The 223189-nt window shown below is 57.7% G+C and carries 225 protein-coding genes, 4 tRNA genes, 2 pseudogenes and 1 riboswitch (2 of these 232 only partly in view); of the genes and pseudogenes, 130 read left to right on the top strand and 101 right to left on the bottom strand.

The features are described from left to right. The 4 genes from ACR0J4_RS04050 to ACR0J4_RS04035 all read right to left on the bottom strand — a co-directional run. Positions 1–775: the 5' end (the start) of a TRAP transporter large permease subunit gene (locus tag ACR0J4_RS04050; RefSeq protein WP_170642379.1), read on the bottom strand. Its footprint begins 848 nt before the window's first position; 775 of the gene's 1623 nt are visible here — the first part of the coding sequence; the start codon lies at positions 773–775; its stop codon lies off the left edge, out of view. Next, a complete protein-coding gene (locus tag ACR0J4_RS04045) occupies positions 775–1575 on the bottom strand; it encodes a TRAP transporter small permease subunit (protein WP_480668304.1) in 801 nt (266 codons plus the stop codon). The genes ACR0J4_RS04050 and ACR0J4_RS04045 overlap by 1 nt, the downstream gene beginning before the upstream one ends. 58 nt (positions 1576–1633) lie before the next feature. Continuing rightward, positions 1634–2803, bottom strand: coding sequence for a mandelate racemase/muconate lactonizing enzyme family protein (locus ACR0J4_RS04040; protein WP_170642377.1), 1170 nt, complete (start codon positions 2801–2803; stop codon positions 1634–1636). A 79-nt stretch (positions 2804–2882) separates the two neighbouring features. Continuing rightward, positions 2883–3896, bottom strand: a complete 1014-nt coding sequence (locus tag ACR0J4_RS04035; protein ID WP_170376099.1) for a TRAP transporter substrate-binding protein — start codon at positions 3894–3896, stop codon at positions 2883–2885. A 198-nt stretch (positions 3897–4094) separates the two neighbouring features. Here ACR0J4_RS04035 and ACR0J4_RS04030 point away from each other — a divergent pair, with 198 nt between their 5' ends. After that, positions 4095–4745: a GntR family transcriptional regulator gene (locus ACR0J4_RS04030; RefSeq protein ID WP_170376101.1), complete on the top strand. Its 651-nt coding sequence runs from the start codon at positions 4095–4097 to the stop codon at positions 4743–4745. Here the strand turns inward: ACR0J4_RS04030 and denD are convergent. Both denD and ACR0J4_RS04020 read right to left on the bottom strand, forming a co-directional pair. Continuing rightward, positions 4742–5710 (bottom strand): D-erythronate dehydrogenase, encoded by a 969-nt coding sequence (gene denD, locus ACR0J4_RS04025; protein ID WP_170642375.1) that lies wholly within the window; start codon positions 5708–5710, stop codon positions 4742–4744. The genes ACR0J4_RS04030 and denD overlap by 4 nt on opposite strands. Then, a complete protein-coding gene (locus ACR0J4_RS04020) occupies positions 5707–6591 on the bottom strand; it encodes an NAD(P)-dependent oxidoreductase (protein WP_170642373.1) in 885 nt (294 codons plus the stop codon). Before ACR0J4_RS04020 ends, denD begins: the two co-directional genes overlap by 4 nt. 189 nt (positions 6592–6780) lie before the next feature. On the opposite strand from ACR0J4_RS04020, the gene ACR0J4_RS04015 reads away from it, so the two are divergent. From ACR0J4_RS04015 to ACR0J4_RS03995, 5 genes are read left to right on the top strand one after another with little or no spacing between them, the layout of a single operon-like run. Further along, entirely contained in the window at positions 6781–7428 is a 648-nt protein-coding gene (locus tag ACR0J4_RS04015; protein WP_170551831.1) for an SDR family oxidoreductase, read from the top strand. Beyond that, positions 7425–9221 carry an IlvD/Edd family dehydratase gene (locus ACR0J4_RS04010; RefSeq protein WP_170642371.1) on the top strand — a complete coding sequence of 599 codons (1797 nt, stop codon included), beginning with the start codon at positions 7425–7427 and terminating at the stop codon, positions 9219–9221. Before ACR0J4_RS04015 ends, ACR0J4_RS04010 begins: the two co-directional genes overlap by 4 nt. Positions 9222–9232: 11 nt before the next feature. Beyond that, entirely contained in the window at positions 9233–10081 is an 849-nt protein-coding gene (locus ACR0J4_RS04005; RefSeq protein ID WP_170642368.1) for a fumarylacetoacetate hydrolase family protein, read from the top strand. After that, the gene (locus ACR0J4_RS04000; protein WP_170642366.1) at positions 10074–10997 is read left to right on the top strand and encodes a 2-hydroxyacid dehydrogenase; all 924 of its coding nucleotides are present in this window, start codon (positions 10074–10076) and stop codon (positions 10995–10997) included. The genes ACR0J4_RS04005 and ACR0J4_RS04000 overlap by 8 nt, the downstream gene beginning before the upstream one ends. Before the next feature lie 16 nt (positions 10998–11013). Further along, positions 11014–11604 (top strand): LysE family translocator, encoded by a 591-nt coding sequence (locus ACR0J4_RS03995; protein ID WP_170642364.1) that lies wholly within the window; start codon positions 11014–11016, stop codon positions 11602–11604. A 48-nt stretch (positions 11605–11652) separates the two neighbouring features. On the opposite strand, the gene ACR0J4_RS03990 is transcribed toward ACR0J4_RS03995, so the two are convergent. Further along, positions 11653–12420, bottom strand: a complete 768-nt coding sequence (locus ACR0J4_RS03990; RefSeq protein WP_170642362.1) for an SDR family oxidoreductase — start codon at positions 12418–12420, stop codon at positions 11653–11655. 81 nt (positions 12421–12501) lie between these two features. Between ACR0J4_RS03990 and ACR0J4_RS03985 the strand changes: the two genes are divergently transcribed. From ACR0J4_RS03985 to ACR0J4_RS03975, 3 genes and pseudogenes are all read left to right on the top strand, one after another. After that, complete coding sequence (locus ACR0J4_RS03985) at positions 12502–13548, top strand: L-idonate 5-dehydrogenase (RefSeq protein WP_170642517.1); 1047 nt, start codon at positions 12502–12504, stop codon at positions 13546–13548. Continuing rightward, positions 13541–14362 carry a phytanoyl-CoA dioxygenase family protein gene (locus ACR0J4_RS03980; RefSeq protein WP_480668302.1) on the top strand — a complete coding sequence of 274 codons (822 nt, stop codon included), beginning with the start codon at positions 13541–13543 and terminating at the stop codon, positions 14360–14362. Before ACR0J4_RS03985 ends, ACR0J4_RS03980 begins: the two co-directional genes overlap by 8 nt. A 137-nt stretch (positions 14363–14499) precedes the next feature. Beyond that, positions 14500–15035, top strand: a pseudogene (locus ACR0J4_RS03975) (DDE-type integrase/transposase/recombinase). Between the two features lie 150 nt (positions 15036–15185). On the opposite strand, the gene ACR0J4_RS03970 reads toward ACR0J4_RS03975, so the two are convergent. Then, positions 15186–16166, bottom strand: coding sequence for a hypothetical protein (locus ACR0J4_RS03970; protein ID WP_480668301.1), 981 nt, complete (start codon positions 16164–16166; stop codon positions 15186–15188). 205 nt (positions 16167–16371) lie between these two features. Between ACR0J4_RS03970 and ACR0J4_RS03965 the strand changes: the two genes are divergently transcribed. The 19 genes from ACR0J4_RS03965 (at position 16372) to ACR0J4_RS03875 (ending at position 36588) form a co-directional block, all read left to right on the top strand. Continuing rightward, positions 16372–17349 carry a serine hydrolase domain-containing protein gene (locus ACR0J4_RS03965; protein ID WP_170642360.1) on the top strand — a complete coding sequence of 326 codons (978 nt, stop codon included), beginning with the start codon at positions 16372–16374 and terminating at the stop codon, positions 17347–17349. 612 nt (positions 17350–17961) lie between these two features. Continuing rightward, the gene (gloA2, locus tag ACR0J4_RS03960) at positions 17962–18369 is read left to right on the top strand and encodes an SMU1112c/YaeR family gloxylase I-like metalloprotein (RefSeq protein ID WP_480668300.1); all 408 of its coding nucleotides are present in this window, start codon (positions 17962–17964) and stop codon (positions 18367–18369) included. Positions 18370–18412: 43 nt separating this feature from the next. Further along, entirely contained in the window at positions 18413–19237 is an 825-nt protein-coding gene (locus ACR0J4_RS03955; RefSeq protein ID WP_170642358.1) for a TauD/TfdA family dioxygenase, read from the top strand. 213 nt (positions 19238–19450) lie between these two features. Then, positions 19451–20452, top strand: a complete 1002-nt coding sequence (locus ACR0J4_RS03950; protein ID WP_170642356.1) for a Gfo/Idh/MocA family protein — start codon at positions 19451–19453, stop codon at positions 20450–20452. Then, entirely contained in the window at positions 20452–22023 is a 1572-nt protein-coding gene (locus tag ACR0J4_RS03945) for a CoA-transferase (protein ID WP_170747279.1), read from the top strand. Before ACR0J4_RS03950 ends, ACR0J4_RS03945 begins: the two co-directional genes overlap by 1 nt. After that, positions 22020–22787 carry an enoyl-CoA hydratase/isomerase family protein gene (locus tag ACR0J4_RS03940; RefSeq protein ID WP_170747280.1) on the top strand — a complete coding sequence of 256 codons (768 nt, stop codon included), beginning with the start codon at positions 22020–22022 and terminating at the stop codon, positions 22785–22787. The genes ACR0J4_RS03945 and ACR0J4_RS03940 overlap by 4 nt, the downstream gene beginning before the upstream one ends. Positions 22788–22791: 4 nt before the next feature. Beyond that, positions 22792–24315, top strand: coding sequence for an aldehyde dehydrogenase family protein (locus ACR0J4_RS03935; RefSeq protein WP_170747281.1), 1524 nt, complete (start codon positions 22792–22794; stop codon positions 24313–24315). A 68-nt stretch (positions 24316–24383) separates the two neighbouring features. Continuing rightward, positions 24384–25622: an ABC transporter substrate-binding protein gene (locus ACR0J4_RS03930; RefSeq protein WP_170551916.1), complete on the top strand. Its 1239-nt coding sequence runs from the start codon at positions 24384–24386 to the stop codon at positions 25620–25622. A gap of 101 nt (positions 25623–25723) precedes the next feature. Continuing rightward, the gene (locus ACR0J4_RS03925) at positions 25724–26617 is read left to right on the top strand and encodes a carbohydrate ABC transporter permease (RefSeq protein ID WP_170376146.1); all 894 of its coding nucleotides are present in this window, start codon (positions 25724–25726) and stop codon (positions 26615–26617) included. Next, the gene (locus tag ACR0J4_RS03920; protein ID WP_068340098.1) at positions 26617–27498 is read left to right on the top strand and encodes a carbohydrate ABC transporter permease; all 882 of its coding nucleotides are present in this window, start codon (positions 26617–26619) and stop codon (positions 27496–27498) included. Before ACR0J4_RS03925 ends, ACR0J4_RS03920 begins: the two co-directional genes overlap by 1 nt. 6 nt (positions 27499–27504) lie before the next feature. Further along, positions 27505–28617, top strand: coding sequence for a sn-glycerol-3-phosphate ABC transporter ATP-binding protein UgpC (locus ACR0J4_RS03915; protein WP_170642348.1), 1113 nt, complete (start codon positions 27505–27507; stop codon positions 28615–28617). Next, a complete protein-coding gene (locus tag ACR0J4_RS03910) occupies positions 28614–30104 on the top strand; it encodes a GMC family oxidoreductase (RefSeq protein WP_170747282.1) in 1491 nt (496 codons plus the stop codon). The genes ACR0J4_RS03915 and ACR0J4_RS03910 overlap by 4 nt, the downstream gene beginning before the upstream one ends. Continuing rightward, the gene (locus ACR0J4_RS03905) at positions 30101–30859 is read left to right on the top strand and encodes a 3-ketoacyl-ACP reductase (protein ID WP_170642344.1); all 759 of its coding nucleotides are present in this window, start codon (positions 30101–30103) and stop codon (positions 30857–30859) included. Before ACR0J4_RS03910 ends, ACR0J4_RS03905 begins: the two co-directional genes overlap by 4 nt. A 16-nt stretch (positions 30860–30875) precedes the next feature. Further along, positions 30876–32462 carry a GMC family oxidoreductase N-terminal domain-containing protein gene (locus ACR0J4_RS03900; RefSeq protein WP_170642342.1) on the top strand — a complete coding sequence of 529 codons (1587 nt, stop codon included), beginning with the start codon at positions 30876–30878 and terminating at the stop codon, positions 32460–32462. Positions 32463–32464: 2 nt separating this feature from the next. After that, a complete protein-coding gene (locus ACR0J4_RS03895; protein ID WP_170551793.1) occupies positions 32465–32773 on the top strand; it encodes a Dabb family protein in 309 nt (102 codons plus the stop codon). Between the two features lie 4 nt (positions 32774–32777). Then, entirely contained in the window at positions 32778–33947 is a 1170-nt protein-coding gene (locus tag ACR0J4_RS03890) for a dihydrodipicolinate synthase family protein (protein ID WP_170642340.1), read from the top strand. A 5-nt stretch (positions 33948–33952) separates the two neighbouring features. Then, positions 33953–34960, top strand: coding sequence for a LacI family DNA-binding transcriptional regulator (locus ACR0J4_RS03885; protein ID WP_170376162.1), 1008 nt, complete (start codon positions 33953–33955; stop codon positions 34958–34960). A 316-nt stretch (positions 34961–35276) separates the two neighbouring features. Next, positions 35277–35654: a nuclear transport factor 2 family protein gene (locus tag ACR0J4_RS03880; RefSeq protein ID WP_170642338.1), complete on the top strand. Its 378-nt coding sequence runs from the start codon at positions 35277–35279 to the stop codon at positions 35652–35654. An 88-nt stretch (positions 35655–35742) separates the two neighbouring features. Continuing rightward, entirely contained in the window at positions 35743–36588 is an 846-nt protein-coding gene (locus ACR0J4_RS03875) for a universal stress protein (RefSeq protein WP_170551786.1), read from the top strand. A gap of 78 nt (positions 36589–36666) precedes the next feature. On the opposite strand, the gene ACR0J4_RS03870 is transcribed toward ACR0J4_RS03875, so the two are convergent. Continuing rightward, complete coding sequence (locus ACR0J4_RS03870; protein WP_170642336.1) at positions 36667–37230, bottom strand: flavodoxin domain-containing protein; 564 nt, start codon at positions 37228–37230, stop codon at positions 36667–36669. Positions 37231–37565: 335 nt separating this feature from the next. Next, positions 37566–38870 carry a ferredoxin reductase family protein gene (locus ACR0J4_RS03865; protein WP_170642334.1) on the bottom strand — a complete coding sequence of 435 codons (1305 nt, stop codon included), beginning with the start codon at positions 38868–38870 and terminating at the stop codon, positions 37566–37568. 278 nt (positions 38871–39148) lie between these two features. Between ACR0J4_RS03865 and ACR0J4_RS03860 the strand changes: the two genes are divergently transcribed. After that, positions 39149–39652, top strand: a complete 504-nt coding sequence (locus tag ACR0J4_RS03860) for an Hsp20/alpha crystallin family protein (protein WP_170487864.1) — start codon at positions 39149–39151, stop codon at positions 39650–39652. Between the two features lie 219 nt (positions 39653–39871). Further along, a complete protein-coding gene (locus ACR0J4_RS03855) occupies positions 39872–41464 on the top strand; it encodes a trypsin-like peptidase domain-containing protein (RefSeq protein WP_480668299.1) in 1593 nt (530 codons plus the stop codon). Here ACR0J4_RS03855 and ACR0J4_RS03850 read toward each other — a convergent pair whose 3' ends face one another. Both ACR0J4_RS03850 and ACR0J4_RS03845 read right to left on the bottom strand, forming a co-directional pair. Then, positions 41465–43081, bottom strand: a complete 1617-nt coding sequence (locus tag ACR0J4_RS03850; RefSeq protein WP_170642330.1) for an MFS transporter — start codon at positions 43079–43081, stop codon at positions 41465–41467. It lies immediately after the preceding gene. A 43-nt stretch (positions 43082–43124) separates the two neighbouring features. Beyond that, positions 43125–44345, bottom strand: a complete 1221-nt coding sequence (locus tag ACR0J4_RS03845) for an amino acid permease (RefSeq protein WP_170642328.1) — start codon at positions 44343–44345, stop codon at positions 43125–43127. Between the two features lie 440 nt (positions 44346–44785). Between ACR0J4_RS03845 and ACR0J4_RS03840 the strand changes: the two genes are divergently transcribed. From ACR0J4_RS03840 to ACR0J4_RS03830, 3 genes are all read left to right on the top strand, one after another. Then, on the top strand, positions 44786–45934 hold the full coding sequence (locus tag ACR0J4_RS03840; protein ID WP_480668298.1) for a Na/Pi cotransporter family protein: 1149 nt from the start codon (positions 44786–44788) through the stop codon (positions 45932–45934). 53 nt (positions 45935–45987) lie between these two features. Beyond that, entirely contained in the window at positions 45988–46389 is a 402-nt protein-coding gene (locus ACR0J4_RS03835) for a hypothetical protein (protein WP_480668297.1), read from the top strand. Positions 46390–46549: 160 nt separating this feature from the next. Then, positions 46550–46957, top strand: coding sequence for a c-type cytochrome (locus ACR0J4_RS03830; protein ID WP_480668296.1), 408 nt, complete (start codon positions 46550–46552; stop codon positions 46955–46957). Between the two features lie 15 nt (positions 46958–46972). On the opposite strand, the gene ACR0J4_RS03825 is transcribed toward ACR0J4_RS03830, so the two are convergent. After that, on the bottom strand, positions 46973–48130 hold the full coding sequence (locus tag ACR0J4_RS03825) for a cation:proton antiporter domain-containing protein (protein WP_170642326.1): 1158 nt from the start codon (positions 48128–48130) through the stop codon (positions 46973–46975). Between the two features lie 200 nt (positions 48131–48330). Here ACR0J4_RS03825 and ACR0J4_RS03820 point away from each other — a divergent pair, with 200 nt between their 5' ends. From ACR0J4_RS03820 to ACR0J4_RS03805, 4 genes and pseudogenes are all read left to right on the top strand, one after another. After that, complete coding sequence (locus ACR0J4_RS03820) at positions 48331–48780, top strand: phasin family protein (RefSeq protein ID WP_170642324.1); 450 nt, start codon at positions 48331–48333, stop codon at positions 48778–48780. A gap of 57 nt (positions 48781–48837) precedes the next feature. Then, positions 48838–49245 (top strand): universal stress protein, encoded by a 408-nt coding sequence (locus ACR0J4_RS03815; protein WP_170642322.1) that lies wholly within the window; start codon positions 48838–48840, stop codon positions 49243–49245. Positions 49246–49356: 111 nt separating this feature from the next. Then, positions 49357–49908 (top strand): annotated as a pseudogene (locus tag ACR0J4_RS03810) (DDE-type integrase/transposase/recombinase); the annotation flags it as partial. Positions 49909–50023: 115 nt separating this feature from the next. Next, positions 50024–50317, top strand: a complete 294-nt coding sequence (locus ACR0J4_RS03805) for a hypothetical protein (protein ID WP_480668295.1) — start codon at positions 50024–50026, stop codon at positions 50315–50317. A gap of 114 nt (positions 50318–50431) precedes the next feature. Here the strand turns inward: ACR0J4_RS03805 and ACR0J4_RS03800 are convergent, their stop codons facing one another. After that, positions 50432–50560, bottom strand: coding sequence for a thioredoxin domain-containing protein (locus tag ACR0J4_RS03800; RefSeq protein WP_480668294.1), 129 nt, complete (start codon positions 50558–50560; stop codon positions 50432–50434). A 270-nt stretch (positions 50561–50830) separates the two neighbouring features. Between ACR0J4_RS03800 and ACR0J4_RS03795 the strand changes: the two genes are divergently transcribed. Both ACR0J4_RS03795 and ACR0J4_RS03790 read left to right on the top strand, forming a co-directional pair. Beyond that, complete coding sequence (locus ACR0J4_RS03795) at positions 50831–51562, top strand: sulfotransferase-like domain-containing protein (protein ID WP_170551748.1); 732 nt, start codon at positions 50831–50833, stop codon at positions 51560–51562. Then, positions 51559–52485 (top strand): aminotransferase class IV, encoded by a 927-nt coding sequence (locus ACR0J4_RS03790; protein WP_170551745.1) that lies wholly within the window; start codon positions 51559–51561, stop codon positions 52483–52485. Before ACR0J4_RS03795 ends, ACR0J4_RS03790 begins: the two co-directional genes overlap by 4 nt. A gap of 50 nt (positions 52486–52535) precedes the next feature. On the opposite strand, the gene ACR0J4_RS03785 is transcribed toward ACR0J4_RS03790, so the two are convergent. Continuing rightward, complete coding sequence (locus ACR0J4_RS03785; RefSeq protein WP_170642320.1) at positions 52536–52706, bottom strand: hypothetical protein; 171 nt, start codon at positions 52704–52706, stop codon at positions 52536–52538. Between ACR0J4_RS03785 and ACR0J4_RS03780 the strand changes: the two genes are divergently transcribed. Then, positions 52679–53719: an aldose epimerase family protein gene (locus ACR0J4_RS03780; RefSeq protein WP_480668293.1), complete on the top strand. Its 1041-nt coding sequence runs from the start codon at positions 52679–52681 to the stop codon at positions 53717–53719. The genes ACR0J4_RS03785 and ACR0J4_RS03780 overlap by 28 nt on opposite strands. Positions 53720–53721: 2 nt before the next feature. Next, a complete protein-coding gene (locus tag ACR0J4_RS03775; protein WP_170642316.1) occupies positions 53722–55005 on the top strand; it encodes a cytochrome c peroxidase in 1284 nt (427 codons plus the stop codon). On the opposite strand, the gene ACR0J4_RS03770 is transcribed toward ACR0J4_RS03775, so the two are convergent. Together ACR0J4_RS03770 and ACR0J4_RS03765 are read right to left on the bottom strand one after the other, a co-directional pair. Further along, on the bottom strand, positions 54999–56510 hold the full coding sequence (locus tag ACR0J4_RS03770) for a CRTAC1 family protein (RefSeq protein ID WP_170642313.1): 1512 nt from the start codon (positions 56508–56510) through the stop codon (positions 54999–55001). The two genes, ACR0J4_RS03775 and ACR0J4_RS03770, sit on opposite strands and share 7 nt — an antisense overlap. Beyond that, the gene (locus tag ACR0J4_RS03765; protein WP_170642311.1) at positions 56500–57717 is read right to left on the bottom strand and encodes an ROK family transcriptional regulator; all 1218 of its coding nucleotides are present in this window, start codon (positions 57715–57717) and stop codon (positions 56500–56502) included. The genes ACR0J4_RS03770 and ACR0J4_RS03765 overlap by 11 nt, the downstream gene beginning before the upstream one ends. A 154-nt stretch (positions 57718–57871) precedes the next feature. Here ACR0J4_RS03765 and xylF point away from each other — a divergent pair, with 154 nt between their 5' ends. From xylF to xylA, 4 genes are all read left to right on the top strand, one after another. Next, a complete protein-coding gene (gene xylF / locus ACR0J4_RS03760) occupies positions 57872–58891 on the top strand; it encodes a D-xylose ABC transporter substrate-binding protein (RefSeq protein ID WP_170642309.1) in 1020 nt (339 codons plus the stop codon). 66 nt (positions 58892–58957) lie between these two features. Then, complete coding sequence (locus tag ACR0J4_RS03755; RefSeq protein WP_170376204.1) at positions 58958–60256, top strand: sugar ABC transporter permease; 1299 nt, start codon at positions 58958–58960, stop codon at positions 60254–60256. Next, positions 60256–61053: an ATP-binding cassette domain-containing protein gene (locus tag ACR0J4_RS03750; RefSeq protein WP_170470561.1), complete on the top strand. Its 798-nt coding sequence runs from the start codon at positions 60256–60258 to the stop codon at positions 61051–61053. Before ACR0J4_RS03755 ends, ACR0J4_RS03750 begins: the two co-directional genes overlap by 1 nt. Before the next feature lie 9 nt (positions 61054–61062). Next, a complete protein-coding gene (xylA, locus tag ACR0J4_RS03745; protein ID WP_170642307.1) occupies positions 61063–62370 on the top strand; it encodes a xylose isomerase in 1308 nt (435 codons plus the stop codon). Between the two features lie 83 nt (positions 62371–62453). On the opposite strand, the gene ACR0J4_RS03740 is transcribed toward xylA, so the two are convergent. The 4 genes from ACR0J4_RS03740 to ACR0J4_RS03725 all read right to left on the bottom strand — a co-directional run bounded on the left by ACR0J4_RS03740 (position 62454) and on the right by ACR0J4_RS03725 (position 65983). Further along, positions 62454–62879, bottom strand: coding sequence for a VOC family protein (locus ACR0J4_RS03740; protein ID WP_170642305.1), 426 nt, complete (start codon positions 62877–62879; stop codon positions 62454–62456). A gap of 111 nt (positions 62880–62990) precedes the next feature. Next, entirely contained in the window at positions 62991–64031 is a 1041-nt protein-coding gene (locus ACR0J4_RS03735; protein ID WP_170376212.1) for a TRAP transporter substrate-binding protein, read from the bottom strand. Positions 64032–64097: 66 nt separating this feature from the next. Beyond that, positions 64098–65426, bottom strand: coding sequence for a TRAP transporter large permease (locus ACR0J4_RS03730; protein ID WP_170376214.1), 1329 nt, complete (start codon positions 65424–65426; stop codon positions 64098–64100). After that, positions 65423–65983, bottom strand: a complete 561-nt coding sequence (locus tag ACR0J4_RS03725; RefSeq protein WP_170376848.1) for a TRAP transporter small permease subunit — start codon at positions 65981–65983, stop codon at positions 65423–65425. The genes ACR0J4_RS03730 and ACR0J4_RS03725 overlap by 4 nt, the downstream gene beginning before the upstream one ends. 314 nt (positions 65984–66297) lie before the next feature. Between ACR0J4_RS03725 and ACR0J4_RS03720 the strand changes: the two genes are divergently transcribed. Beyond that, entirely contained in the window at positions 66298–67701 is a 1404-nt protein-coding gene (locus ACR0J4_RS03720) for an MATE family efflux transporter (protein WP_480668292.1), read from the top strand. Between the two features lie 269 nt (positions 67702–67970). Here ACR0J4_RS03720 and ACR0J4_RS03715 read toward each other — a convergent pair. The 6 genes from ACR0J4_RS03715 to ACR0J4_RS03690 all read right to left on the bottom strand — a co-directional run bounded on the left by ACR0J4_RS03715 (position 67971) and on the right by ACR0J4_RS03690 (position 72806). Continuing rightward, positions 67971–68045: transfer RNA gene (locus ACR0J4_RS03715), tRNA-Glu, on the bottom strand. Positions 68046–68071: 26 nt separating this feature from the next. After that, positions 68072–68146, bottom strand: a tRNA-Glu gene (locus tag ACR0J4_RS03710). A 108-nt stretch (positions 68147–68254) separates the two neighbouring features. Further along, positions 68255–69997, bottom strand: a complete 1743-nt coding sequence (gene recJ, locus ACR0J4_RS03705) for a single-stranded-DNA-specific exonuclease RecJ (protein ID WP_170747283.1) — start codon at positions 69995–69997, stop codon at positions 68255–68257. Between the two features lie 92 nt (positions 69998–70089). Continuing rightward, a complete protein-coding gene (glpX, locus tag ACR0J4_RS03700) occupies positions 70090–71073 on the bottom strand; it encodes a class II fructose-bisphosphatase (protein WP_170642301.1) in 984 nt (327 codons plus the stop codon). 71 nt (positions 71074–71144) lie between these two features. Beyond that, a complete protein-coding gene (locus tag ACR0J4_RS03695) occupies positions 71145–72431 on the bottom strand; it encodes a homoserine dehydrogenase (RefSeq protein WP_170376220.1) in 1287 nt (428 codons plus the stop codon). 126 nt (positions 72432–72557) lie between these two features. Further along, the gene (locus ACR0J4_RS03690; protein ID WP_170747288.1) at positions 72558–72806 is read right to left on the bottom strand and encodes a hypothetical protein; all 249 of its coding nucleotides are present in this window, start codon (positions 72804–72806) and stop codon (positions 72558–72560) included. Positions 72807–72905: 99 nt separating this feature from the next. Between ACR0J4_RS03690 and ACR0J4_RS03685 the strand changes: the two genes are divergently transcribed. After that, complete coding sequence (locus ACR0J4_RS03685; RefSeq protein ID WP_170642299.1) at positions 72906–73493, top strand: TetR/AcrR family transcriptional regulator; 588 nt, start codon at positions 72906–72908, stop codon at positions 73491–73493. 24 nt (positions 73494–73517) lie between these two features. Here the strand turns inward: ACR0J4_RS03685 and ACR0J4_RS03680 are convergent, their stop codons facing one another. Continuing rightward, a complete protein-coding gene (locus ACR0J4_RS03680; RefSeq protein ID WP_170551709.1) occupies positions 73518–74429 on the bottom strand; it encodes a pirin family protein in 912 nt (303 codons plus the stop codon). A 158-nt stretch (positions 74430–74587) separates the two neighbouring features. Here ACR0J4_RS03680 and ACR0J4_RS03675 point away from each other — a divergent pair, with 158 nt between their 5' ends. After that, positions 74588–75055 (top strand): hypothetical protein, encoded by a 468-nt coding sequence (locus tag ACR0J4_RS03675; protein ID WP_170642298.1) that lies wholly within the window; start codon positions 74588–74590, stop codon positions 75053–75055. Here ACR0J4_RS03675 and ACR0J4_RS03670 read toward each other — a convergent pair. Genes ACR0J4_RS03670 through ACR0J4_RS03660 form a run of 3 tightly spaced genes read right to left on the bottom strand, consistent with a single transcriptional unit; the run spans position 75044 to position 77980 of the window. Beyond that, positions 75044–75736: a hypothetical protein gene (locus tag ACR0J4_RS03670; protein WP_170639019.1), complete on the bottom strand. Its 693-nt coding sequence runs from the start codon at positions 75734–75736 to the stop codon at positions 75044–75046. The genes ACR0J4_RS03675 and ACR0J4_RS03670 overlap by 12 nt on opposite strands. Further along, positions 75726–76295 carry a TadE/TadG family type IV pilus assembly protein gene (locus tag ACR0J4_RS03665; protein WP_170470275.1) on the bottom strand — a complete coding sequence of 190 codons (570 nt, stop codon included), beginning with the start codon at positions 76293–76295 and terminating at the stop codon, positions 75726–75728. Before ACR0J4_RS03665 ends, ACR0J4_RS03670 begins: the two co-directional genes overlap by 11 nt. Continuing rightward, complete coding sequence (locus tag ACR0J4_RS03660) at positions 76292–77980, bottom strand: VWA domain-containing protein (RefSeq protein WP_170551700.1); 1689 nt, start codon at positions 77978–77980, stop codon at positions 76292–76294. The genes ACR0J4_RS03665 and ACR0J4_RS03660 overlap by 4 nt, the downstream gene beginning before the upstream one ends. Positions 77981–78405: 425 nt before the next feature. On the opposite strand from ACR0J4_RS03660, the gene ACR0J4_RS03655 reads away from it, so the two are divergent. From ACR0J4_RS03655 to rpoD, 4 genes are all read left to right on the top strand, one after another. Next, positions 78406–79836, top strand: coding sequence for a Glu/Leu/Phe/Val family dehydrogenase (locus tag ACR0J4_RS03655; protein ID WP_170376235.1), 1431 nt, complete (start codon positions 78406–78408; stop codon positions 79834–79836). A 117-nt stretch (positions 79837–79953) separates the two neighbouring features. Then, a complete protein-coding gene (locus ACR0J4_RS03650; protein ID WP_170470269.1) occupies positions 79954–80250 on the top strand; it encodes a hypothetical protein in 297 nt (98 codons plus the stop codon). An 80-nt stretch (positions 80251–80330) separates the two neighbouring features. After that, on the top strand, positions 80331–82280 hold the full coding sequence (dnaG, locus tag ACR0J4_RS03645) for a DNA primase (protein WP_170551697.1): 1950 nt from the start codon (positions 80331–80333) through the stop codon (positions 82278–82280). 114 nt (positions 82281–82394) lie between these two features. Next, a complete protein-coding gene (rpoD, locus tag ACR0J4_RS03640; protein WP_170470263.1) occupies positions 82395–84383 on the top strand; it encodes an RNA polymerase sigma factor RpoD in 1989 nt (662 codons plus the stop codon). 154 nt (positions 84384–84537) lie between these two features. Here rpoD and ACR0J4_RS03635 read toward each other — a convergent pair whose 3' ends face one another. After that, a complete protein-coding gene (locus tag ACR0J4_RS03635; protein WP_170642296.1) occupies positions 84538–85575 on the bottom strand; it encodes an AraC family transcriptional regulator in 1038 nt (345 codons plus the stop codon). Positions 85576–85950: 375 nt separating this feature from the next. Between ACR0J4_RS03635 and ACR0J4_RS03630 the strand changes: the two genes are divergently transcribed. The 6 genes from ACR0J4_RS03630 to ribD all read left to right on the top strand — a co-directional run bounded on the left by ACR0J4_RS03630 (position 85951) and on the right by ribD (position 89292). Further along, a complete protein-coding gene (locus ACR0J4_RS03630) occupies positions 85951–86247 on the top strand; it encodes a thiol-disulfide oxidoreductase DCC family protein (protein ID WP_480668291.1) in 297 nt (98 codons plus the stop codon). Between the two features lie 49 nt (positions 86248–86296). Beyond that, positions 86297–86692, top strand: a complete 396-nt coding sequence (locus ACR0J4_RS03625; RefSeq protein ID WP_170642294.1) for a DUF4166 domain-containing protein — start codon at positions 86297–86299, stop codon at positions 86690–86692. Positions 86693–86768: 76 nt separating this feature from the next. Then, complete coding sequence (locus ACR0J4_RS03620) at positions 86769–87167, top strand: hypothetical protein (RefSeq protein ID WP_170642292.1); 399 nt, start codon at positions 86769–86771, stop codon at positions 87165–87167. 25 nt (positions 87168–87192) lie between these two features. Next, the gene (locus tag ACR0J4_RS03615) at positions 87193–87606 is read left to right on the top strand and encodes a secondary thiamine-phosphate synthase enzyme YjbQ (protein WP_170642290.1); all 414 of its coding nucleotides are present in this window, start codon (positions 87193–87195) and stop codon (positions 87604–87606) included. A gap of 118 nt (positions 87607–87724) precedes the next feature. After that, on the top strand, positions 87725–88195 hold the full coding sequence (nrdR, locus tag ACR0J4_RS03610) for a transcriptional regulator NrdR (protein WP_170376254.1): 471 nt from the start codon (positions 87725–87727) through the stop codon (positions 88193–88195). Further along, positions 88192–89292, top strand: a complete 1101-nt coding sequence (gene ribD / locus ACR0J4_RS03605; RefSeq protein ID WP_170642288.1) for a bifunctional diaminohydroxyphosphoribosylaminopyrimidine deaminase/5-amino-6-(5-phosphoribosylamino)uracil reductase RibD — start codon at positions 88192–88194, stop codon at positions 89290–89292. Before nrdR ends, ribD begins: the two co-directional genes overlap by 4 nt. Here the strand turns inward: ribD and ACR0J4_RS03600 are convergent. From ACR0J4_RS03600 to ACR0J4_RS03590, 3 genes are all read right to left on the bottom strand, one after another. After that, entirely contained in the window at positions 89289–91292 is a 2004-nt protein-coding gene (locus tag ACR0J4_RS03600) for a capsular polysaccharide biosynthesis protein (protein WP_170642286.1), read from the bottom strand. The two genes, ribD and ACR0J4_RS03600, sit on opposite strands and share 4 nt — an antisense overlap. 3 nt (positions 91293–91295) lie before the next feature. Then, positions 91296–92429, bottom strand: a complete 1134-nt coding sequence (locus tag ACR0J4_RS03595) for a polysaccharide biosynthesis/export family protein (protein WP_170551674.1) — start codon at positions 92427–92429, stop codon at positions 91296–91298. 79 nt (positions 92430–92508) lie between these two features. Further along, positions 92509–93807, bottom strand: coding sequence for a capsular polysaccharide export protein, LipB/KpsS family (locus ACR0J4_RS03590; RefSeq protein WP_170642284.1), 1299 nt, complete (start codon positions 93805–93807; stop codon positions 92509–92511). A gap of 140 nt (positions 93808–93947) precedes the next feature. On the opposite strand from ACR0J4_RS03590, the gene ACR0J4_RS03585 reads away from it, so the two are divergent. The 5 genes from ACR0J4_RS03585 (at position 93948) to ACR0J4_RS03565 (ending at position 97164) form a co-directional block, all read left to right on the top strand. Continuing rightward, positions 93948–94535 carry a riboflavin synthase gene (locus tag ACR0J4_RS03585; RefSeq protein ID WP_170551668.1) on the top strand — a complete coding sequence of 196 codons (588 nt, stop codon included), beginning with the start codon at positions 93948–93950 and terminating at the stop codon, positions 94533–94535. Between the two features lie 109 nt (positions 94536–94644). Then, positions 94645–95766 carry a 3,4-dihydroxy-2-butanone-4-phosphate synthase gene (gene ribB, locus ACR0J4_RS03580; RefSeq protein WP_170551665.1) on the top strand — a complete coding sequence of 374 codons (1122 nt, stop codon included), beginning with the start codon at positions 94645–94647 and terminating at the stop codon, positions 95764–95766. Positions 95767–95768: 2 nt separating this feature from the next. Next, a complete protein-coding gene (locus tag ACR0J4_RS03575; RefSeq protein WP_170551662.1) occupies positions 95769–96320 on the top strand; it encodes a 6,7-dimethyl-8-ribityllumazine synthase in 552 nt (183 codons plus the stop codon). Beyond that, complete coding sequence (gene nusB / locus ACR0J4_RS03570) at positions 96317–96799, top strand: transcription antitermination factor NusB (protein ID WP_170478264.1); 483 nt, start codon at positions 96317–96319, stop codon at positions 96797–96799. The genes ACR0J4_RS03575 and nusB overlap by 4 nt, the downstream gene beginning before the upstream one ends. A 59-nt stretch (positions 96800–96858) precedes the next feature. Further along, on the top strand, positions 96859–97164 hold the full coding sequence (locus ACR0J4_RS03565; protein ID WP_170478268.1) for a hypothetical protein: 306 nt from the start codon (positions 96859–96861) through the stop codon (positions 97162–97164). Positions 97165–97377: 213 nt separating this feature from the next. Here ACR0J4_RS03565 and ACR0J4_RS03560 read toward each other — a convergent pair whose 3' ends face one another. Then, positions 97378–97803, bottom strand: a complete 426-nt coding sequence (locus ACR0J4_RS03560; RefSeq protein ID WP_170376273.1) for an SRPBCC family protein — start codon at positions 97801–97803, stop codon at positions 97378–97380. Further along, the gene (locus tag ACR0J4_RS03555) at positions 97800–98120 is read right to left on the bottom strand and encodes an ArsR/SmtB family transcription factor (RefSeq protein WP_170376274.1); all 321 of its coding nucleotides are present in this window, start codon (positions 98118–98120) and stop codon (positions 97800–97802) included. Before ACR0J4_RS03555 ends, ACR0J4_RS03560 begins: the two co-directional genes overlap by 4 nt. A 115-nt stretch (positions 98121–98235) precedes the next feature. On the opposite strand from ACR0J4_RS03555, the gene ACR0J4_RS03550 reads away from it, so the two are divergent. Beyond that, a complete protein-coding gene (locus ACR0J4_RS03550; RefSeq protein ID WP_170376276.1) occupies positions 98236–98667 on the top strand; it encodes an MmcB family DNA repair protein in 432 nt (143 codons plus the stop codon). Between the two features lie 6 nt (positions 98668–98673). Here ACR0J4_RS03550 and ACR0J4_RS03545 read toward each other — a convergent pair whose 3' ends face one another. Then, a complete protein-coding gene (locus ACR0J4_RS03545; RefSeq protein WP_170376278.1) occupies positions 98674–98862 on the bottom strand; it encodes a DUF6324 family protein in 189 nt (62 codons plus the stop codon). Between the two features lie 78 nt (positions 98863–98940). Here ACR0J4_RS03545 and ACR0J4_RS03540 point away from each other — a divergent pair, with 78 nt between their 5' ends. Together ACR0J4_RS03540 and ACR0J4_RS03535 are read left to right on the top strand one after the other, a co-directional pair. Then, positions 98941–99423, top strand: a complete 483-nt coding sequence (locus tag ACR0J4_RS03540) for a GNAT family N-acetyltransferase (protein ID WP_170642282.1) — start codon at positions 98941–98943, stop codon at positions 99421–99423. A gap of 47 nt (positions 99424–99470) precedes the next feature. After that, positions 99471–99547: transfer RNA gene (locus tag ACR0J4_RS03535), tRNA-His, on the top strand. Positions 99548–99638: 91 nt separating this feature from the next. On the opposite strand, the gene ACR0J4_RS03530 is transcribed toward ACR0J4_RS03535, so the two are convergent. From ACR0J4_RS03530 to secG, 11 genes are all read right to left on the bottom strand, one after another. Further along, on the bottom strand, positions 99639–100445 hold the full coding sequence (locus ACR0J4_RS03530) for an ABC transporter permease (protein WP_170470205.1): 807 nt from the start codon (positions 100443–100445) through the stop codon (positions 99639–99641). Beyond that, entirely contained in the window at positions 100442–101329 is an 888-nt protein-coding gene (locus ACR0J4_RS03525; protein ID WP_170376284.1) for an ABC transporter permease, read from the bottom strand. Before ACR0J4_RS03525 ends, ACR0J4_RS03530 begins: the two co-directional genes overlap by 4 nt. Positions 101330–101410: 81 nt before the next feature. After that, a complete protein-coding gene (locus tag ACR0J4_RS03520) occupies positions 101411–102160 on the bottom strand; it encodes a transporter substrate-binding domain-containing protein (RefSeq protein WP_170551634.1) in 750 nt (249 codons plus the stop codon). Positions 102161–102194: 34 nt separating this feature from the next. Further along, positions 102195–102971 (bottom strand): ABC transporter ATP-binding protein, encoded by a 777-nt coding sequence (locus ACR0J4_RS03515; protein WP_170718231.1) that lies wholly within the window; start codon positions 102969–102971, stop codon positions 102195–102197. A 125-nt stretch (positions 102972–103096) separates the two neighbouring features. Next, a complete protein-coding gene (locus ACR0J4_RS03510) occupies positions 103097–103840 on the bottom strand; it encodes a PhnD/SsuA/transferrin family substrate-binding protein (RefSeq protein WP_170747289.1) in 744 nt (247 codons plus the stop codon). A gap of 5 nt (positions 103841–103845) precedes the next feature. Next, complete coding sequence (locus ACR0J4_RS03505; protein ID WP_170487737.1) at positions 103846–104283, bottom strand: tellurite resistance TerB family protein; 438 nt, start codon at positions 104281–104283, stop codon at positions 103846–103848. A gap of 20 nt (positions 104284–104303) precedes the next feature. Then, a complete protein-coding gene (locus tag ACR0J4_RS03500; protein WP_170457878.1) occupies positions 104304–104753 on the bottom strand; it encodes a tellurite resistance TerB family protein in 450 nt (149 codons plus the stop codon). A 42-nt stretch (positions 104754–104795) separates the two neighbouring features. Next, complete coding sequence (locus tag ACR0J4_RS03495) at positions 104796–105089, bottom strand: DUF1330 domain-containing protein (RefSeq protein WP_170642280.1); 294 nt, start codon at positions 105087–105089, stop codon at positions 104796–104798. A 62-nt stretch (positions 105090–105151) separates the two neighbouring features. Next, on the bottom strand, positions 105152–105928 hold the full coding sequence (locus ACR0J4_RS03490) for an isocitrate lyase/PEP mutase family protein (protein ID WP_170642278.1): 777 nt from the start codon (positions 105926–105928) through the stop codon (positions 105152–105154). Positions 105929–106025: 97 nt separating this feature from the next. Beyond that, positions 106026–107669 carry a CTP synthase gene (locus ACR0J4_RS03485; RefSeq protein ID WP_170487733.1) on the bottom strand — a complete coding sequence of 548 codons (1644 nt, stop codon included), beginning with the start codon at positions 107667–107669 and terminating at the stop codon, positions 106026–106028. 160 nt (positions 107670–107829) lie between these two features. Further along, positions 107830–108195 (bottom strand): preprotein translocase subunit SecG, encoded by a 366-nt coding sequence (gene secG, locus ACR0J4_RS03480; protein ID WP_170376300.1) that lies wholly within the window; start codon positions 108193–108195, stop codon positions 107830–107832. Positions 108196–108345: 150 nt separating this feature from the next. Between secG and nthA the strand changes: the two genes are divergently transcribed. The 5 genes from nthA to ACR0J4_RS03455 all read left to right on the top strand — a co-directional run bounded on the left by nthA (position 108346) and on the right by ACR0J4_RS03455 (position 111717). Further along, entirely contained in the window at positions 108346–108960 is a 615-nt protein-coding gene (gene nthA, locus ACR0J4_RS03475; protein WP_170642276.1) for a nitrile hydratase subunit alpha, read from the top strand. Continuing rightward, complete coding sequence (gene nthB, locus ACR0J4_RS03470; protein WP_170642273.1) at positions 108957–109634, top strand: nitrile hydratase subunit beta; 678 nt, start codon at positions 108957–108959, stop codon at positions 109632–109634. The genes nthA and nthB overlap by 4 nt, the downstream gene beginning before the upstream one ends. After that, positions 109631–109960, top strand: a complete 330-nt coding sequence (locus ACR0J4_RS03465; RefSeq protein ID WP_170642271.1) for a nitrile hydratase accessory protein — start codon at positions 109631–109633, stop codon at positions 109958–109960. The genes nthB and ACR0J4_RS03465 overlap by 4 nt, the downstream gene beginning before the upstream one ends. A gap of 219 nt (positions 109961–110179) precedes the next feature. Further along, positions 110180–111475: an adenylosuccinate synthase gene (locus ACR0J4_RS03460; RefSeq protein ID WP_170487726.1), complete on the top strand. Its 1296-nt coding sequence runs from the start codon at positions 110180–110182 to the stop codon at positions 111473–111475. Beyond that, positions 111475–111717, top strand: a complete 243-nt coding sequence (locus ACR0J4_RS03455) for a DUF2842 domain-containing protein (protein WP_170642268.1) — start codon at positions 111475–111477, stop codon at positions 111715–111717. Before ACR0J4_RS03460 ends, ACR0J4_RS03455 begins: the two co-directional genes overlap by 1 nt. A 151-nt stretch (positions 111718–111868) precedes the next feature. On the opposite strand, the gene ACR0J4_RS03450 is transcribed toward ACR0J4_RS03455, so the two are convergent. Beyond that, positions 111869–112429, bottom strand: coding sequence for a GNAT family N-acetyltransferase (locus ACR0J4_RS03450; RefSeq protein WP_170551613.1), 561 nt, complete (start codon positions 112427–112429; stop codon positions 111869–111871). A gap of 178 nt (positions 112430–112607) precedes the next feature. Next, a complete protein-coding gene (locus tag ACR0J4_RS03445; protein WP_170642266.1) occupies positions 112608–114221 on the bottom strand; it encodes a hypothetical protein in 1614 nt (537 codons plus the stop codon). 123 nt (positions 114222–114344) lie between these two features. Between ACR0J4_RS03445 and ACR0J4_RS03440 the strand changes: the two genes are divergently transcribed. Continuing rightward, positions 114345–115052 (top strand): thiamine diphosphokinase, encoded by a 708-nt coding sequence (locus ACR0J4_RS03440; RefSeq protein WP_170642264.1) that lies wholly within the window; start codon positions 114345–114347, stop codon positions 115050–115052. Here ACR0J4_RS03440 and ACR0J4_RS03435 read toward each other — a convergent pair. The 4 genes from ACR0J4_RS03435 to ACR0J4_RS03420 are packed head-to-tail and all read right to left on the bottom strand — an operon-like array spanning position 114997 to position 118471. Further along, positions 114997–115911 (bottom strand): DMT family transporter, encoded by a 915-nt coding sequence (locus tag ACR0J4_RS03435; protein ID WP_170642262.1) that lies wholly within the window; start codon positions 115909–115911, stop codon positions 114997–114999. The genes ACR0J4_RS03440 and ACR0J4_RS03435 overlap by 56 nt on opposite strands. Before the next feature lie 45 nt (positions 115912–115956). Next, positions 115957–116373 carry a GFA family protein gene (locus ACR0J4_RS03430; protein WP_170642260.1) on the bottom strand — a complete coding sequence of 139 codons (417 nt, stop codon included), beginning with the start codon at positions 116371–116373 and terminating at the stop codon, positions 115957–115959. Between the two features lie 21 nt (positions 116374–116394). Continuing rightward, positions 116395–117768, bottom strand: coding sequence for an L-serine ammonia-lyase (locus ACR0J4_RS03425; RefSeq protein WP_170642258.1), 1374 nt, complete (start codon positions 117766–117768; stop codon positions 116395–116397). 1 nt (position 117769) lies between these two features. Further along, positions 117770–118471, bottom strand: coding sequence for a glutathione S-transferase family protein (locus ACR0J4_RS03420; RefSeq protein WP_170642505.1), 702 nt, complete (start codon positions 118469–118471; stop codon positions 117770–117772). Between the two features lie 169 nt (positions 118472–118640). Between ACR0J4_RS03420 and rpiA the strand changes: the two genes are divergently transcribed. From rpiA to ACR0J4_RS03390, 6 genes are all read left to right on the top strand, one after another. Beyond that, a complete protein-coding gene (gene rpiA / locus ACR0J4_RS03415; protein ID WP_170642256.1) occupies positions 118641–119429 on the top strand; it encodes a ribose-5-phosphate isomerase RpiA in 789 nt (262 codons plus the stop codon). Between the two features lie 124 nt (positions 119430–119553). After that, positions 119554–120912, top strand: a complete 1359-nt coding sequence (gene gor / locus ACR0J4_RS03410; RefSeq protein WP_170642503.1) for a glutathione-disulfide reductase — start codon at positions 119554–119556, stop codon at positions 120910–120912. A 74-nt stretch (positions 120913–120986) separates the two neighbouring features. Then, positions 120987–122132 carry an FtsH protease activity modulator HflK gene (gene hflK / locus ACR0J4_RS03405; RefSeq protein ID WP_170470140.1) on the top strand — a complete coding sequence of 382 codons (1146 nt, stop codon included), beginning with the start codon at positions 120987–120989 and terminating at the stop codon, positions 122130–122132. Next, positions 122132–123010: a protease modulator HflC gene (gene hflC, locus ACR0J4_RS03400; protein WP_170376326.1), complete on the top strand. Its 879-nt coding sequence runs from the start codon at positions 122132–122134 to the stop codon at positions 123008–123010. The genes hflK and hflC overlap by 1 nt, the downstream gene beginning before the upstream one ends. Further along, entirely contained in the window at positions 123010–123204 is a 195-nt protein-coding gene (locus ACR0J4_RS03395; protein ID WP_170381551.1) for a DUF2065 domain-containing protein, read from the top strand. The genes hflC and ACR0J4_RS03395 overlap by 1 nt, the downstream gene beginning before the upstream one ends. A 185-nt stretch (positions 123205–123389) precedes the next feature. After that, positions 123390–124826 (top strand): Do family serine endopeptidase, encoded by a 1437-nt coding sequence (locus ACR0J4_RS03390; RefSeq protein ID WP_170642501.1) that lies wholly within the window; start codon positions 123390–123392, stop codon positions 124824–124826. A 225-nt stretch (positions 124827–125051) separates the two neighbouring features. On the opposite strand, the gene ACR0J4_RS03385 is transcribed toward ACR0J4_RS03390, so the two are convergent. The 5 genes from ACR0J4_RS03385 to ACR0J4_RS03365 all read right to left on the bottom strand — a co-directional run bounded on the left by ACR0J4_RS03385 (position 125052) and on the right by ACR0J4_RS03365 (position 129242). Next, positions 125052–125720, bottom strand: a complete 669-nt coding sequence (locus ACR0J4_RS03385; protein ID WP_170376330.1) for a Crp/Fnr family transcriptional regulator — start codon at positions 125718–125720, stop codon at positions 125052–125054. Positions 125721–125841: 121 nt separating this feature from the next. Further along, positions 125842–126447 carry an inner membrane-spanning protein YciB gene (locus tag ACR0J4_RS03380; RefSeq protein ID WP_170376332.1) on the bottom strand — a complete coding sequence of 202 codons (606 nt, stop codon included), beginning with the start codon at positions 126445–126447 and terminating at the stop codon, positions 125842–125844. Positions 126448–126463: 16 nt separating this feature from the next. Then, positions 126464–127366, bottom strand: a complete 903-nt coding sequence (locus tag ACR0J4_RS03375; RefSeq protein ID WP_170642254.1) for a DMT family transporter — start codon at positions 127364–127366, stop codon at positions 126464–126466. Positions 127367–127452: 86 nt separating this feature from the next. Next, complete coding sequence (gene ftsY / locus ACR0J4_RS03370) at positions 127453–128544, bottom strand: signal recognition particle-docking protein FtsY (protein WP_170642252.1); 1092 nt, start codon at positions 128542–128544, stop codon at positions 127453–127455. Between the two features lie 59 nt (positions 128545–128603). Beyond that, complete coding sequence (locus ACR0J4_RS03365) at positions 128604–129242, bottom strand: lysoplasmalogenase (protein ID WP_170642250.1); 639 nt, start codon at positions 129240–129242, stop codon at positions 128604–128606. A gap of 129 nt (positions 129243–129371) precedes the next feature. Between ACR0J4_RS03365 and ACR0J4_RS03360 the strand changes: the two genes are divergently transcribed. Next, the gene (locus tag ACR0J4_RS03360) at positions 129372–129767 is read left to right on the top strand and encodes a hypothetical protein (RefSeq protein ID WP_480668289.1); all 396 of its coding nucleotides are present in this window, start codon (positions 129372–129374) and stop codon (positions 129765–129767) included. A gap of 3 nt (positions 129768–129770) precedes the next feature. Here the strand turns inward: ACR0J4_RS03360 and xseA are convergent, their stop codons facing one another. Then, positions 129771–131255, bottom strand: a complete 1485-nt coding sequence (gene xseA / locus ACR0J4_RS03355; protein WP_170642248.1) for an exodeoxyribonuclease VII large subunit — start codon at positions 131253–131255, stop codon at positions 129771–129773. A gap of 76 nt (positions 131256–131331) precedes the next feature. Here xseA and purD point away from each other — a divergent pair, with 76 nt between their 5' ends. Further along, the gene (gene purD, locus ACR0J4_RS03350; RefSeq protein ID WP_170642246.1) at positions 131332–132594 is read left to right on the top strand and encodes a phosphoribosylamine--glycine ligase; all 1263 of its coding nucleotides are present in this window, start codon (positions 131332–131334) and stop codon (positions 132592–132594) included. An 80-nt stretch (positions 132595–132674) separates the two neighbouring features. Here the strand turns inward: purD and ACR0J4_RS03345 are convergent, their stop codons facing one another. Together ACR0J4_RS03345 and ACR0J4_RS03340 are read right to left on the bottom strand one after the other, a co-directional pair. Next, positions 132675–133442, bottom strand: a complete 768-nt coding sequence (locus ACR0J4_RS03345; protein ID WP_170642244.1) for an FG-GAP repeat domain-containing protein — start codon at positions 133440–133442, stop codon at positions 132675–132677. Continuing rightward, the gene (locus tag ACR0J4_RS03340) at positions 133442–133765 is read right to left on the bottom strand and encodes a 2Fe-2S iron-sulfur cluster-binding protein (protein WP_170376365.1); all 324 of its coding nucleotides are present in this window, start codon (positions 133763–133765) and stop codon (positions 133442–133444) included. The genes ACR0J4_RS03345 and ACR0J4_RS03340 overlap by 1 nt, the downstream gene beginning before the upstream one ends. A gap of 127 nt (positions 133766–133892) precedes the next feature. Here ACR0J4_RS03340 and ACR0J4_RS03335 point away from each other — a divergent pair, with 127 nt between their 5' ends. Further along, complete coding sequence (locus ACR0J4_RS03335; protein WP_170642242.1) at positions 133893–134270, top strand: OB-fold nucleic acid binding domain-containing protein; 378 nt, start codon at positions 133893–133895, stop codon at positions 134268–134270. Positions 134271–134287: 17 nt separating this feature from the next. Here the strand turns inward: ACR0J4_RS03335 and ACR0J4_RS03330 are convergent, their stop codons facing one another. The 3 genes from ACR0J4_RS03330 to ACR0J4_RS03320 all read right to left on the bottom strand — a co-directional run bounded on the left by ACR0J4_RS03330 (position 134288) and on the right by ACR0J4_RS03320 (position 136556). Continuing rightward, entirely contained in the window at positions 134288–134680 is a 393-nt protein-coding gene (locus ACR0J4_RS03330; protein WP_170642240.1) for a hypothetical protein, read from the bottom strand. 185 nt (positions 134681–134865) lie between these two features. After that, positions 134866–135555, bottom strand: a complete 690-nt coding sequence (locus tag ACR0J4_RS03325) for a glutathione S-transferase N-terminal domain-containing protein (RefSeq protein ID WP_170642238.1) — start codon at positions 135553–135555, stop codon at positions 134866–134868. Between the two features lie 23 nt (positions 135556–135578). Next, entirely contained in the window at positions 135579–136556 is a 978-nt protein-coding gene (locus ACR0J4_RS03320) for an alpha/beta hydrolase family protein (RefSeq protein ID WP_170642236.1), read from the bottom strand. A gap of 91 nt (positions 136557–136647) precedes the next feature. Continuing rightward, positions 136648–136724: riboswitch (SAM riboswitch) on the top strand. A gap of 65 nt (positions 136725–136789) precedes the next feature. Between ACR0J4_RS03320 and metZ the strand changes: the two genes are divergently transcribed. Then, entirely contained in the window at positions 136790–137983 is a 1194-nt protein-coding gene (gene metZ, locus ACR0J4_RS03315) for an O-succinylhomoserine sulfhydrylase (RefSeq protein ID WP_170551563.1), read from the top strand. Between the two features lie 218 nt (positions 137984–138201). Beyond that, the gene (gene folE2, locus ACR0J4_RS03310) at positions 138202–139305 is read left to right on the top strand and encodes a GTP cyclohydrolase FolE2 (RefSeq protein WP_170551559.1); all 1104 of its coding nucleotides are present in this window, start codon (positions 138202–138204) and stop codon (positions 139303–139305) included. Positions 139306–139326: 21 nt separating this feature from the next. Here the strand turns inward: folE2 and ACR0J4_RS03305 are convergent, their stop codons facing one another. Next, the gene (locus ACR0J4_RS03305; protein ID WP_170551556.1) at positions 139327–140367 is read right to left on the bottom strand and encodes a hypothetical protein; all 1041 of its coding nucleotides are present in this window, start codon (positions 140365–140367) and stop codon (positions 139327–139329) included. Between ACR0J4_RS03305 and ACR0J4_RS03300 the strand changes: the two genes are divergently transcribed. Together ACR0J4_RS03300 and ACR0J4_RS03295 are read left to right on the top strand one after the other, a co-directional pair. Continuing rightward, positions 140366–141814: a TrkH family potassium uptake protein gene (locus tag ACR0J4_RS03300; RefSeq protein WP_170551553.1), complete on the top strand. Its 1449-nt coding sequence runs from the start codon at positions 140366–140368 to the stop codon at positions 141812–141814. The genes ACR0J4_RS03305 and ACR0J4_RS03300 overlap by 2 nt on opposite strands. Next, complete coding sequence (locus tag ACR0J4_RS03295; protein WP_170642234.1) at positions 141814–143388, top strand: 5-guanidino-2-oxopentanoate decarboxylase; 1575 nt, start codon at positions 141814–141816, stop codon at positions 143386–143388. The genes ACR0J4_RS03300 and ACR0J4_RS03295 overlap by 1 nt, the downstream gene beginning before the upstream one ends. A gap of 60 nt (positions 143389–143448) precedes the next feature. On the opposite strand, the gene ACR0J4_RS03290 is transcribed toward ACR0J4_RS03295, so the two are convergent. Further along, positions 143449–145188 (bottom strand): serine protease, encoded by a 1740-nt coding sequence (locus ACR0J4_RS03290; RefSeq protein ID WP_170551547.1) that lies wholly within the window; start codon positions 145186–145188, stop codon positions 143449–143451. A gap of 205 nt (positions 145189–145393) precedes the next feature. On the opposite strand from ACR0J4_RS03290, the gene ACR0J4_RS03285 reads away from it, so the two are divergent. Beyond that, positions 145394–146323, top strand: coding sequence for a glycine--tRNA ligase subunit alpha (locus ACR0J4_RS03285; RefSeq protein WP_170376388.1), 930 nt, complete (start codon positions 145394–145396; stop codon positions 146321–146323). A gap of 8 nt (positions 146324–146331) precedes the next feature. Here the strand turns inward: ACR0J4_RS03285 and ACR0J4_RS03280 are convergent, their stop codons facing one another. Then, positions 146332–146964 (bottom strand): MarC family protein, encoded by a 633-nt coding sequence (locus tag ACR0J4_RS03280; RefSeq protein WP_170470080.1) that lies wholly within the window; start codon positions 146962–146964, stop codon positions 146332–146334. Between the two features lie 79 nt (positions 146965–147043). Between ACR0J4_RS03280 and ACR0J4_RS03275 the strand changes: the two genes are divergently transcribed. The 8 genes from ACR0J4_RS03275 to glmM all read left to right on the top strand — a co-directional run bounded on the left by ACR0J4_RS03275 (position 147044) and on the right by glmM (position 157931). Then, positions 147044–147565 (top strand): DUF6446 family protein, encoded by a 522-nt coding sequence (locus tag ACR0J4_RS03275; protein WP_170470076.1) that lies wholly within the window; start codon positions 147044–147046, stop codon positions 147563–147565. Between the two features lie 10 nt (positions 147566–147575). Beyond that, a complete protein-coding gene (gene gltS / locus ACR0J4_RS03270; protein ID WP_170642232.1) occupies positions 147576–148787 on the top strand; it encodes a sodium/glutamate symporter in 1212 nt (403 codons plus the stop codon). 9 nt (positions 148788–148796) lie between these two features. Next, positions 148797–151016, top strand: coding sequence for a glycine--tRNA ligase subunit beta (gene glyS / locus ACR0J4_RS03265; protein ID WP_170642230.1), 2220 nt, complete (start codon positions 148797–148799; stop codon positions 151014–151016). Positions 151017–151084: 68 nt separating this feature from the next. Beyond that, positions 151085–153646, top strand: coding sequence for a pyruvate, phosphate dikinase (locus tag ACR0J4_RS03260; RefSeq protein ID WP_170642228.1), 2562 nt, complete (start codon positions 151085–151087; stop codon positions 153644–153646). A 186-nt stretch (positions 153647–153832) separates the two neighbouring features. Then, positions 153833–154474, top strand: coding sequence for a cell wall hydrolase (locus tag ACR0J4_RS03255; RefSeq protein WP_170551531.1), 642 nt, complete (start codon positions 153833–153835; stop codon positions 154472–154474). 163 nt (positions 154475–154637) lie between these two features. Then, positions 154638–155558, top strand: a complete 921-nt coding sequence (locus ACR0J4_RS03250) for a dihydroneopterin aldolase (RefSeq protein ID WP_170551528.1) — start codon at positions 154638–154640, stop codon at positions 155556–155558. Next, positions 155555–156553 (top strand): dihydropteroate synthase, encoded by a 999-nt coding sequence (gene folP / locus ACR0J4_RS03245; RefSeq protein WP_480668288.1) that lies wholly within the window; start codon positions 155555–155557, stop codon positions 156551–156553. The genes ACR0J4_RS03250 and folP overlap by 4 nt, the downstream gene beginning before the upstream one ends. A 34-nt stretch (positions 156554–156587) precedes the next feature. Next, positions 156588–157931, top strand: a complete 1344-nt coding sequence (glmM, locus tag ACR0J4_RS03240) for a phosphoglucosamine mutase (protein WP_170551525.1) — start codon at positions 156588–156590, stop codon at positions 157929–157931. Here glmM and ACR0J4_RS03235 read toward each other — a convergent pair. Together ACR0J4_RS03235 and ilvC are read right to left on the bottom strand one after the other, a co-directional pair. After that, positions 157928–158830, bottom strand: coding sequence for a DMT family transporter (locus tag ACR0J4_RS03235; RefSeq protein WP_170642226.1), 903 nt, complete (start codon positions 158828–158830; stop codon positions 157928–157930). The genes glmM and ACR0J4_RS03235 overlap by 4 nt on opposite strands. 123 nt (positions 158831–158953) lie before the next feature. Beyond that, a complete protein-coding gene (gene ilvC / locus ACR0J4_RS03230; RefSeq protein ID WP_170642224.1) occupies positions 158954–159976 on the bottom strand; it encodes a ketol-acid reductoisomerase in 1023 nt (340 codons plus the stop codon). Between the two features lie 131 nt (positions 159977–160107). Between ilvC and ACR0J4_RS03225 the strand changes: the two genes are divergently transcribed. Both ACR0J4_RS03225 and ACR0J4_RS03220 read left to right on the top strand, forming a co-directional pair. Next, positions 160108–160563: an Lrp/AsnC family transcriptional regulator gene (locus tag ACR0J4_RS03225; RefSeq protein ID WP_170642222.1), complete on the top strand. Its 456-nt coding sequence runs from the start codon at positions 160108–160110 to the stop codon at positions 160561–160563. Further along, entirely contained in the window at positions 160560–161018 is a 459-nt protein-coding gene (locus ACR0J4_RS03220; protein ID WP_170642220.1) for an Lrp/AsnC family transcriptional regulator, read from the top strand. The genes ACR0J4_RS03225 and ACR0J4_RS03220 overlap by 4 nt, the downstream gene beginning before the upstream one ends. A 6-nt stretch (positions 161019–161024) precedes the next feature. On the opposite strand, the gene ACR0J4_RS03215 is transcribed toward ACR0J4_RS03220, so the two are convergent. After that, positions 161025–161726 (bottom strand): GntR family transcriptional regulator, encoded by a 702-nt coding sequence (locus ACR0J4_RS03215; RefSeq protein WP_170642218.1) that lies wholly within the window; start codon positions 161724–161726, stop codon positions 161025–161027. Between the two features lie 231 nt (positions 161727–161957). Between ACR0J4_RS03215 and ACR0J4_RS03210 the strand changes: the two genes are divergently transcribed. After that, positions 161958–163085, top strand: a complete 1128-nt coding sequence (locus ACR0J4_RS03210) for an aminotransferase class V-fold PLP-dependent enzyme (RefSeq protein WP_170551512.1) — start codon at positions 161958–161960, stop codon at positions 163083–163085. Positions 163086–163097: 12 nt separating this feature from the next. On the opposite strand, the gene ACR0J4_RS03205 is transcribed toward ACR0J4_RS03210, so the two are convergent. From ACR0J4_RS03205 to ACR0J4_RS03195, 3 genes are all read right to left on the bottom strand, one after another. After that, positions 163098–164294, bottom strand: a complete 1197-nt coding sequence (locus ACR0J4_RS03205) for a UbiH/UbiF family hydroxylase (protein ID WP_170642216.1) — start codon at positions 164292–164294, stop codon at positions 163098–163100. A 73-nt stretch (positions 164295–164367) separates the two neighbouring features. Then, positions 164368–164616 carry a hypothetical protein gene (locus tag ACR0J4_RS03200; protein ID WP_170470040.1) on the bottom strand — a complete coding sequence of 83 codons (249 nt, stop codon included), beginning with the start codon at positions 164614–164616 and terminating at the stop codon, positions 164368–164370. 86 nt (positions 164617–164702) lie between these two features. Continuing rightward, on the bottom strand, positions 164703–165347 hold the full coding sequence (locus ACR0J4_RS03195) for a pyrimidine 5'-nucleotidase (RefSeq protein ID WP_170642214.1): 645 nt from the start codon (positions 165345–165347) through the stop codon (positions 164703–164705). A gap of 100 nt (positions 165348–165447) precedes the next feature. Here ACR0J4_RS03195 and ACR0J4_RS03190 point away from each other — a divergent pair, with 100 nt between their 5' ends. Then, positions 165448–166095: a GntR family transcriptional regulator gene (locus ACR0J4_RS03190; protein WP_170376422.1), complete on the top strand. Its 648-nt coding sequence runs from the start codon at positions 165448–165450 to the stop codon at positions 166093–166095. Here ACR0J4_RS03190 and ACR0J4_RS03185 read toward each other — a convergent pair. After that, complete coding sequence (locus ACR0J4_RS03185) at positions 166092–167975, bottom strand: glycosyltransferase (RefSeq protein WP_170642212.1); 1884 nt, start codon at positions 167973–167975, stop codon at positions 166092–166094. The two genes, ACR0J4_RS03190 and ACR0J4_RS03185, sit on opposite strands and share 4 nt — an antisense overlap. 95 nt (positions 167976–168070) lie before the next feature. Beyond that, positions 168071–169237: a glutamine-hydrolyzing carbamoyl-phosphate synthase small subunit gene (carA, locus tag ACR0J4_RS03180; RefSeq protein WP_170642210.1), complete on the bottom strand. Its 1167-nt coding sequence runs from the start codon at positions 169235–169237 to the stop codon at positions 168071–168073. Positions 169238–169419: 182 nt separating this feature from the next. Between carA and ACR0J4_RS03175 the strand changes: the two genes are divergently transcribed. Further along, positions 169420–169905 (top strand): GatB/YqeY domain-containing protein, encoded by a 486-nt coding sequence (locus ACR0J4_RS03175; protein ID WP_170457931.1) that lies wholly within the window; start codon positions 169420–169422, stop codon positions 169903–169905. A 12-nt stretch (positions 169906–169917) separates the two neighbouring features. On the opposite strand, the gene ACR0J4_RS03170 is transcribed toward ACR0J4_RS03175, so the two are convergent. The 3 genes from ACR0J4_RS03170 to ctaD form a co-directional block, all read right to left on the bottom strand. After that, positions 169918–170409 (bottom strand): DUF2244 domain-containing protein, encoded by a 492-nt coding sequence (locus tag ACR0J4_RS03170; protein ID WP_170551477.1) that lies wholly within the window; start codon positions 170407–170409, stop codon positions 169918–169920. Between the two features lie 44 nt (positions 170410–170453). After that, a complete protein-coding gene (locus ACR0J4_RS03165; protein ID WP_170642205.1) occupies positions 170454–171053 on the bottom strand; it encodes a DsbA family protein in 600 nt (199 codons plus the stop codon). A gap of 145 nt (positions 171054–171198) precedes the next feature. Further along, positions 171199–172857, bottom strand: coding sequence for a cytochrome c oxidase subunit I (gene ctaD / locus ACR0J4_RS03160; protein WP_170470015.1), 1659 nt, complete (start codon positions 172855–172857; stop codon positions 171199–171201). A gap of 307 nt (positions 172858–173164) precedes the next feature. Between ctaD and ACR0J4_RS03155 the strand changes: the two genes are divergently transcribed. Then, positions 173165–173581 carry an HIT family protein gene (locus ACR0J4_RS03155; RefSeq protein WP_170642203.1) on the top strand — a complete coding sequence of 139 codons (417 nt, stop codon included), beginning with the start codon at positions 173165–173167 and terminating at the stop codon, positions 173579–173581. A gap of 680 nt (positions 173582–174261) precedes the next feature. Here ACR0J4_RS03155 and ACR0J4_RS03150 read toward each other — a convergent pair. Continuing rightward, positions 174262–174348: transfer RNA gene (locus ACR0J4_RS03150), tRNA-Leu, on the bottom strand. 130 nt (positions 174349–174478) lie between these two features. Between ACR0J4_RS03150 and ACR0J4_RS03145 the strand changes: the two genes are divergently transcribed. Then, positions 174479–175138: a DsbA family oxidoreductase gene (locus ACR0J4_RS03145; protein ID WP_170551453.1), complete on the top strand. Its 660-nt coding sequence runs from the start codon at positions 174479–174481 to the stop codon at positions 175136–175138. A 39-nt stretch (positions 175139–175177) separates the two neighbouring features. Continuing rightward, the gene (gene lipB / locus ACR0J4_RS03140) at positions 175178–175834 is read left to right on the top strand and encodes a lipoyl(octanoyl) transferase LipB (protein ID WP_170642200.1); all 657 of its coding nucleotides are present in this window, start codon (positions 175178–175180) and stop codon (positions 175832–175834) included. Here lipB and ACR0J4_RS03135 read toward each other — a convergent pair. Continuing rightward, positions 175831–176139: a DUF6476 family protein gene (locus ACR0J4_RS03135; protein ID WP_170551447.1), complete on the bottom strand. Its 309-nt coding sequence runs from the start codon at positions 176137–176139 to the stop codon at positions 175831–175833. The genes lipB and ACR0J4_RS03135 overlap by 4 nt on opposite strands. On the opposite strand from ACR0J4_RS03135, the gene ACR0J4_RS03130 reads away from it, so the two are divergent. The 4 genes from ACR0J4_RS03130 to ACR0J4_RS03115 all read left to right on the top strand — a co-directional run bounded on the left by ACR0J4_RS03130 (position 176138) and on the right by ACR0J4_RS03115 (position 179686). Continuing rightward, entirely contained in the window at positions 176138–177172 is a 1035-nt protein-coding gene (locus ACR0J4_RS03130; protein ID WP_170551444.1) for an RluA family pseudouridine synthase, read from the top strand. The two genes, ACR0J4_RS03135 and ACR0J4_RS03130, sit on opposite strands and share 2 nt — an antisense overlap. Positions 177173–177317: 145 nt before the next feature. Beyond that, a complete protein-coding gene (gene rpoH / locus ACR0J4_RS03125; RefSeq protein ID WP_170551441.1) occupies positions 177318–178214 on the top strand; it encodes an RNA polymerase sigma factor RpoH in 897 nt (298 codons plus the stop codon). 168 nt (positions 178215–178382) lie between these two features. After that, positions 178383–179357, top strand: a complete 975-nt coding sequence (locus ACR0J4_RS03120) for a Gfo/Idh/MocA family protein (RefSeq protein ID WP_170642198.1) — start codon at positions 178383–178385, stop codon at positions 179355–179357. A gap of 59 nt (positions 179358–179416) precedes the next feature. Continuing rightward, positions 179417–179686: a DksA/TraR family C4-type zinc finger protein gene (locus ACR0J4_RS03115; RefSeq protein WP_170551435.1), complete on the top strand. Its 270-nt coding sequence runs from the start codon at positions 179417–179419 to the stop codon at positions 179684–179686. A 107-nt stretch (positions 179687–179793) separates the two neighbouring features. Here the strand turns inward: ACR0J4_RS03115 and ACR0J4_RS03110 are convergent, their stop codons facing one another. The 4 genes from ACR0J4_RS03110 to ACR0J4_RS03095 form a co-directional block, all read right to left on the bottom strand. After that, positions 179794–181302 (bottom strand): FkbM family methyltransferase, encoded by a 1509-nt coding sequence (locus ACR0J4_RS03110; protein ID WP_170642196.1) that lies wholly within the window; start codon positions 181300–181302, stop codon positions 179794–179796. A gap of 216 nt (positions 181303–181518) precedes the next feature. Beyond that, positions 181519–183339 carry a M3 family oligoendopeptidase gene (locus ACR0J4_RS03105; protein ID WP_170642194.1) on the bottom strand — a complete coding sequence of 607 codons (1821 nt, stop codon included), beginning with the start codon at positions 183337–183339 and terminating at the stop codon, positions 181519–181521. A gap of 92 nt (positions 183340–183431) precedes the next feature. Continuing rightward, positions 183432–184379: an alpha/beta hydrolase gene (locus ACR0J4_RS03100; RefSeq protein WP_170642192.1), complete on the bottom strand. Its 948-nt coding sequence runs from the start codon at positions 184377–184379 to the stop codon at positions 183432–183434. After that, a complete protein-coding gene (locus tag ACR0J4_RS03095) occupies positions 184379–184669 on the bottom strand; it encodes an SCP2 sterol-binding domain-containing protein (RefSeq protein WP_170642190.1) in 291 nt (96 codons plus the stop codon). The genes ACR0J4_RS03100 and ACR0J4_RS03095 overlap by 1 nt, the downstream gene beginning before the upstream one ends. A 30-nt stretch (positions 184670–184699) precedes the next feature. Here ACR0J4_RS03095 and ACR0J4_RS03090 point away from each other — a divergent pair, with 30 nt between their 5' ends. The 6 genes from ACR0J4_RS03090 to ACR0J4_RS03065 all read left to right on the top strand — a co-directional run bounded on the left by ACR0J4_RS03090 (position 184700) and on the right by ACR0J4_RS03065 (position 190594). Continuing rightward, on the top strand, positions 184700–185308 hold the full coding sequence (locus tag ACR0J4_RS03090; RefSeq protein ID WP_170376486.1) for a tetratricopeptide repeat protein: 609 nt from the start codon (positions 184700–184702) through the stop codon (positions 185306–185308). Between the two features lie 23 nt (positions 185309–185331). Continuing rightward, positions 185332–188142 carry a helicase-related protein gene (locus ACR0J4_RS03085; protein WP_170642188.1) on the top strand — a complete coding sequence of 937 codons (2811 nt, stop codon included), beginning with the start codon at positions 185332–185334 and terminating at the stop codon, positions 188140–188142. A 6-nt stretch (positions 188143–188148) separates the two neighbouring features. Next, entirely contained in the window at positions 188149–188523 is a 375-nt protein-coding gene (locus ACR0J4_RS03080; protein ID WP_170642186.1) for an RNA-binding S4 domain-containing protein, read from the top strand. A 53-nt stretch (positions 188524–188576) separates the two neighbouring features. Further along, complete coding sequence (fdxA, locus tag ACR0J4_RS03075) at positions 188577–188915, top strand: ferredoxin FdxA (RefSeq protein ID WP_170469959.1); 339 nt, start codon at positions 188577–188579, stop codon at positions 188913–188915. A 286-nt stretch (positions 188916–189201) separates the two neighbouring features. Further along, a complete protein-coding gene (locus ACR0J4_RS03070) occupies positions 189202–189714 on the top strand; it encodes a CarD family transcriptional regulator (RefSeq protein ID WP_170457950.1) in 513 nt (170 codons plus the stop codon). 118 nt (positions 189715–189832) lie between these two features. After that, positions 189833–190594 (top strand): potassium channel family protein, encoded by a 762-nt coding sequence (locus tag ACR0J4_RS03065; protein ID WP_170642184.1) that lies wholly within the window; start codon positions 189833–189835, stop codon positions 190592–190594. Here ACR0J4_RS03065 and cobS read toward each other — a convergent pair. Beyond that, the gene (gene cobS, locus ACR0J4_RS03060) at positions 190591–191355 is read right to left on the bottom strand and encodes an adenosylcobinamide-GDP ribazoletransferase (protein WP_170642182.1); all 765 of its coding nucleotides are present in this window, start codon (positions 191353–191355) and stop codon (positions 190591–190593) included. The genes ACR0J4_RS03065 and cobS overlap by 4 nt on opposite strands. A 78-nt stretch (positions 191356–191433) precedes the next feature. Here cobS and cobT point away from each other — a divergent pair, with 78 nt between their 5' ends. Then, entirely contained in the window at positions 191434–192444 is a 1011-nt protein-coding gene (cobT, locus tag ACR0J4_RS03055; protein WP_170642180.1) for a nicotinate-nucleotide--dimethylbenzimidazole phosphoribosyltransferase, read from the top strand. Between the two features lie 30 nt (positions 192445–192474). Here cobT and ACR0J4_RS03050 read toward each other — a convergent pair whose 3' ends face one another. After that, positions 192475–194355: a monovalent cation:proton antiporter-2 (CPA2) family protein gene (locus ACR0J4_RS03050; RefSeq protein WP_170642178.1), complete on the bottom strand. Its 1881-nt coding sequence runs from the start codon at positions 194353–194355 to the stop codon at positions 192475–192477. A 19-nt stretch (positions 194356–194374) separates the two neighbouring features. Beyond that, entirely contained in the window at positions 194375–194830 is a 456-nt protein-coding gene (locus ACR0J4_RS03045) for an Lrp/AsnC family transcriptional regulator (RefSeq protein WP_170376867.1), read from the bottom strand. Between the two features lie 147 nt (positions 194831–194977). Between ACR0J4_RS03045 and hppD the strand changes: the two genes are divergently transcribed. After that, positions 194978–196075, top strand: a complete 1098-nt coding sequence (gene hppD, locus ACR0J4_RS03040) for a 4-hydroxyphenylpyruvate dioxygenase (RefSeq protein WP_170642176.1) — start codon at positions 194978–194980, stop codon at positions 196073–196075. Here the strand turns inward: hppD and ACR0J4_RS03035 are convergent. Next, positions 196072–196695, bottom strand: coding sequence for a class I SAM-dependent methyltransferase (locus ACR0J4_RS03035; RefSeq protein ID WP_170642174.1), 624 nt, complete (start codon positions 196693–196695; stop codon positions 196072–196074). The genes hppD and ACR0J4_RS03035 overlap by 4 nt on opposite strands. Further along, the gene (locus ACR0J4_RS03030; protein WP_170642172.1) at positions 196688–198559 is read right to left on the bottom strand and encodes a hypothetical protein; all 1872 of its coding nucleotides are present in this window, start codon (positions 198557–198559) and stop codon (positions 196688–196690) included. Before ACR0J4_RS03030 ends, ACR0J4_RS03035 begins: the two co-directional genes overlap by 8 nt. A 164-nt stretch (positions 198560–198723) precedes the next feature. Here ACR0J4_RS03030 and ACR0J4_RS03025 point away from each other — a divergent pair, with 164 nt between their 5' ends. After that, positions 198724–199419, top strand: coding sequence for an SIMPL domain-containing protein (locus ACR0J4_RS03025; RefSeq protein ID WP_170642169.1), 696 nt, complete (start codon positions 198724–198726; stop codon positions 199417–199419). A gap of 2 nt (positions 199420–199421) precedes the next feature. Here ACR0J4_RS03025 and ACR0J4_RS03020 read toward each other — a convergent pair whose 3' ends face one another. From ACR0J4_RS03020 to ACR0J4_RS03010, 3 genes are all read right to left on the bottom strand, one after another. Then, complete coding sequence (locus ACR0J4_RS03020) at positions 199422–200132, bottom strand: GNAT family N-acetyltransferase (protein WP_170642167.1); 711 nt, start codon at positions 200130–200132, stop codon at positions 199422–199424. 5 nt (positions 200133–200137) lie between these two features. Continuing rightward, positions 200138–201430 carry an O-acetylhomoserine aminocarboxypropyltransferase/cysteine synthase family protein gene (locus ACR0J4_RS03015; protein WP_170642165.1) on the bottom strand — a complete coding sequence of 431 codons (1293 nt, stop codon included), beginning with the start codon at positions 201428–201430 and terminating at the stop codon, positions 200138–200140. An 84-nt stretch (positions 201431–201514) separates the two neighbouring features. Next, a complete protein-coding gene (locus ACR0J4_RS03010; protein WP_170376527.1) occupies positions 201515–202504 on the bottom strand; it encodes a hypothetical protein in 990 nt (329 codons plus the stop codon). A gap of 127 nt (positions 202505–202631) precedes the next feature. Here ACR0J4_RS03010 and ACR0J4_RS03005 point away from each other — a divergent pair, with 127 nt between their 5' ends. The 5 genes from ACR0J4_RS03005 (at position 202632) to ACR0J4_RS02985 (ending at position 207515) form a co-directional block, all read left to right on the top strand. Further along, positions 202632–203264 carry a cupin domain-containing protein gene (locus ACR0J4_RS03005; protein WP_170376530.1) on the top strand — a complete coding sequence of 211 codons (633 nt, stop codon included), beginning with the start codon at positions 202632–202634 and terminating at the stop codon, positions 203262–203264. Positions 203265–203421: 157 nt separating this feature from the next. After that, positions 203422–204756 (top strand): NAD(P)-dependent oxidoreductase, encoded by a 1335-nt coding sequence (locus ACR0J4_RS03000; protein ID WP_170642163.1) that lies wholly within the window; start codon positions 203422–203424, stop codon positions 204754–204756. A gap of 46 nt (positions 204757–204802) precedes the next feature. Beyond that, a complete protein-coding gene (locus ACR0J4_RS02995) occupies positions 204803–205639 on the top strand; it encodes a methyltransferase domain-containing protein (RefSeq protein WP_170642161.1) in 837 nt (278 codons plus the stop codon). An 18-nt stretch (positions 205640–205657) separates the two neighbouring features. After that, on the top strand, positions 205658–206962 hold the full coding sequence (preA, locus tag ACR0J4_RS02990) for an NAD-dependent dihydropyrimidine dehydrogenase subunit PreA (RefSeq protein WP_170642159.1): 1305 nt from the start codon (positions 205658–205660) through the stop codon (positions 206960–206962). 73 nt (positions 206963–207035) lie between these two features. Then, positions 207036–207515, top strand: coding sequence for a hypothetical protein (locus ACR0J4_RS02985; protein WP_170376543.1), 480 nt, complete (start codon positions 207036–207038; stop codon positions 207513–207515). A 3-nt stretch (positions 207516–207518) separates the two neighbouring features. Here the strand turns inward: ACR0J4_RS02985 and ACR0J4_RS02980 are convergent, their stop codons facing one another. Then, complete coding sequence (locus ACR0J4_RS02980; RefSeq protein ID WP_170551383.1) at positions 207519–208133, bottom strand: TetR family transcriptional regulator C-terminal domain-containing protein; 615 nt, start codon at positions 208131–208133, stop codon at positions 207519–207521. Between the two features lie 171 nt (positions 208134–208304). Here ACR0J4_RS02980 and ACR0J4_RS02975 point away from each other — a divergent pair, with 171 nt between their 5' ends. The 10 genes from ACR0J4_RS02975 to ACR0J4_RS02930 all read left to right on the top strand — a co-directional run bounded on the left by ACR0J4_RS02975 (position 208305) and on the right by ACR0J4_RS02930 (position 217640). Continuing rightward, on the top strand, positions 208305–209555 hold the full coding sequence (locus ACR0J4_RS02975) for a Zn-dependent hydrolase (RefSeq protein WP_170642157.1): 1251 nt from the start codon (positions 208305–208307) through the stop codon (positions 209553–209555). 92 nt (positions 209556–209647) lie between these two features. Beyond that, entirely contained in the window at positions 209648–211102 is a 1455-nt protein-coding gene (hydA, locus tag ACR0J4_RS02970) for a dihydropyrimidinase (RefSeq protein ID WP_170642155.1), read from the top strand. Between the two features lie 54 nt (positions 211103–211156). Beyond that, on the top strand, positions 211157–211954 hold the full coding sequence (locus ACR0J4_RS02965) for an ABC transporter ATP-binding protein (RefSeq protein WP_170376555.1): 798 nt from the start codon (positions 211157–211159) through the stop codon (positions 211952–211954). Beyond that, entirely contained in the window at positions 211944–212387 is a 444-nt protein-coding gene (locus tag ACR0J4_RS02960; RefSeq protein WP_480668287.1) for a GNAT family N-acetyltransferase, read from the top strand. The genes ACR0J4_RS02965 and ACR0J4_RS02960 overlap by 11 nt, the downstream gene beginning before the upstream one ends. Beyond that, entirely contained in the window at positions 212384–213316 is a 933-nt protein-coding gene (locus ACR0J4_RS02955; RefSeq protein WP_170642153.1) for an ABC transporter permease subunit, read from the top strand. The genes ACR0J4_RS02960 and ACR0J4_RS02955 overlap by 4 nt, the downstream gene beginning before the upstream one ends. Next, positions 213313–214158: an ABC transporter permease gene (locus ACR0J4_RS02950; protein ID WP_170642151.1), complete on the top strand. Its 846-nt coding sequence runs from the start codon at positions 213313–213315 to the stop codon at positions 214156–214158. The genes ACR0J4_RS02955 and ACR0J4_RS02950 overlap by 4 nt, the downstream gene beginning before the upstream one ends. A gap of 56 nt (positions 214159–214214) precedes the next feature. Next, the gene (locus tag ACR0J4_RS02945; protein WP_170642149.1) at positions 214215–215204 is read left to right on the top strand and encodes an ABC transporter substrate-binding protein; all 990 of its coding nucleotides are present in this window, start codon (positions 214215–214217) and stop codon (positions 215202–215204) included. Between the two features lie 159 nt (positions 215205–215363). Further along, the gene (locus ACR0J4_RS02940; RefSeq protein WP_170642147.1) at positions 215364–216077 is read left to right on the top strand and encodes an ABC transporter permease; all 714 of its coding nucleotides are present in this window, start codon (positions 215364–215366) and stop codon (positions 216075–216077) included. Beyond that, positions 216070–216804 carry an ATP-binding cassette domain-containing protein gene (locus ACR0J4_RS02935; protein WP_170642145.1) on the top strand — a complete coding sequence of 245 codons (735 nt, stop codon included), beginning with the start codon at positions 216070–216072 and terminating at the stop codon, positions 216802–216804. The genes ACR0J4_RS02940 and ACR0J4_RS02935 overlap by 8 nt, the downstream gene beginning before the upstream one ends. A gap of 20 nt (positions 216805–216824) precedes the next feature. Next, a complete protein-coding gene (locus tag ACR0J4_RS02930; protein ID WP_170642143.1) occupies positions 216825–217640 on the top strand; it encodes a substrate-binding domain-containing protein in 816 nt (271 codons plus the stop codon). 52 nt (positions 217641–217692) lie between these two features. On the opposite strand, the gene ACR0J4_RS02925 is transcribed toward ACR0J4_RS02930, so the two are convergent. The 6 genes from ACR0J4_RS02925 to ACR0J4_RS02900 form a co-directional block, all read right to left on the bottom strand. Beyond that, positions 217693–218565 (bottom strand): helix-turn-helix transcriptional regulator, encoded by an 873-nt coding sequence (locus ACR0J4_RS02925; protein WP_170642141.1) that lies wholly within the window; start codon positions 218563–218565, stop codon positions 217693–217695. Continuing rightward, a complete protein-coding gene (locus ACR0J4_RS02920; RefSeq protein ID WP_256439764.1) occupies positions 218566–218691 on the bottom strand; it encodes a hypothetical protein in 126 nt (41 codons plus the stop codon). 13 nt (positions 218692–218704) lie between these two features. Then, the gene (locus ACR0J4_RS02915) at positions 218705–219967 is read right to left on the bottom strand and encodes a c-type cytochrome (RefSeq protein WP_170747285.1); all 1263 of its coding nucleotides are present in this window, start codon (positions 219965–219967) and stop codon (positions 218705–218707) included. Continuing rightward, entirely contained in the window at positions 219968–221173 is a 1206-nt protein-coding gene (locus ACR0J4_RS02910; RefSeq protein ID WP_170642137.1) for a formate dehydrogenase subunit gamma, read from the bottom strand. It lies immediately after the preceding gene. Between the two features lie 71 nt (positions 221174–221244). Further along, the gene (gene fdh3B / locus ACR0J4_RS02905; protein WP_170376582.1) at positions 221245–221841 is read right to left on the bottom strand and encodes a formate dehydrogenase FDH3 subunit beta; all 597 of its coding nucleotides are present in this window, start codon (positions 221839–221841) and stop codon (positions 221245–221247) included. 16 nt (positions 221842–221857) lie between these two features. Then, positions 221858–223189: the end of a formate dehydrogenase subunit alpha gene (locus ACR0J4_RS02900; protein WP_170642134.1), read on the bottom strand. It continues 1563 nt past the right edge of the window; the window shows 1332 of its 2895 coding nt (coding positions 1564–2895); its start codon lies off the right edge, out of view; the stop codon is at positions 221858–221860.

Here is a 223189-nt window from a genome sequence, read left to right as displayed (position 1 = left end):
AAACAGTGGAAAATCCGGCGACGACGATGCTCATGAAGGCCCCAAACAATTTGCGTTTTTCAGCCGGTTCGGGGTCGTTTGGGTCCGGTTCAGGTAGCGGAGCGTGATGAGGATTCAACTGCGTGCGGATGATGATGTAAAGGATGATCATCGAGGCCAGCATGAAACCGGGAATGAAAGACGCGGTGAAAAGCGACTTGATCGAAGTTTCGGTGATCAGCCCATAGATGATCAGAACGATCGAGGGAGGGATCATAGTGCCCAGCGACCCCGAGGCGCAGATCACGCCGATGGCGAGATTCTGATCGTAACCAAGGCGCAGCATCTGGGGCAGGGCGATCAGGCCCAGCAGAACCACCTCACCACCGATGATGCCAGACATTGCCGCCATGATCACCGCCATGATCGAGGTCACGATTGCGATGCCGCCGCGTGTTCTGGACAGCCAGACATTCAGCGACGAATACATGTCACGCGCGATCCCGGATCGCTCTAGCAGCGACGCCATGAAGATAAACAATGGCACTGATATGAGCACGTAGTCCGTTAAGAGCCCGTATATCTTCTGCGCCAGAATATAGAGCGGCCCAGTACCTGGCCGACCGGTGAGAACCCCGTCGCCGAATGAAAACGGGTTCAAAAGCAGTGTCGGTTCGAATTTCAGGACAAGAACCAGAACCGCAAGGGAAGCCGAGGCCAGACCCAAGGGCATTCCGATCGCCAGAAGCACGATCAGGGCAACCATCAGGATGAGTGAGATTGTTCCAATATCCATCAGTCTTGTCCCACCGCTCGTTTGATCATTTCAATTTCGTCTTCGTCCGGTTCATCTGTGTGGATTTCCGGTTCTTTGTTCCAATCCGCGATCAAGTTCAAAATCGCTTGCATTGCGACGAGCGTAATCACGATCAGCACCATCGGCTGCAACGTCGCTGGGATCGGAGGATTGAAGGCAGAGCCATAAAGCTCCCATTTATAGAGCTTGTTGACGAACACCTGCTTGTAGCTGCCGTAAACCAAAAAGAAGGCAAACAGCACGATGAGTATTGTCGAAACCGTATCAAAAACGCGTTGAAGCCATCGTGGAACTGCGTCGTACAGCAGGAATATTCGAATGTGACTGCGTTGCTGCATGGCGTAGTAACCAGACATCAAAAACACAAAGCTGGCGAACCAGAGTGTCATTTCATTGGCCCACTCGGTCGGCTTTTCTAGGATATAGCGCATGAAGACTTCGTAGAGCATGACGACCGTCATGATTGCGATCATCATCATCGTCACTCGGCCTATGAACAGGGCGAAACGATCCATAACCGTCGTGCCTTCGAACTCCATCGTAGCTGGGCGCACGGTCTTGGTACCAATCACTGCAAGAAACGGTAAAAGGACGAGCGCGGCCACGTCGATGATGTCGACATACCCCCCGAACACGCCAGAAAATTCGGGCGTGATGTCGCTGCGCAGATATATTTCCGTTACCTGACTTTTGAGGGATTCAGAAGTGTAAGGCAGCCAATCCAATAGGAACGCAGGGAGATGCCAAACAAGCCAACTGGCCGTCGCGACGAAGGCCAACGGTATGAGCCATTCAATTGGTCCGCCTGAATTCTTGTGCATCGCGTAACCCTCGTCCCTATCCTTCGATCCTGTAGTGATCGATAAAGTCTCGATCCGGCTCGACACCCAGTCCGGGGCCAGTCGGGATCATGACACGGCCGTTATTGGCCTTGACCTGATTTTGAATTTCCAGCGGAACGGTCAGCAGATCGTCCCGAAACTTGTTGTCCGTTGTGTCGAACTCCAGCATAGGCTCCCACGGATGCAAGCCGCCTGGAATCGCGGGCATGGCCGCCAGTAAATGCAGATTAGTTGCGACAGCGATGGCGCTACCCCAGACGTGATTTACGACCGGAGTGAAATGGGCGTGGCATAGGGACAGTACCCTGAGATACTCTGAAACACCGCCCAAAGCGCATACTTCTGGCTGCGCTATATCTATTCCGCGATTTTCAAGAAGACTGCGCCAAGCCCAGCGATTGAATACCGCTTCTCCGCCCGAGATGTTGACTTTCAGCGAAGCACGCAATTCGCGGTATCCGTCCATGTCTTCTGGCGCGACCGGTTCTTCGAACCAATATGCGTCCAGTTCTTCCAGCGCCCGACCAACAAAAAATGCGTCCGAAGTCGTATAGGCATGGTTTGCATCGACCATGAATGGAAAGTCATCACCAACCCCGCGTCGAACTGCTTCGCACAGCTTCACATCAGGCTTCGGACCAAAGCCCGTTTTCATTTTGGTGGCGGTGAATCCCATCTCCTTGATCTTTGAGGCTTCATCCTCAAAACGGCTGGCCAGATTGGAAATCGGTTCATCCCGGAGCATCATGCCGTAGCCGTAGCAAGGAACGCTTGCGCGATGTGCGCCGCCGACAAGCTTATGAAGGGGGAGGTCAGAGATTTTGCCGGTGATGTCCCAAAGTGCAATGTCCACCCCGGACAAAGCCTGTATTGGCATTCCGCTTTGGCCATGGTCTCGCAAAAGGTTGTACACCTTGTGCCAGATCACGTCTTTGTCCAAAGGGTCCATGCCAAGGACCATTGGCTGGATGACCTTTTCCACGATGGATTTGTTGGCAATGGCTACGTTTCCGGGACCAAAGCACTCCCCCCAACCGGTCACCCCCTCATCTGTCTGAATCTCGACCAGATGGGTTGTTCGCTTGTCGTAATACTGTTGCGAGTAGCCCAGAACTTCCGGCATGTCGTACTGCAGTACGTGACTTATTATTCTGGTGATTTTCATGAAGTTCTGGATCCCGGCGCCGAACCGGAGAGGCCGCAAGCGCGGCCTTTCCGTGTGTCGTAAGTCGGTCGCAGCCTGATTACTGCATTGCGCCCAGGTCACGCAGGAAGTTGATGTGGCTTTCCAGCAGCGCCTGTGCTTCAGGGGTCGTTGCGAACTCAGTCCAACCGACCTGAACAGCCGCGCGATAGGCTGCCAGATCTTCAGGCGTCCATTCGTACAACTGAACACCTTTTGCTTTCAGGTCTTTTGCTGTCTGAGCGTTCTGCACTTCGTTGATGGTCGCATTGTGCAATGCCAGGCTATCCATTGCGACTTCCATGATCTTCTTGTGGTGCGCAGGCATCGCTTCCCAAACGTCTTTGCGACATGCCAGGTGATCTGCGGGCATGGAGTGGAAACCGGGATAGTTTGTGTGACCTGCGATCTCGTACAGACCCAGACCCACGTTGTTCGTCAGGTTCGCAGCATCCGCACCATCAATGATGCCGGTTTCCAAAGCCGTGAAGATTTCGTTGAAGTCCATCACGATCGGAGAAGCACCAAGTTCCGCGAATACCTTGGTTGCAAGGCCTGGAGGCGAGCGGAACTTCCAATCTTTGAAGTCTTCCACTTTTGCAATCGGCTTGGTCGAAGACAGCGACTCTGGCCCGGGGATCCACCATCCGATGAATTCCATGTCGTAGCCGTTGTACAGATCATTTACAGCTTCTCTTCCGCCGCCATGAAGAAGCCAGGCCATTTGCTGATATGGGTTCTGATACCCACCGAGCAGGTCGCCCGCGAACTGGAAGGCCGGATTTTTACCGGTCTGATAGCCGCCGCCCGTCATGTCGCAATCAAGAATCCCCGTAGCTGCGGCGTCGAAGGTTTCAACTGATTTGACCACCGAAGAGGAATAGAACATTTCAACTTCGATTTCGCCGTTGGACATCTCCTGAATGTCTTCAACGAATTTTGCAGCCATCTGGCCAGACAGAGTTTCGGGCGAAAAATGCGTTTGAATTCTGAGCTTCGTGGTTTCTGCCATTGCGAAACCAGCTGCCATTGTCGTGGCTACGGCCGCCACGGCCGCTGTCTTGACTATTTTCATGTTGTCCTCCCAGACGTTGAGCGTTGCGCGGAGAGGGAGATCTTGCCGCCTCCTTTGCCGTCACGCAGATAAACGTTAAGCCGACGAATCGAATGCAACAAGAAGAATTTGAAATTTCCAAAAATTTCGAGATTCTTGCGTAAACTCGAAAATAGGCTTAGGACGCTACTTGGACAAAATTTGAAGGCGCATACCGGGATGAAAGAAGAAGTCGATATTTATCAAGATCTTAAGATGCGCCTCATCTCGAATGGATTCGAGCATGGAGCCAAGGTGCGGGCCGAAGAATTACGTAAAGAGTATGGCTGTTCTGCGAGTGCAGTTCGCGAAGTCCTTTTTCGATTGTCCGCTGTAGGGTTGGTGGACTTTCAGGAACAAAAAGGTTTCCGCGTGCCAATGCGTTCGCCGCAGAAGCTTATAGAATTGACACATGTCCGTGTTTTGTTGGAGGCCGAAGGTACCGCGATGTCGATCCGTAGTGGCGGGGTGGATTGGGAAGCAAGACTGACGGCTGCGCATCACAAACTTAGCCATATCGAAAAACGCATTCACGCCACAGACGACCCGAGCGGCCTTATCGAGATATGGTTTGCATCGGAGAAGGAGTTTCACCAAACGCTCATTTCTGCCTGTGGCTCGGAAACCTTAAAACAAATGCATGGCCGAGTTTACGCGCAATTCAGACAGCAGTTGATGGTGGCAGACCGGAACTTTGAGTTCATTTCTCAGAACATAAGACACCATGCCGATATACTTGAGGCAGCATTGTCAGGGGATGAGCAGTTAACACGAGAGAAAATTCACGATCATCTGAAACGCCACCTAACTGGAAAGACGATGGGCGACTAGCGCCGAAAATCGTCTTCCAAATACACCCGAATGATTTCGTCGAAGCTTGATTCCGCCTCGAACCCCAACTCCAGAGCGCGATCTGTTTGAAAGTCGCGCGGCCAATTCTTGACTATTCGTTCGATTGCCTCGTCGGGTTCTCGCCTGACAAGGCCAACTGCATCTTGACCGGCCACGGCGCGCAGCGCTTCGATTTGTTCGGCGACGGTGCAACTTACGCCCGGCATGTTCAACGCGCGTCTGTCGTTCAAAAGCTGCGTGTCCATTGTTGCAGCATGGGTCAAAAAAGTCGCAGCGGCGCGGGGGCTGGCGTGCCAGTGGCGAACAGTTTCGGCAACAGGCAAGACAGCCTCAACCCCATTCAATGGCTCTCGGATTATACCTGAAAAGAAAGACGAAGCGGCAGCGTTGGCTTTGCCAGGGCGCACACACAAAGTGGGCAAGCGTAAGGAAATACCGTCGATATATCCTTTCCTACTGAAATCCGTGATCATCAATTCAGACGCCGCTTTCTGCGCTCCGTAACTGGTCAAAGGAGCCGACAGGAACTCATCACCAATCTTTTCGGGGAACGGAGCCCCAAAAACTGCTATGGACGAGGCAAAAACCAGACGAGGCGTGTACTCGCCTCCTGATGCCTCGTGTTCATCTCTGAGCGCGTTCAGCAATGCCCAGGTCGCCATAAGATTGACATCCCAGCCCAACGCAAAGTCTGTTTCAGCTTGGCCTGAAACGATGGCTGCAAGGTGGAATATGACGTCCGGGCGTTGAGCTGCAACCGACTTGGCGATGCCTGACGTGGTCAAGTTCCCCACAATTTGCTTACCTGGTGCACTGTCGAGCGGGAATGAGAGATCGAACAGTGAGGGTTGAGCATCTGCTCCAAAAATTTCTTGGGTCGAAACACGTTGGGCCAGTTTCTGGCCCAGCATTCCTCCACCGCCTATAACAAGGATCCGCGTCACAGCATTCCGTTCCGTTTTTTGAGTTCCAGATACAAAGCCGAATGATCCAGTTCCGCCCCATCCATTTCGTTTATCAAATATTCGAAACGGTCGCGCACGGATTGGGTGCTAGGTAGCTCGACCCCAAGGCTGCGCGCTTCTTCTAGCGTGTTGTCCAAATCCTTTATTTGAAACTTAGACAAACCTCCTGGTACAAAATTCCCATCAGACATGCGCTCGCCATGTTGTTGTAAGATAATGCTATCCGCAAAGCCCCCCTTCAGTGCGGCCCTCAACGCGGTTGGGTCTGCACCGCCTTGCTGAGCCAGTAGTGTCGCTTCGGCGACAGCCGATATTGTCACAGCGACAATTGTTTGATTGGCCAATTTGCATAGTTGACCGGAACCACTTGGGCCAACATGCACAGGGCGCCCCATTGCTGTCAGAACCGGTCGCACGCGCTCCATAACGTCCTGATCGCCACCGACCATGATCGCGAGGGTGCCAGCTTCGGCACCCTTGGTGCCGCCGGAAACCGGGGCATCCAGATGCTGCACCCCCATCGAGGATAATTGCGCGGATTGCTCTCTGGCATGTTCGGGTTTGGCGCTGGACATATCGATCCAGATCATCCCTGGTTTGAGTTGTTCGCGGAAAGCCTCGTCAGAAAGTAGCGCGCGGGTCGCGTATCCGTCCGAGAGCATCGTTATTATTACGTCTGCACGCGAAATCGCCAGCGGGGCAGTTTCCGCCAACGTCGCGCCTTCTGCTGTCAACGGTTTTGCCTTTTCCAAGCTGCGGTTCCATACAGTGAGCGGAAATTCGGCGCGCAAAATATTCCGCGCCATGGGAGCTCCCATCAGGCCAGTTCCCAACAGAGCCACTTTGAACTGTTTGCTCATCATCTATGTCCTTCCCAAGGTGCGCCACGCATGGTTATGGCCAAACCAAAATCTCTGTCATACGCTAACGGCTCTGGGCCCACATGCCAGAAGTCGTTGCGAAACCGCCAAGGTTTCTTTGCTTCTCGGTTGATCTGCGGAACGAAATAGCACTTGTTCAGCCGCCACTTTAAGAGTTGGAATACTTATATGTTAGAAAGGGTTAAGGAGGAGCAAGGACTAGTCACAGCCGCCGTACAAGTGATCGGAACTGCAAGCACGGATGAATTGGCAAGAAAGGGTTCGAAAGTCTATGCGGCGGCTATAAACTCCGAAAATCTAAATTCGATTCGCGGCCGGAATCTCGAAAATCCCGCAATTTTCGAGAAGGATGTGGGGAAGTATAACAGTGTTCGTCATGGGGTCGCGCGATTGAAGTCAGTTGTTTTGTCCAATCGCGACGGGTTCGTGCATCACGGAACTATTCTGGATGCAACGGATGGTGAATGGGATTTCGCCATGGACCTCAATCTGCACTCTATGATGCATACGACGAAGGTTGCCGTTGTTGGGGTGACGAAATTGGTGACCATGGATTTCATAGTGCGAGAAATCCGGCGCAATTGTACTTGCCCTGGAACAGTCGAGAGTCCCAACAGGCGTGACCGCGTAGATGCGCTGGGAGAGCAGCTGGGCAGCAGAGAAGAAGCCTTTGCACAATTTGTGGCGCGCCAGCCTACGGGTCGTGTAGCGAAAGCAAAGGAGATTGCTGCATATGTCGTCTATCCGGCGTGCGGTGAGAGTGCATTCACCACAGGACATACACATAAAATTGACGGAGGTTGGTCAGCCCAATGACAAAAGTATCGATGGACGATCTGCGATCTCGCAAGTGGTTTATGAATTCCGAGAACCTTGAGATGACTGCATTGTATCTGGAAAGATACCTGAATTACGGGTTGACCCGTGCGGAGCTGCAATCAGGCAAACCGATCATTGGCATTGCTCAAACCGGCAGTGATTTGAGCCCCTGCAATCGGCATCACATCGAGTTGTCCAAACGCGTTCGCGACGGAATCATCGCCGCCGGGGGAACGTGCATCGAAATACCAGTCCACCCGATACAAGAAACCGGTAAACGGCCAACGGCATCGCTTGACCGCAATCTGGCTTATCTCTCATTGGTTGAGAGTCTATTCGGATATCCGATTGACGGCGTTGTTCTGAACATTGGTTGTGACAAGACCACGCCCGCACTTCTTATGGCCGCTGCGACTGTCAACATCCCAGCGATTGCCTTGTCAGTTGGTCCAATGCTGAACGGTTGGTGGAAAGGTGAACGCGCCGGATCGGGCACGGTTATTTGGAAAGCGCGCGAAGACCTTGCGGCTGACGAAATCGACACCGATGAGTTCATGGAAATCGCAGCCGCCGCAGCACCTTCGGTGGGGTATTGCAATACGATGGGAACAGCAACGACCATGAATTCGCTTGCTGAAGCCTTGGGTATGCAATTGCCCGGATCAGCAGCCGTACCAGCCCCGTATAGAGAGCGCGGTCAAATCAGTTATGAAACCGGCAGACGTATTGTGGACATGGTCTGGGAAGATCTGCGCCCCAGCGATGTGATGACACGTCAGGCTTTTGAGAATGCGATTGTTGTCAACTCTGCGATTGGTGGATCGACGAACGCGCCGATCCACCTGAATGCAATCGCCCGGCATCTTGGTGTTCCATTGAACAACGATGACTGGCAGAAGCTTGGCCACGACGTTCCTCTGTTGGTTAATATGCAGCCTGCGGGTGAATATCTGGGCGAAGACTACCAACAGGCCGGGGGTGTTCCCGCCGTTGTCGGCGAGCTTCTGGATGCTGGATTGCTGCCGCATCCCGATGCGATAACGGTGAACGGCAAGACAATGGGCAATAATTGCTCGGCGCGCCGGTCGCTGAATAGCGAAGTAATCAAGCCCGTCGGTAGCCCGGTTAAGCAACAGGCGGGGTTCATCAATCTCTCGGGCAACCTGTTCGAAAGCGCGATTATGAAGACATCTGTGATTTCCAAGGCATTTCGAGAGACCTACCTGTCGAACCCGGATGATCCCAATGCATTTGAGGGCAGGGCAGTTGTGTTTGATGGGCCTGAGGACTTTCACCATCGGATCGATGATCCCGCAGAAAACATCGACGCAAACTGTATTCTGATTATGCGTGGAGCAGGGCCAAAAGGATACCCGGGTGCCGCAGAGGTCGTGAATATGCGTCCGCCCGCATATTTGATAAAGCAAGGCATCGAAGCCCTTCCTTGCATCGGTGATGGACGGCAATCCGGTACATCAGGAAGTCCGTCTATCCTGAACGCCTCACCCGAAGCTGCAGAGGGTGGTGGGTTAGCCTTGGTGCGAAATGGCGACCGACTGCGCATCGATCTTGGCAAAGGCACAGCAGATATGCTGGTTTCGCTCGAAGAGCTGCATGAACGCGCCCGCGACCTGGAGGCAAGTGGCGGGTATGCAATGCCGCCCAACCAATCCCCGTGGCAGGAAATATTCCGCGAAAAGGTAGATCGCCTGGATCGCGGTATGACGCTCAAGGGTGCAGAAAACTACCGCGATATCGCGCGAGGCTTCATGCCACGCGATAACCACTAAAAGGAACAGAAATGAAACTTGTTCGTTACGGAGCCGAGGGCTCGGAAAAGCCGGCCCTGGTCGACTCTGAGGGTCAATTGCGGGATCTGTCCGCTCATATCAATGATATCACGGGTGACGTGCTGGATGACGGAACGCTTGATAATTTGCGCTCATTGGATCCGAACAACCTGCCAATTGTAGAGGGTGACCCTCGTATCGCACCCTGTGTCGGTGAAATCGGTAAGTTTCTTTGCATCGGTTTGAACTACTCGGACCATGCTGCAGAAACCGGCGCAGATATTCCCGCGCATCCGATACTTTTTTTCAAGGCTAACTCAGCGGTCATTGGGGCATATGACGATGTTGTCATGCCGCGAGGATCTACACACACCGACTGGGAATGCGAACTGGGTGTGGTCATCGGTAAGACGGCCAAATACGTTTCCAAGGCCGACGCGCTCGAACATGTTGCGGGCTATTGTATCGTAAACGACGTGTCGGAAAGACATTTTCAAACTCAACTGACCGGTCAATGGACCAAAGGCAAGTCTTGCGACACATTCGGCCCTACTGGTCCGTGGCTAGTGACCCGGGATGAGGTGCCGGATCCTCAAAGCCTTGGGATGTCACTGGATGTAAACGGTCAGCGAATGCAAACCGGGAATACTGCTACGATGATCTTTTCCGTTGCCGAGATCATTGAGCACCTAAGCCAACTTTTCACACTGCACCCTGGTGACGTCATTTCAACTGGAACACCGCCTGGTGTCGGAATGGGGATCAAACCGGAACCAGTTTACCTTAAAAAAGGCGACGTCATGGAGCTTCGCATCGATGGGCTTGGTGTTCAGCGGCAAGAGGTCGGCCAAGATGACTGACTTGTTGCAAATCGGAGGGATCACTGAACGGATGCGAGAGCGCCTGTCCGCAGCGTTCGACATTCATCAATTGGACGATTTCGACGCAGAAAGTGTTACGCATATCGTTACAAATGGGCATGATGGTGTTCCGCATGACCTGATGACATCACTCAGTAATCTGAAGATGATCAGTGTCTATGGGGTCGGCTACGACGCCGTCGACGCAAATGCAGCAGCTGAGCGCGGGATTGTTGTGACGCACACGCCCAATGTGTTGAACAAAGAAGTCGCAACCACCGCCGTTCTGCTGTTTCTGTCATGTTACCGAGAGCTCATACGTGACGATGATTACGTTCGGTCCGGACGGTGGGAAGTTGAAGGAAATGCCCCTTTGACGCGATCACCGGACAATCAAAAAATAGGTATTCTTGGTCTTGGTCGCATTGGTCAGGCGATCGTTGATAAGTTGGAGCCGTGGGCCCCCGAAATCTCTTATCACACCCGCAATCAAAAGGATGTCCCATACCGGTATTTCGACAATTTGGTTGAAATGGCAGAACATGTGGACGTCCTCATATGCATCACTCCCGGCGGTCAGTCGACGAATAAGCTGGTCAACGCTGAGGTACTGCGCGCTTTAGGGGCAGGCGGCACTTTAATAAACGTTAGCCGAGGTTCGGTCGTCGATGAAACTGCCCTTATCAATGCATTGCAAAACGGTGAGCTCGGGTGGGCGGGGCTTGATGTCTTCGAGGACGAACCGCGTGTTCCAAAAGCATTGCGCGATCTGCCCAATGTCACCTTGCTCCCTCACGCTGGTAGCGCGACTATTGAGACGCGTGCAGCAATGGGTGACCTAACTGTCGACAATCTGCTGCAACACCTCAAGGACGGATCGGTGATCACAGCTGTGCCGGAATGCAGAGATCTGTAAAAGGTCAATCTGAATAGTGCTTGAGTTTGCTGTTGCGGTTTTCTTTCTGCTGATTACGCCGGGCCCAGGTGTTTTAACAACTGCAGGCATTGGATCAGCATTTGGTTTTCGAGCTGGACTCGCCTTCCTCGCTGGTTTGATGCTCGGCGGGTTCATCAACATGATGTTGGTTGTCTCTGGAGTCGCTGCGGTAGCTTTGGCCATACCGGTGCTTAGAACTTTCCTGCTATTTGCTTCTGTCGGGTATTTAGGATTTCTCGCCTGGCGTATTGCCAGCGCTGGCTCAAAGGTCGGGTTTTCCCCTGCGGTCTCGCCACTTGGTTTTGCGAACGGGCTGACACTTCAGTTCATTAATCCCAAGGCTTACGTGGTCGGCACAGCATTGTTTTCAGGGTTCGCCTTTTTGCCCGATGCGCCCGTTTGGGAGGTCGTCATAAAAATCATAGTTTTCAATATGATTTGGGTGCCAGTGCACATGATCTGGCTGGGTGCCGGCGCAAAGCTGGGCAGCCTTGATTTAAGCGAGAGATCGCATCGAAGGATCAACTTTGCGATGGCGGCTTCGTTGATGGTTGTTGTGGTGATTGCATTGGCGTCGGCGCTATAGACGGCATCTACCGTCAATCGCGCTTAGCAGACGATTGAACGCCACAAATCAAAGTGACGCCGTTATTCCACCATCGACATAGAGAGTATGTCCATTGACGAAACTGGAAGCGGGGGAGGCAAGGAATATGGCGGCACCGACAAGTTCTTCTACATTGCCCCAGCGACCGGCGGGGGTACGTTTCTCGAGCCATGCACTGAACTCTGGGTCAGCAACCAATGCGGCGTTCAAAGGTGTATCGAAATATCCAGGCGCAATGGCGTTGCAGTTCAGGCCATACTTGGCCCAATCAGTTGCCATTCCTTTTGTCAGGTTGGTCACGGCACCTTTTGTCGCCGTGTAAGGCGCAATACCTGGTCGTGCCAATGCGGATTGAACCGACGCAATGTTAATGATCTTTCCTGACTTTCTTTCAATCATGTGCCGTGCCACAGCCTGACCGACGTGAAAGACGGACGCTACATTTGTCTGTAGTAGGCGCTCGAAGGCATCAGCGGGGAAATCTTGTAACTCCGTCCTGTGTTGCATTCCGGCGTTGTTGATCAAGATTTCTATGGGGCCGACGTTCTCTTCAAAGTTGTCCACGGCAGATCGGACACCTTCATGATCGGTTGCATCGAACGAAAGCTCACGTACCGAGGCGCCTGTTTCACTCAACTCTGATGCTGCTGCCGCTAGTTTAGCAGTGTCGCGCCCGTTCAAAACGACCTGCGCACCGGCGGCAGCCAAGCCACGAGCCAACGCAAATCCAATGCCTTGGCTAGAGCCCGTTACGAGTGCGCGTGTTCCCTTTAAGTTGAACATTTCAAGCGTCATGCAAAAATCCCTTGGTTGTCAGCACCGACTATCCGTATCTTTTGGCAATCTGTATAGGGAGTCCGTGCAATGTCTTTGGCCATTGTTGCTGTTGTTATCCATGCCGCAAAAGATCTGAGGTTGGAAAACCGGGACGTTCACGATGTGGGGCCAGACGAAGTCTTGATTGCGATGCGCGCGGGTGGGATTTGCGGCTCTGACCTGCATTATTATAACCACGGTGGTTTTGGTGCGATCAAGTTGCGTCAGCCGATGGTGCTAGGGCATGAAGTCGCCGGGGAAATCGTGAAAGTTGGGTCAAGCGTACAGGGGCTACACCTAGGTCAACTGGTTGCAGTTTCTCCATCCCGCCCTTGCCAAGCCTGCACTTATTGTCTGAAAGGGGAGCAAAACCACTGTCTTGATATGAAGTTCTATGGCAGCGCGATGCCGTTCCCACATATCCAAGGCGCTTTTCAAAGCAAACTCGTGGCGAAAGCCAGTCAATGCGTTCCGGCAGATGGGTTGAGCCCTGCGCAGGCCGCCATGGCGGAACCGCTGGCGGTCTGTTTGCACGCGATTAAACAAGCCGGGAGCCTCCTGGGTAAATCGGTACTCATCACGGGATGCGGTCCGATCGGCTGCCTCACGATCTTGGCGGCACGTCGTTCTGGAGCGGCCAGAATAGTGGCGACGGATATCTCGGACCAGACCCTCGCTCTGGCGCGTGAATGCGGGGCAGACGATGTCATCAACACCTACGCCGATCCGCAAAAACTGGAGCAGTTTGAAAAGGACAAGGGCCAAGTTGATGTCCAACTGGAGTGTTCCGGGGCTCAATCGGCTCTGGCTTCTGGTGTCGCTTGCTTGCGACCGGGTGGAACATTGGTTCAGCTTGGTCTGGGCGGAGATATGACAGTGCCGATGCAGGCGTTGACTGCGAAAGAGATAATGCTTCGCGGGTCTTTCCGTTTCCATTCCGAGTTCTCAGGCGCGGTCGAGATGATGCGAAGCGGACTAATAAATGTCGACCTGTTGGTGACGCATTCCTTCGAGGTTGGCGAGGCCGTCACGGCTTTCGAAATCGCGTCTGATCGAAGCCAATCAATGAAGGTGCAGTTAACTTTTCCGGATAATGGCAATGGATAGACGAACGCGCAGTATTGCAAAGACTTATGAACGAGATGGTTTCGTAGCTCCGCTGGATATCCTGACAGCTTCTGAGGTCCAAACGCTACGCGATGATTTTGAGAAAGCGGAGCGCATTCTCAGAGACGACCCAGAGAAACTCAAGCTTCTATATTCGTATCCGGACAGGCTGATACCATCATTCGATGCACTTCTGCGCCATCCGAAGCTGATTGAGGCTGCTTCAACGGTGTTAGGGCCGGACCTCATGGTTTGGAGCGGTGCACTTTTCGTAAAAGAAGCGCGATCATCGAAAATAGTCTCGTGGCACCAGGACTTGACCTATTGGGGATTGGATGATGCTGAAGAAGTTACGTGCTGGGTTGCGATTTCAGAAGCGTCTGAGCAAAGCGGGTGTATGAAGTTTATTCCTGGCAGCCACAAAAGCCGTATCGTGCCTCACGTGGACACGTTCAGTGAAAACAATCTGTTGTCACGTGGGCAGGAAATCGCAGTCGATGTGAACGAAAAAGATGCAGTCGCTGCCGAATTGCGTGCTGGGCAGGCGTCCATGCATCACGGGCATCTTTTCCACGCATCAGGGCCCAATAACACCGACGATAGACGCATCGGTGCGGCGTTGCGTTTCATAAAGCCCTCAATGAAACAGCAAAACGGCGTGAAAACTTTGGTTGCGCTAGTTGCAGGGCGAGATGATTTTGGGCATTTCTCAGTTGCGTCCTCCCCTCAGGGCTTTTTGCATGAGGAGGATTTCGTTTTGTGTCAAAGGGATGCAGACCTTAAGAAACAAATACTCTTCGCCGGAGTGAAATGACGCCCTTGGCAACCTCAGAACCATTGTTGCATCAACCAGGAAGCCGAACTGGATATAGAAAACTGGTGGATATTTAGAAGGGTCTTGTCAGAAGAACTTAGATTGAAGAGTGCAGTTCACCCTTGTGACCTTCGCATGTGATTACACTATTGCCATTCAATTTTTTCGAGATCAAACCCGAGGTCGTTCATTTGGCTGTAGTGCTTTATGTTCCGTTCTCATTGTTGCCGCGAAACGTTCAAGATCTGTTGTATGAACGGGCAATTGAGGTGAGCCACGAAACCGTCCGATCTTTACGGAGCTTGTTCCACCACATGCTTGCTGCTGAGTTCAGAAAGAAGCGTGTGCAGCAGCTGTGCACGTTCTCAAACTGGAAGTGGCACATGGATAATTTATTTTGTGGAAGTGAATGGTAACAGGTACTGCCTCTGGCGGGGCGTAGATCATGACGGCGAAGTGCTGGAAGCCGTTGTCACCAAACGCCGAAACAAGCAGGCGGCATTGAAATTCCTCAAGAAATTCATGAAGCGGCACGGTAAAGCGGACCGTCGTGACGGATTGCTTCGCCTCATACAACTACTTCAACTAGGAAAGGTCGCTAGCCAGCAAAGATACCTTCAAGCTGACACGCGCCGCGGCTCTCGCCGAGTGGCGCGAATTTGGTGACGCATAGAGGGCAGCTATATTGGCTTAAATGAGACTGGTTCGATTTTGTCTGACAGCACCCATCAAAGCAGACAATGAGCGAAATGCACTGAACGTCAGAATCGAGCCCACAGCAGAAAGGCTTGAAGGGCAGCGCGCCTAGGTTCTGCTTTGCAGTTTACTTGCAGATCGGCAATTCCAGTGGCTGTTGTTTGGGCAAAGATGCGCTCCAACTATTTATGATCGGCTGTAGGCTGCTTTTGGGCCAAAACTTTGGTTCGCCAATCGCTTTTAGGCAAGCTGCATTCCAGTATACTCCAGCTCGAGAAAGTGATTTTCCCTTTTTTACCGCCTTGGCGACAGCGTTTATGTCTTTGGATTCTGGGTAGATATACAGGGTTGTCGGGTTTCCTTCTACGAGCGCCAAGATCTCTTTTGAGGCGGATTGCGACCAGGTTGTGCAACCATTGCTACGACCACCAGTGTAGTTCACAAGTTTTCCGTAGGGGACATAGCCCTCGTTGTCTGCGTGAGAGCTTTGAGGGTTTTTGAACCTGCATTGCCACTTGAGGAAGACAGCCGGATGGCCTCCGATGGCGCGCTCGCGAGCATTGCTCGTTTCTCCTTCACCATCAAACAAAAGGAAAGTGCGATAGAACGGCTGCGTTTTGCCGGAATGACTGTGGTAACCTTTGAAGGACGTGCGGGTTTCAGCCGTCACATAGGCGCCTCCGGCCGTTAGTTTAGAGCCCTCTGCATTGCTGAAGTTCTTCGCGCATTGCCGGCCATTCGAAAAATTGGCGCGCTGGAGTTTTCGGCCATTGCCATAGCCGGACGAAACCGCTCGGAAAGACTTTTGTGACTCGCAGATGACAAAAAAACGCTTACCCGGATTGCCGTTTCTTGCAGTGCTAGGGCGGGTTGCGTCCTTGGCAAGGTAGCAAGGGTTCCTGACTTCGCCTCGGCGTAGTTTCTTGATGTAAAGCGCTCGTGCCCTTTCCAGAACGATCGGCGCGATTTGCCCTTCACCTGTACCCACGTGCTTTTGTAGCCACGCTGGAACATCTTGCGTCATCGCATTGGCGCGGTCCGGTAGGGCGCCCACCGACATGGCGATTGTTATGACCGAGAATGCGAGACGGAGTGAATTCGGTAGCAACGGGAAATCTCCTGCTAGAATGTCCTCGGGTTCAGTCTACCACAGTTCTTGCGCGCTAGGATGCTGGCCAAATTTATAGGCGAAGCCTCCTGTTGCCTCAAATCCCACTTTTCGTTTGCGGAGGCTTTCTTACATCTTGGACAATAAATCCTAGGATGTTGCGCAGGTGTCTGGACATTCCGAGATTTGCTTCCAAATGAAGGCCATGATTACACGTCGCAAGTTCCTGTTGGCAACCGCAACCGCAATTTGTGCTCCGTTTATTGCGCGGGGACAAACGGTGGCGCTGAATGATGCAATCAGCGGTCTTCCGCAGTTGCATTCACTTCAAATTCAACGCGGCGACGATGTCATTTTCGCGCAGGCCCAACAGGGTGCAGGCCTGGATAGGCCGGCCAATATAAAGTCATGTTCGAAAAGCATTGTGGCTTTGTTGTTGGGGGCAGCGATCGACCAGCAGGAAATCCCATCTGTAGAATCCACCTTGCAGGAGGTCGCTCCACGGCTTTTGCCAGCTAATGCGACACCCGGTTCCGAAAGCATTACGATGGAGGATCTGGTGACGCTGCGGGCAGGTCTCGAAAGAACCTCGGGCAGCAACTACGGAGAATGGATCAACTCTCCCAACTGGATCGCGGACGCGTTGACACGACCGATGGTTGCTGAACCCGGAGAGCAGATGCTCTATTCCACAGGATCGACCCACGTGCTTGGCGCAGCATTGACCGTGGCAACCGGACAAAGTCTATTGAGACTGTCGCGAGAGAGGCTGGGTGCACCACTTGGTATCGAGATACCTGCTTGGACGAGGGATCCACAGGGCTACTACTTGGGTGGCAATGAGATGGCGATTACGCCGAGGTCAATGTTGAAGATCGCGGTGTTGCTTCGGGACCGCGGGGTTTTTGCCAACAGGCAAATCATTCCTGAGCGTTGGGTCATGGAATCGACCAAGCCACACGGCCATTCACCTTTCTCTGGATTAGATTACGGCTATGGTTGGTTTTTGTCCCCATCGGGCTATGCATTGGCGCGTGGGTACGGGGGCCAAATTATGGCGGCCCATCCTGAGCGAAACCTTGCCGTCGCAATCACCTCTGATCCTACGCGTCCCGCGCGTTCTGGAGGCTATTTTGGAGAATTGGTCAGGTTGTTGGATGGTCCGATTTTGAACGTTACCTAGAGGGACCCTTTTTTCCAACCCGCTTGGGGTTGGTCACGTTTGACCTCAACGGCGTTGGACTATCAAACAGCTTTCTTCTTCTGTGTAGCGATGGAGCATCTGGACAGCTGATCAAATTTCTCTTCTGAAAGGTGAAAGAGGTGGTGGCCAGCTTGCTTATGTTCCCACAGTCTCGCTTTTCGGGTCCAGTCAGGCCGATCAAAGAGCCAGTTCAGATTGAATTTGCTTGAGTGGCGCGATTTTTGCGCGGCATTGAGGGCAGTTCCAATTGGCGCAACTGAGACCGTTTCGAATTTGTCTGGGAACAACGCTCACTTCTTTCAAACGCGTTTGTAGGCAGCCGAGCGTGACAGCATTGGCTCTCAACTCGGAAATCACGAAGCTTGGTTTTAAATGCGTGTCTCGAGCCACGAGCCGCCGCTGGCACGAGTTGCCTACAACGTCGGCTGCGAGTTCACAGACGCTTGATGAATACTGCTCTGTTTTCCTGTATGGTTCGGTTGCCAAGTTTGGCCAAACAGCTCTTGGTTTTCTCGATCAGCATCGAAGGTGTAGTGAAAAATTACCTTAAGAATTTCGTTTAAAATATTGATATAATGAGGATAACTGCCCGTGACTAGTCTGAAATCAATCCACCATGCTGCAGTCATTTGTTCGGACTATGAACGGTCCAAGGCGTTTTACTCAGAGACGCTAGGTTTAAGAATTGTTGCGGAGAATTTCAGGGCTGAGCGGCAATCTTGGAAGCTGGATTTGGCGTTGCCGGACGGCTCTCAGATTGAACTGTTTTCCTTTCCCAACCCGCCCAAACGCACGTCTCGTCCCGAAGCGCGAGGTCTGCGGCATCTTGCGTTTGTTGTGGATGATATCGAAGCGCTGAAAGACAGCCTGGAACAGAAAGGTGTCCTCGTCGAAGACATCCGTGTCGATGAGTATACCGGGCATCGGTTCACTTTCTTCAGCGATCCGGACGATCTTCCATTGGAGTTGTACGAAGCCAAGCCGATTGCTTTGAAGTGATATTTCTCGTCTTTTAGGCTGAGCGAAGCAGGGAGGAAGGCGCATGGAAGTAAAACCTCTCACCGGTGGATTGGGTGCGGAAATCGTCGGGGCGGACATCCGGCGTGAAGATCAATTCGACGCAATTAAGTCAGCCTTCGCTAAGTATTCCGTTATCGCATTGAGGGACCAAAGCGTTAGCCCACAAGAGCATCTGACCTTTGCGAGAAGGTTCGGCCCAATCAACGTGAACCGATTTTTCAAACCGGTGGACGGCTATCCTGAGATTGCCACGGTGTTGAAAGAGAAGGATCAGAAAGAAGCTGTGGGAGAGGGGTGGCATACTGACCACTCCTATGATCAGGAGCCTGCTATGGGCTCGATCCTGCACGCCCTGGAGGTTCCGCCCCATGGTGGCGACACGTTGTTTGTGTCGATGGCTGCCGCCTACGAAGCTTTGTCGCCCACGATGCGTGGTTTCTTAGATGGTTTGAGGGCGGTTCATTCCTCTCGCCATGTCTTTGGAGCCAGCATCATGGACACAGAAGCCGCAGAAAGCGGCCGTTTGGGGAACGTCGAAGCTGCCACGCAAGACGCTTTGCACCCCGTTGTCATCACGCATCCTCTCAGCGGTAGGCGCGGGTTGTTCGTCAACCCTGTGTTCACGACCGAAATCAAAGGCTTGAGCGCGGATGAGTCTGCGGCGGTGCTGGGGATGATCTATGATCATTGCAAGCAGCCTGAATTCCAATGCCGCCTGCGTTGGCAGGAAGGGGATATCGCCATTTGGGATAACAGAGCGACGTGGCACAAAGCGATCAACGACTACCATGGGTTTCGACGTTTTATGCACAGGGTGACCGTGGAAGGGGTCGCTCTGACGCGTTGATGCAAGTAGCGCGTGGCGAATTTCTGCGACTCAGCCAGAGTGCCGACACGCTCTGAATCTCTTCGTTTCCCTGTGATTGTTTTGGATGAGGCATCAAGCGTCGCTTTTTTTGGCCATGTTTTCTTACCTTTAAGGTGCGCGCAGAGTTTTTTCTTGTCAAATTTGGAACGTTCCACTACAAATTTTGGAACGTTCCAAGTTTGGGGAAATCAGATGAACTGGGCATTTGTCGGAGCGAGCACTATAGCTTCGCAATATATGTTGGACGCGGTGCGTCAGCAGGCAGGTAACGACGTGACCTGGGTCGTCAGCAATTCGCCTGACCGGGTGCAAACCTGGGCTAAGGAGCACGGTATTCCCAATGCAACCACAGACCTGAACGCGGCGCTGTCCGACGATAGCGTGAAAGCCGTCTACATTTCCTCCACAAATGAGAAGCACCATGGTCAGGCGATGGCTGCCATCGCGGCTGGCAAGCATGTTCTATGTGAAAAGCCGCTTGGGATGACGCAGGCGGAAGCTGTCGAAATGGTGCGCGCGGCCGACGCGGCTGGCGTGACTTTTGGTACAAATCACCATCTGCGATGCTCTGGCAGTCATCGTGCCATTCGTGATCTCATTGCAGGCGGGCGCGTGGGCGAGGTTCTTTCGCTGCGTATCCATCACGCAGTGCATTTGCCCGAGAACTTGCAGGGGTGGCGTATCAACTCGGCCGATGCTGGTGGTGGCGTGATCCCAGACATCGTTGTTCATGACGCGGATGTCACGCGTTTCCTGCTGAACGAGGACCCGGTGTCTGTTGTCGCGCAAATGGCCAGTTCTGGGATGGGGCAGGGGGTCGAAGACTCGTGCATGTCCGTCTGGACGATGCCTTCGGGCGCGATGGTCATGACGCATGAAAGCTTTACGCACCCCTTTGCCGGGTCTGGCCTGCAGGTACATGGAACCGAGGGTTCGATTTTTGCGGATGGCGTCATGACGCAGCGCCCGGTTGGGGCAATAAAGCTGGTGACTGAAGCCGGAAGTGAAGAGATACCGTTTTCGGATCACTCTCTCTACGTTCAAGGCGTTTCGGAATTTGTCGCCGCAGCGGCGGGACAAGGCCGTCCTGCTGCCGACGGGCCTGATGGCGTGAAATCGCTGTCAATCGCGCTGAGCGTTCGTGAGGCCGCAGCGTCGGGTGAACGTATCAACATAGATTATGGCGGTATCTGATGACCAAGCTTGTTTCCGTTTCCGAGGCCGTTTCTCGTATCCCAGACAATGCGGTTGTCACTGTATCGTCGTCCTCTGCGTTGGGGTGCCCAGACCTCGTGCTGAAGGCACTTGGATTGCGGTTTCGCTCTGAAGGGCATCCGCGCAACATTACAACGCTGCACCCAATCGCCGCCGGGGATATGTATGGCGTGAAGGGAATGGATTATCTGGCGCAGGATGGACTGCTAAGCCGCGTTCTCGCCGGTTCATACCCGTCCGGCCCTTCCAGCCTTGAGATGCCGGAAATCTGGAAGATGATCGTCGAGGATCGGGTGGCCGCTTACAACGTGCCGTCTGGAATTCTGTTTGACATGCACCGCGAAGCCGCAGCGCATCGGCCTGGTGTTCTGACGCAGGTCGGGCTTGAGACTTTCGTGGATCCTGTTCGCGAAGGATGCGCGATGAACGCGCGTGGTGCGACGGCTCCAATCGTTAACCGAAAGGAATTCGACGGTCAGACTTGGTTGCACTTCCCAAACATCAATCCGAACGTGTGCGTTTTGCGCGCAACCACCGCGGATGAATTTGGCAACCTGACCTATGAACATGAAGGTGCCTATCTGGGCGGATTGGAACAAGCGATTTGCGTACGCAACCACGGTGGACTCGTGATCGCACAGGTTCAACGTGTGACTGCCGCGGGTAGCTTGCGCCCCCATGACGTGCGCGTGCCAGGTCACTTGGTCGATCTGATCGTTGAAGACCCAGAGCAGATGCAAACGACAGAGACCTCGTATGACCCTGCGATCTCTGGCCAGATTATGCGCCCTTGGGACAGCTTTTCACTGGCCGAGCATGGTGTCGAAAAGGTCATCGCGCGTCGTGCCGCCCAAGAACTGCGCAGCGGCATGAGCGCCAACTTGGGCTTTGGCATCAGCGCTATGGTCCCGCGTGTTTTGTTGGAAGAGGGGCATCCTCAGGCGGTGACATGGGCGATTGAACAGGGGGCCGTTGGCGGCGTCCCATTGACCGGCTTTGCCTTTGGCTGCGCATCCAACGCACATGCCTTTGTGCCGTCACCTCAGCAATTTATCTACTTCCAGGGCGGCGGGTTCGACATGTCGTTCCTCTCGTTCCTCGAGGTCGATGTCGAGGGCAATGTGAACGTCTCCAAACTCGGTAAAAAACCCTATCTGACTGCAGGATGTGGCGGCTTTGTCGACATTACCGCGCGGGCCAAAAAGATCGTGTTCTCGGGCTGGTTCGAAGCCGGCGCCAAGATTGATCTGGCGGATGATGGTATCCGTGTGAATGCCCCAGGAAAATTCACGAAGATGGTGGATCAGGTCGAGCATGTCACATTCTCGGGCCGCCGTGCACGGGAAACCGGTCAGGATGTGCTCTATGTGACTGAGCGTTGCGTCATACGCCTGACGGATCAGGGGCTGGTCGCGACGGAAATCATGCCCGGCATTGAGGCGCAGCGCGATATTGTAGAAGCTTCAGGCGGTCGCGTCAAAGTCGCGGAAAACGCGGTTCAAATGTCCAAGTCGCTATTCGCAGTTGGCCCGATGGGGATGACACTGTGAGCAAGCTTCGCATTCATATCGAGGGTGCAACCGCCGTCCTGACTTTGGACAACGAGGCCAAGCTCAATGCGCTAACTGTAGATATGCTGCACGCGCTGGAAACTGGCCTGACAGAGGTCGAGCGTGTCGCGTCCGTTCGTGCGCTGGTTCTGACTGGCGCCGGGGAAAAAGCGTTCTGTTGTGGGGCCGATATTGGCGCTTGGGGCGGTCTGAGCCCCGCCGAATTCGCGCGCCATTGGGTCCGTGACGGGCATCGTATATTCGATCGCTTGGCGCGGATCGGCAAGCCGACAATTGCAGCGATCAACGGTCACGCCTTCGGCGGCGGGCTAGAGCTGGCCAGTTGCTGCGATCTGCGCCTGATGACCCCGCGGTCCACGCTGGCTTTGCCCGAAGCTCGGGTCGGGATCGTGCCCGGCTGGTCCGGGACACAGCGGTTGACCCGGCTGATCCCCGAAGCCTCGGTGAAGGAAATGGCACTCTTCGGGCGCCGTATCGGTGCCGACCGCGCACTGGCCTTAGGCTATGCGACCGAGGTGGCTGACGACGTTTTGGCGCGCGCGCTTGAGATCACCTTCGAACTTAGTTCTCTTTCGCCCCGCGCCACCGAAATCTCAAAAAACATGATCCATGCAGCGGTCGGTGAAGATACACATGCCGTGGTCGAAGCCCTTGGTAGTGCAGCAATTGCGGACTCAGCGGACCGCGAAGAAGGCGTCGCAGCGTTCATGGAAAAACGTAACCCCACATTTTCGGGCCTTTGACAATATGAAAGACATCACCATCAACCCTGCTATCCCATTCGAGCTGCCGCCGTTGTTCGAAGGTCGGCATCTCATCGATGGCAGGTGGCAGAATAGTGCGTCGAGTGAGACGTTCGAACGGCGCTCGCCCTCGCACGGGCACATCGTCAGCCGGTCAGCCTTGGGTGGCGAGACTGAAGCCGAGGCTGCGATCCAGGCGGCGCGCAAGTCGTTCGACAGCGGTGTTTGGAGCCGGGCATCAGGCAAAGAACGGGCCACCGTTTTGCTGAAGGTTGCCGACCTGATTGCGCATAATGTCGACCGGATTGCACTGATCGAAACGCTGGAAAGCGGTAAACCGATCAGCCAATCCAAGGGCGAGGTTGGCGGTGCAGCAGACCTTTGGCGCTATGCGGCCTCATTGGCACGCAGCACGCACGGCGACAGTCATAACACTCTTGGCGCAGACATGATGGGTGTCGTACTAAAGGAACCCATCGGTGTCGTGTCCATCATTACGCCATGGAACTTCCCGTTCTGGATTCTCAGTCAGAAGCTGCCCTTCGCATTGGCGGCTGGCTGCACCGTTGTTGTGAAGCCGTCTGAGATGACACCGTCGACAACCTTGATGCTGGGCGAGTTGCTGGTCGAAGCCGGATTGCCCGCCGGTGTATGCAATATCGTTCTGGGTTACGGAGTTCCCGTTGGCAGCGTGATGTCGAGCCATGACAGCGTGGACATGATCAGCTTTACGGGCTCAACCGCTGTGGGCAAGACGATCAGCACAGTAGCATCGGATACACTCAAGAAGGTCGCGCTTGAGCTTGGGGGCAAGAACCCTCAGGTCATCTTTCCCGACGCCGATCTGAATGCAGCCGCTGATGCGGTTGTGTTCGGTGTCTATTTCAATGTTGGCCAGTGCTGCAATTCAAGCAGTCGTATAATCGTGCATGAGGATATTGCTGACGACTTCCGCGAACGTGTCGTCGCCCTTTCGCGCAAAGTCAAATTCGGCGATCCTTTGGACCCGACAACGCAGGTTGGGGCTATCGTAACGTCCGAGCACAACTCAAAAATCGACGCGTATGTCAAACAGGCGCAGGCTTCGGGTGCGACTATTGATCTGGGTGGTGAGCCGCTGGAGGTCGAAGGCCTCGGCGCTCAGTTCTATCAGCCGACGGTGATTTCCGACGTCTCGCCTGATATGCCCATTGCCCGCGATGAAGTATTCGGGCCTGTTCTGTCTGTTTTAACTTTCAAAACACTGGACGAAGCCATCGCGCTCACCAATGATAGCGCTTACGGTCTGTCGGCAGGGGTCTGGAGCGAAAACGTTCACACCTGCCTAGAGTTTGCCCGCCGAGCAGAAGCGGGAACGGTCTGGACCAACACCTGGATGGACGGGTTCCCCGAGGTCGCTTTCGGTGGGGTCAAACAATCCGGGCAGGGGCGGGAAATCGGACGATATGGGTTCGAGGAATTCTTCGAAGTGAAATCAGTGGTCATGCGTATCGGCAACAGCCGGGCGCCATGGGTTCCGCAAGACTAAGACCGGGTACCAGATTGGTCCCGAGTGAGAATAACGCATTAAGGGAGGAAACAAGAATGCGTAAATTTATGAAGACAAAATCGCTGTTTGTAGCAGGTTTACTGTGCACGACCAGCCTTGCGCACGCTGAAGACGTGGAAGTTCTGCATTGGTGGACGTCTGGCGGTGAGGCCGCAGCACTAAACGTTCTCAAGGACGACCTGTCCGGGCAGGGCATCGGCTGGACCGACATGCCTGTAGCCGGTGGCGGTGGTGAGCAGGCGATGACCGTTCTGCGCGCACGCGTGACTGCCGGCAACGCTCCGACAGCCGTTCAGGCGCTGGGCTTTGACATTCTGGATTGGGCCGATCAGGGCGCGCTGGCAGATCTGAACGAAGTGGCAGCCCAGGAAGGTTGGGATGACGTTGTTCCAGATGCGCTGAAAGCCTTCGCCAAGCATGACGGCAAATGGGTCTCGGCCCCTGTGAACGTGCACTCGACCAACTGGGTCTGGGCCAACAAAGCGGTGCTGGACGCTAATGGTATTGCTCAGCCCACCAACTGGGACGAATTCGTTGCCGCAGTAGAGGCGTTGAAAGCTGCTGGTGTCACTCCGATCGCGCATGGTGGTCAGGCATGGCAGGATGCGACCGTTTTCGATGCTATCGCGATGTCGACGCTGGGGCCTGATGGCTACAAAGCGGCCTTCATCGACTTGGACGAAGAAACGCTGGGTGGCGACGCGATGAAAGAAGCGTTCGACCGTATGGCCTTTATCCGCGACAACGTGGACGAGAACTTCTCGGGTCGCGACTGGAACCTGGCGACAGCGATGGTTATAAACGGTGAAGCCGGTTTCCAGATGATGGGTGACTGGGCCAAAGGCGAATTCCTGAACGCGGGCAAAGTGCCGGGTGAGGACTTCCTGTGCTTCCGCTTCCCGGGTACTCAGGATCAGGTCACCTTCAACGCTGACCAGTTCATGATGTTTGACCAGGGCGGTACGGTATCGGCCGAGCAAGCCGCGCTGGCCAGTGCGATCCTGTCGCCATCCTTCCAGATTGCGTTCAACAAGGTGAAGGGTTCGGTGCCTGCGCGGACAGACGTTGATGGCAGCGATCTAGATGCCTGTGGTCAGCAGGGCATGAAAGATTTGGCCGCTGCGGCTTCGTCAGGCAACCTGTTCGGCTCCATGGCACACGGACATGCCGCGCCTGCGTCAGTCAAGAACGCCGTCTATGACGTGGTGACCGCCCACTTTAACGGCGAGTACGGCAGCGAAGATGCCGTGACCGAACTGGTTGACGCCGTTTCGATCGCCAAGTGATCCGTAAGTGATCCTCCCGATGGGGCGGCGGTCTGGCCGCCCTGTCACCAAGTGGGCGCAAAAGCTCCGATCTAACACGACTCGAACGAGGAGGGCGCGCCATGGCTGCTTCAGCCGACGCGGATTTCAAGACACGCCTTCAGAACTGGATACCCAAGCTGGTCCTTTCGCCGTCGCTGGCGATGATGTTGGTCTTTGTCTACGGGTTCATTCTGTTTTCGGTCTACCTGTCATTCACCGACAGTCGCATCCTGCCGTCCTTTGGATGGGTCGGATGGGAAAACTACGACAAACTGTGGCGGCTGAGCCATTGGGAAACCTCGTTGATCAATATGGGGATTTTCGCGAGCCTCTATATCGTGATCTGCACCTGTATCGGCCTGGGTCTGGCGATCTTCCTTGATCAGAAAATCCGGGGAGAAGGGCTGCTGCGTCCCATCTACCTCTATCCGATGGCCCTGAGTTTCATCGTCACCGGTACAGCCTGGAAGTGGTTCCTTGACCCTGGCATCGGGTTGGAAAACGTGATGCACACATGGGGCTGGACCAGCTTCGAGTTCGACTGGATAAAAAATCGCGATTACGCCATCTACACAGTGGTTCTTGCAGCCGTCTGGCAAACCAGCGGTTTCGTTATGGCAATGTTTCTGGCTGGCCTGCGTGGGATCGACAACGAGATCCTGCGGGCTGCGCAAATGGATGGGGCCTCGAACTGGAACCTCTATCGCCGGATCATTATCCCGCAACTACGACCAGCCTTCTTGTCGGCTTTCGTGATCCTCAGCCACCTGGCGATCAAAACCTTTGACCTAGTGATTGCCCTGACCGGCGGCGGGCCGGGTCGTGCCACAGAACTGCCCGCGACCTTCATGTATTCTTACACGTTCACGCGAAACCAGATGGGGATCGGTGCGGCGTCGGCCACGATCATGCTGATGACCATTGCGGCGATCATGATCCCCTATCTTTACGCCGAATTGCGGGAGAAACGCTGATGTCTCAAGCAACTCAGGATACCGCAATCCGAACCGGCCGCGTCACGCGCACGCTGATCTACCTGGTGCTGCTGCTGTTCGGTCTTTTCTACCTGCTGCCGCTCTACGTCATGCTGGTGAACTCTGTGAAGCCATTGGAAGAGATCACCGGCGGCGGCATGATGAACCTGCCGCAGGTGTTCACGATTGAGCCGTGGCTCAAGGCGTGGTCTTCGGCGCAGATCGGCGTCGATCCTACAGGGCTGAAGCCCTACTTCTGGAACTCGATCAAGATGGTGGTTCCGGCGGTGATCGTCTCGACCATTCTTGGGGCGTTGAATGGCTATGTGCTGACCAAGTGGCGCTTCAAGTATGACACCATCCTATTCGGTCTTATGCTGTTCGCCTGCTTCATCCCGTTCCAGATTGTTCTGATCCCAATGGCGCGGATGTTGGGCATAATCGGGCTGGCAGGCACCACCTGGGGTCTTGCGCTTGTCCACGTTGTCTACGGGATTGGCTTCACCACGCTCTACTTCCGCAACTACTATGCTGTGTTCCCGACCGAGCTGATCCGGGCGGCGCAGATCGATGGCGCCGGGTTCTTCCAGATATTCTGGCGCATACTTCTGCCCAGTTCCGGGCCGATCGCTGTGGTTTCGATCATCTGGCAGTTCACCAATATTTGGAATGACTTCCTGTTCGGAGCGTCCTTTGCCGATGCCAACAGCCAGCCAATGACGGTGGCACTGAACAATCTGGTGCAGTCGTCAACCGGTGTGAAGGAATACAACGTTCATTTCGCAGGCGCCATTTTGGCGGCCATGCCAACTCTGCTCGTCTACATCGTGGCCGGTCGATACTTCGTCCGCGGCCTGATGGCGGGTTCGGTGAAAGGATAAGACCTCATGGGTTTTCTAGACATAGACAACGCGACTAAATCCTACGGGGCAGTCGAGGTTCTGCACAAAGTGGATATCTCGGTGCAGGAGGGTGAGTTCTTGGTGCTGGTCGGTCCCTCGGGCTGTGGCAAATCCACTCTGCTGAACATGATCGCGGGGCTGGAGGAGATCACCAGCGGTGAAATCCGCATCAAGGATCAGGTGATGAACGGGGTGCACCCGTCCAACCGCAACATCGCAATGGTGTTCCAAAGCTATGCTTTGTATCCCAATATGACGGTCGGGCAGAACATCACTTTCGGGCTTGAGATGCACGGGGTGCCTAAGCCCGAGCGTGACAAGGCCATGGCTGACGTCGCCAAGCTCTTGCAAATTGAGCAGTTGTTGGATCGCAAGCCCGGTCAGTTGTCGGGCGGTCAACGTCAGCGGGTTGCAATGGGTCGCGCGCTGGTGCGAAATCCTGATGTCTTCCTGTTCGATGAACCGCTTTCGAACCTCGATGCCAAGCTTCGCGTCGACATGCGAACCGAGATCAAGAAGCTGCATCAGAACCTCGGGACCACCATCGTCTACGTGACGCATGACCAGATCGAGGCGATGACGCTTTCAAGCCGGATCGCCGTGATGAACGGTGGCTATGTCCAGCAACTGGGCACGCCGCAGGAAATCTATGACACGCCTGCGAATATCTTCGTTGCAACATTCATGGGTTCGCCTGCGATGAACGTGGTACCAGCCAAGGTTACGGTCTTGAATGGCCGCCCCCATGCAGAGGTCGCCGTTCACGACGGATCCATGGCACAACTTCCGTTCAGCCAAGACAACTTGGCCGCATGGGATGGGCGCGAGATTTTGTTGGGAATTCGCCCTGAGACTATCACCGATATGGATGGCGCGGATCGAAAGTCGTCGAACATCGCGCAAATGGCCAACCGTATCGTGGTGACGGAGCCCGCTGGATCGGACACCTTCGTCTCGATGCAATTGGGCGGGCGAGATGTGATCGCGCGTATGCGTTCGGATGCAGAGGTCGCACCGGGGCAGGATTTCAACTTTGCAGTAAACATGGAAAAGGCCGTGGCTTTTGATCCCGAAAGCGAGATGCGGATCCTTCCATGAATCGGGCTGACGTCATAATCATCGGGTCGGGTATCGGGGGGGCAACGCTGGCTGCGGCGTTGGCCCCGTCCGGTCGTCGCATTCTGATCCTTGAACGAGGTGAGAGATTGCAGCCCTCACCTCAGGATCGAGACCCAAGGGCGATCTTTGCTAGTGGGCACTTTCGCCCCGATGAAACATGGCTGGATGGAGCAGGCAAGCCTTTCAACCCCGGAAACTACTACTGCGTTGGTGGCAATTCCAAGTTCTACGGCGCAGCTTTGATACGTTATCGGAAAGAGGATTTTGAGCCGCGTCAGCATATGGGGGGCTACTCTAACGGCTGGCCCATGCCCTACGAAGAGCTGGAGCCGGACTACACCGCCGCGGAACAGATTTACGACGCGCGTGGGACCACCAAAGAAGATCCCACCGAGCCACCGCACAGTGGGGGTTACCCGCACCCACCTGTGCCGGATGAGGTTGATATTGCAGACCTGAGGACGCGGCTAAGCCAAGCAGGCCTGACGCCATCCTCAGTGCCTTTGGGCGTGGAAATTGAGACCTGGCTAGAGGCTGGGCAAACAACTTGGGATGCGTTTCCCAATACATGCGGCGGCAAAATGGATGCCGAAACCTGTGCGCTGGCCGAGGCATTGAAGCACGGCAATGTCGAACTGCTGACTGACGCGCGTGTCCGAAAACTGAAGGCTGATGCCCTTGGTCGCATCACAAGCGTCGAAGTTGAAGGCCACGGTGCCTTGAGTGCGCCGGTCATCGTGCTTGCAGCAGGTGCGGTGCAGTCCTCGGTCCTATTGCTGCAGTCCGCGAATGATAATTGCCCAACCGGTCTGGCCAATCGGTCCGATCAGGTCGGGCGGAACTTCATGAACCACAATTGTTCGGCGGTGCTGGCCCTTCATCCACTGCGTCGCAACAGAGCTGTCTATCAAAAGACATTGATGTTCAACGACTATTACAACAGCGACGGACAGGGTGGCTTGCCGTTGGGCAACATTCAGATGTTGGGAAAGATCACTGGGCCGATCCTTGCGTCGCAAACCCATCTACCGGGTCCACTTGCAGCACTGATCGCCAATCGCAGCTTTGATTTCTATGCGATGTCCGAGGATCTGCCGAACCCAGAAAGCCGTGTAACGGTCGTAGGCGACCAGATCAGGCTGGATTGGAGGCGCTCGAATTGGGCTGCGCACGAGGCCTTGGTTGCGCGGCTAAAGGCGCATCTGAAGCAGGCCGGGTTTCCTGTAGTATTGTCGCGACCATTTGATCGGCGCACTCCGTCACATCAATGCGGCACAGCGCGGATGGGCAATGATCCGTCAAGCAGTGTCGTCGATACGTTCTGTCGTAGCCACGACCACAAGAACCTGTTCATCGTCGACGCGTCAGTTCTTCCGACATCTGCGGCGGTGAACCCGGCCCTCACTATAGCCGCACTCGCGCTCCGGGCAGGTCGTCACATTATTGAAACGGAGTTCGCCGCATGACGGGAACAGCATTGGTGACCGGAGGACAACAGGGCATTGGTCTCGGGGTGGCGCGCGCCTTGATCGCGGCGGGGTACAAGGTCGCAATAGCCTCTCGCTCGGCACCCGACAAACCGGTGGTTCAGGCGGCTTTGGCAGAGCTTGGCCCAAGCGCAATCTATGTGCAGCACGATGTATCAGACATTGATCACGTTCCGACGCTACTGGATCAGATCGAAGCCGATTTGGGCCCGATCACCGCGTTGATAAACAACGCAGGCGTAGGGGCGCCGGTGCGTGGTGACATGCTGGATCTGAAGCCTGAGAACTGGGATTTTGTGCAGAATATCAACCTGCGAGGCGCGTTTTTTCTGGCGCAAGAGGTGGCTCGGCGCATGTTAGCGCAGCCGCAAGATACCTATCGTTCGATCACCTTTGTCACCTCTGTCAGCGCGACAATGGTATCGATCGAACGCGCCGAGTACTGCGTGTCCAAGGCGGCCGCAGCGATGATGGCGCAGTTGTTCGCAGTACGCTTGGCCCCCGAAGGCATCGGCGTCTTTGAACTGCGGCCCGGCATCATCGCCACCGAGATGACGGCGGGCGTGCGCGACAAATACACCGACCGTATCGAAGGCGGTCTTGTTCCCGCGGCACGCTGGGGTGCGCCCGAGGACATTGGGTCCGTTGTCGTCCCACTGGTTCAGGGGCAGATGCACTTTGCGAACGGCGCCGTCATCCCGGTGGATGGCGGCTTGTCGATTTCACGTCTGTAAGTCAGGGCACACAAGAATGTCTGAAGGATATGATTTCATTGTCATTGGGGGCGGCTCCGCAGGCTCGGTGATCGCCGCACGTCTTTCCGAAGAACCCTCGGCACGTGTGCTGTTGTTAGAGGCCGGCTCCACCGACCGTCACCCGTTCTTTCACTTACCCGCTGGGTTCGCGAAGATGACCAAGGGTATCGGCAGCTGGGGCTGGTCTACGGTTCCGCAAAAGCACATGCAGAACAAGGTCTTCAACTACACTCAGGCCAAGGTGATCGGCGGAGGGTCTGCGATCAACGCGCAAATCTACACACGGGGTGCAGCTCAGGATTACGATGACTGGAGACAGATGGGGTGCGAAGGGTGGAGCTATGCCGACGTGCTGCCCTATTTCAAAAAATCCGAGGACAACGACACCTACGACGACGAGTTTCACGGCAAAGGCGGACCGCTGGGCGTGTCCATGCCCGCAGCACCTTTGCCAATCTGCGATGCCTACATCAAAGCTGCAGGGGAAGTGGGGATTCCCGAAACGCGGGATGTGAATGGGGCGAAGCAGGATGGCGCGGGGTACTATCAGCTGACCCAACGCAATGCGCGACGCTCATCTGCCGCGATGGCGTTTATCGCGCCGAACCGCAGCCGCCCGAACCTGACCGTGCGCACCGGCGCACAGGTCCGCCGCATCATGGTGGACAAGGGCAGGGCGACTGGTGTCGAGATGATGAACGGGGACAAGATCTCCGCCGCGAAAGAGGTCGTTCTGTCCTCAGGTGCCGTCGGTTCACCGCGTTTGTTGCAACTGTCGGGTATCGGCCCAGCGGATCATTTGGACAGTCTAGGTATCGACGCGGTTTATCATCAGCCTCAGGTCGGCGCGAACCTGCAAGACCATCTAGATTTGTACTCGATTTGCGAAGTGACCGGCCCGCACACCTATGACCGTTTCGCCAAGCTTCACCTTTCAGCCTTCGCAGGTCTGCAATACCTTTTCACCCGCAAGGGACCGGTCGCGTCCAGTCTGTTTGAAACGGGTGGGTTCTGGTACGCAGACCCGGATGCGCGTTCGCCGGATCTTCAAATGCATCTGGGGCTTGGTACCGGCATTGAGGCTGGGGTCGAGGCGATGCCCAACGGCGGGGTTACGCTGAACGCCTGCTTCCTGCGCCCCAGGTCACGCGGAACCGTCCGGTTGCAAAGTTCAGACCCCGCGGTGATGCCGCTTATTGATCCCAACTATCTGGCGGATCCTTACGATCGCGAGATGTCCATTCGGGGGCTGAAACTGGTGCAGAATATCCTCGCGCAGGATGCGCTGAAGCCATACATCTTGGCAGAACGTTTGCCGGGCCCGGACGTGCGGACCGAGCAGGAGTACTTCGATTTTATCTGCGTACATTCGAAGACATCGCACCACTGCGCTGGAACCTGCCGTATGGGCAGTGACGCCGAAGCCGTTCTGGACCCGCGCCTGCGATTCAATGGGATCGAAGGGCTCCGCGTCGCGGATGCGTCGATTATGCCGACGGTCAATTCATCGAACACCAATGCACCTACAATCATGATCGGGGAAAAAGCTGCCGACATGATCAAACAAGATCAGGGTTTCTGAACATGATCCGCCACATCGTACTGACCAAATTCCGCGCCGACGTGACCGAAGAGAAAATCGGAGCCATCTACAAAGGCCTCGAGGACGTGTCCAAGGCCCTTCCCGGAGCCAGCGGGTTCACCGGGGGGCGTAGTGAAAGCCCCGAGCAGATTGAACGCGGATACATGCATGGGTTCGTGATCGACTTCGACGATTGGGCCGCGCTGGAGGCCTATCAGAACAACAAAACGCATAAGGCGCTGGGCGCGCAACTGGTCGAGAACGCGGTGGGTGGTATCGACGGCATTCTGGTTCTGGATTTGGAGGTTTGAGAAAATGAAATTGATTTTGCCAAACCCTGAGGGGCAATTGGAACCCTATGCGCTGACCGGAACGCCGCTATTACCGCGCGCGCCGCAGGTGCCTCTTACGCGCACGGCCTTTGCAGCGGCTCATGTGGTTTCTGATCCGCTGGCAGAACGTAACCCCTGGGATGGACGCCCCACGGTTGATTGGGAAGCGACACTGCGATTTCGTCAGGGGCTCTGGGATCAGGGGCTGGGTCTGGCCGAAGCTATGGATACCGCACAACGGGGTATGGGCGTCGATTGGGAGACCGCGTTGGAGTTGATCCAGCGCACAATGAAGGCGGCGCAAGCGCATCCGTTGTCGCCCCGGGTGGCTTGTGGCGCTGGGACCGATCATCTGCCTCTAAGCGCGTTGAACACAGCAGGTGAAATTCTGTCAGCCTACGAGCACCAGGCCGAGGCTATCGAGGCCGCCGGAGGGCAATTGATCCTCATGGCGTCACGTGCCTTTCCAGCGATCAACGCGGGTCCGGACACATATCACGACGTCTATCGCGCGCTTATCGATGGGGCGGCGAACCCAGTAATCCTGCACTGGCTTGGGGATATGTTCGATCCTGCATTGACGGGCTATTGGGGTATCACGGATATCGACGCGGCCAGCGACTTTGTGTTGTCCCTGATCAACGAAAATCCTGCCAAGGTTGACGGGATAAAAATATCCTTGCTTGATCAGGCACATGAAGAAGCCTTCCGCGCGCGGCTGCCGGACGACGTGCGCCTCTACACAGGTGACGATTTCAACTACGCCGATCTTATTGCCGGGGATGGAACGCATTTTTCGCACGCTCTGCTTGGCATTTTCGCTGCTATCGCCCCCGCCGCTAGCCAGGCGCTTGAGGCGTTGGTAATGGGCGACATGGATCGCTACAACGCGCTGTTCGCACCGACTATTCCCCTCAGCCGAGAGATATTTAAGGCTCCGACGCGGTTCTACAAGGCCGGGATTGCCTATCTGGCATGGCTGAACGGAGCCCAGTCTCATTTCATCATGCCGGGTGGGTTCCAATCCAGCCGAGACATCTGCCACTACGCGCAAGTGTTCAGATTGGCGGATCAGGCCGGTTTACTCTCGGATCCTGAACTGGCTAAAGCACGGATGACCACGCTTCTTAGCTTGCATGGAGTTGAACAATAGCCTGAATGCGAAGACCCACGATCATAGATGTCGCCAACTCTGCGGGCGTTTCCAAGTCGACGGTAAGCCTTGTGTTGCAGGGCAGCCCACAGGTGAAGCCGGAGACACGCAAGCTCGTCCATACCGCGATGAAAGAGATTGGGTATGTCTACAACCGATCGGCGGCAAATCTGCGAGCCACGGGAACGGCGCTAATAGGTTTGGTGATCAACGACCTAACCAACCCGTTTTTCACCGAGTTTGCGACTTCGTTGCAAATGGCGCTGGGGTCCCGAGGCTATGCGGTTGTGTTGGCCAACACGAACGAAGACCCCGAACTTCAGGATCAGGTGGTGGGCGCAATGCTCGAGCACGGTGTTTCTGCCTTGATCCTTTCGCCAGCTTATGGCGATGTCACAAACACCCTCTCCGCGGTAGAGCGAGCTGGCATTCCATTGATGCAAGTCTTGCGACAGGTTGAAAGCGAAACGGGCAGATTTCCCTTTATCGCTCCTGATTACGCAGAGGGTGGACGCGCGGCAACACAGTACCTGATCGAAACAGGCGCGCGAAACATCGCCTTTATCGGTGGTCTGGATGGTGCCGAAGTTACTCAGGAAAGGCTGTCCGGCTATATCAGTGCGATGAAAGACAACCACTTGCAGCCTATTGTAAAAACAGGGGAATCCAGCCGATCATTTGGACATGAAGCAACGGTTGGCCTCTTCAAAGAACACCCTGAATGCGATGCCGCAGTTTGTTTCAATGATCTCGTTGCTTTTGGGATGATCAATGCCTGCCATGAAACTCAGGTCAAGATTGGAACGGAGTTTCAGATCGTCGGTTTCGACGACATCAAGGAAGCATCAGAATGCTGGCCAGCTTTGTCTACAGTACATTGCGGCGTCTCTGAGTTTGGAGAACAAGTTGCGGACACTGTTTTGCTGTGGTTGCAGGATGGTGTCGCGCCTGCGCAACACACGCGGAGTTCAACGCGCTTGGTATTGAGGCAAACTACGAAAGACACGGTGTAGCAAAAGACTATACCAGCCTTTGTCGAGAGGTTTTGTCAGAAGAACTTTGGTAAAGCGGGGCATGGCGGTTGCGCAGCTTTTGCCAAAACCAGACCTGACTTTCTTAAACACTTTGAATCTTGTCTCGAGATCATCCGCATTGCGGTGACGCTATACACTCGATTGCCGCTCTCGCTTCTGAATCTCGAAGATCTGCTGCACAAGCTTGGCAGCGACGTGAGTCCCGAAACTTTCCGCCAATGTGCTTATTGATCCTTGTCAAGAATTGAGCGGGCAAGAAGTGGTACACTCAATGGCAATCTAGGGGAGGGGATTCATGGAAGAGTTGATTGAAATCGGTAGATCCTTCGTCGAGGCCATGCGTGAGCGCCGGGGCCTTGGAAGTGTTGATGAAATGTATGCCGAAAACGCGCAGTCGATAGAAGCCGTTGTGCCTCCGGTTCGACAATTCCGCGTTTCAAAGGGTCGCGAAGCCATCAAGGGAAAAAGAGAGGATTGGTTGGCGTCGCATGAAATCCAAGAACTAGAAGTGGATGGACCCTACGTCCACCCACCCAACCGCTTTGGAGTGCGCTTTAGAGCCGAAGTCGTTCAGAAGGCCACGGGTGAGCGTATGACCCTGCGCGAGATCGCAGTGTATTCGGTGGCGGAAGGCAAGATTGTGCTGGAAGAGTTCTTCATGTTGCCGAAGTAAGAAGAGCGACTAACAACATCGGCCAATTGTTGGCTCAATCAGTACACACGGCTTTTGGGCAAAGTGAAATTCCGGACGGAGGTCGGGAATGCAACACAGAACTGTGGCATGTTTTGTAGGAGTTGATGCTGACGACGCGTCGATTTTGGAATGCGCTGAAACTGCCCGTATCCAGAACGACCACTTGAATTGCGTATTGATCGCAGCGTTACCTAACCTGCCTTACCTAAAGTATGGATCAAACAGGTTCGTTGAAGCGGGTCTGCCCTCAAACTGGTTGGATGTTCTTCACGCAAAAAATGCCGCCTTGAAGTCTCGCGCCACTGAAATTGAAGCGCTTCTGGTTGGGCAGGGCGTATCGGCAAATGTAGTTGCCTTTATGGGACTTGGAGCAGAGCTACAGCATCTTGTAGCAGAACAAGCCAAATGCTCTGATATCGCTTTTCTAGACGCTGGATTGCGAAGAGACCCCGATTTATTTCACAAGATCGCGTGCGGAGTGTTGTTTCATTCTCCGGTCGCTCTGATGATTAATGGAGATCCGTATGCCCAACGCGACCGCGTTTTTTTGGCATGGAATGACAGCTTGCCTGCGTCCAGGGCAACGCATTTAGCTTTACCCATTCTTCTGGCCGCCAAAGAAGTTGTGATTGGGTGTTTTGATTTGCCGTCGCCTGAGGACTTAGAAAGTAGCGTGCCCGGAACGGACCTAGCTGAATGGCTCGGCCATCACGGTTGCAACGTGACCGTGTCGCAGTTTCAGTGCGGGGGGAATTCAATTGCAGACTGCATTCAAGAACGAGCAAGCGAAGCGCGGGCCGATCTCGTTGTTATGGGCGCTTATGGGCATTCCCATTTGCGAGAGTCAGTTTTTGGGGGCACGACGCAAGCAATGTTGGAGCAGACAAGTTTACAAGTGCTTTTCGGACACTGATGAAGTGAGCCGATGACTGTAATTTTCTGGTAGCCATTGCTATTAAAATTCATCAGTAAATAGTTGAGAAACCATTTTTTAAGAGTTTTTTTGAGGTTGAAGCGTGTTTGCCCGACCGTTTTCGCCAAGGAACTCTATCACAATTGACGTTAGTTCATCCCAGTCAGTAAACTCCCTTGCCCCTTCTCGTGGATCGATTTTTCGACCGAGCAAGACGACGTACTTAAGAATCTCCCTCTCAAAATACCCGTAGTTTTCGGGCCTCACCGCGCCTGCGATCAAAGCCGTCGCATTTGGTTTAAAACCTGTTCGCAGAAGCATTTCGTCAAGATAGTCACGGGCTTCTTCTCGACCTGACGCGAAAGCAGCTTTTAAACCGACGGAAAGCACGAGAGACTTTCGCTTCACTAGGGCGTCTCTATTTGTAGCGACAAATGCCTCGAATGACTTGGGGTGCCTACGCTCGTGGACAGGGGCTAGGAGAATAACCTTGACCACATCGTCAAGTGAAACGTGGCTGGGTATTTCATCGGTATTGATCAGCTTTGCGTCGAAACCGGCATTCTTCGCGACATTGCTGATAAAGCGCGCAATCTTCGCTGTCTGGCCTTCGACCGTGGCGAAAGCGATGAGTACGGTCATTCCGATCCTCCCATAAATCGGTCTGAATAGACTGCTTATTATGAATAAGTGACGTGCGTTGCCCTTGATCTCCATCAAAGGCGTTTCTTGGGACCATTTCGGGATCGTTGTGGTCCGCTTTTGCTGTCTACGCAGAGCATGTTTTAAGGAAGTTCGCGACGGCGTCTATCTTCAAAAAAACCTGCCTTTGCGGCCGGCAGCTTTGAAGCTAGCCAATTCCTAGTGATCTAGCTTGCTACCTTAAGCAAAAGGCCAAGACAGCGACGAAGATTAATAAACTGATGAACCACACTGCAAAACTCACTTGTTGGCGTGCGGGCAGGTTTCTGAGCAGTCTAATCATAGTCAAACCTTTCAGACAAAATCCGATGTGACGCGGTCCCACGCTCAATCAGATGATCTTCGACGGTGTCCATCATGGCAGGGGGGCCGCAAAGAACAAAAAGCCAGCTTTCAAATTGTTCAGAAGACAAATTGCGGTCTAAGAGGGGACCGTCGATCAAGCCTGTCTCTCCGGACCAATCCTTTGGCGGTTCGGATAGAACAAATACTGTGTCTTCTTTGGACAACTCCTGGCGATAAACAATCTGCTCCTCCACCCGGTTGCCATAGATAAGCTTGAGATCGTGCCGTGTTCCACTCAGTCGAACTTGACGCATAATGCTCAACATTGGCGCGATCCCGACACCACCTGCGATCAGAACAATACCTGTCTCAGTGCGGTGGCTGATCGACAGATTCCCGTGCGGGGCATCCAGATAGGCCGTGGTTTGAGGAGCGATCTGTACGAGACCGCATGTGAAATCCCCAAGCTCCTTTATCACGAATGAAACTTCGGGGCCTTCGGCTGGTGCCGAACTAATCGAGAATGGGTTTTCATGCAGCGAAAAAGCACTGTGGCCGACGTTTAGCCAGGCAAACTGTCCTGCTTCGAAGTTTAGTCCGTTGTGACCATGGGGCTTGAGGCGCAACTCCCATTGCTTCGGTGTTAGTCGAGACACAGACGTGACGCGCCACGGACTTTTCCTCTGACGTAAAGGGCGAACGAGATAGACATACAGCAAAGTTCCAACTGCAATACTGGTCAGGGCAAGCCAGAGATACATCAACAGCGGATGCCCACCGTAGCGCCCAGCATAGACCATGTGATGCAACAGCAGGCATGCGATCACCAAGGCTCCCAGCCCGTGTAAGAGGCGCCATGTTTCATATTTGTAATCAAGGGATTTGCGGGCAATTGCCGAGGCGACCAGGATGAACAGTAAAAAATATGCGCCGATGCCCGACACCAGCGTAGAAAAGTCGGTCGAAATCGTAAGTTGGTTTGTTTCATCCCACGGGCGGCGTCCGCCAGAAGGCGTACCCTGATATAGCAGCGGGTGTATCAGCGCAAAGCCGAGTGCTGTACGCGCCATCAACTGATGCACCCGCATGGTTACATCCATACCCAGACCGGAAGAGATGAACCTGAACCGCCCAGACAGCAGGAACTCGACTAAGATTATTGAAAAAGCGAGCATCCCAAGCCCGGACGCGAGCTCTTGATGAAATGATCGTGGTGGCCATCCCAGAGACCAAGAAAAACCCAAGGGAGCCAAGATCAGCAAAACGTAAATCAGCGCCAGATAAGGCCATTTCATACAGTTTTGCTCCACTGTGCTAAAGCTAGGCAGCTCGGGCTCATTCAAAATAAACGCTAAGCTGACCTTGGATTCCGATCAAGACTGCCGAGAATGGTCTTAATTCCAGCGCGACGAGGCAAGTTTAGTGAACGAAGTTTCCCGTTTCAGTTCGTTCAGCCGCTGCGTTCGGTCTGGCTGATGCTGAGGTTGCATGCTTGCGCAAGATCAAGGTCCTTGACCGCTTTTCCTGTCATAATGTTGCGCGCGTGAAATCCGACCAAAGGAGGAGGCTCAAAATGTTGGAAGACAAAAAGTCACCGCAACTTTTCACTGGAATGCATCCGCTCTCTGACAACTTTCGGCGTGAAATGGAAACCTTGATGTCGCGTTTTTTGGGGGGAGGATCACCCTTCCTGCCGATGGAAACGGCTGCGCAACGCACGGGTTTTCCGTCTCTTGATATGACGGGTGCGATTTCACCGGCAATCGATGTCCAAGAAACGGATTCTGCGATTGTCCTGACGGCTGAATTGCCGGGGCTCGAAGAGGATGATGTGGAAATTGAAATCAAGGACCGCAAACTAGTCTTGAGCGGTCAGAAGAAGATTGCGCATGATGAAACGGGCGATTTGCGTGTCAGCGAAAGAAGCTATGGCAGCTTTTCCAGAGCCATGTCGCTGCCAGATACTGTGGAAATCGACAAGATTTCAGCTGAATTCGACAAAGGCGTTCTGCATATAGAAATGCCGAAGACTGAGCCTCAGGATCCAAGCCGTAAGATCAAGGTATCTTCGAAATAGACGGTCTGGTGGCTCGATACCGTGCAAAAAAATGCCAAGGCAGAAGGTCGATCATGGATCGGCCTTCTTAGAGTTGTGGCCTGATAAGTGTCTTTGGTTGAGTCCTGGCAGATATCGCAAGTATCTGTACAAAAGTGTTTTTTGCACATTCGTACCAGGCCATGGGTTTGGCGTTGAAGCGTGGTAGAATGCCCTCACGCGTTTGGGTAGGGGGCCACAATGCGAAAACCAGAAGAGAGTGGCATGACACCCTCAGGACATGCTGGTGAAGGTGAGGTGCGGGCCTTTCTGGAGAGCCTGACCGGACCATCGCGCGGAAACGTGAACTGGTTGTTCGATAAAGCCCTGACCGTTTCAGTTGACAACGGCAGGGTGCTAAGCCTTCGACCTAAAGACGACCTGCCTCCGCATGACAACGATATTGCGACCCTACAGTGGGCTGACGACGGTTACACGATAACCGCGACGGTAGGGCGCAATGTGTGGGTAAACGGGCAAAAAGCCTCGTTAGCGTCTCTTAGGCATGGCGACATGATCGAGTTCGGTGAAAAGGGTCCTATGTCTCGATACAGGCTGTGCGATCACTCATTTCCCGCGCACCATACAGTCGAGGATATCCTCAGCGATGCATATGCTTACACCCGAACGAGCCGTCGACCTTTTGCCAAAAAGATGTCCGGTGCCCTGCGCGACAGTGGGCGGCGGCTTGCCTCTCAAACCACGATATTGTTCAGGATCACGGTTCTTGCGACGCTTCTTGTGATCGCGGGGTTTGGGTACCTGCTTTATCAAAACGACCGGCGCTTGGCGGATAGTATCGAACAGGAGTCCCGCAAGATTGAAGCGGTCGCAGTTATGCTCGCACAGACGCGAGAAGACGCACTTACGCCTGATGACTTGGCTTCGTTGCGTGACGCTTTTGAGAACCAGGTCTTGTCGACTGAACAACGTCTTGGAACCTTGGAACAGCGGGCGGGAGCACCCACGCGGGTGATTGCTGCCTCCATTCGATCCGTCGCGTTCCTTCAGGGGGCTTATGGGCTGCGCCACGTGGAAAGCGGGAAGATTCTGCGGCACGTGTTGGGACCGAACGGAGAAAACCTGAAAACCCCATTTGGCCAGCCTTGGATCGAACCGGACGGGACCGGCGAACCTGCAGAATTTCAATTCACTGGAACCGGTTTTTTGATTGCTGGGGTACCGTTGATGGCCACCAACCGCCATGTCGCGTTGCCGTGGACATCAGGGGACCGAGAGAAGGCGCTGAGAGACGCGGGTTTTGAGCCAGAGATGTTGAGGCTGTTGGCCTATTTGCCTGATCAGACGGAACCAACTGAGGCGCGGCTGCTCCGGTTCAGCGACGCGGCAGATTTGGCGATTTTGACAGTTGAGCCAAGCCGCGTTCAGGACCTCGGAATTCCTTTGGCGGATGCCACGTCGCGCGTAGGTGAAGAGCTGTATCTGTTGGGATATCCAACGGGTTTGAAGGCTTTGATCGCGCAGGCCGGTCCGGGCTTTTTAGAGGAACTGGAAGCAGAAGGAACGTTGAACTTCTGGTCGATCGCGTCCCGGCTTTCTACACAAAGCAAGATACACCCGCTAGCAAGCCGGGGGATTGTTGCGCGGACAAGTGGGAGCGCCATCGTTTATGACGCCGAGACCACGACCGGTGGGAGCGGGGGGCCAGCATTGAATCGGCGGGGCGAGGTCGTTGCCATCAATGCTGCGATCCTGCCCGAGTTTGGTGGCTCAAACATCGGCGTCCCGGTCTCACATCTCAGAGCTCTGCTGGAAGAGGCGGAAAGTCAGTGATCATTCGCTCGTTCGGAAGCGCGAGTTTTGAACGAAAAACACTGTGACCAGTGGAACGATCACCGAGATCACGGCTACGGAGATCAGCAAGTACCCAAGTTCACTGTAGTCCGCGGTGGACGTGACCGTACCGGTTTTTGGATTTGTGACAGCGCGTGTGACGACGAATGTTTGGTTAAGGTATTTGGTGCTGAGGCTGCTGGCCGACAATGCCATATTTGTGAATGATGCCATCACCGCAAAGAAAGTCGCTTTCAACTGAACAGGGGCATTGCGTGCAATCCAAGCCAACATCGGGACCATGGCGATCTGTCCAAGCGGCGACTCAACGGCTGTGTCAAGAATGGCTATGAATCTTGCGTCGACAACTCCGCCGGTACGCGCCGCCGTCCATTCGTGCACGCCGTAGTAGAGGGCAAGGTTGGGTAGGGCGAGAATGCCCGCCGTAATGGTCAGCAACACCACCACATGCGCAATGGAGCGGTTGGCCATAAATGGTCGAAGGACGATTAACCCGAGCAGGGCCAACATCGAAGTCAACAAAGCCAGAATTGCCAGGAATTGCTCATCGAATCCCAGTTCATCGATTTCAAACCATGTCAGACCTGGTCCCGGTAGCGGCACAGCGCGAAACACAAAAATGATTGTTGCTGTCCCGATCAAGGCTTTGGCTTGGGCCGGTTCCAGCTCTTTCAGCAGACGCGACATGAGGTAGAGGATCACCGTCAGGGAAACCGCAAAAACAGTCTCTTGCGCAAACTCGAAATCTGCGGTTCCCAGCACGATGCTAAGCAAAACGAATGCAAGACCGCCGAGCAATATGGACCATTTGACTTCGGTGACTTCATCCGGTGTGTGAGGCGGGTGGCCGCGCTTGACAAGCTGACGCTGGATAAAGCTGTGAAGAACCACTCCACTGACGGACAACACCGGGATGGCCAGAGCTATCAGGTATACGTGGCCATAAAGCGCAAGGCGTTCGGATTTTTGCAGTTCTTCGGTTCCAGAGAATATCCAGATGTTTACAGCCGCAACCGCTGCGAACCCGGAAATGATCGAGACTCTGCCCAAGGTCTGCATCGTCGTATGCTGTGCACGGGTTTCTTCAGGCGTAAACGGTAGGCCGCGCTGGTCAACCTTTGGGACCGCCTCAACCGTCATGGCGTCAGCGACAACATCCTGAATGGCATAGCCGGAAGGCGCCAAGAGGAGGGCAACAACATACCAGTCTTCCAACGGCATGAACTTGGACATCTGTGCAGGCGCGGTCACGAGACCGTACATTGTGAGCAAAGACAATGTGATCAAAGACGCGCCAAACAGGATTAGCAGGGACTTCCAGCGCCAGAACAGGTCCACGACATGGCCAAGTGGCATTTTTAGGATCCAAGGCAGACCGGCCCAAAATGCAAGCCCTGCAACGAAAGAGGCGGATAAATCGAGATAGTCTTTTAGGAAAAAAGCTCCGACGACTGAGGTCAGACCGGACACACCGGCCGCGAAATAGACCATCAGTGGCGGCAAATAGGACCATTGCAGCTGCTGAACCAGATCCACAAACGTTCTATGCCACCAGGCCGAAAGTTTTGATCCTATGGAAACTTGGTCAGTCGTCATATGCTGTGGCAGCTCGCTGAGGCCTTTGGGTCGTTGTATCTAGTTAGAGAAATCCAGATCCGAAAAGCAATGCACTGGTGATCACCCCAAGGATTGGTACCGCAAGAGGAACTCGGAAGTGTTTGGCGGCCTCGTCCGGCTTCATCTTCAGCAGGATCAGCGAGACATTGACCAGCACAAAGACACCTAGAACGATCTGCGACGTGCGCTCTGCCAGAGTACCAATCGGTATAGATTGGGTCAGGAGGACGATGATTGCGACGACCAGCAAAGTAGCGACAACTGGTGTCTGAGTCGCTTTCGGCACAACCGCCAGAACCTTGGGCAAATGGTCTCGGTCCGCTAGGCCATAGATCACCCGCGAGGCCATGATCATCTGGATCAGTACTCCGTTGACTGTCGCCAAAATCGCGACTGCGGAAAAGCCCTGTTTGATCACCTCGGGCGCGTTTGAAAACACAAGCGCGAGGGGCGCTGCAGATGTCGACAGAACATCGATCGGAACAACAAGTAGAACCGTCATTGAAGTTCCCAGATACAACACGGTCGCCAGAACGAGCGTTAGTAAAATCGCTTTTGGGATCGTGCGAACGGGGTCTTTGACCTCTTCTGCGACATTGGCCATGTCCTCGAAGCCAACAAATGCAAAGAAGGCGAGGAGTGATGCCGCGAAAATGCCTCTCCACGCGTCGAGTTCAAGCGGGGGAAGCATCGAACTGATCCCGTATCCCTGCGGATCATGAACCGACATACCCCAGCCCATCACAAAAAGAAGGCCTGCGATCTCGACGATCGTAATGACAGCCGCAACAAAGACCGACTCAGTGATCCCCCAAAGCGCGATTAGACCCATGATCAAAACGACGCTGACGGTCAAAACAGGGGTCGCAAAACCGGTTAAAGCGTGCAGGTATGACGCTGCGCCAATTGCAACTGCAGAGGCAGAGATAATCCCCGAAGCTGCGACCGCGAGCCCGACGAATACCGCCATCCATCTTTTCTGAAATCCCGCCTCAACATAGGCTGCTTCACCTGCGCTGACGGGAAACCGTGTTGCGAGTTCAGCATACGAAAGCGCGGTGAGTGATACGACGAGGGCGGCTACAACAAACGAAAACGCTGCAAACGGTCCGGCAATGTCTGCTGTTGCACCGACTAAAACATAAATGCCCGCTCCGACCGTTACCCCGAGGCCATAGAGCGTGAGCAACGGGGTAGTAAGGGCTCGTCTGAGTTTCTGTTCGTTTGGATAAACAGAGTTCATAAGCGATTTCCACCAACTGCTCATTCAGAACGTCGTCAGTGGCGTCCTTCCCAGTTTTGTCCGCGATTGGCGGAGCGGCGCGATCCGATGGTCAAAGCTGCACCGAATGCCTTGTGTCTCAACGTCTGGGCGCATCGTGCGCCAATAAACTAGCTGGGGGCTCGCCACCACTTCTGCCGAGCCCCCAGTGGGTGGAACTTCCACTCCTTCAGAATTCCGTTCACCTTTGTGTTTGCTTGGGGACAGACCGGTGAACGTAGAACAAGCTGAAACATTCGTATTTCACTATGTGATTCCTATTGGTGCTTTGATCTATGTCAATCAACTCGCGGTCGCCGGTCTGCGAGGCTGAATCCCAACCAACTGTCGTTTGCCGTCGAACTTAAAGGCAAAGCAAACATGTCAGGCGGTTTGAGATTTAGGGTGGAAGGCAATTCGCAATGCTCTGGAACCTGTTACCAGCACTGGGCGGCATCGGCCTGTTCCTTATCGGCATGCAGTTGATGACGGACGGTTTGAGGGCGTTGGCAGGTGCGCGACTGCGAGATATTTTGGGCCGGTTCACGTCGACACCGTTTACCGGGGCGGTAACGGGCGCGGTCACGACAGCTGCGATCCAGTCTTCCAGCGCGACGACCGTCGCGGCCGTCGGATTCGTCGCGTCTGGTCTTCTCACCTTTCCCCAAGCGCTTGGGATCATCTTCGGGGCCAATATCGGAACGACCATGACAGGTTGGCTCGTCGCGCTCTTGGGGTTAAAGCTGGACCTGGGGCAAGTGATGTTGCCCGTTGTTTTTGCTGGGGCTTTGCTGGCGCTTTCAGGAAAAAAAGCGGTTGCCGGCATTGGGCTGGCGTTGGCCGGCTTCAGCTTGATTTTCATTGGGATCGAGCAGCTCAAGTCCGGGCTTGACGCCTTTCGCGGCGTAGTTACCCCTGCCGATTTTCCGCCAGATACACTACTGGGCAGGCTGAAGCTTGTATTGATCGGTGTCGTTATCACGATGGTGACGCAGTCTTCGAGTGCTGGTGTAGCAACAGCGTTGGCTGCGTTGAGCGCCGGTGCTGTGAACTTTCCTCAAGCAGCGGCTCTCGTCATTGGAATGGATGTGGGGACAACTTTCACCGCTGTTCTGGCCACCTTGGGTGGGGGCACTATGGCGCGTCGAACCGGTTTTGCGCATGTGATTTACAACGTGATGACAGGAGCAATGGCATTTTTTCTGCTGGGGCCGTTTACTTCGGTTTTTGTAAGTGGGACGGGGGCCGGAAACTCACTGACTGCGCTTGTCGCGTTCCATAGTTTCTTCAACGCCATAGGCGTAGCGCTGATCTTGCCGTTCGCGATACCCTTCGCCAGATTTATCGAGGCGCTCGTACCCGACAGAGGTGCTGAGTTGACGAGGTCTCTGGATCCGCTCGTTCTTGGGGTGCCGGAAATAGCGGTGAATGCAGCAAAAGCTTCAGTCGAACAAATTGTAAGGGCCGAAGTGGGCACCTTCGGTCATGTATGGGTGCATCTCAGCCAAGCGGACCCGGCTATGGGCGGGATAACATTGAGACGGCTGTTTCTGAGGCGCGCTCGTACCTAGACAAGATTGAACTGCCCAGCAGGTCCGACGCGGAGATATCCAGCATCAAGGGTATGTACCATGTCCTCGACCATCTTGACCGGCTGCTTTACCGGTGCAGCCAAGATGATCGGACAAGCGAGTTACCGAAAGACCGGCGTTTGAAGCGGCTTGCTTCGGTATTGATTTCAGCAACTGACGGCTATTTAGAGATCGACGATCCAGTGCAGTGTGAAAACACGCTGAACCGTCTTCGCCGTTTTATGAGGCGACAGAGGAAACTTCGCAGAGACTTGCTCATTTCCGACGCTGCAACTGACAATCTGCCGGACGACGTGGTTTGGGCTCGGCTGGATGCCCTCAGATGGTTACATCGCGTGTCTTATCACCTCTGGCGAATTCGTTGGCATTTGAACGCATTGGAACGAGAGTCGCCTGGGCGCAAGGTTGGCGAGGTCAATGACGAACTGGCGTAGTTGGAGGCTGGCGTGGATTAGATTCGGCGCTTGCTCAAACGTTCTTCGACTGAGACGCCAATCTTCGCGCTTAAGCGTGCAACATGAGCAAGGTCAAAGAAGTTTCTCAAGGATGCGCCTTAATTTGATCTGCATCCAAGGCAGCAAATTGGAGGAACAAATGCAGATTGTTCGCGGGATATTACTGGCACTGTTCGTCGCGGGACCTGCTTTAGCGCAGGACATCAGCGTCGATGAGGGACGTGATTTGTACCGGACGTATTGCTGGCAATGTCATGGTTTCGAAGCGACCGGAGACGGGCCGATGGCCGAAATGATGGCTATTCGAACGCCCGACCTTACCAAATTGGCGGGCCAAAACGACGGTGTGTTTCCGACAGATCGCATAGCTGAACAGATTGATGGTCGTTCCCAATTGCTCGCGCATGGGGGCGAAATGCCGATCTTTGGCGCGGTGTTTGAAACAGACCAACAAATCGCGGTGGCTTTGCCCAACGGGCAACGAATGATGGTTGGCCTGCCGTTGGCGAATTTGCTCGCCTTTTTGGACTCGATCCAAGCCGACTAGTCACGGACCAATCTGCTAGTCCGTATCAGCCGTGCGTCTGATTGACATGAGAGTCAGTGGCGGCCCCAACACTTCGAAGGCCACAGTGCTGGCAAGAGTAAAGGCCATGATGGACGATGCCCAGTTCGGAAATTGCTCTCCGGCGACGAGGGCCATTCCTACCGCGACACCAGCCTGTGGCAACAGAGCAGGGCCGTACCAGCGGGTCTGATGGCGGGGCAGGCCGCCCAGTCTCGCTCCGCAATAACCCCCGACAACGCGGGCCACGGCGCGCAAGATCAGGAAGAGTGCACCAGCCCAACCCATCAAGCCGAAGGCTTCGATATCCAACGTGGCGCCAGCCAACAGGAAGAACAGGATCATGAATGGCCACTGAATGTGCTCGATCTCATGAAAGGCACGGTCGTGATGGCGGGCAAGATTCCCTATGACGGCCCCCGCGACCATGCCTGCTACCAAAAATGAAACCTCCAGCCAAAGCGCAAGGCCCGCCGTAAGAAAAACTATGCCCACTGCTTCTGCCTGCATTGGCTCTCCCGGTTTCAAACGGCCGGTAAGGTAAGCGGATGGCACGCCCAGTGCGGTACCCAACAAAATAGCCCCTCCGAAATCCCACATCGCTGTGGTCGTGACGGTTGCCCAGCCATCCGAATGACCGGCTAGGACCAGGGTGATACTGAATACGATCAGACCCCAAGCGTCATCAATTGCGACGACGCCCTTTAATGTCTGGGTGAAGCTATTGGACACTCCAGATTGCTTGATCACGTCTGTCATGGCGGCCGGAGCTGTAGCTGTAGCAATTGCCGCCAGCACCAGCGCCAACCCGAAGGGTACGCCGATTGCGGTTAATCCAGCAGACACGATAACAAGGGTTGCAACCACGATTGAAATCGAAATCGTCAGAATGGCTTGGCCGTGTCGAACCAGGTTCTCGCGGGTCAAAGATCCTCCAAGAAGGAACGCGACCATCGTCAAGGCCACAATGGAAATCTCGTCGAACCACAATGCAACGTTGAGTGGGATCAACCCCATTCCGGCGTTCCCGGCGATCAGACCGAGGAAAAGTAAGGTTGTAACACGAGGAAGATGCGTGGCCCGGCCCAGTTGATCGGCCGCCAATCCGGCAAGAAAGAGGACACCAAGGGTAATCAGAAAGCCGGCAATGTGCATAGAAACCCAAGCGTTAAGTTCTTGTCTAAACTACTCTAACTCCAACACTGCCTTCTAGGAACCGATGTCGGACAGAATGCGGGAGTCCCGACGCAGCTTTGGCCGAAGACCTGAAAAATAAGGGATATTGATCTGTATTAAGGCGAAAGCGTGCCGCAAGTGGCACAATGACTCATTCAGGAAATGAGGAGGAACTTTCGATGCCGACAAAGAAAACTAACACAAACAGCCCGACCTCACTGTTGGATGTTTTCAAGCAAATGCAGCCATCCGTTTCTGGCAATCCGGCCTTCGGGGCCCAGATCGAACAATTTTGGGACGCGCAAGAAAAATTGCTCGAAGAAACAGAGGCCTTTGCGCAGCATTGGTTCGAACGGCGTCATGAGGCGGTCCGGACGGCTCTACAAGCTGCACGCAATGTGTCTTCCGCGAACCCGTCCGATCCATCGAAAGCCTTCCAGAGCATGGCGGAATGGCAGCGCCATTCGGCTGAGCGGTTGGTTGCAGACGCGCAGGAATGGTTCGAAACCGTGTCCCGTTGTGCATCTTATGTCGCTGAAACAGAAGCTGAAGCTGTTGAGAAAACAGTTGGTGATGTTGCCGCCGCTACAAAGAGCGCGGGGAAATCCTCGAAATCTGAGCCTGTGTAGGTTTCCTGCTGCCGAAATACCAAACTGAAATCATCTGAGCAGTAGATAGGAGGTCAAATGTACAAGAATATCCTGATCCCGGTTGCTCTGGACAAAGAACACGACACTCAAGCGTCGTTTGCGGCCGCGCGCCAATTGGCTGATGCCGACGCTATTTTCACCGTTGTGCACGTCCAAGAGCCTATTCCGGCGTATGTAGGGTCTCAGATTCCAAGCGAGGTGCTTGCACATACGCGGCATGAGATACTGGAGAACCTGCATCAGACTGCCTCTGAAATTCCAGACGCGAAGGCACAGCTCATCTCCGGGCATGCGGGGAGGGCTATTGTCGACTTCGCAAATCAGAACGACGTTGATTGCATCGTCTTAGCGTCGCATAAGCCCGGATTCGAGGACATATTTCTAGGTTCCACTGCGAACAGAGTGGTGCATCATGCCAAGTGTTCGGTTCACGTAATTCGGTGATCAAAAGCTAGCGATACGAGATTCTTTTGTAATGGCCCCTTACTTGCTGAACCAAAATAAAGGCTTGTCAGAGGAACTTGTCTTGAGTCGGGTAGGGGGCTTTTGTAGCCCCTGCTCGTGAAAAGACGAGTTCCCTTCAAATGTTTTAAAACCAGCCCAGAAATCATTCTCTTGGCGGTGATGCTACGTGTTTGGTTTCCTCTGTTGCTTCGGAATGTGGGAGACCTGATGCATGAGCGTGGCATCGAAGTCAGCCACAAGACCGTGCGGTAGTGGTGGAACTGGTTTAGCCCGATTTTCGCATCAGAAATTCGGATAAAACGGATCCAGCAGTTGCGGGCATACCCAAAATTGAAATGGCATGTCGACGAAGTGTTTGTTGAGATCAATGGAAAGCGGCTAGACCTGCGGAGTGTCGTTGATCACGAAGGAGAGGTGTTCGAAGCTGTCGTTACCAATCGCTGAAACAAGCAGGCAGCATTGAAATTCCTCAAGAAATTTAAGAAGCGCTTTGTTGTTGCGGAAAATATGGTCACGGTTTCTTTCGTATCATATCGGGCTGCTCTTAGAGAACTTGGTGCCAAGGGAAAACAACAAACGGGCAGTTGGCTCCACAACCGCGTTGAGAATTCGCACCTTCCTTACCGACGACGACAATCCGCTTGCCGTTACTTAAACTTGTCAATTTGCGTCGGGTTGGTTCTCCGGGCGCGCCTTATCAAAAGCGGCAAGGGACAGTGCGTGTTTTTCGATCTCGAGCAGTCGCGGAAAGTGTGTCATGTTCACCCCCCCAGCGATGCGCGTTATAGAGCTGGGGGACAAAGCAGATATCGGCGAGGGTTGGGGTGTCTGTGAAACTGAAACGGGTGTTTTGCGGCAACAGCGCCTGGTAGGCGGCAAACCCCTCGGTCATCCAATGGTGGAACCAATCGGTCTGTCCGGCAGAGTCCATTCCCATTTGGGATTTGAGGTAGGTCATGACCCTCAGGTTGTTCACCGGTTGGATGTCCATCGCGATGGCGTGCGCGGCGGCCTGGACTCGCGCGCGCAGCTGAGGGTGGGCTGGAAGTAAACTAGGTTCTGGCGCGATGACCTCCAGATAGTCGATGATTGCCAGCGATTGAGTCAGGGTCGTGCCGTCCTCAAGAACCAGAGTTGGAACACCCTTGCCGGGATTGAGCGTGGTTTAACCGGGTTCGCCTTGCTCTCCGGTGACCAGATCGACCGGGCAGTAAACGTAGCTGAGGCCCATGAGGTTCAAGGCGATGCGAACCCGATGCGGAGTGGTCGAGTGCCAGTAGGAATAGAGTTTCATGATATCATCCCTTCATTGCCGCAGCATTGTTACATTTGTAACGAAATTCAACCTGAAAAAATGCAACGTGAAACTGGTGTTTATCTGAGGCCGATTTCATGGTCGCTCCGAACTCTCTATGTTGACAAGATCGGGGTGTTGCTATGACAAGCAGAAGGGGTATGCGTGAACTTGAAGTTGTGTCCTTATATGACTGTAGCGCATACTAAAACTTCGTGCAGCGGTCCGCCCGAGATAACATCTGTCAACCTAAATAAGGGGTCTTGAAATATGAACATAGCCTGCTGGTCTGGCCCCAGAAATCTGTCCACTGCGATGATGTATGCTTTCGGCGCGCGCGAGGATTGCGCCGTCTGGGATGAGCCATTCTACGCGGCCTATCTGGCCGAGACCGGGCTGGATCATCCGATGGGCGAGGAGATCGTTGCTGCCGGCGAAACGGACCCCCTTCAGGTCGGGCAGGGTTGCGCAGCGCAGCCGCCCGAAGGCAAAGCGCATATCTACCAGAAACACATGACCCAGCATATGGTTTGGGGCTTGGATCAGCCCTGGATGGACGGGCTGAAACATATCTTCCTGATCCGCCACCCCGCGCGTGTGCTGGCCAGCTATGCCGCAAAACGCGAAAACCCGACGCTTGAGGATATTGGTTTTGTGCAACAGGCCGAGATCTACAATCTGATCCGCGCGCGAACCGGTGCAGGCGTGATCGTCGACAGCTATGATATTCGTCAGGCGCCCGAACAGATGTTGCGGAAACTATGTGCGGCAATTGATCTGCCCTTTGACCCGGCCATGTTGTCTTGGCCTGCTGGCGGCCATCCCTCGGACGGCGTGTGGGCCAGCCACTGGTACGGGGCCGTACATGCCTCAACCGGTTTTGCGGGCGCTGAGGGGGCGCTCCCGACCTTGCCGCCCGCGCTTCAATCCATATGCGACGCGGCAATGCCGTATTATGAGCGGCTCAGGTCGGATGCACTTGTTCTGGAAGGTGATGCATGACAATCGAACTCTCAACACATGACGCGGAATACGACGCCCGCAACGAGGACCTGAAAATCTGGGTCGATGGCGCGCTTGTTCACAAGGATGAGGCCAAGGTCTCGGTCTATGATTCCGGCTTCATGCTGGGCGACGGCATGTGGGAAGGGCTGCGGCTCTATGATGGATGCTGGGCCTTTTTTGACGAACACATGGATCGGCTGTTTGACAGCTGCAAGGCCGTGTCTTTGGACATCGGCAAAACGCGCGAGGAAATTCGCGAGATTTTGGACGCCACCGCCGCCGCCAATGGTGCGACAACCGATGCCCACGCGCGGCTGATGATCACGCGCGGTCGCAAGGCCAAGCCGTTTCAGCATCCCAAGCTGTCGCGCTGGGGGCCGACCATCGTGGCCATCGTCGAGCACTCCAAACCCGCCGAGGCGTTGACCGCGCGGGGGATACGTCTGGCGACTGTGCCGCAGGTGCGAGGATTGCCGACCAGCCAGGATGCGAAGTTCAACAGCCACTCCAAATTGAACTGTGTCATCGCCTGTTTGCAGGCCGAACAGGCAGGCGCGGATGAGGGACTGATGCTGGACCCTCATGGGTTTGTAAACACCACCAACGCCTGCAATTTCTTTATCGTGCGCAAGGGTGAGGTTTGGACCTCGACCGGGGATTACTGCATGAACGGGGTGACCCGACAGAAGGTGATCGACCTGTGCCGCGCCAACGACATACCGGTTTTCGAAAAGAACTACTCACTCTACGAGGCCTACGGCGCGGATGAGGCGTTTCTGACCGGCACCTTCGGCGCGCAAACCCCAGTGGCCGAGATCGACGGCAAACAGATCGGAGAGGGCAAGGCTGGTCCGATGACATTGCGGATTCGCGCGCTCTACAAGGAACTGGTCGCCCGGAACGTGGCCGCGCAAACGTGATCCTTGGCCAACCAGCGGGGTCGTGATCGCGCTGTTTGGGGTGCCCTGCCTCAAGGAAAGTAAGTGCCATTTAGTGCGGATAAAAAAGAAATTTTCATCTGGTCTAGGCGTTCAACAATATCTATGATAGCGCTAACTTTGAGGCGCGAGCAGCCGCCATCAGACGTAAACGCTAAGGCATCCGCCGCCTTGGGTGGTGTTGGGACCTGTTCGGCGGTCATATGAGCGCAGTAACTTGGGGCGGTCTTCAAGACTGCCTTTGGATAGGACCGGAGTTGTCGCGACACTGCGCGACCCGCAGGGGAAAAGGGGAGGCGCTTTGCAGATCGAACAGGTGCGGTTGCAGGACAGAAACATGTCCGTCAGCCTTCTGAACTACGGTGCAATCACCCAAGGTTGGTGGTTAGATGATACGCCGTTGATCCTCGGATATGACGAACCTCAGGCCTATCTGCGCGACCCCTTTTATCATGGGGCAATTGTCGGGCGGGTGGCAAACCGGATCAAGGGCGCGAGCTTTGAACTCGCGGGTACGCGATACAGGCTGGATCCGAACGAGGGCGCCAATACCCTTCATAGCGGGGCCGAGGGCCTGTCCCGCCAAATCTGGACACTGCAGGAACTTTCGGATCGTGAGGCGGTGATGACTTACCTCTCAACCGATAGCGAAGGCGGCTTTCCGGGCGAGGTCAGGTTTGAGCTGCACGTCTCGCTCAGTTTTCCCAATCTGATGTATACCATCACGGCCCAGCCGGATCGGCCAACACCGATCAGCATCGCGCAACATAACTACTACACGCTTGGCAGTCCTATGGGCGTTGAAGATTTCACCCTGCAGGTGAATGCCGGGCATGTGCTGGAGACGGACGCGCAGGGTGTGCCAACCGGCAACCTAAAAGACTTAGAGAACACGGGGCTGGATTTCACGCAGCCGGGTCGCCCGGGCAAAAACGTCGATCATTTCTACGTGTTCGACAACGACCGCGATACGCAGCAGCCGATCGCCAAGATTGACGCCGTAAATGGGCTGGGACTGCACGTGTTTTCCGATCAGCCCGGGGCGCAGGTCTATTCTGCTGGTTCATTGGGGGTACCGTTTCACTCCGGCGCTGGTCTGTGTATTGAGCCATCAGGCTATCCCAACGCGCCCAACATCAACGCGTTTCCAAGCATGGTTTTTTCACCTGAGCGGCCCTATCATCAGACACTTACACTCAAACTCACAGGGACCTAGGCATGAGGGTATTTTCGGCGATTGGAATGATGGGATTGGCCTCGGCCGCACAAGCGCTAGAGCTTGGCCCACCTCCCGAATTCGCGGAACCTGATCTGGCCGTTGTCGAGTTGGGGCAGTTGCTCTTTTACGATCCCATCCTGTCCGGCAACCGAAATATCAGCTGCGGGTCCTGTCACCATCCGCGTTTGGGCACGTCAGACGGGTTGTCGCTCGGCGTGGGTGAGGGCGGCATCGGGCTTGGCATGACACGGGCAATGGACCCGGAAAACCGCCCGGAACAGCGCATTCCCCGCAACTCTCCGGCCCTGTGGAACCTCGGCGCGGACGAGTTCACTGTCTTCTTCCATGACGGGCGGCTTGAGGCCGACCCAAGCCGCCCCAACGGCATCCGCACTCCGCTTGGAACGCATATGCGGCCGGGGTTCAAATCCGCCCTCGCGGCGCAGGCCATGTTCCCGGTGCTGTCGCCGGACGAAATGGCCGGTCATTACTCCGAGAATGAAATAAGCAAAGCTGTGCGCCTGGGTCTGCTGACACAAGAGGGCGGGGCCTGGGACCTGATCGCCGCGCGTGTCGTGGCTATTCCAGAATATCAGACGCGGTTCGAAGACGCACTGCCGGGTGAGGAGATCACCTTTACGACGATTGCCAACGTCATAGCCGATTTCATCGCCTTCGAATGGAGGGCCGACAACAGCCTGTTTGATCAGGCGATGCGCGGAGAGGCCGAGCTGTCGCCCGAGGCCCAGGCTGGATTGGATCTGTTTTACGGTGAAGCGGGGTGTAGTTCCTGCCATTCAGGTTGGCTCCAGACGGATTACGGGTTCCACGCCATCGCCATGCCTCAGATCGGGCCGGGAAAAGGTGCGCGGTTCGAAAGTCACGCTCGCGACGATGGTCGCATGCGGGTGACCGGTGAGGCCGATGATGCCTTTGCCTTTCGCACACCGTCACTGCGCAACGTGACCCTGACCGCCCCTTATGGCCATAGCGGAGCCTATGCCGAGTTGGAGGATGTGGTGCGCCACCACCTTGATCCGGTGAGGTCGTTGCAGCGGTATTCGCTGGAACAAGCAAGTCTGCCCGCGTTTCCGGGGGCCGATGATCAGCGGGCTTTGGTTGAAACGACCGAGGCCATCGCTGCTGCCAATAGCTTGGAGCCGGTTTCGTTGAGCGACGATGAGGTAAACGCGATCCTCAGTTTTCTGAACACCCTTGAAGACCCGACCCAAAGGCTTGGTGTTCCCGAAACCGTTCCCAGCGGGCTGCCTGTGGATCAGTGATGGAGGCGGATGATCTGGTTGGCGTCATACGCCTGCCAGTCGCCTGTGGAGCCATCCGGCCAGATCATCCGCAGCTCGACCGCCTCAGCCGATCCCAGGCCGAAATGATGCAGGCCTGACGTCCCCCCTGCATGGCCTCCGCCAATGGTGATTTCGCGGGTCTGCAAGCCCGACGGCGTTCGCATCTCGATAAACCCGCCCACCGCAGCACGGTTGGAGGTGTTCTGAGAGACATCGACAAGAACCCAGTTTCCAGCGGTAGTTGTGTTCTGGTGAACCTCCAACGGCGCGCCCCGGTTGACGACCACCAAATCCAGTTGGCCATCATTGTTCAGATCGACCAACGCGCCGCCCCGTGACTTGGCCATCGAGGCCACGCCCGCCTCGGCGGCGGCTTCGACAAAGGACCCATCAGGCTGTTGCAGCATCAGATTATTCGGGTCGTTCAAGGCCGCTACCGGCATCTGTTCGACATTTCCCTTGGTCACGAAAATATCGTCCAGCCCGTCGTTGTTGGCGTCTCCGAACTGCGCATGCCACCCGGTCGAAGGCCGCCCGTCGCCGCCGACATGCGGTCTGTGCGCGGTGGTGCCTTTCTCATAGGTCGCATCGCGCCAGGTGGGGCTGTCATTTGAGGGGTCAAATACCTGAAACTTCTGGTCGCCCATCGACGTCAGGTAGACATCGGAGAACCCGTCCCCCGTGAGATCGCGCGAGGCGATCCCCATTCCCCAGATCGAGTAGGGCAACCATCCGTCGTCCTCGGTGTAAAGGCGCGGTTCCGCCTCCATCGCCCAGAGCTGCTCTTGCCCGTCGCGCACGTAGTAGTGGCGATCATTGCTGACCCGCAGGTCCGCCCGACCCGTGCGCGCCCAGTCGGAGAACAGGATCGACAATGAACAATAGCCCGGCTTCAGCGGCACCGGCGCGCCGAAACCTGCTCCTTCAGGACGATAAAGGAGCGTCGGACCGCAGGTCTCGAAAGGACCCTCGGGGTCAAAACGGTCGACATAGGTGCCGAAGGCCAGCGTTGGCAGCGTCTCGCCGTCCTCCCACGTGGCCGAGAAACCAGTGCTCCAATGATCATCTGATTGGAAGTTCAGATCGGCAAAAGGGGTAAACTGGCAGTCAGGCTGGCCTTGCAACAAAAGGTCCTCACCAACCCTCAGAACCGCCAGATCCTGAAAGCCGTCACCGTCGATATCCAGTGGATAGGCCCCGGTCACACCGGTCAGTGACAGCGCCTCTGGCGTGTCGACGCGGAAAGAGAGATCGCCGTCCGAGGTGTTGTGGAACAGCTGCGATGTGTTTGACCCACCTGCAGCGAAGAGGTCGGGCAGGCTGTCGCCGTCGCAGTCGAACACCGCAACGCCTCCGCCCACGAAATGTTCCCAGCCGCCGTCATAGACGTGTGCGGCAACCTCGATCTGTTGAAAGCTTGGTACGGGCTGATCGGCCGCAACAGCTGTGGCGCTTGCCAGTAGGAGGGCGCACTCACGATGCATGGGTCGGCATCTCGCGTATCTTCAAGGTTGAGACTTGTTCGATGGCATAGGCAATGGCGCCTTTGGCCCACATGGTGTCATCCCACTGGTTGACCTTGATGTCGGGCAGGGGGGCATCGACGTGGACCACCCCCTTACGTATCCGCTCCATCACGCTGTCGGAATAGAGGTGCTGAAAGCTGACCTGACTGCCCGAGATGATGATGCATTCGGGATCGAACAGATTGATCAGGTTCGAAACGCCCATGCCGAATATCTGACCGGCCCGATCTAGCACGGACAAGGCATGTTGATCACCGGACTGCGCGTTGTCATGCAGGTCGGCAATGGTGATCTGGTCGCGATCCTGACCGGCAATCGAGGCCTCTCGGATCAAGGCGTATTCCCCGACATAAGCTTCAAGACATCCGTGCTGGCCACATTGGCAGAGCGCCCCGTCCAGTTGTACCTTGGTATGGCCAAATTCGGCCCCGCATCCGCGTTCGCCTCGGTAGAGCTTGCCGCCCAGCACGATCCCTAGGCCGACACCGTGTTCTATCGTGATAACAAGGAAGTTTCGCAGCCCCTTGCCAAGCCCGAACAATTGTTCCGCCTTTGCAACAAGATTTGCGTCGTTTTCAATGAAGACTGGGCAATCAACCTCTTGCTGCAGAAGCGGGCCAAGGGGCACGTTTCGTTCCGAGATCGAGGAGGACCAATGGACAAAGTTGTGCTCGGCATCAATCAGGCCCGCGATCCCGATCGAGACCCCTGCGATATCCGACATCGAAACGGACGCAGCCGCGCAGGCGCTTTCCAGCGCCTTTCGAATGGTTTTTGCAAAGTCGAGCGGGGTCATACAGGCTTCGACCAGCGGGTATTTGATCGACGCAATCTCGAGCCCTTCGAAATCTGCGATCAGAACCGAGACATAGTGGCGAGTGACCTTGAACCCCGCGATCAGCAATGATCCACCGTTCAACTTAAGCAAAACACGGGGCCGCCCGCGCCGAGGAGATCCAGACTGAGGATCGCCTTCAACCTCATGGATCAGCCCCGCAGACAACAGGTCTGCCGTTGCGGTGGTAACGGTGGCGGGGCTGGTCTGCAAAGCACCCGCAATATCAATGCGCGAGATCGCCCCCTTGCGGCGGATATGCTCCAGCACGCGCAGCCGCGTTACGTTCCGCTGCTCGGTAGAGATAGAAGAGGCTTTGTTTTTCAGCATCTTGCCCTCGCGAATCTCATCTTGGCATTCACCTTAGTCAGATTCTCATGTTAGCGATAGCATAAATATTTTGCCGACTGAAATAAATGTGCTACTCAGGTAGGTGAAGTCCTCGAATCACTTCAATGGGACTCGAACAACCGGGAGGAAAAAAATGAAGAAATTCCTAAGCATTTCAGTCGCAGCGGCCCTTATGGGTACGGCTGCCTTTGCTGAAACCGTCGTTGGCGTCAGCTGGTCGAACTTTCAGGAAGAGCGTTGGAAGACTGACGAAGCCGCGATCAAATCCGCGCTTGAGGCAGGTGGTGCCGAGTATATCTCTGCCGACGCGCAGTCGTCTTCTGCCAAGCAGCTGGCGGACATTGAAAGCCTGATCGCCCAGGGCGTGGACGCTCTGATCATCCTCGCGCAAGACTCGCAGGCGATTGGCCCGGCTGTTCAGGCCGCTGCGGACGAAGGCATCCCGGTTATCGCATATGACCGCCTGATCGAAGATGACCGTGCATTCTACCTGACCTTCGACAACGTCGAAGTCGGCCGCATGCAGGCCCGCGCGGTGTTCGAAGCTATGCCCAAGGGCAACTACGTCATGATCAAGGGTTCTCCGACCGACCCGAACGCAGACTTCCTGCGTGGCGGTCAGCAAGAGATCATTCAGGCCGCTGTCGACAGCGGTGACGTTGTAATCGTCGGCGAAGCCTATACCGATGGCTGGCTGCCAGCGAACGCACAGCGCAACATGGAGCAGATCCTGACGGCAAACGAAAACAACGTGGACGCCGTGGTTGCCTCGAATGACGGTACTGCCGGTGGTGTTGTTGCTGCGCTGACGGCGCAGGGCATGGAAGGTATCCCTGTCTCGGGTCAGGACGGTGACCATGCCGCGCTGAACCGCGTCGCGCTGGGCACCCAAACCGTGTCCGTCTGGAAAGACGCGCGTGAGCTGGGCAAAGCCGCAGGCGAGATCGCAGTCGCGCTGAGCGGTGGCACGGCCGCAGGAGATGTTGAAGGCGCGGTCAGCTGGACGTCGCCCGGTGGCACCGAGATGACTTCGGTCTTCCTGGCACCGGTTCCGATCACAAAAGACAACCTCTCGGTTGTTGTGGACGCAGGCTGGATTCCGTTGGAAGACCTTTGCCAGGGCGTGGAAAACGGCCCAGCCCCCTGTAACTAAACTACTAAAATTCCCGGCCTGCGTAGGCGGGCCGGGATCCAAATCGCTGAACATGAAAGATCGGATATGACCGAAACTTCGTCTCAGCCGGTACCCCAGAAAAGCAAGCAAAACTTGTTCCAGCAGCTTGAGCTGGATATGCGGCTATTGGGTATGATCGGCGCGTTTATCATCCTTTGCATCGGGTTCAATATCGTCACGGATGGGCGTTTCCTGACCCCGCGCAACCTGTTCAACCTGTCCATTCAGACCGTGTCGGTTGCGATCATGGCCTGTGGCATGGTGTTCATCATCGTGATGCGCCACATCGACCTGTCTGTCGGCGCCTTGCTGGCAACGACATCCGCCGTGATGGCCATGACCCAAACCGAGCTGTTGCCGAACATGCTGGGCATGGGCCTGAACAACCCGGCCACATGGGCGATCACTCTGGTCGTTGGGCTTGCGGTTGGAACCCTGATCGGGGCCTTTCAAGGCTGGATGATCGGGTACCTGACAATTCCCGCCTTCATCGTGACCCTCGGTGGGTTTCTGGTTTGGCGCAACGTCGCCTGGTACATGACCGATGGCCAGACCATTGGCCCGCTGGATAGCACATTCCTGATGTTCGGCGGCACCAACGGAACGCTTGGCACCACGGCCAGCCTTTTGTTCGGCCTTGCCGCCACAGCCGCCGCGATCTGGGCGCTCTGGAGTGCGCGTCGGTCCAAGGCCGCACATGGTTTCCCGGTCAAACCCGTCTGGGCTGAAACAACGCTGGCCGGGATCATCGGCATCGCGATCATGGGCTATGTCTTCATCGTCAACAGCTACGCCATTCCTACCCGCCGGCTCGAGCGTATGTTCGAAGCGCGTGGTGAGATCATGCCTGAGGGTCTGGTCGTCGGCTACGGCATCCCGATTTCGGTTTTGATCCTGATCCTGGTAGCTGTCACGTTGACAGTCGTGGCCCGCAAGACCCGGTTCGGCCGCTATATCTTTGCAACTGGCGGCAATCCCGACGCGGCAGAGCTTTCGGGCATCAACACCCGCATGATGACCGTCAAGATCTTTGCCTTGATGGGTTTCCTTTGCGCACTGTCTGCTGTTGTGGCTTCGGCCCGTCTGGCCAACCACTCGAACGACATTGGTACGCTGGATGAGCTGCGCGTTATTGCTGCAGCCGTGATCGGCGGGACCGCTCTGTCCGGTGGTCTGGGGACGATCTATGGTGCGATTCTGGGGGCCCTGATCATGCAGGCGCTGCAATCGGGGATGGCCATGGTAGGTGTGGATGCACCGTTCCAGAACATCGTCGTCGGTGCTGTGCTCGTCCTGGCTGTCTATATCGACATCGTCTATCGCAAACGTCTGGGAGCGAAATGATGCAAGCTGAAGAAACGCAGAACACAAACTCGGGTCGCGGCTCTGGCAAGCCGCCTCTGGTCGAAATGAACGACATCTCGATTTCCTTCGGGGGCATCAAAGCGGTGGATCACGTGTCGGTCGACCTCTACCCCGGCGAAGTTGTGGGCCTGCTGGGCCATAACGGGGCAGGGAAGTCCACGCTGATCAAGGTCCTGTCCGGCGCCTACCAGATGGACAGCGGCGAGATTCGGATCGACGGTGAAAAAGTCGAGATCAACAACCCTCGGGACGCGCGGGCCAACAATATCGAGACGATTTATCAGACGCTCGCTTTGGCCGACAACCTCGACGCCAGCTCGAACCTGTTTCTCGGGCGCGAGATGGTGACACCAATGGGCTTGGTCAACGATGCCGCGATGGAGGCCGAGTGCCGCAAGATCATGGGTCAGCTGAACCCGAACTTCCAGAAGTTCAATGACCCGGTCTCGGCCCTGTCTGGCGGTCAGCGCCAGTCGGTGGCGATTGCCAGGGCGGTGTATTTCAACGCGCGCATCCTGATCATGGACGAACCCACAGCCGCATTGGGCCCGCATGAGACCCAGATGGTTGCGGAACTGATCCAGAAGCTCAAGGCGCAGGGGATCGGGATTTTCCTGATCGACCATGATGTGCATGCTGTGATGGAACTGTGCGATCGGGCTTCGGTCATGAAGAACGGTCAATTGGTCGGAACCGTAGACATCCCCGATGTCACCGATGATGACCTGCTGTCGATGATCATTCTGGGCAAAAAGCCTGGCGAAAAGACTGAGTGAGGGAAGACAATGGCGAGTGGTTTCTTTCAAGAGATCGAAAAGATCCGGTACGAGGGCGAAGACAGCAAGAACCCGCTCGCCTTCCGTCACTACGATCCGGATGAAGTCATCATGGGCAAACGCATGGAGGATCACCTGCGTTTCGCCGTCGCGTGGTGGCACTCGTTCGCCTGGGAAGGCGGCGATCCGTTTGGCGGCCCAACGCTTGAGCGTCCCTGGCATCCGCAGGACGATATGGGCCGTGCTAAAATGAAAGCCGACATCGCGTTCGAGATGTTCGATATTCTCGGGCAGCCCTATTTCTGCTGGCACGATGCGGATATCCGACCCGAACAGGGCAACTATGCGGATAACCTGAGAACTCTGGAAGAGATTACCGACTATATCGGTGAGAAGATGCAGGTCTCGGGCACAAAGCTGCTTTGGGGGACCGCCAATATGTTCAGCCATCGCCGCTGGATGGGTGGTGCCAGCACGAACCCTGATCCGGACGTGTTTGCCTTTGCTGCCGCCACGGTGAAATCCTGCATCGACGCGACTCACAAGCTGGGGGGGGAGAACTACGTCCTATGGGGCGGGCGTGAAGGCTATGAGACGTTGCTCAACACCGATATGGGGGCTGAGCTTGATCACATGGGCCGGTTCCTGAACATGGTGGTCGAGTACAAGCACAAGATCGGCTTCAAGGGCGCCATTCTGGTCGAACCCAAGCCGCAGGAACCGTCCAAGCATCAGTACGACTACGACGCCGCCACTTGCATCGGCTTCCTTCGCAAGTACGGCCTTGAGGACGAAGTCAAGCTGAACCTCGAACAGGGGCACGCCATTCTGGCCGGTCACAGCTTTGAGCATGAGATCGCAACTGCGACGACTGAAGGCATGCTGGGTTCCATCGACATGAACCGCAATGACTATCAGTCGGGTTGGGATACGGACCAATTTCCCAATAACACGCCCGAGGTTGCCTTGGCCTACTATCATATCCTCAAGGCCGGAGGCTTCACCACAGGCGGGACCAATTTCGACGCGAAAATCCGCCGTCAGTCGATCGACGCCGAGGATCTGATCGCCGCGCATGTGGGCGGTATGGATATCTGCGCGCGCGGTTTGAAAGCGGCTGCCGCCATGATCGAAGATGGCGGGCTAGAGGCCGCGCTGGAGGACAGATACGCGGGCTGGTCGACGGAAGCCGCACAATCCATGCTGTCCTCTGGTCTGGATGAGATCACGGCCCGCGTCTTGGCCGAGGATATCAACCCGCAGCCTCGCTCTGGTCGGCAGGAAATTCTCGAGAACTACGTCAACCGGTTCGTCTGAACCGTTTCGTTTGGGCGGACTTCCCGACCAACAACTCTTTCAAAGGCCCGCTGCACGATCTAAGTGCGCGGGCCTCTTTGTGGTTATTCGCTCTGAACGACCTGTTGATGAACCTCGATCACATTGCCTTCTGGGTCTTGAAAGAAGACCTGATGCCATTCTTTCGCGAAGGTGGTGCCATAGTCGGAATAGGGGATGCCACGCTCGTCCAGCAGCTTCAGGAACGCGGGCAGGTCATCGGTGCGAAAGGCGATATGGCCGCGTTCTACTGGGTTGATCACCTGACCGTTTTTGAAGGCAACGTCAAAGGCGCGTTCGGCCAGATGCATCTGCATGTGGCCCTCGGTTGCAAAGCGGATCTTGCCGTCATAACCGCTGTCCTCATTGGCCTCGGTCCGTGGGAAATTGTCCTGCGGGATATTATCCAGACCCAGCACAATGGTGTAGAAATCGTGCATGCGATCAACATCATCAGCGACGAAGTTGATGTGGTGGAATTCCAGTTTCATGCGCTGCCCTTGCCCTGAACCTTCGGTGTCTTGGGACCTCTAGCATGTCGGTTGGTTTCTGTGGATGACAAATTGACAAGGCGACCCCTTTTCGGGGGGTCGCCCGTTTCTTTATTCGAAGTTGTAGGGCACGCCAGCCTGATTGATGACGCTGTTGTATTCTTGGAAGATGCCGATGATCTTCTGGTGGACTTCGCCTTCCTGAGCAATCTCGTCCCAGAACTCCTTGGCCGCGTTCTCCACTTCGGCCCATTCGCCGGGCGGAACCGAGCGCAGCTCCAGCTTGTCACCATTGGCCCGCAACGCCGCTTCGCCACCCCAGTACCACTGGTTCCGATAGGTGTGCCCGGCTTCGATCCCCGCCATTACGACAGATTTCAGGTGATCCGGCAGCTCGTTCCAACGCTCTTGGTTGGCGAACCACGATCCGATCCATGCGCCCGAGATGTTGTTGGTCAGGAAGTAGTCGGTCACATCAGCCCAGCCGACCGTGTAGTCTTCGGTGATGCCAGACCAGGCCATGCCATCCAGCTCACCTGTCTGAACGGCCACTTCGGCGTCCTCATAAGGGATGTTCACCGGAACCACACCGAACTTGGCAAGGAAGCGACCAGCGGTCGGGAAGGTATAGAGTTTCAACCCGTCCAGATCAGCGACCGAGGTGATCTCCTTCTTGGTGTTGAAATTGCACGGGTCCTGACCGGCGGCAGATAGCCATTGTACTCCGACCTTCGCGTATTCATCGCGCCAGATATCGGCCAGACCGTACTGGTTGAACAGGACAGGAACGTCGAGGATGTGCTTGGTGGCAAAGGGGAAATATCCACCGAACACGCGCAACGGCGTGGGTGAGGCCATCGAGTCATCGTCCGAATGCACGCCGTCAATGGTGCCGCGCTGAAGCGCCTGGAATAGCTCTCCGGTGGGGACGATCTGGTCGGCATAGAACAGCTCGATCTCAAGCTCACCATTGGCGTTGGCGTTGATGTAATCGATGGCCGGTTTGGTCACATGCTCACCCAACGCACCCCCTGCGTAGGTCTGAAAGCGCCATTTGATCGGGGCCTGCGCTTTGACAATTGCGGGCGCTGCCAGCGTCGCAGGCGCGGCCAAAGCTGCAGTGCGTAAAAATCTGCGTCTTGTTGTGGTCATAGTCTTCCTCTCCTGTGCTTTTTGTTGAAATCGAACCGGTTTTTCCGGCTTCTCTTTCTTGTATGCTCAGTTTCCGTAGACGACGCCCGGAAGCCACAATGCAATGTCAGGGAAGGCCATGACCAATCCCAGTGCCACAGCCATCACGCAGACAAACGGGATGATTGAGCGGTAAATGTCTTTGATCGTCACCTCAGGCGGGGCCATGGCCCGCATCAGGAACAGGTTATACCCGAAAGGCGGTGTCATATAAGCGATCTGGCAGGTGATCGTGTAGAGCACGCCGTACCAGATCAGGTCAAACCCAAGCGCGCCGACCAAGGGCACGTAAAGGGGGGCGACGATGACCAGCATGGCTGTGTCATCAAGGAAGGTGCCCATGAGCAAAAAGCTTAACTGCATCAGGATCAGGATGATCCACGGGTTCAGGCCGAGTTGAACGGTAAACAGATTCTCAATTGCTTTGACCGCGCCCAGACCGTCGAAGACTGCCCCAAAGGCGAGTGCCGCGAGGATGATCCACATGAACATGCAGGTGATGCCCAAGGTCTGCTTGATCGAAGTTTCAAAGACCTGCCATGTCATTCGGCGTTTCAAAACGGCCGCCAGAAAGGCCGCGATGGCACCAAGGGCGGAGCTTTCCACCAAAGAGGTCCAGCCATTGACAAAGGGCACCATCATCACGGCGAAGATGCCCAGCGGCAGCAGGCCAGCGCCCAGCAGACGCATCTTTTCGCCCCATGTGACCTCTGCGCGTTCCTCCGCGCTCATCACGGGGCCAAGTGCCGGATTTATGCGGCAGCGGATGGCGATGTAGATGATGAACATCGTGGCCATCATCAGGCCGGGGATCACGCCGGCCAGCCAGAGTTGCCCGACCGGTTGGCGCGCGATCATGGCATAAAGGACCAGCACGACTGAGGGTGGCACCAGAATGCCCAAAGACGATCCGGCCTGTATCACGCCGGTGACCATCAGCTTGTCATAGTTGCGACGTAGCAGCTCGGGCAGGGCGATGGTGGCTCCGATCGCCATACCAGCCACAGACAGCCCGTTCATGGCCGAGATCAGAACCATGAGGCCGATGGTGCCAATGGCCAACCCACCGGACAGGCCGCCCATCCAAACGTGGAACATCCGATAGAGGTCATCGGCAATCCGGGACTCAGACAGGATGTAGCCCATGAAGATGAACATCGGCAGCGTCAGCAGGGGATACCATCGCATCACCTTGATCGCCGCCGCAAAGCCAAGATCGTATCCTCCACGGTCCCCCCATAGGAAGAATGCTGCAACCACAGCGACAAAGCCAATCGCACCAAAGACCCGCTGACCGGTCAGTAGCATTAGCATCATGGTCGAGAACATGAGCGCGGCAATCAGTTCATAGCTCACCCGCGATGCCCTCCTTCAAGGTCTTCGGGGGCCATGTGGACGGGCTCATCATCCTTTTTGCCCATGTCAAAGCCTTTGAGGCGCAGGATGTCCTTGCAAAGTTCCGATATCGCCTGAAGCAGCATCAGAAAGATGCCGATGACCATGATGGTCTTGATCGGCCAGATATAGGGCCGCCAGGCCGAGGAGGAGCGCTCTCCACCATACTGGAACGAATACATCAGGCTGTCCCAGCCACCCCACAGCAGAAAACCAAGGTAGGTAATCAGAAACAAAACGGTCAGCGCGTCGATCTGGCTTTTCTTGCGGTCCGTCCATTCGCCATAGAGCAGGTCCATCCGGACATTCGCGCCCATCTGCATCGCGTAAGGCCCACCCAGCATGTAGTAGGCCACCATCGCGAATTGGGCCATTTCCAGCGTCCAGAGGGACGGCACGAAGAATGTCTTGGAAACTGAGGAATACAGCAGGATCGCCATCATCACGAAGATGCCATACATGATCACGCGACCCAGCATCCGGTTGGCGCGGTCGATGAACCGCACATAAGTCATCATGGGTCCTGTCACGAGAGGCAGACTTTCAGGCGTTTGGGGTCATCAGACCGAACGCAACCATGCCGAGAGCGATGCTGACAGCAGCGCGTGATCCGGGCAATGCATTGGTTTGATTCAGTGTTTTTGCTCACGCTGATATCAGAACGAGATGGTTGGATTCTGTCAAGCACGGCTTCGGCTCAGGGCTTGCAAAACCCGACTCAGTGGTGATTGCCCGAAAATGGCTCGCCTTTTGGGCGAAATGAAACTGTTGACGCTGCGCTGCCATCTGAGAAGGTGACAGAACTCAAACGCCGTCGCAGAGCAGGTAGAACATGGCCAATCAATCCCAAGGCGAAGCCGTTTTCCTGAGTGGCAGCCTGATGCGACATGTCACGCGCATGTCTCTGACGACAAGCATCGGTCTGATGGCGATTTTTGCGGTCGATTTCGTCGACATGGTATTCATCTCGATGCTTGGCAATGACGCGTTGGCTGCCGCCGTGGGATATGCCGGAACGCTGCTGTTCTTCACCAATGCAATCAATATCGGCCTGTCGATCTCGGCCGGAGCGTTAACGGCACGGGCCTTGGGGGCAGGGCGGCCAGAAGAGGCGGGGAAATATGCATCCAGCGTGGCCACGCTGGGTCTGTGCGTTGGGCTGATAACGCCGGTACTGGTGCTTTGGAACCTGAGCGCGTTGTTGTCGTTATTGGGGGCTGAAGGCGAGGTTTTGAGGCTCGCCACACGCTATGTGTCAATCATTTTGCCGACTATGTGGGTGATGGCGATTGCGATGGTAGCAATGGCGGTTCTGCGAGCGCATGGGGATGCGCGGCGATCCATGATGGCCACCATCTATGGCGGCGTGGTGAACGCGGTTCTCGACCCGATCCTGATCTTCGGGGTTGGTTTGGGGCTCGACGGTGCAGCGATTGCATCGGTGCTGGCGCGGATCTGCATGCTCGCCGCTGCGCTTTGGCCCGCCCTGCGCGTCCACCGAGGCTTTGCCCGCCCATCGCTGCGGCAAGTCGCATCCGATCTGAAACCAGTCCGGTCCATCGCGATCCCGGCCGTGCTGACCAATGTGGCAACGCCGATCGGCAATGCCATCGTGGTTCGTGAGATTGCCGAGTACGGAACGGATGCGGTGGCCGGAATGGCTGTGATCGGGCGGCTTTTGCCTGTGGCGTTCTCGGTCATCTTTGCGCTGTCTGGGGCAATCGGTCCCATCATCGGGCAAAACTTCGGGGCCGAGCAGTTCACCCGCGTGCGCGAAGCCTTTCTGGCCGGCATCAAATTTACTGCGATCTACGTTCTTGGGATGGCGGCGGTCCTTTTCCTGTTGCGCGCACCAATCGCGGATTTGTTCGCGGCCGAGGGCGAGACCCGCGTGCTGATCTACCTGTTCTGCGGGCCTCTGGCGCTGGCGTCTTTCTTCAACGGTGTCATCTTCGTCGCCAATGCCAGCTTCAACAACCTTGGCCACCCGGTCTATTCCACATGGATCAACTGGGGCCGCCATACTGTGGGCACTTGGGTCTTCGCCTCAATTGGATCGGCACTGGCCGGGGCGTCCGGAGTTCTTTTGGGGCAGGCTTTCGGCGGCATCATCTTCGCCGCGATCAGTTGGAATTTGGTCGGCCGTGTTGTGTCTAGCTTAGAACGCGCGCAGGAGATCGACCCGTTTGCAGGTCAGAACCGCTTGCATTCTCTGTTTGGCCGTCGCGGCTGGTAGCACGAGGCAGGTGCCGGTGAACCATGGCTCTGCGACTGCCATAGGTTCAACGATCTGTTTGTGGCCGAAACGGTCGAAGGGCGTGACACGCTGACGGAGGTTTGGGGCTCTGGAACGAAAGTTTGCCAGAGTGTTTTGTACGAATAGCTCTGTAGCAACCACAACTGGAAAAGCATCAAAGGAGCCACGGCAAGAGGCAACAAACAGAAAACAATTCAAGATTGATGCCAGACTTCTGGTTTTCTTCTAGATATTGAAAGCTAGTGAAGTGGCAGCCCGTAGGGGAATCGAACCCCTCTTTCCAGGTTGAAAACCTGGCGTCCTAACCGATAGACGAACGGGCCACTGAGCTTTGGCTCACAAGCAAAAATGGCAGCCCGTAGGGGAATCGAACCCCTCTTTCCAGGTTGAAAACCTGGCGTCCTAACCGATAGACGAACGGGCCACGCTAGCTTGTGGAGGGCCTTTTACGGTTTCACCCCGACCCCCGCAAGCCGAAAAATGCAGGGATGCGAAAGTTTTTTGACCTGTCCTGCTGTTGCCTTGAAACTGGTCATTTCGCCTCGGCCGCGTCCTCAAGACGTAGCTGTACGTTTTGGCGACCACCCCATGTGTTCACCTCAAGCCGACCGGCGAAATGAAAGCGCGCTCCGCCGTGATTTGAAAGCTTTTCACCCATCGGCCCGTCGAAGGCTCCGAATGCGATCGCGTCCAGCCCGCCGCCAAGACCATCCGCAAGCGAGAGCTTTAGATGCGCCTCGCCCACCCGTTTGGCAAACCGCACCTGTAGGTCGGGCAGGGCGTAGCGCGGAGCAGGGGCGCTGGCCCCAAAAGGCCCGGCTTTCTCAATTTCTTCAATCAGATCCACTGTCGCGGCGCCGGGCATCAACGCCCCGTCGAGCTTCATGTCCGCCGGACCACCTTGCCCTGCGCCTTGTTTTTCCAGCAGTTCTGACAGGCGCTTCATGGCCGGTTCCAACTGGTCGCGCATCACGGTCAGCCCCGCCGCCATCTTGTGACCGCCACCTTTGACCAACAACCCCTCAGCCGCTAGCCGCTGGATCGAGGCCCCTAGATCAACGCCCGAGACCGACCGCCCTGATCCTTTGCCTTCGTCCCCGTCAAAGCCGATCACAATCGCCGGGCGGTTGGCGTTTTCCTTCAGGCGCGAGGCGACGATACCGACAACGCCCGGATGCCACCCTTCGCCAGCGGCCCAGACCAAGGGTGCGTCCAAACCACGCTCCTCCGCCTGCTCAAGCGCGGCGGCCCTCACGGCGTTTTCGATATCGCGCCGTTCAGTATTCAGCGCATCGAGCCGCTCGGAAAGGGCCCGCGCTTCGTGCAAAGAGTCAGTACTGAGCAGCCGCGCTCCAAGGTCGGCCTGTCCAATGCGTCCCCCAGCGTTCACCCGCGGCCCCAGAAGAAACCCGAGATGATAGCTATTGGGCGCGGCATCCATGCGAGCGACATCCGACAGGGCCACAAGGCCGGGTCGCTGACGGCTTGCCATGACCTTCAAACCTTGTCGGACCAAAGCGCGGTTCGCCTCAATCAGAGGGGCAACATCCGCGACAGTCGCCAGCGCGACCAGATCTAGCAGGGGCACCAATTCCGGTCCCTTGGCCCCAGCCTCCCGCATTTGCCGCCCAGCCTCGACCAGCATCAGGAATACAACGCCTGCCGCGCAGAGATAGCCCAGATCGCCGCTTTCATCCTGCCGGTTCGGGTTCACCACGGCCACGCAGTCCGGCAGGGTCTCACCGCCCAGATGGTGATCCAGCACAATCACGTCCGCGCCCATTGCAGCGGCGATCGGGTCATGGCTCAGCGTACCGCAATCCACGCAGATGATCAGGTCATGCGCCGCTGCCAGCGATTGCATCGCAGGCACGTTCGGCCCATAGCCTTCGTCGATGCGGTCCGGCACATAGAGCGTCGCCTGCAAACCCATCTGTCGCAGCCAGACCAGCAGTAACGCCGCAGAGCTACCGCCATCCACATCATAATCCGCAAAGACTGCGATCCGCTGCTTTTCGCGCACCGCTTTCAGAAACCGGGTCGCAGCGGTTTCCATGTCTTTCATGCTGCGTGGATCAGGCAAAAGCTCTTTCAGCTTTGGTTCCAGAAAACCGGCAGCCTCCATCGGAGGGACGCCCCGCCGCGCCAGCACTTGGCAAACGGCACGCGGCAAACCGGCCTGCTGCACCAGCATTTCAGTCGCGCGCTCAACTTCGGGCGAGGGCCCCACCCAGCGCCGACCTGTCAAAGATTGCTCAACCCCAAGAAAACTCATCGCGCCTCTCATGTGCCAAGGCCGGACCCATTTGGACCCGGCCTCTTCATCTTTTCACAGATACTCTCGCCGAAGGTATCGGCGCAAGCCGCTTAGGCTTCGTCGTGCGACCACATCGGCGTGCGGTAGGACATGCGGCGAACCGACCCGGTTTTCGAGCGCATCAGAAGGGTGGTGGTTTCAACCCAGCCCGGCTCACGCTTGATGCGCGGCAGCAGAGAGCCACCTGTTACGCCAGTTGCGGCAAAGATCACATCCGCCGTCACCATCTCGTCACGTGCATAGACACGGTCAAGATCGGTGATGCCTGCCTTGGCGGCGCGACCACGTTCGTCATCGTTGCGGAACAGCAAGCGGCCAAAAATCTGACCACCCATGCATTTCAGAGCAGCGGCAGCCAGGACGCCTTCGGGCGCGCCACCCTGGCCCATATACATGTCGATGCCGGTGGTTTCGCTTTCGGCGCAATGCATAACACCTGCCACATCGCCGTCAGTGATCAGACGGATCGAGGCACCGGTTTCGCGCACCTCGGCGATCATCGCCTCATGGCGCGGACGCTCCAGGATGCAAACGGTAATATCGGCTGGTTCGCACCCCTTGGCCTTGGCCAATGCCTCAACACGTTCGCGCGGGCTCATGTCGAGCGAGACAACGCCTTCGGGGTAGCCGGGGCCAACGGCCAGCTTGTCCATATACACGTCCGGCGCATGCAGCATCGAGCCGCGCGGGCCCATGGCAATCACGGTCAGTGCGTTTGGCATGTCCTTCGCGGTCAGCGTAGTGCCTTCCAGCGGGTCCAGAGCGATATCCACACCGGGGCCTTCGCCGGTGCCGACCTCTTCGCCGATATAGAGCATCGGCGCTTCGTCACGCTCGCCTTCGCCGATGACCACGACACCCGCGATATCCAGCAAGTTCAACTGCTCGCGCATCGCGTTCACGGCGGCCTGGTCGGCAGCTTTCTCGTCACCACGTCCCACCAGCGAGGCCGAGGCAAGCGCGGCCTGTTCCGCGACCCGCGCTAGGCCCAAGGACAGCAGGCGGTCGTTAAAATCGATTTTGGCAGCGTTCATGCGTTGTATTCCTTTGGCAGGCAATGGCGTTTCGTCTGGCATAGCCTGCGGATGGCGCAGGCTGCAAGGGTTCAGACCTGTTCAATCCGAAGCGCGACAGGCTCACCCGCAACAACATCGGTTGTGCGGAACCCGTCTAGCGCCACGTCCAGAGTGGCCCGCGTGGTTTTGTGCGTGACAATCAAAACGGGGGCTGTGCTGTCGCTGTGGCCGTACTGGCGCATCCGGTCAATCGACACGCCCGCGTCGCCAAGAATGGCCGCGACCTTGGCCAGCGCACCGGGTTTGTCCAGCAAGCCCAGACGCAGGTAATACGGCGCAGGCAGGCCTGTGATGGCTGGGGTGGCGTCTTCAAGGCTGGACGCAGGGCGCCCGAAGGTCGAGATTTTCAGACCCCGTGCCAGATCGCAAACATCGCCCATCACTGCGCTTGCGGTTGGTCCTTCGCCCGCTCCAGGGCCGCGCAGCACCACTTGTTCAACCGCGTCGCCTTCGATCACCACCATGTTGGTGCCACCTTCGAGCTGACCCAGCGGCGAGTCGCTGGGCACGAGGCAGGGCTGCATGCGCTGTTCCAGACCGCGCGCGGTGCGTTGGGCCAGACCCAGCAGCTTGATCCGGTAGCCCATGTCATGGGCCTGATGAATGTCGTCGAGGCTGATTTGCTGGATGCCTTCAATCTCGATTCCGTCGAAATTCGGCTTCGTGCCAAACGCGATCGAGGATAGCAGGGCCAGTTTATGTGCTGCGTCAATGCCGCCCACATCCAGGTTCGGATCCGCTTCGAGGTAGCCCAGTTCGGCGCATTCGTCGAACAGCGCGTTATAGCCTTTTTCCTGCGATTGCATACGGGTCAGGATGTAGTTGCAGGTGCCGTTCATCACGCCCATCACGCGGGTGATTTCGTTTCCAGCCAAACCTTCGGTGAGGGATTTGATCACCGGGATGCCTCCGGCGACGGCGGCCTCGAACCGGATCACGCGGCCTGCGGCTTCGGCCTTCTCGGCCAGTTCCTGACCATGGATGGCCAGCAGGGCTTTGTTGGCCGTGACAACATCTTTGCCGCTGGCCAGCGCGGCCTCGACCGAGGCTTTGGCCGGGCCGTTTTCACCGCCCATCAACTCGACAAACACGTCCACGTCATCGCGTTTTGCCAAGGCTACGGGATCGGTTTCCCACGCATAGTCCGACAGGTTCACGCCCCGATCCTTGCTTGAATCACGGGCCGAGACGGCGACGATTTCAATCGGGCGTCCGGTGCGTGCCTGCAGCAGATCGGCATGACGCCGGACAATCCGGACAACACCCACGCCAACAGTTCCCAAGCCCGCAATTCCAAGCCGCAGCGCCTGTGTCATCCCGTGGGTTCCTTTCGCTCGTACCAGTCTGACTTCGGGCCTTTTGCCCGTTCAGCGCTGCCTTAGCCGGTTCAGGGCACGGGCGCAATCCGTCACGCGTCAGCCGGGGCTGGGAAAAGCCGGTCTCTAGTTGATTTGCGCGTTTTGCAGCGCTTCGGCTTTCTTTGCCAAAGCCTCGCTCTGGGCTGTTAGGTCCTGCTCAACGGCTGAGGCTTCGCTGACCGGATCGGCAGGCGCGCCCAGAACGTTGGGTAGGGGCAAAAGCTTGGGGTAAGGCGCCGTCTTGACCGCGCGGGATTCGCTACCCTCCAACTCGGGGAAGTTGGTGCATCCGGCAAGGGTCAGTATCAGAACCAGAACGGGCAGGCGCTTCATAACAGGTGCTTTCACAAGGGACTGGTCTTGTGATGCCTCTTTTACCCGATCTGTGCAAGCAGGGTTCTATCTGAACACGCGTTCAGATAGTGTCGGTCCATGGCTCGTACACAGGGATCACATTCGGACATAACCGGCCCGCGCATCCGCAAGGCAGCGTTGGGTCTTTTTGCGAGCCATGGCTATGCCGCCGTTTCGATGCGCCAGATCGCCAAAGAGGTCGGCGTTCAGGCCGGGGCGCTATATAATTACACCCCCGACAAGCAAAGCCTGTTGTTTCGCCTGATGCGCGACCACATGCGGGAGCTTCAGCAAGCCTATGATGCGCTTGGTGAAACCGGCGATGCGCAAGAGGCTTTGCGCCGCTTTGTCGGGTTCCACATCCGGTTTCATCTGGAACGCCCCGACGAGGTTTTCATCGCCTATATGGAGCTGCGCAACCTGACGCCGGACAACTTCGCAGAGATTGAGGATCTGCGCCGCGCCTACGAGGATTCTCTGGAGCGGATATTGAGTGAGGGCCAGAAAGCCGGTCAATTCGCGATCTCGGACACTAAGATTGCCACGTTGGCGGTGATCGCGATGCTGAATGGTGTGATGACCTGGTATCGCTCGGGTGGGCGGTTGTCTTTGGACGAGGTCGAGCAGATCTATTGGGACATGGTTCGCCGCGCAGTGATGGCCTGACCCATAATCGGGTCAGGCGTGGCTTTAGTGGGCAGGGCGAATGAAGGTTCCATTGCGCACCTCACGAAATGCCTGTTCCAACTCTGCTCGCGTGTTCATGACGATGGGTCCGTGCCAAGCCACAGGCTCATCAATCGGAGCACCCGAGATCAGCAGAAAGCGAACGCCTTCAGGCCCGGCCTGAACCGTGATCTCATCCCCGGTGCCGAACCGTACCAGAGTGCGGTCTCCGGACATGTCGCGGATATTGACCTCTTGCCCGGCGACTTCCTTTTCCAGCAAAACTCCGGTCGGCTGGGACGCATCGGCAAAGGCCGCCTGACCTTGGAACACATAGGCAAAGGCGCGGCGGTAGGTATCGATCTTGAAGGTCTTTTTGACACCGGCCGGGATCTGAACGTCCAGATATTGGGGATCTGCAGCAATACCGTCCACTGGGCCGGTTTTGCCCCAGAACTCACCCACGATAACGCGCACTGTTGTGCCGTCATCGTCGATGACTTCGGGGATCTCTTTCGCCTGAACGTCCTGATAGCGCGGAGTGGTCATTTTCTGATCCGAGGGCAGATTGCCCCAAAGCTGAAATCCGTGCATCTGGCCCGAAGCATTCCCGTGCGGCATTTCCTGATGCAGAATGCCGGATCCCGCCGTCATCCATTGCACATCACCCGCGCCGAGCGTCCCGCTGTTGCCCAGCGAATCCGAATGCTCGACCGTGCCGGACAGCACATAGGTGATCGTCTCGATCCCGCGATGAGGATGCCAGGGAAAGCCGGCCTGATAGTCTTGCGGGCGTTCATTACGAAAGTCGTCGAACAACAGAAACGGGTCCAATTCGGACGGGTCCTGAAACCCGAAGGCGCGATGCAGCTTGACGCCCGCACCTTCCATCGTCGGTACGGCCTTGCGTGTTTCCAATGTGGGTCTGAGGGACATGGCAACCTCCTTCATTTGTTCGCAGGATGTATGCCCATCCGGGGACTGGTCAATTTGCGCAGAGGCACCATGAATGTGCGCAAATGTAGGGCAGGGGAGGGCCTGTTTATTTCCGCGCAAAGCGGATACACGAAACTGCAGACAGACAGGAGGCAGTCATGCAGGACGAAGTGCTGGCAACGATCGAGGCATCATCCCCAAGACGGGTGGCCGGTGTTGCTATGCTGGGCAGCGTAGGTGTTTTGGTGATTTACGTGGCGCTGGCTTCTCCGCCTGAACTCGTCTGGCAGGTGTTTTTATTGGCGGTTGGTGCAGCGTCTTTGTGGCTGGCTTATCGCGTTTGGATGGCCACTCAGGACAGGATCGAGCTGACTGCATCAGAACTGCGCACCGGATCGGGGCAAGTGATTGCACGGGTCGATGAGATCGAAGCTGTGGACCGAGGTGTTTTCGCGTTCAAACCATCCAATGGCTTTCTGGTGCGAACGCGCGAAAAGGCCAGCAACGTCTGGGCCCCCGGCCTGTGGTGGCGGCTGGGCCGCCGGGTTGGCGTCGGCGGCATGACAGCATCCGCCGAGGCCAAGTTCATGTCAGAGATACTCTCGGCTATGGTGTTACAGCGTTGACGGCTCCACAGTAGTGTTATCTTCAGGAGTACTGTCGTCATGTCCGCTATCAACCGTGCCGTCGTCCACGTTGTTGGCGTCCTTGCATGAGTCTGGCCCTTGGATGAAGGTGTATCCGCGGGGTTGCGTGAAGATGAATTTGTCGATGAAGAATTCGTTGCTGCCGAATCCGATTTTGAACGGACGCACGTAGTGATGCCTTGTCTCGACCAAGATCATCGTGGCGTTATCTGCCATTATTGGAATGCGATCCGAGACTTGATCAACTGTTTCGTTTGACCACCGCGTCAGCCCTTCACCGCGTGTACAGGACCATTCCACAAAGTGACGATCATCAGTGTCTGTGCTTTCGTCGCCAGTGTCCCATCGTACGAAAGAAATCCGCAACGACAACCCGTTGCCTTCACTGATCATGTATCTTTGTAGATCATACATGGATGTGATGTACTGGTCCGTTACCGTGTCTTTCTCTCGGGAAAGAATATCAGCGACAGCGTAGGCCGCTTTCAGGTTGCTGGCACCCTGACGGTATCCATCGAAATAGGTATACGCTGTCCAGACGGACCAGAACAGTAGGGGAAACGTCATAATGGCTTCGATGCTAACGACACCATCTTCTCTCTTTAGAAAGCGTGATGTCACACCGGCCAAGTGTTTTTGAATGAAAGATTTAAGGTTCATGTACAAACACCGTCGTTGCATGAAGTTCGTATTGTCCATCGGGATCTTGCCGAGCAAGCCGACCAAGCGTTGTACCGAAGAACAAGGGAGTGATTTCAACGCACGCGCGTATGATCATCAGCTCGTTGGCCGTTCCAGGTGTAAAAATCTGATCGTCTTTGCCTCGAATCTCTTCAGGCGTATCAACGCAAAATGGCCGATCAAAATTGCCAGTAAGAACTGCACTGCTGTCGAAATGATTGACCCTTGTCATCTCGACAGCCAGGTTTTGCTGACAATCAGGAATGGCGCCGGCCTCTTCGCAGATGATCCGCTTTAACAGATCGTGCGTCCAGGCTGTTTCGCCTTCATAAAGATCAATTCGATTCATGCGGACATCCTGTATCGTGGCATCCAGGGCGCGCTCTAGGTTGGCATGGTTCCAGGCCACAATCCCGATCTCGATTCCGGAATAGGTGGTTATCATGAAGATCGGAAACCACATCACAAATTCGATTGTGGCCATTCCCTTTTCTTCGCGGCGAAACCTTCTCAACACTTTTTTCAGATGTCGGATCATTGGGTCAGCCTCAGATTCTGGATGCTCGCCGCGATATCGTCGAAGACTTCGCCAATCTCGGATCCTGTTGGTGCGAAATATGCGTTTTCATCCGATTTGCAGTACCACAGGAGGTTTCGACCATTGGTGGTGGCCTCGTAGGCGACCGAGAAGATCAGGATGTTTCTTGCGCCGGATTTCGCATAATCGCACATCGCTTCGACCTGATCGTCTTTTCTGGAACGGTTTTCGGTCTCGGTCGCCGCATAATACCAGTTGTATGCATCGCTCGAACCGACGGAATCATACAGCAACTGATAGATTTCGTACCGCGAGGTACGCTCCCACAAGGCGGGCCATGTCAGAGACAGGGCGCTTCCATCTTCATCGAGCTGGCGAACTTCGCCCCTGTCAAGGTTGTCGCAATAGCCGCTGCTGTAGTAATTTCCTCTGCAAAGGTAGACATTGAAAGTGTCGTTTCCGTACGCGTGGTCCTGAAACTCGTCGCGCACCCAGTATCTGCCGCGACTGCTGTCCCAGTATGCCCTGTCCACACCCAGCCACGCATATCTGAAGCTATCGTCGTCTTCGTCATAGTGGTTCACATTGACGGAATAGACTTCTTCGTCTCCATTCCACCAAATACCCGATTGACCATCATTGTATGGCGGTTTCACCCATGTGCGAGAAGTGTTCTCGCCATCGGTCATCAGAACGATAACTTTCATGGTGTCACTACCGACGCTGTCGGCGGGGCGACCCGCAAAATCTGCCGGTATCTGGCCGTTTGCGATCATGTTGGTGACAACGGGGCGGAAGTTTTCGTCCAACAGCGTCAGTGCCCATTTCATGCCGACATTTATCGACGTGTTGTCGCGCGCATAAAACGAGTCAATGTAAGTGTGCAGGTTCGTTTCGTTGTTCTGGTGAACAACAAGCTGACGGCTGGCCTCAGAACGGCATCGTTCGTCGATGCGCGGTGAACTGAACCCACCTGACGGGCGCTGATCCCCGCCGTAGCGAGAATAGTACAACGATTGATTGTAGGTCTTTGAAAGATCGAATGTCCCTGCTGCCAGATCTGAGGTTTCAAAGTCGATACAGTTGGCGAATCTGTTGGAGCCAGCGGTCGTAAGCTGGTTCATGACGGCAGAAGGGACACCCACCTGCGTTGCGTAAGGAATGATCGAGATCGAGAGTTTGTCAGAACTCGTGTTCTCATACATTTTGGTGACAAAGCTCTTGGCCGCACCTTTCAGGTTGGTCAGGCGCGACCCTCTCATGGAGCCTGAAACATCCAGAACCATAGCGATTTCGACGTTACCGATGGACTCTTCTGCGACGCTGACGACGTTCACGTCAATCGAGTCGACGTCCCACCATTGCATGAAATGCATACCGACCGGCATCGTTGCTCTCGCTTCGACGCGGCGCTGTCCGACGATCAACTTGTTGCCGTCATCATCGCAAGACCTCGGGGTGACTATGACTTCGCCATCCAGAAACTGGTCCAAATTTTCTTTGACCAAGTAGTCCTGTACAACGTCTTTTGGGCAAAGGTTCTGTTGGAGGTCTGCAGCGGCCAAAACAGCGCGGTCCAACGAATACTGAAGGCGCGCTCTTTCATGGTCATAGCGCATCATGTCGACGGCAAATCCACCCACAGTGAAGATGACAAGGATTAGGCCCAACGACAGGATGGTCATGGTCCCGCGCTCCGAGCGTAAGAACGGTGCAGCGCTTTTGTCGGAGCAGCTGGATTGCTCAGTTCGTTTGGATTCAGAATTCCTAAACACTTTTTTCATATCTAGTCCCTGCAGGTAATCCGGCGCACGGAAGGCGGGTCATATCAACTTTAAGAATTTAGTCGGCGAACGTGGCGAGATTTGGGCGACTTTGCCACTATGCTGCTGGGATTGAACGGCAAACCGCTGCATTTGGCAGGATCGCGGGCGCTTTGTTTCTGTTGTGATGACAATGGTCGCCGCGAAAATTTCCAAGGCGACTCAGCAGGGGGTTTTTATCACCCGTTTATAAAGTGATGAAATTTTCATCATAAAAGATTGCAGCTTCGGGCCAGTGGTGCGACAAAACGCCATAACGTTCGTCATTCACCGGTACGGAGGGATTAATGACCAGCACCAAGGAACCGAGCTTTCGTGAAAGTGTGGATCTGATGTTCAACAGGGCGGCGTCCCTGATGGATCTGCCGCCCGGTCTTGAGCAGAAAATCCGGGTCTGCAATGCCACCTACACGGTTCGTTTCGGGGTGCGTCTGCGCGGTGAGATTCATACCTTCACCGGCTACCGTTCCGTGCATTCCGAACATATGGAGCCGGTCAAAGGCGGAATCCGTTATGCCTTGGCAGTGAACCAGGACGAGGTTGAGGCGCTTGCAGCGCTGATGACCTACAAATGCGCCCTGGTTGAGACGCCGTTTGGCGGCTCGAAAGGTGGGCTGTGTATTGATCCGCGCAAATACGAAGAACATGAGATGGAGCAGATCACCCGACGCTTTGCTTATGAGCTGGCGAAGCGCGATCTGATCAATCCATCGCAAAACGTTCCGGCCCCTGACATGGGCACGGGTGAGCGTGAGATGGCCTGGATGGCTGACCAATACGCGCGGATGAACACCACCGACATCAACGCGCGCGCATGTGTGACGGGCAAACCGTTGAACGCAGGCGGCATCGCTGGTCGCGTCGAGGCGACAGGGCGGGGCATCCAATACGCACTACGCGAGTTCTTCCGTCACCCCGAGGACATCGCCAAGGCAGGTTTGTCCGGCAAACTGGACGGCAAGCGTGTCGTCGTACAGGGGTTGGGTAACGTGGGCTACCACGCGGCCAAGTTCCTCGCTGAAGAAGACGGATCGCGTATTATCGGGATCATCGAATGGGACGGTGCGCTTTATAACCCGGACGGTATCGACGTTGAGGCGGTGCGCAACTGGATCGTCAAACATGGTGGCGTAAAGGATTTCCCGGACGCGACTCATTCAACCGATGGTGCCTCGGTGCTTGAGGCGGATTGCGACATCCTGATCCCGGCGGCTCTGGAAGGCGTCATCAATCTGGACAACGCCGACAGGATCAAGGCCCCGCTGATCATCGAGGCCGCGAATGGTCCGGTGACCGCGGGTGCAGATGAAATTCTGCGCAAGAAGGGCACCGTCATCATTCCTGACATGTATGCCAATGCGGGCGGTGTGACGGTCTCGTATTTCGAATGGGTGAAGAACCTCAGCCACATTCGATTTGGTCGCATGCAGCGCCGTCAGGAAGAGGCGCGGCATGAGTTGATCGTCAGTGAACTTGAACGGTTGGATCGGTATCTGGGCGATGCCTGGTCAATGTCGCCGGACTTCAAGGCCAAGTACCTCAAAGGCGCGGATGAGCTGGAGCTGGTGCGCTCGGGCCTCGACGACACGATGCGGATTGCCTACCAGTCCATGCGCGAGGTTTGGCACAGCCGCGACGATGTCGAGGATCTGCGTACAGCCGCCTACATCGTTGCAATTGATCGCGTGGCCAAAAGCTACAGGGCCAAAGGCCTTTGACACTAGGCGCACGGGGTGGCTTTTCTGCCCCGTGCGCAAACTGAATTCTGCTCGTCGATTGCGAAAACGGCGCTGGCAGGTAAGCTGCGGCCAGACAAACGAATCCGGGAGACCTCAATGTTGCGTATCGCCATCGCTGCAGCCTTGCTTGCAACGCCTCTGGCCGCCGCCGAAACCAAGGAACAAAGCTGCCAGTATCAGGCCGATGTGGTGGCCGCGATCCAGAAAGCGCGTCTGGACAAGGTGAAAGAGCGAGATGTTGTGCAGGCGGTGGCTGAAACCAGCCCCACATGGCCCGAGAACTATAACGCAGCGATCCCGTTGATCACGCCCTGGGTCTATGAGCAAAAGATGCGCGACGTGCGCAAAAAGGATCTTGGTGCGGCATGGCTCGAGCTGTGTTTGCAGCAATAATCCACAACTCAGCAATTTCCCTGTGGACAACCGCGCGTCATCCCCTTGGCGCGCGTTTTCATTTCTGGCAGGTTTGAGCCATGTCATTGCCCCCCGGATTTCTCGATGAGCTGCGCACCCGGCTGAGCCTGTCTCAGGTTGTTGGGCGTAAAGTCATGTGGGATCAGCGAAAATCCAATCAGGGCAAGGGGGACATGTGGGCGCCGTGCCCGTTTCACCATGAAAAAACGGCTTCTTTTCATGTAGATGACCAAAAGGGATTCTACTACTGCTTTGGCTGTCACGCCAAAGGTGACGCGATCACCTTCGTGAAAGAGACCGAGAATGTCTCGTTCATTGAAGCCGTTGAAATTCTTGCGCGCGAAGCTAGCATGCCGATGCCCGCGCGCGACCCGAAAGCGCAGGAAAAACAGGATCGCCGCACGCAACTGGCTGAGGTGATGGAGCAGGCTGTTCAGTTCTTTCGCCTGCAACTCAAAACCGTGGCGGGCAGTGCGGCGCGTGACTATCTTGCCCGTCGGGGTTTGGACGCCCAGGCGTTGGATCGATGGGAGATCGGTTTTGCCCCGGACGGCTGGCAGGTTTTGTGGGATCATCTGACCGGAAAGAACGTAGCCGAAGATCTGATCCTCGGGGCGGGTCTGGCCAAGCCGTCGAACAAGGGCAAGAAACCATATGACACGTTCCGCAACCGTATCATGTTCCCGATCCGTGATCCGCGCGGTCGGTGTATCGCATTCGGCGGCCGGGCGATGGACCCGAATGACAACGCCAAATACCTGAACTCACCCGAAACCGAGTTGTTCGATAAGGGCCGCAGCCTGTACAATCACGGGCCTGCGCGGCAGGCGGCCGGGAAGGGGCAGCCGCTGATCGTGGCCGAGGGCTATATGGACGTGATCGCGCTGGCCGAGGCTGGGTTCGGCGCGTCGGTCGCTCCGCTTGGGACGGCGATTACCGAACATCAGTTGCAGCTGCTCTGGCGGATTTCGAATGAGCCGATCATTGCGCTGGATGGCGACACGGCCGGCCTGCGCGCGGCGATGCGGGCCGTTGATTTGGCCTTGCCGCTACTTGAGGCCGGTAAATCCCTGCGCTTTGCGCTGATGCCCGAAGGAAAAGACCCGGATGATCTGCTGCGGGCCGACGGGGCGGGGGCTGTACAGGCCGTGCTGGACGGGGCCATCCCGATGGTGAAGTTGCTTTGGCAGCGCGAGACTGAGGGCAAGGTTTTTGACAGCCCTGAACGCAAAGCTGCGCTCGACAAGGTGCTGCGGGACAAGATCAAGCTGATCCGTGACCCCTCGATCCGGTCCCATTACGGGCAAGAGATCAAAGATCTGCGCTGGCAATTGTTTCGCCCGCAGAGACAGTCACAAAACCGTGTGTGGCAACCAAAAGGAAAGTGGCAGCCGCAGAAACAGCCTGCGACCGCAGGTGCGCGGGCCTCGTTTCTGGCGTCCTCGGACAATGCGGACATCCATCTGCGCGAAGCCGCGATTCTGGCTATTGCGATCCTGAACCCTCAGGTCGTGGTCCAGTTTGAGGCACAGCTGGAAGAGATGGATTGTCACGATCCTGATCACGCAGCCCTGCGTCACGCCATTTTGCGCCATGCGATTGATGATCCTGAAAACCTTCGGGACCATATCGTTGAATCTTTGGGGGCCGAACCCCTTGAAAATCTGCTGAGCCTTCGCCATGTCGCAGTGATCCCCTGTGTGTTCAAACCAGGCGACGTTGAAAAGGCCGAGATGACACTGGCCGAGGAACTCGCGAAAATCAAAGCGCTCCGGGGGTTGGATGCTGAGATTGCCGAAGCCGCAGAGGAACTGTCTGATCTGGCCGATGAGGCGTTGACATATCGGCTGGCGCAAGCCGCCGAAGAGCGTAACCGCACAAGCCGCAGCCAGAATGAGGACAGGGCCGTTTTCGACATTGCCGACAATGGCGCGCGAATCAATCGCGACGAAAAGGATGCGTTCAAGGCAATCATGTCCGGGATCAATTTCGAACGGAAACGTCGCTGAAGTGATGTTTTCGTAAAGCACTGGAAAAGAAAAACAGGTAAACGGGTGGCCGAATCAGTTTCACGCGCTAATGATTCGGATCAAACGAATCACCCATCCCTGCAGGAGCATTGAATGGCCGCCAAAGACACGTCAGAAGATCGCAAGTCAGACGAGCAGGAACAGGAAATCTCGCTGGACATGAGCCAGGCCCAGGTCAAGAAGATGATCGCCGAGGCCCGCGAGAAAGGTTACATCACTTACGACCAGCTCAATCAGGTTCTGCCGCCTGATCAGGTCAGCTCGGAACAGATCGAAGACGTTATGTCGATGCTGTCCGAGATGGGTATCAACATCATCGAAGATGAAGAGGCCGAGGAAGAAGAAAACAAAGGCTCGACCGAACTGACCACCACGGACAACAACCGTGAGGTGGCTCTGGCCGGTGCTGCGACCGAAAAACTGGACCGCACCGACGACCCCGTCCGCATGTATCTGCGTGAGATGGGCTCGGTCGAACTGCTGAGCCGTGAAGGCGAAATCGCCATCGCCAAGCGGATCGAAGCGGGCCGGAACACGATGATTGCGGGTCTGTGCGAAAGCCCTCTGACCTTCCAGGCGATCACCATTTGGCATGACGAACTTCTGTCAGAAGACATTCTTCTGCGCGACGTCATTGATCTGGAAACCACTTTTGGCAACCAGATGGACGAAGATGGTGACGTGCAAGAGCCGGTCGTCGATACCTCGGCCGTGCAATCGGCCAAACCCGCCAAAGACACCGGGCCTGAGCTGGATGCTGATGGCAACCCGCTGAGCAATGACGACGATGATGACGAGGACGATCAGGCCAATATGTCGCTGGCTGCGATGGAAGCCGCCCTCAAGGATCAGGTTCTGACCACGCTGGAACGCATCTCGACCGACTTCTCGATGTTGTCCGAGATGCAGGACAGCCGGATTTCGGCGACTCTGAACGAGGATGGCTCGTTCAGTGAAAAAGACGAAGAGACCTATCAGAAGCTGCGCGCTGAGATTGTTGAACTGGTGAACGGTCTTCACCTTCACAACAACCGGATCGAGGCGTTGATCGACCAGCTCTATGGTATCAACCGCCGCGTCATGTCGCTGGACAGCTCGATGGTGAAACTGGCTGACCAGGCCCGCATCAACCGTCGGGAATTCATTGATGCCTATCGCGGGCGTGAACTGGACCCGAACTGGCTGACGGATATGGCTGAAAAGCCGGGCCGAGGCTGGCAGATGTTCATCGAACGCTCGACCGACAAGGTTGAGGAACTGCGCAGCGATATGGCTCAGGTCGGTCAATATGTCGGTCTGGATATCAGCGAATTCCGCCGTATCGTGCAGCAGGTTCAGAAGGGCGAGAAAGAAGCCCGGCAGGCTAAGAAGGAAATGGTTGAAGCCAACCTGCGTCTGGTGATCTCGATCGCCAAAAAGTATACGAACCGTGGCCTGCAATTCCTTGATCTTATTCAAGAAGGTAACATCGGCCTGATGAAGGCGGTGGACAAGTTCGAATACCGCCGCGGCTATAAATTCTCGACCTACGCGACATGGTGGATCCGTCAGGCGATCACGCGTTCGATCGCGGATCAGGCCCGCACGATCCGTATTCCGGTTCACATGATCGAAACGATCAACAAGCTGGTTCGGACCGGTCGTCAGATGCTGCACGAAATCGGACGCGAGCCGACACCGGAAGAACTGGCCGAAAAGCTGCAGATGCCGCTTGAGAAAGTTCGGAAGGTGATGAAAATCGCCAAAGAGCCGATTTCTCTGGAAACGCCGATTGGCGACGAGGAAGACAGCCAACTGGGCGATTTCATCGAGGACAAGAATGCCGTTCTCCCACTGGACAGCGCCATTCAGGAAAACCTCAAGGAAACGACGACGCGGGTTCTGGCCTCTCTCACCCCGCGTGAGGAGCGGGTTCTGCGGATGCGTTTCGGCATCGGCATGAATACTGACCACACTCTGGAAGAGGTCGGTCAGCAGTTCAGCGTGACCCGCGAACGTATCCGTCAGATTGAGGCGAAAGCCCTACGGAAGCTGAAACACCCAAGCAGATCGCGGAAGCTACGGTCCTTCCTGGATCAATAGGATCAAAGGCGCCCCGGACGGAGGCGCCTTTTTTCGTTTCATCGTTCACTTTGGCAGATTTGCCAAACACATTGGCGCGACTTCACAGGTGTTGCGGCGTGTCCGTTTCTATATCGGTGTGGTCCACTCATGGGGCGGGGCCGGGGCGAGGCTGCTAAGCTGATGACCCCCGGCTTCCAACTGTCAGCGGATGTTTGACCCGCGTTTTGAAAGCGCTCGGCGGTTGACCTGTCCAACGCTTGAACGCTGTGGAAAACGCGGATTGATCGGCGTATCCCAGAGAATAAGCGATCTCGGACAAGTTCATTCCATTGGTGATGAAGGTCTGGGCCAGATCGCAGCGCAAATCCTCGGTGATGTCGCGGTAGCTAGTGCCTTCGCTTTGCAACCGGCGGGCAAAGGTGCGGGCGCTCATTCCGAGTTTTGCCGCGACATCATCTGCGCTGAGGATTTTGCCCGGCAGCGAGCGGGTGATCAGCCCTTCGACTTTGGCGCGAGTCAATTGCTTCGGCACGCGACGTTCGGCTAGAACGCGTTCCCCGTATTCTAATAGATGGGCGCGCAGGCTGGGGTCGTAAGTCGGGACGGGCAGGTTCAGCGAGGATGGGGACAGGATGATCTCAAGGCTCTCAGACCCGAAGGTAACCGGAAAACCTGCCAGTTGCTGGAAGGCTTGGATATGATCCCCAACCTCATGTTGAAAACGTATTTCAATAGGGTGGAAATCGGTCTGTGTCAGGTTGCGCATTCGGGCGACGGCGGCAAACATCAAGAACTCAGTTCGGCGGTGATAGCGAGCAAAGCTGGCGTCTTTCCACCGGGCCTCTAACGCGGCGAAATTCCCCGAAACCCGCAGGCTGAAGGCGATAGCAGGGTCGATCATGTCGTGGAAATGAGACGTGTTTTCAATCACCTGCTCCAGATCGCGTGAGTATTTGCTGATGTAGGCCGTCAAGGTCGATGAGGACGTGACGCCAAGTCCGACACTTGCCGCAAAGGTTATATCTTTCAGAGCATCGCAGGCATAGCGGACAAACAGCGCCTCTTTGTGGGCGCAAAAGGAGGTCGCATCCTCCGGCAGATCGCGCGGGCCAAGTCCGCTGCGATCCAGCAACGCCAACGTGTTCCGTTTTTCCAATCGCGCGTCGAGCGCATCGCGCAGAAAGTGAAGGCGGTCAATATCCACATTCATCGCAGCGAAGCCTTCCTTTCTCTGGACCGGGGCCGTCCCAGCATACTGCTTTTCTGTCAGAAATTCGAATGGATTTGGCAGCTGGCAACAAGCCTGGTCAGTCTTTCCTGCCTATATCCTTTTCGTTGCCGGGTCAGTACCTTGTTGGGGATGAGGTCAGAGCCACCGCCGGTCTTACCAACCGGTCACCGGGTTCCCCGGCACACCTCCCTTCTTGTCGCATTGTCCACATAGTAGCCCTATGTCACGCTGTTTGTGCAAGCTTGGATAGTTAGCGGCGCCATGGCAGGGATTGACACAACCGATCTGTTCGACGGACGCAACCTGATCGTCTTAGACGGAGAATGCGTTCTGTGCTCAGGCTTTTTCCGGTTCATGCTGAAACGCGACAAAACCCGACGCTTTGAGTTTGCAACAGCGCAGTCTCCGCTTGGTCAAAGGATGTACAAGGCGCTGAATCTGCCCGTTACAGATTTTGAAACCAACCTCGTGATCGTAGATGGTAAGGTTTTTCAATGCCTTGATGCCTTAGCAGAAGCCATGCGTGCGCTGCCGGCGTTATGGCCGTTGTTGTCACTTGTGCGGTTCCTGCCGAGCGGTGTGAAAGACCTGCTGTATTTCTCGATCGCTCGAAATCGGTATGCTCTTTCGGTCGGTACGATACCTGTATGATGCCGGATGCTGCTCTCCTTGAGCGTTTGGCCGAGCAGGGGTTTGACGCGTGACGGATCCGTTTCTTCAGGCTTTGGCGGACCCAAGTGTTCTGCCCCAATCTGTGCGAGACCTGCATCTCAAGCCGGGTGAATATGTCGGCGAATGCGATATCGAACGTGGCCAAGGCATTCTCATTCAACTCGCGCTTAAATTGGGGCGGTTTCCCCCTGCAGGCCGGCATGTGCCCGTTCGACTGGTGACCCAAAATCAGGATGAAGACCACAGCTGGCTGCGAGACTTTGGGGGGCACAAAACGACGTCAGAGCTGAGGTTTGACGCAAAAACGGGCCATGTTCATGAGCGTTTCGGGCCGCTTTCGGTCTGGCTGATGCCGGGATTGGGATTGCTGATCCGCTACCACGGCTGGCTCACGCCGCTTCACGGTAAGGCGCAAGTTGGTTGAAATGATTGTGAGACCTGCTTTCCGCGGGCGCGATGACCTCTAAACTAAGGGGAGCAGCAAGTGAGGAAAGAGTATTATGAAACAGTTACAATATTGCGCCGCTTTGGCGGTGTTTGCCCTGAGCGTTCCGGTGACGGTGGACGCGGCACGTTTGGGTTTTCAAGCCAATGCAATCAATAGCACAGACTTCGAAGTCATTCCCCGTACACGGGATGACACAGACGGGTATTGGTGCGAGGCGGCAGATTTCGCGCGCCGCAGTCTCGGGGCAGGTTGGCAGGACCCCATCTATGTGTTGCGCGGCTATGGACCTAGTGTAACAACTGGGCGTGTAACAGCAGTTCAGTTTTCGCTGAAACCGCCTCCGGCTGATGCTCCGGCACAAACCGGTGGCGTACGGGGCCCCTTCGTTGTCGGCTCCAGCATTTCCGTGCAGGGTGCAAATGCGCGGTGCGGTCGCCGGCAGATTTTCTAACAACTAATGCAAAGGCCAAAACGCAATGCAGACGGAATTCGCGCTCCAGACCAATAGACCCGGCTTGTACGAATTCACGTCCCAGATTGCAGAATGGCTTAGTTCCCTTGAACGGGATGGTGTCCTGACGTTGTTCGTCAGGCACACCTCCTGTTCTTTGCTGGTGCAAGAGAATGCAGACCCCGAGGTGCAGACGGATTTGCATGCGTTTTTTGAGCGTCTTGTGCCTCCGTCTGATCATCCCTCAATGTCTTACCTGCGCCATACCTATGAAGGGCCGGATGACATGCCTGCCCATATCAAAGCAGCGATGATGCCGGTATCTTTGTCCATTCCTGTCCGTCAGGGGCGGATGGTTTTAGGCACATGGCAGGGGATTTACCTGTTTGAACACCGCCGCGCCCCGCATCAGCGGCTGGTCGCGGCACATCTGTCCTGACCCTTTATTTTGGGGTGCGAAATTCCGACTACCCAAATCCTAGCGGCTGCCCTATAGTTGTGGATAAGTAAGCCAAAGCGCTTACAAAAGAGGCCAGCTAGGGACGAGGAGACGGCGGATGCGCTGCCCGTTTTGCGGAAATATCGACACTCAGGTGAAAGATTCACGCCCGGCAGAGGATCACGTTGCGATACGCCGACGTCGGTTTTGCCCGGCCTGCGGAGGGCGTTTTACGACCTATGAAAGGGTTCAGCTGCGCGATCTGGTGGTGATCAAAACCAACGGAAAACGCGAAGATTTTGACCGCGACAAGCTGGAACGCTCGATACGTATCTCGATGCAGAAACGCCCGGTTGATCCTGAACGGATTGATCAGATGATCTCGGGCATTGTGCGGCGTTTGGAAAGCATGGGCGACACCGATATTCCGTCCAACAGAATTGGTGAGATCGTCATGGAAGCTCTGGCGCGGATCGACACCGTCGCCTATGTTCGCTTTGCGAGTGTGTACAAGAATTTCCAGGCGGCCGATGATTTCGAGGAGTTTGTCCACGAACTGCGCCCGCCGCAGCCTTCGACGGACGAGTGAGCGAAACAGATAAGCGATTTATGGCGCTGGCTTTGTCTTTGGGTCGGCGCGGTCAAGGGTCGTGTTGGCCCAATCCGGCCGTCGGGTGCGTGATCGTGCGCGATGGGCGGGTTGTTGGGCGAGGGTGGACTCAGCCCGGCGGACGTCCCCACGCAGAGCCTGAGGCTTTGGCGCAAGCGGGCGCGCAGGCCAAAGGGGCCACGGCCTATGTCTCGCTGGAGCCATGCGCCCACTACGGCAAAACACCGCCCTGTGCCGAGGCGCTGATCGCGGCGGGTGTGGCCCGTGTTGTTGCAGCGATCGAAGATAGCGATCCTCGGGTCTCGGGGCAGGGCTTCGCCTTGCTGCGCGAGGCCGGGATCGAGGTCGAAACCGGCGTGCTGGCGCAAGAGGCCGAGCGTGATCTGGCCGGTTTTTTTCTGAAAACCGAACAGGGCCGTCCGTTTGTGACGTTGAAACTGGCCAACAGCTTTGACGGGCGGATTGCCACGTCAACCGGACATAGCCAGTGGATCACCGGACCAACCGCGCGACGCGAGGTTCACGCGATGCGCGCCCGACACGATGCCGTCATGGTCGGCGCTGGCACGGCGCGCGCGGATGACCCCTCGCTGACGGTTCGGGATCTGGGGATCGAGCGTCAACCGGTGCGCGTTGTTGTCTCGCGTCACTTGGACTTGCCCTTAATGGGCCAACTGGCGCGCACAGCCTCAAAAACGCCCGTCTGGCTATGTCATGGCCCGCATCCCGACGCCGAGCGCGCCCGCACGTGGGAGGGGTTGGGCGCGCGGTTGTTGCCCTGTGCGTTGTACGACCATCAGGTTGATGCGCGCGACCTGCTGCAGCAGCTGGGCCAAGAAGGTATGACAAGTGTCTTCTGCGAAGGCGGTTCGGCTTTGGCGGCGTCGTTGCTGGCGCAAGATCTGGTCGATGAGCTTGTAGGTTTCACTGCTGGTTTGACCATCGGTGCCGAGGGCCTTTCAGCGATTGGCGCATTGGGGCTGGAAAAACTGGACAGCGCCCCTCGGTTCGAGTTGATCGAGGCGCGCCCAGTCGGTGGCGACGTTGTACACCGTTGGGCCCGAACGACGCATTAGCGTCGCCAGAGATGGGCATGGGTGGAAAAAGCACCCTGTAGCTTTGACAAGGCGCGATTCAGCGGCCCGCGCTTGGGGGGCTGACCGTGGGCCAGCCGTTCGATGGCGACTTCAACGGGGCAGGGTGCGCTTGTTAACGGGTCCAGATAGCGGGGATAGTCGATCAGGCTGGTATGCACCAAACCCAGCAGGGAAGGTCGCGCACCGCGACGGGCCGGAACACTTCCTAGATCGGTTGTCAGGCCCCACCCTGCGTAGAACGGCGCTCCAAATGTGGTTACAGGAATGCCGCGCAGCAGTGCCTCGAACCCCATAAGCGAGGTCATGGTCCAGACCTCCTGCACCTCGGACAGCAAGGTGGATGGGTCGGTCTCAGTCGCGATCACGTCCGCCAGCCCTTCAGCGTCGATCCGGCCCGAGCGCAGGCCAGCCTCGACATCCGGATGGGGTTTGTAGATCACCACAGCATCTGGGTTGGTGGCTCGAACTTCGCGCAGCAGGTCTAGATTGGTGCGGATGGTACTGGTGCCCAGCAGGATTGAGGCGTCATCCTCGACCTGCCCCGGCACCAGAATACGGTGACCTTTGGGCAGAGGCGGCGCAGCGCTGCCGGTGTTGTATTTGCTCAACCCCTCGGACACGATGGCCGAGATCACCCGCTCAGCCCGGTACTCCTGATCCGGACGCAGCGTTTCGCGCTTGGATATCCACTCTTCCAATCGGCTGGTTTGGGTCGGGTCGTAGTAGATTCCCAGATCATCCGTGACCAGCGACAGGGGCGGCACAAGATCGGCCCCCAATCCGCGCGAGCGGAGAAAGCCGTCCTCGATACGGGTGACACCCTCGGCCTCACGGGATTGATTGGCCCAGACCATGTGGGGGCGGGTGGATTGGGCAGGTGGCGACGGTAAAAACCGTATCTTCTGGTGCTGGCCGAACATGGCTTGCAGATGCTTGCGTTTCCACATCCGCATGCCCGACGCGGTCCATCCTAGACGGTCCTGCCGCCACGCGCGGGTCTGCGCCTCAAGCGTGTCCAGCACGACCTCTAGCTCACATAACTGGTCCCGATAGGGATCATACCACACAGGGTAGAGCATCATGGTAGCAGCAAAGAGCTGCGCGCGCGTCAGGTTACGTTGTCTGCGTTGAACGGGGTTTTCATCCTGCGTCAAACCCCATCCGGCATAGAATGGCTGCCCGAAGACACGAGGTTTATGACCGGCGAGGATAGCCTCGAATCCCATTTGCGACGAGAGCGTATAGACACTGACCGCGCCGTCCAACAGCGGCCAAGGGCTGATGTTCTCCGCAACGAAGGAAACGCGTTCCGAGAGGTCTTGTTCGGTGTAGTGCCCGGTGCGGTGACCAGCCAGTGTTTCGGGATGGGTCTTGATCAGAACCGGCATCCCGGGGTTTTCTTCCTGCGCGATCACCAGCATCTCAAGAAACCGCGCGCGGCCCCCTCGGCTGGTCGTGACCGAGGCATCACCGACCGTCTGATCAATCACCAGCACATAGCCGGGGTCGGGGATCGGCGCGTCGGGGTCGAAGGCGGAATATTTGCTGAGGTTCAATTCCTTCAGGCGCTCTATCGCGCCACGCGCCCTGTTCAGAAGCGCGGTATCATCCAGCGGATGTGTCGCCAGAAGCGTTTCCAGATCTGACGGTTGGGCCGGATCAAAGTGCAGTCCCGAGCGATCCAGAAGCAGACCCAGAGGCGGTTCCCCCTCGCGACCGGGGTGAAGAGATCGTAGAAAGGCATCCTCGACCCGCAGCAAAGGGGTGCCCCGGTCCTGAGCGATGCGCCGCCCGCGATGGGCTGTAGGACTGTTGCCCCAGATGGCAACAGTGTCCTCGGGTCGGGGCAGACCCAGCCGGATGTCATATCCCGAAAGGGAGAGAATGCACCGGACGCGCCTGTTAGTCAGAAATCCGCCATTGTAGACAAATGCCCGGGACCGCGCCGCGCCAATTGCGGTGGGGTCTCCATGGGTCATGGTTTAGTTGCCGGTCAGGGTGGCTACGTTCGCGACCGGCGTCAGGCCCCCGGCGATCAGAGAAATCGACTTGGTCCACTGCGCGTACGGTGCCTCAGTCACGTAGATTGTGTCATCGTCGCGGATCACGAAATCACGCGCGATGAACAAGCCATTGGGCGCGGTCAGGTTCAGCAGATAGATCATTCGCTGATCGCCCTGCAGATCGGAACGGCCCATCACCTGACGCGCGATGTCCTGACGTTCCCGGCGCAGGATAAAAATACCAGTCGGATCGGATGAGATGGATACCAGGCCGCCAACCTGTGCCAGTGCCTCAAGCGCGGACAGGTCCTGACTGTCGAAGGCGACGCGCGATTGTCCTCCAGTTGCGCCGAGCGCAATATAGGAACGGCTGTCTCCCTCGACCAGAATGCGGTCACCGCCGCGCAGCGCGACATCCAGTTTGGGATTGCGGAACAGGTCATTGTACCAGACTGTCCCACGTTGGTCTCCACGGATCAGCGTGACCAGCGCAATATCGGACTCAACCGAAACCCCCCCGGCCTGCGACAGCATGCCGAGCAGGGTACGGGTGGGGCGTTCTATTGGGTAAATTCCCGGGGCGCCGATAGTACCGCTTAGCGAAACAGTAGAGCCGTCACCGGCCAGGCGTCGTACTTCGACCTGAGGGTCGGGGGTTTGTTCCTTCAACTCGTCCGTGATCAACCCGCGGAGCTCTTCCGGAGTGTTGCCAGCGGCGCGTAAACGACCTGCGTAGGGGACGAAAATGAAGCCCTCGCTGTCGACTTGAACCTCGTTCAATGCAGTCGAAGAACCTGCATCGCCGGCGAGCAGCCCATCATCGACGTTCTCCCAGATTGTTAGGCCCAAAACATCCCCTGGGCGCACGGTGTCTGCGGTTAGTGACGGGGCTGAGGTAAAGGCGGAAGAGAACCCAAACTGCGGCACGGATGACGTGGCTCGCGAAACGCGGTCATCGACTTCTACCACAAACGCATTGCCGCCGTTGTTGACGGAGCCTGCCAGAATTTCGTTCTTGTTTGGGCCCGCCTTGGGCAACTGGCATGCACTCAGCACGACGAGCGAGGTCACAAGGGCGACCCCCCGTACCCAACGGATTGGAAAGCGATGCACTGCCGATAACCTCAGTTCTACTTGTTTTTCGGCAAACTACTCTTTTATCGCTACAACTTCCAGAGAAGGATGGCCGGGTCTACTCAACGATTTTCAACTGTGGCTCTGGGGTCGCGTCGACGGACAGCAGGGCCTGATAGGGATCATCAGCCCTCAGCATCATGTCGACAGTGCGGCGCAGCAATTGCCGACGTCCGCGTCTGGAGTAGTAGCCGCCCGGAACCTGACTGGTTTCCAGCAGAAACCGTCGATACAACTGGTAGGCCCCGATGTCGGGTAATTCAGGGTCGGCGAAGAAACAGCTAACCTCCTGTTGTGACACAAGTTCCGGTTTTTTATAGACCGCACGACCAAAAATCCGAAGGGGGATACCGCGCCACAGAACTTGCTGCCCGGCAGTTGAGTTGATGGTCACGGCCGAGTTGGCGTCGTCCAGCAGTTTCGCCAGTTTGCCGCCGGGAACGTAGTGAACCCGTCCCTTGATCCCGAAACTAAGCGCCAAATCCCGAACACGTCGGCGGAGGGGTTCGCGGTGGTTCTCAAGCGGATGCTCCTTGATGACAAGGTGGTGATGCGTGGGAGCGCCTTTCGCGAAGCCCTCCATCATTTGTTCTAAAAAAGCGCACATTCCCGAATAGTCTGAATGGGATTGGACCGAGCTGTCATGCCCTAGTTGCAACAGTACAAGGTGATAAGGAAAGGCCCCGCTACGTACCCGCGCCGTGGCCAGACTTCGTTGTAGCCGGTGCACGGGCATCAGCATAAGACGTTTGAAATAAAGGCGAAACTCTTTCGAGACTGGCAGCGCGCGGTGCGGTTTGAAATTTCGATAGCGCCCGTTCAGAAACAGCACGAACCAGTGATAGAGCGCGCCGTAGAAGATGTGTTGTCGCATGTCGCCCCAATGGGACGGCGGCGGCGGCGCGTGCCCGCCCGAATGCGACAAGGCCTGTGCCATCTGGTCCAGATCCAGAGACATAAGCCGCGAGTTGCCGTTTGAGCCGTCACGCTCATAGGTGACCCACCATGGGCGCAGGTAGCCTTCCTCGAACACATGCAAGGTGATGCCTCGTGTCTTGGCGATCCTGACGGCGTTTGCGTGAACAGGGCGGGTGTCGCCGTAAAGAACAATGTCTGTCACTTGTTTCTCGGCGATCAGCGCCTGCAGCACCTCGGGCCAGTGTTCCGGCGCATCGCGATAGGCGATGTAGCTTTTTCTGTCGAACCAGAAAGCCTGATCGCCCGCGTTGAAGCCAACACGCCATGTCTGCGCCCCCGAGGCCCGCAGCATCCGGCCCAACGCGTTGAAAAACGGGCCATGCGGGCCTTGCAGGAACAGAAAGACCCGAGGGTCAGCGATTGGGTCTGGGTGGTGCATCTGCGCGATTTAGCCAATATTCTTGTCGAAACTATGCCTGCCTGAGGATTTCTCGGCAAGGTTGGGCTTGCCGGGCGGCGCGGATCAGCTTACCTCGGCCCTGATAGTCTGAGACAGGGTAGAACGCGAGGGTTGACGGAATGTTTACAGGGATCGTGACCGATATCGGAACAGTGACCGAGTTGGACCAGCAAGGCGACCTGCGTGCGCGTATCCAGACGAGCTATGACACGGCCTCGATTGACATTGGCGCATCGATTGCAAGCGATGGCGTTTGTCTGACCGTGATTGCGCTGGGCGATGATTGGTATGACGTTCAGATCAGCGCCGAGACCGTCTCGAAAACCAACCTGAACAGCTGGGCGTTGGGCAAGCGTGTCAACCTTGAGCGGGCGTTGAAAGTTGGCGACGAACTGGGCGGTCACATCGTATCGGGACATGTGGATGGCGTCGCCGAAGTTGTCGATGTGCGCGACGAAGGCGACAGCACCCGCGTTACCTTGCGCGCGCCCAAGGACTTGGCGCGTTTTATTGCACCCAAAGGATCGGTTGCGTTGAACGGGACGTCTCTGACGGTGAATGATGTGGAGGGTTGCGATTTCGGCATCAACTTCATCCCTCACACCAAAGAGGTCACCACATGGGGTGATGTCGCAGTGGGGGATCGGGTGAATCTGGAAATCGACACTCTCGCCCGCTACGTCGCCCGGTTGGCCGAGACCGTCTGAGCGTTAGAATACGTCGCGTCTGAGCCCGCTCAGGCCGTTTGTGCTCTGGCTTTTGGATGCGGGGTGGTCTATCCCGCCTTGCAGAAATGCTCTTGTGAAAGGCTGCCCCATGAGCTTTGAAACCCCCGGCCCGGTCGAGGCCCAGCTGCGCGATGCGATCAGCCCGATCGAGGACATCATCGAAGAGGCCCGTGCAGGCCGGATGTATATCCTCGTTGATCACGAGGATCGTGAGAACGAAGGCGATCTGGTCATTGCCGCAGAATTTGCCGATGCCGAGGCGATCAATTTCATGGCTACCCATGGGCGCGGCTTGATCTGCCTGCCGATGACGGCTGAACGGGTCGATGCGCTGGCGCTTCCGATGATGGCGGTGAACAACTCATCCCGCCACGAAACGGCGTTCACGGTTTCGATCGAAGCGCGTGAAGGTGTGTCGACCGGTATTTCAGCCGCGGATCGCGCGCTGACCGTGGCAACGGCGATCAATGAACAGAACACGATGGCCCATATCGCAACACCAGGTCACATCTTCCCCTTGCGCGCCAAGCGGGGTGGGGTGCTGGTCCGCGCAGGCCACACCGAGGCTGCCGTGGATATCTCACGCCTGGCCGGGTTGAACCCCTCAGGCGTGATCTGTGAGATAATGAAGCCCGACGGCACCATGGCCCGTCTGCCCGATCTGGTCGAGTTCGCCAAAACCCATGACATGAAGATCGGTACGATCAGCGACCTGATCACCTACCGCTCGCGCAATGATAACCTCGTGGTCGAAACCTCGCGTGAGATGGTCTCGTCGGAATACGGCGGCGAATGGGAAATGCGCCTGTTCACCGATCAGCTTCACGGCATCGAACATGTCGTCATGATCAAAGGCGATATCACGACGCCCGAGCCTGTCCTGACCCGTACCCACGCGCTGCACGAAGCGCCGGATATCTTGGGCCTCGGTCCGAAGTCCTCTCGCGAATTGCCACGCGCAATGGAGAAGATCGCGGAAGAGGGCCGGGGGGTCGTCTGTCTGTTCCGCCAGCCGCGCAACTCACTCTACGCCGCCGAAGATGAGGGCCCGCGGACCATCAAGCAAACCGGTCTGGGATCTCAGATCCTGTCCAAACTGGGCATTCAAGAGCTGGTCCTGCTGACCGACTCGCCCGAAACCGTATATCTGGGGCTGGACGCGTTTGGGCTGTCCATCGTTGGCACCCGCCCGATCCTGAAGGAAGACTGATCATGGCTGAACAAGACAAACATGGCATTCTGCCGACACCCAGCTTCGACAAACCGGTAAAGCTGCTGATCGTCGCGGCGCCGTTCTACCGCGCGATTGCCGACAACCTGATCGCAGGTGCGAAGGCCGAGATCGAAGCGGTGGGCGGGACCTGCGAAGTCGTCGAAGTTCCCGGCGCGCTTGAGATCCCAACCGCTATCGCTATGGCCGACCGTCAGTGCGACTTCGACGGCTATGTTGCGCTGGGCTGTGTCATTCGCGGCGAGACCACACACTATGAGACCGTCTGCAACGACTCCAGTCGTGCGATCCAATTGATGGGCCTGCAGGGGCTTTGCATCGGCAACGGCATCCTGACCGTCGAGAATGACGATCAGGCTGAAGTCCGCGCAAATCCTGAAAAGATGAATAAAGGTGGCGGAGCAGCCGCTGCGGCCTTGCATCTGATCGCGCTCAGCCGTAAGTGGGGCTCTTCCAAAAAGGGCGTGGGTTTCAAGCCGCCGTCCGAGTCCATCCTTGTGGCGGGCGACAGCAACGGATCCACGACAGCATGACCCAGACAGACGCGCCGAAACCGGCCAACCAGAAACGCCTGATGAAATCCGCCGCTCGGCTTTATGCCGTGCAGGCACTGTTCCAAATGGAGCAATCGGGGCAGACGACCGAAGCGGTCGTGAATGAGTTTCTGGATCACCGGTTCGGTGCCGTCTACGAGGGCGAAGAAATGCTGGACGGCGACATCAGCGTCTTCCGGTCGCTGGTCGACAATGCGGTGAACTATCAGGCGCCGATCGACCAGATGACCGACCGTGCTCTGGTCGCCAAATGGCCAATCTCACGTATCGACCCAACCCTGCGGGCGCTGTTCCGTGCCGCCGGGGCCGAGCTGACGCAAAGCGACACGCCGCCCAAAGTGGTCATCACCGAGTTCGTCGACGTCGCGCGTGCCTTCTTCCCTGAAGGTAAAGAGCCGAAATTCGTCAACGCCGTGCTGGATCACATGGCCCGCGAGGCCCAGCCCGAGGCATTCTGACGCCTTTACTCGAATCAAACATGCGCTAACCTGAATGTCATAGCGCAATGAGGTTCGCCATGCCCAAACTGATCCGCCTGTATATCACGCAAGTCGCCTGGGGTTTCGTTATCTCGGCCGTGTTTGTCGGGGTGCTTCTGGCATTTAACGTGGCAAACCTTCGGCATTTGATCACCAGTTCGGAGATCGGTTTGGTCGCCCTTGCGATGATCTGGTTCATGAACGGGATCGTGTTTGCCGGTGTGCAGTTCGGCTACAAGATCATGAGCATGGCAGAAAAACCCGGCGGCCCACGTCGCGGCTCGCCTGTGGTGGACAGCTTCAAGCCGGCATTGGCCAAGCAGGAAGCGCGCGCAGAGCGCTGAATTTCATGGAAAATGTGGCGGGACCACCAGTCAACCGTGCGGTGTGATTCCCGAGGACCTGTATGTACAGGTGGGCGCCAGGTAATCAGGCCAGGACCTGAACAGAGCCAGCCCCCTCGGAATTGCTTAAGGCCACCAGAATGCTACCAGTCACAAGAAGGGCAGAACCCGCCAAGCGCCTACGTAGGGCGTCCGGCGGGTTTACACAAGGGGTCAGGCATCAACAGTTTCGTGCAGCGCTGTGCGCATCTTGCCGAAATGCTCATCCCAGCCATTGTCGAGCGCAAGGATCAGGCCGAACGCATCCGCGCCCTGAGGCAGGCCTTCATGTTGAAGGCTAAGCTTCGTACCGCCTGCCACAGGGGTCAGCGTCCATTTGACTAGACTGACCGCGTCTCCCATCGGCTTCACAGTGAATGTGTACTCAAGATATTCAGGGGCACGTGCTTCCCGTACCTCGCCCCAGATCAGCAGGTCGCCGCTGTTGGTCCCGAACATTTGCAGTTTGCTTCCCTTGGTCAACGTGCGCTCCGGCTTGTGAAACCACTCTGCCAGCCGTTCGGGCTCAGTTAGATAGGCCCAGACGGTATCTGGATCGGCCCGTAGAAAGATCGTTTTTTGCAATACGGCATTCGTCATTCTTTTTTCCTTTCAATAGCTTCCTTAAGGGAGTTGAGGCGTTCATCCCAGAACTGGTCAAAGTAGCTGAGCCAATCCAAGATCGGGGCCATGCCCTGAGGTTCAATTCGGTTGATGCGCTCTCTGCCGCGGGCTTCCACCGTAATCAGCCCACCATCAGACAAGACCGTCAGGTGCTTTTTGACGGCAGCCCTCGTCATGTCGAACCGGTTCGTCAGCTGCCCAATCGTCATGTCTTGAGAGGCAAGTAATTTGATGATGTCCCGACGGGTTGGGTCTGCCAGCGCACGGAACGCGTTTTGGGTTAGGGTCTGCATTCGTCTCCCCGGTAAAGATACCATTTGGTATCATATTAATGAGATACCATATGGTATCATGTCAAGTGTCGAGCGAAGGCTTTACTTTTGTTCACTAATTGTTCACATTCTCAGCATGACACTGGATTTACAGCCTGGACAGAAACTTGCGCGCGGCGTCGCGCGCCATCTAACCGCCCACGGTTTTGTTTCCGTTGAAGAATTTGTGCCGGCGCGAGGGCTACGCGTTGATGTGATGGGGCTAGGTCCAAAGGGCGAGCTTTGGGTGATAGAGTGCAAATCCAGCCGTGCCGACTATCAGTCAGATTCGAAGTGGCAAGGCTATCTGGAGTGGTGCGATCGATTCTTTTGGGCTGTCGATACCGAGTTCCCAACGGACCTCTTGCCTCAGGAAACCGGTCTGATTATCGCAGACGCCTACGATGCTGAGATCATTCGCATGGCACCCGAGGACAAGCTGCCTCCGGCCCGGCGTAAAAAGATGATCCAGAAATTCGCCACAGATGCTGCACGTCGATTGCAGGGGTTGCGCGACCCGCGGCTGTGACGCAGATCAGCCTTTGACGGCCAGGGCAGCTTGTGCGGCGGCACGCAGCTCGTCTGCGATCTCTTCGGCTTCCTCGGGATCGAAATCCATCGGAATCTCAAGGCCGTCGGCCTCGATAAACAGACGCACCATACCCTGATCGGTAGGGCCGATCTGAAGGTTGGCCTGAATGTCGCGTTCGGTGTTGATACCCATACTCGCCTCCGGGGACTGAGCGTTCCTGCTAGCGCGCACGGGGTTGAGAATCAAGCCGCCTTTGCGCTCTGATACGGTATGGAGAATGTAAGGATCAGACCCTTTCAGCCCCAGGATGCGCCTTGGTTGGTCGAGCGCCATGGAACCCTCTATGCTCGCGATGAGGGGTTTGATGACAGCTTCGCCCCGCTGGTCGCGCGCATTCTGGATGGTTTTATTGCCGATCATGACCCAGCGTGTGAGAAGGGCTGGATCGCCGAGGCAGAAGGCCAAAGGCTGGGGAGTATCTTTTGCGTCAAACTGGACGCGCAGACCGCAAAACTGCGCCTGTTTCTTCTGGTACCCGAGGCACGCGGTCTGGGGCTGGGAAAGCGGCTTCTTGGCTCCTGCATGGGCTTTGCCAAGACGGCTGGGTACCAGCAAATGCAGCTATGGACGCATGAAAGCCACAAGGCCGCCTGCGCCTTGTACCGGTCCACGGGATGGCAGTTGGTGGACAGCAAGCCGGTGTATTCTTTCGGCGTCGATCTCGTCGAACAAAGCTGGAAAATTCGGCTTTAATCCTCTTGCATTCCCGTGGCGTGTTCGGTACATCGCCCCTCACAAGTGCCGCCTTAGCTCAGTTGGTTAGAGCGCTGGATTGTGGATCCAGAGGTCCCCTGTTCAAGCCAGGGAGGCGGTACCATTTTCCCTCGATCAACCTAGGTTTCGAACAATAAACCGCGCTGGAAGCGCGGCGTAGAGTGTTAGATTTTGATGCTCAGGCGCGCTGGAGATCAGCGCGCCAGGTTCAGCCGCAACTTCATCTTGCTTTTCCGAGCGGCGGGCAGGTGCCGGTTCAGTCGCTTGTTGACCAGTCCAAAGCCCCAGATGATGACCAACGTCAGCAGGATGAAATAGAAGGCCAGAATCGGATAGGGGATGAACGGGTTGAAGGTCTTGTCCGCGAAATAGCTGGCGTAATACAGCGCGTCTCCGCGCTGTTGCCATGCTGGGAAGGCCGAGAAAAAGACCAGCGTTGTCGCGTGGAACAGAAAGATTGCCTCGTTAGTGTAGGCGGGCCAAGCCAGTCGCAGCATGGTCGGCCAGACAATCCGGCGGAAGCGAGCCCAGCCGGTCATGCCATAGGCATCTGCGGCCTCGATATCACCCTTGGGGATCGAGCGGAGGGCGCCATAGAAGATCTCACCCGTATAAGCGGCTGTGTTGAGGAACAGTACGATCAGCGCACCCAACCAGGCCGACGTCAGGGCGTCGAACATCGGATAGGGCTTCTTTAGCGACAGGAAGAAGAAATAGGCAAAGAAGAACTGGATGAACAGCGGAGAACCTCTGAACAGAAAGATGAACCACTCCGAGGGTTTGCGCAGCCATTTGTTCGGAGATGCCTTGCCGACGGCCAGGGCGGTGGCCAGGAAGAAGCCAGTCGCCAGGGCCATGATGCCGAAATAGACATTCCAGATCATGCCCGAGCCGATCAGCGTGAACTGTTCGCACAGGGTGAAGTCTGATTTGGGTAACAGGCGTTCGCCAAGGCCGACAGAGCGCAGGGCGTAGTCCTGAATCGTCTGGATGCAGCTCATGCCGTCGTCTCCTTGCGCAACAGCTCTCCACCGGATGTGGCCTGACCGTGGGACAAGCGGCGCATCAGCTTTTCAAGCACGATTTCCGAGACGCGGGTCATGCCGAGATAGAAGATCAGCAGGAACAGGAAATACCACATGCGCCAGTCGCCATGGGGGTAATCGGTAAAGCGCGACGTTTTGGTGCCACCCAACTCACGCGCCCAATAGACAATGTCTTCGATGCCCAGCAGGAACAGAAGCGGGGTGGCCTTGATCAGCACCATCCACAGGTTGGACAGGCCTGGCAGGGCGTAGACCCACATCTGCGGTACAAGAATGCGCCAGAACGTTTGCCGGCGGGTCATGCCATAGGCCTCGGCCGTTTCAAGCTGAGCATGTGGCACGGCGCGCATACCGCCGAACAGAACGTTGGCCGCGAACGCGCCAAAGACGATGGAAAAGGTGACAACGGCCAGAAAGAACCCATAGGTCTCGTGAACCCATTCCGGGGCGCTGCCCAAAGGCAGTTTGGCGGCCTGACAGACGATGAAGTCATTGCCTTGACGGACCGGATCCGTCCATTCGGGACACATGACTTGGTGGCGCGTCCACTCAAAGGCCTGATCCAGGGCTATGACGAAAAACAGGAAAAATGCGATGTCCGGGACGCCGCGCACGATGGCGATGTACCCTTTGCCCAGCCAGCTGAGCGGCGCGACATGTGACCTGGCTGCCATCGCGCCCGCAAAGCCAAAGCTCAGCGCGACCGGAGCGGTCACGGCCAGCAGGCCAAGCACCTTTAGAAAGGACAGGTAGAACGACCAATGCACGCCGTTGGTCAAATAGCACGAAAACCAGCGGAATGTGCCCAGCGTGTCGGGATCAGCGCAATAGGAAAACATGTGGCGTCTTTCGAACGTCAACTCCGGCGCGAGGCCGGGGCAGGTTCGGCACCTTCAAGACGCCGAACCTTTTAGTGCAGATCAGTTGGAAACGACAGAACCGTCGGCGTTGTAGGTCGGAACGCCTTCGCCGAACCATTTGACGATCAGTTCGTTCAGCGAACCATCTGCTTTCATTGAAGTGATCGCTTCGTCGAACTTGCCGCGCAGTTCGCCGTCGGATTCACGGATACCAAGGCCGATACCGCCGCCCAGCGGGACGTCATCGCCTACGAATACCAGCTCACCGGCCGACTCTTCGACGATCGGCACAAGGAAGTCCTTGTCGGCAAATACGGCGTCTGCTTCTCCGTTGCGCACGGCTGCGATGGTTTCTTCGGGGGTCGCGAACTCGACCAGAGTCGCGCCGGATTCAGCTACGTGACCAGCTTGAATGGTTGCAGTCTGTGCCGCAACAATGCCGCCGCCTACGTCAACTCCGTCCGATGCGCCAACATAGGCCGACGCCGCAGGAGGGAAGTAGTTTTGAGTGAAATCAATAACTTCATCACGTTCGTCGGTGATCGACATGCCTGCGATGATGGTGTCGTAGTTACCCGAGACCAGGTTCGGAATGATCGAGTCCCAGTCGTTCTTGACCCACTCGCATTCCAGGTTTGCGCGCTTGCACAACTCGTCGCCGACTTCACGCTCGAACCCGTCGATTTCGCCGGCGTCATTGATGAAGTTATACGGAGGGTAGGCACCCTCGGTGCCCATGCGGACGGTGTCGGCCATTGCGATACCGGCGGTCAGCGCCAGTGCTGCGGTGGACAGAATCAGGTTTTTCATTGGTTACTCCCCAGTTTGGTTCTGTTTTTGAAACTTATGCCGCCTGAGTGGCGGAAAGAAAGCCCCGAAGCCGTTCGGATTCAGGTGCGGTAAAGATATCTTCGGCGCTGCCTTCCTCTTCGATCCGGCCTTGATGCAGGAACACCACGTGGCTTGAGATATCGGCGGCCATCTTCATGTCATGGGTCACGATGATCATAGTCCGGCCCTCGGCGGCGAGATCCTTGATCACTTTGATCACTTCCTGCTCCAGCTCGGGGTCGAGTGCCGAGGTTGGTTCATCGAACAGCAGTGCTTCGGGCTCCATGCACAGGCCGCGTGCGATGGCAGCGCGTTGTTGCTGACCACCGGACAGTTGTGCCGGGTAGACATCGCACTTGTCGCCGATGCCGACCTTTTCCAGATATTTGCGCGCGCTGTCTTCCACTTCGGCCTTGTCACGGCCCAAAACGGTCACCGGGGCCTCCATGACATTTTGCAAAATGGTCATGTGCGCCCACAGATTGAATTGCTGGAACACCATGGACAGATTGGTACGAATGCGCAGGACCTGTTTAGGATCGGCGGGACGACGAGCGCTGCCCGAGCCGCTCCATTTAACGGGTTCGCCCTTGAACGTGATCTCCCCCTGCTGGCTGTCTTCCAGAAGGTTGCAGCACCGCAGTAAGGTGGATTTCCCCGAGCCAGAGGACCCTATGAGCGAGACCACATCGCCGCGTTTCGCGGTGATATCCACGCCCTTGAGCACCTCGAGATTGCCGAAGCTTTTGTGAAGGTCCTTGATCTCGATTACGGCAGAGGCGTCTGTCACGGAAGCTCCAGTCATGAGTGGTGTTGGTGCGGTAATAGGGCGGAAAATCCGGCGCAATGCAATGCGCAAAACACAGATTCGCGCTGGGAATCAATCAAAATGATCAAAGGTCGTGATCAAATTGGTTAGCTGCTGCGCAACTGTGCTTCGGGCGAAGGCGCAGTTGGAATGGCGAGGTACGCGCTTGCGGGAATTTTGATCAACCCACGGATGCGCAGATTGACTCGATCCTCATCCGCCAGATCATCAATAGCAGCCTGAACCGCGCGTGCGATCCGAAGCGCATCCTGCGATTTCGATGTGATATAGGGCAGCCCGGGGGTCGGTTCCGTTTCAGCAACGTCGCGCAATGCGTCTCCCAGATCGGTATGCTCCTTAAGAAGCTCCCAGGTCAGCGCGTCGAGCGCGGCGAAATCGCTCATGCCCTCGGCCACGGATTGGGCCGAATTGGCATGCGCTCCGGTCTGCTGCAGGTGCTTCGGTGCAAGCCCCATCTTGGACAAATGCGTGATCGGAGCAGACCAGCCGGATTGAGAGAGGGGTTCGTTATAGGCAAAGACCCCGTCCGTCAGCTCCGCCAGACTGCGCGGATCACCGGCGCGGGCGACAAAGACGGATCTGTAGTAACCCTCTGGACAGCCGGGCAGACCATAATCCGGCGTGCCGATCAGTTGCACAGCATCGTGAAGGTGCGTTCGATAGGGCATACCGCAGGTTTGGGCAAAGATCAGATCGGGATCGCGCCAGATTTCCCAGAAATCTCGGGACCGCTCCAGACTGGCGGGACCGAACCCCAAATGCGTCCTGATCAGATCCCAGAAGCGATCATTGGAGGCGCGCAGGGCAGGCATGTCATACATGCCCAGCATCGCTGTCACGCTTTAGCTGCCTTCTGACGGGCGAGGGCCGAATCCACATCGCTGACACCCAGCAGGCTGACCACGAGGCGTAGCAGCGAATCCTCCTCGCCGGTCCTTTGCCCATCTGCGAGGGCGACCGACCACATGGCCTGTACAACGGCCAAACGATCATCGTAGGCGACGGCCTCTTTGATCGCGCGGGTGAAGCGGACGGTATCGGGCGCCTCGGCCTCAAGGTCTTCGGCGCGGGCGCGCAGGCCTGCAGCTTCGAAAGGTGAGAGGCCATAGCGTTCGACCGAGACCTTGTCGATTCGGGCCATTTCCGAGTCAGCGTAGTCATTGTCGGACCGGGCGATACGCACCAAAAGCGCCGTCAGCGCCAGGCGGGCGTCATCTTCGGCCAGTGGGTCGGGGTCAGGCTGTGTCAGCCGGGACAGAAAATCACGAAACATGAGACAGATATAGAGGCAGGTTAGTGAGCTTCCAAGCGGCTTTGCACGCGTTCACGGGCGGATTTGCTATCATTGAAGCTCAGGCCCATTGCCATGCGGGCCTCTTCGACGATTTTGATCTCACCCTCATCCGTGTCGCCATCGGCCAGCACGACCTCCCACAGCGCGTCTAGCGCGGCGAGGCGTTCGTTCAAGTCGGTGGTTTCGCGGATCAGCTTGCCGAAAGTGTCGGTGTCCGGTGCCGCCGCATGAAGTTTCTCGCAGGTGGCACGAACCTTGGCGGCCTCAATCGCGTTATGCTGATAGAGGCGGGCCAGGATGCGATCAATCAGGCTGATCTCTTCCAGCTTGTAGTCCCGATCAGCCTGCGCAACACGCACCATCAACGCACCCAGCGCCAGTTCGGCGTCGGGGTCGGGCAGGTGTTCTGTCTGTGGCGGTCGAAACGCTTGGAAGAATTTTTTCAACATGAGGCCAATCTAATCCATATTTTGTGGCGCGCCAAGTTGAGACTACCCGTCATAGCCCTCAATGATCACAAGATCGCCGAGCGAGACAGGATCGCGCAGCGCTTTGGCCTTTTGGTAGCCTTCGCTTTCGTAACATGCGAGGGCCTGTTCGTAGCTGGGAAACTCGATCACAACCGTTCTTGCCCGGGCTGCGCCCTCTTTGACCTCGCGCAAACCGCCGCGTGTTAGAAAGCGGGCGCCGTAGGCAGCGAAAGGCTCAGCGTTCGCAGCGATGTAGTTTTTGTATGTCTCCATATCGTCGACATCGACATGGGCCACCCAGTAGCCTTTGCTCATGCAGCTCTCCCGCATCGGTTTAGGGCAAGGTGCGAAGTTTGCGTATAAATTGCAAGTCGCTCCTATCCGGCATAGCCGATGGCCTGACGCGCCTGTTCGGTTAGCCATGCGATCATCTGGCGATAGGGCACCGGGCCGTAGCTGATCCGGGCCACGCCCAGCTTGGCGAGTGTCGCTGAGTCTGGTGTTCCAGGCAGAGCGATGATGTTGACCGGTAACTCGGTGGCCTCACAGAGCTGTCGGATCATGGCCTCATCTTTCAGGCCCGGGGCAAAGAAGCCGCTAGCGCCTGCGGATTGGAAGGCCGTAGCGCGGGCAATGGCGTCTTCCAGCATCGTAGAATCATGCGTGTCGGCCGGTGCTTTTAGGAAAATATCTGTGCGGGCATTGATATAGGCGGGAATACCGGTCGCGTCGCAGGCCTTGCGCATTGCCTCGATTCGCATCGCTTGATCGGGAATGGTGTGAAGGCCGTCTCCGCCGACGATCTGATCTTCGAAGTTGAAGCCGACAACACCGCAATCCAAAGCACGTGTCGTATTGTCGGTGATGCCAGCAGGATCGACGGCATAAGCCCCTTCAAAGTCCAGCGTGACGGGCAGATCAACGGCGCTGACGATGCGCTTTGCGTTGTCTAACGCGACCTCCAGCGGAATTTGCTGCCCGTCGGCATAGCCTTGCGCCATCGCGACCGGAGCGCTGCCCGTCGCGATCGCCTGAGCGCCTGCATCGCGCACCGCGGCGGCGCTGCCCGCGTCCCAGATGTTGAACAGGATGACGGGGTCGCCTTTGACATGCAGGCGCGTGAAGGTTTCAGCACGTTGGGCTTGGGTCGTCATGGGGTATCTCCTGTCGAAACTCGTTCAACAGTTAATCCCATGACGCCGGAATCCTAAGCGCTTAATTGTGTCGGTACATCACGTTGCAGCGACCGGATCAGACCAGTCGAGAACTGTCCTTGGCCGCGCGCACGAAGTCGCGGAACAGGGGATGCGGGTCAAACGGCTTGGATTTCAGCTCGGGGTGATACTGAACGCCGATGAACCACGGGTGATCCGACCATTCGACAATCTCGGGCAGGCGGCCATCGGGTGACATGCCCGAGAAGTTCAGGCCCGCTTTTTCAAGCTGCTCGCGATATTTGATGTCGACCTCATAGCGGTGACGGTGGCGTTCCTCGATCTGAGTGCCGCCATAGACATTCGCAACTTTCGAGCCTTCAGCGAGAACCGCGTTATAGGCGCCAAGGCGCATGGTGCCGCCCTTGTCGTCGCCCACTTTGCGTTCGACCTTGTGGTTGCCCTGAACCCATTCCTTGAGGTGATACACCACCGGCTCAAACCGTTTCTTACCAGCCTCGTGGTCGAACTCTTCCGAGCCCGCCTCGGTGATACCAGCCGCATTGCGCGCGGCTTCGATCACAGCCATCTGCATGCCGAGACAGATGCCCAGATAAGGCACCTTATGCTCGCGCGCGTATTGCGCCGCCTTGATCTTGCCCTCGGTGCCACGTTCGCCAAAGCCGCCGGGGACGAGGATGGCGTGGTAGCCCTCCAGATAGGGGGCGGCATCTTCGTGGTCGAAAACCTCAGCATCGACCCATTCGATCTTGACCCTGACGCGGTTAGCCATGCCGCCATGGGTCAGCGCCTCGGCAATCGACTTATAGGCGTCTTCCAGCTGGGTGTATTTACCTACAATCGCGACCTTCACCTCGCCTTCGGCGTTGTGAATGCGGTCGCTGACGTCCTCCCATTTGGCCAGATCGGGCTTGGGGGCAGGGCTGATCTGGAATGCGTCCAGAACCGCCTGATCCAAACCTTCCTTATGATAGGCCAGAGGCGCGTCGTAGATGGTGGACAGGTCCTGCGCCGCGATCACGCTATCGGGGCGCACATTGCAGAACAGGGCCAGCTTTTCGCGCTCTTTCGTGGGGATCGGCCCCTCGGACCGGCAAACCAGAATGTCGGGGGCCAGGCCGATCGAGCGCAGCTCTTTCACCGAGTGCTGGGTCGGCTTGGTTTTCAGCTCACCCGAGGCTTTGATGTAGGGCAGCAGAGTCAAGTGCATAAAGATGCACTGACCGCGCGGCTTGTCTTGGCTGAATTGACGAATAGCCTCAAAGAAGGGCAGGCCTTCGATATCGCCAACGGTACCGCCGATCTCACACAGCATGAAATCAACTTCATCCTCACCGATCGCGATGAAGTCTTTGATCTCATTGGTGACGTGCGGGATCACCTGAATGGTCTTGCCGAGATAATCTCCGCGGCGTTCTTTTTCCAACACGTTGGAATAGATCCGCCCCGAACTGACCGAGTCGGTCTTGCGTGCGGCCACACCGGTGAAGCGTTCATAGTGACCTAGGTCCAGATCGGTTTCGGCGCCATCATCGGTGACGAAAACCTCGCCATGCTCGAAAGGCGACATGGTGCCAGGGTCGACGTTCAGATAGGGGTCCAGCTTGCGCAGACGCACCGAGTATCCCCGCGCCTGCAACAGCGATCCCAGAGCCGCCGAAGCCAGTCCTTTACCCAAGGACGAAACCACACCACCAGTGATGAAAATAAAACGCGCCATGTTTTTTCGGCTGCTCCCGTGAGACGTCAAAATCAGCTGCCCGACGGTTCCGAAAAACCGCTGCATCACGGGACTTCACGTATAAAGGATTCGCGCCAATAGCGCAAGAGAACCGCAAGATGCTGTTGCAGTTCTCTTTCAGGTTTCTAGGTTTTGTGGCTTAGTCGGCCTGCGGGATCAGCGGAGCGTTGTCGCCCTGCGCCGGAGGCAGCAGGTCATCTGCGGACGGAACCGCAGGTGCGCTTTCTTCAGTCGCGGCCGGGGCCGGAACGCCCAAACGGTCGATGACGGAGCTGCCCGAGGACTTCTGCGCTGCCAGAATCGTCAAGGTGATCGAGGTGACGATAAAGCAGGCGGCCAGGATCCAAGTCACTTTGCCCAGGGCCGTTGCAGCTGCGCGGCCTGTCATGGCGCCGCCGCCACCGCCACCCATGCCAAGACCGCCACCCTCGGACCGCTGCATCAAAACGACGGCGATCAGGCCCAAAGCCAGAAGAAGATGGATGATGAGAACGACGTTTTCCATGGTGGTCCTGTACAGCGTGGCGTGTATCGCGTGGTACTTATGCAAGTTTGGTTCTGGGGGCAAGTCACGAGTTGGCATCACAGTTGATGATGTTGCACATCACGCCAAAGGGACTGGACAGATCGGTCAAGCTTGGCGCACCCTGCGGCCATGCCTCATGATCATTCTGACCACCCGCACGCCTTGTTGCCCCCCGAACCCGCGCTGCGCGTCAAAGCGCTTGAAACGATTCTGACCCGGAAGGGTTTGATCGACCCGGCGGCGCTGGATGAAATCATCGACACGTACCAGAACAAGATTGGCCCGCAGAACGGCGCGCGCGTTGTCGCCAAGGCTTGGAGCGATCCTGCGTTCAAGGCTGCATTGCTTGAAGATGCAACGCCGGTCGTGGCCGAACTTGGCTACTATGGTCGTCAGGGCGAACATATGGTGGTGGTCGAAAATACGCCGGAGCAACACAACATGGTCGTTTGTACGCTGTGCAGTTGCTACCCGTGGCCGCTGCTGGGTATTCCGCCCGGCTGGTATAAATCCGACGCCTACCGCGCCCGCGCCGTGCGCGAACCGCGTAAGGTCCTGGCCGAGTTTGGTGTCACGCTCGCCGAGGATACGGCGGTACGCGTCTGGGACTCCACGGCCGAGATTCGCTATCTTGTGTTGCCCATGCGTCCCGAGGGGGCTGAAGGGTTGGGCGAAGAGGAACTCGCGGCTTTGGTCACGCGCGACAGCATGATCGGCGCGGGCCTGCCCAAGGAGGCATCATGACGCGCGTTCACGATATGGGAGGGCGGTTTGGAGACGGCCCGATCAACCCGGAAGCTGAAGACGCTCCCATCTTTGCCGAAGACTGGCACGCGCGGGCCTTGGCCGTAACGCTGGCCTCGGGCTTTTTGGGGCAATGGAACATTGACACATCGCGCCACGCGCGTGAGCAGCTGTCGCCGAAGGACTACACCCGGTTTTCCTACTATGAGAAATGGATCTCTGGGCTGGCCGATCTGTTGGTCGCCAAAGGGGTGCTGACCCTCGACGATTTGCGCAGAGAAACCACGGCTGGTGATCATCCATTGGCGGACCGCACGCTGAAAGCCCAAGCCGTCGCAGCTGCATTGGCCAAAGGCGGCCCTGCTGATCGCAATTCGAACATCGCGGCGCAGTTCGAGGTCGGACAGATGGTGCAAACAGTGCGTCCCTCCGCGAACCGTTTGGTTGATGGTGGGCATACACGTTTGCCGACCTACGCCGCTGGGGCCCAAGGCCGGATCGTACGCCTGCACGGAACGCATGTTCTACCCGATTCCAATGCCCACGGGCTGGGAGAGGCCCCAGAACCTCTCTATGCCGTATCTTTCCTGGCGTCCGAGCTGTGGGCCGATCCGGAACACGCCAACGATGAGGTGGTGCTTGATCTGTGGCAATCCTATCTGGAGCCTACATGAGCAACTGCATCACAGCCTCCGCGCCAGAGCCTGTGTTCTCAGAACCCTGGCATGCGCAGGTCTTTGCGGTCACCGTCGCGCTGAACGAAGCGGGACGTTTTGACTGGCCCGACTGGGCAGACCGGTTTTCGAACACGTTGAAACGGAACGGTTTGAACAAAGAGCTGGATGGCGGGGATGACTACTTCCACGCATGGCTAGAAACCCTTGAGACCTTGTTGGCTGAACAAGGAGATGCCCGCTCGGATGAGGTCACCTTGCTGCATCGCGCTTGGGAAGAGGCTTATCTGACCACGCCTCATGGTAAACCGGTCCGTTTGCCGTAAAACGAGTTGGGGGCGCTGCCCCCGCCGCCTTTGGCGACTCCCCCGGGATATTTTCGGCCAGCTGAAGCAGGGGATCCGTTCTTCATCTGGCTTAAAATATCCCCGCCGGAGGCATTGCGCGCAGCGCGATTTGCAGATGCGGCGAAATATCGGTTTCCCTACCGTCTGAGCCTCGTTATATCAGCCGAGTTTGATATCTTTTCGCGAAAAGGACCGGATATGGCCAACGTGGTTGTTGTCGGCGCCCAATGGGGTGACGAAGGAAAAGGCAAGATCGTCGACTGGCTCAGCGAGCGGGCAGACGTGATCGCGCGTTTTCAGGGCGGGCACAATGCCGGCCACACTCTGGTTATTGATGGCGAGGTTTACAAACTGCATGCGTTGCCCTCGGGCGTAGTACGCGGCGGTAAGCTCAGCGTGATCGGCAATGGCGTGGTTCTGGACCCATGGCATCTGGTCAAAGAAATCGCGACTGTGCGCGCTCAGGGCGTTGAGATCACGCCTGAGACGCTGATGATTGCCGAGAACACCCCTCTGATTCTGCCGATCCATGGTGAACTGGACCGCGCGCGCGAGGAAGCCGCGAGCAAGGGAACCAAGATAGGCACAACGGGGCGCGGGATTGGCCCGGCTTATGAAGACAAGGTCGGACGCCGTTCGGTGCGTGTTGCCGATCTTGCCGATGAGGCGACCTTGGAAGCTCGTGTTGATCGTGCGCTGCAGCACCACGACCCATTGCGCAAGGGTTTGGGGATTGAACCTGTCGACCGGGATGCTCTCTTGGCGCAACTGAAAGAAATTGCAGCGGAAATTCTGCCTTTTGCGGCTCCGGTCTGGAAGGTTCTCAACGAAAAGCGCAAGGCGGGCAAACGTATTTTGTTCGAAGGCGCGCAGGGTGCGCTGCTGGATATCGACTTTGGCACCTATCCTTTCGTGACGTCCTCGAACGTGATCGCTGGTCAAGCGGCGACGGGCGTGGGGATCGGGCCGGGCTCGATCGACTTCGTGCTGGGAATCGTCAAAGCCTACACAACCCGCGTGGGTGAGGGGCCGTTCCCGACCGAGCTTGAGGACGCCGATGGTCAGCGACTGGGCGAGCGTGGGCATGAGTTCGGCACGACCACAGGCCGTCAGCGTCGCTGCGGCTGGTTTGATGCCTGTCTGGTGCGCCAGACCTGCGCGACGAGCGGGGTGAATGGGATCTCTCTGACCAAGCTGGATGTGTTGGACGGGTTCGAAACGCTGAAGATCTGCACCGGCTACGAGTTGGATGGCGAGCGTCTGGATTATCTTCCGACCGCCGCCGATCAGCAGGCGCGCTGCACGCCCATCTACGAAGAGATGCCCGGTTGGAGCGAATCCACCGAAGGCGCGCGCAGCTGGGCGGATCTGCCCGCAAACGCGATCAAATACGTGCGCCGGGTCGAAGAGTTAATCGAATGCCCTGTGGCGCTGCTGTCTACCAGCCCGGAGCGGGACGACACCATTCTGGTGACCGACCCGTTTGCAGACTGATGTCGGACGACAAGACACCCGGCCTCAGCTACAAGGCGCGCAGGCGTTGGTCTCTGTTCATTCTGGTGATCGGCCTGCCTGTCTATATTGTCGCCGTAGTCACGGTGGTGAACTGGCTGGATCGTCCTCCGATCTGGCTTGAGCTGTTGGTTTACGTGGCGCTGGGCATTCTGTGGGCTTTGCCCTTCAAGTTCGTGTTCAAGGGTGTTGGGAAAGAAGACCCGGACCAAAAGCCAGACTGATCAGTATCTCTGCTTGGGTCACAGGCTTGCGTCATTTCCCTGCGCACCACCGAGATAGTGAGATGAGGGCAAGTCCGAAGTTTCAGCTTTGGATGGTCCGGTTCTAAGAACGCATTTGGTCGTCAAAGGCGCTGCGCGTCTATGTCTGACCCTAGCCGGTTCGCCGATCGTTTCCCGACCAACTTAGGATCGCTCGGGCCATGGCATGATACTCGCCCGAGATTTCTTCGGCGACACTGAAGGGGGTGGGCCAGGGCGCTGTCAGGGTCGCCTCGATCTGTCCTGTCGTCAGTTTCAGCTCGGCCTCGTGTTTTGCAGCCAGACGGCGCATTTTTTGATTGGTGGCAAGGCACAACATGTGGACTTCGCGAAATCCACGATTGCGGGCTGCAGTGACTATCCGCGACAGCAGTGCATCGCCGATCCCTAGGTCCTGCCAGACTGTTTCAACGGTAAAGGCCAGTTCAGCCACATGGTTGTGGCTGTCATGAACAGCCCGCAACTCTCCGACACCACGCAGGCAGGAATCGGGGAATGCGCCAAATACCAGCGCAGAATTTTTGAATATGCCTGAGAGATAATTCTCAACAAAGGCCGGGCTGACCGGTACGCCAAATCGAGATGTCAGTGCTTCTGCATCGAGACTCTTGAAATGGCTTTCTATTTTGGGTTTGTCGAATGCTCTGAGGCGTCGAATAGGTAGTTCATACATGGCGGAGCCTTGATTTGAACACGAACTGAAAGATCTGTTACCTTTACTCAGACGATATCATTTTTCTGCAGTGCAGCATAGCGACATCATGTCCGCATCGAGATTCCGTAGGGTAAGTGCAAAAAGAAAATGGGTCGAAGAAATCTCCGACCCACTCTCGATAGCGAAATGAAGGATATCAGCCTACGGCGCGCTCACCTTCCGGGCGAAAACCGATGTCACTTGAGGCCGCAAAGCGCCCTCCGCCAGCTTTTTCGATTTTGCCGTCGCGCAGAAGCTGCCCGAAGGACTTCAGGCTTTCTTCGCGATTGAACTCATCCTGTTTCAGCGAGCGGACCTTGTTCATCAATTGCGGGCGCGAGAATTGTTCCTGCCCTTCGATGAAGGACAAGTACGCCGCAGCCGCTTCGAGAAGGTCGGACAGAGACTGAGCGCCCTGATCCTGTGCAAATTGTGCAAAGCCGCTTTCTTCTGACGCGTCCTCGGACTGATCCGAGGTGACACGGCGGGGGGTCACCGGGCCAGTATCCGCGTTGGGCGCGTCAATACGCTGCTCGGCGACCAGCTTCAGAGGGGCCGCCATGTCTGCATCAGGGCGTTTGCTGGTAACCTGAACATCATCCGGACGGCGGGGGCTGACGACCGAGGCCAAATCGCCACGATACTCTTCATCAGTCGCGGCCTGCTTGGCCACATCTTCCGCCGAGGTTGCAGCAACGGCCGTACGCAGATGGGAATAGGCCTCACGCGTGCCGCTTGCGGCCGGGTCGTCCATCTGCTCATCTGCTTTTGCCATCAGGCGCGAGACATCCTGATCCAGATCCGAGGACGCCGTGGTCGCTTGCGCATCCATTTCCTCTTCGATCTCGTAAATCTCGAGGAACAGGCTTTCTTCATCCTCAGCGGTCAGAACACCTTGCTGGTCGTCTTCTGCTTCGTCTGCTGGGCTAAGGATATTCTCAACCTCATCGCCGTCATCGGTCGCCGTCTCGGTGTCTTCGTCGAAGATCACCTCGGGGGCCTCTTCTTCCTCTGAGTCTTTAAACTCGATTTGCATTGGGGTCTCATCTTGCAAATCGAGCGGCGCCGGCTCCATGGATGGCGCATCCGGCAGTTCCGGCGCGTATGCCTCTTCAACGGCCTCGACGGCAGGTGCCTCGGTAGGGGCCGGGGCCTGAGGGGCCAGATCTCCGGGGCTCAGCGAACCTGCCGCAAAGGCGGCTGAGACAGCGTCCATCGGCGCGGGGGCGTCGGCCGTTAGGGGGGCGACCTCTTCCTCGGCATAGTTGTCCGTATCCACGTCCGAATGGGAAACAACCGCGCGGATGCGTTGCAGCTTGGCGGCCAGGCTATCGGGCGCCGGGTCCGCGTCGGCATCGACCGGCGCAGCTTCGGAAAAGAAAGATGCGGCAGTGTCTGTTTCAGGTGTCGCAGAGGGGGTCGGCTGGACAACATTCAGATCGGGCGATTGGGGCATGGCGTTATCCTGTGGCAGTGTCGCTTCAGGGGCGGGGGGCGTTTCAGTACGGGGGGGTGTTTCCGTCGCGCGCAGAAGCAGGCCGGTATCGCTCGGGCGCGCTTCGACTTGTTGCGCGTTGTCGCGCTGTGCAATCCGTGTCAGCATTTCGGCGTCAGGTTGCGGGGGTTCAGAACCAAAGTATCTGTCTTCTGCCGCAAGATCGCGGAAGTATTCGGCTATGGCTTTCATAGTCTCGAAAGAGTCGTCGAACCCTTCCAAAGTGCACGAGAAAGTCCCATAGGAAACGGTCAATACCTTGTTGTTCTGTACCATCAGACATGCGTCCTTTACAAACTAACTGAGCCGATCCGCCCGGACAGGGGCAACCCGATCGACTCGGAACTAACTGCATGAACCTATCATTTTGTGGTCTCAATGTGTCCAAATCCGGGAAAAATGATCAATCTGAGAAAAAATGGGTCAATTGTACGTTCAAATGGCCCAATCGGGCTGTTTGGAGGGGGGCAGATCGGCCCCGAAGACCTGAGTTTGGTGCTGAATCGCGTCACATTTGCGGTCGCGGCAGACGGTGGAGCCTCGGTGCTGGTTGATTCGGGGCGGATTCCGGATGCCGTGATTGGTGATTTCGATTCGTTGTCCCCCGAAATCAGAACTCGTATTCCCCAGGATCGCCTTTTTCCGATTGCGGAACAGGACAGCACGGATTTCGACAAGGCACTGCGCAGCGTGCAGGCCCCTTTGGTGTTGGGGGCCGGATTTCTGGGAGGGCGGCTGGACCATCAATTGGCGGTCTTAAACACTCTGGTCCGATATCCGGACAAGGCCTGCGTTCTGATCGGCTCGAATGAGGTCGTTTTCCACGCACCGCCCAACATCGTGTTGGATCTGGCGCCGGGCGAGGTCGTTTCTCTCTTTCCTCTGAAACAAGTTACCGGGCGCAGCCGTGGGTTGGAGTGGCCGATCGAGGGACTTCAATTCGATCCGAGCGGGCAGGTGGGCACCTCGAACCGTGTCATTTCAAAGCTTGAGCTTCAGATGGACGGTCCGGGAATGTTGGTGATGGTACCGCGCAGCGCTCTGGATCAGGTTATGCAGGCGTTTCAGTCGGGGCAGAGCGCGCCGTGGCCCTCTCTCGCAGAATAACATAGAGGCCTGCTGCGATCGTGATCAGGATGCCAAGCGCAGCCAGACCGTTCGGCAGGTCGTGAAAGATCAGCCAGCCGATCAGAGTGGCGACGGGGATCTCCAGATACTGCATCGGTGCCAGCGTGGCCGAGGGCGCATAGCGCAGCGACCATGTCATCAGCAGATGGGCGACGGTCCCCAGCACTCCGATCGACAGAAGCAGCCAGTGTTCGTTGCCTGAGGGGAGAGTGAATGACAGCTCCCAGATTTCTGACTGCGTTCCCCAGATCAGAAGCGGCAGCAGCAGGATTGTGGCAAACACGCCCGATACGGCTTGCAGCGACATCGGGTCGGTCTCTTTGGCGATCTGGCGCGTGACAAGCATGAACAAGGCAAAGACAACAGCGACGATCAGGGGTAAAAGCGCGGGCAGCCCGACTTCGGCAAAGCTGGGTTGAATGACCAGAAGCGTTCCGGCGAAGCCGACGATACATGCTGCAAGGCGGCGGTGCCCGACCTCTTCGTTCAGTATGTATTTCCCGAGCAGCAGCATGATGAAGGGCATCACGAAGGCGATGGCGACCGCGTCCGCCAAGGGCAGGAATTGCAACGCCGAGAACATCGCGGTGATGCCCGCGATGTGCAAAAGCGTGCGGATCACGGTCAGCCGCAGAACACGGCCCCGCATGCGCCACGGCCTGCCGGTCATCGCGACCAAGGGCACAAGGATCGCCGCCTGAATGGCAAAACGCGCGAAAACCAACAGTGCCAGTGGCGTTGTTTCCCCTAAAAGCTTTGCCAGCGCATCCCCCATCGGGGCAAGCACGCAGAAACCAAGCATCAACACGATGCCGAATACGGGACGATCCTGAGTCATGGGCGCGACGCTAGCGGTTTCCCAAGGCCGAGAAAAGCTCTGTTCTCAAGCCTTCGGAAGGGGTTGAACCTTGGTGTAGTCCGGGCCGATGCAGGTGGGCAGATCATCACCCAGTTTCAGCCACGTCAGCTTCTCTTCATGTGACACATGAAGAGTTGGCTCCAAGGCTTCGGGGTTCTCAAGCGTTGCGACATAGAGGTGAAGAACGTCCGACATCTTGGTCGACCGAAATGAGATCGGAGTTCCGCAATGCGGGCAGAAGCTACGCTCGACCCCAGGCGAAGAGTTGAAGCGCTTCGGTTCTTCTCCGGTCCAGCGCCACTGGCCGTCGCGCACCCCGAAATAGGTCGTCATCGGAGCGGCACACTGGCGGCGGCAACTGTCGCAATGGCATGAGACGCAGGACAAGACCGGAGGATCAACTTCATACGCGACCTTGCCACACAAACAATGTCCACGCATCACGCTGCCTCCTGTCTGACCTCAGCAGTTCGGGACGTTTACGGCCAAACCACCCAATGAGGTTTCCTTGTACTTCTCATGCATATCATGGCCGGTCTGACGCATGGTCTCGATCACCGCATCTAGGGGCACAAAATGCTGCCCATCCCCGCGCAAAGCAAGTGACGCGGCCGAAACGGCCTTGATCGCGCCAAGACCATTGCGCTCAATGCAAGGTACCTGAACCAGCCCTGCAACCGGATCGCAGGTCATGCCTAAATGATGCTCCAACGCGATTTCGGCGGCGTTTTCGACCTGCTCGGGCGTGCCACCCATGACGGCGCAGAGACCAGCCGCGGCCATAGCTGAGGCGCTGCCGACCTCGGCCTGACATCCGGCCTCAGCGCCTGAGATCGAGGCGTTGAATTTCACCAGCCCCCCAATGGCGGCTGCGGTCAGAAGGAAATCCTCGATATGGCTTTCGGACGCGCCGGGCACGTGGTCGAGGTAATAACGCAGCACTGCAGGCAGAACGCCCGCCGCGCCGTTGGTTGGCGCGGTGACCACCTGGCCTCCGGCCGCGTTTTCCTCGTTGACGGCCATGGCATAGACGCTCATCCAATCGTTGATGGTGTGCGGCGCGGTCAGGTTCATACCGCGCTCGGCCATCAGCGCATCATATATACCCTTGGCCCGGCGACGCACGCTGAGGCCGCCGGGCAAGATGCCATCGGTGGTCAGGCCACGCTCGATACAGTCGTTCATCACCTGCCACAGCCGGGCAGAGCCTTTGGCAAAACTGTCCGCGCAGCCACGTGCGATTTCGTTGGCACGCTTCATTTCGGCAATGGATTTGCCGCTGGACTTGGCCATCTCCAACATCTCGACAGCCGATTTGAAGGGGAAGGGCACTGGGGCGCCTTCGTCGGTGGCCTTGCCAGCGGCCAGTTCCTCTTCGGTCAGAACAAAGCCGCCGCCGATCGAGTAGAAGACCTGCCGCAGTATCACATCGCCCTGCGCGTCGGTTGCCATTAGGATCATACCGTTGGCGTGGCCGGGCAGGTTGTGGTCGTAGTCAAAGACCAGATCGGTCTTTGGGTTGAAGGTCAGCGTCGGTAGCCCTTCAGGCGTTACCGTGTGCGTCTCAGCAATTGCGGCCAGCGCGGCCTCGGCCTTGTCGTTGTCATATGTGTCCGGCACGAATCCGGCGAGGCCAAGGATGGTGGCGCGGTCGGTGGCATGACCCACTCCGGTAAAGGCCAGCGAGCCGTGTAGTGAGCCGCGCAGCCCGGCAAATTCAAACGGCGATGCACGCATCATGTCCAGAAAACGCGCGGCGGCCACCATGGGGCCCATGGTGTGGGATGAGGACGGGCCGATGCCCACTTTGAACATATCGAAGACAGAGAGGAACATGTCAGATAGCTGAGCCTTCAGGAGGGTTGGCATAGATGGGTGAGGTGAACGGCGTGGCCCCTAAACCTTCGGCGGCGATAGCCGTTCGCGTTGCAGGGCGCATCTCTAGCTTTGTTAGGATGCGCTGAAGATAGGGCGTATCGGCCAGTTGGTACCAGCTGCGGTCCGCATTGGATGGGTAAAGCGCCATCCAACGCATCATGCACGCGATATAGTATGTCAGAACTGAAGGCCGATCAGCGTTGAGCCAACCCGGTGTCTGCGCAGCGACTGCGTCCAGATTTTTCAGATGGGTGCGCAGCCTTGGACGTATTCCGGCCCGCAGGGTCTCGGCCTGTTTGGGGTCTATGTATTTCTCGGCATAAAACAGGATGCGCAGATCGGCATGGAGCGTGTTTGACGCGAAAAACAGCCATTTCAGAAAGGCGGCCCTGTCAGGGCTGTTTGACGCGGGCGCAAGTTGCCCATGGCTGTCGGACAGCCACAGCAGAATGGCAGCCGTTTCGAATATCGGCCCCTGAGGGGTTTCGAGAACCGGGATCAGCCCGTTCGGGTTCAACGCTCGGTAGGCTGCGCTGTCTTGCGCGTTCTGACTACGATCAACCAGCACCGTCTCATAGGGCTGGCTCATTTCGTCCAGCACCAGCCGGATCACCAGCGAGGCGTTATCAGGGGCATAGTGCAGGCGATAGGGCGTCATCATACGGACTAGATATACAGCAACCGAAACCTGAAAAGCCTTGTTTGCGACGTTTCCGATAGGAAACGCGCAATTGAGCGACATCTTTCGCATCCGGGCGACGTGAATTGGGTCTCGAAGTTGGCTGGAGCATTGCATATAAGTCTTGCAGACTATTTGGGGAAGACTGCCAATGACCGCGGATTTGTCGCCAATCGACACGGCCAAATACGTTGCGGCGTACCGCGCGGCTGACATGGTCGAGGACGGAATGCGGGTGGGGCTGGGCACCGGCTCTACCGCTGCTTGGCTTGTTCGCCGTTTGGGCGAGCGTGTCCAGCAAGAAGGCCTGCGTATCAAGGGCGTACCCACCTCAACCCGAACCGCGCAATTGGCGCGTGAAGTCGGGATCGAGGTCGTGTCGCTGGATCAGGCCGGATGGCTGGACCTGACGATTGACGGCGCGGATGAGTTCGACGGTGATCTGAACCTGATCAAAGGCGGTGGCGGCGCGCATCTACAGGAAAAGATCGTGGCAACGGCCAGCGATCAGATGGTGGTGATCGCCGATGCCGGGAAAAAGGTCGAAACGCTCGGCGCATTCCCGCTGCCGGTCGAGGTGATCCCCTTTGGCTGGCAGACCACTCGAACGCTGATCGAAGAAGTTCTGGACACGATGGATGTGCTTGGCACCAACTCAGCCCTTCGCATGAATGGTGAGGCCCCATTTGTGACCGATGAGGGCAACCATATCCTCGACCTGCATCTACAGCGGATCGGCAATGCGCGGCAGATGGCGTTGGTGCTAAACCAGGTGCCGGGTGTCGTCGAGAACGGGCTTTTCATAGACATCTGCGACAAGGTCGTAGTGGGCTACGGCGATGGCCGGGTCGAACTGCGCGATATCAATGCCGGAACCGTTGAGTTGAACCAGTTCCTTGATGGCGCCAAGGACAACCTGTTTTCGGATTTTTCGGACTGAGTGGAAGGCGCCATCCCAAGGACGTGTTGGAATATACTGGAAATTTACGCCTTTGGGGGTTGGCAGGGCGGTTTTCGCGCCCAGATATCCAAAGAATTTTGCAAGTTGAATGAAGGAACCCAGCATGAGCTTTGACTATGACCTCTTCGTAATCGGCGGAGGCTCGGGCGGGGTCCGCGCGGCGCGCGTAGCGGCTGGCGAAAACGGTGCCAAAGTGGCTCTGGCGGAAGAGGATCGATACGGCGGCACTTGCGTTATCCGCGGCTGCGTTCCCAAGAAACTGATGGTCTTCGCCAGTGAATATTCGGGGATGGTCGGTGACGCGCAGGCTTATGGCTGGGACATTCAGCCCGGAGCGTTCAACTGGAACACCTTCCACGACAAGCTGGTGACGGAACTGGATCGGCTGGAAGGTATCTACCGCAACATCCTGAAAAACAACGGTGTCGAGAGCTTTGATCAGCGTGCCCATGTGGTTGATCCGCATACGGTTGAACTGGCCGATGGCACACGCAAGACCGCAAAGCATATCCTGATTGCGACGGGTGGCCGTCCGGTTGTGCCGAACTTCCCCGGCTCGGATCTGGCGATTACCTCGAATGAAATCTTCCACCTTGAGAAACTGCCCGAAAGCATTCTGATCGTCGGCGGCGGTTACATCGCCAGTGAATTCGCCGGGATCATGAACGGGCTGGGCGTCAAAACCACTCAGTTCTACCGCGGTGCGCAGATCCTGCGTGGCTTTGACGAAGAAGCGCGTGGCCTGATCTGCGAAGAGATGCGCCAGAACGGTATCGACGTGCGTCTGGGCACCAATGTGCTTGAGATGACGAAAGAGGGCGACAAGATCCGGGTCAAAGCCACCGACGGGACCGAGGATCATTTCGACGTGGTCATGTATGCCACCGGGCGCACTCCGAATGCGGACAACCTGGGGCTTGAGGACGTGGGCGTCGAGCGTGGTCGCAAGGGCGAGATCATCGTGGATGAGTACAGCCAGACCGGCGTGCCCTCGATCTATGCGATTGGTGATGTGACCGATCGTGTGAACCTGACCCCGGTTGCGATCCGCGAAGGCATGGCCTTTGTTGAGACCGTCTTCAAAGGCAACCCGACCCCAGTGGATCATGAGCTGATCCCGACCGCGATTTTCACCCAGCCCGAATTCGGCACGGTGGGCCTCAGCGAGGAAGAGGCGGCCGCGCAGGAACCGATCGAGGTTTATGCGACTTCGTTCAAGCCGATGCAGAAATCCTTTGCCGGTGGTACTCAGCGGGTTCTGATGAAGCTGATCGTCTCTCAGGCGACGCGCAAGGTGTTGGGTTGCCACATCGTGGCGCCTGGCGCGGGTGAGATGATCCAGCTGGCGGGCATTGCCGTCAAAATGGGCGCGACCAAGGAAGATTTCGACCGCACGGTTGCAGTTCACCCGGTCATGGCCGAAGAACTGGTGACAATGCGGCAACCTGTACGCACGGCTTGATTTGCAACTGCGCGCACAACCAAGTTACAAGGAACACCGTGATCACACGGTCAAACACAAGGGAATAGACACATATGGCGGGCAACAGCGGTGGCCCCTGGGGGGGCGGAGGCTCCTCTGGTGGTGGAGGAAATCGGGGTAATAACGGTGACGGGCGCAAGCCTCCCGAAGGGGAGAGCCCGCAGATCCCCGAGATCGATGAGCTGATGAAAAAAGGGCAAGAGCAGCTGCGTGTCCTCATGGGCGGTCGCGGCGGCGGTGGCCGTGGCAGCAACGGTTCAGGCGGTGGCGGCGGTGGTCCGATCTTTACCAAAGGCACCGTGGCGATTGGCGCATTGGTTGCGATCGGCCTCTGGGCTGCGGCCAGCTTTTACACCGTTAAGCCCGAAGAACAGTCGGTTGAACTGTTCCTTGGCGAATTCTCGGCTGTTGGAAATCCCGGTCTGAACTTTGCGCCTTGGCCGTTTGTAACTGCCGAGGTCATTCCTGTTACGCGGGAACAGAACGAAGACATGGGCGGCGCGCGTGGCAGCGACGATGGTCTGATGCTGACCGGTGACGAAAACGTGGTCGATATTGACTATCAGGTCGTTTGGAATATCAACGACCCCGCCAAGTTCCTCTTTAACCTGCGTGACCCGCGCCAAACGATTCAGGCGGTGTCGGAATCTGCGATGCGTGAGATTATCGCGCAAAGCGAACTTGCTCCGATCCTGAACAGAGACCGCGGCATTATCGCAGAACGTCTGCAAGAGTTGATTCAGGCGACAATGGACAGCTACGATTCGGGCGTGAACATCGTTCGCGTGAACTTCGACAAGGCTGACCCGCCGCAGGACGTGATTGCCGCGTTCCGTGACGTTCAGGCCGCCGCGCAGGAACGAGATCGCTTGCAGAACGTCGCGGATGCCTATGCCAACCGTGTTCTCGCAGAAGCGCGCGGTGAAGCAGCTCAGGTTCTGGAAGAAGCCGAAGCCTATCGCGCCCAACAGATCAACAGTGCACAGGGTGAGGCCAGCCGCTTCAGCGCGGTTCTGGAGGAATACTCCAAAGCGCCGGATGTAACACGCAAGCGTCTGTATCTGGAGCGCATGGAGCAGGTTCTGGGTGACGTGGACAAGATCATCCTAGACGAAAACACCGGCGGCTCGGGGCAGGGCGTTGTGCCGTACCTGCCGTTGAACGAACTACGTCGTACCCCTGCAGCGGAGAGCAACTGATGCGTAAAACGACATTTATCCTACCCGTCGTCTTCCTCGCGATTGTCGGTGTTCTGTCCTCGATCTTCATCGTGGATGAGCGTGAGCGCGCTTTGGTTCTGCAGTTTGGTCGCGTTGTTGCGGTCAAGGAAGAGCCCGGATTGGCGTTTAAAATCCCTCTGATTCAAGAGGTTGTGCGCTATGATGACCGCATTCTGTCGATCGACGTGCAGCCACTTGAGGTGACACCCCTTGATGACCGCCGTTTGGTGGTTGATGCCTTCGCACGCTACCGGATTTCGGATCTGGAGCAGTTCCGTCAGGCCGTTGGTGTTGGCGGTATTCCGGTGGCCGAGGACCGTCTGGACCGTATCCTTCGTGCGGAAACTCGGGAAGTTCTGGGTTCGGTCTCCTCGCGGGATATCCTCAGCTCTGACCGTGCGGCCCTGATGCTGCGGATCCGCAACAGCGCAATTGCCGAAGCGCGGGCGCTGGGCGTCAACGTCATCGACGTGCGCCTGAAAGCCACCGACCTGCCGCAGGCGAACCTTGAGGCGACCTTTGATCGGATGAAAGCCGAGCGGGAACGTGAAGCAACCGACGAACGCGCCCGCGGTAACGAAGCCGCGCAGCGTGTCCGCGCGCAGGCTGACCGGACCGTGGTTGAACTGGTTTCGGACGCCAACCGCGAGGCCGAAATCATCCGCGGTGAGGCAGACGCCGAACGCAACGCGATCTTCGCCGACGCCTTTGGCAAAGACCCAGAGTTCTTTGAGTTCTACCGCTCGCTCTCCGCTTATGAGCGCGCTTTGCAGGGCGGGAACAGCTCGATGGTCCTCAGCCCGGATTCGGAGTTCTTCAACTACCTGAAATCGCCCACCGGGCAGGCGACCCAGTAATGGGAATGATCCTTCTGGCCTTTGGGCTGGTGTTGATTGTCGAGGGGCTGGCCTATGCGCTGGCCCCTTCTCTTATTGAACGTATGTTAGAGGCGCTGCGCACGCTACCAGAACAGGCGCGGCGTTTGGCAGGGCTGCTCTGTGTTGTCAGTGGTCTTGTGCTGCTTTGGGGCGCCTATCAGCTGGGGTTTTGACCCATTGACCTCACTTGCCGGTGATTTCCCCGCGATCCTCAGTTGCGAGCGTGATCAAACCGACTACATTGGGAGGAAAGATAGTCTGCCTTAGGGCGGTCTGTAAGAAATTGACGACAAGGAGTTCCCAAGTGCAGGCACAAGCGCGCAGTATTTCCGTCCGGCGGGACGATGGTGTTGGTTTCATGCGACTGATGTGGCTGGCCTTCGGAGCGATGGTTCTGATAGCAGCGCAAACAGTTGCGGCTTATGCACGCGGGGAGAGCCTTGCGCCGCTGGCCGAACAGATCAGCCCGGCGGTGGTCAATATCACCACATCGACCCTGATCGAAGGCCAGACCGGGCCGCAGGGGATCGTGCCCGAGGGTTCTCCATTCGAAGATTTCTTTCGCGAGTTTCAGGATCGCAACGGCGATAATGGCGACCGACCGCGCCGCAGCAATGCGCTGGGGTCGGGGTTCGTGATCTCGGAAGACGGCTTTATTGTAACCAATAACCATGTAATCGCCGAGGCTGATGAAATCCTGATCGAATTCTTCCCTGGCGATGGTCAGCCCGTGAAGGAACTGCCTGCGAAGGTGATCGGCACGGATGAGAAAACAGATATCGCTCTCTTGAAAGTGGAGGCGTCGGGGCCGCTGCAATATGTACAGTTCGGCGACAGCGACACGGCGCGTGTTGGCGATTGGGTGATTGCCATGGGCAACCCGCTGGGGCAGGGGTTCTCGGTTTCGGCGGGGATCGTCTCGGCCCGTAACCGCGCACTGAGCGGGTCCTATGACGACTACATCCAGACCGATGCAGCGATCAACCGAGGCAACTCGGGTGGTCCCCTGTTCAACATGGATGGTCAGGTCATTGGTGTGAACACTGCGATTCTGTCGCCCAACGGCGGCTCGATCGGTATCGGGTTTTCGATGGCCTCCAATGTCGTGACCAAGGTCGTCGACCAGCTGCGTGAGTTCGGCGAAACCCGTCGTGGTTGGCTGGGTGTACGGATTCAGGACGTGACTGAAGATATGGCTGAGGCGATGGGCCTGGATAAACCCGGTGGCGCATTGATCAGCGATGTACCGGAGGGTCCTGCGAAAGAGGCCGGTCTGAAAGCAGGGGATGTGATCCTCAGCTTTGACGGGGTCGAGGTTGAAGATACGCGCGGTCTGGTACGACAAGTCGGTGAGACGACGGTGGGCAAATCAGTTCGTGTGGTGGTACATCGCGACGGTGGCACTCAGACTATTCTGGTCACACTCGGGCGCCGTGAGGATGCGGAGCGTGCCGAAACGAGTGAAGAAGACACTCCGGACGCGCCAACCGACGAAAACGCCGACATTCTCGGCCTGACTATTTCTCCGCTGACAGATACGCTGCGTGAAGATCTGGGGCTGGATGCCGAGGCGGACGGTCTGGTCGTGACCGAGGTTGATGAAGCCTCGGAAGCCTTTGCCAAGGGTCTGCGCGCGGGTGACCTGATCACCGAAGCTGGACAGCAGAAGGTCGAATCCATCAGCGACCTTGAGGCGCGTATTGAAGAAGCTACCGAAGCCGGGCGCAAATCGCTGCTGCTGTTGGTACGCCGCGGCGGCGACCCGCGCTTTGTCGCGTTGAGCCTTGAAAACTAAGCCCATCACATAACTACCGAAAATGGCCGGGGGCTTCTCCGGCCTTTTTTCATGTCCTTTTAGGCCCGGCATAAAGAAAATAAGCCATATGCCTTTTGGGCATATGGCTTAGGTACAGGGAGAGATCAGTGGACAGATATCGGGGATGATTACTGACCTCCTACGGTAACAGGTTTACCCTAGGGCACTGACCTCCGAGTCGTCTGTGAACAAGATCACAAAAGGTCAGATCAGGTCCGATTCAGCCAACGCGCGCAAAGCTTCGATGTCGTGGATCAGCAATCCGCCCCGCGATGCTTCGACCACATTGTCGCGTTTCCAGATAGAAATGGTTTTCGAGACTGCCTCACGCGTGGCGCCGACGAATTCGGCCAATTCACTTTGCGACAGGGTAATGCGCTCCGTGGGATCGTCCTGCAGAGACGACAGGTGCAGCAGTTTGCGCGCCAGTCGAATCGGCATCGGCAGAAAGACCTGCTCGTTCAATTGTGAACTCATTGACCGCATCCGCAATCCGGCCAAACGGACCATATCAACCGCAAGATCGGGGTGTTGGCGGATTTGCTCCATCACGTCCCTGCGACGCACGCGCAGAACCCGAGAAGGTTCAGCAGCCGCAACAGTGGCAGTGCGAGGGCCGCTGTCGAACAGAGCGATCTCACCGAAGACCTCGCCCGGGCGCATGAGCGTCAGCGCCAGCTTCCGGCCGCTCATGGCCAGGAAGGACACTTCGAGCGTCCCTTCGACAATGGCATAAAGCGCATCGCCTTCATCGTCCTGATCGAACAGGGTTTCGTTTTTATCCAAAGAGATTTCCGTCGCCAGCGCCGAGAGCATCTCGCGCAGGCCTTCGGATGCATCGGACAGGAAGCCGCTATTTGGGAATACCGCCATTCGGGTACTAATCTCCGGAGTAGGATGGTGAGTGGTTACTCAATTATTCACAGCAAGGTCAACAAGCCAAGTGGTTTCCTTGGATGAGTGTCAAACTGACACCAAAGGGGCTTTGGGTCGACTACTGGCGATCGGGGTCTTCCAGATAGCTTTGCAGGCGGTGGAACTGGTACATCAGGAATGCCATTAGCGCGATGGGAAAGGCGAAGGTTTCGATCTTGACCCAAAGATCGGTGGACATCGTGCGCCAGACGATCTCATTGGCGATGGCCAGAACCGCAAAGCAAGCACAGAGGCGCCGCGTAAGGATCATCCAACCTTCGTGCTTCATAGGCAGCATTTCATCTAGAACGTAGGCGAGGTAGGACTTTCCCTGCAGCAACCCGATCCCAAGAATGACCGAGAAGAACCCATAAACCAGCGTGGTCTTCATTTTGAAGAACCGCTCATCATTGAACCAGGCGGTCAGGCCACCGAAGAAGATCACCATGAAGGCGGTGAAAATCTGCATCCGGCTGAGCTTGCCAGTCAGGAACCACAAGATACCCATTGCCGCCAGCATCAGCGGGACAAAGAGGATGGTTGCGATGATAAAGCCTGAATACTCGATACCGCCGATCAGAAAGCTGTCATCACGCAGTCGCAGGTAGATGAAGAAGAAGGCCAGCGGGGGCCCCAGCTCCAGCACCTGTTTCAGAAACGGGTTGATCTCTTTTTTGCCTGTCATCGTGGTGTCCTGCTGTTCATCCGCCCATTTCAACGATTACAGCGCCCAATGCAATCAGTGCCATCAGGGCGATGCGTCTTGGGCCAACGGTTTCTTTCAAAACCAACCAGCCGATCAAGGCTGCAAATACAGTTGATGTTTCGCGCAGTACAGCCGCCTCTCCGACTTTGTCCAATCGGGTGGCCATCATAATGGCTCCGAATGACAGTGGTGCGATCAAGCCGCCTGCGAGCCCGCGCAGCATCAGCGGACCTAGGGAAGGGCGGTTGATCATGGCGCGCCATCTGAGGAACGCGTAGATCGGCATCGCGAAGCCGTCGATCATGAAGAACCAGGCCAGAAAGGTGAACGGATCAGCGGTGGCGCGGATGCCATAAGCGTCATAGGTCGTGTAGAGCGCTACGAAGAGACCGGTGGCAATCGCCAGGGTGAGCGCGATACCCAGAGTCTCACGGTTGGTTTCCAGAAACCGGAAATTGTAGGCAGCGAGCCCGAAGATGCCGGCCAGAAGGACGGCCACACCGAACCATTGCGTGCCTGTGAAGGTTTCTCCGAACAGAAGGTAGGCTCCGATTACGGTGAAAAGCGGGCCGGTGCCGCGAACGACCGGGTAGACCACCGTGTAGGAGCCTTTGGTATAGGCCAAGGCCTGAAGGATCTTGTAGGTGATGTGGATCAGCCAGACGATGCCGAAGATCGGCCACATATAGGGTTCGGGCCATGGCACGACGAATAGGGCAAAGGGGATCGCCATTAGGCAATAGCAGGCGTCGATGGCCCCACGAGACAGCCACGGATCGTGGCGGCCCTTTTGCAGTGCTCCGAAGACCGCGTGCAGGAAGGCGGCCATCAACGCCAGGCCAAGGGCGAGATTGTGGCCCGCTTCGGTGCCTTCGAGTGAGATCAGCCAGTCGCTCAATTGTCAGAATTTGTCCAGTGTGACGAGGCTGGGGGCCGTCTGCCCCCAGACCCCCGAGGATACTTTTAGCCAGATGAAGAGGCGGATCAGTTTTGGTCGAGACCTGTTAGCGCGGCCGCGAATTCTTCGGGGTCGAACGGGGCGAGGTCGTCTATTTGCTCTCCGACGCCGATGGCGTGAATGGGCAGGCCGAACTTGTCGGCCAGCGCGACCAGCACGCCGCCTTTGGCTGTGCCGTCCAGTTTGGTCATCACAAGGCCCGACACGTCGGCGAGTTTGCGGAAGGTTTCCACCTGGCTGAGGGCGTTCTGGCCCGTGGTCGCATCCAGCACAAGCAGAGTGTTGTGTGGCGCGGTTTCGTCGACCTTGCGGATCACGCGGACGATCTTGGCTAGTTCCTCCATCAGGTCGGCGCGGTTTTGCAGGCGGCCTGCAGTGTCGATCATCAGAAGGTCGGCACCGTCCTGTTGCGCTTTAGTCAGGGCGTCAAAGGCAAGGCTGGCAGGGTCCGAGCCTTCGGGCGCGGTCAGTACCGGGACGCCAGCGCGGTCACCCCAGACCTGGAGTTGCTCCACGGCGGCGGCGCGGAAGGTGTCTCCGGCGGCGATCACGACCTTCTTGCCTGCGGATTTGAACTGGCTGGCCAGTTTGCCGATGGTCGTGGTCTTGCCAGAGCCGTTGACGCCAACCACCAGCACCACTTGCGGGCGTTTGGGATAGATTGGCAGGGGGCGGGCGACCGGTTCCATCACGCGGGCCACTTCCTGCGCCAGCAGTTGCTTGATCTCACGGGACGAGAGTTTACGGCCAAATCGACCCTCGGCCATGTTCGAGGTGACGCGCAGGGCGGTGTCGACTCCCATGTCCGAGGCGATCAGCAGCTCTTCGAGCTGTTCCAGCATATCGTCATCCAGGGTCCGGCGAATTTCGGCCTTGGTTTCCATACGGCTGAACAGGCGACCCAGCAAACCGCCGGATGCGGGCTGATCTTCTTGCCCAGTCTCGGGTTGCTGAGCAGCTTCCTGCGGCTGCGGCTGCGGGGCGGGTTCAGGCGTCTGCGCCACCGGCTCTGGTGCGGTGGTTTCTTCGCCTCCGTCTTCGACAATGGCGTCCAGCCCTTCCTCAAGACGAGATGAGGATTTGAACAGCTTGTCCTTCAGCTTTGAAAAAAACGCCATTTTCGGTCTCCGCAGGTGTTCCCCTCCACCTAATGTGGATTTGCCGGAGTTGCAAAGGGTCAGGTGAAAGCGATCAGTAGTCCAGCCTGCGCAGCCCAATAAAGAGGCCAGACCAGATAGGGCGTCAGCTTCAGCGCCGGGTGGTCTTGAGGCAGTAGAAACTTCTCGGTCGCAAGCACGAGGTCCGAAGCGATGAAGGCCAGTGCCGCAGGTAAGGCCCAACGCAGCATTCCGGTATCGGGCAAAGACAGAACTGCGACGCCCATGCCAAGGATGATCGGGATGTAGATCAGAACCGGGAGTTTCAGCTCTCCAGCGCGCGGGGCGAGCAAAGTGGCGGCAACGATCCCCAGAATGAGGAGTGACCAGAAATATCCCGGCCGTTCCAGAATGAGGTCAAAGTTGCTGCTGGGGTGCGTTAGGAACAGCGCGATGTAAGCGATATGCCCCGCGGCAAACGCGCCGATCCCTGCCATGAAGGTGGTGTCTGACTCTCGCGACAGCAGAGCATCCCCAACCGCGCAGAGGCCCAATGCGACAACCAGCAAGGTCGCGCCTCCGCTGAGGAGGGCGACGAGGGCCAGCACAGCAACCGACGCGGTTTTCAGAACGGTGCGGAGCAAACTTGCCGGGCCCGGGGACAGCGGTAAATAGGCCAAGGCGCACGCGGCGGCGAGCCAGAATAGCAGGTGTGTCACATCGGTCCCCTCTGTCGTATTCGGGACCACTGTTCTTTGCGGTGGCACGCGGCACAATAATGACGTTGGGGCAGGCGAATACCGGCGTGGTGATTGGCCATGCCCGCCCGCATCTGACACTATGGCCTCATGTTGAGGCATCTCGTGATTCTATTGGCGCTGTCGGCGCAGACGGCGGGCGCGCAAACGGCGTTGTCCGGGGCCGAGTTCGATGAGTACACGCAGGGCAAAACCTTGTTTTATGGTTTTGAAGGGCAGGTTTACGGTGTTGAACGATACCTGCCTAACCGCCGCGTGATCTGGTCGTTTTTGGACGGACAGTGCAAAGAAGGCGTCTGGTATCAGCGCGAGGATCAGATTTGTTTCGTCTACGAGGACCGGCTGGACCCGCAATGCTGGGTATTCACCCGGTCGGGCGGTGGGCTGATCGCGCAGTTCGAAGGCGACTCGCAAGCGACCGAACTCTATGAGGCGGAAGACCTCGGGGAGGAGATGGTGTGTCTGGGGCCTGAAGTCGGGGTTTAACCTCTAGAACAGTGATCCCTGATCCGGCGCATCGGGTTTGGTTTTTTTCGCGGCAGGGCGGCCAGCGGAGCCCGTCGTCAGGCGGCCATCCGAGAATTCGATCTCAAGCACCGCATGTTTGCCAGCCTGAGCCTTGGTGGTCACGACGACACCCTCGGCGCGCACAACCGCATAGCCACGCGCCAGCGTTGCCTTGTAGCTGAGCGTTTCGCGTAGGCGGTCGGTTGCTGTCAGTTGTTGGCGCAGGCGCTCCAGTCTGACGGTTTGGGCGGCGTCCAGCCGCTCATCCAGTCGAGCGATAGCCTGGCGCTGTTGCTCAATCTCGCGCTGGATCGGGCGAAGGGAGAGGCGCGACGAAAGGTTGCGTAGGTGTTCCTGACGGGAGGAGACGACGCCTCGCAAAGTCGACGGGCGCAGATGAGCCGACATCTCGACCAGCTGCAGGCGGCGGTTTTGCACCCCGCGATTCAATGCGGGTGTTAGGCGTTCCGCAATCAGATCAAGGCGCTGCCGTGGAGAGTTCAACAAGCTATCCGGGCGCGGAAGCGCACGCGACACGTCACGCAGACGCTGCGCACGGCGCTGAACCGCATCGCTGGCGGCCCGCGACAAGCGCGCGCCTTGTTCGTTGGTCCAGGCCATCAACTCCATCCGCACGGGGACGGCCAATTCGGCGGCGGCCGTTGGCGTAGGCGCGCGGCGGTCGGAGACAAAGTCGATCAGCGTCGTGTCTGTCTCATGCCCCACGGCCGAGATCAGCGGGATCTCTGATGCCGCAGCCGCGCGGGCCACGTTTTCTTCGTTAAACCCCCATAGGTCTTCGATTGAGCCGCCACCGCGCGCGACGATGATCAGATCGGGGCGGGGCAGCGCGCCACCTGGCGTCAGCGCGTTGAAGCCTTCGATGGCGCGGGTCACCTCGGGCGCACAATTTGCACCCTGCACGGCGACAGGCCAGATCAGGACTTTGCGGGGAAACCGGTCGCGCAGGCGATGCAGGATATCGCGGATCACCGCCCCGGATGGTGAGGTGACGACGCCGATGATCTGGGGCAGGTAGGGCAGTGGTTTCTTGCGCTCGGGCGAGAATAGCCCTTCGGCCTCCAGCTGTTTTTTGCGCTTTTCCAGCAGCGCCATCAACGCGCCTTGGCCAGCCACTGCGACTTCATCGACATTCATGTTGTATTTGGATTGCGCGCCGAATGCGGTGAGGCGACCGGTGACAACGACCTCCAACCCTTCTTCGGGCACAACGGACAGGCCGGAAATCTGACCTTTCCAGGTGGTACAGGCCAGAACGTTCCGGTCGTCTTTGATGTCATAATACAGATGACCCGAGCGCGCCTTGAACACGCGGCCAACCTCGCCGCGTACACGGATTCGCCCGAACGAGCCCTCTAGCGTGCGCTTCACCTCGCCGGAAATCTCGGAAACCGAGTATTCAGGGGTGTTTTGGCCGGGAATTGGGTCATCAAGCAGGTCGGACATTTCAGCGCCTTGTGTCAAATGCCCTGCCAGCTTAGAACGCCGCGCAGGCGAGGCCAAGCAGATCGGAGACGACCCAATGAACATTCTTATTCTCGGCAGCGGTGGGCGTGAGCACAGCCTTGCTTGGGCGGTGATGCAGAACCCCAAATGCGACCGTCTGATTGTTGCGCCAGGCAATGCCGGGATCGCCCAGATCGCCGAATGCGCGTCGCTGGACATCGAGAATGGTGGTGCAGTGGTTAATTTCTCTGAGGCGAACGCGATCGACTTCGTGATCGTCGGCCCCGAGGCCCCTTTGGCCGCTGGCGTGGCTGACCGGCTACGTGAAGCCGGTTTGCTGGTGTTTGGCCCCTCTGCCGAAGCGGCTCGGTTGGAAGCTTCGAAGAGTTTTACCAAGGAGGTTTGCGATGCATCCGGTGCGCCTACCGCCGCCTATGCACGGTTCACCGAAGCCGCGCCCGCCAAGGCCTACATCCAAGAGCAGGGCGCCCCGATCGTGGTCAAGGCTGATGGTCTGGCGGCAGGCAAGGGCGTGATAGTAGCGATGGACGAGCAGACCGCTCTGGACGCAATTGACGACATGTTTGGCGGGGCCTTCGGTGGGGCGGGTGCCGAGGTTGTCATCGAAGAGTTCATGGATGGCGAAGAGGCCTCGTTGTTTGTGCTGTGCGATGGAGAGAACATCCTGTCGATCGGCACCGCGCAGGATCACAAGCGTGTGGGCGAGGGGGATACAGGTCTGAACACCGGTGGGATGGGGGCTTACTCCCCGGCTCCGGTTCTGAGCGCCGAGATTGAGGCGCGCGCGATGGATGAAATCATCCGCCCAACCATGGCCGAGATGAAGCGCCGGGGCGCGCCGTTCCAAGGGGTTCTCTACGCTGGTCTGATGATCAAGGACGGGCAGCCGCGTTTGGTGGAATACAACGTCCGGTTTGGTGATCCCGAATGTCAGGTTTTGATGATGCGTCTTGGGGCGCAGGCGATGGATCTGATGCATGCCGCAGCCGAAGGGCGTTTGGACGAAACGCGCGTGAACTGGGCCGATGATCACGCGATGACCATCGTTATGGCAGCCAGCGGGTATCCGGGTGCTTATGAGAAAGGCTCGGTTATCAAGGGCTTGGACGGCCTTCCTGAAGACAGCAGCAACATGGTGTTCCACGCGGGGACAAAGGCTGTTGATGGGCAGATTCAAGCGGTTGGCGGACGTGTTCTGAACGTCACCGCCCGAGGCGCGACGTTGCAAGAGGCGCGGGATCGGGCCTATGCCACGGTTGACGGGGTGGATTGGCCCGAGGGCTTTTATCGCCGCGATATTGGGTGGCGGGCGCTTTGATTTCGATGTGGGTCAGGGGGCTTTGCCCCCTCGGCCTGCGGCCTCACCCCCAGGATATTTCTAGCCAGATGAAGCTCGGATCAGCACTCTAAGGCTTGGTTCAGGCTTTGACGGCCCGTGAAGGGGCCGAGGTCTGACTTGGTCCATCCACTGTTAAAGGTGACGCTGATGATGCGCGACCAGTCGGCGCTGGCTGTGATCAGTTCTGGCGTCTCGCCGCAGTCACGCAGGCCGCCAGAGATGTAGTCTTCACCAATGCGATGGTTGGTCAGACTGGGTAAAGAGGCGATCTCGGCCAACGCGCCATCTTTGTAGCGCCATATGCGAAGGGTTTTGGCGAGGTGAGGGCGGTCGATATAAGCGATCTCGGTATAGCCATCGCCATCCAGATCGGCGGCTCCGATTGGGGCGAGCCAGCGGAAGCGGGTTCCGATATGCGGGGTGGCAGCGATCTTTGTGCCGCTTGCGTCGTAGATTGCTAGTTGTGCGCCGAATTGAGCGTGGGATTCGACCACGATCACTTCGGGCGTTCCGTCAGAGTCCATGTCCACCAGTCGAGGGGAAAGGTCTTCGAAAACCCGATCTTGGGGCAGGCGTATCGTCCGCAACTTTTGCGCACTGTCTGAACCGCGAGTTTCAACCCGGAGTTCCAATGCGCCGTATTCCACGTCGTCCCCCAATACGCCATGGGCGTAGCGTTTTGTGGGTTCGATAAATCGGGCTTCGATGATTTCTTCTGATGCTGCGGCAGCGCTTGCGCCCGCCAGCCACAGGCACAACATCAGTTTCGCGCCGCGTGCCCGATGGTGCCAAGGGCAGGCGGGGGGACGCGGCGCTTTGGAGGGCATCAGATCTGTTTTTCTGGCATTTGCACGACCAGACCGTCCAGTGCGTCCGTGACCTTGATCTGGCAGGTCAGGCGCGAGCGGGCGGGGTCGGGCTCATAGGCAAAGTCCAGCATGTCCTCTTCCATGTCATCCTTGGCGGGGATTTTCTCGACCCAGTCGGGGTGGATATAGACGTGGCAGGTCGAGCAGGCGCAGGCGCCGCCGCAATCGGCCTCAATGCCGGGAATGTTGTTGTCTCGAGCTCCTTCCATAACGGTCAGCCCATTGGCGACGTCGACTGTATGTTCAGTACCGCTATGCTCGACATAGGTGATCTTTGCCATGGCTTGCGTCTTCCTTTTGCGATGTTCGAATTCTTCCTTAATCAAGGCATTTAGGTCTTTCTAGCCTCATTTGCGACTCTGTGCGCCGCGTCTGGACTTTCTGTGTAATTGTTCTATTTTTGTTCTTATGCTTGTTGCCGCGACTTGTCCTGATGTTTCAAACCGAACCTGGCCCCGACCGCCGGCCTGTTTGCCCGCCAACCGGCTGGATCAGCCCCCCGAAGACGCGCGGGTGGCGGTGGCGGGTCTGGTGATCCTGCGGCAGCGGCCCGGAACCGCCAAAGGGGTGATCTTTCTGACGCTTGAGGATGAGACGGGGATCGTGAACATCGTGGTCTGGCGCAAGATCTACGAACAATTCCGCCGCGCGGTGATCTCGGGGCGTTTGCTGAGGGTCACGGGCCGAATGCAGAAGGCCGACGCCGTGATCCATGTGATTGCGGAAGAGATCGAGGACATCTCGGTGATGCTGGATGTTCTGGTGCGGGGAGAGGGGGAGCAGTGACACCCTCTAGGGTTGCTTCAAGATGAGGTCGGCAAGCCGTTACACTGTGCGGCCGCACGAGCTCGTGTCTCAATCAGCTGTTTCAGTAGATCCGAATTTCGCCGCAGACGTTGCGCCTCGGCATCGCGGTTGATCGGGATCGGAACTTCGGTCGTTTTCTTTCGTTCCTTTGTGCAGGCATATAAAACACCGTTTTTTACACATCTGTCCACGTATGTTTCAGTGAAGGAGTGCCTCTTTATCCTATACCCTCTGCTGAGGTTGGCTTGCGCCGCCTTAACCTCTTTTTGGGCGCTTGCTATCTGACCGTTATAGGCAAACCTCACTTGCTGAATGCAGGATTCATATGGGGAAACGGTACATGCAGACACAATTAAACCCGCCCCAAGGACGATGAATTTCCAACTCATCCAAAATCTCCAGAGAAATGTATTTATGCGGCGTTTCTGCCAGCAAGAATCGATTATACCTTAAGTTGAGCGGAGAAAAGGTGTCGTGGCAAAAAATTTATATAAAATAATAGATTGCCGGACGCTCGTCTGCAATCCAGCGGCGGCTTTAGCGAAATACCTTCCAGGTGGGAATGCGCGTTACCTTATCGCTTGAACAAAACATTCTGCGCTTGCTTGCTACTGTGATCCCCGCGCAGCTCTGCATACAAGGCGCGTCCGGCTTGCACGCCCGGGCGGGCGCTCACAGCCTCTAGCCAGCGGGCGAAGTGAGGCTTATCGTCCAGAACCTGCTGCTGACCTTCCCAAAGGCTAGCCCAGCCCCAAATCGACATATCGGCGATCGAGTAAAAATCACCCGCGACATACTCGTTCTCGGCCAGACGCCGATCCAGCACGCCGTAAAGCCGGGCGACTTCGGTACGGTAGCGATCTTTGGCGTAGGGCAGGTCTTGCGGAGGCTCTAGGTTGGGGGCGTATTTCAGGAAGTGATGCGCCTGACCAGCCATGGGACCAACGCCGCCCATCTGCCACATCAGCCATTCTTCTACCGCAACCCTGTCCCGTTCGGTCGCGCCATAAAACCGACCGGACTTGCGTGCCAGATACATCAGGATCGCGCCACTTTCGAAAACCGTGATTGGCGAACCATCAGGCCCATCCGGATCGAAGATCGCGGGCATGCGGTTATTGGGTGAGATCTTCAGAAACTCCGGATCGAACTGGTCACCCTTGCCAATATTGATCAGATGGGTGGTGTAGGGCAGCTCCATCTCTTCCAATGCGATGGAGGCTTTCCAACCGTTCGGGGTGGGCCAGAAATACAGGTCGATCATGATGTCTCCTCAAGCTGAGGGGATCATGAAGCTTTCTGAGCAAACGGCAAGAGGCCCTGTAGGCGGGGTAGGGCAAAAAACCGTGACCAGCGCTTGTGCGGTTTTTCGGGGATACCGCGTTTGAGCCTTTGCAGGCAGAGGCGCTCGGGGTCGCGCAGCAAGGCGTTGTAGACGCGCAGCACGCCGGGACGCGTGTAGCTGGACCAATGGCAGATACGCCGCTCGGGCGCGGCGAGCGGGAAGATCAGCGCCGACAGGTGATCCACCGTGGCAGGGCAATCGATCTGTAATGTGACCGAGTTTGGTGCCGTCACGCCCGCGCCAATGCTGAGATCACCACGACGGGGTGGCTGGATGAAGGTTTCATAAAGAAAGTCGAATAGATCGTTCTCGCGGCTGATGATGTTGATGAATTCAGCCGCGCGCCCGGCAGGTGTGGTCAGGGCCGCGACGGTGCGGGATTGATAGGCAGCCCCAGTAAGGGAAATGATCCGGCTGAGCGCGCCGGGTGGAATATGATGCAGAGCCTCCAGCGCCACCTCAATACCCATGGTATGGCCGATGAAATGGATCGGACGCTTTGGGTTCAAATGATGCACATCACGAATGACGTCAGCCAGTACCTTGCCCGCTTCAACGGCACGACGTTGCGCTGACCAGAGCGGGCCCCGCGCGTCCCAACCAACGGCAATGGCAAGACCTTCGTCCTCAAACCCGCTACCAAAGCCCAGATGTTGCGGCCAGCTGGGGCTGTACCAGGGCATCGCCTTGGGATGCAGCGACAGAATATGCCGGTGTGGGCAGGCACCGGCATCATCGGGCCGATACTTGTATCCGTGGGTCATAATAATGACCGGTCCTTCGGATTGCTGGGCCTCTTGCACAGCCTCGATCAAGGGTCGGCAACTACCATGCAACTCAGCACGTCCGTTGACAGCATTGATCCTGATTACTGGCATATGCTCTGCCTCACACAAGATGTTGTGGTGCCGCTTTGTCATGACGCTATGACGTTTCCATGAATGAACGATTACAGAACCGTGACGTTGCAGGTGTCGGGCTTGACGAATTCGCGACTGCGGCGTAAGGGCAACAACACCACGTGGCGATTTGTTACCGGATTGCGGGCCACGCTAAACAACACGCTAAAAGGTCAGGATGAAAGGCCCCTTTCGCTTGACCGCGTCTGGGGTTTTTTTGATGCGCCTCCGGGATCGAGGCCGAAAGGAATGACATGAGCGAGAACTGGACCAAACGCACCCAAGCCGTCCATGGCGGCATCCGTCGCAGTCAGTACAACGAGGTGAGCGAAGCGATCTTCCTGACCCAGGGCTTCGTATACGACACTGCCGAGCAGGCCGAGGCCCGGTTCCTGGAATGTGGCCCGGATGAGTTCATCTATGCCCGCTACGGCAACCCGACAGTGTCGATGTTCGAACAGCGCATCGCCGCGCTGGAAGGGGCCGAGGATGCCTTTGCTACAGCGTCCGGCATGGCCGCTGTCAATGGTGCGTTGACCTCGATGCTGAAGGCGGGGGACCATGTGGTCTCCGCCAAGGCGCTGTTCGGGTCGTGCCTGTTCATTCTGGAAAACATCCTGACCCGCTATGGTGTCGAGGTGACGTTTGTCGATGGCACCGATCTTGATCAGTGGAAGGCGGCGATCCGCCCCGACACCAAGGCCGTATTCTTCGAATCCATGTCGAACCCGACGCTCGAGGTGATCGACATTGCCGCCGTTGCGGAACTGGCCCATGCGGTTGGTGCATTGGTTCTGGTCGACAACGTGTTCTCGACCCCGGTGTTTTCGCGCGCGGTCGAGCAGGGCGCGGATGTGGTGATCTATTCAGCGACCAAACATATCGACGGGCAGGGCCGGGCGCTGGGCGGTGTGATCCTTGGCACCAAGGAGTTCATCCGCGGCACGGTCGAGCCCTACATGAAACATACCGGCGGCGCGCTCAGCCCGTTCAGCGCGTGGATCATGCTTAAGGGTCTTGAAACGATGGCCCTGCGGGTCAACGCGCAGGCCGCAACAGCGCAGGCCGTGGCCGAGGCGCTGGAAGGTCACTCGGCGCTGGAGCGGACGCTGTATCCGGGTCTGAAAACCCATGCGCAGAACGCTCTGGTACAGACGCAGCTGGGGGGCAAGGGCGGCACCGTGCTGTCTTTGGACATCAAGGGCGGCAAGGACGCAGCATTTGCATTTCTGAATGCGCTGACGATCCCGGTGATCTCGAACAATCTGGGGGATGCGAAATCCATCGCGACCCATCCTGCAACCACAACCCATCAGCGTCTGAGCGATGAACAGAAAGATGAGCTGGGCATCACACCCGGTCTGATCCGCCTGTCGATTGGTCTTGAGGATGCAGACGATCTGTTGGCCGATATCCAGCACGCGTTGGACGTCTCGCAGGGGCAGTAGAAAACGCCTCAAACTGGTGCCACTATAGACGGAGAGGCGGTGCAACCTGCCTCTCTGATCCACCGAGGTTGGCGTAAACTGTGTCGCTGCCGCGCGCAGAATGCCGGATTTACGCTGGGTTTTTTCGATCCATCCTGTTAATTGGCCCGTATCGGGTTAAACTGGATACTGAACTTCAGCCGTTTGAATTTCGACGGCCAACCGAGGAACCTCAGCCTATGAATGTTCACCCCCGTGACATCGACGACGCACCAAACCGGGAACAGGCCGCAGAAGCGTTGAAATTGCTGCGGCAATGGGCCAAGACCGCGCCTGCGGCCGAGATCAGCCAGCTTGACCCGTCCTTGGCGCGGCTCGTGCCCGGCATGTCGGCGGTGAACTATCCGTCCATGTCACGTGAATATCCCGAGGGTTTTGTCGCAGATGAGGCGTATCGGGCCACATTGCCCGACCTGCAAAACGGCCCGTCCAGCCTGATCCGGGGGGCCAAGCAGCAGATCCAGCACGTCGGCATCTCGAACTTTCGTCTGCCGATCCGGTTTCACCGCAAGGATGGGGACGACCTGACGCTTGAGACTTCGGTCACCGGCACGGTGAGCCTTGAGGCGGAAAAGAAGGGCATCAACATGTCCCGTATCATGCGGTCCTTCTACAAACACGCTGAGCGGACTTTCAGCTTCGAAGTAATGGAAGCCGCGCTGAGCGACTATCTGACCGACCTCGACAGTTTCGACGCGCGCCTACAGATGCGCTTTTCCTATCCGGCCAAGGTGAAAAGCCTGCGCTCTGGCCTTGAGGGCTACCAGTATTACGACATCGCGCTGGAACTGATCGAACAGAACGGTGTGCGCCAGAAGATCATGCATCTGGACTATGTCTATTCCTCGACCTGTCCTTGCTCGCTGGAACTGAGCGAGCACGCCCGGTCTCAGCGCGGACAGTTGGCAACGCCGCACTCGCAGCGCTCGGTCGCGCGGGTTTCAGTGTTGGTGGATTGCGACGCTGATTGCCTGTGGTTTGAAGACCTGATCGAGCTGTGCCGCCGTGCGGTCCCGACGGAAACACAGGTCATGGTCAAACGCGAGGATGAACAGGCCTTTGCCGAGTTGAACGCGGCCAATCCGATCTTTGTCGAAGATGCTGCGCGCCTGTTCTGTGCCGAATTGCTGGCCGATCATCACGTCGGCGATTTCCGTGTGATCGCCAGCCATCAGGAGAGCCTGCACAGCCATGATGCGGTCTCGATCCTGACGGAAGGGCCTACATTCGCGGCCTCCAGCCTTGATCCGCGTCTGTTCACGACCTTATTCCACGTAGGCTAACCCTTCGGAGATGCGGAAAATTTAGCCGCGTCTTCTCCTAAACAGCGCTTTTTCGCCGCAATGCAGCAAAACTTGCTGCGTCTGCGCAGTAAATGGGCTATGAAGGCTGGGAATGCAGCTGCCGCTTGCCCGTTTGTACGGGTGTGCCGCCCCCGGAAGGAAGCCGAGACGTGCGACGCCTTGGACTGCAAGACCCCGCCAACCGCCCGAGTGATCGGCGCGGGCTGGGCATCCCTCTCTCAGTGTTCCGGCTGCATCGCATTTACAGGAGAGACATGTCATGAACCCAATTTCCCAACCGTTGGAGCTGCAGGCGGCTGCAATGCGCGTGGCTGGATACGCCATGGTCAGCCAGATGAAGATTATGCAGATCATGGCCCGGTCGGCCATGGAACTGCCGATGGCGCCCTTGCACGCGCTGCGCAATACCGCATCGGAGCCGGCGCCGGCCAAACCTGCAGCAAAACCTGCTCCGGCTAAGCGGGCCTCGACTGCTAAGAAGGCGCAGCCCAAACCCGCCGCGTCGAAGCCTAAGGCCGAACCGGTTGCAAAATTCACCGCCAAACCACGCCCAGCGGCAAAACCCGCAGCCGCCAAAGCTGCCCCCGCACCTGCAACGCCTAAACCGGCGGCTAAGGCTGCGCCGGCGGCAGCAAAGCCCAAACCGGTCGCTAAGGCTACCCCAGTAGCAGCAAAGCCCAAAACAGTTGCTAAGGCGGCGCCTGCACCGGCGACATCCAAACCCGCAGCCAAGGCAGCCCCTGCGCCCGCAACACCTAAACCTGCGGCCAAGGCAACTCCAGCAAAGACCGTGGCTAAAAAGGCGGCACCGGCCAAAACTCCGGCGGCCCCCAAGCCCTCGCCAAAACCCGCAGCCAAGGCACCAAGCGCGGCACCGGCCAAAGCAGCTGCGGCGACGACAGAGGCCCCTAAACCGGCCCCTCGCAAGACGCGTGCGCCATCTAAACCGCCCGCGATGCCAAAGGTCGTTGCGAAAACCGACGAGTAATCGGGGTCATCTGCTTGACACGGTCGGGCTGGCGCGCCAACGCTGCGCGTCATGATGGATCTTCGCCCGGTCGGATATGTGATTGGCATGCTGGTCGCCATTCTGGGGGCGACCATGCTGCTGCCTATGCTTGCCGACATGATCGAGGGGCGGGGCGAGTGGCATGTCTTTCTTGAAAGCGCGATCATCACCGTTCTGACCGGCGTTGTCCTTGCGCTGAGCTGCGCCAATGGCGTAGGAGAAGGTCTGACCATCCGTCAGACCTTTTTGCTGACCTCGGGCGTCTGGGTCGCGCTGCCTTTGTTCGGAGCAATTCCGTTTCTATTTGGCGAGACCGAACTGCGCTTTGTTGACGCGTATTTCGAAGCGATGTCGGGCCTGACCACCACCGGATCGACTGTGATCTCGGGGCTCGATGACCTGCCGCAGGGCTTGCTGTTGTGGCGGGGGATCCTTCAATGGCTGGGCGGCATCGGGATCATCGTTGTGGCTATGGTTTTTCTGCCTGAGCTGCGAGTCGGTGGTATGCAAATCTTCCGCTCGGAAGGGTTTGAAACCATGGGAAAAATCCTTCCCCGCGCGCAGGAGATCGCGGGCCAGATCTCGCTGATCTACGTGTTCCTGACGCTGGCCTGCGGCCTTGTCTATGCGGCCGTCGGAATGGGATTCTTTGATGCGACGGTCCACGCTATGACCACCATCGCAACGGGTGGATTTTCGAACTACGACAGCTCGTTTGCAACCTTCAGTGGCCCGGCGGAATACGCGGCCTCGGTCTTCATGATCCTCGCAGCGCTACCTTTCGTGCGCTATGTGCAGCTGGCCAATGGCAACACCTCGTCGCTATGGCAGGACAGTCAGATCCGCGCCTTTCTGGCAACCATTCTGGTTCTGGTCGTGGTGATGTCTGTGTTCCTGACCTCGGTCTTTCCGCACCATTGGGAAAGGGCCCTGCGCGAGTCGCTGTTCAACATCACCTCGATCATCTCGGGCACTGGCTATGCGAGTGTTGACTACATGCTCTGGGGCAGTTTTCCCATCATGCTGTTCTTCCTGATCGGCCTGATCGGAGGCTGCGCCGGATCGACCGCCTGTTCGATCAAGGTGTTCCGTTATCAGCTTCTGTTTGCATCGATCAAAACGCAAATCCGACGCATTCGATCACCGCATGGGGTGTTCGTACCGCTCTATGACGGGCGCCCCGTCAGTCGGGACGTTCTGACCTCGGTCATGAGCTTTTTCATGTTCTTCGTCCTGTCGATGGGGATTTTGTCCTGGGCGCTGGCGCTGACCGGGCTGGACTTCATCACATCCGTTTCGGGTGCTGCGACAGCGCTGGCCAATGTCGGACCGGGCCTAGGGAACCAAATTGGCCCGGCGGGTAATTTTGCCGGTCTAAACGACACCGCAAAATGGCTGTTGACCGCAGGCATGCTGGTCGGCCGGCTTGAGTTGCTGGCCGTTTACGCAATCTTTACCGTCCAATTCTGGAGAGACTGATGAAAAGACCCCTTGGCGCGCAAATCTCCCATATGCTGAGGGATCGCGGCGTGGATGTGATTTTCGGCATTCCCGGCGTCCATAATCAAGAAATGTACCGCGGCATTGAAGAGGCCGGGATCACCCATGTGCTGGCCCGGCATGAGCAGGGCGCGGGTTTCATGGCCGATGGCTATGCGCGGGCGACAGGCAAGCCGGGCGTTGCCTATGTGATCACCGGTCCGGGGCTGTGCAACATCATGACACCGATGGGGCAGGCCTATAGCGACTCGGTCCCGATGCTGGTGCTGTCATCCTGTCTGGATGAGACGCAGGCGCAGCGCGGTCAGTTGCATCAGATGAAGGACCAGCAAGGCGCAGCGGGTACTGTCACGGATTGGTCGGCGCAAGCGAACACTGCGCAGGCTGCCTATGGTCTGGTTGAGCGCGCGTTTGAGGAATTCGAACTTTCTCGTCCGCGGCCAAAGCACATACAGGTGCCGATTGCACAGCTTGAGGGCGATGCGGATCCCGCGCCATTCCCGAACCAACCGGCCTTGCGCCCCAAGGTGTTTGCCCCGGACGTCGCGCCGGTTGTGTCCTTGTTGAACATTTCCAAACGGCCCTTGTTCATTCTGGGGGGTGGCTGCCGGTCCAACGAATGGCGGCAAATTCTGACGCAGCTGGGTGCAGCTTGTTTCACGACTTACGCAGGGCGTGGCATGGTCGGGGCGAACTATCCTCTGGATTTTGGGTCGATGCTGCCTCGGCCCGGCAGCGCCGAGGTGATCGCCTCAGCCGATCTGGTGATCGCTGTTGGGGCCGAGTTGGGCGAGGTTGATCTCTGGAGAGAAGAGCTTGGCCATTCGGCGCATCTGGTCCGCGTCGACTTGGACCCCGAGGTCCTGTCCGACCGCCACCGCTCCGCCGTCAAAATTCAGGCCGACAGTGCCAGCTTTGCCCGCGCCTTGTGGGCTGTCACCGAAAGCGCCAAACCTGCGACAGGCTGGACGGCTGAGGAAGTTGCCGAGGCGCGCGCCCGTTGGCGGGCCGAGGTCGATGCTGAGCGCCCGCGTATCGTGCCCGTCGCTGATGCGCTACGCGCCGCGATGCCTGCCGACACCATGATCTATTCCGACATGACCCAATTCGCCTATGCCGCAAAAGAGGTCTGGGATATGGCCTATCCCCATCATTGGCACCATCCGACCGGCTTTGGCACATTGGGCTACGCTTTGCCTGCCGGTATTGGGGGCGCGGTGGCGCGGCGGGGACGGCCAACGGCGGTAATCGCCGGGGACTATGGGTTCCAGTACACGATGCAAGAACTGGGCGTGGCGGTGGAACTGGGCCTGCCGTTGCCGATTATCCTCTGGGACAACGGCAAGCTGAAAGAGATCGAGGACAGCATGGTCCGCAGTCAGATTGCGCCTAACGCTGTTGTGGCGCGTAATCCTGATTTCTGCAAACTGGCCGAGGCGTTCGGGGCGCTATCCAGAGCGCCGAAAACTGTGGATGAGATGCAGGAGGCGGTAAACGCCGCGTTTCAGGCCTCGGGACCGACATTGATCTACGTGACGCCGGACATTCTTTAGTCGGGAAACTGGAAAGCCGCCGCGCAGATGCGCAGCGGCTTTTCAAAATTTTAGACGCTTTTAGTCCCAGCAATGCACCAGAACAGTCATCCCATTGGCGCGGCGGCTCAGCTCGTTGGGTGAGATTTCAGCCGTCTCTTGTGCCGCTTGACCCGTGATACCTGCTTGGGTCAGGACGTCGTTCAGCCCTTCGGTCGAAACCGCCAGACTGACCGAGCGGGGCAAGGTGCGGTCTTCGGACGGGGAGGGCAGCAGCATGCCAACCACGCTGCCACTGTCGTCAAAGACCGGACCACCGGCATCGCCCGGTTGGGCGGCCAGAGCAAGACGTTTCACACCGGATTCACCGTTCAGGCCGCGCACGTCCGCGATTTGGCCGAAGGTCAGCGTTGGCGCGCCCAAAGCCCCTTCGTAAGAGAAGCCTGAGACCGCGACCTCGGACTGAATACGCGGTTGATCCGTGCGGAACTCGGCCACGTTGATCGGGGCAAGCGACTTGCGCGGACGCAGGACGGAAACACCCAGATCGGCATCCGTCCAGGCCACTTGAAGCTCCTGATCGCCGTCCAGCGTGACACGGCTGCAGCTGTCGGCGGCCTCAGACACAGTTAGGACAGTGCCGGACGCATCCGCAAAGAAGCCCGAACGGGACAAGCGCGGTTTGCGAACCTGAAGCCCCGAGACCAGATCGACGCGTTGCTCAGCATCTGTGCCTGCGCTGGAATCCAGAACCGCGTCGGTGGTGGCAAAGCTGGCCTTCATCGCAGCCAGAACACGGGCACGGCGGGCCTCATCGCCCTCGGGCCAGACCAGCGTGAAGCCTTTGATCTTGCCATCCTTCAGCGCCGCTTCGGTGTAAGAGACGATGCCTTTGCCGCGCCCTTCCAGAGAAAAGCGATCACCGCGCAGCTCTCGCGGGCCGACCAGCGGCACGATTTCCAGCGACTGCATTACCTCGTACAGAGCGCGCAGGGTGGATTTGCCGCCTTCCTGACTGATCAGCAGCGCCTGTGCGTTCAGGTCAGAGGTGCTTTGGAAATGCGCGAAAGGGGCCTCATAGCGGTCAAAGGCAATGGCCTCCAAAGGCAGATCAACCGAGATACCGGCCTGATCGTCCGTGTATCGCGCCATCCCGACGCTGATCAGCGGAGCGTTATAGTCCTCGATCAATGCGGCGCGCTGGACAGTGGTCAGAACGCCGGTCGCCTCATATCCGTTGAAGCTCTGCCAGTCGGACATGGAACGGCGCGTACCTTGGCCGAAGGCTCCGTCGATGGTCGAGTTGTAGAATCCGGCAGCCTGAAGTGCAGTCTGTAGGTCTTTGCGTTCCTGCGACGTGAGCAAACGTTCGGATTGTAACGCCTGCGAGCGGGTTTCATCCGACGGCTGCGGGGTTGCGTCTGACAGCGTGTCGACAGTGAGCTGTTCGGGTTCGACCGGGGGGACAAGGGTGCCACGGTTCAGCACATTTGCCCCGATCGGCCAGTACTGCTGCCGCAGGGAACTTGAGAAGGTGATGAAACTGTCGCGAGGAATTTGTCCTTCGGCGCGGTAAACCCGCAGCACCTGTTCCGCGTCGCTGCGCAGGTAGGGGCCGATCACAATGGCGTACCAACCGCTGCCCAGGCGAAAGCCGTTCACGTCAGGCAGTGCGCGGGCGTAATCCTGCGCACGATCCTGTGCCTCACGCAGGGATGGCTGCGCCTCGACCTGAACCCAGACGCCCTGATCTTGCTGGGCGGTTGCGGCGCGCAGGCCGACCAATAGAAACAATAAAATTGCCGTAAATACTCGTGTCATTTTCTGCCCGTTTATGCAGTTTTGATGCTTTTGCTCAGAATACCCGATTTCGGGTGGCGAAAGCCATGGCGAGAATGCGGGGAATTTGCGGTGTGGCAGCGCAGATACAGCAGGGACCTATTGGCCCGTTGACGCCCCTCGGCCCCTTGCATAGGAAGGGCCAAACCCATCGGAACCGGGCGCAGGCGCGCCCAAAGGGAATGTCATGACCGATCAGTCCAGCGCACCTCGTTCTTTTCAGGAGATCATCCTGCGGCTTCAGACCTATTGGGCCTCGAAAGGCTGTGCGATTTTGCAGCCTTATGACATGGAGGTCGGGGCAGGGACGTTCCATCCGGCGACAACCCTGCGCGCGCTCGGGTCCAAGGCATGGGCCGCGGCTTATGTTCAGCCCTCGCGCCGTCCGACGGACGGGCGCTATGGTGAGAACCCAAACCGTCTGCAGCACTACTATCAGTATCAGGTTCTGATCAAACCCAGCCCGCCGGACCTGCAGGAGCTGTATCTGGGCAGCCTCGAGGCCATCGGCATTGATATGGAGCTGCATGACATCCGCTTTGTCGAGGACGACTGGGAAAGCCCAACCCTCGGCGCCTGGGGCCTGGGGTGGGAGGTCTGGTGCGACGGTATGGAAGTCAGCCAGTTCACCTATTTCCAGCAGGTCGGTGGTCATGATTGCACGCCGGTCTCCGGTGAACTGACCTATGGTTTGGAGCGTCTGGCGATGTATGTGTTGGGCATCGACCATGTGATGGATATGCCGTTCAACGATCCTCAGTCCCCCAGCCCGCTGACATACGGTGACATCTTCAAGCAGACCGAAGAGGAATACGCCCGTTGGAACTTTGATGTGGCCAACACTGAGGTTCTGCTGCGTCATTTCGAAGAAGCTGAGGCCGAATGCGCCACCATTCTGGCGCAACAGCATGATGATCCGAAAACAGGCAAGCGTATCGTGATGGCACACCCGGCCTATGATCAGTGCATTAAGGCCAGCCACATCTTCAACCTGCTGGACGCGCGCGGGGTGATCTCGGTGACCGAACGGCAGGCGTACATCGGCCGTGTCCGGGCGCTGGCCAAGCAATGCGCGGATGCGTTTGTCCTGACTGAGGCCGCCGGGTACGAGGCCTGATGCAGCGTTCAGGCCAATCCGGGCAGCAATGCCTTGAGGCCGTCAGAAATCATGCCGATGGCAATGGCCGAGAGGATCATACCCATGAAGCGACTCATGATGACGCGTGCGTTGCTCGAAAGACGTTTGGACAGCCATGGGGCATTCCAGAAGGTGACCAGAAGCAAGGCAACGACGGTCAGGAATACGCCTGCGAAAACAACAGCTTCAAGCGGCTTGTTGACGTGATGCGCGTACAGGATCAGGGTTGTGATCGTGCCTGGACCGACCAGAATGGGAAAGGCCAGCGGGTAGAACGCGACCGTGTCAGGCGCAGGATAGGCCTCTTTTTCTCCGTCCGTTCCGTGATGCGAGGTGCTTTCGTTGCCGTTCAGCATGTTCAGGCCGATCATAAGCACGACCAACCCTCCGGCGACGCGCAGATGGTCTACGCTGATGCCGAACAGGCTCAGCGTCTGACTGCCAATGGCCGCGAACGCACCGCCCAGGATCAAACAGTAGAGCGCGGTTTTGACTGCGACTTTACGTTGATCCGTAGGGGGCAGGTCCTGCGTAACACTCAGGAACACAGGCAGGTTGGTGATCGGGTTCATGATCGCAAACAGCGCACCAAAGAACCCAACGGCGAGGGTCGATTCCATGAAAACACCCTTGTGGTTTAAAGTTTTACTGCGAAACCTGTCCCATTTTTCAGGAACTTGAAAGAGGCAGCCTAAGACAATGACGGGAAAATTGCTTGCGATCATTCTGGGGCTTTCGGCTGTGATGGCCGGGGCGGGCATGTATTACCTGCAAGTCTACGGCTTTTATTATGAGGTCGAACCGAAGCCCGGACAGGACGTCGCCCTGTTGCCTGTGGATGGCGAAACTCCCCAGCCGATTGCCTATTCTTCTTTTCAGGCGATTGATGCCGATAGCTCTCCGATCCGGTATCGAGCCTGTTTCAACACGGATCTCTCCGAAGAACAATTGTTAGGTTTCATGCCGGTCGAGAATGCAGAGCCCCTGACCGCTCCGGGTTGGTTTGATTGCTATGATGCGGCCGCCGTGGCTGAAGCGTTGAAGACGGGGCAGGCGCAGGCCTACATGAGCGCGAAGAATATCCACTACGGAGTCGACCGCATTGTCGCGATCACCGAAGATGGGCGAGGCTTTGTCTGGCATTCCCTGAACAATTGCGGTGAAAAAGCCTATGATGGCACCGTGGTCGGCGAGGAATGCCCACCCAGACCGCAGCAGTAAGGAGACCGCCATGCAGCACGTCGTCGAAATCCCCGAGTTTCTGACGGCGACCTTAGGTTTTGCCGTTTACCTGCTTGGCGCACGGATCAATGATCGCGTCGCCGCACTTCGCAATTTCAACATCCCCGAACCCGTGACCGGAGGGTTGCTGGCTTCGTTTGCCGTTCTGGCGCTGTATTTGATATTTGATCTTGAACTCGCATTCGAGCTGGGTACGCGGGATTTTCTACTGGTCGTATTTTTTGCCGGGATCGGATTGAATGCACGTCTGTCGGACCTGATTTCGGGCGGCAAGCCGCTGTTTTTGCTTTTGATTCTGACCCTCGTGACGATCGTTGCGCAAAACGTGATCGGTGCGGCTGGCGCTTCCATGTTTGGTTATCCGGCGCAGGCGGGTGTTCTGTTCGGCTCGGCGGCGCTGATCGGCGGGCACGGGACCGCAATCGCATGGGCGCCCGAAGTTGCGCGGGCGACAGGGTTGGACAGCGCGACCGAGTTGGGTGTTGCCGTTGCAACGCTAGGTTTGGTTCTGGCCGCCCTGGTCGGTGGACCGATTGCGCGGTTGCTGGTTGAAGGGCGCAATCTCAGCCCCGACCGTCCGGACGAAGGGCCCAGTGTCGGATTGCCGGACGAAACAGAAGGCAGGGCGCTCGATATCGACCACGTGTCGATCATGCGCGTTTTGCTGCATCTCAACCTCGCGATCATTGCGGGTTATTCTCTGGGCGAAGCGATCTCGGCAGCCGGTCTAAAGCTGCCGCTATTTGTGCCATGTTTGATCATGGGAATCGTCATCGCCAATCTACGCGCCTTAGTGGCACCGTCGGCCCCACCGGTATCGCGCACGCCATCGCTGGCGTTGATCTCGGAATTTGCCTTGGGCGCGTTTCTGGCCATGTCACTGATGAGCCTTCAGCTCTGGACCATCGCCGAGCTTGGCATGGCCATCGTCGTCATCATGTCCGCCCAAACCCTGTTCACGGTGGTTTTCGTGTTGTGGGTGCTGTTCCCGGTCATGGGCGCAAACTATCGCGCCGCCGTGTTGGCTGCGGGGTTCGGAGGCTTCGCGTTAGGTGCAACCCCCACTGCTATTGCGAATATGACCGCAGTAACCAAGCGATATGGTCCATCACCTATTGCCTTTATCGTGCTGCCCCTTGTATCCGCATTCTTTGTGGATATCGCCAATGCCATCGTCATCCAGACGATCGTAAATTTCTAAGGACCGAAAATGCCCGACCTGCTGATCGAACTGTTTTCCGAGGAGATCCCCGCGCGTATGCAGACCCGCGCGGGTGAGGACCTGAAAAAGCGGATCACCGATGGTTTGGTCGAGGCCGGTCTGACCTATGCCTCTTCCGCCGCCCTGACCACGCCGCGTCGCCTGACTTTGGCAGTCGAAGGGCTGCTGTCTGAGAGCCCCACGATCCGTGAGGAACGCAAAGGCCCCAAGGTCGGTGCGCCTGACAAAGCGATCGAAGGCTTCCTGCGCGGCGCTGGCTTGACCCGTGATCAGTTGGAAGAACGTGACACGCCCAAGGGTGCGGTCTATTTCGCCCAGATCGAAAAGCCCGGACGCCCGGCGGCTGAGATCGTGGCCGAAGTGCTTGAGGCCACGATCCGCAACTTCCCATGGCCCAAGTCGATGCGCTGGGGCTCTGGCCCGATGCGCTGGGTGCGGCCTTTGCACTCGATCCTGTGCGTCCTGACCGATGAGGCGGGCGTGCAAGTCGTTCCGCTTGAGGTCGAAGGCATCACCTCGGGCGATACGACTGAGGGCCACCGATTCATGGCCCCGAACCGTTTTGCCGTCACCTCGTTCGAGGATTACGCCGCCAAACTCAAACGCGCCTTTGTGGTGTTGTCGCCCGAGGAACGTGCCGAGCATATCTGGAACGACGCCCAGAACATGGCCTTTGCCGCCGGTCTGGAAGTGGTCGACGACAAAGGCCTGCTAGCCGAGGTCGCTGGTCTGGTCGAATGGCCCGTGGTGCTGATGGGGCAGATTGACGACGAATTCCTCGACCTGCCGCCTGAGGTGCTGCAGACCTCGATGAAAGAGCACCAGAAGTTCTTTTCCGTGAAGAACCCCAAAACCGGCCGGATCGAGCGTTTCATCACCGTCGCCAACCGCGAAACTGCTGACAATGGCGCGACCATTCTGGCCGGGAACCAGAAGGTCCTTTCGGCCCGTCTGGCGGATGCCAAGTTCTTCTGGGAGAACGACCTACGCGTCGCCAAATCGGACGTCGCCCAATGGACCCGCGCGCTGGAGAATGTGACCTTCCACAACAAGCTGGGCACACAGGCGGAACGCATCGACCGCATCGCTGCGCTGGCACGTGAACTGGCCCCGGTGACCGGAGCGGATGCAGATCAGGCCGAAAAAGCCGCGCGTCTGTCCAAGGCCGATCTGAGTTCCGAGATGGTCTATGAATTCCCCGAACTTCAGGGTCTTATGGGCCGCTATTACATCGAAGCAGCAGGCGAGGACGCCGCCGTGGCCGCTGTGGCACAGGATCACTACTCGCCGCTTGGCCCGTCAGATGACGTGCCGACCGCACCGCTTTCGGTGACCGTGGCGCTGGCCGACAAGCTGGACACGCTGACCGGGTTCTGGGCGATTGATGAGAAGCCGACCGGCTCGAAAGACCCGTTTGCTCTGCGTCGTGCTGCTTTGGGTGTAACTCGATTGATCCTCGAAAACGATCTGCGGCTGTCTTTGGATCGGTTCTTTGACAGCCAACTGATACGAGCAGAAAGCGCAATCAACGAGGCGCTGCCGGAAGCCAATGTTCTTGATCTATTGGAAGAAATCGCCGAACGAGGTGTCTTTGGCGCTGCATTCCAGACCGTAAGAGAAAGAGTAGACGATTTGCCTGCGGCAGCTTTTCTTGAACTTGAGAAAAAGGTCCCAGACGCATCTGACGATCTCCTGTCGTTCTTCCACGACCGCCTCAAAGTCTTCCTCCGCGATGAGGGCATCCGCCACGATATCATCGACGCCTGTATTGCGATGGAAGGCAATGATGACCTCAACTTGCTGGTCAAACGCGCCCGTGCTCTGAACGCGGTGATTGCGACCGAGGATGGGGAAAACCTCGTGCAGGGGTTCAAGCGGGCCAACAACATCCTGACGCAGGCCGAAGAGAAGGACGGGGTCGAGTATTCTTATGGCGCGGATGTGAAATTTGCCGAGACCGAAAGCGAAAAGGCTCTGTTCGCGGCGCTTGATGCGGCGCAGGCACAGATTGATCCGGCGCTCAAGGCCGAGGATTTCCCAACCGCCATGGCCGCCATGGCAAGCTTGCGCGGGCCGGTGGATGCGTTCTTTGAGGATGTGCAGGTCAACACCGACAATGACATCCTCCGCCGCAACCGTCTGAACTTGCTAAGCCAGATCCGCTCGGTCTGTTCCAGCGTTGCCGATCTGACCAAGATCGAAGGCTAAAGGTCCGGGCGCGCGGATTTGCGCGCCCAGATCACCCTTGCGCGACGGGCGCATGGGCCTATGCTGCGGTGAAACCAAAAGGTGCCGCAGTGCAGAATAATCCGCATACCACGCTTATCACGTCCACCGCGCCCGTTGCCCCGCACACCCATGGTGGACGGGCAAAGTGCCTGCAACGTCTGGTCCGGTTGGAGATGCCGGTGCCGCGCACGGTCGCGTTGTCTTTTGACGCGGTTCAGCGCATCGCCGAAGGGCAAGTCCCCGATCTGGCGGCAATCCTTGAGCAATTCGAGCCGACGGCTTTGTTGTGTGTGCGCCCCAGTTCCGAGGACCCCGATTGGGGCGGCCCCGGTGCGGTTCTGAATATCGGCATGAACGAAGCGCGGTTTGCCGAGCTGTCGAACTCGATGGGTGATGAGCCTGCCGCAGCCATGTATCTGCGCTTTGTGCAAAGCTATGCGATCCACGTGGCGCGTCTGGATGCGGATGTGTTCGACGAGATCGACGAGGATGGTGTCGCGGGGTTGAAGCGCACGCTGCACGCCTATGAAGATGAGACCGATGAGGTTTTTCCCGAGGATCGCGGCGAGCAGTTGATTGGCGTTCTGCGCTCGATGGCGCGGGCGTGGGATGGCACCTCGGCGCGCCTATTGCGTCAGGCCAAAGGGGCTCCGGCCGATGCGGGGTTGGGTCTCGTCATCCAAGAGATGATCCCGGGCGTCGGGCAGGGCGAATGCGGCTCGGGCGTGCTGCAGTTGGTGGATCCGACCACCGGGATGCCTCAGATCACTGGCCGGTACCTGAGCCAGAGCCAGGGGCGGGATGCGTTGGGCGAAGACGTCTCGGCGCTGTATCTTGAGAAAGACCCGCGGGGACCGTCTCTGGAAGAAGTGGCGCCCAACGCATTTGCTGATTTGAAAGCCCAGGCCGCTTTGATGCGCGAGAAGCTGCGCGAGGAAATGCAGGTCGAATTCGTGATCCAGAACGGCAATGTGCATATTCTGGACGGCGTGCGCGTTCAGCGGACCTCGCGCGCGGCGATGCGGATTGCGGTACGGCTGGCGGAAGACGGCATCATCCCGCCACAAGAGGCGGTGATGCGCGTGGACCCTCATGCATTGAACGAGCTGCTGCACCGGCAGGTCCACCCCGAGGCAGAGCGAGATGTACTGACCACCGCGATTGGCGCAAGTCCGGGGGCGTCGACCGGCAAGATCGTGTTTACGGCCGCCGAGGCGCAAGCCAGCGCCGCGCGGGGTGAGGCCTGTGTTCTGGTGCGCCGCGAAACCTCGCCCGAGGATGTTCGGGGCATGCATGCCGCCGTTGCCGTTCTGACCGAAAAGGGCGGGATGACCAGCCATGCCGCCGTGATTGGGCGGGGTTTGGGGCTGCCCTGTATCGTCGGCGCGTCTGAAATGCGGTTCCAGACCAAGAAAAAAATGCTGACGACTCCGGATGGGCGGGTGTTCAAGACCGGTGATATTCTGACGATCGACGGAAGCTCGGGGCAGGTTCTGGCGGGGCAGCCCGAGATGCTCGAGGCCGCACTGGACGACTGTTTCCAGACTCTCATGGGCTGGGCGGATGCCGAGCGGGACATCGAAATCCGCGCCAATGCCGATACCCCTGCAGATGCGCAGACCGCGCGGAACTTTCAGGCGCAGGGCATCGGCCTGTGCCGGACCGAGCACATGTTCTTTGATCCCGGCCGCTTGATCGTGATGCGCGAGATGATCTTTGCGCAGACCTCCTCGGGCCGGGCTGCCGTGTTGGAGCGTTTGCTGCCCATGCAGCGCGACGATTTCGTGCAGCTTTTCCGTATCATGGAAGGGCAGCCGGTCTGCATTCGTCTGTTTGACCCGCCGCTGCACGAATTCCTGCCCACCACCCGCGGTGGCCAGCGCGAACTGGCCGAAGCGCTGGATCTGCCTGTCTCGGATGTGGAGCGTCGTGTCTCCGCAATGACCGAATACAACCCGATGCTGGGTCTGCGCGGGGTTCGCCTGGGCGTTACGGTGCCCGAAATCTACGACATGCAGGCCCGCGCGATCTTTGAAGCTACGCTGGAGGCCCGCAAGAACGGCGCGCCGGTCGTGCCTGAGGTGATGATCCCGCTGGTTTCGGCCAAGCGAGAGGTCGAGCTGGTCAAATCCCGCATCGACTCGGTGGCGGCCGCAGTAGCAGCGGAGCAGGGGCAAGAGTTCGAATACCGCCTTGGCGTGATGGTCGAAACACCACGCGCCTGCCTGCGCGCTGAAGAGATTGCACCCAACACCGCCTTTTTAAGCTTCGGAACCAACGACCTGACCCAGATGACTTATGGTCTGTCACGCGATGACGCGGGGCGTTTCATGTCGGCCTATGTCCGGCAGGGGGTGTTCACAGAGGACCCGTTCCATGTTCTGGACGCGGATGGAGTTGGCGAATTGCTCAAGCTTGGGTCTGAAAGGGGGCGCGCGGCACAGCCCGATGTGACCCTTTCTGTCTGCGGAGAACACGGCGGAAACCCCGAATCAATCGCCATTTGCCGCGATCTTGGCTTTGACTATGTGTCCTGCTCTCCGTTCCGGGTACCGGTCGCTCGGCTGGCTGCCGCTCAACTGGCGATTTCGTCCAGACTTGGGGGTTGACAGCAGCCTGAAACCCAATGATTAGTGGTCAATAAGCGAACTTGTGGCGGAATTGTTTTTCTCCACGAGCGAATTTCCACTTGTATTTGCCTCTGATCTGGACCTTTGCGCAAGACTGCGCTAAATGCCTCGTCGCGCCCGCCGGGGGAGGGTTTGGCGCGTGAAGTGCCTGTGCGAGGTTATCTGATGCTACGTTACATAATGGCTGTTGCCACATTGGCGGCAACCGTGCTGCCGAGTGCGTCCTACGCTGAGAGGGAAGCTACGGATGCCAATAAGAAAGAACTGGTTTCCCGCAGTGAATTGCCGGGTCAGAGCTTTCGGGATTATCTGAAATTGTTCCAGCCGCGCAAAGTGGTGGAACCGGTCAAAGTGTCCTATTCCAAGGATTGGCTGGACCAACAGCCCAAAGCGTCCGGAGATGAAGGCTGGAAATGCCTGTCAGAGGCGCTGTATTTTGAAGCCCGCGGCGAAAGCGTACGCGGTCAGTTTGCAGTAGCCGAGGTTATCCTGAACCGGGTCAAGAGCAGCCGCTTTCCCAATAGCCTTTGCGGTGTGATCCGTCAGGGGACCGGTAAAAAGTACCAGTGCCAGTTCACCTATACATGTGATGGCCGCAAGGAAGTGATCCACGAGAAGAAAGCCTTTGAACGTGTCTCGAAAGTAGCCCGCGCGGCGATGGATGGCGTTGCCAAAGAGCTGACTGAAGGGGCGACCCACTATCATACCACTGCGGTCCGCCCGTCCTGGGCGCGGGTTTATAAACAGACGGCGAAGATTGGTGTTCACATCTTCTACCGTCACAATTACCGCACTGCGAGCAACTGAGGCAGGTCTAGCGCTGCGTCTTGAGTTCAAGGCGCAGCGTATACCATTGCACGCAGAAAAAGCGTCGAAATCAGCGGTTGGAATGGCGTTTGTATGAATGCTATAGGCCCTCGAAACGCCTAGACTGGGCGAAAGTTTCAACGAGCCCAAGAAGGCCTGACCCATGAGTTCTGAAATCCGCCTCGCTTTTGCGCACCCCTCTGAACGGTCCGAGGCGACCTCGCCCAGAGGGCCTTTGGATCGCATCTCGCTGCGTGACCATACTGTTGAGGTTGAGATCGGTGCCTTTCAGGCCGAACGCGGCACAACCCAGCGTATCTGCTTTAATATCGTGGTTGAGGTGCGTCCGCTGACCTCGGATATTGACGATGATGTGGATCGTATCCTGTCCTATGACCGCGTGACCGAGGCGATTGCCTATGAATTGGCGGCCGAGCGTCTGAACCTGTTGGAAACGCTGGCTGAACGCGTGGCCGAACGTATCCTACTTGAACCACAGGCCGTCAGGGTGTTTGTCCGTATCGAAAAGCTGGATCGCGGCCCTGGTGCGCTCGGGATCGAGATAGTGCGCGGCAAGGACGCCGTGCACCACGACGTAGTCGAAGAGGAACGCCCACATCCGCGTCTTGTTTATCTATCGAATGAGGCGATGGCCTCGGATAACCTGACCGGCTGGATTGATCAGTTGGAAAACCGTCAGCGTCCCTTGATCCTGTGTGTCGGGGCCTCGGACCTTCCAGTGCCGCAGACCGGTCACGCCATGACCCAGCGCCGCATCGACCTGTTGTCGATCGAACAGAACGCGTGGGTTCTGGCCGCGCGCGATCATCGCTGCGTGGTCGTCTCGACGCGGACCGAGCTGGATTGGGCGATGAAGAACGGCCAGATTTGCGTTTGGGCCCCGTCAAAGATCGTTCTCGATGCTGTCGACGGCCCCTCGGCCGCGCCATCCGACGCGGTTGCGCTGGCCGCATGGTTTGCGGCCACCTTTGAGGCCAGCGAGATGATGGTGATCGGAGGCGCCTTGCCCAAGGAGCCGAAAACGCCGCTGCGTGCTGTGGCCATTGATCAGGCACAATTGTGAGCCGCTACTACCGACCACTGGTACAGCACGGTGCGGCTCGTCCGGATGACGCCATGCCTTTGGCCGGGCAATCGCTCTGGTTCACTCATGCCGAAGCGCTTTCGCGCGATGGAGCGTCTCAGGTCGTAGCCGCAGCGGATATCCCCGCGGATGTGCTACAGCGTCTCAGCCGCCCGCGCGCGGCCCTGTCCGGTTTGGATATGACGCGTCCACATATCATGGGCATCCTGAACACAACGCCTGACAGCTTCTCGGACGGTGGCATCCACAGCTCGGTCGAGGCGGCGCGGGCAGGGGCCCTTGAGATGGTCTCGCACGGCGCCACGATTCTGGATATCGGTGGAGAATCTACACGCCCCGGAGCAGATTTTGTGCCCGCAGACGAAGAGATCACCCGGACCCGCCCGGTGATCGAAGCGATCCGGTCTGAGACAAACGCCCTGATCTCAACCGACACACGCAAAGCCGCTGTGGCCAAAGCCACCTGCGAGGCCGGGGCGGGGCTGGTCAATGATGTCTCGGGCTTCACGTACGACCCGGAACTTGCGCCGTTCTGCGCAGGGCTGGGCGCGCCGGTCTGCGTCATGCATATGCAGGGCGATCCCGCGACCATGCAGGACAATCCGGTCTATGAAAACGTCGTACTGGATGTCTATGATTTTCTGGCAGGCCAGATCGAACGGCTTGAGGCGTTGGGCCTGAACCGGGATCTGATCATCGTCGATCCGGGAATCGGTTTCGGCAAGACCGAGGAGCACAATCTGGCCCTTCTGCGCAACTTAAGCCTGTTCCACGGTCTGGGTTGCCCGATTCTACTGGGCGTCTCGCGCAAGGGCTTTATCGGCTCCATCGGGCAGGAGCCGCGAAAAACCGCGCGTGCGCCGGGGTCAATCGCGGTTGCTCTGGACGGATTGTCCCAGGGCGTGCAGATCATTCGGGTCCATGACGTGGCTGAGACAGCTCAGGCCTTGCGCCTATGGGCTGCCGTCCGTTAATCCGGTCACAAGCAAATTTTACGGAGAGTCGACTATGCGCAAGCTGTTCGGAACTGACGGTGTGCGAGGCACAGCCAATACGCATCCGATGACAGCAGAAATGGCCTTGCGTATAGGTGCGGCGGTCGGGCGCTATTTCCGCCGCGACTCGACCGGAGTTCACCGCGTGGTTATCGGCAAGGACACGCGACTGTCTGGCTATATGCTGGAAAACGCGCTGACGGCGGGTTTGACCTCGACCGGTATGAACGTTTTGCTGCTGGGTCCGGTGCCGACCCCTGCGGTGGGTCTGATGACCCAATCCATGCGCGCGGATCTGGGCGTCATGATTTCGGCCAGCCACAATCCAGCGGAAGACAACGGTATCAAGTTCTTCGGGCCTGACGGATATAAACTCTCAGATCAGGCCGAGCTTGAGATCGAGCGTTTGATCGAAGAAGGCGTCAACCCCGCAAAGGCGCAGAATATCGGGCGTGCCCGTCGGGTTGATGACGCGCGGTTCCGTTATGGCGAGCGGGTCAAATCCTCGCTTCCGCGCGATGTGCGTCTGGATGGTTTGAAAGTGGTGATTGACTGCGCCAATGGTGCCGCCCACCGCACAGCGCCCGAGGTCCTGTGGGAGCTTGGTGCCGAAGTCATCCCGATGGGCGTGTCGCCCAACGGTAAGAATATCAATCTCGAATGTGGTTCGACCAAGCCGCGTGTTGCTGCGGAAACCGTTGTCTCGCATGGCGCGGATGTTGGTATCTGCCTCGATGGCGACGCGGATCGGGTCGTCGTGATAGACGAAAACGGCAAGGTTGCCGATGGCGATCAACTGATGGCCCTGTTGGCCGGGGCTTGGGCGCGGGCCGAACAGCTGCGTGGCGGTGCTTTAGTGGCGACGGTCATGTCCAACCTCGGGCTGGAGCGACATCTGCAAGGGCAAGGCCTGCGGCTGGAGCGTACGGCAGTTGGCGATCGCTATGTCGTAGAACGGATGCGCCAAGGCGGCTTCAACCTTGGCGGCGAACAATCCGGCCATATCGTCATGAGTGACTATGCGACAACCGGCGACGGCCTGATGGCTGGGCTACATTTCCTGTCCGAAATGGTTCTGAGCGGACGCAAAGCCTCTGAGCTTGCGCAGCAGTTTGAAACGGTTCCTCAGCTGTTGAAGAACGTGCGCTATCAACAGGGTCAACTGCCTCTTGAGGTCGCCAGTGTTCAAGCCGCGATTGCCGATGCCGAAGCACGCCTCAACGGGCAGGGTCGTTTGCTGATCCGCAAATCAGGGACCGAGCCTCTGATCCGTGTCATGGCTGAATGCGAAGATGCCGCCCTGCTGACGCAAGTGGTTGATGGCATTGTCGCCGAGGTTGAAGCAGCGGCGACCTAGCGCCCGATTAGAGCTTTGCGCAGGCTGAACCACTGGCTGATAGCCATGCCCGTCAGGATCAAGGTCAGTGCGATGTAGAATCGCAGAGGCAGGGCCTCGGACAGGATCCACGCTCCGAAAACCATCGACCAGACGGGGACCTGATAGTTCACGAGGGTCAGAAATACCGACCCCGCGCTGCGCGTGATCGAGACACGCAAGAGGTTCGCTAAGGCTGTCGGCACCAGGCCCAGTACCATCAGCGCCAGAGTGGGGCGGGTGCCTTGCCATTCGGGCAAGCCCTCGGTCATCAACATGATCGGCAGCAGCAGCGTCGCGCCCACCAGCAATGTCAGGGCCGCCAGTGCAACCGGATCAATCGGAGGGCACCGCCGCGTCAGGATGGAGGATACCGCGTAGCACAATGCTGCCGTGACGCAGGCCATTTGCGCAAGTGGCTCGGTTCCTTGGCCCAGTTGCAAAAGCCCCGGACCAATCAGGACCAATGCGCCTGAAAACCCAAGGCACACCCCCACAAAACGACGCAAGTTGAGCGGTTCGTCCGAGAAGAAATGCGCCAGTGGCAGCACCATCAAGGGGATGGCCGCCATAGACAGGCCCGCAAAAGCCGATGGTACGAATTGCTGTCCCCAGCTGAGCAACATGAACGGTATCGCCGTGGACAGTACGCCGATCAGGATGATCGAGCCGCCAAGCACCGGGGTGAGGGTTGGAAACCGACGTCCGGTGATCCGCATCAGCAAGAGCAGTGTCAAAGCGCCAAGCGTGGTGCGGGATGTTGCAACCGTGATCGGGCCATACCCCTCAAGCGCCATGGCCACGACCATGAATGTACCGCCCCAGATAAGGCCAAGCGAGAGGACGCCGATCCAATCCTGTTTTGTGGGCTGGGACACCATGTTAGTACCTGCAGGAAAAGGTGAAAATCGCCTTCGATCAGGCGTTTATGGGTTGAGGCTTAAGTGGGTGCAAATGAAAAAGGGCGGCCAAACGAGCCGCCCTTTCGCCGACGGTTGCCGGGCTTAGTTCTTTTCTTTGTCGACCATTTTACCGGCAGAGATCCAGGGCATCATGGCGCGCAGTTTCGCACCGGTTTCCTCGATCATATGCTCGTCATTGGTACGGCGCGACGCTTTGATGGTCGGCTGGCCAACGGCGTTTTCCAGCATGAAGTCGCGAACGAATTTACCCTGCTGGATGTCGTTCAGAACCTCTTTCATACGCGCTTTGGTCTCGTCGTATTTCAGGATACGCGGGCCGGTGACGTACTGGCCGTACTCGGCCGTGTTCGAGATCGAGTAATCCATGTTAGCGATGCCGCCTTCATAGATCAGGTCAACGATCAGCTTCACTTCGTGCAGACACTCGAAGTAAGCCATCTCGGGCGCGTAGCCCGCTTCGACCAGAGTTTCAAAGCCGCAGCGGATCAGCTCAACCAGGCCACCGCACAGAACAGCTTGTTCGCCGAACAGGTCGGTTTCGCATTCCTCACGGAAGTTGGTCTCGATGATGCCCGAGCGGCCGCCACCGATGGCCGAGCAATAGGACAGACCAATTTCCAGTGCTTTGCCGGTCGCGTCGTTGTTGACGGCAACAAGGCAAGGCACGCCGCCACCTTTGGTGTATTCGCCACGCACGGTGTGGCCGGGGCCTTTGGGGGCCATCATGATGACGTCGACACCTTCTTTCGGCTCGATCAGGCCGAAGTGGACGTTCAGACCATGCGCGAAGGCAATGGCCGAGCCGGGCTTGATGTTGTCATGCACGTATTTCTTGTAGGTCTCAGCCTGCAGTTCGTCGGGCATGGTGAACATGATGACGTCGCACCAGGCTGCCGCTTCGGCGATACCCATGACCTCCAGACCTTCAGCTTCGGCTTTCTTGGCCGAGGGTGAACCTTCGCGCAGAGCGACGACCAGGTTCTTCGCACCCGAGTCGCGCAGGTTCAACGCGTGCGCGTGACCTTGGCTGCCATAGCCCAGGATGGCCACTTTTTTGTCTTTGATCAGGTTGATGTCGCAATCGCGATCGTAATAGACGCGCATTTCGCTGGTCCTTTCTGTTTCGATTGCTGTGCTTTTAGCTAGAGCCTTTGGTATTGGCGATAGGGTTGAGATTGAGTATTTGTGAAAAAGATGAAGAATAATTCCTCAATTAGACAAAATGTGAAAAAATCATGCTTGATGATGTTGATCGGCGGATACTGCGCCATTTCCAGGCGGACCCAAGCCTGACAACAGCGGAGCTTGCCGAACGGTGCCGCATCAGTTCGGGTGTTTGCTGGAGGCGCATAGAAAAGATGCAGGCGGCAGGGGTGATCGAAGGCCAAGAGGCCGTGATCGACTGGGCCGCCTTGGGCTACGCGGTTGAGGTCTCGTTGCGGATCACGCTGGACAAGACGCAGGCTCGGGCATTTGACGAATTCACCGCGGCCGCGCGCGAGGTTGCCGAGGTGATCGAAATTCAGACCTTCCTTGGCCGCGTGGATGTGCGCCTTTCGGTTTTGGCGCGGGATATGGCGCACTATCAGCAGGTCTATCGGGACCGCATTCTGACCCTACCGCATATCGCCGATATCGAGGCCTTGATGCACATCGCGCGTCTCAAACGAGACGAGGTGCTGCCAGTATGATCGAGCTGGATGAGATCGACCGCAAGATCCTGCGAGCGCTGGTTCAGGACGCAACCCAAAGTGCCGGTGCGCTTGGGCGACGTCTGAATCTGTCGCAACCCGCCACGTGGCGGCGCATTCGCCGGCTGGAAGAGGCGGGCGTAATCAAGGGCCGTCGTCTACGCCTGAATGCCGAGGCTTTAGGATTCGGCGTCACCGTCTTCCTAGGCGTTAAACTGGCGCGCAAAGGGCAGGTGAGCCTTGAGGATTTCGAGCGCGCCGTCAGCGCCATCCCCGAGGTACAGACCGTCGAGCATGTTCTGGGGTTATACGATTACCGTCTGCGCGTGGTGGCGCGAGATCTGTCGGATTTCGAACGGGTCCTGCGGCGGCGGATCATGACCCTTCCGGGTGCCGGTGATGTCGAGGCAAATGTCTTGCTCAGCGAAGAACGTTTGCCCGGACCGATCGGCTGAACGGGATCAGTACTTGGTGCGGATGCAGAAGCCCGGATGATGCGTCATCCTCGCGAAGGTCAGGGGCTTTTCATCCTTCCAGGTTGTGCGCTCCAATTGAATCATCGACGTGCCTGCGGTGGTGCCCATGAACTCGGCCAATCGGCTGTCGGCTGACACGGCGCAAAAGGCGACCTCGGCATCGGTGAACGGTGCTGCATTCAACAGCCATTCGTGCGGGCCATTGTCACTCAGGTCGGCCTCCTCGACTTCGGGCGCAGTATCTAGGTTGATCCAGCGCTCTTCCAGCTGAAATGGCCTGTTGTCGGCGTAGTGCATGCAAATGACGTGCAGGATGCGTGCATCTGGCGCTACGCTGAGTTGCGATGCCAGCCAGCCGGGGCTAGTGACAACGTTGCGCTCGACCAGAGCATAGCGATACGCCGCGTTCTGGTTCTCAACCACCTGACGAGTCAGCGAAAACTCCAGTTTGGCATGTTTGCTGGGCTCTTTCTTGACGCGTGTTCCGCTTTTGCGTTTGCGTTCGACGACTCCCTGATCAGCCAGTTCGCGCAGGGCGCGGTTAACGGTCGCGCGGGCGCAATTGAATTCTTCCGCCAGCTGGGTCTCGGTCGGCAGCAATGATCCCTGAGGCCAAATTCGGCTTTCGATCCTGCGCTTTACCTCATCTCGAACACTCTGAAAGCTGATCCGCTTATTTGCAGTCACGGGTTCTAATTTCCCTTCGTTTTAAAAGTGTATGCATCTGGGCAGAAGCACGCAGAAGTGTAAAGGGTATGTGATACTAGTTGGCGTCAATACTAAAATATTGGCGCGTTTGAGGGTTAATTTTTACTGAAAAACAAAGATGACTTTGCGTCACCTTTTCGTCGGAAATGCGCTTTACCCGCAATGATAATGTGTTGAAGGTGCCGTCAACACTGATTGAAAGGACATCAAATGCCCGCCTTGCTGGATTCCATCGACCCAAACGGCCTCGAAGAATTTTCGGTTGTGTTCACGGACCGATCCCTGAATCACATGTCTGCAAGCTTTCAGCAGGTGATGCGCGATATCTCGGGCATGCTGAAACAGGTCTACAATGCGGATGGCGTTGCCATCATCCCCGGTGGTGGCACCTATGGGATGGAGGCCGTGGCCCGTCAATTTGCCCGTGATGCCAATGTCTTGGTGGTGCGCAACGGGTGGTTTTCCTACCGTTGGAGCCAGATTATCGAAAACGGCGCGCTGACCGGATCGGTCACGGTGATGAAGGCGCGTGAGACCGGTAATGACAGTCCTTCGCCGTTTGCGCCCGCACCGATTGACGATGTGGTTGCGGCGATCCGCGAGCAGCGCCCGGATGTGGTGTTTGCCCCGCATGTGGAAACCTCGGCCGGGGTGATTCTTCCGGATGACTATGTTTCGGCCATGGCCGCAGCGGCGCATGAGGTTGGCGCGCTGATGGTTCTGGATTGCATCGCGTCAGGCTGCGTGTGGGTCGACATGAAGGCCACTGGCGTGGATGTTCTGATCTCGGCCCCGCAGAAGGGGTGGAGCGCGTCGCCTTGTGCCGGTCTGGTCATGCTCTCGGACCGGGCCGAGGCGCGGTTGCAGGACACTCAGTCCGACAGCTTTGCCATTGACCTCAAGAAGTGGCGGCAAATCATGCAGGCCTATGAGGATGGCGGTCATGCCTATCACGCGACCATGCCAACCGACGCGCTGCGCGCGTTCCGCGATACGATGGCCGAGACACAGGACTACGGCTTTGAAAAACTGCGTGAGGCGCAGTGGGCCTTGGGTAATGGTGTGCGCGCGATGCTTAAGGACAAGGGCATCGTTTCAGTCGCGGCCGAGAGCTTTGGCGCTCCGGGCGTTGTGGTCAGCTATACCGCCGATCCCGAAATCCAGAATGGCAAGAAATTCGCCGCGTTGGGGATGCAGATCGCGGCTGGCGTGCCGCTACAATGTGATGAGCCTGCCGGTTTCAGCACCTTCCGGCTGGGTCTGTTCGGTCTCGACAAGCTCTATGATGTCGATGGCACGATTGCGCGTTTGAAGCGCGTGTTGGATCAGGTTCTGTAAGCCGCTAGGGCCTCAGCGCATGCCGAGGCCCATCTGCATCAACGTCTTGCGCACCGGCGCCATGGAATAAAGCGCGTTGAGGCCCATAGCACGCGCGTCCCTCAGGGGCCGCGCCTCAAGCATAGAGGTGCGGTTCAGAAGGTCGATGCCTTTGACCCGCAGTTCGATCTCGGTATGGCGGGCTTTGTGGTAGGCCTCAAGCATCTGTGCGTCGCCCAGACCTTCTGGCCGGGCCTGTGCGAGGTCCAGCAGAGTACGCAGATCGCCCAATGACATGTTCAGACCCTGCGCGCCGATGGGCGGCACGACATGCGCGGCTTCGGCCATCAGGGCAATACGTTCGCCCGACAGCCGTTCGGCGGATTGGCTGATGATCGGCCAGATTGTGCGGCGTGAGGCCAGCTTCAAAGGTCCAAACAACCCGCAGGAGCGTTCTGTCATCGCGGCCTCAAAGGCGTCCGCGTCGAGGTTCAGCAACTCGACCGCGCGCGGGCCGCGCTCCATCCAGACGATGGCCGACGATGGCTGACCCTGCCAATCGGGCAAGGGCACCAGGGTGAACGGCCCGCCAGATCGGTGGATCTCGGTTGAGACATTCTCATGCGCAATGGGGTGTGTCACCGCAAAGGCCAGGGCCTTTTGACCGTAACGCGTGGTGTGAACGGAAATCCCCGCAGATTCGCGCATCGGTGAGTTGCGCCCGTCTGCGGCGATCACCAGCTTGCAGCGGATACGGCTACCGTCACTTAGCCCCACACGGGCCTCGGCGGTGCGTGTGAACAAGCTGACCGTCGCTGTGCCGGGTCGGAAATCGACATTGGGCAGCTCGGACAGGCGCGCAACCATCTCGCGCCGCAGCAGCCAGTTAGGCAGGTTCCAGCCAAAAGGTTGCTCGGAAATGTCCGAGGCGTTGAAGTCCCGCACGACGCGCGGTTCGGGAACGTCGCCGCCCGCGTCAACGATCCGCATAACTTGCAGCGGTGCGGCGTGGCTGTCCAGCCGGTCCCACAATCCGCATTGTTCCAGCAAAATGCGGGAGGGTTGCAGAAACGCGGTGGTCCGCAGGTCGGAGCCATCCACGTCGCGTTCGGTGATTGGCGGTGTTGGGTCTACGCATACCACTTTATACCCAGCGGCGCCGAATGCGGCGGCAGCGGTCAGCCCGGCGATGCCGCCGCCGGAAATCAGGATATCACAGCTGTCAGTCATGGCGCATTCTCCGTTCCCGGCAAAACCTAGTTCGGTTCATGCCCCTGCGCCAAGCGACATCCTGTCCCGCGTGTCAGCCCCGCGAAATCAGGATGAGGACCAGAAACATCACCGGAACCATCATCAGTGCAGGGATGTATAGGCCCGGCAGACCAAACAGCAATGCCGAACAGCCCCACATGCTCACAATCGCAGCGGCGGTATAGCCCAGGTCCTCGGGGCGGCCATCGGCCACGTCGCGGGCCATCCAGCCAAAGAGGGGAATTGCAAAGAGAAGGCGCTGCCAAATCGGCAGGCGCTGCGGCATCATTGTCGCGGTCATCAGGGTCTCCGTTCTGTTCGTCGCAGACCGGCATATAGGGATGATTTTGCAGCTGCAGAATATACAGATCGTCGCAGTGTGACAGCCTATCGCAGGCGGGCGAGGAAGGCGGTCAGATCGTCGGTATGATGGTGGATATGATCGGCATCATGCGGGTCGGGTGCGACGTGAACCGTGCGCATTCCCATCTCATGTGGGGCAGCCAGATTTCGCGGGTCGTCTTCGAACATCGCGGCCGTCTCCGCTGTGATCCCGTCCTGTGTAAAGATTGCCTCGAACGCGGCCTTTTCGGGTTTAGGCCGATATCCGGCATGCTCGACCCCGTAGATGGCATCAAACAGACCGGTCAGCCCACGCGCTTCAAGGACACGCTCGGCATAAGGGGCGCTGCCATTGGTGTAGACGATGCGGCGACCGGGCAGGGCGCGTATGTGGTCAGCCAGTTCGGTGTCTGGGTCCATATGGCTCAAGTCGACTTGGTGAACCGCATGCAGGTAAGGGTCGGGGTCCAGATCATGCTCGGCCATTAAACCAGCCAGAGTGGTTCCGTATTCACGCCAGTAGTGCCCGCGCAGACGGTCAGCCTCGGCCCGGTCGACGCCGATGGCTTGCACGACGTAATCCGTCATCAACACCTCGATCTGATCGAACAGGCGCATCTGTGGCGGGTAGAGGGTGTTGTCCAGATCGAACACCCATTGCGTGACGTGGCTGAAGGACGGTTTAACCATGCCTTGGGTGTAGGGCGCTGCGGGAGGGTTTTCAATGCCGCACTTGATTGCAGACGGTCAGGACGGATAGACAGGTCCGAACGAGGAGACCAATCGCCCCATGCCCCAATCCAGACACCCCAGCAAAGACGCGTATACGCTAATACTCGACGCCATTGATGTCGGTATCTACAAGCCCGGAGATCGTCTGGTCGAAAGCGAGTTGGCCGAACGGTTCGGCGTATCACGCACCCCCATTCGCGAGGCGTTGCAACGTCTGGAAACGCAGTCTCTGCTTGAACGGGACGGGCGATCGCTGATCGTGGCTTCCCTGAACCACAACCAAATGGCCGAACTTTACATCGTGCGGCGCGAGTTGGAGGGGCTGGCCGCAAGTCTCGCGGCCAAACATGCGACCGAGGAAGAAATTCGCGTGTTGCAGGAGATGGTGGCCGAGGATGATGCGCTGGTCGATGATCCGGCGGCTCTGTCGCGCGCGAATCGACGGTTTCACGAGCAGATCCATTTGGCCTCACACAACCGCTATCTGGTGCAGCAACTGGACCTTGTGCATCGGACCATGGCGTTAATGGCGACCACATCTCTGGCGGCGCAAGGGCGCAGTGAAATCGCGCAGAGCGAACATAAGGGCATCGTCGAAGCCATCGCCGCGCGGGATGAAGAGGCCGCAGCGAAGGCCCTGAAAGAGCATATCTCGGTCGCGTTCATGACCCGTCTGAAGCAGGATGCGATCCGGCGTGACGGCTAGACCTCTTGCGGCGGCAGGTCCTCAGAAGCCTGCCCGTGCTGGGTTTTGTCCCAGAAGAACGGTTTGGCGGCCAGTTCCCACAATGCTTTGTAGGCCGCCACGACCCCCAGCGGGAAGTATAGGATCATCGTAGGGACCCAGGGTAGCAGGAACCGTCGCTCTTTCGCCCAGACGGCGATGACGCCGATGATGAAGTTCAACGCTTCTGCGGCCAGAAACAGCCAGATAAGGGTTTTGAAGGTCTGCATCGGGATCACCTGGAGGAACGGGTTGTTCAGCCCCAGCGTGGTCAGCCAGAACATCCACAGGACAGGGGCCAGCAGAAAATGCCCGACTGTGCCCATGAAAAACGCCTGAATACCGATGAATTTCAGCGGTCCCAGATCCCGCAGCAGGCGCAGCGGCGCGCGCATATGGACAAGGTAAGTGACCATGAAGCCTTTGAGCCAGCGCGAGCGTTGCTTGACCCAAGGCCAGGCGCGAAAGTTGGCCTCTTCAAAAGTGGTGGTGTTCACGATCTCGGTCCTGTAGCCGGCGCGGCAGAGGCGCACGCCCAGATCGGCGTCTTCGGTCACGTTGTGGGCGTCCCATCCGCCAAGCTCCAGCAGTTTGTCGCGGCGAAAAAAGAAGGTCGTGCCGCCCAGAGGGACCACGAAACCCAGTTTGGCGATTCCCGGAAGGATGACGCGGAACCAGCTGTTATATTCGATGGTAAAGCAGCGAGACCGCCAGTTGGTGCGCGGGTTATAGTAGTCCAGCGCGCCTTGCAGGCAGACAACTTCGGGCGCAGCCTGTGTGAAATGATCAACGACACGCTCGATCTGATCGGGCTGCGGGGCGTCTTCTGCATCCCAGACCCCCAGAATGTCGCCCCGACAGAAATCCAAAGCGTAGTTCATGGCGCGGGGTTTGGTGGTCAGGCTGTTCAACTCGGGCACTTCGATGGTTCGGATCCAGCTGGGCAGGTCGACCTTTGACAGCGTGTCCCGCGTGACATCGTCTTTTTCCTCCAGCACCAAAATCACATCCAGCAGCGCCTTGGGGTAGGTCAGGCGTTGAAGGCGCCGGATCAGCGCGCCTGCGATCTCGCGCTCTTTGTACAAGGGAACCATGATCGACACGCAGGGCTGCCGCAGAGCGGTCACCGGCGAGGAGGGGGCAGGCTGCGGGCGCAAGTTTTGGTGGGCAAAAGCCAAGAGGCCCGAGAAACGCATGATCATGAACAGCAGAAGCGACACCACAGCCGCCGTCGCCAGAACGGCCATCCCCGTCAACGGAAACGAAACGAAAGCCAGCAACGCCAGCACCACAATGCTCGCGCTGCGGGTCCGGCTCCAGGCGGTCCAGGTGCGGCAGCTTTGATCCTCGGTCACGCGGGCCTCGGCGTTTTGGGCCAACTGGTCCGAGAAGATCTGCGCAATCGAGCGGTCGATCTGATCGGCAGCGGCGACAACCGGAACGATGGTTAAATCGCAGCCCGCCATTTCGGCCGAGACCGTGGCGAAGCGATCCGGGCGCGCGGTGGCGACAAACAGAAACGGACCGATCCGCAGCCACGGGATCACATTGTGGCGCAGCCAGAACTCCATGGGTTTGAGAGCGCTTAGCTCAGCAGAAGGCGGGGTTTGCACCAGATCGGCGATCTGCAGGTTGGTTTGCGCGGACAATGCGGCCAGAACATCTTTGCGGCTGGCCCAGCCCTCACTCACCAGAATTTCTCCGAGCGGAGCATTCTGACGGGCCTGAAGGTCCAGCGCATGATCCAGCTGGTCCTGCGTGATCACCCCGGCATCGACCAGACACGCCCCCACGGGTTTGCGAAGCTCAGGCGACGGGATCGGATGTGTTGCAGCGGTTTTTTGTGCGTTCAAATCAACCATAAAAGAGATAACCCCGACACCGTTTGTTGGCGTCAGAGTTGATCAACTAAGGTTAACACGCGGTTAACTGTGATAAACACGCGGGAATATGGTGTTTATGCCTGTGCTTTTGCGTCCGCCATTGCGCTGGAAAAACGCTCGAACAAGTAGAAACTGTCCTGCGGACCGGGGGAGGCCTCGGGGTGGTATTGCACCGAATAGACAGGCCGGTCGGTCATGCGGATGCCGCAGTTCGAGCCGTCAAACAACGAGCGATGCGTTTCAACCACGCCGTCGGGCAGCGACTGCGCGTCGACCGCAAAGCCGTGGTTCATCGAGGTGATCTCGACCTTACCTGTCTCCAGATCCTTGACCGGGTGATTCGCGCCGTGGTGACCGTGGTTCATCTTGACGGTCTGCCCGCCAAGCGCCAAGGCCAACATCTGGTGACCAAGGCAAATGCCGAAAACCGGCAGCTTGGTGGTATCGAGGATCTCCTTGATCATCGGCACGGCGTATTCACCCGTGGCCGCCGGGTCGCCGGGGCCGTTGGACAGGAAGACGCCGTCTGGCTCATGGGCCAGAACCTCGGCCGCTGTGGCAGTTGCCGGCAGAACGGTCACGTCGCATCCGGCCGACGCCAGGCAGCGTAGGATGTTGCGCTTTGCGCCGAAATCAAGTGCGACAACCTTGTGGGCAGGGGCCTCTTGGCGCTCGTAGCCGTCAGGCCAGGCCCAACGCATCTCATCCCAGCGATAGCTTTGGGCGCAGGTGACGTCTTTCGCGAGGTCCATCCCTTCAAGCCCCGCAAAGCCGCGCGCAGCGGACACCAGTGCTTCGATATCGAAGTTGCCCTCGGGGTCGTGGGCCAATGCGACGTGCGGCGCTCCCTGCTGGCGGATCGCGCGGGTCAGGCGGCGGGTGTCTACGCCACCGATCGCGATACGGCCACGACGCTCCAACCAGCCCTTCAGCTCTTCAGCCGAGCGCCAATTCGATGGCTCAGTTGGGTCCCACTTGACGACCATGCCCGCGGCCACCGGATCGCCGGTTTCGTCATCCTCAGGGTTCACGCCGACATTGCCGATATGCGGGAAGGTGAAGGTGACGATCTGCCCGGCATAGGAGGGGTCGGTCATGATTTCTTGGTAGCCGGTCATGGCGGTGTTGAAGCACAGCTCGGCCACGGTCTGTCCGGTGGCGCCGAAGCCCATTCCGTAGAACAAAGTTCCGTCGGCCAAAGCCAGACATGCGGTGGGCTTGGACGGGGCGTTCTGGGCCATGGCGCAACTCTCCTGCAGGTAAATCGGCGCATACCTAAGGGGGTTATACGTTCGGGTCAAGTCTGATCATTTTTTAGGCTATTGTTGTTTTTCAATAGCTTAGCGGTATTCGTCCCCTGTTGTATCACGCTTTTTGTTTGGATATGTTCGGGGTTCCTTTGTCATGGGGATGGACAAACCATATGGACATGCGATCACGGGTGAATGCCGCCCTGAAGCAAGCGATGAAAGACAAGGCGGCCGAGAGGCTGTCGACTCTGCGGTTGATCAATGCTGCGATCAAGGATCGCGATATCGCCGCACGCGGCTCGCAAAACGAAGAGGCCAAGGGCTGCGGCGACGCCGAGGTTCTTGAAATCCTTGGTAAAATGACCAAGCAGCGCAAGGAAAGCGCCCGCGCCTATGAAGAAGGCGGACGTCTGGATCTGGCGGAACGGGAATTGCTGGAAGTCTCGGTGATCGAGGAATTCCTGCCCAAGCAGCTGGATGAAGATGAGGTCTCGAAAGCGATTCAGACCGCTATTACCGCGACCGGAGCGGGCTCGATCCGCGATATGGGCAAGGTGATGGGCGAGTTGAAGACGCGCTACACCGGTCAGATGGATTTCGGTAAGGTCGGACCGATGGTCAAAGACCATCTGTGCGCCGCTTCAAACGGCGACTGCTGAGACTAAACCCCTTTACTGCGCGGCCGGTCCGCGCAGTTTTGCTATCAGGTCGTCATAGAGGGTGATCCGTTCATCCTCGGACAGAAATGCGCCAATCTCGACCTCGCGACCGGCTCCAATCAGGGTCACGTAGTGCGGCACCGGCCCACCGGTTTCGTGCATCTCAGGGCGGGCCCAATACCTGTTGCAGGACCATTCCTGCCGCTGTTTTCCCGGAGACTGATGGACCAGACGCGCCTGCGAGCCGCTGAGGGTCAGAACCTCGACTGCGCTGCGCGCACGGTAGTTGGTTTGGATCGCGAGCCACAGGCCCAGAACTGTCAACAACAGGAAGGGCAGTAACCCCCATAGGACAACCGACCCCAACATGGCCAGAACGGGAATAAGGCCGAAGGTGAAAACCGACAGGATCACGATCATCGCGCCGCGCGGGGGCAATGAGTTATGCGGCCAGAGGCGCAATTCCTGTTCGGTGTCAGAGGTATGATTCCATTGATAGGGCATAGCGGAAAACTAGCGCAAAGTTATGTGCTGTCTAAGGTTAAAGATCAAACGACGTGGCCAACCCGGACCCAGGACAGCGCATCGTCCAATCTGTCATCGCCCCAGAAAACCTCGCCCCGTACGACAAGGCTGGGTGCGCCGAAAACCCCGAGGCGTTTTGCGTGTTCGGTCTCAGCCTCTAACGCCGCAACGGCATCAGGGCTGCGCGCCCGGGAAAGGATAAGGCGGGGATCTTGCTGGCACCGAAAAAGAGCCTCGGATAGAGCGGTCTCACTGCCTGCTTCGACACCGTCTTCAAACCAGATCCGGTAGAGGTTCTGGGTGAAATCCTTGCCCCAACCCTCACTCATCCCGAGTAGGGCGATCTGATTGGCCAGAGGCAAGTCCGAAATGGGGTAGGGCGCGGGCAGCTTGGCATGGATATGATACTTGGCCGCCCGACGTTCGATATCACGCCACATATAGGCAGATTTCACAGGCTTGCCGGCAAAGGGCACGTTCTGCTGTTCGGACATCACGCTGCGCACGTTGAACGGACGCCAACGCACTGAGGTGTCGTTCTCAGTGCACCAATCATCAAGGCGCATGATCGTAAGAAAGCTGTATGTGCTTCCGATCGAATACCAAAAGTCAATTTCGGGCATCTGGACCCTCCCCGGATTGCCGGATGAGTTTCCCTTACCAAAATAGCCTATTTTGCCCGATCTGGCGATGTGTTGTTCCAAAAGGTGAATGCGCAAAGAAAAACCCCGCCGGGATTGCGGGGTTTCTTTGTTTTTCAGTTAGGGCTTAGTGCGCGTGGCCTTTGTCCCAGTCTTCCTGCTTTGGCAGCTGCTCGAAGGTGTGTTCGGGCGGCGGGGTCGGCAGGGTCCATTCCAGCGTATCCGCGTACTCGTTCCACGGGTTCGGACGTGTTTCCTTTGCGCCGCGGAAGAGGGCGTAGAATACGATGCCGAAGAACAGCAGGAACGAAGCGAAGGACACGAATGCACCGATCGACGACACGAAGTTCCACTGAGCGAAAGCCTCAGGGTAGTCGATATAGCGGCGCGGCATGCCCTGGCGGCCCAGGAAGTGTTGCGGGAAGAAGGTCAGGTTGGCACCGATGAAGAACATCCAGAAGTGAACCTTGCCCCAGAACTCCGAGTACTGACGACCGGTCATCTTCGAGAAGTAGAAGTAGACGCCAGCGAAGATCGCAAAGACGGCACCCAAGCTCATCACATAGTGGAAGTGCGCCACAACGTAGTAGGTGTCGTGATAGGCACGGTCGATACCGGCTTGCGACAAAACCACGCCTGTCACACCGCCAACGGTGAACAGGAACAGGAAGCCGAAGGCGAACAGCATCGGTGTCTTGAACTCGATCGAGCCGCCCCACATGGTGGCGATCCACGAGAAGACCTTAACACCAGTCGGAACCGCAATGACCATCGTGGCCAGCATGAAGTAGGCCTGCTGACGCAGCGACATGCCAACGGTGTACATGTGGTGCGCCCACACGACGAAGCCCAGCACACCAATCGCGATGATCGCCCAGACCATCGGCAAATAACCGAAGATCGGCTTGCGGGCGAAGGTCGCAATCACATGGCTGATGATGCCGAAGCCGGGCAGGATCACGATGTACACTTCCGGGTGGCCGAAGAACCACAGGATGTGCTGATACAGGATCGGGTCACCGCCACCGGCCGGATCAAAGAAGGTAAAACCGAAGTTACGGTCCATCAGCAGCATGGTGATCGCGCCGGCCAGAACGGGCAGCGACAGCAGAATCAGCCACGAAGTGACGAAGATCGACCAACTGAACAGCGGCACCTTGAACAAGGTCATGCCCGGGGCACGCATGTTCAGGAAGGTGGTGATCATGTTGATCGCGCCGAGGATCGAGGAGGCGCCCGATACGTGCACGGCAAAGATCGCAAGGTCCATGGACATGCCACCCTCTGTCGTGGACAGCGGTGGATATAGAACCCAGCCTACGCCTGAACCCAGCTGGTCGTTACCGCCGGGGCTGAGCAGCGAAGCCACGCCCAGAGAGGTACCAGCGACGTACAGCCAGAAGGACAGGTTGTTCATCCGCGGAAACGCCATATCCGGCGCGCCGATCTGCAACGGCATGAAATAGTTGCCAAATCCGCCAAACAGGGCGGGGATGACAACGAAGAACATCATCAGAACACCGTGATAGGTGATCATCACGTTCCACAGATGGCCGTTTGGCGTACATGGATCGGCCATGAAGCCTTCCAGGCACATGTACTGAACACCGGGGTGCATCAGCTCAAGCCGCATGTAAACGGTCATCGCCACCGAGATGAACCCGGCGATAGCCGAGAAGATAAGGTAGAGAATCCCGATGTCCTTGTGGTTGGTCGACATGAACCAGCGCTGAAAGAACGAGCGCTCGTCTTCATGATCGTGGCCATGAATGGCTGCGTCTGCCATTTTAGGTGCCTCCTGTTGCAACTACGCCGCGCAACCAGACCTCTCCGGTGCGCGGGATTACTGCTGGTTTTAGATTGCGTTGAGGTTGCCTTCAATGGCCGAGTTTGATCTGGATCAAGAATAATTGTCGCGGGCAGAGCGCTGCGCCGCGAATTCAGATCATCAATGGGTCGAATCTGGCTATTTCATCCCAGCTTTCAAGAGGTCACGCAGGTTCGTCAGCCTGAATCGGCCGAGTTCCGCCTTGACCGAGGCACGTTCGAACCGCAGAACTCCTTTGAACCCATTGCAAATTCAGAGGCCCGACATGTCAGCATATGATCCGGACAATATTTTCGCCAAAATCCTGCGCGGCGAAATCCCCTCGACCCGTGTGTACGAAGATGATGAGACGCTGGCGTTCATGGACATCATGCCTCGCGCCGATGGTCATCTGCTGGTCATCCCGAAAACCCCGTGCCGCAATGTGCTGGACGCCACGCCCGAGCAGTTGAATGCCGTCATGGCAACCGTTCAGAAACTGGCCCGTGCTGCCAAGCAGGCGTTTGATGCCGGTGGGGTGACCATTCAGCAATTCAACGAAACCGCAGGCGGGCAGGAGGTCTTCCACCTGCATTTTCACATTCTGCCCCGGCATGAAGGCGAGGCCCTGCGTGCGCCCGGAAAGATGGGGGATTTCGAAGAGATCGCCAAACACGCCGAACAGATCAAGGCTGCGCTCTAGGCTCCTCGGCTGTATGAAATCGTGTATTCGGCTGTCCGAACTGCCTTAAGCATAGCCCGGAAACGAAATTGCCGTTCCGATTTGGGGTCGGAACGGCAGACTCGTACTCATACACATTACGGGTCACCGGAGCAGATCCGGGTTACCGGTTAACATACCACTCACTCAAGACTGGTAGGACAATGTTACTCTTTAACCGGGCGAATGTATGCCGGTTTAATGGAATTTGGTTAAGCTTTTACTTAAATGGCCACAATTGCTATCGAATATTGCAGGGTTGAAATGACCGATAGCTGCAGCTTGGAAACAGAGGGGCGCGGGCGCAGGGATTGTACGTGGATTTGGGCGCTTCGGCGATTCGATCAGGGCATTTGATGCGCCAGGCTTATGACCAATAGCCAATAGGAAAAGAGTGCGACGAACGCGGTTGCGGACAATAATGCCTTGGGGCTCTAGTACTACCCTATTGCCATGCGCCGCCAGTCCTTCAGCCTGCCAAACAAGATCGCGTATCTAGGTGCCTGGGACAACTTGTTTGGCGCTCAAGTGGTTGTCTTTTGTAAAAGGTAGAAAGCTTGGGCGCGGCAATGCTGTTCCGTCAAAGGCGGACGAAAAGCTGCTCTTCAGTTGCTAAAAATAGTCGCGGAATTGAGGGGAAACAGCCAAGCTATTGTTTTTGTTGGTGCGGTCGAGAAGACTCGAACTTCCACGGGAGTTACCCCACAGCGACCTCAACGCTGCGCGTCTACCAATTCCGCCACGACCGCACTGCCAATGACTTGGTAGCGCGGCGTATAGACCCTTGGAACCCGGATGTGAAGAGGCAAAAGCGCGTTGGTTTAAATTCAGTACCGGCATTCATATGTGTATCAGCCAACCACCCTGTAGGAGCCCCCGATGACCACCCCGGATACCCGCCCCGTTGTTCAGATTGATGTTGTCTCTGATGTTGTATGTCCTTGGTGTATCGTCGGCTTCAAGCAGCTTGATCAGGCGCTGCAGCAGCAAAACGTACTCGCGCGGCTCAGGTGGCATCCGTTCGAACTGAACCCGCAGATGTCAGCCGAAGGGCAGAACCTGCGCGAACACATCATGGAGAAATACGGCAGCACCGCCGAACAAAGCGCACAGGCGCGCGAGAGGCTGACCTCGATTGGGGCAGAGCTTGGCTTTGCTTTCAATTTCACCGACGACAGCCGCATGGTGAATACGTTCCAGGCGCATCAGTTGTTGGACTGGGCCGAGGGGCAGGGGCGGCAGCATCCCCTGAAGCTTGCGCTTTTCGAAGCATATTTCACGGATCAAAAGGATGTTTCTGACATCGATGTACTGGCAGACGCGGCTGAGGCGGCCGGGTTGGACCCGCAAGCCGCGCGGGCGGCTTTGGCATCCGGGGATCATCAGGCCTCGGTGCGGGAGAAACAGCAATTCTGGACCAGTCGCGGCATTTCCGGCGTGCCTTCGATGGTGTTCGCCGGGAAATACCTGACTACAGGGGCGCAAGGGGTCGAGACATACGCCAATGTCCTCAAGCAATGTCTGGAAGAGGCCGCGTGACCTCTTTCCCCCAACCAACCGGCGCGGTATGAGGCAAGCATGGAATGGAAGATCTCAGACGGGCTGACCGACTACCAGGAGGCCGTCGCCTTTATGGAGGCGCGCGTGGCGGCTATTGCGGCAGGCGAGGCTGACGAATGCGTCTGGCTGCTGGAACACCCACCCCTTTACACGGCGGGTACGTCTGCGCGACTCGAGGATCTAACCGACCCTGACCGGTTCCCTGTCTATGAAAGCAAGCGTGGCGGGGAATACACCTATCACGGCCCCGGCCAGCGCGTCGCCTATGTCATGCTCGACCTGAACAAGCGAGGCCGTGATGTGCGCCTGTTTGTAAAGCAGCTCGAGATCTGGGTGATCGCCGCATTGGACGAGTTCAACGTCAAAGGCGAGATTCGCGACGGACGTGTTGGCGTGTGGGTGCAGCGGGACGACAAGCCACTGACGATCACTGGACAACCCGCGGAAGACAAGATCGCCGCTATTGGTCTGCGCCTGCGAAAATGGGTCAGCTTTCACGGCATCTCGATCAATGTTGAGCCTGAGCTGGACCATTTCTCGGGCATTGTGCCCTGCGGCATTCGGGAACACGGCGTGACATCGCTGGTTGACTTGGGGTTGCCGGTGACCATGGCAGATGTGGATACTGCCCTGCAAAAGACCTTTGCGGAAGTCTTCGAACAAGCCGACGCCTAGGGCTCCAGCACTATCTCTTGCCGTAGTTTCGCAGTGGTTTTGTCGAAGATCAGGATGCGGTTGTCGTCAGTGACGACGCCATACCAGTTGTTCCCGATCGTTACCGCTTGTGCTTTGGCTCCATCCGGCAGTTCGATCTGATCGGGCAGGGTTGGGGTCCGGTCCGATAGCCGGATGACAATCAGTGCGAATGTCACTAGAACCCCGCCAATCATCACCGCGGTCAGCAACATGACCATGCGCCGAAGCAGCCTCAGCTGTGGCGTTTCCTGCGGTTCTTCTTGAGGTTCGGAAGGGACAGTCATGGGCACCCGACAGGTTGAGTTTCAGATCGCGGCCGCTCCGCCGCCTCGCCTTGATAAGGCGCTTTCGCGGGATGTTCCAGCCGAGGAAAACCTGTCACGCACCCGTCTGGCGCGTTTGATCGAGGAAGGTTCGGTTCTGGTCGAGGGCGCTGAGGTGCGCGATCCGAAGGCCAAGGTGGCGGAAGGAGCCATGGTGGTCATCACGGTTGCTGAGGCCGAAGACAGCCATATCGGCCCCGAGGATATCCCGCTGGATGTGGTCTTCGAGGATGACGAGCTGATTGTGGTGAACAAACCCGCCGGGATGGTCGTGCATCCTGCGCCAGGTTCGCCGAGTGGAACGCTCGTGAATGCGCTGCTTTATCATTGCGGGGCAGACTTGTCCGGGGTTGGCGGGGTCAAACGACCCGGCATTGTCCACCGGATCGACAAGGAAACCAGCGGGCTACTTGTGGTCGCCAAATCGGATGCAGCTCACCACGGGCTTGCGGCGCAATTCGAGGCGCATAGTGTTGAACGCTACTACCGAGCGGTTTGCTACGGGGTGCCCGATGCCAATGACCCGCGCTTGCGGGGTGTCAAAGGTGTCAGTTTCGAGCCCGGCAACATCATGCGGGTGACCACTCAGCTTGCCCGACACAAGACCGACCGTCAGAAACAGGCGGTTCTGTTTCACGGAGGGCGGCACGCGGTGACGCGGGCGCGTGTGGTTGAAACATTTGGTGCGCCGGCTGGGCTGGCATTGATCGAATGCTGGCTGGAAACAGGGCGCACCCATCAGATTCGCGTGCACATGGCCCATGCAGGTCATGGTCTGGTCGGCGATCCGGTCTATGGCGGCAAACGCAAATTGGCGGCCAAAGCGTTCAGTGCGGCAACCGCCGAGGCCGTCCGGGCTTTTCCGCGTCAGGCGTTGCATGCCGCCGTTTTGGGCTTTGAACATCCGGTAACCGGCGAAAACCTTCGATTTGAAGCGGATCTACCGCAGGATATGCAGGACCTGATTGAAACGCTGCGCACCCCTCTGTCATAATACGCAAACTCCTGTGAGTAAGAGTTTCTTAGCTTTCCTTTACCCAAGCTTAATTTCAAACTGTTAACGGTACCTCTTGAAAGGGATGGGTTCCTTACCCATATCGTATGTTAAAGAGCTAAACATTTGTCGGAGGGACATCAAAATGGCAAATTACGCAAATCTCCCCGCGCCGACGCCTGAGGGCGGCCTGAACCGCTATATGCAGGAAATTCGCAAGTTTCCCCTGCTGGAGCCGGAAGAAGAATACATGCTGGCCAAGCGCTGGGTCGAAGAGCAGGACACCGAGTCCGCTCATAAAATGGTCACATCGCATCTGCGTCTGGCGGCCAAGATTGCCATGGGCTATCGCGGCTACGGTTTGCCGCAGGCCGAGGTTATTTCCGAGGCCAATGTGGGCCTGATGCAGGCGGTCAAACGGTTCGACCCGGAAAAGGGCTTCCGTCTGGCGACCTATGCAATGTGGTGGATTCGCGCCTCGATCCAGGAATACATCCTGCGGTCCTGGTCGCTGGTGAAGCTGGGCACGACCTCGGCGCAGAAAAAGCTGTTCTTCAACCTGCGCAAGGCCAAGGCGCGTATCGGTGCGTTGGAAGAGGGCGACCTGCGTCCTGAGAACGTCACTCAGATCGCCAATGATCTTGGCGTGACCGAGGAAGAGGTCATCAGCATGAACCGCCGCATGTCGGGCGGCGATGCCTCGCTGAACGCGACCGTCGGGTCCGAGGGTGAAGGCACCATGCAGTGGCAGGACTGGCTTGAGGACGAAGATGCCGATCAGGCGGGTGACTACGAAGCTCGTGATGAACTGGACGCTCGGCGTGAGTTGCTGGCCGCTGCGCTTGAGGTGCTGAATGACCGCGAGAAGGACATCCTGACGCAGCGTCGCTTGATGGATCAGCCGGTGACTTTGGAAGAGCTCAGCACGCAATACAATGTGAGCCGCGAGCGTATCCGTCAGATTGAGGTTCGCGCTTTTGAGAAACTTCAAAAGAAAATGCGCGATCTGGCCCGCGAGAAGGGTATGTTAACTACCCGCTAGATCCAAGGATCGCACAGCCCGCAGATGTCTGCGGGCTGTTTTTTTATAATGATGAAAATCAAAGTGCTGCGCCGGATACCTCATCCTCTTTGCATCGTTTGTTGACACTTGCCCCGCCTCGGTCTTGAGTCAGCGGCACATCTAAATGGCCTGATCAGGGAGAGAACGATGCAGAAACCGGTTCAATTTGGTGTTCTGGGGGCCGCCAAATTTGCGCGGCAATATATGGCTCCGGCGATCCATGCGGCAGACGGGGCACGTTTGGCGGGGCTTGCGACTTCGAACGCGGTCAAGGCCGAGCCATTTCAGGCCTTCTGCCCCGATCTGACCGTCTATAACAGCTACGACGCGCTTCTGGATGATCCCGAGATCGAGGCCGTCTATATCCCTCTGCCAAATCACATGCATGTCGAATGGAGCCTGAGGGCGCTGGACGCGGGCAAACATGTGCTGTGTGAAAAGCCGATGACGATGCAGGCGGCTGAGTTCGATGCGTTGACCGAAAAGCGCGATCAGACAGGTTTGCTGGCGGCTGAGGCCTATATGATCGTGCATCACCCTCAGTGGCAGTTCGTGCAGAAACTGATCGCTGATGGTGCCATTGGCAAGCTGGTCCATGTGACCGGCGCGTTCAGTTTCGACAATCGAGAAGAAGTGACCAACATTCGTAATCGTGCAGAGACCGGCGGGGGCGGGCTGCGGGATATCGGGGTGTACGTTATCGGCGGCGCGCGGTTTGCCACAGGCCAGGAGCCCTCCGCGGTTCAGTCCGCGATCCGCTGGCAGGACGGCATCGACACGTTCACCGAAATTCGCGCGCAATTCCCGGGTTTTACCTATTCGGCCTATGTCTCGATCCGGATGCACCCGTATCAAGAGATGGTGTTTCACGGCGAAGGCGGTGTCATCCGCCTGACCGCGCCGTTCAACGCGCGCGTGTTCGGCGAGGCGCGGGTCGAGTTGCATCGACCGGGGCTCGAGGTTCAGGTGACCCGGTTCCCCGGTGACGATCACTACAAACTGCAGGTCGAGGCCTTCTGCCGCTCGGTCCGCGACGGGGCGGCCTATCCTTGTCCGCTGGAATTCTCGCGCGGGACGCAAGAGATGATTGATCGCGTGTTCGCGGATGCCGTTCCTCTCTGACTTGCCAGTCATCGCCCGGCGCGCGTATCCTGTGCTTCATCCATAAAAGGAGAGGTGTCATGGCCGGAGGTTGGGCCCGCGATGGTGCGGTCAGCGAACAGATCGAGGCGTCGATTTCCGACGAACTGGCCCGCATGCAGGCGCAAAAGCGCCCCGTAGGCGAAAGCCTGACCCATTGCGCGGAATGCGAGGAACCCATTCCCAAAAAGCGCCGCCAAGCGCTGCCCGGCGTCAAGCTGTGTCTGGACTGTCAGCAGGACAGGGACGGGACGTATCAACAGCGGGCAGGCATTAACCGGCGCGGATCAAAAGACAGCCAGTTGAAGTAGGGCAATTCGATCGCCTCATTTGCAGGAAAAACCACTTTCCCTAATCAGGATTTTGAGGGCGGCTATGTAGAACCGGTTTCAACAGCCATTGCTCAGTTCGTTGATCTCTATTCGAAACGCTTTGACCGGAGAAGAAAAGTACCTCGTTTCAAAAAACAAGAGAGAATCTTGAAGTCTTTGCCTGCAAGAAAATTCAGAACTTCTGGAACAGTGTTCTGTTTCCCTCGTTCAGGGCCAGCATCGACTGCTACGTACTCCACCGAATTCAGTGTGTTTTCTGCGCCACGCAGCACCTCGGGTTCCATTCCTTCTGCTTCTATTTTGAAGAGCTTTATTGCCTCAGGCGCGACGCTCTCCTTGAAAAAAGCGTCGAGCGTTGCTTTTCGTACGGATATAATGCCGTCGTACTTCTCCGGTTTGAACAGACTGGAATCCGCAGTGTCGGTCTTTAGGAAAAAGTCCGCAGTGCCTTCAGTATCACTTAGCGCCACATCGTGGCAGTTGCCCGCAACGTTTTTGCGAAGTGCAGAAAATGCCAGAGGATCAGGCTCAAAGCCGTAGTAAATACCGCGTCTTGCCTCACACCATATACCGATCTCACCGATATTGGCCCCGACATCAACGACGACATCGCCTGCAGAAACGAGATTTCCTGAAAGCCCATAGTCACGCAGAAGTTGCCGTCTGCGGCGAATTGTTCCGCGCCTGTACAAGGCCAGGCGTGCCTTGTCAGAAACATAGATCTTCTTTCCACCGGCTTTGTCCTGCGCGTAGTACAGTTCGCTCTGCTCGTCGAAACCGTACGCAATCTTGTTGGTTGCTTCCGGGACTGTCGAGTTGTCGGTGCTCTGTTTCATTGGTATGTTTTCTGTTCTTTCTTTTTGGGCGGTCAAAGTCAAAAGGTTCTCCGCTACGGGCGGTCCGACCTTTTGATACGGCGGCTTTTTTTTGCCGCCACGCGGCCACTCATGGAAGTCTGTTTTCTTTATGCTTTCGGAAACAACGTTCCGTTGCTCATTTTGGAGCTTGGACAAAGCTACGGGCAAAGACAACTGGTCTCGCCGTGAATATCGAAGGATATGAGAAAACCAGGTCTCCATCGCCTCAATGCATCCCGGTTCGTTGTGACGACGCGCTAACATCCCACCCCAAACGGGTTTTTCAAGCATAGTTTCTGGGTAGTAACTCTCGTAAAAATCTCTGTGTTCGTCCAATACAGCCTTGTGCTCATAGCCGGCTTTTTCAACAGCTTGAAACTCTTCGAGAATTGTATTTCGGTATGAATGGAAAAGGCCACCGAAGACGACGTTTTCATTCGGAATTAGCTTTTCCCAAATATTCCAAGGGTTTGTTGTTAAAAACACGGTGCTGTCGATATAGAGGGACGCCGAATGGTCCGCCAACCAACGATGCGGTCGGACTTTCTGTTCACGCGAGCTTCGGAACGCATCCGCTTCTAAAAAGGGGGGAACGGATATGCACGTCCAACCATTGGTTTTCTTTATATCTTGGTCAGTAAAGCAAATGTAGTCTACTTGATCGGCTGCTGTGATTTCGGGAAGCGGGTACACCCACCCAATAACGTTTGTATAGACTACCAGTCGGTCTTTATTCATTTGCGTCAGCTTGCAGTTTTACTAAGTTTAGCTTTTACCTTTTTGCAACCAAGGCAACAAATTGAGTACAGCCGAGGCTAACAGGAGTCAAAATTTCGTTTCTTCCAGAACTGCTTTCAGCAAGCTTCTTGAGCTGTATTTGAATCTTGCTCGAGAGGGTGCCCAAAACGCGGACATCCTCGCTGTATTTACCAAAAATCTGGGGGTAGGTCGCCTTCAGCCCTCCATCGCTTCCAGTTCGTCAATGAAGCCCGAGATCATCGACAGGCCTTTATCCCAGAACTTGGGGTCGCTGGCATCTAGGCCAAACGGGGCGAGCAGGTCTTTGTGGTGTTTCGATCCACCGGCGCGCAGCATCTCGAAATACTTGTCCTCGAACCCCTCAGCGCCGTTTTCGTAGACCGAATAAAGCGCGTTCACGAGGCCGTCTCCGAACGCATAGGCGTAGACGTAGAAGGGGGAATGCACGAAATGGGGGATATAGGCCCAGAACGTTTCATACCCTTCCATGAATTCGAATGACGGCCCGAGGCTTTCCGCCTGAACGCTCATCCACAGGGCGTTGATGTCGTCCGGGGTCAGTTCGCCCTCGCGGCGGGCGGCGTGCAGCTTGCATTCGAAATCGTAGAAGGCGATCTGGCGGACGACCGTGTTGATCATGTCCTCGACCTTACCAGCCAAAAGCACCTTGCGCTGTTCCTTGGTTTCGGCCTTGTCCAGCATTTTGCGGAAAGTCAGCATTTCACCAAACACGCTAGCGGTCTCGGCCAGTGTCAGCGGGGTCGAGGACAGCATCTCGCCCTGATCTGCCGCCAGTACCTGATGGACACCGTGGCCAAGTTCGTGTGCGAGGGTCATCACGTCGCGCGGTTTACCCAGATAGTTGAGCATCACGTAAGGATGGACATCGGTCACGGTTGGATGTGCGAAGGCGCCGGGCGCTTTACCCGGCTTCACTGCCGCGTCGATCCAACCTTTCGAGAAGAAGGGCGAGGCGATCTCACCCATGCGCGGATCAAAGGCGTTATAGGCATCCATCACCGTCTTTTCGGCCTCGTCCCAGCCCACGATTCTTGTGTCTTCCATGGGCAGCGGAGCGTTGCGGTCCCAGACTTGCATTACGTCCAGACCCAACCATTTGCGTTTGAGCTCGTAGTAACGGTGGCTCAGCTTGGGATATGCGGCGACGACAGCCTCACGCAGGGCCTCGACCACTTCGGGCTCGACGTCGTTCGACAGATGACGACCGGTTTGAGCGGTTGGCATGTTGCGCCAACGGTCGACGATTTCCTTTTCCTTGGCCTGCGTGTTGTGAACACGGGCGAAGGTTTTGATGTTCTCCTGAAACACCGAGGCCAACTCGCGCGAGGCCGCCTCGCGTTTGCTACGGTCCTGTTCTGTCAGCAGGTTCAGGGTGCCTTCGATGTTCAGCTCTTCGCCGTCGACGGTGAAGGTCAGACCCGCGATGGTTTCGTCAAACAGACGCTCCCACGCGTCACCGACAACGCCTAGGTCGTGGAGGAATTTCTCCAGCTCGTCAGACAGTTGGTAGGGTTTCATCGCGCGGATGCGGCGGAAGACTGGCTCATAACGTGCAAGATCAGCATTGGCCGCGAAATGGGCCTGCAGAACGTCGTCTTCGATGCGGTTGATCTCGAGCGTGAAGAACACCAGAGGGGTGGTGAAGACGGTGATTTTTTCCTGCATGTCCGACAGGAACTTGGCGCGATCGGCATCGGTCGTCAGTTGGTAGTAGCGCAGACCGGCGAAGGACATGATTCGACCGGCGATGGCGTTGATCTTTTCGTTGCGATGCACACAGGTCAGCAGGCCTGCAGCGTCCAGATCGGCCAGTTTACCTTCGTAGTCCGAGGCGAATGAGGCGCATTCGCCTTCAAGCCAGTCCAGATCCCGCGCCAGCTCGGCCGCTTCTTCCGAGGCATAGAGGTCTGTCAGGTCCCATTCGGGCAGGTTGCCAAGGTTATCGGAACCGCCGACTGCATTTGCATCACGGACGGGAAAGGGCAGGTCGCGCATGGAACACCTCTGAATAGCATTGTTGCCAAACATCTAGGGCTGGCGCGCCCGGATCACAAGCCGCCAGTCAAGATCAGTGCCGTGCGGACGTCCTAGGGGCGATTTGCCAGGAAATGCGCTGTCAGCTCGTCCAGTACCGGGTTGCGAACCTCGGGGGCCTCCATCAGCACCTCATGCTCACCATCGGGGATCTCGACCAAGCGACCATTGGGCCAGTTCGCCATCCGAGCCCGGATCGCCTTGCGGTCCACGATCTGTTCGTGGCTGCCCAGATAGGTCAGGCACGCGACGTCCGGCGCCGGTTGCTCCATCAGCCATTCACATTCGCTGAGCGCCTCACGCAACCACTGGTTGGACGGGGCACCAAGCGCCAGTTCGGGGTGCGCCTTCAGTTGATCTTGCATCATCTTGAACATGTCCGGGTCGCGCGTCAGCGAGTTGCCCTCGAACGGCTCCGCCAGGACATAGCTGGTCAAAGAAGTGGTCGGCGGGGTGCGTTCCCCCAATCCCAGCGCCGTGCCCCAATAGGCGGTCAGACGGCTGAGGGGTTTCATGAGCGGGACAAAGAAAATGCCCCACATCGGCCCGGTAAACGCACAGGCTGCAAAGCAATCGTTCTGGATGACCGCGCGCAAGCCGATGGCGCCCCCCATCGAATGCCCGATCACGTACCACGGGCGCGGCAGGTCCAGTGTCTCAGCCAGTTCCAGCACCACGGCGACGTCATGTTGATAATCGGTGAATTTATCGACATGCCCGATGCGGGGTTCGTCCAGCATGCGGTCGGCCAAACCCTGTCCGCGCCAGTCGACGGCGAGGGCGGCAAATCCGCGATTCAGGAATTCCCCTGCGGTGCTCGCGTATTTCTCGATATACTCGGTGCGGCCCGGAAACAGGAAGACCGTGCCGTTCTTTGCATCCTCGGGCAGCCAATGCCCGACACGGATGCGTTTGCCGTCGGCGGTGTGGAGCCAATGGGCTGTACCACCGGCAGGGTCGCCGGCCACGTCATCATAAAAGGGGGCCGGCGAGTACTCCATCAGGCCAGAACCGATGCAAGCTTCATGGCGATTCCCATGTCACCGTCGACGCTGAGCTTGCCGGACATGAACGCGCCGGTCGGGTTCAGATCGCCGCTGAGGATCTGTTCGAACGTGTCCGCATCCGCACTGAGTGTCACATCTGCTTCGTCATCACTGACGCGGGCACCGTCTCCGTCCAGAACAATTGCGCCCAGATCGGCGATTGCAAACTTAGCGGACGCATCAAAGCCACCACCGGCCAGCTTTTCGTTCAGCGCGGCCGCAGCCTTTTCAAGAATCTCGCTCATGCTTTTCCTCATATTGTTTATGCGCCGAGAATGGACATCCTCGGTCGCAACGCTACACTGACCATTGTTATGGGTATTGCAATCACCAATCTCAAAGGTACCGTTGCGGCACTTGCCGTTCTAGTCATGTTTTCCACCAGTGGTGGAGCGCAACAAGCGGATTCCCGCGACGAAGAAGCGCTGTTGAGGCAACTGGCGCAGGCAACGCCAGAGCAAGCCATCGGTTTGGATCGTCAGTTGCAGGCGCTCTGGTCGCAATCGGGTTCAGCCTCGGCTGATCTGTTGCTTGAGCGGGGGCGCGAAGCGCTGGATGACGGCGATATCGAGGCCGCGATCGAACATCTCACCGCGTTGACCGACCACGCGCCCGAATTTGCCGAAGGCTGGCACGCGCGGGCCTCGGCCTTTTTCGGCATCGACCGGTTTGGAATGGCAGCCGCCGATCTGGAACACGCGCTGACCCTCAACCCAAACAACTATCAGGCTATTTACGGTCTGGGGTTGATCTTCGAGGTCGTCGGAAAACCCGATCAGGCGCTTGAGGCTTATTCCCGCGCGTTGGCTATACATCCCCATCATGAAGAAGTAACCAATGCCGTGAATCGGCTGAAGCCTCAGGTTGAAGGCAAGGCGCTGTAAGTCGGAAGGCGCAGGGGGCAAAGGTGAGCGGGTCATCCCGAGTAGTGGCCGTACTTGGCCCAACGAACACAGGTAAAACTCATTACGCGATCGAACGCATGCTGGGGTATCGGACTGGTGTTATCGGCCTGCCTCTGCGTCTGCTCGCGCGGGAGGTCTACGACAAGATCGTCGCCATTCGCGGCCCCTCGGTCGTGGCGCTGGTGACCGGCGAGGAGCGGATCGTACCGCCGCGCACGCAGTACTGGGTCTGCACGGTCGAAGCGATGCCCGAAGGCATGGGCGCCGATTTCGTCGCGATTGATGAAATTCAGCTCTGCGTGGATCCCGAGCGTGGCCACGTCTTCACCGACCGGTTGCTGCGGTCGCGGGGAACGAGCGAGACGCTGTTCATGGGGTCCGACACCATGCGCGGCCCGATTGCGGCACTTGTGCCCGAAGCGCAGTTTGTCCGCCGCGAGAGGATGTCTCAGCTGGTGTATTCGGGGTCGAAAAAGATCAGCCGAATGCCCCCGCGCAGCGCTATCGTCGGGTTCTCGGTCGAAAACGTCTATGCCATCGCAGAACTGCTGCGGCGTCAAAAGGGTGGGGCTGCTGTGGTGATGGGCGCGCTCAGCCCGCGCACGCGGAACGCGCAGGTCGACCTGTATCAAAATGGTGAGGTCGACTATCTGGTGGCCACCGATGCCATCGGGATGGGCTTGAACCTGGATGTGAACCACGTGGCGTTTTCGTCCCTGACCAAATTCGACGGTCGCCGGATGCGCCCCTTGGCCCCGAATGAGTTGGCCCAAATCGCGGGCCGGGCAGGCCGGGGTATGTCGGATGGCACGTTCGGCGTGACTGGCGAGGCCCCGCCATTGGACGAAGGTGTCGCGCAGGCGATCATGGACAGCCGCTTTACGCCGATGAAAAAGCTGAACTGGCGGAATGCCGCCCTTCGCTTCGGCTCGGTCGACGCGCTGATCACATCGCTTGAGGTCAGTCCCAATGACGAACATCTGACCAAGGCCCGCCCGGCGGATGACCTGAACGTGCTGAAATCGCTGTCGCAAGTGACCGAGGTCGCAGCCCGCGCCAGCGATGGCCCGTCGATCCGTTTGCTATGGGATGTGTGCCGAATTCCCGATTTTCGGGGCATTAGCCATTCGGAACATGCCAACCTGCTCGAGGTGATCTACGGCCATCTACACGAACGCGGCGCGATCCCGGACGACTTCATGGCGCGGCAAATCCGCCGGATCGATCGCACGGACGGAGATATTGATGCGCTGTCCAAAAGGTTGGCTTATATTCGCACCTGGACATATGTTGCGCAACGAAACGGCTGGGTCCGTGACGAATCGCATTGGCGTGAGGAAACGCGCACTGTAGAAGACAGGTTGTCGGATGCTCTGCATGATCGTCTGACGCAAAGATTTGTGGACCGGCGCACCTCGGTGTTGTTGCGCCGGCTCAAACAGAAGGAGGCCCTTTTGGCCGAAGTAAATGACAAGGGTGAAGTGACCGTCGAAGGCGAATTCGTCGGTCGTCTGGAAGGGTTCCGGTTTACACCGGACAAAAGCGCGCAAGGGGCTGAGGCGAAAGCGCTCAAGTCGGCCTCGCTGCAAGCACTCGCGCCGCAATTCCATCTGCGTGCCGATCGCTTCTACAATGCACCCGATACCGAAATTGATTTCACGGATCAGGGCGGCCTGATGTGGGGCGAATACGCTGTCGGCAAACTGGTTGCCGGGGCCGAGCCTCTCAAGCCGATGGTCGAGGTTTTTGTGGATGAGGCCGCGGGGCCGGACGTCGAACAGAAGGTGCAGCGCCGTCTGCAGCACTTCATCGACCGCAAAGTGGCCGCACTTTTCGAACCGCTGCTTAACCTGTCTCGAGACGAGGAACTGTCCGGTCTGGCGAAAGGCTTTGCCTTCCGCATGGTCGAGGCGCTGGGCGTGCTGCCCCGCGCGCAGGTCGCGCAAGAGGTCAAGGATCTGGATCAGGATGCCCGTGGCGCGCTGCGCAAGCACGGCATCCGTTTTGGTCAGTTCACCATCTTCATGCCCCTGCTGCTGAAACCTGCGCCCACTCGCCTGCGCCTGGTTCTCTGGGCACTGTCCAGTGGTCTGCAGGAATTCCCCGAAGCACCGCCTCCGGGTCTGGTCACCGTGCCGGTCGCCAAGGATGCGCCGCAGGGTTATGACACAATGTGTGGCTACCGCGATGCGGGCGAGCGCTCGATCCGGATCGACATGCTGGAACGTCTGGCCGATATGCTGCGCTCTGAGGACAGCCGGGGCGGCTTTGAAGCCAAACCCGACATGCTCTCGATCACAGGCATGACGCTGGATCAGTTCGCAGACCTGATGCAGGGTCTGGGCTACAAGGCCGAACGTAGCGAGCGTGAAAAGGTCAAGGCCGTACCTGCCGAGGTACCTGCGACTGAAGCGGCAGAACAACCCGCCGCCGAAGAAACCCCTGTAGCTGAGGCTCCGACCGATGAGGTCGCCGAACCCGCCGAGGCGCCAGCCGAGGCCACCGAAAGCACCGAGGCGGCAGTCGAGGCTCCGGCCGCGGAACCCGCAAGTGACGAACCCGAGGTCGAGGTGTTCTACAACTTCACATGGGGCCGGCAGCGCCAGCAAAATCGCGGCCCGCGCCGCGAACAGGGGCAGGGCAAGGGCAAGCCGCGTGGGAAACCTCAGGACGGTCGCAAGCCGCAAGGCAAGAAGGGCGGCAAACCGCAGGGCGCAAAATCCTTCTCGTCCCGGCCTCCGAAGAAGGAAAAGGCGATTGATCCCGACAACCCGTTTGCAGCAGCGCTGATGGGTTTGAAGGGCGGCAACTGATCCGTCATGGATCAGACCAAGCTGCGGATCGACAAATGGCTCTGGCAGGCGCGGTTCTTCAAGACACGTAGCCTGTCGGCCAAACAGGTCAGCGGCGGCCATGTCAGGCTGAACGGCAACCGCGTTCTGAAACCCGCCCAAGCGGTGGTTCCCGGCGACGTTCTGACATTTCCACAGGGCAAAATCATCCGGGTCGTTCGCGTCGAAAAACTCGGCGACCGCCGCGGTCCGGCCCCCGAAGCGCAAACATTGTACTTCGATATGACGGAAAAGAAGGACATACCGCCCAAAAACCCGTCATATGAGGGAAAAGGTCGTCCAACCAAGAAAGATCGGCGCGCGCTTGATCTTTCTCGTACGCCAAACGGCCCCACATCTTGAAGCCAAACCCGGACTGAACTAGCTAGACGCCAAACCTGAATGGGATTCTAAACATGACCTACGTCGTTACCGAAAACTGCATCGGCTGCAAATACACCGACTGTGTGGAAGTGTGCCCTGTGGACTGTTTCTACGAAGGTGAGAATACGCTGGTCATCCACCCCGACGAATGCATCGACTGCGGCGTCTGTGAACCAGAATGCCCGGCTGATGCAATCCGTCCCGACACCGAACCAGGCATGGAAACCTGGGTCGAGTTCAACCGCAAATACTCTGAAATGTGGCCGGTCATCGTGACCAAAAAAGACCCGTTGCCAGAGGCGGAGGAGCGCGATGGCGAGGAAGGCAAGATGGAGAAGTATTTCTCCGAAGCTCCGGGTGAAGGCGGGTAAGTGATTCGCACCCCATTTGGATGGCAAAGAAAAGCGGTCTTCAAAGACTAATCCCTTGATTGCAGGCCGTTTATAAAAAAATTCCCCTAGGGAAACTTTTGAGTGTCTCATTTTTGTGATATACTCTGTCCCTACATGATGACTGAGATTGGGATGTACTCCGTAAGTATGCTCGCTTTGGAGTTCTGAATTTGCGACAAACAGACCGCCTGCCGGGGCCACAATAGGCACCGAGCGTGGGTTTTTTGTTGTTCGCATCCCGGTCCAAAACCAAGGAATGAATTGAATGTCGAAGTCGAAAAAGCTTGAGTTCCGCCCGAACGACTATGTTGTCTACCCCGCCCATGGTGTGGGTCAGATCATTTCGATCGAAGAGCAGGACGTCGCTGGATTTTCGCTCGAATTGTTCGTCATCTCTTTTGAGAAAGACAAGATGACCCTTCGCGTGCCGACAAACAAAGTGACCGAATCCGGTCTGCGTTCGCTCAGCTCGCCGGATGTGATCAGCCAGGCGATGAAGACGCTGAAGGGTAAGGCCAAGGTCAAACGGGCCATGTGGTCGCGCCGCGCGCAGGAATACGAACAGAAGATCAACTCGGGCGATCTGATCTCGATCGCCGAAGTGGTTCGCGACCTGCACCGCACCGATGATCAGCGCGAACAAAGCTATTCTGAGCGTCAGCTCTATGAAGCCGCGCTGGAGCGTCTGACCCGCGAAGTCGCCGCCGTGTCCGGAGACGGAGAGATTTCTGCCGCCAAGCAGGTGGATGATGTCCTGACTTCGCGCGCCGCCGCCTAAGTCTACGACGATTGAAACAGCAAGGCCGCTCCGGCATCGGGGCGGCCTTTTTCGTTGCTTGGTGGATTGGTGAAAACCGGTTAGTTTTTCTGTAGATGCAAGCAGATACCGGGTCGGCATGAAGAAGACGGTCAAGTTCCTATATATCGGCAAGGCCCCGATTTCGGTCTGGTTCCGCTATGGGTTGATCTTGTTCGATGTGGTCACGATCATCTTCTTTGTTGCCACTGCGCATTTTCCGCATGGCCCATGGGTGACTGGTATCAGTTGGGTGGTTGGCTTTATTATCCTGCTGGATTTTTCGGCCAGAATGTGGATCACCAAAGACCGCTGGAAGCTTTTGCGCAAGATTTACACTCTGGCAGATATCGTGGTGATCGTGTCGCTGATCCTTGACCCGTTTCTGACGGGCAATCTCGCGTTTCTACGTATCCTGCGCGCTCTACGTCTGATCCACTCATACCATCTGCTCTGGGACTTGCGGCGCGACAGTACCTTTTTCCGCACGCACGAAGATGCGGTCATCGCAGCCATCAATCTGCTGGTCTTTGTGTTTGCAACTTCAACAGCGGTTCTTGTCTTTTTCATCCCTGAAGATGCTAAGAACCCCTATATAGACGCGCTGTATTTCACCATGGCGACCCTGACGACGACGGGATTTGGTGACATCACCCTGTCGACGCCTTGGGGCAAGCTGTTCTCGGTGTTTATCATGGTGGTCGGAGTTGCTCTGTTCGTGCGCCTGGCACAGGCGATTTTCATGCCGCAGAAAGTGCGCCACAAATGCCCCAGCTGTGGTTTGTTCCGGCATGATCCGGACGCGGTGCATTGCAAGCATTGCGGCTGCACCCTGCGGATTGAGACGGGTGGGGTGTCTTAAAGCTGAGCCGCTATTGCTACCAGAAAAGTGATTTCGGTCAATTGCTGAGAAGCGCCGAGGATATCTCCGGTCTGGCCGCCTATCTTGGCCTTTGCCATGAGGGCCAGCACACCCACAACGAGTGCGGCGCATAGGGCGGGCAAAATGACCTGCCCACCGAGCAGCAAAACTCCCGTCAAACCCGCCAGAGCGAGCGAAACCGCGACTGGGCCCACGGACGGGGCGCCGACAGAATGGCTGAGACCGGATTTACGCGCATTGGGCAATGCAGCCATCAGCAAGGGCATGAACGCGCGTGACACCACACAAGCGGCAATGATCGCTAGAAACGCACCGGCAGACAAAAGGGCCGCGACTGCTGCAACTCGCATCAGCTGCGAACCAATCAGGGACAGCACGCCATATGTGCCGATGTGGCTGTCCTTCATGATCTCCAACCGGCGTTCTGGCGTGAACCCGCCCCATAGGCCATCAAACGTATCGGCCAACCCGTCCTCATGCATTGCGCCGGTTGTCATGGTCAGGGTCGCCACGAGCAAAACGGCGCACACGAAAGGCGGAACCGACAACGTCAGCGCCAGCCACCCAATGACGCAGGCCAATGTACCAATCACCAGGCCGACCACCGGAAAGGCCCAAACCGCCTGCGCTTGCCGGGCAAAGACCCTCTCGGGCAAACGGGGCAGGGGCAGGCGCGTCAACAGGACCAGCGCCAGCGGGATATCCCATGCGGAAACCGGATTGGTGTCGTTTTTTTGCACTTCTGCGCCTTTCGAGGCCTTGTTGGATTCAGTGCTTCGGTTAAACACACAGGACCACTCTGATGCAATGAGGCTTTGATGCTGCCTGAACTGAATGATTTGAACACGTTCCGCGACGCGTTGACCAGCGCTCCGGGGCCGGACATAGCGGCGGCCGATGGCGCGGCTGAACGCAATGGTCAGTTGACCAAACCGCCGGGCGCGCTGGGGCGGCTTGAGGATCTGGCGATCTGGTATGCGGCGTGGCGTGGGGATGCGCGACCGCAGGTTGCGGCCCCTCAGGTCATTGTCTTTGCAAGTAACCACGGGGTCACGGCGCAGGGCGTTTCGGCCTTTCCGCCCGAAGTGACCGTGCAGATGGTTGTGAATTTTGAACATGGCGGCGCGGCGATCAACCAGTTGGCCAAGGCGGCGGGCGCAAAGATGGACGTCCACGCGCTTGATCTGGATCAGCCAACGGCAGATTTCACCCAAGGCCCCGCTATGAGTGAGGCCGAGTTGCTGAGCGCACTGCAAACCGGCTGGCAGGCAGTGGACCCGAAGTCCGACCTGCTGGTGGTCGGCGAGATGGGGATCGGCAACACCACCCCCGCCGCTGCGATTGCCTGCGCCCTGTTCGGAGGCGAGGCCGCCGATTGGACCGGTCGCGGTACAGGGGTCGACGATGCGGGCCTTGCAAACAAGACCCGCGTAGTGGCTGAAGGCGTGGCGCTGCATGGCAGTGAAGACGGGTTGGAGGTTCTGCGCTGCCTCGGCGGGCGCGAGATCGCGGCCATGGCCGGAGCGATGGCGGCGGCCCGCATGTTGCGCATTCCCGTCATTCTGGATGGCTTCATCTGTACCTCTGCCGCAGCCTGTCTGGCGCGCATCTCGCCCTCGGCCTTGGATCATACCATCGCGGGGCACCAAAGCGCAGAAGGCGCTCATGCAGCGATGCTGTCAAAACTGGGCAAGGAACCGCTGCTGAGCCTCGGCCTGCGTCTGGGTGAGGGATCCGGCGGTGCGCTTGCGATCAACATTCTCAAGAGCGCGGTTGCCTGCCACTCGGGCATGGCAACCTTTGCTGAGGCGGGCGTCGCGGACGGGTAACCCAAGCGCTTGACCGGGCAATTGCTTCGGTCAGGCAGAATCCTTTGCGTGCTGTTCCGCCAATTCCAGCAACGCGGTTTCCAGATCCTTCTCTAGCTTTTGCGCGCGTTCGATGTATTTCGTGTTCTCGGACGTGGGCATACCGGGAATCCAAAGCTCGGCCAAATCGCGTACGGACGTCCGGTCATGGTGATAGAAGGTCTGTTCGGCCTGTGCGGCCTCGTACTCGCTCAGCCCGATATTTTCGAGCACATAGCGGCCCGCGCGCAGAGAGCTGTCGAACATTTCGCGCACGATGTCATTGGCCCCGGCCTGATACAGTTCATACACATGTGTCCGATCATGCGCCCGTGCGATGATATGCAGATCGGGGCGCTGGCGACGGGCGTATCCGACCAAGCGGGTCACCGTCTTTCGATCATCCATCGCAGCGACAAGCACCGAGGCTTTCTCAAGCCCCGCAGCGCGCAATAGTTCCGGCCGGGTCGGGTCACCCAGAAAGCCTTTTACGCCAAAACGACGCATCAGCTGAATCGTCTCGATATCGTGGTCCAGAACAACGGTCTTGAAGCCGCTGGCCCGGACCAACCGATTGACGATCTGACCAAACCGACCGATCCCGGCGATGATCACGGGGCCTTTTTCGTCGATCTCATCGGGTTCCGGCGCGGCGTTCGTGTCGGTCATCTTGCGGGACAGAAGGTCGTAGATGATGAACAGAAGCGGGGTGATCAGCATGGTCAGCGCGATGATCATCAGCAACTTTTGCGACAGGTCCGGCGGGATGACATTCTGCTGCGTCGAAAACGCTAGAAGGACAAAGCCGAACTCACCCGCCTGGGCCAGTCCAAGGGTGAACAGCCAGTGATCCCGGCCCTTCAGTTTGAAGGCTTTGCCGACGAGATAAAGGATGATGCCTTTAACGAGGATGACCAGCAGGGCCAAGCCGATCAGGTCAAACGGGTCGTTGAAGAAATAGCCAACGTTGATCCCCGCTCCGACCGTAATGAAGAACAGCCCCAGAAACAGGCCCTTGAACGGCTCAAGGTCGCTTTCCATTTCGTGGCGGAATTCCGAGCTGGCCAAAACCACACCCGCCAGAAACGCACCCAGAGCCGGCGACAGGCCCACCAGTGTCATCAGGAACGAAATCCCGACCACGATCATCAGCGCCAGCGCGGTATACATCTCGCGCAGGCGGGTTGCGTGAATGAACCGAAACAGCGGCCGGGTCAGGTAGACGCCCGCCAGAATGACAAAGGCAATTGCGCCGATGGTGACCAGAGTGACAGCCCAGCCCGGCAGCCCTTCGACCAGAGACAGGCTATGATGCCCGGCGTCATGCAGATGCTCCGCGCCGCGGTCGATGGAGCCGTCCGCCTCGATATGCGGCATGGCAGGCAGTGCGAGCAGCGGCAGCAGGGCCAGAATCGGGATGACGGCAATGTCCTGCGTCAGCAGAACTGAGAACGTCGCGCGGCCTCCGTTCGTTTGCATCAAGCCCTTTTCAGACAGGGTTTGCAGCACAATCGCGGTCGAGGACAAACACAGAGTTAAGCCGACCGCCAGTGCGACGGACCACGGGTGGTTCGCGTACATTGCGACACCGGCAATAACGGCGGTGGACAACAAAACCTGAAGCCCGCCAAGACCCAACAGCTTATCTCGCATATCCCACAGGGCGCGCGGCTCCAGTTCGAGCCCGATGAGGAACAGCATCATGACAACGCCGAACTCGGCGACATGCTGCAGGTCTTCGGTCTCGGCGCCGACAAGCCCGAGGACGGGGCCGATGATCAGGCCAGCCGCCAGGTATCCGAGAACCGACCCAAGGCCCAACCGCGCCGACAGGGGCACGGCAATCACGGCTGCAGCCAGATAAATAGAAGCCTGGTATAGGAAATCGTCCATCTATGTCCTCATTGCCCGCTCAGGTTGGCAGGGGTGCGTCGCGTTTAAGTTGGTCCATCACGATCTGACTTTGTACCCGTGCCACTGCAGGATGCGGCAGGATCACCTCGTGAAGCAAGCTGTTGAGCGCAGAAAGATCGTCACAATAGACGTGAAGCAAGTAGTCTGCCTCGCCCGTCATCGTCCAGGCACTTGTGATCTCGGGTTGGGTGTTAACCATCCGGGCAAAGCTGGCGGATTGATCGGGGCCGTGTGTGCCAAGATGGACCTGAACGAAGCCCTGAACCTGCAAGCCGAGTTTCAACGGATCCAGCCGGGCCGCGTAGCCGGTGATATAGCCCTCGGCCTCAAGGCGCTGACGGCGGCGGCCTGCCTGGCTGGGGGAGAGGTTCAGCAGCTCACCCAATTGATGCGCGGTCAGATGCGCGTCCTTTTGAAGCGCTGAGAGCAGGCGTGTATCGGTTGCATCAAGCATATGCGGCAAGATCTCAAATTTTAGGTCATCCATGCGCAGTTTGCGCACACTTCAATAGTTTACATGAAAACAATGCGCGGAAACAGCACTGCTTAAGGCGTATTTTGGAATCAGCAAAGAAATTCCTGTTTTCGAAGGAGACGCGCCATGGGTCCTTTCCCGCATAACGCCCCGAAATCTGTCATCAGTCCCGAAAACCCCGCAGGTACCGACGGGTTTGAGTTTGTCGAGTTCGCGCACCCTGAACCGCAGGAGCTGCGTGATCTGTTCGCCAAAATGGGCTTCGATCTGGTGGCTCGCCACAAAACCAAACCACTGGTCGAGCTGTGGCAGCAGGGCGATGTCACATATATCCTGAACGCGGACCCCGAAAGCTTTGCCGACAAGTTCGTCGCGGAACACGGGCCTTGCGCACCTTCGATGGGCTGGCGCGTTGTGGACGCGCAGAAAGCCCACGACCATGCCGTCTCAAAAGGGGCAGAGCCGTATGATGGCGCGGATAAGACGATGAATGCCCCGGCCATCAAGGGGATTGGGGGATCGCTGATCTACTTCATTGACCAGTATTACGATACCTCGCCCTACAATGAGGAATTCGCGTGGATCAAAGAATCGAAGCCGCGCGGCGAGGGGTTCTATTATCTCGATCACCTCACCCACAATGTCTACCGGGGCAATATGGACAAGTGGTTCAAGTTTTATGGCGACCTGTTCAACTTCCGTGAAATCCGGTTCTTTGACATCCAGGGCAAGTTCACCGGTCTCTATAGCCGCGCGCTGACATCGCCCTGTGGCCGCATCCGTATCCCGATCAACGAGGATCGGGGCGAAACTGGCCAGATCGTCTCTTACCTGAAAAAGTACAAGGGCGAGGGCATTCAGCATATCGCGGTGGGCAGCGAGGACATCTATGCCTCGACCGACGCCATTGCCGAGAACGGGTTGAAGTTCATGCCTGGTCCAAACCAGTCCTATTATGACATGTCGAAAGACCGTGTAACGGACCACGATGAGCCGCTGGATCGGATGATGAAGCACGGCATTCTGATCGACGGTGAAGGCGTTGTGGACGGGGGAGAGACACGGATTCTGCTGCAAATCTTCTCAAAAACCGTGATCGGCCCGATTTTCTTCGAGTTCATCCAGCGCAAAGGTGATGATGGCTTCGGTGAGGGTAACTTCCAGGCCCTCTTCGAATCTATCGAACGCGAACAAATCGCAAGCGGAGAGATTTCGGCGGCCTAAGCAGCGCCAAATACCAGCCAGGTCCAGGTTACACCTGCGCGCTGGTTGGCCGGTTGTATCGAGTCGATTCGGGACCTGTGGTGCACCTGCAGGCCCGAACCTGCCGCTTGATCAACTATGGCGTCGTCCGAAATCACATAACCGGGTCGGTCAGACGGGCAGGGGCCATGTCTGAGTGACAAAATCATCCGCCCTTGCGGCCGCAGCCGTTTAGACAGTACGCGGATAGCCAAGTGTTGGTCACGCGGAGGCAGGTGATGCAGGACTCCTATGACCAGAATGGTGTCGAACGCGGTGTCGTCTGGCAGAGCGCTTAGTCTAGGCAGGCAAGCATCAAGCCATTTAGCGGATTGGGCACCGTCACCGCGCACCGCGTGGTTTCGAAATGCATCGACTGGCTCGATCGCCGTCACGACGCAGCCGCGTATGGCCAGCCAACGCGCCACCGTTCCAGTGCCAGCGCCCACATCCAGAACGCTCGCCCCGGTATCGGGCACGTGATCCAAAACGGGGCGCAGGACTTCGGTAGGAGAAAGGCCGTCATAGGCCGGGATCAACCGGTGGGCTGCGTGCTCGTACCCAGCTTTGACAGTCTGAAAATACGGGTCGTCCTCAGCCACGCGGCATTTTCAAAGTCAGGTTGCGGCCCTTCTTCTGATACCGCAATTCGCTGTCGCTGATGGCGATTACCTTGCCGCCGTCAATCCGGTCTCCGATCTTGAGCTTTTTGTACCGACCACTCGGAAGCCGCACGAGGGCACGGCGATTTGCGGGTGTGCCGTAGACGCCGATCAGGTTCAGCTTGCGCAGGTTCAGGGCATTGTCGATTGTGGCCTGTCGTGCGACCGAGGCTGTTGTCGGGATTTTCGGAGCCACGGATTTCGGCTGGAATGACCCGGCCTCGTCGTTGCTGGACGCTACTGCGGCGGTTGATCCCAGATTTGATCCGCTTGCGCTAACCGACGCCACGGCCCGCGCGGGCCGTAGTTTGGGGCGAGGGACGCGAACAACGGCCAAGGCGGTGGGTGTGTAATCGATCTCGGGCTGTACCTGTAGGCTTTCAGGCCGCAATTTGGGCCTTACGACAGCAAGCTCTTCAAGACTGCGCCCGCCCAATTGCGTGCGTTCGAAATTCTCGACCAGATTGCCGGGGCGGGGCCGGGGTCGGAGTTCGGCCAGCCTCTGGTTCACCTCATCGACCACTGGTTCTTCCTCAAACCGCACCGGTACTTCGGGCGGGACTTTTGATGGGCGACCCAAATAGACTACGATACCTTCGGGCGACAGCGCGCCTTCTGCGGTCGGTACGACCAAGCCGCGTTCGTCCAGTTCGTATTGCGCGCCTGCGATTGCGGGGCCGGGGATGCGTTCAAAGGCGGCATCCGTGTCGAAACTGCCTTGATCGGGCAGGGCAATCGCGTCGCTGGACAGATCCGGGTTGTGAATGGATGCGAGGTAGAGGTCATCTTCGGAAATCAATGCCGGGGTAATCGGCGCTTCGGGGGCCTCCACTAGGGTGCCCGCGACCTCTTCGATGTCGCTTTGTGCTTCGGGGTCCTGTGCAATCTGTTCTACAGGCGTCGGCGCGACTTTCAGCGCTTCGAGAATGGCCGCATCTGTCGGGGACAATTCTGGCTGGGCTTCAGGTTCTGGCGCTTCTTCCGCTGCCGGTGCCGCCGCGATTTCGGTTTCAGGCTCTGGATCCGTCTCAGGCGGTGAAGTGTCATGAGTCTGTGGTGCAGACAGTTCGGCCGTATCGTTTTCGGTAGACGTGTCGTTGTCTGGGTCTGCCCCGATCAGAGACCACCCCCAAACACCAACCCCAACACATAGCAGCGCGGCAATCGCAGGAATCGCCCAACGTTGCCCTTTGTTCGATGTGGGAGGTAACGCGATTGCAGTCGCAGCAGGTTCAGGAGAGCGGAACGCCGTAGGCGCCGCGTCATCCGCTATGGCGTGAACCGGGGGTCTTTCTAGCTCGGGTTCGGGCGAAGGCGCAGCGACCTGCGGCTCGCTGGTCAGGTCAAATGCAGGTTCGCGCGGAAATTCGGCCTCAGTCGTGGCTGCACTATAGGTGACCGGCAGGAACCCGTGCTGCGCGGCAAAGGCCTGCGCTTCATCCAGCGTCTCGCGCGCGACGGCGGCGACAAAGGTGGTCGACCCCTCGGTTGCGCTGTCGTAGGACAGATCGGCCAATTCATACGGAGTTGCCTCGGCGACCGCGGCTTGAACTTCGGACGCGATCTGATCTTCGCTTTGACCCTCGGTGGGCAGGGCAAGATACCGTACCTGATCTGCGGGCAGCACCAGTTTGCAGCTGAGGTCGTTTTCCAGTGCAAACGCTTTGTCGTGCAGGGCTTTGATCTGGTCACTCAGATCAGGGGCCGACAAAGGCACTTCGCCAATGTCGTACCATTCACCATCCGAATGGTGTTGAAGGGAAATTCCGGTCGCAGAAAAGGTCAGCGCAAAAGCGGGTTTCATAATCCGGAGGAACCACAGTTAACCATATCAACGCAAATACCTTTGTATTCGCAGGGTGATACTAAAGCAGGAACCCGCCGAGGGAAAGAAAAAGCCGGGACTTCCCCTTGTGCGTGTATGCCCTTCGGACCCATGTTGAGACAGAGTAAGTTGGAGGGATCACCTTGAAGACATTCGCTTTTCTGGCCGCGATGATGGCCGCAACCACCGTCGGGCTGGCACATGCGGAAGAACGTCGCATCAACGTGGATGCCACCGGAACCGTTCAGGTTGCCCCCGATATGGCGACGATCACCTTGGGTGTGACACATCAAAACCCCGAGGCCTCAGAAGCCATGAAAGCCACCTCGGACGCTGTGGCACAGGTGCTAGCGCGGTTGGCTGACATGGGCATCGAAGAGCGGGATTTGCAGACCCGCGACCTGTCTTTGTCGCCGATCTGGTCGAATCGGAATCAGCAAAACGGGGAACCGCCCGAGATCACCGGATTTGTCGCCTCGAACCGGGTGTTCGTGCGGGTGCGTGATCTGACGCAACTGGGTGAGGTCATGGATGCGGTCATTCAGGACGGGGCCAACGATTTCAGCGGGTTGAGTTTTGGTCTGCAAGACCCTGAACCGATTGAGGTTCAGGCCCGTGCAAAAGCTGTGAGCGAAGCAACCGCAAAGGCCGAGCAACTTGCCCAGGCTGCCAATGTCGCGTTGGGGCCAGTTCAGACAATCTCGGAACGTGGGGGCGGTGTGCGCCCGATGGCAGAGATGCGAACGATGGCCATGGCCGACACGGGCGGAGTGCCTGTGGCTGGCGGAGAGATCTCGGTTTCTGTCAGTGTCTCGATGGAGTTCGAGATTTCAGAATAGGCTCACGCACTTGCGCGGGCCATCAGCGGTTTTCGTTGCTGGCCCGCTTCGTCAAAATTCTCCGGGGACAACCAGTCCTCAAACGCATCTCGAATACGTGGCCATTCGCTGTCGAGGATCGAATACCAGGCCGTATCGCGATTGCGGCCCTTGTAGTGGGTCGCTTGGCGGAACGTGCCCTCATAGGTGAAGCCCAACCTTTGGGCCGCATTGCAAGATGGCGCATTCAGCGCGTCGCATTTCCATTCATAGCGACGGTAGCCCAGCTCATCGAACACACGGCGCATCATCAGATACATGACCTCGGTCGATTGTGGCTTGCGCTGCAGTAGGGGCGAGAAGTGGATATGCCCGACCTCGATCACGCCAGCGGCCGGTTCGATCCTGAGGTATGACGCCATACCTACGGGTACGTTGTTGGCATCCAGAACCGTGTGAAACATCGGGTCTGCGTCCATGCAGTTCGTGCGAGCCCAGGTTTCGAACTCCTGCTCAGATCCAAACGGCCCATAGGGCAGGTAGGTCCAGTTCCGGTGATCCGCGTCATTGGCAAACGCCCGGAACAATCCGGGCGCATGTCTGTTCACATCGAGCGGCACAACCAAGCAATACTGGCCCTCCATCGGGGTATAAGGCGGCGTGGGGCGCGGGAAGTCGCCCGTGACCGGCCGTCCGATGGGTTGGCCAAGTGCGTTAGTGTTGTGTCCGCTCATGGCTTTTATGCGCTGGCTTTGGCCAAAGCCTGATCCAAATCGGCGATCAGGTCGTTAGCATCCTCGATCCCGATCGAGACGCGTACGACGTTGGGGCCCGCGCCTGCGGCCTCTTGCTGTTCGGGGGTCAATTGGCGGTGCGTGGTCGAGGCCGAGTGGATAATCAGCGACCGCGCATCGCCGAGGTTGGCAACGTGGCTGAAGATCTCCAATGCGTTCACCAGTTTGATGCAGGCGTCATAACCACCCTTGACCGCAAAGGTGAACAGGGCACCGGCACCGCGCGGATACTGCGCCTTTACCCTGTCGTGATAAGGTGACGAAGGCAGGCCCGCATAGGTCACGTAGTCGACCCGGTTATCCGCCTCGAGCCAGGCGGCGATCTTCTGGGCGTTCTCGACGTGGCGCTCCATCCGCAGCGACAGCGTCTCGATCCCCATCAGCGTGTAATGTGCCGCCTGCGGGTTCATCGTCATGCCCAGATCGCGCAGGCCGATGGCGATGCCGTGGAAGGTGAAGGCCAGCGGGCCAAAGGTCTCATGGAACTTCAACCCGTGATAGGCCTGCTCGGGCTGGCTGAGTGAAGGGAATTTGTCATTCGCCGACCAGTCGAACTTGCCCGAATCCACGATGCAGCCACCGGTGACGGTGCCATTGCCGGTCAGGTATTTGGTGGTCGAATGCACAACCAGAGTCGCGCCGTGTTCAATCGGGCGGCACAGGTAAGGCGTGGCTGAGGTGTTATCGACGATCAGCGGAATGCCTGCGCCGTCCGCGACATCCGCCAGCGACCGAATATCGGTGACATAGCCGCCGGGGTTGGCGATGGATTCGCAGAATACCGCGCGGGTGTTTTCGTCGATGGCGGCCTTTACGGCCTCCAGATCATCAGTGTCGACAAACTTGGCCGACCAGCCGAAGCGCTTGATGGTCTGGCTGAACTGCGTGACCGTGCCGCCATACAGACGGGTCGATGCGACCACGTTGCAACCAGGTCCCATCAGCGGGAACAGCGCCATGATCTGCGCCGCGTGTCCCGAGGAACAGCACACCGCGCCAACGCCACCTTCCAGCGTCGCGACGCGTTCCTGCAGAACGGCGACGGTCGGATTGGTCAGGCGCGAATAGATAAAGCCCACTTCCTGCAGGTTAAACAAAGCCGCCGCGTGGTCCGCATCGCGAAAGACATAAGCCGTCGTTTGATAGATGGGAGTCTGGCGCGCGCCGGTTGCGGGATCGGGGCGTGCGCCCGCGTGTATCTGCAGAGTGTCGAAACCGTAGGTAGGGCCGTCAGACATCGTGAAAATCTCCTGTTGGAATGTGCGTTGGCGAATCTGTAGGCTATTGCAGGCCCTTGCACAACGATCCTATGGGCGATCCTGTCAGCGCAGCCAGAGACCTTTGGCCTTGATCGCCTTGCGGATGGCCTGTTCGCGCCCGGGCAGGGCGTTTTGGTCGAACATCTCGCGGATTTTGTGGCCTTTGCCTTGAAAAATCAGCCTCTTCATCGGGTCATAGGCCTTGAGGACTTTCTTGACTTTGTTGGGGGCTGAGACGGTCTCGAGCACCTCAATCACGCGGTCACTCTCACGGGCGTAAAGCAGCGGAAACAGGCGATAGTGACAACTGACCGACCCATCAAGAAGCCCGTCCGGCAAGGCATCGCGCCCGCCACCGAATGAGTGGATCACCAGCGGCAGGGCAGCCTGATCCAGCCAGGGATCAAGGTTCTGCCCGGTGAGTTCGGGGATCTCTTCGTCGCGAATGGTTTGCGCGTAGTCCAAGAACCGCTCGCCGAATTGGCGCGGGCATTTGTAGAAGAAATAGCCTGCGTTGAAATACAGAAACCGTTTCCAGTGCTCCTTGGGCTGGCTGTCATCAATCGAGCTGTCGAAATCCAGACCAAAGCGGCGATAGAGCGCGCTCCATATTCCCTCGAACCCGGGCCCATAGAGGGTGGGTTTCGGCCAGGTCCCATCAACCTTGAGCGAGGCGCCCGGACGGTCGAAATCAAACGGGACCGAATTCAAATCGCCCGTGATCAGCGTATCGCTGTCGAAGAAGACAAACGGTTCCCCTTCGGGCAGGGCAAGCAGGGCCTCGATCTTGTTGCCATGCGGATAGCTCTCGCCGAAGACATGGTTGTCAAAGGGCAGGATCTCGGCGTCCAGCTGAAACAGCGCCTTGCGCACGTCTTCGTTCTGGATGCTGGGGTTCTGGCTCCAACGGGGGCCGGGGTTTGGCGTGGCGACATACAGCTTGCCGTCAAAACCGGGGGAACAGTGGCGCAGCGAGGCGGCGAACAGAAGGGCCTCATATTGCAGACGGTTATTTTGCCCGATGACGACAATGTTGAATTTCTGCGAAGCCATTCGTGCCTGTTCCTGTCGCCCGTTTTCTTTGGGATTACAGCAAGCCGCAGAGGGCGTCAAAACTGTTGGATTGATTTTCGCGTTCTCCATCCCATCTCATGCAGGAAACTCAAAGCAGGAGGCCGCCATGAGGATCAACGCGGATTTCACCAAACGCGCTGCGGTGCACTTTGCTCAGACCGAGTGGGTGCAATCGCCAGCGGCAGGGGTCGAGCGCAAGATGCTGGACCGGATCGGTGAGGAAGTCGCCCGCGCCACTACGATCGTGCGTTTCGCCCCCGGCAGTGCCTTCGCGGCCCATACCCACGATGGCGGTGAGGAGTATCTGGTTCTGGATGGCGTCTTTCAGGACGAAACCGGAGATTTTCCGGTGGGCAGCTATGTTCGCAACCCTCCGACCTCGTCCCATACCCCTACGGCGGCTGATGGGGCGACCATTCTGGTCAAGCTGCATCAATTCGATCCGTCTGACCGGACCGAGGTTAAACGCTCGATCAACGGGCAGGGCGATCTGCGCTTGTTCAAGGATGAGCATGAGGATGTGCGCATCGCGCAATGGGCCGCGAGTGAGACCATTGATCTGAGCGCAGAAGGTGGGCTTGAGGTGTTTGTCATCACCGGCAGCTTTGATGAAGGCGGTGAATCATTCGCCGCGTGGGACTGGCTACGCCTGCCGCCCGGATCGCAGTCAAAGGCCGTTGCGGGGCCGGATGGCGCGCGGGTTTGGATGAAATCCGGGCATTTGACGGGCATGATCTGACCCGATCCCGCATCAATTTTGAGCAAAATTACGGAAATCCGGGTCAAAAGCCCGGATTTTTCATTTTTTGACCGAATGATAAAATTTACCAATTGATAAAAAATCAGATTGTGGCAAGCTGAGTCTCACAACAAACATATCTACAGGGAGTAGAGTGATGGCACAGGGCCAGATGGCACCCGGGATTGTCCCAGGGCGGCTTTCCAGCGATGAGCTGACCTCGAATTTCACCGATCTGCATCCGCCTTTGGCCCCGCATGAGGCCGCCGTAGCGGCAGATCGCTGTTATTTCTGCTATGACGCGCCGTGTGTGACGGCCTGTCCGACGGATATCGATATTCCGTTGTTCATTCGCCAGATCCAGGCCGGTCAGCCGCAAGCAGCCGGTCGCACGATTCTCGAGCAAAACATTCTAGGTGGCATGTGCGCCCGCGTTTGTCCGACCGAGACTTTGTGCGAGGAAGCTTGTGTTCGCGAAGCCGCCGAAGGCAAACCGGTCGAGATCGGTCGCTTGCAGCGCTATTCGACTGACACCGTTATGGAAGCGGGCGATCACCCCTTCGAACGCGCCGCGCCTACCGGCAAAACGGTTGCCGTGATTGGGGCAGGGCCAGCTGGTCTTGCCTGTGCGCACCGTCTGGCGATGTTGGGTCATGACGTGGTAATTCACGAGTCCAAGCCGAAACCCGGCGGTCTGAACGAATACGGGATTGCAGCCTACAAATCGACCAATGACTTCGCTCAGGCCGAAGTGGATTGGCTTTTGAAAATCGGTGGCATTGCAATCGAGACGGGCTCGGTTCTGGGCGATACGATTTCGCTGGACGGGTTGGTCGAGAACTATGATGCCGTGTTCCTGTCGATTGGTCTGGCGGGTGTGAACGCGCTGCGTGCGCAAGGCACCGAAAAGGACGGTGTGCGGGCTGCTGTGGATTTCATTTCGGATGTGCGTCAGGCGGAAGATCTGGCCCACTTGCCGGTCGGGCGGAATGTGGTCGTGATCGGCGGAGGCATGACAGCGGTAGACGCCGCTGTGAAGTCAAAACTGTTGGGCGCTGAGCATGTCACGATTGCCTATCGCCGAGGGCGCGATGCGATGGGTGCTAGCCGGTATGAACAAGACCTCGCCGCCTCGCACGGGGTGCGGATTCTGACGAATGTGCAGCCGGTCGCCGTCTACGGCAATGGATCGGCGGTCGATATCGAACTGGAATACACGACCACTCGGGACGGTAGGCTTGAAGGGACGGGTGAGATGATCCGGCTTCCGGCTGATCAGGTCCTCAAGGCCATCGGTCAGACCTTGGAAGGCGCGCCTGAAGGACTGGCGCTGGACGGTAACAAGATCGCCGTCACCGGGGCAGGGCAAACCTCGCTGGACGGTGTCTGGGCGGGAGGTGACTGCGCCGCAGGCGGCGAGGATCTGACCGTGACAGCCGTGGCCGAAGGCCGAGATGCGGCGATGGACATCCACGCAACGCTCGTTTCGTGATAAGGTGGGGTATTCACCCCATTTTTATTGCTGCTGAGGTATAGTCATGTCCCAGATCGAACAAGCTGTTGCCCAACACTACACAACCGGTGCCCTAACCGAACGCGTCCGCGCGGCGCTTGAGGCCAGTGGTATTGACCCGGATGCAGCCACTGTCGCCGACCTCAAGGCCGGGGACGAGTTTCATACGGGTGGTGTGAAGGCGACCGACAACCTGTTCGCCCAGCTCTCGCCCACCCACGCAACGCGTGTGCTGGACGTTGGCTGCGGTATCGGCGGGACATCGCGCTATATTGTGGATCGGTATGACTCGACGGTCACAGGGGTCGACCTGACGCCTGAGTTTGTCGAGACGGCCAAGACGCTTAGTGATCTTGTCGGCCATTCCGACAAGTCAGAGTTTCTGGTCGGCAGCGCCCTCGACATGCCGGTTCCCGATGCTGGGTTCGATCTGGCCGTGATGTTTCATGTTGGCATGAACATCGAAGACAAGGCGGGATTGTTCGCCGAAGTCTCTCGGGCTCTGGCGACAGGCGGTACTTTTGCCTTGTTCGACGTGATGGGCGGTGAGGCGGCTGAACCGTTGGCGTTTCCTCTGCCATGGTCCACCGTGGCCGAGACGTCCTTTGTCCACGCACCCGATGTCTACCGAGATGCCGCAAGTTCTGCGGGCCTGGAGCTGGTGACTGAGACGGATCGTACCGAGTTCGCGCTAGCTTTCTTTGAGGAAGCCTTTGCGCGTATGGCCGAAAGCGGCCCGCCCGCGTTGGGTATCCATCTGATGATGGGCGAGACGGCACCTGAGAAGTTCCAAAACTACGTAACAAACCTAAAGGCCGGGCGCATTCGCCCGACTGAGATGATATTCAAAAAAACCGGCTGAGCCGGGAAGGGAGAAGCCATGGCCGATCTGACGACAAACTTTCTGGGCATTTCCAGCCCCAACCCCTATTGGCTGGCCTCTGCGCCGCCGACGGACAAGGAATACAATGTCCGCCGCGCGTTCGAGGCAGGATGGGGCGGCGTTGTCTGGAAAACACTGGGGGCCGAAGGCCCTCCGGTCGTGAATGTGAACGGGCCGCGCTACGGCGCGATCTATGGTGCGGATCGGCGGCTGCTGGGTCTCAACAACATCGAGCTGATCACCGACCGCCCGCTGGAGGTGAACCTTGAGGAAATGGCGCGGGTCAAGGCGGACTATCCGGATCGCGCGCTGATCGCCTCGATCATGGTGCCCTGCGAGGAGGAGGCGTGGAAAGCCATCCTGCCGCGCGTCGCCGAGACAGGTGCGGACGGGATCGAACTGAACTTCGGCTGCCCGCATGGCATGAGCGAACGCGGCATGGGGTCTGCCGTGGGCCAGGTGCCGGAATATATCGAGATGGTGACCCGTTGGTGCAAGACATACTATGACCGCCCGGTCATCGTGAAGCTGACGCCGAACATCACCGATATCCGCAAACCTGCGGCAGCAGCACGGAATGGTGGCGCAGATGCGGTGTCGCTGATCAACACGATCAACTCGATCACCAGCGTCAATCTGGACACGTTCAGCCCCGAGCCCTCGATTGATGGCAAAGGCAGCCACGGCGGCTATTGCGGCCCGGCGGTCAAACCGATTGCCCTGTCGATGGTGTCCGAAATCGCGCGGGCCGAAGCCACTCATGGTATGCCCATCTCTGGCATTGGTGGCGTAACCACCTGGCGTGACGCGGCCGAGTTTATCTCGCTGGGTTGTGGCAATGTGCAAGTGTGTACCGCTGCGATGACCTACGGCTTCAAGATCATTGATGAGCTGACGGCGGGTCTGTCCGAATGGATGGATGAGAAAGGCTATACCAGCGTCGATCAAGTCATTGGTCGGGCGGTGCCGAATGTCACCGACTGGCAGTATCTGAACCTGAACTATGTGGCCAAGGCCAAGATTGACCAGGACCAGTGCATCAAATGCGGTCGGTGCTATGCCGCTTGTGAAGATACCAGCCATCAGGCGATCTCGATGTCTGATGACCGTGTGTTTGAAGTGATGGATGACGAATGTGTTGCCTGTAACCTCTGCGTCGATGTCTGCCCGATCGAAGGCTGCATCACGATGGAGTCTATGGCAGCAGGTGAGGTCGATCCGCGTACAGGCAAAACTGTGCAGCCAGACTATGCCAACTGGACCTCGCATCCGAACAATCCGATGGCGAAAGCTGCGGAGTAAGGGAAACACTCATCCCTAAAAAGCCGGTTCGGTGTTACACTGCCGCTGACAGACAGGATCAAAGGAGAATGTCATGCCAGCGGCACCACCGGGCCGGAACAAGGGCGGCAACAAGGTCACCAAGCTTGACCGTGACACGTCCAAAAAGAACGTTGCCCTGTCCAAGGCCAAGCAACGTGACGCGATGGCCGCAAAGAATTTTCTTCAGCATCAGAAGCAGATCAAACGTGACGTGGACAGTCTTGAGAAGCTGAAACGCTCTCTCGAAGAGATGATGGCCAAGTTGAAGGAAGAGCGTCAGCTGGACCAGCGGTTCCTTGGACAGGTGGTCAAAAAGGTCAAGGCGCTACAGAATTTTGACGCCTACGTTAAGGCCTCGGCCAAGGATCACATGGCTGGGGTGCAGCAGCCGAAAATGTATACCGCGATCGTCAAGGATGCCGGAAAAGTGCCCAAGATCAATACGGTCAAAACCATGGGCGACCTGACCATTCTGATCGCCATGGTGATCGTGCTTTTGCGTCGTATTCTGGCGCTGAAACCTGCGAAATAGCGGTTACCTCGTCAGAAGGCGCGTGAACACCTGATCAAGGTAGATTTTCGCGTCGGGGTAGGGATCGGCTTCATCCGAGCCAAGAACGGCGCGGATCTGGACGTCGAAATCTGCGTAGTGCTGGGTCAAAGACCAGATCGAGAAGATCAGGTGATAGGGGTTCACTTCGGCGATATGCCCCTCGGCCATCCAGCGGCGGATCAGGGTCGAGGTTTCATCGACCAGCGCTTTCAGATCTGTGGACAGCACGTCATAGATATGTGGAGCGCCGCGAATGATCTCATTGGCAAACAGGCGGCTTTCACGCGGGTAGTCGCGGCTCATTTCCAGTTTGCGGTGGATATATCCCAACAGCTCGCTCAGAGGATCGCCATCGGGATCGATAGCACGCATCGGGTCTAGCCAAGTGTCCAGAAGACGCTCGAGCAGGGCGGCATATATCGCGTCTTTGCTGCGGTAGTAATAGAGCAGGTTTGGTTTGCTCAGCCCGGCAGCGGATGCAATCTGATCCACGGTTGCCCCGCGAAACCCGTGGGTCGAAAAGACCTCGAGCGCGGCTTCCAGAATCGCAGCGCGATTTTTCTTTTGTATTCTGGTGGGTGCGCGGTCTTTCGGCATGTATCCAACGTGTCTGTTTTTGCGCCAGTTCATAGGGGATTTTGCTGAAAACTCCAGCGATGGCGCGCAATTTCTTGACTGATGTCGAACCCGTGATAGCGTGAGTTTGACCAGTTGGTCAAATCAAGACACCAAAAGCGAGCAAACTCGCAAGCAACAGGGAAGAAGACTATGGCAGCTCCGGCGCAGAATCTCAGGATCAATGGCGACAGGTTGTGGGACAGCCTGATGGAGATGGCCAAGATCGGCCCCGGCGTTGCGGGCGGCAACAATCGACAGACGCTGACCGATGAAGACGCCGAAGGGCGCGCGCTGTTCCAAAGCTGGTGCGAGGATGCAGGCTGTTCCATGGGTTTGGATCAGATGGGCAACATGTTCGCACGGCGTGAGGGCACGGACCCGGACGCGTTGCCGGTCTATGTCGGCTCTCATCTGGATACACAGCCGACCGGCGGGAAATACGACGGGGTTCTAGGGGTGCTTGGCGGTTTGGAGATCATCCGCACGCTGAACGATCTGGGAATCAAAACCAAACATCCGATCGTGGCGACCAACTGGACGAATGAAGAGGGCACGCGCTACGCCCCTGCGATGTTGTCTTCGGGCGTGTTTGCCGGGATGCACACGCAGGATTGGGCCTATGACCGCGAGGATGCCGAGGGCAAAAAATTCGGCGATGAGTTGCAGCGTATCGGTTGGCGCGGCGAGGAAGAGGTCGGCGCACGCAAAATGCATGCGTTCTTTGAGCTGCATATCGAACAGGGCCCGATATTGGAGGCCGAGGGCAAGGATATCGGCGTCGTCACCCACGGCCAGGGGCTGAGTTGGACCCAGATCACAGTGACTGGCAAGGATGCCCATACCGGATCGACCCCGATGCCGATGCGCAAGAATGCGGGTCTGGCGATGGCGCGCATTCTTGAAAAAGTCGATGAGATTGCCTGGTCGCACGCGCCGCATGCTGTTGGGGCAGCGGGGCATATTGATGTGTATCCGAACTCACGCAATGTGATTCCGGGCAAGGTGGTGTTCACGGTCGATTTCCGCTCGCCCGAATTGGATGTGATCACTGATATGGAAAATCGCCTTCGTGTGGCGGCTGAGGATATCGTGAACGAAATGGGCCTGCAGATTGAATTCGAAAAGGTCGGCGGTTTCGATCCAGTCAAATTCGACGAGGGCTGTGTGGCAGCCGTGCGCGACGCCGCAGAGCGGCTGGGGTATTCCCATACGGACATCATCTCGGGGGCCGGGCACGATGCCTGCTGGATCAACCGGGTTGCGCCGACCGCGATGGTGATGTGCCCTTGCGTAGATGGCTTGAGCCATAACGAGGCTGAAGAGATCAGCAAGGATTGGGCGGCCGCCGGGGCGGATGTTTTGCTGCACGCGGTCGTTGAGACGGCGGAGATCGTGGAATAGGGGGCGCTGCCCCTGTCGCCCATGGGGCGACTGCCCCGGGATATTTTTAGCCAGATGAAGCAAGCGGCGCAGACCGCAACAGGGAGTTTGAAATGAGTACTGTCATCAAGAACGGGACCATCGTAACCGCTGATCTGACCTATAAGGCGGATGTGAAAGTTGAGGGCGGCGTGATCACCGAGATTGGGCCGGACCTGCGCGGCGACAAAGAGCTGGACGCCTCGGGGTGCTACGTGATGCCCGGTGGGATCGACCCGCACACGCATCTCGAGATGCCGTTTATGGGGACCTATTCCAGCGACGATTTCGAAAGCGGCACGCGCGCGGCCCTGGCAGGTGGCACCACGATGGTTGTGGATTTCGCGCTGCCCAATCCGGGCGAGAGCTTGCTGGATGCGCTCAAACGTTGGGACAACAAATCGACGCGGGCGAATTGTGACTACTCGTTCCACATGGCGGTGACCTGGTGGGGTGAGCAGGTGTTTGATGACATCAAGACTGTCATCGATACGCGTGGTATCAACACGTTCAAACATTTCATGGCCTATAAAGGCGCGTTGATGGTTAATGATGATGAGTTGTTTGCTTCGTTCAAACGTCTGGCCGAGTTGGGCGGAACCGCGATGGTGCATGCCGAGAACGGCGATGTGGTGGCCGAGCTGAGTGCCAAACTTTTGGCTGAGGGCAATACCGGCCCCGAGGCGCACGCCTATTCCCGTCCGCCGCAGGTCGAAGGTGAAGCGACCAACCGCGCGATCATGATTGCCGATATGGCCGGTGTGCCTCTGTACGTGGTGCATACCTCCTGCGAAGAGGCACATGAGGCCATTCGGCGCGCAAAGATGCAGGGCAAGCGGGTGTGGGGAGAACCTCTGATCCAGCACCTGACCTTGGATGAGAGCGAGTATTTCCACCACGATTGGGAACATGCAGCGCGGCGGGTCATGAGCCCTCCGTTCCGGAACAAGCAACATCAGGACAGCCTTTGGAACGGTCTACAATCGGGCACGTTGAGCGTGGTCGCAACGGACCATTGCGCATTTACGACCGAGCAGAAACGCTATGGCGTGGGTGATTTCACCAAGATCCCGAACGGGACCGGAGGGTTAGAGGATCGGATGCCGATGCTCTGGACCTATGGGGTGAATACAGGGCGCTTGACACCGAACGAGTTCGTGGCCGTTACTTCAACAAACATCGCCAAGATATTGAATTGCTATCCGAAAAAGGGTGCGGTTTTGGTTGGCGCAGATGCTGATCTGGTGGTGTGGGATCCGGACAAGGCCAAGGTGATTTCGGCCGAAACGCAGCAGTCTTCGATCGACTACAACGTGTTCGAGGGTAAAGAAGTGCGCGGGTTGCCGCGGTTCACACTGACCCGCGGTGCGGTTGCCGTGCATGATGGTGAGATCCAGACACAGGAAGGACACGGGAAGTTCGTGGCGCGTGAGGCCAACACCCATGTGAACAAGGCGCTGAGCACTTGGAAAGAACTGACCGCCCCGCGCCCGGTGGAGCGGACGGGTATTCCGGCGACGGGTGTCTGACGCATTCGGGCCGCTCTATGGGCGGCCCGCAATCAAATTTTTCAAGGCTATGGAATGAACACTGACTCTACGACCCAGCCTGTGATCGAGGCAAGGCAGCTGGATCTCACCTTCCAGACGAATGACGGCCCGGTTCACGCGCTGAAAGATGTGAACCTGACGATCGACAAAGGCGACTTTGTCAGCTTTATCGGCCCTTCGGGTTGCGGTAAGACCACTTTTCTGCGCTGCATCGCGGCTTTGGAGACCCCGACCGGCGGCACTCTGACCGTCAACGGCATGACCCCGGATGAGGCGCGGCGCAAGCGGGCCTATGGCTATGTGTTTCAGGCGGCGGGTCTGTATCCGTGGCGGACCATCTCCAAGAACATCAAGCTGCCGCTTGAGATCATGGGTTATTCCGCGTCCGAGCAGGAAGAGCGTGTGAATAAAGTGCTAGAACTTGTTGATCTTGCTGGGTTTGGTGGGAAGTTTCCATGGCAGCTGTCGGGCGGTATGCAGCAGCGGGCCAGTATCGCGCGGGCCTTGGCCTTTGACGCGGATATCCTGCTGATGGACGAACCATTTGGTGCGTTGGACGAGATCGTGCGCGATCACCTCAACGAGCAGCTTCTGGCGCTCTGGGCGCGCACTGAGAAGACGATTGGTTTTGTGACGCACTCGATCCCCGAGGCGGTGTATCTCAGCACTAAGATCGTGGTCATGAGCCCTCGGCCCGGGCGGATTACGGATGTGATCGACAGCCCTCTGCCCAAGGAACGGCCCTTGGATATCCGCGATACGCCGGAGTTTATTGAGGTTGCACACCGGGTGCGGGACGGCCTGCGGGCGGGGCATTCCTATGATGATTGATGGGGCCTCGGATATGATCAGGCGCGCCAGGTTGCAGGACGTGCCGGCCTGTGCCCAAGTGATCCATGATTGGGCCTGCCAAACGGAGTGGATGCCGGAAGAGCTGCCAGTTGAACAACTGACAGCCTTGATCGAAGAGGCGTTCGATCATCGTGAGATCTGGGTAACGGGCAACCCGGTCGATTGCTACATGTCAGTAGATCCGAATGAGCAGAAGATCGGTGCGCTTTATTGCAGACGGACCGGTCAGGGCATCGGCAAGCGCTTTGTCGACAAGGCCAAAGAGGGCCGCGCGTTTCTTTGGCTGACGACACACACACCGAACACGGCAGCGCAACGGTTCTATCAGCGCGAAGGGTTCGAGGTTACAAGCGAAGAGCCTCCCGTGCCCCCGGACACCGTGCCGGTCTACCGGATGGAGTGGCACGCATGAAGCAGGTTTTATCGGTTCTGACTGTGCTGCTGGCCATTGCGGTCCTGTGGTATCTGGCCGTTGCACCAATGAATGTTCGTGTTTCGCTCGATCAGGCGGAACGGGCAGGGGAAACCGTGACGCCCGAGGCGTCGAGGGACCGTCAGCAGGTTTCGGTCTGGGTTCTGATGGTGCAGAACCCATCGCATATTGCAGGTGGTTATGAGCTGGACCGGCCGCGCCTGCCAACGCCCGTTCAAGTCGGACAGGAGCTTTGGAAAACCACCGGCGAAATGGTGGTGCGAGGGCGGGCGATGTCGAAGCGCTCGTTGATTTATCACGGGTGGATCACGTTGCAATCCACGCTCTGGGGATTTGTGCTGGGCACGGCCGTTGGCATCCTGGGGGCCGTGGCCATCGTCTATTCCCGCGTTGTGGATATGAGCCTGATGCCGTGGGCCATCATCAGCCAGACGGTGCCGATCGTGGCACTGGCTCCCATGATCATCGTCCTGAGTTCTCAGTTGGGGATCGAAGGGCGTGGGGTGCCCAAGGCGATTATCTCGGCTTACCTATGCTATTTCCCTGTGCTGGTCGGGATGGTTAAAGGGCTGCGCTCGCCGGCCGTTTCGCAGCTGGATTTGCTTCAGACCTACAACGCCACCGGGTTGCAGGCGTTTCTGAAACTGCGCCTGCCGTCCTCGGTGCCATATCTCTTTACGTCGCTGAAGGTGGGCATCGCGGCGGCCTTGGTCGGGACAATTGTGGGCGAGCTACCGACCGGAGCAATTTCGGGCCTCGGTGCACGCATTCTGATCGGAGATCAATTCGGCACGCCTCTGGCCATTTGGGCGGCCTTGTTCGCAGCGGCTATTCTGGCAGGTATTCTGGTGACTTTGCTGGATATTCTGCAGCGAGTGACCCTGAAACGTATGGGGATGAGCACATGAGCTGGTTGATCTTTTCCCTCGTCTTCTGGGCCGGTGCCTGGTGGCTGAACGCATGGCTGGCGCGGTCGATCTACCGGGACTCCAAAGGCGTGCGCGTCTTTGTGCCCGTGCTCTTTGGTGTCACGCTGCTGATCCTGTGGGAGGGGCTGGTGCAAGGGCTGGGCGTCTCGCCCGTGATCCTGCCGCCGCCGTCGATGGTGGCGCAGACTTTTGTGAACTCGACCGACATTCTGTGGCAGGACTTCAAACAGACCGTGTTCAAAGGCGCTTTCACCGGATTTGCAATCGGAGCTACTGCTGCTTTTTTAACGGCTGTTTTGATCGACCGGTCAGTCTTTCTGACCCGAGGGTTGCTGCCCATCGGCAACTTCGTGGCCGCACTGCCTATCGTCGGAATCGCGCCCATTCTGGTCAGTTGGTTCGGGTTCGATTGGCACTCCAAAGCAGCTGTGGTTGTAGTAATGGTGTTCTTCCCGATCCTTGTGAATACAGTGCAAGGCCTACGTGAGGCGGACGCGATGCAACGCGACCTGATGCGGACCTATGCGGCCAGCTATGCGCAAACGCTGATCAAACTGCGCCTGCCTGCCGCAATGCCGTTCATATTCAATGGCCTCAAGATTGCTACTACATTGGCGCTGATCGGCGCGATTGTGGCCGAATATTTCGGCTCACCCACGCGCGGTATGGGCTTTCGGATTTCAACCGGGGTGGGCAGCCTGTCGATCGACCTCGTCTGGGCCGAAATCTCAGTGGCGGCAGTCGCTGGAACAGTGTTCTATGCTTTGGTGGCAGGGCTCGAAAAAATGGTAACCTTTTGGCACCCCTCACAACGCAGATAACAAGACCAACCAGATCCCGAAAACGGGGCACAATTCGTAACAAGGAGAATATGAAGATGAAAAAGCTACTCAGCGGGGCGGTTGCCGCCTTTAGCCTGGCCGCCAGTGCATCACTGGCCGCCGATGAGGTGACATTGCAGCTCAAATGGGTCACGCAGGCGCAGTTTGCAGGCTACTACGTCGCGAAGGACAAGGGGTTCTATGAGGAAGAAGATCTGGACGTGACCATCCTGCCGGGCGGTCCCGATATCGCGCCCACCCAGGTGATCGCGGGCGGCGGTGCGGATGTAACCGTCGAATGGATGCCGGCCGCACTGGCCGCACGGGAAAAAGGCTTGCCGCTGGTCAATATCGCTCAGCCCTTCAAAAGCTCGGGCATGATGCTGACCTGCTGGAAGGACGCGGGGATTTCCTCGCCTGTGGATCTGAAGAACCGCACCCTCGGCGTTTGGTTCTTTGGCAACGAATTCCCGTTCATGAGCTGGATGAGCCAGCTGGGCATCGACACAGGCGGTAAGGCTGAAAACGGTGTTGAGGTGCTGAAGCAGGGCTTCAACGTCGATCCTCTGCTGCAGCGTCAGGCCGATTGCATCAGCACTATGACCTACAATGAATACTGGCAGGTCATTGATGCGGGCGTGAATCCGGATGAGCTGGTGACTTTCAAGTACGAAGATCAGGGCGTTGCGACGTTGGAAGATGGTCTCTACGTGCTGGAAGAGAACCTGAGCGACGAAGCCTTTGTTGAGAAAATGCAGCGCTTTGTGCGGGCCTCGATGAAGGGCTGGAAGTATGCCGAAGAGAACCCGGATGAGGCCGCTCTGATCGTTCTCGACAATGACGCCACCGGTGCACAGACCGAAGAGCATCAGAAACGCATGATGGGCGAGATTGCTAAACTGACCGCAGGATCGAACGGGGCGCTGGACCCGGCCGATTTCGAGCGTACGGTAAGCACGCTGCTCGCAGGTGGGTCCGATCCGGTCATCACCGCGAAGCCGGAAGGGGCATGGACACATCAGGTGACCGACGCAGCGCTGAACTAAACCAGTCAGACATTTCTGACGCAAAGACGCGGTCCCAAAACGGGGCCGCGTTTTCTATTCTGACTGTCTGTTTCGTGTATGTACTCTTGGTGAATCTATAGTAGTATTTCCTTGTAAACTAGCGCAAAACATCCATTTGATCGCGTTCAAAGGTATAAGATGCAAGGATTTGCAGAAGAATTCAGTCACGCTCTCTCTCTCATCCTCAATGGGGATGCAGAGCTATGGGCGATTGTCTTTCTTTCTCTGAAAGTATCCGTTTTCGCGGTGCTGATCTCGGCGCTGATCGGGATGCCCGTTGGGGCAGCGCTGGCCGTGGCGCGCTTTCCCGGTCGCCGTGCGTTGATCGTGCTGATGAATGCTTTGATGGGCTTTCCACCTGTGGTGGTCGGCCTTCTGGTTTACCTTATGCTGTCCCGCTCGGGGCCTTTGGGTGTGTTGGAACTGCTCTATACGCCCACCGCCATGATCATCGCGCAGGTGGTTTTGGTCACGCCCATCGTCGCCGCGCTGACCCGGCAAGTGGTTGAGATGCTGGCCGAGGAGTATTCGGAACAACTCCGCTCACTCGGGGTGTCGCGCCTGGCCTCGGTTCCAGTGTTGTTGTGGGACGCACGCTTAGCATTGATCACTGCGCTTCTGGCCGGGTTCGGACGTGCCATTGCCGAAGTGGGCGCCGTGATCATTGTTGGCGGCAACATCAATCATGTCACGCGTGTGATGACGACGACAATCGCGCTCGAGACCTCAAAAGGAAATCTGGCTTTGGCGCTGGCGCTGGGGGCGATCCTGATCGGCATCGCGGTGGCTGTGAACGCCATGGTGAGTGCCGCCAGCCTCCGAGCCGAACAGGAGGGGTTGCGCCATGCGTGATCTGACCTTTGAGATGACACAGTCCCTGCAGGTCCGCGATCTGGTCATCCGGCGCAATGGACAGAGCCTTTTGGATGTGGCCGAGCTGACGCTGAACGGGCCGGGGCCAACACTGTTGCTGGGGCCAAACGGCGCGGGCAAAAGCCTGCTCTTGCGGTGTCTGCACGGGTTAATCTCACCCGATCAGGGTCAGGTTGTTCAAGATGGCACTCCGCTGAATACCTCTCATACAACGCGGCAGGCGATGGTGTTCCAGCAGCCCGTTCTTCTGCGCCGATCGGTGTCCGCCAATCTGGATTTCGTGCTAAAACGGCAGGGGCTCGCGCGTTGCGCGCGCAAACTTCTGATTGCCGAGCTGTTGGCCGAAGGTGGCCTAGAGGGCAAAGCCCGGCAGCCCGCGCGGTCTTTGTCGGGCGGGGAGGCGCAACGGCTGGCGATCCTGCGGGCTTTGGCGATGACTCCTGAGACACTGTTTCTGGATGAGCCGACCAGCGCACTGGACCCAAGCGCTGTACAGATGATTGAGCGTATGATCCTGCGGGCCTCGGCGCGTGGGGTGCGGATCGTCATGGTGACACATGATATCGGACAGGCGCGGCGGTTGGCTGCGGATATTGTCATGATGCAGGGCGGGCGTGTGGTGGAACACGGACCTGCCAAACAGGTTCTGGATGCCCCAGAAAGCGACGCATCACGCCGCTATCTCTCGGGCGCATTGGTTACATAACAAAAACATTGGAGCATGTGATGAGACGGGCAATTATGCGCGCAGCGGCGCTTGGGCTTGGGATGATGGCCGGTATAGCCACAGCGGAGGAGCCGTTTATCGTGGTGCAATCCACCACCTCGACCCAGAATTCGGGGTTGCTGGACTATCTGTTGCCGGGCTTTGAGGCGGAAAGCGGTATTGATGTCCGCGTAGTGGCCGTTGGCACCGGTCAGGCCATTCGCAATGCGGTGAATGGCGATGGGGACGTGTTGCTGGTCCACTCCAAGCCTGCGGAAGAGAAGTTTGTTGCGGATGGTTGGGGCGTTGAGCGTTTGGACCTGATGTATAATGACTTTGTTCTGGTCGGGCCAAAATCGGACCCGGCGGGCGTCAAAGGGGGGGCAGATATCCTCTCCGCGCTTTCTGCGATCGAGGCGGCCGAGGCCGTATTCGCCTCGCGCGGGGATGACAGCGGAACTCATAAGGCCGAGATGAGCCACTGGGCGGATGCCGGTTTGGACCCGACCAGCGCGTCGGGCGAGTGGTATCGTGAGACTGGATCTGGCATGGGGGCCACGCTAAATATTGCTAGCGGCATGGGGGCGTATGCGCTGACCGACCGGGCCATGTGGCTGTCCTTTGGCAACAGAGGCGATCTGGAGATTCTGGTCGAAGGCGATCCGCGGTTGTTCAACCAATATGGTGTGATCTTGGTGAATCCCGAGCAGCATCCGAAAACGCGCGCCAATGCCGGGCAGAGGTTCATTGATTGGCTGACAGGTCCGGACGGGCAGGCGGCGATTGCGGACTTCCGGCTAGAAGGGCAGCAGGTGTTCTTCCCTAACGCGCAGTAGATTGGCCTGCGGCTAATGCCTTCGGCGAGAGTATTTTTGAAAAGATGAAGCCCTAACCGCTGGCGCCATTGTGGTGGACCTGGCCCAAACCGGTCAGGTCATATCCACCAAATTCAGACGCGCGGGTTTGAAACTGATCCGAGCGTATGAAGCGCAGCAGTTTCTGCATTGGTTCGTCGAAATAGGCCCGCCGCCAGATCGCCAGGTCCAGTCGTTCCGAGTGGGTCGGGACGAAGCGCAGGTTGTAGAGGCTTGCCAATGCGCCCAGACCGAACCCGGCCTCGGCTTTGTTGTCGTGCAGAGTGATGGCCAGTTCTTCCTCGGTGCGGGCGCAGGTGGGTAGGGCGGTCAGGTCGTCTCGGGTCAGGCCGTGGGTTGTGAGTTCGGCATCGAACAGACGTTGGCTGGCGGCGCTGTTTTGGCGCAGGACGACGCGGCGGCCTCTGAGGTCGGCAAAACCTGCAATGTCCGAGGTCTCCGGAGACAGCAAAAGCCCGCGTTGTCGCTGTGCGATCTCGATCAGGACCACGGGGGCCTCGCCCAAAGCATCCCGCAGGGATCGGTTGTTGAAGCCATCGTCCTCATGGATATGCAGCGCCGCTGCCTGTGCGCTGCGATTGCCGAGGCGACTGAGACCGTCGAATGAGCCATCGTAGTAGGTCGCAAGACCAGATCCGCTCTCCCGCAGCGCCCAGTCCAGCAGTGGATCATGGCTGCCCGCCACGATCGGGGGCAGGGGTGGTTCCGCCACCTGCGGGCCCGAACGAGAGGCGTTGAGCCATGCAATCACCTCGGACCGGGGAAACAGCAGCTTGCCCATGGCGCGGACACAGGGCACCTCACCCGAGGAGGCGAGATCATAGGCTTTCCGCTCGCCGATCCGCAACAGGTCGGCCAGCTCTTTCGTCGTCAGGTATTCGGACATTCAGTCGAGGCGCACAGCAGGGCCAGAGGTCGCCTGTTCCGCGCTGAAACCGATCTGGTTCAGCGCAAATGGGGCGGCAACAGTGATGACGACCATTGCAGTTGCGGCGGCAAGAAAGGCTTTCATCGTTTCCTCCGGTTCAGTTCGGATCAACCGTTGCGCGGCGCAGAAATGCGATCAGGTCGTCCCGGTCCTGTTCTTGCGTGATCCGCTGCATCGGCATCTTTGATCCTGGAATGTAGTGATCCGGCCCCTCATCGAAAAGGGCATTTATCGTCTCGTCATTCCAAATGATATCAGAGTCTTGCAACGTTTCCGAGTAGAAATAGCCCGGCAGTGTTCCGGCTTGCCGTCCGAACACTTCGTAGAGTGTTGGACCTGCACGGCGCTGCCCGTCCGGTGTCATGCTGTGGCAGATCGAGCATTTGCGGGCGAATTGCCGTTCGCCGTTGCTCATCTGGTCGGGGTCTTTCAGGAAACTTGGTTCTGACGCGGCCATCTGCTCCTGATCCCTCAGGGCGGCGACCGGCCAACTATACATGGCCTCATCAATTCCCCCCGCGTGGATGTTCTGTCCGTCAGCCGAGAACGCTAGCGCCCAGACCGGCCCCCGCAGCGTGGCGCGGAAATCTTGAACGATGCGCCAGTCCACCGTGTCGATCACCATAATGTAGCCTTCGCCATCCCCGACTGCCAACAGACTGCGATCAGGACTTAGGGCCAGCGCCAGAATGGGGCGTCGGTCCAGGGTGAAATCCCTCTCTTCATCCGTGCTGAGGTCGCGGATACGGGTCCCGCCATCCACAGCGCCATAGGCGATCCAGCCGTCTTGTTCGTTCAGGGCCAACTCATTGATGCCGAAGCCATGTTCGACCACGCGCCGGGTTTCTTGCCCGCTGGCCACGTCCCATTCGCGTAGGCTACCATCCACACCCGCCGAGAACAGCCGGGTTCCATCCTGTGAAAACACCACCGCGTTCACACCGCCACCAGTCGGGCCCAGCATTTGTGGGGCGGAGCCGTCCAACGGCCACAACCCAATTGTGCCGTCCCAGCTGGCTGTGGCGACATGGGTTTTTGAGGCTGCGAGGCCCACGATTTTGCCCTTGTGCTGGCCCACGACCTCTCCGCCCGGCCAGCGGCGCAGGGTGAAATCGTCTCCGGCGGAGTAGATGGCAGTGCCGTTGAAGACGACGGAGTTGACGGCGGCTTCATGGCCCTCCAACCATTCGGGCATTTGATCCGACCAAAGGCCAACCGAGTTGTCGAAACTGGCCGTGGCGATCCGCCCGTCAGGTGCGGTTGCGATGCCCATGATCGGCCCGCCATGGCCCTTGAGCGTAAAGAACTCGGACAATGCGGGCAGGGGGATCAGGGCCAGCGCGACGGCGAGCCAGCGCATCTATTCAGCGGGAGAGGCCGCTGCTTTGCCCGCCTCTTTTTCCTGCACCTCTTCCAGCCAGAGCGAGTGATGCTCACGCGCCCACTGCTCTTCAACCTCGCCGGTACCCATGGCGTCAAACGCGCCCTCCATGCCCACCGAGCCAAGGTAGATATGGGCGATGATAATGGCGATGAAGACATAGGCCACCATAACGTGCCAGACCTGTGCGTATTGCATTTCCTCCTGCGGCGACATCTGGACGGGCAGGCTCAGGCCAAGTGCTTGAGGAATGCCGGTGGAGTTGGCGATCGAGAAGGTTTTGGCGAACATCGGCAGCTCGAACGGGAACAGCAGCGACAGACCGGACAGGCTGATCGAGATACCCAGCAGGATGCAGGCCCAGAAGATGATTTTCTGGCCCGCGTTGAACTTTTTAGCAGGTGGATGGCTGCCTTTTGTGAACAATCCCCCTCCGGCGGCCAGCCATTTCAGGTCGGTTTTGTTGGGGATGTTATGGGCGATCCAGTTCACGGTGACGATGATCAAGCCCAGCATGAAGGCCCAGGCGAGGTTGTTGTGCAGCCATTTGCAGCCCTGTGCAATGGTGGCGAATCCTTCCTTGCCGAATATCGGGATCAGGAAGTCGCGGCCATAAAGCGTCAGCAGGCCAGTGATCCCAAGGATCAGGAACGATCCGGCAAACAGCCAGTGCCCGAACCGTTCAAAACTGTTGAAGCGTAGAACCGTGCGGCCTGTCTTTTCCCCATCAATGCGGATTTTACCGCGGATCAGGAAGAACAGCAGAATGACGGCCGCCATCACAGCAATGATGTAGCTGCCGTATTCACGCAGTGGACCCGTTCGGAAGTTCCACCACCACATGCCGCCATCCTGAATCAGGACACCAGCGGCAGGCCCTTGAGACGACACCGTTGTATCGGCCGAGCCAAAGCGAATAGCCCGATACACATCGCTATCCGAGGCAACACCGCTTGTTCCGAATTGCCCCAGCAGCCCCTCGACGTTGCCCTGACCTGTGTTTTCCGAGCGGTAGGCGTTGTCCACTTTCTCTCCCCGCTGCCGCGCCAGAATATCTTCTAGCGTCGTGGCACCGCCAGTCGAGGCGCGTTCATCCGCGGCAGGGGCCTCGGTCTCGGTGCTTTGGGCAAGGGCGAACTGAGTCAGCCCAAGGGTGAACAGAAGGGCGAAAATGAGACGGAACATCTGAACCTCGGTCAAAATGCCAAATGCAGGTGACCCACATTTGCGGGTCACCTGTTTCTTACACAGACGAATTAGCCGTCTTTCTGGTCGTAGGCCGTGCCCCAACCCCACGCGCCCGAGCCAAACCCGCGCGCAACGACGCGCTCGCGGTAGATGGCCGAGACGACGTCGCCGTCACCGGCGAGCAGGGCCTTGGTGGAGCACATCTCGGCGCAGATGGGCAGTTTGCCCTCGGCGATCCGGTTGCGACCATATTTGGCGAACTCTGCGGTCGAGTGCGTTTCTTCGGGACCACCGGCGCAGAAGGTACATTTGTCCATCTTGCCGCGCGATCCGAAGTTGCCCGCCTGCGGGTATTGCGGCGCGCCGAAGGGGCACGCGTAGAAGCAATAGCCGCAGCCAATGCACAGGTCCTTGGAGTGCAGGACGACGCCTTCTTCGTTCTGATAGAAGCAGTCGACCGGGCACACCGCCATGCAAGGCGCATCCGAACAATGCATACAGGCCACCGAGATCGAGCGTTCGCCCGGGTTGCCGTCATTGATCGTTACCACCCTGCGGCGGTTGATGCCCCATGGCACCTCGTGTTCGTTCTTACACGCGGTGACACAGGCGTTGCACTCGATACAGCGTTCAGCGTCGCAGAGAAATTTTGCTCTTGCTGCCATTTTTCTCTTCTCCTCCTTACGCTGACCAGATCTTGCAGAGAGTCGCTTTGGTCTCCTGCATCTGAGTCACTGAATCATAGCCATAGGTCTGGGCAGTGTTGGTACTTTCACCCAGAACATAGGGATCGGCTCCTTTGGGATATTTCTCCCTAAGGTCCTCGCCCTGGAAATGGCCGCCAAAGTGGAATGGCATGAAGGCCACGCCGGCACCGACCCTGTTGGTCAGCATCGCCATCACCTTGACCTTGCCGCCCTCAGGACCTTCGACCCAGACCTGCGATCCGTCCCGAATACCAAGGTTGTTGGCATCGCGCGGATTGATCTCGACGAACATGTCCTGCTGGAGCTCGGCCAGCCACGGGTTAGACCGTGTCTCATCGCCACCGCCTTCATATTCGACCAGACGACCTGACGTGAGGATTATCGGGTAATCCTTTGAAAAGTCGTTCTTTTGGATCGAAGCATAAAGGGTGGGCAGACGATAGGCCTGACGGTCCTCGTAGGTTGGATAGTCCTCCACCAGATCGCGCCGGTTCGTGTAGAGCGGCTCGCGGTGCAGTGGGATCGGATCCGGGAAGGTCCAGACGACCGCGCGGGCTTTGGCGTTCCCAAAGGGCGCACAGCCATGAGCGATCGCGACCCGCTGGATACCGCCGCTGAGGTCGGTCTTCCAGTTGGTCTCTGGTCCCGCAACGGCGTCGATCGCCGCGCGTTCCTCAGACGTGAGGTCTCCATCCCAGCCAAGGTCCATCAGCATCTGCATCGTGAATTCGGGATAACCATCCTGAATTTCCGATCCGACGCTATAGACCCCTTCGGCCAGCAGGTTGTCACCATCGCGTTCCACCCCGAAACGGGCGCGGAAGGTCAGGCCACCTTCGGCCACCGGTTTGGACATGTCATAGAGGTTCGGTGTCCCCGTATGACCCATCTCAGGCGTTCCCCAGCAAGGCCAGGGCAGACCATAATACTCGCCGTCGTTGGGTCCACCAATGGCTTGCAGCGTGGTTCTGTCGAACGTGTGCTGGTTGGCCATGTGGCTTTTCAGACGTTCCGGCGACTGACCGGTATAGCCGATGGTCCAGAGGCCCGAGTTGAACTCACGCGTGATGCTTTCAACATTCGGGGTTTCCGGGTCGTCCATCTCGATGTTGCGGAACAGACGGTCCGCCCAGCCGAACTTGTTGGCGAACTTGGCCATGATGACCTCGTCCGGCAAGCTTTCGAATAGGGGATCCACCACCTTGTCGCGCCACTGCAGCGAGCGGTTCGATGCTGTGACCGAGCCACGGGTTTCGAACTGGGTACAAGCTGGCAACAGGTAGACGCCATCAGTGCGGTCCTGCAG

Source organism: Ruegeria sp. B10, assembly GCF_056539825.1.
The sequence above is the reverse complement of the archived record's forward strand: the minus strand, read 5'-3'. Positions and strand labels throughout refer to the sequence as shown.

Bases quoted from the DNA above. Each gene is read 5' to 3' on its own strand.
- ACR0J4_RS03290 (WP_170551547.1), bottom strand. From the start codon at position 145,188: ATGACACGAGTATTTACGGCAATTTTATTGTTTCTATTGGTCGGCCTG.
- ACR0J4_RS03965 (WP_170642360.1), top strand. From the start codon at position 16,372: ATGATTACACGTCGCAAGTTCCTGTTGGCAACCGCAACCGCAATTTGT.
- ACR0J4_RS03635 (WP_170642296.1), bottom strand. From the start codon at position 85,575: ATGAATGTGGATATTGACCGCCTTCACTTTCTGCGCGATGCGCTCGAC.
- ACR0J4_RS03690 (WP_170747288.1), bottom strand. From the start codon at position 72,806: ATGAAGCGCCTGCCCGTTCTGGTTCTGATACTGACCCTTGCCGGATGC.
- ACR0J4_RS04020 (WP_170642373.1), bottom strand. From the start codon at position 6,591: ATGAGCAAACAGTTCAAAGTGGCTCTGTTGGGAACTGGCCTGATGGGA.
- ACR0J4_RS03110 (WP_170642196.1), bottom strand. From the start codon at position 181,302: ATGAATAAAGACCGACTGGTAGTCTATACAAACGTTATTGGGTGGGTG.
- ACR0J4_RS03380 (WP_170376332.1), bottom strand. From the start codon at position 126,447: ATGACAGGCAAAAAAGAGATCAACCCGTTTCTGAAACAGGTGCTGGAG.
- ACR0J4_RS03925 (WP_170376146.1), top strand. From the start codon at position 25,724: ATGGCTGCTTCAGCCGACGCGGATTTCAAGACACGCCTTCAGAACTGG.
- ACR0J4_RS03010 (WP_170376527.1), bottom strand. From the start codon at position 202,504: ATGGCTTCGCAGAAATTCAACATTGTCGTCATCGGGCAAAATAACCGT.
- ACR0J4_RS03620 (WP_170642292.1), top strand. From the start codon at position 86,769: ATGAAACAGTTACAATATTGCGCCGCTTTGGCGGTGTTTGCCCTGAGC.
- ACR0J4_RS03855 (WP_480668299.1), top strand. From the start codon at position 39,872: ATGCGAAAACCAGAAGAGAGTGGCATGACACCCTCAGGACATGCTGGT.
- ACR0J4_RS03740 (WP_170642305.1), bottom strand. From the start codon at position 62,879: ATGAAACTGGAATTCCACCACATCAACTTCGTCGCTGATGATGTTGAT.
- ACR0J4_RS03815 (WP_170642322.1), top strand. From the start codon at position 48,838: ATGTACAAGAATATCCTGATCCCGGTTGCTCTGGACAAAGAACACGAC.
- ACR0J4_RS03385 (WP_170376330.1), bottom strand. From the start codon at position 125,720: ATGGCGGTATTCCCAAATAGCGGCTTCCTGTCCGATGCATCCGAAGGC.
- ACR0J4_RS03280 (WP_170470080.1), bottom strand. From the start codon at position 146,964: ATGGAATCGACCCTCGCCGTTGGGTTCTTTGGTGCGCTGTTTGCGATC.
- ACR0J4_RS03460 (WP_170487726.1), top strand. From the start codon at position 110,180: ATGGCCAACGTGGTTGTTGTCGGCGCCCAATGGGGTGACGAAGGAAAA.
- ACR0J4_RS03870 (WP_170642336.1), bottom strand. From the start codon at position 37,230: ATGACCGTACTCATCGCTTTCGCCACGGTCGAAGGCCAGACAGCGAAG.
- gor (WP_170642503.1), top strand. From the start codon at position 119,554: ATGAGCTTTGACTATGACCTCTTCGTAATCGGCGGAGGCTCGGGCGGG.
- metZ (WP_170551563.1), top strand. From the start codon at position 136,790: ATGAGCGAGAACTGGACCAAACGCACCCAAGCCGTCCATGGCGGCATC.
- ACR0J4_RS03520 (WP_170551634.1), bottom strand. From the start codon at position 102,160: ATGAAAAACCTGATTCTGTCCACCGCAGCACTGGCGCTGACCGCCGGT.
- nrdR (WP_170376254.1), top strand. From the start codon at position 87,725: ATGCGCTGCCCGTTTTGCGGAAATATCGACACTCAGGTGAAAGATTCA.
- ACR0J4_RS02955 (WP_170642153.1), top strand. From the start codon at position 212,384: ATGAAGCAGGTTTTATCGGTTCTGACTGTGCTGCTGGCCATTGCGGTC.
- purD (WP_170642246.1), top strand. From the start codon at position 131,332: ATGAACATTCTTATTCTCGGCAGCGGTGGGCGTGAGCACAGCCTTGCT.
- ACR0J4_RS03920 (WP_068340098.1), top strand. From the start codon at position 26,617: ATGTCTCAAGCAACTCAGGATACCGCAATCCGAACCGGCCGCGTCACG.
- ACR0J4_RS03545 (WP_170376278.1), bottom strand. From the start codon at position 98,862: ATGGGTATCAACACCGAACGCGACATTCAGGCCAACCTTCAGATCGGC.
- ACR0J4_RS02995 (WP_170642161.1), top strand. From the start codon at position 204,803: ATGTCCCAGATCGAACAAGCTGTTGCCCAACACTACACAACCGGTGCC.
- ACR0J4_RS02910 (WP_170642137.1), bottom strand. From the start codon at position 221,173: ATGTTCCGTCTCATTTTCGCCCTTCTGTTCACCCTTGGGCTGACTCAG.
- ACR0J4_RS03800 (WP_480668294.1), bottom strand. From the start codon at position 50,560: ATGAAACTCTATTCCTACTGGCACTCGACCACTCCGCATCGGGTTCGC.
- xylF (WP_170642309.1), top strand. From the start codon at position 57,872: ATGAAGAAATTCCTAAGCATTTCAGTCGCAGCGGCCCTTATGGGTACG.
- ACR0J4_RS03895 (WP_170551793.1), top strand. From the start codon at position 32,465: ATGATCCGCCACATCGTACTGACCAAATTCCGCGCCGACGTGACCGAA.
- ACR0J4_RS03200 (WP_170470040.1), bottom strand. From the start codon at position 164,616: ATGACCGCGACAATGATGCCGCAGCGCCTGCCGATTTGGCAGCGCCTT.
- ACR0J4_RS03105 (WP_170642194.1), bottom strand. From the start codon at position 183,339: ATGCGCGACCTGCCCTTTCCCGTCCGTGATGCAAATGCAGTCGGCGGT.
- ACR0J4_RS03905 (WP_170642344.1), top strand. From the start codon at position 30,101: ATGACGGGAACAGCATTGGTGACCGGAGGACAACAGGGCATTGGTCTC.
- ACR0J4_RS03390 (WP_170642501.1), top strand. From the start codon at position 123,390: ATGCGACTGATGTGGCTGGCCTTCGGAGCGATGGTTCTGATAGCAGCG.
- recJ (WP_170747283.1), bottom strand. From the start codon at position 69,997: ATGAGTTTTCTTGGGGTTGAGCAATCTTTGACAGGTCGGCGCTGGGTG.
- ACR0J4_RS04010 (WP_170642371.1), top strand. From the start codon at position 7,425: ATGACAAAAGTATCGATGGACGATCTGCGATCTCGCAAGTGGTTTATG.
- ACR0J4_RS03775 (WP_170642316.1), top strand. From the start codon at position 53,722: ATGAGGGTATTTTCGGCGATTGGAATGATGGGATTGGCCTCGGCCGCA.
- ACR0J4_RS03490 (WP_170642278.1), bottom strand. From the start codon at position 105,928: ATGACGACCCAAGCCCAACGTGCTGAAACCTTCACGCGCCTGCATGTC.
- ACR0J4_RS03900 (WP_170642342.1), top strand. From the start codon at position 30,876: ATGTCTGAAGGATATGATTTCATTGTCATTGGGGGCGGCTCCGCAGGC.
- ACR0J4_RS03305 (WP_170551556.1), bottom strand. From the start codon at position 140,367: ATGACGCGCAGCGTTGGCGCGCCAGCCCGACCGTGTCAAGCAGATGAC.
- hflK (WP_170470140.1), top strand. From the start codon at position 120,987: ATGGCGGGCAACAGCGGTGGCCCCTGGGGGGGCGGAGGCTCCTCTGGT.
- ACR0J4_RS03165 (WP_170642205.1), bottom strand. From the start codon at position 171,053: ATGCCCGAAATTGACTTTTGGTATTCGATCGGAAGCACATACAGCTTT.
- ACR0J4_RS03145 (WP_170551453.1), top strand. From the start codon at position 174,479: ATGACCACCCCGGATACCCGCCCCGTTGTTCAGATTGATGTTGTCTCT.
- ACR0J4_RS03330 (WP_170642240.1), bottom strand. From the start codon at position 134,680: ATGAGTTGGAAATTCATCGTCCTTGGGGCGGGTTTAATTGTGTCTGCA.
- ACR0J4_RS03725 (WP_170376848.1), bottom strand. From the start codon at position 65,983: ATGATGACTTATGTGCGGTTCATCGACCGCGCCAACCGGATGCTGGGT.
- ACR0J4_RS03510 (WP_170747289.1), bottom strand. From the start codon at position 103,840: ATGCTGGGCATGTATGACATGCCTGCCCTGCGCGCCTCCAATGATCGC.
- ACR0J4_RS03300 (WP_170551553.1), top strand. From the start codon at position 140,366: ATGATGGATCTTCGCCCGGTCGGATATGTGATTGGCATGCTGGTCGCC.
- ACR0J4_RS03650 (WP_170470269.1), top strand. From the start codon at position 79,954: ATGTTGCGTATCGCCATCGCTGCAGCCTTGCTTGCAACGCCTCTGGCC.
- ctaD (WP_170470015.1), bottom strand. From the start codon at position 172,857: ATGGCAGACGCAGCCATTCATGGCCACGATCATGAAGACGAGCGCTCG.
- preA (WP_170642159.1), top strand. From the start codon at position 205,658: ATGGCCGATCTGACGACAAACTTTCTGGGCATTTCCAGCCCCAACCCC.
- ACR0J4_RS03275 (WP_170470076.1), top strand. From the start codon at position 147,044: ATGACGGGAAAATTGCTTGCGATCATTCTGGGGCTTTCGGCTGTGATG.
- secG (WP_170376300.1), bottom strand. From the start codon at position 108,195: ATGGAAAACGTCGTTCTCATCATCCATCTTCTTCTGGCTTTGGGCCTG.
- ACR0J4_RS02960 (WP_480668287.1), top strand. From the start codon at position 211,944: ATGATGATTGATGGGGCCTCGGATATGATCAGGCGCGCCAGGTTGCAG.
- ACR0J4_RS03660 (WP_170551700.1), bottom strand. From the start codon at position 77,980: ATGACCATCCTGTCGTTGGGCCTAATCCTTGTCATCTTCACTGTGGGT.
- ACR0J4_RS03950 (WP_170642356.1), top strand. From the start codon at position 19,451: ATGAACTGGGCATTTGTCGGAGCGAGCACTATAGCTTCGCAATATATG.
- ACR0J4_RS03565 (WP_170478268.1), top strand. From the start codon at position 96,859: ATGCCCAAACTGATCCGCCTGTATATCACGCAAGTCGCCTGGGGTTTC.
- ACR0J4_RS02945 (WP_170642149.1), top strand. From the start codon at position 214,215: ATGAAAAAGCTACTCAGCGGGGCGGTTGCCGCCTTTAGCCTGGCCGCC.
- ACR0J4_RS03425 (WP_170642258.1), bottom strand. From the start codon at position 117,768: ATGTTCCTCTCTGTCTTCGATATGTTCAAAGTGGGCATCGGCCCGTCC.
- ACR0J4_RS03790 (WP_170551745.1), top strand. From the start codon at position 51,559: ATGACAATCGAACTCTCAACACATGACGCGGAATACGACGCCCGCAAC.
- ACR0J4_RS03320 (WP_170642236.1), bottom strand. From the start codon at position 136,556: ATGACAAAGCGGCACCACAACATCTTGTGTGAGGCAGAGCATATGCCA.
- lipB (WP_170642200.1), top strand. From the start codon at position 175,178: ATGGAATGGAAGATCTCAGACGGGCTGACCGACTACCAGGAGGCCGTC.
- ACR0J4_RS04040 (WP_170642377.1), bottom strand. From the start codon at position 2,803: ATGAAAATCACCAGAATAATAAGTCACGTACTGCAGTACGACATGCCG.
- carA (WP_170642210.1), bottom strand. From the start codon at position 169,237: ATGGCCCAGAACGCCCCGTCCAAGCCCACCGCATGTCTGGCTTTGGCC.
- ACR0J4_RS02940 (WP_170642147.1), top strand. From the start codon at position 215,364: ATGCAAGGATTTGCAGAAGAATTCAGTCACGCTCTCTCTCTCATCCTC.
- ACR0J4_RS04015 (WP_170551831.1), top strand. From the start codon at position 6,781: ATGTTAGAAAGGGTTAAGGAGGAGCAAGGACTAGTCACAGCCGCCGTA.
- ACR0J4_RS03190 (WP_170376422.1), top strand. From the start codon at position 165,448: ATGCCCCAATCCAGACACCCCAGCAAAGACGCGTATACGCTAATACTC.
- rpoD (WP_170470263.1), top strand. From the start codon at position 82,395: ATGGCCGCCAAAGACACGTCAGAAGATCGCAAGTCAGACGAGCAGGAA.
- ACR0J4_RS03680 (WP_170551709.1), bottom strand. From the start codon at position 74,429: ATGTCCCTCAGACCCACATTGGAAACACGCAAGGCCGTACCGACGATG.
- ACR0J4_RS03420 (WP_170642505.1), bottom strand. From the start codon at position 118,471: ATGATGACGCCCTATCGCCTGCACTATGCCCCTGATAACGCCTCGCTG.
- glyS (WP_170642230.1), top strand. From the start codon at position 148,797: ATGCCCGACCTGCTGATCGAACTGTTTTCCGAGGAGATCCCCGCGCGT.
- ACR0J4_RS03585 (WP_170551668.1), top strand. From the start codon at position 93,948: ATGTTTACAGGGATCGTGACCGATATCGGAACAGTGACCGAGTTGGAC.
- ACR0J4_RS03555 (WP_170376274.1), bottom strand. From the start codon at position 98,120: ATGCAGACCCTAACCCAAAACGCGTTCCGTGCGCTGGCAGACCCAACC.
- ACR0J4_RS03115 (WP_170551435.1), top strand. From the start codon at position 179,417: ATGGCCGGAGGTTGGGCCCGCGATGGTGCGGTCAGCGAACAGATCGAG.
- ACR0J4_RS03250 (WP_170551528.1), top strand. From the start codon at position 154,638: ATGAGTTCTGAAATCCGCCTCGCTTTTGCGCACCCCTCTGAACGGTCC.
- ACR0J4_RS03630 (WP_480668291.1), top strand. From the start codon at position 85,951: ATGCTGAAACGCGACAAAACCCGACGCTTTGAGTTTGCAACAGCGCAG.
- ACR0J4_RS02950 (WP_170642151.1), top strand. From the start codon at position 213,313: ATGAGCTGGTTGATCTTTTCCCTCGTCTTCTGGGCCGGTGCCTGGTGG.
- ACR0J4_RS03590 (WP_170642284.1), bottom strand. From the start codon at position 93,807: ATGCACCACCCAGACCCAATCGCTGACCCTCGGGTCTTTCTGTTCCTG.
- ftsY (WP_170642252.1), bottom strand. From the start codon at position 128,544: ATGGCGTTTTTTTCAAAGCTGAAGGACAAGCTGTTCAAATCCTCATCT.
- ACR0J4_RS03615 (WP_170642290.1), top strand. From the start codon at position 87,193: ATGCAGACGGAATTCGCGCTCCAGACCAATAGACCCGGCTTGTACGAA.
- ACR0J4_RS03685 (WP_170642299.1), top strand. From the start codon at position 72,906: ATGGCTCGTACACAGGGATCACATTCGGACATAACCGGCCCGCGCATC.
- ACR0J4_RS03295 (WP_170642234.1), top strand. From the start codon at position 141,814: ATGAAAAGACCCCTTGGCGCGCAAATCTCCCATATGCTGAGGGATCGC.
- ACR0J4_RS03885 (WP_170376162.1), top strand. From the start codon at position 33,953: ATGCGAAGACCCACGATCATAGATGTCGCCAACTCTGCGGGCGTTTCC.
- nthB (WP_170642273.1), top strand. From the start codon at position 108,957: ATGACGCGCGTTCACGATATGGGAGGGCGGTTTGGAGACGGCCCGATC.
- fdh3B (WP_170376582.1), bottom strand. From the start codon at position 221,841: ATGGCAGCAAGAGCAAAATTTCTCTGCGACGCTGAACGCTGTATCGAG.
- ACR0J4_RS03185 (WP_170642212.1), bottom strand. From the start codon at position 167,975: ATGGTTGATTTGAACGCACAAAAAACCGCTGCAACACATCCGATCCCG.
- ACR0J4_RS03990 (WP_170642362.1), bottom strand. From the start codon at position 12,420: ATGACGCTTGAAATGTTCAACTTAAAGGGAACACGCGCACTCGTAACG.
- ACR0J4_RS03465 (WP_170642271.1), top strand. From the start codon at position 109,631: ATGAGCAACTGCATCACAGCCTCCGCGCCAGAGCCTGTGTTCTCAGAA.
- ACR0J4_RS03850 (WP_170642330.1), bottom strand. From the start codon at position 43,081: ATGACGACTGACCAAGTTTCCATAGGATCAAAACTTTCGGCCTGGTGG.
- ACR0J4_RS03045 (WP_170376867.1), bottom strand. From the start codon at position 194,830: ATGCTTGATGCAACCGATACACGCCTGCTCTCAGCGCTTCAAAAGGAC.
- ACR0J4_RS03825 (WP_170642326.1), bottom strand. From the start codon at position 48,130: ATGCACATTGCCGGCTTTCTGATTACCCTTGGTGTCCTCTTTCTTGCC.
- ACR0J4_RS03830 (WP_480668296.1), top strand. From the start codon at position 46,550: ATGCAGATTGTTCGCGGGATATTACTGGCACTGTTCGTCGCGGGACCT.
- xseA (WP_170642248.1), bottom strand. From the start codon at position 131,255: ATGTCCGACCTGCTTGATGACCCAATTCCCGGCCAAAACACCCCTGAA.
- ACR0J4_RS03770 (WP_170642313.1), bottom strand. From the start codon at position 56,510: ATGCATCGTGAGTGCGCCCTCCTACTGGCAAGCGCCACAGCTGTTGCG.
- ACR0J4_RS03005 (WP_170376530.1), top strand. From the start codon at position 202,632: ATGAGGATCAACGCGGATTTCACCAAACGCGCTGCGGTGCACTTTGCT.
- ACR0J4_RS02915 (WP_170747285.1), bottom strand. From the start codon at position 219,967: ATGCGCTGGCTCGCCGTCGCGCTGGCCCTGATCCCCCTGCCCGCATTG.
- ACR0J4_RS03600 (WP_170642286.1), bottom strand. From the start codon at position 91,292: ATGACCCATGGAGACCCCACCGCAATTGGCGCGGCGCGGTCCCGGGCA.
- ACR0J4_RS03340 (WP_170376365.1), bottom strand. From the start codon at position 133,765: ATGGCAAAGATCACCTATGTCGAGCATAGCGGTACTGAACATACAGTC.
- glpX (WP_170642301.1), bottom strand. From the start codon at position 71,073: ATGAACGCTGCCAAAATCGATTTTAACGACCGCCTGCTGTCCTTGGGC.
- ACR0J4_RS03540 (WP_170642282.1), top strand. From the start codon at position 98,941: ATGGAGAATGTAAGGATCAGACCCTTTCAGCCCCAGGATGCGCCTTGG.
- ACR0J4_RS03495 (WP_170642280.1), bottom strand. From the start codon at position 105,089: ATGAGCAAAGGCTACTGGGTGGCCCATGTCGATGTCGACGATATGGAG.
- ACR0J4_RS03155 (WP_170642203.1), top strand. From the start codon at position 173,165: ATGTCAGCATATGATCCGGACAATATTTTCGCCAAAATCCTGCGCGGC.
- ACR0J4_RS03880 (WP_170642338.1), top strand. From the start codon at position 35,277: ATGGAAGAGTTGATTGAAATCGGTAGATCCTTCGTCGAGGCCATGCGT.
- hydA (WP_170642155.1), top strand. From the start codon at position 209,648: ATGAGTACTGTCATCAAGAACGGGACCATCGTAACCGCTGATCTGACC.
- ACR0J4_RS03655 (WP_170376235.1), top strand. From the start codon at position 78,406: ATGACCAGCACCAAGGAACCGAGCTTTCGTGAAAGTGTGGATCTGATG.
- ACR0J4_RS03205 (WP_170642216.1), bottom strand. From the start codon at position 164,294: ATGACTGACAGCTGTGATATCCTGATTTCCGGCGGCGGCATCGCCGGG.
- ACR0J4_RS03665 (WP_170470275.1), bottom strand. From the start codon at position 76,295: ATGATCCGACATCTGAAAAAAGTGTTGAGAAGGTTTCGCCGCGAAGAA.
- ACR0J4_RS03065 (WP_170642184.1), top strand. From the start codon at position 189,833: ATGAAGAAGACGGTCAAGTTCCTATATATCGGCAAGGCCCCGATTTCG.
- ACR0J4_RS03550 (WP_170376276.1), top strand. From the start codon at position 98,236: ATGACACTGGATTTACAGCCTGGACAGAAACTTGCGCGCGGCGTCGCG.
- ACR0J4_RS03090 (WP_170376486.1), top strand. From the start codon at position 184,700: ATGGACATCCTCGGTCGCAACGCTACACTGACCATTGTTATGGGTATT.
- ACR0J4_RS03910 (WP_170747282.1), top strand. From the start codon at position 28,614: ATGAATCGGGCTGACGTCATAATCATCGGGTCGGGTATCGGGGGGGCA.
- ACR0J4_RS04005 (WP_170642368.1), top strand. From the start codon at position 9,233: ATGAAACTTGTTCGTTACGGAGCCGAGGGCTCGGAAAAGCCGGCCCTG.
- ACR0J4_RS02925 (WP_170642141.1), bottom strand. From the start codon at position 218,565: ATGTCCGAATACCTGACGACGAAAGAGCTGGCCGACCTGTTGCGGATC.
- ACR0J4_RS03335 (WP_170642242.1), top strand. From the start codon at position 133,893: ATGCTTGTTGCCGCGACTTGTCCTGATGTTTCAAACCGAACCTGGCCC.
- ACR0J4_RS03070 (WP_170457950.1), top strand. From the start codon at position 189,202: ATGTCGAAGTCGAAAAAGCTTGAGTTCCGCCCGAACGACTATGTTGTC.
- ACR0J4_RS03440 (WP_170642264.1), top strand. From the start codon at position 114,345: ATGATCAATCTGAGAAAAAATGGGTCAATTGTACGTTCAAATGGCCCA.
- rpoH (WP_170551441.1), top strand. From the start codon at position 177,318: ATGGCAAATTACGCAAATCTCCCCGCGCCGACGCCTGAGGGCGGCCTG.
- gltS (WP_170642232.1), top strand. From the start codon at position 147,576: ATGCAGCACGTCGTCGAAATCCCCGAGTTTCTGACGGCGACCTTAGGT.
- ACR0J4_RS03930 (WP_170551916.1), top strand. From the start codon at position 24,384: ATGAAGACAAAATCGCTGTTTGTAGCAGGTTTACTGTGCACGACCAGC.
- ACR0J4_RS03795 (WP_170551748.1), top strand. From the start codon at position 50,831: ATGAACATAGCCTGCTGGTCTGGCCCCAGAAATCTGTCCACTGCGATG.
- ACR0J4_RS03765 (WP_170642311.1), bottom strand. From the start codon at position 57,717: ATGCTGAAAAACAAAGCCTCTTCTATCTCTACCGAGCAGCGGAACGTA.
- ACR0J4_RS03805 (WP_480668295.1), top strand. From the start codon at position 50,024: ATGTTCACCCCCCCAGCGATGCGCGTTATAGAGCTGGGGGACAAAGCA.
- ACR0J4_RS03845 (WP_170642328.1), bottom strand. From the start codon at position 44,345: ATGAACTCTGTTTATCCAAACGAACAGAAACTCAGACGAGCCCTTACT.
- nusB (WP_170478264.1), top strand. From the start codon at position 96,317: ATGACCCAGACAGACGCGCCGAAACCGGCCAACCAGAAACGCCTGATG.
- ACR0J4_RS03840 (WP_480668298.1), top strand. From the start codon at position 44,786: ATGCTCTGGAACCTGTTACCAGCACTGGGCGGCATCGGCCTGTTCCTT.
- glmM (WP_170551525.1), top strand. From the start codon at position 156,588: ATGCGCAAGCTGTTCGGAACTGACGGTGTGCGAGGCACAGCCAATACG.
- ACR0J4_RS04030 (WP_170376101.1), top strand. From the start codon at position 4,095: ATGAAAGAAGAAGTCGATATTTATCAAGATCTTAAGATGCGCCTCATC.
- ACR0J4_RS03735 (WP_170376212.1), bottom strand. From the start codon at position 64,031: ATGACCACAACAAGACGCAGATTTTTACGCACTGCAGCTTTGGCCGCG.
- ACR0J4_RS02980 (WP_170551383.1), bottom strand. From the start codon at position 208,133: ATGCCGAAAGACCGCGCACCCACCAGAATACAAAAGAAAAATCGCGCT.
- ACR0J4_RS03835 (WP_480668297.1), top strand. From the start codon at position 45,988: ATGTACCATGTCCTCGACCATCTTGACCGGCTGCTTTACCGGTGCAGC.
- ACR0J4_RS03525 (WP_170376284.1), bottom strand. From the start codon at position 101,329: ATGTTTTCCTATTGCGCTGATCCCGACACGCTGGGCACATTCCGCTGG.
- ACR0J4_RS03130 (WP_170551444.1), top strand. From the start codon at position 176,138: ATGGGCACCCGACAGGTTGAGTTTCAGATCGCGGCCGCTCCGCCGCCT.
- ACR0J4_RS03000 (WP_170642163.1), top strand. From the start codon at position 203,422: ATGGCACAGGGCCAGATGGCACCCGGGATTGTCCCAGGGCGGCTTTCC.
- rpiA (WP_170642256.1), top strand. From the start codon at position 118,641: ATGACCGCGGATTTGTCGCCAATCGACACGGCCAAATACGTTGCGGCG.
- fdxA (WP_170469959.1), top strand. From the start codon at position 188,577: ATGACCTACGTCGTTACCGAAAACTGCATCGGCTGCAAATACACCGAC.
- ACR0J4_RS02985 (WP_170376543.1), top strand. From the start codon at position 207,036: ATGCCAGCGGCACCACCGGGCCGGAACAAGGGCGGCAACAAGGTCACC.
- ACR0J4_RS03430 (WP_170642260.1), bottom strand. From the start codon at position 116,373: ATGCGTGGACATTGTTTGTGTGGCAAGGTCGCGTATGAAGTTGATCCT.
- ACR0J4_RS03195 (WP_170642214.1), bottom strand. From the start codon at position 165,347: ATGGTTAAACCGTCCTTCAGCCACGTCACGCAATGGGTGTTCGATCTG.
- ACR0J4_RS03120 (WP_170642198.1), top strand. From the start codon at position 178,383: ATGCAGAAACCGGTTCAATTTGGTGTTCTGGGGGCCGCCAAATTTGCG.
- dnaG (WP_170551697.1), top strand. From the start codon at position 80,331: ATGTCATTGCCCCCCGGATTTCTCGATGAGCTGCGCACCCGGCTGAGC.
- ACR0J4_RS03500 (WP_170457878.1), bottom strand. From the start codon at position 104,753: ATGTTGAAAAAATTCTTCCAAGCGTTTCGACCGCCACAGACAGAACAC.
- ACR0J4_RS03020 (WP_170642167.1), bottom strand. From the start codon at position 200,132: ATGAGCGGACACAACACTAACGCACTTGGCCAACCCATCGGACGGCCG.
- xylA (WP_170642307.1), top strand. From the start codon at position 61,063: ATGGCGAGTGGTTTCTTTCAAGAGATCGAAAAGATCCGGTACGAGGGC.
- ACR0J4_RS03030 (WP_170642172.1), bottom strand. From the start codon at position 198,559: ATGAAACCCGCTTTTGCGCTGACCTTTTCTGCGACCGGAATTTCCCTT.
- ACR0J4_RS03935 (WP_170747281.1), top strand. From the start codon at position 22,792: ATGAAAGACATCACCATCAACCCTGCTATCCCATTCGAGCTGCCGCCG.
- ACR0J4_RS03220 (WP_170642220.1), top strand. From the start codon at position 160,560: ATGATCGAGCTGGATGAGATCGACCGCAAGATCCTGCGAGCGCTGGTT.
- ACR0J4_RS03360 (WP_480668289.1), top strand. From the start codon at position 129,372: ATGTTGAGGCATCTCGTGATTCTATTGGCGCTGTCGGCGCAGACGGCG.
- ACR0J4_RS03865 (WP_170642334.1), bottom strand. From the start codon at position 38,870: ATGAAATGGCCTTATCTGGCGCTGATTTACGTTTTGCTGATCTTGGCT.
- ACR0J4_RS03395 (WP_170381551.1), top strand. From the start codon at position 123,010: ATGGGAATGATCCTTCTGGCCTTTGGGCTGGTGTTGATTGTCGAGGGG.
- ACR0J4_RS03670 (WP_170639019.1), bottom strand. From the start codon at position 75,736: ATGAACCTTAAATCTTTCATTCAAAAACACTTGGCCGGTGTGACATCA.
- ACR0J4_RS03750 (WP_170470561.1), top strand. From the start codon at position 60,256: ATGCAAGCTGAAGAAACGCAGAACACAAACTCGGGTCGCGGCTCTGGC.
- ribB (WP_170551665.1), top strand. From the start codon at position 94,645: ATGAGCTTTGAAACCCCCGGCCCGGTCGAGGCCCAGCTGCGCGATGCG.
- ACR0J4_RS03080 (WP_170642186.1), top strand. From the start codon at position 188,149: ATGGATCAGACCAAGCTGCGGATCGACAAATGGCTCTGGCAGGCGCGG.
- ACR0J4_RS03285 (WP_170376388.1), top strand. From the start codon at position 145,394: ATGACCGATCAGTCCAGCGCACCTCGTTCTTTTCAGGAGATCATCCTG.
- ACR0J4_RS04000 (WP_170642366.1), top strand. From the start codon at position 10,074: ATGACTGACTTGTTGCAAATCGGAGGGATCACTGAACGGATGCGAGAG.
- ACR0J4_RS03175 (WP_170457931.1), top strand. From the start codon at position 169,420: ATGGACATGCGATCACGGGTGAATGCCGCCCTGAAGCAAGCGATGAAA.
- ACR0J4_RS03450 (WP_170551613.1), bottom strand. From the start codon at position 112,429: ATGTATGAACTACCTATTCGACGCCTCAGAGCATTCGACAAACCCAAA.
- ACR0J4_RS02920 (WP_256439764.1), bottom strand. From the start codon at position 218,691: ATGAAAGCCTTTCTTGCCGCCGCAACTGCAATGGTCGTCATCACTGTT.
- ACR0J4_RS03485 (WP_170487733.1), bottom strand. From the start codon at position 107,669: ATGGCGCGTTTTATTTTCATCACTGGTGGTGTGGTTTCGTCCTTGGGT.
- ACR0J4_RS03345 (WP_170642244.1), bottom strand. From the start codon at position 133,442: ATGCCCTCCAAAGCGCCGCGTCCCCCCGCCTGCCCTTGGCACCATCGG.
- ACR0J4_RS03860 (WP_170487864.1), top strand. From the start codon at position 39,149: ATGTTGGAAGACAAAAAGTCACCGCAACTTTTCACTGGAATGCATCCG.
- ACR0J4_RS03875 (WP_170551786.1), top strand. From the start codon at position 35,743: ATGCAACACAGAACTGTGGCATGTTTTGTAGGAGTTGATGCTGACGAC.
- ACR0J4_RS03095 (WP_170642190.1), bottom strand. From the start codon at position 184,669: ATGAGCGAGATTCTTGAAAAGGCTGCGGCCGCGCTGAACGAAAAGCTG.
- ACR0J4_RS03445 (WP_170642266.1), bottom strand. From the start codon at position 114,221: ATGGTACAGAACAACAAGGTATTGACCGTTTCCTATGGGACTTTCTCG.
- ACR0J4_RS03530 (WP_170470205.1), bottom strand. From the start codon at position 100,445: ATGAGCTGCATCCAGACGATTCAGGACTACGCCCTGCGCTCTGTCGGC.
- ACR0J4_RS03980 (WP_480668302.1), top strand. From the start codon at position 13,541: ATGGATAGACGAACGCGCAGTATTGCAAAGACTTATGAACGAGATGGT.
- ACR0J4_RS03255 (WP_170551531.1), top strand. From the start codon at position 153,833: ATGCTACGTTACATAATGGCTGTTGCCACATTGGCGGCAACCGTGCTG.
- ACR0J4_RS03720 (WP_480668292.1), top strand. From the start codon at position 66,298: ATGGCCAATCAATCCCAAGGCGAAGCCGTTTTCCTGAGTGGCAGCCTG.
- ACR0J4_RS03560 (WP_170376273.1), bottom strand. From the start codon at position 97,803: ATGACGAATGCCGTATTGCAAAAAACGATCTTTCTACGGGCCGATCCA.
- ACR0J4_RS04035 (WP_170376099.1), bottom strand. From the start codon at position 3,896: ATGAAAATAGTCAAGACAGCGGCCGTGGCGGCCGTAGCCACGACAATG.
- ACR0J4_RS03050 (WP_170642178.1), bottom strand. From the start codon at position 194,355: ATGGACGATTTCCTATACCAGGCTTCTATTTATCTGGCTGCAGCCGTG.
- ACR0J4_RS03575 (WP_170551662.1), top strand. From the start codon at position 95,769: ATGGCTGAACAAGACAAACATGGCATTCTGCCGACACCCAGCTTCGAC.
- ilvC (WP_170642224.1), bottom strand. From the start codon at position 159,976: ATGCGCGTCTATTACGATCGCGATTGCGACATCAACCTGATCAAAGAC.
- ACR0J4_RS03015 (WP_170642165.1), bottom strand. From the start codon at position 201,430: ATGTCTGACGGCCCTACCTACGGTTTCGACACTCTGCAGATACACGCG.
- ACR0J4_RS03945 (WP_170747279.1), top strand. From the start codon at position 20,452: ATGACCAAGCTTGTTTCCGTTTCCGAGGCCGTTTCTCGTATCCCAGAC.
- ACR0J4_RS03170 (WP_170551477.1), bottom strand. From the start codon at position 170,409: ATGCCCTATCAATGGAATCATACCTCTGACACCGAACAGGAATTGCGC.
- ACR0J4_RS03225 (WP_170642222.1), top strand. From the start codon at position 160,108: ATGCTTGATGATGTTGATCGGCGGATACTGCGCCATTTCCAGGCGGAC.
- ACR0J4_RS03695 (WP_170376220.1), bottom strand. From the start codon at position 72,431: ATGACACAGGCGCTGCGGCTTGGAATTGCGGGCTTGGGAACTGTTGGC.
- ACR0J4_RS03455 (WP_170642268.1), top strand. From the start codon at position 111,475: ATGTCGGACGACAAGACACCCGGCCTCAGCTACAAGGCGCGCAGGCGT.
- cobT (WP_170642180.1), top strand. From the start codon at position 191,434: ATGCTGCCTGAACTGAATGATTTGAACACGTTCCGCGACGCGTTGACC.
- ACR0J4_RS02930 (WP_170642143.1), top strand. From the start codon at position 216,825: ATGAGACGGGCAATTATGCGCGCAGCGGCGCTTGGGCTTGGGATGATG.
- ACR0J4_RS03100 (WP_170642192.1), bottom strand. From the start codon at position 184,379: ATGGAGTACTCGCCGGCCCCCTTTTATGATGACGTGGCCGGCGACCCT.
- ACR0J4_RS03955 (WP_170642358.1), top strand. From the start codon at position 18,413: ATGGAAGTAAAACCTCTCACCGGTGGATTGGGTGCGGAAATCGTCGGG.
- ACR0J4_RS03820 (WP_170642324.1), top strand. From the start codon at position 48,331: ATGCCGACAAAGAAAACTAACACAAACAGCCCGACCTCACTGTTGGAT.
- ACR0J4_RS03325 (WP_170642238.1), bottom strand. From the start codon at position 135,555: ATGATCGACCTGTATTTCTGGCCCACCCCGAACGGTTGGAAAGCCTCC.
- ACR0J4_RS03675 (WP_170642298.1), top strand. From the start codon at position 74,588: ATGCAGGACGAAGTGCTGGCAACGATCGAGGCATCATCCCCAAGACGG.
- ACR0J4_RS03135 (WP_170551447.1), bottom strand. From the start codon at position 176,139: ATGACTGTCCCTTCCGAACCTCAAGAAGAACCGCAGGAAACGCCACAG.
- nthA (WP_170642276.1), top strand. From the start codon at position 108,346: ATGCCTCATGATCATTCTGACCACCCGCACGCCTTGTTGCCCCCCGAA.
- ACR0J4_RS02965 (WP_170376555.1), top strand. From the start codon at position 211,157: ATGAACACTGACTCTACGACCCAGCCTGTGATCGAGGCAAGGCAGCTG.
- ACR0J4_RS03915 (WP_170642348.1), top strand. From the start codon at position 27,505: ATGGGTTTTCTAGACATAGACAACGCGACTAAATCCTACGGGGCAGTC.
- ACR0J4_RS02975 (WP_170642157.1), top strand. From the start codon at position 208,305: ATGGCAGCTCCGGCGCAGAATCTCAGGATCAATGGCGACAGGTTGTGG.
- folE2 (WP_170551559.1), top strand. From the start codon at position 138,202: ATGAATGTTCACCCCCGTGACATCGACGACGCACCAAACCGGGAACAG.
- ACR0J4_RS03210 (WP_170551512.1), top strand. From the start codon at position 161,958: ATGCCCGCCTTGCTGGATTCCATCGACCCAAACGGCCTCGAAGAATTT.
- ACR0J4_RS03505 (WP_170487737.1), bottom strand. From the start codon at position 104,283: ATGTTTCGTGATTTTCTGTCCCGGCTGACACAGCCTGACCCCGACCCA.
- ACR0J4_RS03755 (WP_170376204.1), top strand. From the start codon at position 58,958: ATGACCGAAACTTCGTCTCAGCCGGTACCCCAGAAAAGCAAGCAAAAC.
- ACR0J4_RS03435 (WP_170642262.1), bottom strand. From the start codon at position 115,911: ATGACTCAGGATCGTCCCGTATTCGGCATCGTGTTGATGCTTGGTTTC.
- ACR0J4_RS03890 (WP_170642340.1), top strand. From the start codon at position 32,778: ATGAAATTGATTTTGCCAAACCCTGAGGGGCAATTGGAACCCTATGCG.
- ACR0J4_RS03235 (WP_170642226.1), bottom strand. From the start codon at position 158,830: ATGGTGTCCCAGCCCACAAAACAGGATTGGATCGGCGTCCTCTCGCTT.
- hppD (WP_170642176.1), top strand. From the start codon at position 194,978: ATGGGTCCTTTCCCGCATAACGCCCCGAAATCTGTCATCAGTCCCGAA.
- ACR0J4_RS03785 (WP_170642320.1), bottom strand. From the start codon at position 52,706: ATGACCGCCGAACAGGTCCCAACACCACCCAAGGCGGCGGATGCCTTA.
- hflC (WP_170376326.1), top strand. From the start codon at position 122,132: ATGCGTAAAACGACATTTATCCTACCCGTCGTCTTCCTCGCGATTGTC.
- ACR0J4_RS02935 (WP_170642145.1), top strand. From the start codon at position 216,070: ATGCGTGATCTGACCTTTGAGATGACACAGTCCCTGCAGGTCCGCGAT.